The sequence below is a fragment of the Streptomyces tremellae genome, from assembly GCF_039540215.1.
GTDB classification, from domain to species: Bacteria; Actinomycetota; Actinomycetes; order Streptomycetales; family Streptomycetaceae; genus Streptomyces; species Streptomyces tremellae.
The window spans coordinates 57,672-286,241 of the sequence record NZ_BAABEP010000001.1 but is presented as its reverse complement, the minus strand read 5'-3'; the positions used below and the strand labels follow the sequence as shown (position 1 = coordinate 286,241).

At 72.5% G+C, this 228,570-nt stretch carries 199 protein-coding genes, 9 pseudogenes and 1 riboswitch (2 of these 209 running past the window's edge); of the genes and pseudogenes, 110 read left to right on the top strand and 98 right to left on the bottom strand.

Features of this window, described 5'->3' with window-relative positions; genetic code table 11:
- The 6 genes from ABEA77_RS01270 to ABEA77_RS01245 all read right to left on the bottom strand — a co-directional run.
- On the bottom strand, positions 1-1,207 hold the 5' portion of the coding sequence (locus ABEA77_RS01270) for an MFS transporter (RefSeq protein WP_345639986.1). 383 nt of this gene lie to the left of the window's left edge; the window shows 1,207 of its 1,590 coding nt (coding positions 1-1,207); the start codon lies at positions 1,205-1,207; its stop codon lies off the left edge, out of view.
- A 68-nt stretch (positions 1,208-1,275) separates the two neighbouring features.
- Positions 1,276-6,651: an SDR family NAD(P)-dependent oxidoreductase gene (locus ABEA77_RS01265; RefSeq protein WP_345639984.1), complete on the bottom strand. Its 5,376-nt coding sequence runs from the start codon at positions 6,649-6,651 to the stop codon at positions 1,276-1,278.
- A gap of 26 nt (positions 6,652-6,677) precedes the next feature.
- Positions 6,678-7,943: an acyltransferase domain-containing protein gene (locus ABEA77_RS01260; protein ID WP_345639983.1), complete on the bottom strand. Its 1,266-nt coding sequence runs from the start codon at positions 7,941-7,943 to the stop codon at positions 6,678-6,680.
- Between the two features lie 47 nt (positions 7,944-7,990).
- Positions 7,991-9,082 (bottom strand): cytochrome P450, encoded by a 1,092-nt coding sequence (locus ABEA77_RS01255; protein ID WP_345639981.1) that lies wholly within the window; start codon positions 9,080-9,082, stop codon positions 7,991-7,993.
- Positions 9,083-9,202: 120 nt separating this feature from the next.
- A complete protein-coding gene (locus tag ABEA77_RS01250) occupies positions 9,203-10,903 on the bottom strand; it encodes a thioester reductase domain-containing protein (RefSeq protein ID WP_345639979.1) in 1,701 nt (566 codons plus the stop codon).
- Positions 10,900-19,074: an amino acid adenylation domain-containing protein gene (locus tag ABEA77_RS01245; protein WP_345639978.1), complete on the bottom strand. Its 8,175-nt coding sequence runs from the start codon at positions 19,072-19,074 to the stop codon at positions 10,900-10,902. The genes ABEA77_RS01250 and ABEA77_RS01245 overlap by 4 nt, the downstream gene beginning before the upstream one ends.
- Positions 19,075-20,144: 1,070 nt before the next feature.
- On the opposite strand from ABEA77_RS01245, the pseudogene ABEA77_RS01240 reads away from it, so the two are divergent.
- The 4 genes and pseudogenes from ABEA77_RS01240 to ABEA77_RS01225 all read left to right on the top strand — a co-directional run.
- A pseudogene (locus ABEA77_RS01240) lies at positions 20,145-20,351 on the top strand (transposase); the annotation flags it as partial.
- A 72-nt stretch (positions 20,352-20,423) separates the two neighbouring features.
- Complete coding sequence (locus ABEA77_RS01235) at positions 20,424-20,732, top strand: transposase (RefSeq protein WP_345639976.1); 309 nt, start codon at positions 20,424-20,426, stop codon at positions 20,730-20,732.
- A gap of 106 nt (positions 20,733-20,838) precedes the next feature.
- Positions 20,839-21,075, top strand: a complete 237-nt coding sequence (locus tag ABEA77_RS01230) for an IS3 family transposase (protein WP_345639975.1) — start codon at positions 20,839-20,841, stop codon at positions 21,073-21,075.
- The gene (locus ABEA77_RS01225; protein WP_345639973.1) at positions 21,072-21,686 is read left to right on the top strand and encodes an IS3 family transposase; all 615 of its coding nucleotides are present in this window, start codon (positions 21,072-21,074) and stop codon (positions 21,684-21,686) included. The genes ABEA77_RS01230 and ABEA77_RS01225 overlap by 4 nt, the downstream gene beginning before the upstream one ends.
- On the opposite strand, the gene ABEA77_RS01220 is transcribed toward ABEA77_RS01225, so the two are convergent.
- Entirely contained in the window at positions 21,646-21,972 is a 327-nt protein-coding gene (locus ABEA77_RS01220) for a polymorphic toxin-type HINT domain-containing protein (protein ID WP_345639971.1), read from the bottom strand. The two genes, ABEA77_RS01225 and ABEA77_RS01220, sit on opposite strands and share 41 nt — an antisense overlap.
- 603 nt (positions 21,973-22,575) lie before the next feature.
- Between ABEA77_RS01220 and ABEA77_RS01215 the strand changes: the two are divergent.
- From ABEA77_RS01215 to ABEA77_RS01135, 17 genes and pseudogenes are all read left to right on the top strand, one after another.
- Positions 22,576-22,941: pseudogene (locus tag ABEA77_RS01215) on the top strand (transposase); the annotation flags it as partial.
- A gap of 213 nt (positions 22,942-23,154) precedes the next feature.
- The gene (locus ABEA77_RS01210; protein ID WP_345639969.1) at positions 23,155-23,934 is read left to right on the top strand and encodes a LamB/YcsF family protein; all 780 of its coding nucleotides are present in this window, start codon (positions 23,155-23,157) and stop codon (positions 23,932-23,934) included.
- Between the two features lie 8 nt (positions 23,935-23,942).
- Positions 23,943-24,662: a 5-oxoprolinase subunit B family protein gene (locus ABEA77_RS01205; RefSeq protein ID WP_345639967.1), complete on the top strand. Its 720-nt coding sequence runs from the start codon at positions 23,943-23,945 to the stop codon at positions 24,660-24,662.
- Positions 24,655-25,626: a 5-oxoprolinase subunit C family protein gene (locus tag ABEA77_RS01200; protein ID WP_345639965.1), complete on the top strand. Its 972-nt coding sequence runs from the start codon at positions 24,655-24,657 to the stop codon at positions 25,624-25,626. Before ABEA77_RS01205 ends, ABEA77_RS01200 begins: the two co-directional genes overlap by 8 nt.
- A 56-nt stretch (positions 25,627-25,682) precedes the next feature.
- Positions 25,683-26,903, top strand: coding sequence for an aminotransferase class I/II-fold pyridoxal phosphate-dependent enzyme (locus tag ABEA77_RS01195; protein WP_345639963.1), 1,221 nt, complete (start codon positions 25,683-25,685; stop codon positions 26,901-26,903).
- Between the two features lie 301 nt (positions 26,904-27,204).
- The gene (locus ABEA77_RS01190) at positions 27,205-28,530 is read left to right on the top strand and encodes an MFS transporter (protein ID WP_345639961.1); all 1,326 of its coding nucleotides are present in this window, start codon (positions 27,205-27,207) and stop codon (positions 28,528-28,530) included.
- A gap of 56 nt (positions 28,531-28,586) precedes the next feature.
- Positions 28,587-29,609, top strand: a complete 1,023-nt coding sequence (locus tag ABEA77_RS01185) for a M24 family metallopeptidase (RefSeq protein ID WP_345639959.1) — start codon at positions 28,587-28,589, stop codon at positions 29,607-29,609.
- Positions 29,610-29,690: 81 nt separating this feature from the next.
- Complete coding sequence (locus ABEA77_RS01180) at positions 29,691-30,512, top strand: aldo/keto reductase (protein WP_345639958.1); 822 nt, start codon at positions 29,691-29,693, stop codon at positions 30,510-30,512.
- A 284-nt stretch (positions 30,513-30,796) separates the two neighbouring features.
- Complete coding sequence (locus ABEA77_RS01175; RefSeq protein ID WP_345639956.1) at positions 30,797-31,828, top strand: NAD(P)-dependent oxidoreductase; 1,032 nt, start codon at positions 30,797-30,799, stop codon at positions 31,826-31,828.
- Complete coding sequence (locus tag ABEA77_RS01170; RefSeq protein ID WP_345639955.1) at positions 31,825-32,592, top strand: SDR family NAD(P)-dependent oxidoreductase; 768 nt, start codon at positions 31,825-31,827, stop codon at positions 32,590-32,592. Before ABEA77_RS01175 ends, ABEA77_RS01170 begins: the two co-directional genes overlap by 4 nt.
- A 124-nt stretch (positions 32,593-32,716) precedes the next feature.
- Positions 32,717-33,607 carry a sugar phosphate isomerase/epimerase family protein gene (locus tag ABEA77_RS01165; RefSeq protein WP_345639953.1) on the top strand — a complete coding sequence of 297 codons (891 nt, stop codon included), beginning with the start codon at positions 32,717-32,719 and terminating at the stop codon, positions 33,605-33,607.
- Between the two features lie 39 nt (positions 33,608-33,646).
- The gene (locus tag ABEA77_RS01160; RefSeq protein ID WP_345639951.1) at positions 33,647-34,435 is read left to right on the top strand and encodes an SDR family NAD(P)-dependent oxidoreductase; all 789 of its coding nucleotides are present in this window, start codon (positions 33,647-33,649) and stop codon (positions 34,433-34,435) included.
- Positions 34,432-35,202, top strand: a complete 771-nt coding sequence (locus ABEA77_RS01155; protein ID WP_345639950.1) for an SDR family NAD(P)-dependent oxidoreductase — start codon at positions 34,432-34,434, stop codon at positions 35,200-35,202. The genes ABEA77_RS01160 and ABEA77_RS01155 overlap by 4 nt, the downstream gene beginning before the upstream one ends.
- Before the next feature lie 34 nt (positions 35,203-35,236).
- Entirely contained in the window at positions 35,237-36,277 is a 1,041-nt protein-coding gene (locus ABEA77_RS01150; protein ID WP_345639948.1) for a zinc-binding dehydrogenase, read from the top strand.
- A 24-nt stretch (positions 36,278-36,301) separates the two neighbouring features.
- Positions 36,302-36,979: a 4-carboxy-4-hydroxy-2-oxoadipate aldolase/oxaloacetate decarboxylase gene (locus ABEA77_RS01145; RefSeq protein WP_345639947.1), complete on the top strand. Its 678-nt coding sequence runs from the start codon at positions 36,302-36,304 to the stop codon at positions 36,977-36,979.
- Positions 36,976-37,920 carry an NAD(P)-dependent oxidoreductase gene (locus tag ABEA77_RS01140; protein ID WP_345639945.1) on the top strand — a complete coding sequence of 315 codons (945 nt, stop codon included), beginning with the start codon at positions 36,976-36,978 and terminating at the stop codon, positions 37,918-37,920. Before ABEA77_RS01145 ends, ABEA77_RS01140 begins: the two co-directional genes overlap by 4 nt.
- Positions 37,921-38,066: 146 nt before the next feature.
- Positions 38,067-38,990, top strand: coding sequence for a LysR substrate-binding domain-containing protein (locus tag ABEA77_RS01135; protein ID WP_345639943.1), 924 nt, complete (start codon positions 38,067-38,069; stop codon positions 38,988-38,990).
- A 30-nt stretch (positions 38,991-39,020) separates the two neighbouring features.
- On the opposite strand, the gene ABEA77_RS01130 is transcribed toward ABEA77_RS01135, so the two are convergent.
- The 6 genes and pseudogenes from ABEA77_RS01130 to ABEA77_RS01105 all read right to left on the bottom strand — a co-directional run bounded on the left by ABEA77_RS01130 (position 39,021) and on the right by ABEA77_RS01105 (position 43,826).
- A complete protein-coding gene (locus ABEA77_RS01130; protein ID WP_345639942.1) occupies positions 39,021-39,281 on the bottom strand; it encodes an SDR family oxidoreductase in 261 nt (86 codons plus the stop codon).
- A 59-nt stretch (positions 39,282-39,340) separates the two neighbouring features.
- A pseudogene (locus ABEA77_RS01125) lies at positions 39,341-39,629 on the bottom strand (transposase); the annotation flags it as partial.
- Positions 39,630-40,096: 467 nt separating this feature from the next.
- Positions 40,097-41,122 carry an NAD(P)-dependent alcohol dehydrogenase gene (locus tag ABEA77_RS01120; protein ID WP_345639941.1) on the bottom strand — a complete coding sequence of 342 codons (1,026 nt, stop codon included), beginning with the start codon at positions 41,120-41,122 and terminating at the stop codon, positions 40,097-40,099.
- A 153-nt stretch (positions 41,123-41,275) separates the two neighbouring features.
- On the bottom strand, positions 41,276-41,977 hold the full coding sequence (locus tag ABEA77_RS01115; protein ID WP_345639940.1) for an iron-sulfur cluster assembly protein: 702 nt from the start codon (positions 41,975-41,977) through the stop codon (positions 41,276-41,278).
- A gap of 1 nt (position 41,978) precedes the next feature.
- Positions 41,979-42,977: an amidohydrolase family protein gene (locus ABEA77_RS01110; RefSeq protein WP_345639939.1), complete on the bottom strand. Its 999-nt coding sequence runs from the start codon at positions 42,975-42,977 to the stop codon at positions 41,979-41,981.
- 54 nt (positions 42,978-43,031) lie between these two features.
- The gene (locus ABEA77_RS01105; protein ID WP_345639937.1) at positions 43,032-43,826 is read right to left on the bottom strand and encodes an acetoin reductase; all 795 of its coding nucleotides are present in this window, start codon (positions 43,824-43,826) and stop codon (positions 43,032-43,034) included.
- 330 nt (positions 43,827-44,156) lie between these two features.
- Here ABEA77_RS01105 and ABEA77_RS01100 point away from each other — a divergent pair, with 330 nt between their 5' ends.
- Positions 44,157-45,950: a sigma-54-dependent Fis family transcriptional regulator gene (locus ABEA77_RS01100; RefSeq protein WP_345639935.1), complete on the top strand. Its 1,794-nt coding sequence runs from the start codon at positions 44,157-44,159 to the stop codon at positions 45,948-45,950.
- A gap of 35 nt (positions 45,951-45,985) precedes the next feature.
- On the opposite strand, the gene ABEA77_RS01095 is transcribed toward ABEA77_RS01100, so the two are convergent.
- From ABEA77_RS01095 to ABEA77_RS01080, 4 genes are all read right to left on the bottom strand, one after another.
- Positions 45,986-46,258, bottom strand: a complete 273-nt coding sequence (locus tag ABEA77_RS01095) for a hypothetical protein (RefSeq protein WP_345639934.1) — start codon at positions 46,256-46,258, stop codon at positions 45,986-45,988.
- 677 nt (positions 46,259-46,935) lie between these two features.
- Positions 46,936-47,079, bottom strand: a complete 144-nt coding sequence (locus ABEA77_RS01090) for a hypothetical protein (protein ID WP_345639932.1) — start codon at positions 47,077-47,079, stop codon at positions 46,936-46,938.
- A gap of 75 nt (positions 47,080-47,154) precedes the next feature.
- Positions 47,155-47,820, bottom strand: a complete 666-nt coding sequence (locus tag ABEA77_RS01085) for a hypothetical protein (protein WP_345639931.1) — start codon at positions 47,818-47,820, stop codon at positions 47,155-47,157.
- A gap of 205 nt (positions 47,821-48,025) precedes the next feature.
- Positions 48,026-49,168, bottom strand: a complete 1,143-nt coding sequence (locus ABEA77_RS01080; RefSeq protein ID WP_345639929.1) for a PrsW family intramembrane metalloprotease — start codon at positions 49,166-49,168, stop codon at positions 48,026-48,028.
- A gap of 115 nt (positions 49,169-49,283) precedes the next feature.
- Between ABEA77_RS01080 and ABEA77_RS01075 the strand changes: the two genes are divergently transcribed.
- The 3 genes from ABEA77_RS01075 (at position 49,284) to ABEA77_RS01065 (ending at position 51,079) form a co-directional block, all read left to right on the top strand.
- Positions 49,284-50,009 (top strand): MerR family transcriptional regulator, encoded by a 726-nt coding sequence (locus ABEA77_RS01075; RefSeq protein ID WP_345639927.1) that lies wholly within the window; start codon positions 49,284-49,286, stop codon positions 50,007-50,009.
- Between the two features lie 141 nt (positions 50,010-50,150).
- On the top strand, positions 50,151-50,612 hold the full coding sequence (locus tag ABEA77_RS01070) for a hypothetical protein (protein ID WP_345639925.1): 462 nt from the start codon (positions 50,151-50,153) through the stop codon (positions 50,610-50,612).
- A 275-nt stretch (positions 50,613-50,887) separates the two neighbouring features.
- Positions 50,888-51,079 (top strand): hypothetical protein, encoded by a 192-nt coding sequence (locus ABEA77_RS01065; RefSeq protein WP_345639924.1) that lies wholly within the window; start codon positions 50,888-50,890, stop codon positions 51,077-51,079.
- Between the two features lie 11 nt (positions 51,080-51,090).
- On the opposite strand, the gene ABEA77_RS01060 is transcribed toward ABEA77_RS01065, so the two are convergent.
- Positions 51,091-51,513, bottom strand: a complete 423-nt coding sequence (locus ABEA77_RS01060) for a thioredoxin family protein (protein ID WP_345639922.1) — start codon at positions 51,511-51,513, stop codon at positions 51,091-51,093.
- Between the two features lie 80 nt (positions 51,514-51,593).
- Between ABEA77_RS01060 and ABEA77_RS01055 the strand changes: the two genes are divergently transcribed.
- Positions 51,594-52,010 (top strand): DUF4395 domain-containing protein, encoded by a 417-nt coding sequence (locus ABEA77_RS01055; protein ID WP_345639920.1) that lies wholly within the window; start codon positions 51,594-51,596, stop codon positions 52,008-52,010.
- A gap of 76 nt (positions 52,011-52,086) precedes the next feature.
- Here the strand turns inward: ABEA77_RS01055 and ABEA77_RS01050 are convergent, their stop codons facing one another.
- The 4 genes from ABEA77_RS01050 to ABEA77_RS01035 form a co-directional block, all read right to left on the bottom strand.
- Positions 52,087-53,262, bottom strand: coding sequence for an epoxide hydrolase family protein (locus tag ABEA77_RS01050; protein WP_345639919.1), 1,176 nt, complete (start codon positions 53,260-53,262; stop codon positions 52,087-52,089).
- 71 nt (positions 53,263-53,333) lie between these two features.
- Entirely contained in the window at positions 53,334-54,131 is a 798-nt protein-coding gene (locus ABEA77_RS01045; protein WP_345639917.1) for an ABC transporter ATP-binding protein, read from the bottom strand.
- Positions 54,128-55,204, bottom strand: coding sequence for a FecCD family ABC transporter permease (locus tag ABEA77_RS01040; RefSeq protein WP_345639915.1), 1,077 nt, complete (start codon positions 55,202-55,204; stop codon positions 54,128-54,130). Before ABEA77_RS01040 ends, ABEA77_RS01045 begins: the two co-directional genes overlap by 4 nt.
- A gap of 19 nt (positions 55,205-55,223) precedes the next feature.
- Positions 55,224-56,225: an ABC transporter substrate-binding protein gene (locus ABEA77_RS01035; protein ID WP_345639913.1), complete on the bottom strand. Its 1,002-nt coding sequence runs from the start codon at positions 56,223-56,225 to the stop codon at positions 55,224-55,226.
- Between the two features lie 596 nt (positions 56,226-56,821).
- Here ABEA77_RS01035 and ABEA77_RS01030 point away from each other — a divergent pair.
- From ABEA77_RS01030 to ABEA77_RS01020, 3 genes are all read left to right on the top strand, one after another.
- Positions 56,822-57,001, top strand: coding sequence for a hypothetical protein (locus ABEA77_RS01030; RefSeq protein ID WP_345639911.1), 180 nt, complete (start codon positions 56,822-56,824; stop codon positions 56,999-57,001).
- Positions 57,002-57,139: 138 nt separating this feature from the next.
- Positions 57,140-57,355 carry a hypothetical protein gene (locus ABEA77_RS01025; RefSeq protein ID WP_345639909.1) on the top strand — a complete coding sequence of 72 codons (216 nt, stop codon included), beginning with the start codon at positions 57,140-57,142 and terminating at the stop codon, positions 57,353-57,355.
- Between the two features lie 27 nt (positions 57,356-57,382).
- Positions 57,383-57,703 carry a hypothetical protein gene (locus ABEA77_RS01020; RefSeq protein WP_345639907.1) on the top strand — a complete coding sequence of 107 codons (321 nt, stop codon included), beginning with the start codon at positions 57,383-57,385 and terminating at the stop codon, positions 57,701-57,703.
- A gap of 147 nt (positions 57,704-57,850) precedes the next feature.
- On the opposite strand, the gene glgX is transcribed toward ABEA77_RS01020, so the two are convergent.
- Positions 57,851-59,974, bottom strand: coding sequence for a glycogen debranching protein GlgX (gene glgX / locus ABEA77_RS01015; RefSeq protein WP_345639905.1), 2,124 nt, complete (start codon positions 59,972-59,974; stop codon positions 57,851-57,853).
- Positions 59,975-60,056: 82 nt separating this feature from the next.
- On the bottom strand, positions 60,057-60,836 hold the full coding sequence (locus ABEA77_RS01010; RefSeq protein ID WP_345639904.1) for a helix-turn-helix transcriptional regulator: 780 nt from the start codon (positions 60,834-60,836) through the stop codon (positions 60,057-60,059).
- A 250-nt stretch (positions 60,837-61,086) separates the two neighbouring features.
- Between ABEA77_RS01010 and ABEA77_RS01005 the strand changes: the two genes are divergently transcribed.
- Entirely contained in the window at positions 61,087-61,668 is a 582-nt protein-coding gene (locus ABEA77_RS01005; protein ID WP_345639903.1) for a TetR/AcrR family transcriptional regulator, read from the top strand.
- A gap of 66 nt (positions 61,669-61,734) precedes the next feature.
- Here the strand turns inward: ABEA77_RS01005 and ABEA77_RS01000 are convergent, their stop codons facing one another.
- Both ABEA77_RS01000 and ABEA77_RS00995 read right to left on the bottom strand, forming a co-directional pair.
- Positions 61,735-62,805 carry an alkene reductase gene (locus tag ABEA77_RS01000; protein WP_345639901.1) on the bottom strand — a complete coding sequence of 357 codons (1,071 nt, stop codon included), beginning with the start codon at positions 62,803-62,805 and terminating at the stop codon, positions 61,735-61,737.
- A 22-nt stretch (positions 62,806-62,827) separates the two neighbouring features.
- Positions 62,828-64,141, bottom strand: coding sequence for an MFS transporter (locus ABEA77_RS00995; protein ID WP_345639899.1), 1,314 nt, complete (start codon positions 64,139-64,141; stop codon positions 62,828-62,830).
- A gap of 501 nt (positions 64,142-64,642) precedes the next feature.
- Between ABEA77_RS00995 and ABEA77_RS00990 the strand changes: the two genes are divergently transcribed.
- The 8 genes from ABEA77_RS00990 to ABEA77_RS00955 all read left to right on the top strand — a co-directional run bounded on the left by ABEA77_RS00990 (position 64,643) and on the right by ABEA77_RS00955 (position 73,218).
- Complete coding sequence (locus ABEA77_RS00990) at positions 64,643-65,050, top strand: DUF485 domain-containing protein (protein WP_345639898.1); 408 nt, start codon at positions 64,643-64,645, stop codon at positions 65,048-65,050.
- Positions 65,047-66,627, top strand: coding sequence for a solute symporter family protein (locus tag ABEA77_RS00985; RefSeq protein WP_345639896.1), 1,581 nt, complete (start codon positions 65,047-65,049; stop codon positions 66,625-66,627). The genes ABEA77_RS00990 and ABEA77_RS00985 overlap by 4 nt, the downstream gene beginning before the upstream one ends.
- A gap of 132 nt (positions 66,628-66,759) precedes the next feature.
- Entirely contained in the window at positions 66,760-67,524 is a 765-nt protein-coding gene (locus ABEA77_RS00980) for a citryl-CoA lyase (protein ID WP_345639895.1), read from the top strand.
- Positions 67,521-69,143 carry an AMP-binding protein gene (locus tag ABEA77_RS00975; RefSeq protein ID WP_345639893.1) on the top strand — a complete coding sequence of 541 codons (1,623 nt, stop codon included), beginning with the start codon at positions 67,521-67,523 and terminating at the stop codon, positions 69,141-69,143. Before ABEA77_RS00980 ends, ABEA77_RS00975 begins: the two co-directional genes overlap by 4 nt.
- Positions 69,144-69,213: 70 nt before the next feature.
- Positions 69,214-69,987: an enoyl-CoA hydratase/isomerase family protein gene (locus tag ABEA77_RS00970; RefSeq protein ID WP_345639891.1), complete on the top strand. Its 774-nt coding sequence runs from the start codon at positions 69,214-69,216 to the stop codon at positions 69,985-69,987.
- Between the two features lie 2 nt (positions 69,988-69,989).
- The gene (locus ABEA77_RS00965; protein ID WP_345639889.1) at positions 69,990-71,639 is read left to right on the top strand and encodes a class I adenylate-forming enzyme family protein; all 1,650 of its coding nucleotides are present in this window, start codon (positions 69,990-69,992) and stop codon (positions 71,637-71,639) included.
- Between the two features lie 72 nt (positions 71,640-71,711).
- Entirely contained in the window at positions 71,712-72,530 is an 819-nt protein-coding gene (locus ABEA77_RS00960; protein WP_345639888.1) for an IclR family transcriptional regulator, read from the top strand.
- A 52-nt stretch (positions 72,531-72,582) separates the two neighbouring features.
- Complete coding sequence (locus tag ABEA77_RS00955; protein WP_345639886.1) at positions 72,583-73,218, top strand: enoyl-CoA hydratase/isomerase family protein; 636 nt, start codon at positions 72,583-72,585, stop codon at positions 73,216-73,218.
- A 122-nt stretch (positions 73,219-73,340) separates the two neighbouring features.
- Here ABEA77_RS00955 and ABEA77_RS00950 read toward each other — a convergent pair whose 3' ends face one another.
- A complete protein-coding gene (locus ABEA77_RS00950) occupies positions 73,341-74,375 on the bottom strand; it encodes a polyprenyl synthetase family protein (RefSeq protein WP_345639884.1) in 1,035 nt (344 codons plus the stop codon).
- 425 nt (positions 74,376-74,800) lie between these two features.
- Between ABEA77_RS00950 and ABEA77_RS00945 the strand changes: the two genes are divergently transcribed.
- Positions 74,801-75,118 carry a hypothetical protein gene (locus ABEA77_RS00945; protein WP_345639882.1) on the top strand — a complete coding sequence of 106 codons (318 nt, stop codon included), beginning with the start codon at positions 74,801-74,803 and terminating at the stop codon, positions 75,116-75,118.
- A 134-nt stretch (positions 75,119-75,252) separates the two neighbouring features.
- On the opposite strand, the gene ABEA77_RS00940 is transcribed toward ABEA77_RS00945, so the two are convergent.
- From ABEA77_RS00940 to ABEA77_RS00925, 4 genes are all read right to left on the bottom strand, one after another.
- Entirely contained in the window at positions 75,253-76,749 is a 1,497-nt protein-coding gene (locus tag ABEA77_RS00940) for an arabinofuranosidase catalytic domain-containing protein (RefSeq protein ID WP_345639880.1), read from the bottom strand.
- Between the two features lie 281 nt (positions 76,750-77,030).
- A complete protein-coding gene (locus ABEA77_RS00935) occupies positions 77,031-78,455 on the bottom strand; it encodes a condensation domain-containing protein (RefSeq protein WP_345639879.1) in 1,425 nt (474 codons plus the stop codon).
- A 139-nt stretch (positions 78,456-78,594) separates the two neighbouring features.
- A complete protein-coding gene (locus ABEA77_RS00930) occupies positions 78,595-79,764 on the bottom strand; it encodes a PP2C family protein-serine/threonine phosphatase (protein WP_345639877.1) in 1,170 nt (389 codons plus the stop codon).
- 89 nt (positions 79,765-79,853) lie between these two features.
- Positions 79,854-80,390, bottom strand: coding sequence for an aldo/keto reductase (locus ABEA77_RS00925; RefSeq protein ID WP_345640196.1), 537 nt, complete (start codon positions 80,388-80,390; stop codon positions 79,854-79,856).
- A gap of 44 nt (positions 80,391-80,434) precedes the next feature.
- On the opposite strand from ABEA77_RS00925, the gene ABEA77_RS00920 reads away from it, so the two are divergent.
- On the top strand, positions 80,435-81,268 hold the full coding sequence (locus ABEA77_RS00920; RefSeq protein WP_345639876.1) for a helix-turn-helix domain-containing protein: 834 nt from the start codon (positions 80,435-80,437) through the stop codon (positions 81,266-81,268).
- Between the two features lie 127 nt (positions 81,269-81,395).
- Here ABEA77_RS00920 and ABEA77_RS00915 read toward each other — a convergent pair whose 3' ends face one another.
- Complete coding sequence (locus tag ABEA77_RS00915; protein ID WP_425588175.1) at positions 81,396-82,322, bottom strand: aquaporin; 927 nt, start codon at positions 82,320-82,322, stop codon at positions 81,396-81,398.
- A 235-nt stretch (positions 82,323-82,557) separates the two neighbouring features.
- Between ABEA77_RS00915 and ABEA77_RS00910 the strand changes: the two genes are divergently transcribed.
- Positions 82,558-83,979, top strand: coding sequence for a helix-turn-helix domain-containing protein (locus ABEA77_RS00910; protein WP_345639874.1), 1,422 nt, complete (start codon positions 82,558-82,560; stop codon positions 83,977-83,979).
- Between the two features lie 198 nt (positions 83,980-84,177).
- Here the strand turns inward: ABEA77_RS00910 and ABEA77_RS00905 are convergent, their stop codons facing one another.
- Positions 84,178-84,564: a DUF1304 domain-containing protein gene (locus ABEA77_RS00905; RefSeq protein WP_345639872.1), complete on the bottom strand. Its 387-nt coding sequence runs from the start codon at positions 84,562-84,564 to the stop codon at positions 84,178-84,180.
- A gap of 540 nt (positions 84,565-85,104) precedes the next feature.
- On the opposite strand from ABEA77_RS00905, the gene pabB reads away from it, so the two are divergent.
- A complete protein-coding gene (gene pabB, locus ABEA77_RS00900; RefSeq protein ID WP_345639870.1) occupies positions 85,105-87,177 on the top strand; it encodes an aminodeoxychorismate synthase component I in 2,073 nt (690 codons plus the stop codon).
- A 63-nt stretch (positions 87,178-87,240) separates the two neighbouring features.
- Here pabB and speB read toward each other — a convergent pair whose 3' ends face one another.
- On the bottom strand, positions 87,241-88,236 hold the full coding sequence (gene speB, locus ABEA77_RS00895; protein ID WP_345639869.1) for an agmatinase: 996 nt from the start codon (positions 88,234-88,236) through the stop codon (positions 87,241-87,243).
- A gap of 658 nt (positions 88,237-88,894) precedes the next feature.
- A riboswitch (cyclic di-AMP (ydaO/yuaA leader) is annotated at positions 88,895-89,056 on the top strand.
- A gap of 2 nt (positions 89,057-89,058) precedes the next feature.
- On the opposite strand from speB, the gene ABEA77_RS00890 reads away from it, so the two are divergent.
- Entirely contained in the window at positions 89,059-89,907 is an 849-nt protein-coding gene (locus ABEA77_RS00890) for a transglycosylase SLT domain-containing protein (protein ID WP_345639867.1), read from the top strand.
- A gap of 117 nt (positions 89,908-90,024) precedes the next feature.
- On the opposite strand, the gene ABEA77_RS00885 is transcribed toward ABEA77_RS00890, so the two are convergent.
- Positions 90,025-91,779, bottom strand: a complete 1,755-nt coding sequence (locus ABEA77_RS00885) for an LCP family protein (protein ID WP_345639865.1) — start codon at positions 91,777-91,779, stop codon at positions 90,025-90,027.
- 57 nt (positions 91,780-91,836) lie between these two features.
- On the bottom strand, positions 91,837-92,130 hold the full coding sequence (gene tatA, locus ABEA77_RS00880; protein ID WP_345639864.1) for a Sec-independent protein translocase subunit TatA: 294 nt from the start codon (positions 92,128-92,130) through the stop codon (positions 91,837-91,839).
- 213 nt (positions 92,131-92,343) lie between these two features.
- Here tatA and ABEA77_RS00875 point away from each other — a divergent pair, with 213 nt between their 5' ends.
- On the top strand, positions 92,344-92,715 hold the full coding sequence (locus ABEA77_RS00875; RefSeq protein WP_345639863.1) for an ArsR/SmtB family transcription factor: 372 nt from the start codon (positions 92,344-92,346) through the stop codon (positions 92,713-92,715).
- 12 nt (positions 92,716-92,727) lie between these two features.
- The gene (gene mgtA, locus ABEA77_RS00870) at positions 92,728-95,559 is read left to right on the top strand and encodes a magnesium-translocating P-type ATPase (RefSeq protein ID WP_345639862.1); all 2,832 of its coding nucleotides are present in this window, start codon (positions 92,728-92,730) and stop codon (positions 95,557-95,559) included.
- Here the strand turns inward: mgtA and ABEA77_RS00865 are convergent.
- The 4 genes from ABEA77_RS00865 to ABEA77_RS00850 are packed head-to-tail and all read right to left on the bottom strand — an operon-like array spanning position 95,472 to position 99,325.
- Complete coding sequence (locus ABEA77_RS00865; protein ID WP_345639860.1) at positions 95,472-96,467, bottom strand: ABC transporter substrate-binding protein; 996 nt, start codon at positions 96,465-96,467, stop codon at positions 95,472-95,474. The genes mgtA and ABEA77_RS00865 overlap by 88 nt on opposite strands.
- A 5-nt stretch (positions 96,468-96,472) precedes the next feature.
- Complete coding sequence (locus ABEA77_RS00860) at positions 96,473-97,501, bottom strand: amidohydrolase family protein (protein WP_345639858.1); 1,029 nt, start codon at positions 97,499-97,501, stop codon at positions 96,473-96,475.
- A 7-nt stretch (positions 97,502-97,508) separates the two neighbouring features.
- Positions 97,509-98,210: a 4-carboxy-4-hydroxy-2-oxoadipate aldolase/oxaloacetate decarboxylase gene (locus ABEA77_RS00855; protein ID WP_345639856.1), complete on the bottom strand. Its 702-nt coding sequence runs from the start codon at positions 98,208-98,210 to the stop codon at positions 97,509-97,511.
- On the bottom strand, positions 98,207-99,325 hold the full coding sequence (locus tag ABEA77_RS00850) for a zinc-dependent alcohol dehydrogenase (protein WP_345639855.1): 1,119 nt from the start codon (positions 99,323-99,325) through the stop codon (positions 98,207-98,209). Before ABEA77_RS00850 ends, ABEA77_RS00855 begins: the two co-directional genes overlap by 4 nt.
- A gap of 143 nt (positions 99,326-99,468) precedes the next feature.
- Here ABEA77_RS00850 and ABEA77_RS00845 point away from each other — a divergent pair, with 143 nt between their 5' ends.
- Both ABEA77_RS00845 and ABEA77_RS00840 read left to right on the top strand, forming a co-directional pair.
- Positions 99,469-100,443 carry a substrate-binding domain-containing protein gene (locus ABEA77_RS00845; protein ID WP_345639853.1) on the top strand — a complete coding sequence of 325 codons (975 nt, stop codon included), beginning with the start codon at positions 99,469-99,471 and terminating at the stop codon, positions 100,441-100,443.
- On the top strand, positions 100,443-100,901 hold the full coding sequence (locus ABEA77_RS00840) for an RpiB/LacA/LacB family sugar-phosphate isomerase (RefSeq protein ID WP_345639851.1): 459 nt from the start codon (positions 100,443-100,445) through the stop codon (positions 100,899-100,901). Before ABEA77_RS00845 ends, ABEA77_RS00840 begins: the two co-directional genes overlap by 1 nt.
- Before the next feature lie 74 nt (positions 100,902-100,975).
- On the opposite strand, the gene ABEA77_RS00835 is transcribed toward ABEA77_RS00840, so the two are convergent.
- From ABEA77_RS00835 to ABEA77_RS00810, 6 genes are all read right to left on the bottom strand, one after another.
- Positions 100,976-103,738, bottom strand: a complete 2,763-nt coding sequence (locus ABEA77_RS00835; protein ID WP_345639849.1) for a SpoIIE family protein phosphatase — start codon at positions 103,736-103,738, stop codon at positions 100,976-100,978.
- A gap of 97 nt (positions 103,739-103,835) precedes the next feature.
- A complete protein-coding gene (locus tag ABEA77_RS00830; protein ID WP_345639847.1) occupies positions 103,836-104,711 on the bottom strand; it encodes an alpha/beta fold hydrolase in 876 nt (291 codons plus the stop codon).
- A 14-nt stretch (positions 104,712-104,725) separates the two neighbouring features.
- Complete coding sequence (locus ABEA77_RS00825; protein WP_345639846.1) at positions 104,726-105,598, bottom strand: 3-methyl-2-oxobutanoate hydroxymethyltransferase; 873 nt, start codon at positions 105,596-105,598, stop codon at positions 104,726-104,728.
- A 108-nt stretch (positions 105,599-105,706) separates the two neighbouring features.
- The gene (locus ABEA77_RS00820) at positions 105,707-106,231 is read right to left on the bottom strand and encodes a 3-methyl-2-oxobutanoate hydroxymethyltransferase (RefSeq protein ID WP_345639844.1); all 525 of its coding nucleotides are present in this window, start codon (positions 106,229-106,231) and stop codon (positions 105,707-105,709) included.
- Positions 106,232-106,233: 2 nt separating this feature from the next.
- Positions 106,234-107,520, bottom strand: coding sequence for an aromatic ring-hydroxylating dioxygenase subunit alpha (locus tag ABEA77_RS00815; RefSeq protein WP_345639843.1), 1,287 nt, complete (start codon positions 107,518-107,520; stop codon positions 106,234-106,236).
- Positions 107,521-107,592: 72 nt separating this feature from the next.
- A complete protein-coding gene (locus ABEA77_RS00810; RefSeq protein WP_345639841.1) occupies positions 107,593-107,907 on the bottom strand; it encodes a 2Fe-2S iron-sulfur cluster-binding protein in 315 nt (104 codons plus the stop codon).
- A 338-nt stretch (positions 107,908-108,245) separates the two neighbouring features.
- On the opposite strand from ABEA77_RS00810, the gene ABEA77_RS00805 reads away from it, so the two are divergent.
- Complete coding sequence (locus tag ABEA77_RS00805) at positions 108,246-109,361, top strand: cupin domain-containing protein (RefSeq protein WP_345639839.1); 1,116 nt, start codon at positions 108,246-108,248, stop codon at positions 109,359-109,361.
- A gap of 132 nt (positions 109,362-109,493) precedes the next feature.
- The gene (locus tag ABEA77_RS00800; protein WP_345639837.1) at positions 109,494-111,128 is read left to right on the top strand and encodes an ethanolamine ammonia-lyase reactivating factor EutA; all 1,635 of its coding nucleotides are present in this window, start codon (positions 109,494-109,496) and stop codon (positions 111,126-111,128) included.
- Between the two features lie 74 nt (positions 111,129-111,202).
- On the opposite strand, the gene ABEA77_RS00795 is transcribed toward ABEA77_RS00800, so the two are convergent.
- Positions 111,203-112,483, bottom strand: coding sequence for an NAD(P)/FAD-dependent oxidoreductase (locus ABEA77_RS00795; protein WP_345639835.1), 1,281 nt, complete (start codon positions 112,481-112,483; stop codon positions 111,203-111,205).
- A 353-nt stretch (positions 112,484-112,836) separates the two neighbouring features.
- On the opposite strand from ABEA77_RS00795, the gene ABEA77_RS00790 reads away from it, so the two are divergent.
- From ABEA77_RS00790 to ABEA77_RS00780, 3 genes are all read left to right on the top strand, one after another.
- On the top strand, positions 112,837-113,853 hold the full coding sequence (locus tag ABEA77_RS00790) for a cupin domain-containing protein (protein ID WP_345639833.1): 1,017 nt from the start codon (positions 112,837-112,839) through the stop codon (positions 113,851-113,853).
- An 85-nt stretch (positions 113,854-113,938) separates the two neighbouring features.
- Complete coding sequence (locus ABEA77_RS00785; protein ID WP_345639832.1) at positions 113,939-114,631, top strand: class I SAM-dependent methyltransferase; 693 nt, start codon at positions 113,939-113,941, stop codon at positions 114,629-114,631.
- 235 nt (positions 114,632-114,866) lie between these two features.
- Positions 114,867-116,165 (top strand): MFS transporter, encoded by a 1,299-nt coding sequence (locus tag ABEA77_RS00780; protein ID WP_345639831.1) that lies wholly within the window; start codon positions 114,867-114,869, stop codon positions 116,163-116,165.
- Positions 116,166-116,223: 58 nt separating this feature from the next.
- On the opposite strand, the gene ABEA77_RS00775 is transcribed toward ABEA77_RS00780, so the two are convergent.
- Complete coding sequence (locus ABEA77_RS00775; RefSeq protein ID WP_345639830.1) at positions 116,224-117,027, bottom strand: FadR/GntR family transcriptional regulator; 804 nt, start codon at positions 117,025-117,027, stop codon at positions 116,224-116,226.
- A 422-nt stretch (positions 117,028-117,449) separates the two neighbouring features.
- Between ABEA77_RS00775 and ABEA77_RS00770 the strand changes: the two genes are divergently transcribed.
- The 3 genes from ABEA77_RS00770 to ABEA77_RS00760 all read left to right on the top strand — a co-directional run bounded on the left by ABEA77_RS00770 (position 117,450) and on the right by ABEA77_RS00760 (position 121,768).
- Positions 117,450-118,526 carry an ABC transporter substrate-binding protein gene (locus ABEA77_RS00770; protein WP_345639829.1) on the top strand — a complete coding sequence of 359 codons (1,077 nt, stop codon included), beginning with the start codon at positions 117,450-117,452 and terminating at the stop codon, positions 118,524-118,526.
- A 283-nt stretch (positions 118,527-118,809) separates the two neighbouring features.
- Entirely contained in the window at positions 118,810-120,594 is a 1,785-nt protein-coding gene (locus tag ABEA77_RS00765; RefSeq protein ID WP_345639827.1) for an ABC transporter permease, read from the top strand.
- Positions 120,595-120,622: 28 nt separating this feature from the next.
- The gene (locus ABEA77_RS00760; RefSeq protein ID WP_345639825.1) at positions 120,623-121,768 is read left to right on the top strand and encodes an ABC transporter ATP-binding protein; all 1,146 of its coding nucleotides are present in this window, start codon (positions 120,623-120,625) and stop codon (positions 121,766-121,768) included.
- Positions 121,769-121,868: 100 nt separating this feature from the next.
- On the opposite strand, the gene ABEA77_RS00755 is transcribed toward ABEA77_RS00760, so the two are convergent.
- The 3 genes from ABEA77_RS00755 to ABEA77_RS00745 are packed head-to-tail and all read right to left on the bottom strand — an operon-like array spanning position 121,869 to position 124,652.
- Positions 121,869-122,585: a glycosyltransferase gene (locus ABEA77_RS00755; RefSeq protein WP_345639823.1), complete on the bottom strand. Its 717-nt coding sequence runs from the start codon at positions 122,583-122,585 to the stop codon at positions 121,869-121,871.
- Between the two features lie 10 nt (positions 122,586-122,595).
- Positions 122,596-123,570: a PIG-L deacetylase family protein gene (locus ABEA77_RS00750; protein WP_345639822.1), complete on the bottom strand. Its 975-nt coding sequence runs from the start codon at positions 123,568-123,570 to the stop codon at positions 122,596-122,598.
- Positions 123,567-124,652: an acyl-CoA dehydrogenase gene (locus tag ABEA77_RS00745; RefSeq protein WP_345639820.1), complete on the bottom strand. Its 1,086-nt coding sequence runs from the start codon at positions 124,650-124,652 to the stop codon at positions 123,567-123,569. Before ABEA77_RS00745 ends, ABEA77_RS00750 begins: the two co-directional genes overlap by 4 nt.
- 659 nt (positions 124,653-125,311) lie before the next feature.
- On the opposite strand from ABEA77_RS00745, the gene ABEA77_RS00740 reads away from it, so the two are divergent.
- The 8 genes from ABEA77_RS00740 (at position 125,312) to argF (ending at position 133,325) form a co-directional block, all read left to right on the top strand.
- On the top strand, positions 125,312-126,934 hold the full coding sequence (locus ABEA77_RS00740) for an APC family permease (RefSeq protein WP_345640194.1): 1,623 nt from the start codon (positions 125,312-125,314) through the stop codon (positions 126,932-126,934).
- A gap of 51 nt (positions 126,935-126,985) precedes the next feature.
- Complete coding sequence (locus tag ABEA77_RS00735; protein ID WP_345639818.1) at positions 126,986-127,381, top strand: cell division protein SepF; 396 nt, start codon at positions 126,986-126,988, stop codon at positions 127,379-127,381.
- A 116-nt stretch (positions 127,382-127,497) separates the two neighbouring features.
- On the top strand, positions 127,498-127,830 hold the full coding sequence (locus ABEA77_RS00730; protein WP_345640192.1) for a nucleotide pyrophosphohydrolase: 333 nt from the start codon (positions 127,498-127,500) through the stop codon (positions 127,828-127,830).
- Between the two features lie 314 nt (positions 127,831-128,144).
- A complete protein-coding gene (locus ABEA77_RS00725) occupies positions 128,145-128,624 on the top strand; it encodes a DUF6099 family protein (protein ID WP_345639816.1) in 480 nt (159 codons plus the stop codon).
- A 106-nt stretch (positions 128,625-128,730) separates the two neighbouring features.
- Positions 128,731-129,654 (top strand): LLM class F420-dependent oxidoreductase, encoded by a 924-nt coding sequence (locus tag ABEA77_RS00720; protein WP_345639814.1) that lies wholly within the window; start codon positions 128,731-128,733, stop codon positions 129,652-129,654.
- A 161-nt stretch (positions 129,655-129,815) separates the two neighbouring features.
- Positions 129,816-130,724, top strand: coding sequence for a homocysteine S-methyltransferase (gene mmuM, locus ABEA77_RS00715; protein ID WP_345639812.1), 909 nt, complete (start codon positions 129,816-129,818; stop codon positions 130,722-130,724).
- Positions 130,725-130,845: 121 nt separating this feature from the next.
- Positions 130,846-132,075 (top strand): arginine deiminase, encoded by a 1,230-nt coding sequence (locus tag ABEA77_RS00710; protein ID WP_345639810.1) that lies wholly within the window; start codon positions 130,846-130,848, stop codon positions 132,073-132,075.
- A gap of 245 nt (positions 132,076-132,320) precedes the next feature.
- A complete protein-coding gene (argF, locus tag ABEA77_RS00705) occupies positions 132,321-133,325 on the top strand; it encodes an ornithine carbamoyltransferase (protein WP_345639808.1) in 1,005 nt (334 codons plus the stop codon).
- A 33-nt stretch (positions 133,326-133,358) separates the two neighbouring features.
- Here argF and ABEA77_RS00700 read toward each other — a convergent pair whose 3' ends face one another.
- From ABEA77_RS00700 to ABEA77_RS00690, 3 genes are all read right to left on the bottom strand, one after another.
- Positions 133,359-133,844 (bottom strand): ATP-binding protein, encoded by a 486-nt coding sequence (locus tag ABEA77_RS00700; protein WP_345639807.1) that lies wholly within the window; start codon positions 133,842-133,844, stop codon positions 133,359-133,361.
- Between the two features lie 209 nt (positions 133,845-134,053).
- The gene (locus tag ABEA77_RS00695) at positions 134,054-134,860 is read right to left on the bottom strand and encodes a carbon-nitrogen hydrolase family protein (RefSeq protein WP_345639805.1); all 807 of its coding nucleotides are present in this window, start codon (positions 134,858-134,860) and stop codon (positions 134,054-134,056) included.
- Positions 134,861-134,996: 136 nt separating this feature from the next.
- Entirely contained in the window at positions 134,997-136,313 is a 1,317-nt protein-coding gene (locus ABEA77_RS00690) for an MFS transporter (RefSeq protein ID WP_345640190.1), read from the bottom strand.
- 243 nt (positions 136,314-136,556) lie between these two features.
- On the opposite strand from ABEA77_RS00690, the gene ABEA77_RS00685 reads away from it, so the two are divergent.
- Entirely contained in the window at positions 136,557-137,249 is a 693-nt protein-coding gene (locus tag ABEA77_RS00685; protein ID WP_345639803.1) for a DUF2848 domain-containing protein, read from the top strand.
- 140 nt (positions 137,250-137,389) lie between these two features.
- Entirely contained in the window at positions 137,390-138,100 is a 711-nt protein-coding gene (locus tag ABEA77_RS00680; protein WP_345639801.1) for a GntR family transcriptional regulator, read from the top strand.
- Here ABEA77_RS00680 and ABEA77_RS00675 read toward each other — a convergent pair.
- The 8 genes and pseudogenes from ABEA77_RS00675 to ABEA77_RS00645 all read right to left on the bottom strand — a co-directional run bounded on the left by ABEA77_RS00675 (position 138,069) and on the right by ABEA77_RS00645 (position 142,811).
- A complete protein-coding gene (locus ABEA77_RS00675) occupies positions 138,069-138,410 on the bottom strand; it encodes a cupin domain-containing protein (protein WP_345639800.1) in 342 nt (113 codons plus the stop codon). The two genes, ABEA77_RS00680 and ABEA77_RS00675, sit on opposite strands and share 32 nt — an antisense overlap.
- A 163-nt stretch (positions 138,411-138,573) precedes the next feature.
- Positions 138,574-138,768, bottom strand: a complete 195-nt coding sequence (locus ABEA77_RS00670) for a ferredoxin (RefSeq protein ID WP_345639798.1) — start codon at positions 138,766-138,768, stop codon at positions 138,574-138,576.
- Positions 138,769-138,815: 47 nt separating this feature from the next.
- Positions 138,816-140,039 carry a cytochrome P450 gene (locus tag ABEA77_RS00665; protein WP_345639796.1) on the bottom strand — a complete coding sequence of 408 codons (1,224 nt, stop codon included), beginning with the start codon at positions 140,037-140,039 and terminating at the stop codon, positions 138,816-138,818.
- 231 nt (positions 140,040-140,270) lie between these two features.
- Positions 140,271-140,927, bottom strand: coding sequence for a TetR/AcrR family transcriptional regulator (locus ABEA77_RS00660; protein ID WP_425588174.1), 657 nt, complete (start codon positions 140,925-140,927; stop codon positions 140,271-140,273).
- Between the two features lie 141 nt (positions 140,928-141,068).
- A pseudogene (locus ABEA77_RS00655) lies at positions 141,069-141,722 on the bottom strand (oxygenase MpaB family protein); the annotation flags it as partial.
- Between the two features lie 259 nt (positions 141,723-141,981).
- Positions 141,982-142,092, bottom strand: a pseudogene (locus ABEA77_RS33895) (polyprenyl synthetase family protein); the annotation flags it as partial.
- A gap of 5 nt (positions 142,093-142,097) precedes the next feature.
- Positions 142,098-142,370, bottom strand: a complete 273-nt coding sequence (locus tag ABEA77_RS33890) for a polyprenyl synthetase family protein (RefSeq protein WP_425588181.1) — start codon at positions 142,368-142,370, stop codon at positions 142,098-142,100.
- A 168-nt stretch (positions 142,371-142,538) separates the two neighbouring features.
- The gene (locus tag ABEA77_RS00645) at positions 142,539-142,811 is read right to left on the bottom strand and encodes a polyprenyl synthetase (protein ID WP_345639792.1); all 273 of its coding nucleotides are present in this window, start codon (positions 142,809-142,811) and stop codon (positions 142,539-142,541) included.
- A gap of 429 nt (positions 142,812-143,240) precedes the next feature.
- Between ABEA77_RS00645 and ABEA77_RS00640 the strand changes: the two genes are divergently transcribed.
- The 13 genes and pseudogenes from ABEA77_RS00640 (at position 143,241) to ABEA77_RS00580 (ending at position 156,178) form a co-directional block, all read left to right on the top strand.
- On the top strand, positions 143,241-144,284 hold the full coding sequence (locus tag ABEA77_RS00640; RefSeq protein ID WP_345639790.1) for an ABC transporter substrate-binding protein: 1,044 nt from the start codon (positions 143,241-143,243) through the stop codon (positions 144,282-144,284).
- 274 nt (positions 144,285-144,558) lie between these two features.
- Entirely contained in the window at positions 144,559-145,416 is an 858-nt protein-coding gene (locus ABEA77_RS00635; RefSeq protein WP_345639789.1) for an ABC transporter ATP-binding protein, read from the top strand.
- Positions 145,413-146,252, top strand: a complete 840-nt coding sequence (locus ABEA77_RS00630) for an ABC transporter permease (RefSeq protein WP_345639787.1) — start codon at positions 145,413-145,415, stop codon at positions 146,250-146,252. Before ABEA77_RS00635 ends, ABEA77_RS00630 begins: the two co-directional genes overlap by 4 nt.
- 126 nt (positions 146,253-146,378) lie before the next feature.
- A pseudogene (locus ABEA77_RS00625) lies at positions 146,379-146,867 on the top strand (NAD(P)-dependent oxidoreductase); the annotation flags it as partial.
- Positions 146,865-147,206, top strand: a complete 342-nt coding sequence (locus ABEA77_RS00620) for an NAD-binding protein (protein ID WP_345640189.1) — start codon at positions 146,865-146,867, stop codon at positions 147,204-147,206. The pseudogene ABEA77_RS00625 and the gene ABEA77_RS00620, both read left to right, overlap by 3 nt.
- A 51-nt stretch (positions 147,207-147,257) precedes the next feature.
- A complete protein-coding gene (locus ABEA77_RS00615) occupies positions 147,258-148,016 on the top strand; it encodes an SDR family NAD(P)-dependent oxidoreductase (RefSeq protein ID WP_345639786.1) in 759 nt (252 codons plus the stop codon).
- A gap of 276 nt (positions 148,017-148,292) precedes the next feature.
- Positions 148,293-150,410, top strand: coding sequence for a hydantoinase/oxoprolinase family protein (locus ABEA77_RS00610; RefSeq protein WP_345639784.1), 2,118 nt, complete (start codon positions 148,293-148,295; stop codon positions 150,408-150,410).
- Positions 150,407-152,212, top strand: coding sequence for a hydantoinase B/oxoprolinase family protein (locus ABEA77_RS00605; protein ID WP_345639782.1), 1,806 nt, complete (start codon positions 150,407-150,409; stop codon positions 152,210-152,212). Before ABEA77_RS00610 ends, ABEA77_RS00605 begins: the two co-directional genes overlap by 4 nt.
- Positions 152,213-152,359: 147 nt before the next feature.
- Positions 152,360-153,580, top strand: a complete 1,221-nt coding sequence (locus tag ABEA77_RS00600) for a cytochrome P450 (protein ID WP_345639780.1) — start codon at positions 152,360-152,362, stop codon at positions 153,578-153,580.
- 5 nt (positions 153,581-153,585) lie between these two features.
- Positions 153,586-154,278 carry a TetR family transcriptional regulator gene (locus ABEA77_RS00595; RefSeq protein WP_425588180.1) on the top strand — a complete coding sequence of 231 codons (693 nt, stop codon included), beginning with the start codon at positions 153,586-153,588 and terminating at the stop codon, positions 154,276-154,278.
- On the top strand, positions 154,275-154,475 hold the full coding sequence (locus ABEA77_RS00590) for a ferredoxin (RefSeq protein ID WP_345639778.1): 201 nt from the start codon (positions 154,275-154,277) through the stop codon (positions 154,473-154,475). The genes ABEA77_RS00595 and ABEA77_RS00590 overlap by 4 nt, the downstream gene beginning before the upstream one ends.
- 282 nt (positions 154,476-154,757) lie before the next feature.
- Complete coding sequence (locus ABEA77_RS00585) at positions 154,758-155,993, top strand: cytochrome P450 (protein WP_345639777.1); 1,236 nt, start codon at positions 154,758-154,760, stop codon at positions 155,991-155,993.
- Positions 155,945-156,178 carry a hypothetical protein gene (locus ABEA77_RS00580; protein ID WP_345640186.1) on the top strand — a complete coding sequence of 78 codons (234 nt, stop codon included), beginning with the start codon at positions 155,945-155,947 and terminating at the stop codon, positions 156,176-156,178. Before ABEA77_RS00585 ends, ABEA77_RS00580 begins: the two co-directional genes overlap by 49 nt.
- 6 nt (positions 156,179-156,184) lie before the next feature.
- On the opposite strand, the gene ABEA77_RS00575 is transcribed toward ABEA77_RS00580, so the two are convergent.
- Positions 156,185-157,195 carry an aldo/keto reductase gene (locus ABEA77_RS00575; RefSeq protein WP_345639775.1) on the bottom strand — a complete coding sequence of 337 codons (1,011 nt, stop codon included), beginning with the start codon at positions 157,193-157,195 and terminating at the stop codon, positions 156,185-156,187.
- A gap of 239 nt (positions 157,196-157,434) precedes the next feature.
- Here ABEA77_RS00575 and ABEA77_RS33885 point away from each other — a divergent pair.
- A pseudogene (locus ABEA77_RS33885) lies at positions 157,435-157,716 on the top strand (helix-turn-helix domain-containing protein); the annotation flags it as partial.
- Between the two features lie 643 nt (positions 157,717-158,359).
- Here ABEA77_RS33885 and ABEA77_RS00565 read toward each other — a convergent pair.
- From ABEA77_RS00565 to ABEA77_RS00530, 8 genes and pseudogenes are all read right to left on the bottom strand, one after another.
- Positions 158,360-158,773: an SRPBCC family protein gene (locus ABEA77_RS00565; RefSeq protein WP_345639774.1), complete on the bottom strand. Its 414-nt coding sequence runs from the start codon at positions 158,771-158,773 to the stop codon at positions 158,360-158,362.
- 266 nt (positions 158,774-159,039) lie between these two features.
- Positions 159,040-159,742 (bottom strand): annotated as a pseudogene (locus tag ABEA77_RS00560) (transposase family protein).
- Positions 159,743-159,846: 104 nt separating this feature from the next.
- Positions 159,847-161,295 carry an aldehyde dehydrogenase gene (locus ABEA77_RS00555; protein WP_345639772.1) on the bottom strand — a complete coding sequence of 483 codons (1,449 nt, stop codon included), beginning with the start codon at positions 161,293-161,295 and terminating at the stop codon, positions 159,847-159,849.
- 53 nt (positions 161,296-161,348) lie between these two features.
- Positions 161,349-162,533, bottom strand: coding sequence for an oxygenase MpaB family protein (locus ABEA77_RS00550; protein WP_345639770.1), 1,185 nt, complete (start codon positions 162,531-162,533; stop codon positions 161,349-161,351).
- A 610-nt stretch (positions 162,534-163,143) separates the two neighbouring features.
- Positions 163,144-163,821 carry a TetR/AcrR family transcriptional regulator gene (locus ABEA77_RS00545; protein ID WP_345639768.1) on the bottom strand — a complete coding sequence of 226 codons (678 nt, stop codon included), beginning with the start codon at positions 163,819-163,821 and terminating at the stop codon, positions 163,144-163,146.
- Between the two features lie 184 nt (positions 163,822-164,005).
- Positions 164,006-164,251, bottom strand: coding sequence for a transposase (locus ABEA77_RS00540; protein ID WP_345639767.1), 246 nt, complete (start codon positions 164,249-164,251; stop codon positions 164,006-164,008).
- Between the two features lie 136 nt (positions 164,252-164,387).
- Positions 164,388-164,576, bottom strand: a pseudogene (locus ABEA77_RS00535) (transposase); the annotation flags it as partial.
- A 100-nt stretch (positions 164,577-164,676) separates the two neighbouring features.
- Positions 164,677-165,630, bottom strand: a complete 954-nt coding sequence (locus ABEA77_RS00530; RefSeq protein ID WP_345639765.1) for an NADP-dependent oxidoreductase — start codon at positions 165,628-165,630, stop codon at positions 164,677-164,679.
- Here ABEA77_RS00530 and ABEA77_RS00525 point away from each other — a divergent pair.
- Positions 165,629-166,042: a TetR/AcrR family transcriptional regulator gene (locus ABEA77_RS00525; RefSeq protein ID WP_345639763.1), complete on the top strand. Its 414-nt coding sequence runs from the start codon at positions 165,629-165,631 to the stop codon at positions 166,040-166,042. The genes ABEA77_RS00530 and ABEA77_RS00525 overlap by 2 nt on opposite strands.
- Before the next feature lie 248 nt (positions 166,043-166,290).
- Here ABEA77_RS00525 and purU (ABEA77_RS00520) read toward each other — a convergent pair whose 3' ends face one another.
- The 3 genes from purU (ABEA77_RS00520) to ABEA77_RS00510 all read right to left on the bottom strand — a co-directional run bounded on the left by purU (ABEA77_RS00520) (position 166,291) and on the right by ABEA77_RS00510 (position 169,565).
- Complete coding sequence (purU, locus tag ABEA77_RS00520; protein ID WP_345639762.1) at positions 166,291-167,199, bottom strand: formyltetrahydrofolate deformylase; 909 nt, start codon at positions 167,197-167,199, stop codon at positions 166,291-166,293.
- Positions 167,196-168,068, bottom strand: a complete 873-nt coding sequence (locus ABEA77_RS00515; protein ID WP_345639760.1) for a methylenetetrahydrofolate reductase — start codon at positions 168,066-168,068, stop codon at positions 167,196-167,198. Before ABEA77_RS00515 ends, purU (ABEA77_RS00520) begins: the two co-directional genes overlap by 4 nt.
- A gap of 105 nt (positions 168,069-168,173) precedes the next feature.
- Entirely contained in the window at positions 168,174-169,565 is a 1,392-nt protein-coding gene (locus tag ABEA77_RS00510; RefSeq protein WP_345639758.1) for an aminomethyl transferase family protein, read from the bottom strand.
- Between the two features lie 526 nt (positions 169,566-170,091).
- Between ABEA77_RS00510 and ABEA77_RS00505 the strand changes: the two genes are divergently transcribed.
- The 12 genes from ABEA77_RS00505 to ABEA77_RS00450 all read left to right on the top strand — a co-directional run bounded on the left by ABEA77_RS00505 (position 170,092) and on the right by ABEA77_RS00450 (position 184,047).
- On the top strand, positions 170,092-171,372 hold the full coding sequence (locus tag ABEA77_RS00505; protein ID WP_345639757.1) for a PucR family transcriptional regulator: 1,281 nt from the start codon (positions 170,092-170,094) through the stop codon (positions 171,370-171,372).
- Positions 171,357-172,247: a methylenetetrahydrofolate reductase gene (locus ABEA77_RS00500; protein ID WP_345639755.1), complete on the top strand. Its 891-nt coding sequence runs from the start codon at positions 171,357-171,359 to the stop codon at positions 172,245-172,247. Before ABEA77_RS00505 ends, ABEA77_RS00500 begins: the two co-directional genes overlap by 16 nt.
- Positions 172,248-172,590: 343 nt before the next feature.
- The gene (locus ABEA77_RS00495; RefSeq protein ID WP_345639753.1) at positions 172,591-173,400 is read left to right on the top strand and encodes an ABC transporter ATP-binding protein; all 810 of its coding nucleotides are present in this window, start codon (positions 172,591-172,593) and stop codon (positions 173,398-173,400) included.
- 173 nt (positions 173,401-173,573) lie between these two features.
- Positions 173,574-174,749, top strand: coding sequence for a DUF3500 domain-containing protein (locus ABEA77_RS00490; RefSeq protein WP_345639752.1), 1,176 nt, complete (start codon positions 173,574-173,576; stop codon positions 174,747-174,749).
- An 87-nt stretch (positions 174,750-174,836) separates the two neighbouring features.
- Positions 174,837-175,718 (top strand): substrate-binding domain-containing protein, encoded by an 882-nt coding sequence (locus ABEA77_RS00485; protein WP_345639750.1) that lies wholly within the window; start codon positions 174,837-174,839, stop codon positions 175,716-175,718.
- A gap of 90 nt (positions 175,719-175,808) precedes the next feature.
- Entirely contained in the window at positions 175,809-176,783 is a 975-nt protein-coding gene (locus tag ABEA77_RS00480) for an ABC transporter substrate-binding protein (protein ID WP_345639748.1), read from the top strand.
- 86 nt (positions 176,784-176,869) lie between these two features.
- Complete coding sequence (locus tag ABEA77_RS00475) at positions 176,870-177,724, top strand: amidohydrolase family protein (RefSeq protein WP_345639747.1); 855 nt, start codon at positions 176,870-176,872, stop codon at positions 177,722-177,724.
- Positions 177,725-177,824: 100 nt separating this feature from the next.
- A complete protein-coding gene (locus ABEA77_RS00470; RefSeq protein WP_345639745.1) occupies positions 177,825-178,535 on the top strand; it encodes a GntR family transcriptional regulator in 711 nt (236 codons plus the stop codon).
- Positions 178,536-178,602: 67 nt separating this feature from the next.
- Complete coding sequence (locus ABEA77_RS00465; RefSeq protein ID WP_345639744.1) at positions 178,603-180,186, top strand: carboxylesterase/lipase family protein; 1,584 nt, start codon at positions 178,603-178,605, stop codon at positions 180,184-180,186.
- Positions 180,187-180,603: 417 nt separating this feature from the next.
- On the top strand, positions 180,604-181,620 hold the full coding sequence (locus tag ABEA77_RS00460) for an ABC transporter substrate-binding protein (RefSeq protein ID WP_345639742.1): 1,017 nt from the start codon (positions 180,604-180,606) through the stop codon (positions 181,618-181,620).
- A 70-nt stretch (positions 181,621-181,690) separates the two neighbouring features.
- A complete protein-coding gene (locus ABEA77_RS00455) occupies positions 181,691-182,551 on the top strand; it encodes an ABC transporter permease (RefSeq protein ID WP_345639740.1) in 861 nt (286 codons plus the stop codon).
- Positions 182,552-182,679: 128 nt separating this feature from the next.
- On the top strand, positions 182,680-184,047 hold the full coding sequence (locus ABEA77_RS00450; protein WP_345639738.1) for an MFS transporter: 1,368 nt from the start codon (positions 182,680-182,682) through the stop codon (positions 184,045-184,047).
- Positions 184,048-184,103: 56 nt separating this feature from the next.
- Here the strand turns inward: ABEA77_RS00450 and ABEA77_RS00445 are convergent, their stop codons facing one another.
- The 8 genes from ABEA77_RS00445 to folP all read right to left on the bottom strand — a co-directional run bounded on the left by ABEA77_RS00445 (position 184,104) and on the right by folP (position 193,270).
- A complete protein-coding gene (locus ABEA77_RS00445) occupies positions 184,104-185,018 on the bottom strand; it encodes a LysR family transcriptional regulator (protein ID WP_345639736.1) in 915 nt (304 codons plus the stop codon).
- A gap of 78 nt (positions 185,019-185,096) precedes the next feature.
- Positions 185,097-186,755, bottom strand: a complete 1,659-nt coding sequence (locus ABEA77_RS00440) for an MFS transporter (protein WP_345639734.1) — start codon at positions 186,753-186,755, stop codon at positions 185,097-185,099.
- 203 nt (positions 186,756-186,958) lie between these two features.
- Positions 186,959-187,990, bottom strand: coding sequence for a chorismate-binding protein (locus ABEA77_RS00435; RefSeq protein WP_345639732.1), 1,032 nt, complete (start codon positions 187,988-187,990; stop codon positions 186,959-186,961).
- 61 nt (positions 187,991-188,051) lie between these two features.
- Positions 188,052-188,921 carry a bifunctional 5,10-methylenetetrahydrofolate dehydrogenase/5,10-methenyltetrahydrofolate cyclohydrolase gene (locus ABEA77_RS00430; RefSeq protein ID WP_345639730.1) on the bottom strand — a complete coding sequence of 290 codons (870 nt, stop codon included), beginning with the start codon at positions 188,919-188,921 and terminating at the stop codon, positions 188,052-188,054.
- Between the two features lie 85 nt (positions 188,922-189,006).
- The gene (gene purU, locus ABEA77_RS00425; RefSeq protein ID WP_345639729.1) at positions 189,007-189,912 is read right to left on the bottom strand and encodes a formyltetrahydrofolate deformylase; all 906 of its coding nucleotides are present in this window, start codon (positions 189,910-189,912) and stop codon (positions 189,007-189,009) included.
- Positions 189,909-190,781 (bottom strand): methylenetetrahydrofolate reductase, encoded by an 873-nt coding sequence (locus tag ABEA77_RS00420; RefSeq protein ID WP_345640185.1) that lies wholly within the window; start codon positions 190,779-190,781, stop codon positions 189,909-189,911. Before ABEA77_RS00420 ends, purU (ABEA77_RS00425) begins: the two co-directional genes overlap by 4 nt.
- 145 nt (positions 190,782-190,926) lie before the next feature.
- Positions 190,927-192,273 carry an aminomethyl transferase family protein gene (locus ABEA77_RS00415; protein WP_345639727.1) on the bottom strand — a complete coding sequence of 449 codons (1,347 nt, stop codon included), beginning with the start codon at positions 192,271-192,273 and terminating at the stop codon, positions 190,927-190,929.
- Positions 192,274-192,454: 181 nt separating this feature from the next.
- Entirely contained in the window at positions 192,455-193,270 is an 816-nt protein-coding gene (folP, locus tag ABEA77_RS00410) for a dihydropteroate synthase (RefSeq protein WP_345640183.1), read from the bottom strand.
- A gap of 378 nt (positions 193,271-193,648) precedes the next feature.
- On the opposite strand from folP, the gene ABEA77_RS00405 reads away from it, so the two are divergent.
- Positions 193,649-194,581, top strand: a complete 933-nt coding sequence (locus ABEA77_RS00405) for a LacI family DNA-binding transcriptional regulator (protein WP_345639726.1) — start codon at positions 193,649-193,651, stop codon at positions 194,579-194,581.
- 76 nt (positions 194,582-194,657) lie between these two features.
- Here the strand turns inward: ABEA77_RS00405 and ABEA77_RS00400 are convergent, their stop codons facing one another.
- The 4 genes from ABEA77_RS00400 to ABEA77_RS00385 are packed head-to-tail and all read right to left on the bottom strand — an operon-like array spanning position 194,658 to position 198,378.
- On the bottom strand, positions 194,658-195,452 hold the full coding sequence (locus tag ABEA77_RS00400; RefSeq protein WP_345639724.1) for an HpcH/HpaI aldolase family protein: 795 nt from the start codon (positions 195,450-195,452) through the stop codon (positions 194,658-194,660).
- Positions 195,437-196,222 (bottom strand): 2-oxo-hept-4-ene-1,7-dioate hydratase, encoded by a 786-nt coding sequence (gene hpaH / locus ABEA77_RS00395; RefSeq protein ID WP_345639722.1) that lies wholly within the window; start codon positions 196,220-196,222, stop codon positions 195,437-195,439. Before hpaH ends, ABEA77_RS00400 begins: the two co-directional genes overlap by 16 nt.
- Entirely contained in the window at positions 196,223-196,957 is a 735-nt protein-coding gene (locus ABEA77_RS00390) for a GntR family transcriptional regulator (RefSeq protein ID WP_345639720.1), read from the bottom strand.
- Positions 196,954-198,378 (bottom strand): fumarylacetoacetate hydrolase family protein, encoded by a 1,425-nt coding sequence (locus tag ABEA77_RS00385; protein WP_345639718.1) that lies wholly within the window; start codon positions 198,376-198,378, stop codon positions 196,954-196,956. The genes ABEA77_RS00390 and ABEA77_RS00385 overlap by 4 nt, the downstream gene beginning before the upstream one ends.
- A gap of 29 nt (positions 198,379-198,407) precedes the next feature.
- Between ABEA77_RS00385 and ABEA77_RS00380 the strand changes: the two genes are divergently transcribed.
- Positions 198,408-199,082, top strand: coding sequence for a GntR family transcriptional regulator (locus tag ABEA77_RS00380; protein WP_345639717.1), 675 nt, complete (start codon positions 198,408-198,410; stop codon positions 199,080-199,082).
- Here the strand turns inward: ABEA77_RS00380 and ABEA77_RS00375 are convergent, their stop codons facing one another.
- Both ABEA77_RS00375 and ABEA77_RS00370 read right to left on the bottom strand, forming a co-directional pair.
- Entirely contained in the window at positions 199,083-200,399 is a 1,317-nt protein-coding gene (locus tag ABEA77_RS00375; RefSeq protein ID WP_345639715.1) for a DUF3500 domain-containing protein, read from the bottom strand. It abuts the gene before it with no gap.
- 83 nt (positions 200,400-200,482) lie between these two features.
- Positions 200,483-201,532, bottom strand: a complete 1,050-nt coding sequence (locus ABEA77_RS00370) for an amidohydrolase family protein (protein WP_345639713.1) — start codon at positions 201,530-201,532, stop codon at positions 200,483-200,485.
- Positions 201,533-201,801: 269 nt separating this feature from the next.
- Here ABEA77_RS00370 and ABEA77_RS00365 point away from each other — a divergent pair, with 269 nt between their 5' ends.
- From ABEA77_RS00365 to ABEA77_RS00340, 6 genes are all read left to right on the top strand, one after another.
- Positions 201,802-202,542, top strand: a complete 741-nt coding sequence (locus ABEA77_RS00365; RefSeq protein ID WP_345639711.1) for a dienelactone hydrolase family protein — start codon at positions 201,802-201,804, stop codon at positions 202,540-202,542.
- A gap of 75 nt (positions 202,543-202,617) precedes the next feature.
- Positions 202,618-203,898 carry an FAD-dependent monooxygenase gene (locus ABEA77_RS00360; RefSeq protein ID WP_345639710.1) on the top strand — a complete coding sequence of 427 codons (1,281 nt, stop codon included), beginning with the start codon at positions 202,618-202,620 and terminating at the stop codon, positions 203,896-203,898.
- Positions 203,899-203,964: 66 nt separating this feature from the next.
- Complete coding sequence (locus ABEA77_RS00355) at positions 203,965-204,453, top strand: DUF4440 domain-containing protein (RefSeq protein ID WP_345639709.1); 489 nt, start codon at positions 203,965-203,967, stop codon at positions 204,451-204,453.
- Positions 204,450-205,301 carry a fumarylacetoacetate hydrolase family protein gene (locus ABEA77_RS00350; RefSeq protein WP_345639707.1) on the top strand — a complete coding sequence of 284 codons (852 nt, stop codon included), beginning with the start codon at positions 204,450-204,452 and terminating at the stop codon, positions 205,299-205,301. The genes ABEA77_RS00355 and ABEA77_RS00350 overlap by 4 nt, the downstream gene beginning before the upstream one ends.
- A 3-nt stretch (positions 205,302-205,304) precedes the next feature.
- Positions 205,305-205,724, top strand: a complete 420-nt coding sequence (locus ABEA77_RS00345) for a RidA family protein (protein WP_345639706.1) — start codon at positions 205,305-205,307, stop codon at positions 205,722-205,724.
- A gap of 27 nt (positions 205,725-205,751) precedes the next feature.
- On the top strand, positions 205,752-206,936 hold the full coding sequence (locus ABEA77_RS00340) for a DUF3500 domain-containing protein (RefSeq protein ID WP_345639704.1): 1,185 nt from the start codon (positions 205,752-205,754) through the stop codon (positions 206,934-206,936).
- Positions 206,937-206,968: 32 nt separating this feature from the next.
- Here ABEA77_RS00340 and ABEA77_RS00335 read toward each other — a convergent pair whose 3' ends face one another.
- Together ABEA77_RS00335 and ABEA77_RS00330 are read right to left on the bottom strand one after the other, a co-directional pair.
- Entirely contained in the window at positions 206,969-207,883 is a 915-nt protein-coding gene (locus ABEA77_RS00335) for a LysR family transcriptional regulator (protein ID WP_345639702.1), read from the bottom strand.
- Positions 207,884-207,985: 102 nt separating this feature from the next.
- Complete coding sequence (locus ABEA77_RS00330; protein WP_345639700.1) at positions 207,986-209,320, bottom strand: aminomethyl transferase family protein; 1,335 nt, start codon at positions 209,318-209,320, stop codon at positions 207,986-207,988.
- Positions 209,321-209,426: 106 nt separating this feature from the next.
- Here ABEA77_RS00330 and ABEA77_RS00325 point away from each other — a divergent pair, with 106 nt between their 5' ends.
- Positions 209,427-209,939, top strand: coding sequence for a MarR family winged helix-turn-helix transcriptional regulator (locus ABEA77_RS00325; protein ID WP_345639698.1), 513 nt, complete (start codon positions 209,427-209,429; stop codon positions 209,937-209,939).
- Between the two features lie 86 nt (positions 209,940-210,025).
- Here ABEA77_RS00325 and ABEA77_RS00320 read toward each other — a convergent pair whose 3' ends face one another.
- Positions 210,026-211,252 (bottom strand): MBL fold metallo-hydrolase, encoded by a 1,227-nt coding sequence (locus ABEA77_RS00320; RefSeq protein WP_345639697.1) that lies wholly within the window; start codon positions 211,250-211,252, stop codon positions 210,026-210,028.
- A 434-nt stretch (positions 211,253-211,686) separates the two neighbouring features.
- Here ABEA77_RS00320 and ABEA77_RS00315 point away from each other — a divergent pair, with 434 nt between their 5' ends.
- Entirely contained in the window at positions 211,687-212,400 is a 714-nt protein-coding gene (locus tag ABEA77_RS00315) for a GntR family transcriptional regulator (RefSeq protein ID WP_345639695.1), read from the top strand.
- A 21-nt stretch (positions 212,401-212,421) separates the two neighbouring features.
- Here ABEA77_RS00315 and ABEA77_RS00310 read toward each other — a convergent pair whose 3' ends face one another.
- The 5 genes from ABEA77_RS00310 to ABEA77_RS00290 all read right to left on the bottom strand — a co-directional run bounded on the left by ABEA77_RS00310 (position 212,422) and on the right by ABEA77_RS00290 (position 218,364).
- The gene (locus ABEA77_RS00310; RefSeq protein WP_345639694.1) at positions 212,422-213,576 is read right to left on the bottom strand and encodes an ABC transporter ATP-binding protein; all 1,155 of its coding nucleotides are present in this window, start codon (positions 213,574-213,576) and stop codon (positions 212,422-212,424) included.
- Positions 213,577-213,582: 6 nt separating this feature from the next.
- The gene (locus ABEA77_RS00305; RefSeq protein ID WP_345639693.1) at positions 213,583-215,355 is read right to left on the bottom strand and encodes an ABC transporter permease; all 1,773 of its coding nucleotides are present in this window, start codon (positions 215,353-215,355) and stop codon (positions 213,583-213,585) included.
- Positions 215,356-215,439: 84 nt separating this feature from the next.
- Positions 215,440-216,525, bottom strand: a complete 1,086-nt coding sequence (locus ABEA77_RS00300; RefSeq protein WP_345639691.1) for an ABC transporter substrate-binding protein — start codon at positions 216,523-216,525, stop codon at positions 215,440-215,442.
- Positions 216,526-216,534: 9 nt separating this feature from the next.
- On the bottom strand, positions 216,535-217,416 hold the full coding sequence (locus ABEA77_RS00295; protein WP_345639690.1) for an amidohydrolase family protein: 882 nt from the start codon (positions 217,414-217,416) through the stop codon (positions 216,535-216,537).
- Between the two features lie 42 nt (positions 217,417-217,458).
- On the bottom strand, positions 217,459-218,364 hold the full coding sequence (locus ABEA77_RS00290; protein ID WP_345639688.1) for a substrate-binding domain-containing protein: 906 nt from the start codon (positions 218,362-218,364) through the stop codon (positions 217,459-217,461).
- Positions 218,365-218,779: 415 nt separating this feature from the next.
- On the opposite strand from ABEA77_RS00290, the gene ABEA77_RS00285 reads away from it, so the two are divergent.
- The 5 genes from ABEA77_RS00285 to ABEA77_RS00265 are packed head-to-tail and all read left to right on the top strand — an operon-like array spanning position 218,780 to position 223,197.
- A complete protein-coding gene (locus ABEA77_RS00285) occupies positions 218,780-219,370 on the top strand; it encodes an SRPBCC family protein (protein ID WP_345639686.1) in 591 nt (196 codons plus the stop codon).
- Positions 219,354-219,593, top strand: a complete 240-nt coding sequence (locus tag ABEA77_RS00280; protein WP_345639685.1) for a hypothetical protein — start codon at positions 219,354-219,356, stop codon at positions 219,591-219,593. Before ABEA77_RS00285 ends, ABEA77_RS00280 begins: the two co-directional genes overlap by 17 nt.
- 16 nt (positions 219,594-219,609) lie before the next feature.
- Positions 219,610-220,464: an HpcH/HpaI aldolase family protein gene (locus ABEA77_RS00275; protein ID WP_345639684.1), complete on the top strand. Its 855-nt coding sequence runs from the start codon at positions 219,610-219,612 to the stop codon at positions 220,462-220,464.
- A gap of 25 nt (positions 220,465-220,489) precedes the next feature.
- A complete protein-coding gene (locus tag ABEA77_RS00270; RefSeq protein ID WP_345639683.1) occupies positions 220,490-221,551 on the top strand; it encodes an amidohydrolase family protein in 1,062 nt (353 codons plus the stop codon).
- On the top strand, positions 221,548-223,197 hold the full coding sequence (locus ABEA77_RS00265; protein ID WP_345639682.1) for a thiamine pyrophosphate-binding protein: 1,650 nt from the start codon (positions 221,548-221,550) through the stop codon (positions 223,195-223,197). The genes ABEA77_RS00270 and ABEA77_RS00265 overlap by 4 nt, the downstream gene beginning before the upstream one ends.
- Here ABEA77_RS00265 and ABEA77_RS00260 read toward each other — a convergent pair.
- Positions 223,176-224,474, bottom strand: a complete 1,299-nt coding sequence (locus ABEA77_RS00260; protein ID WP_345639681.1) for an MFS transporter — start codon at positions 224,472-224,474, stop codon at positions 223,176-223,178. The two genes, ABEA77_RS00265 and ABEA77_RS00260, sit on opposite strands and share 22 nt — an antisense overlap.
- A complete protein-coding gene (locus ABEA77_RS00255; RefSeq protein WP_345639680.1) occupies positions 224,471-224,992 on the bottom strand; it encodes a MarR family winged helix-turn-helix transcriptional regulator in 522 nt (173 codons plus the stop codon). Before ABEA77_RS00255 ends, ABEA77_RS00260 begins: the two co-directional genes overlap by 4 nt.
- A 297-nt stretch (positions 224,993-225,289) precedes the next feature.
- On the opposite strand from ABEA77_RS00255, the gene ABEA77_RS00250 reads away from it, so the two are divergent.
- From ABEA77_RS00250 to ABEA77_RS00240, 3 genes are all read left to right on the top strand, one after another.
- Positions 225,290-226,153, top strand: coding sequence for an amidohydrolase family protein (locus ABEA77_RS00250; RefSeq protein WP_345639678.1), 864 nt, complete (start codon positions 225,290-225,292; stop codon positions 226,151-226,153).
- The gene (locus tag ABEA77_RS00245) at positions 226,146-227,042 is read left to right on the top strand and encodes a hypothetical protein (RefSeq protein ID WP_345639677.1); all 897 of its coding nucleotides are present in this window, start codon (positions 226,146-226,148) and stop codon (positions 227,040-227,042) included. Before ABEA77_RS00250 ends, ABEA77_RS00245 begins: the two co-directional genes overlap by 8 nt.
- 237 nt (positions 227,043-227,279) lie before the next feature.
- Positions 227,280-228,570 carry the 5' portion of a cation:dicarboxylate symporter family transporter gene (locus ABEA77_RS00240; RefSeq protein ID WP_345639675.1) on the top strand. Its footprint extends 17 nt past the window's final position, so the window shows 1,291 of its 1,308 coding nt (coding positions 1-1,291); its start codon is at positions 227,280-227,282; the stop codon falls past the right edge of the window.

Genomic DNA, 228,570 nt, shown 5'->3' with positions numbered 1-228,570 from the left:
CGGGGCGGACGACCCCGATGGTGACGGCGGCGCGCGGCGGGTTGAACAGACCCATCCCGATGCCGGTGACAATCATGCTGGGCAGCATCGCCGTCCAGGAGCTGTGCGGGTGCACCAGGACCATGAGGCCCATTCCGAGGGCAATGAAGGCGATGGAGAGGCCGATGAGGACACCGGGCGCCATCTTGGCCAGCAGGCCGCCGGTGACCGCCGACACGACGAAGAGCGTCATCATCATCGGCATCAGCCGCAGGCCGGTGTCCCACGGGGAGTACCCCAGGACGTTCTGCACATAGGAGAGCTGGAGGAACACGGCGGCGAGGCTCGTCGCGTTGGAGAGCAGTGTGGCCAGACAGACGCCGCTGAACGTGCCGATGCGCAGCAGCGAGAGATCGAACATGGCGCGGTCGCCGAGGTGTCTCTCGATGAGGACGAACGCGACGAGCAGGAGCACACCCACGGCGAAGCATCCGAGAATGGTCGCGCTGGTCCAGCCGGACGACTCGCCGCGCAGGAAACCGAGGACGAGCAGGGCGAGTCCGAGTCCGAAGGCGAGCATGCCGAACCAGTCGACGCGGTGTGTCGCCGGCTGCCTGGACTCGCGCAGCCACAGCATGCCGGCGGCCAGGGCGAGCAGTCCGATGGGCACGTTGACGAGGAAGATCCAGCGCCAGCTGAGAGCGTCGGTCAACAGGCCCCCGATGAGGGGGCCGAGGGCCAGCGCCAGTCCGGCGATCGCGCCGAACAGCCCGAACGCCTTGCCCCGGTCCGCGCCCCTGAACTCGTGGCCGATCAGCGCGGGACCGACAGAGAACAACAGTGCGGCACCGAGGCCCTGTGCGCCGCGCGCGATGTTGAGTGTGACCACGTCCTGGGCGAGCCCCGCGGCGAGGGAGGACAGGGTGAACACGACAAGGCCGACGAGGAAGACGCGCTTGCGGCCGAGGCGGTCGGCGAGTGATCCGCCGGTGAGCAGGAACGCGGCCAGGGCCAGGGTGTAGGAGTCGATCACCCACTGCAGCCCCGCGAAGCTGGCGCCGAGCGAGGTGCGCAGGTCCTGCAGTGCGACGTTGACCACGGTGACGTCCAGCATCAGCATGAACATCGCCACGCAGGCCAGGGCCAGAGTCCAGGGGCGGGCGCGGCCCGCCGTCTCACCGCGGGCCAGATCCGCCGGTGTCTCCTCGGCGGTCGTTTCGGCCGACATGTTGCTCTCCTCGGGGGTGGAAGGCTGTGGGGAGCCATTCTCGCTGTCTTGTACGGTGGCGCGTGAACTCATCGCGCCGTGCGCCAGGTTCGGTTGACCGGATCGAAGCGGTCGCGTACCGCGCCGGAGATGCCCGTCACCCGCAGCAGGGCACGGCCGTCAGGGCCGACGAGGGCGGACGCCTCGTCCTGTGCGGCAGGCCCGAACCAGTGGCGCAGTTGCAGGCCCTCGGGCCACTGCCGCGCCAGTTCGAGGTCGTTGGCCTGGGTGTAGAGGTCTACGGAGTCGAGGGCCACGGGGACGATCACCGGTATGTCCTCACCCGGTTGCCGGCCGTCGAGGACGCTGGTGCGCAGGAGGCAGTCGAGGGCGGTGCTGGGCAGGATGAATGCCCCGAAGGGGCCGCCGCCCTGAAGCGGCGTCGGCTGGAACCGGGCTGACCCGCCGTCTGATTCGAGGCGCGGGGAGCGTAGTGAGGTGAATACTCCGCCCAGCTCGACCGGCGTTCCGGGCAGTTCGTAGGTGTTGGGGGCTCCGGCGCTCCCCGAGCCGGGAAGGGGCGGGCACCACGGCCCGGTCGGTGGTGCGACGGCCAGGTGCACCACCATGCGCGTGTGTTCACGTTCGGGTACCGCGCCGGCCGCGGGGGTGGTGACGCGCACGCGTACCGTGTCGCCCTCCCGGGTGGCCGCCACGCTGAGCGTGCGGGGCCAGCGGGCCCGGGTGGCTCGGATGAACTGCGACAGTTTCACGTCGGTGAAGCGGACCGGGACGAGACCGGGGGCGAGTTCGGCCGCCGCCTCAGCGGCCATCTCCAGGATGAAGGTGCCGGGGACGGTGGGCCGACCGTCCACCAGATGGTCCAGGAGGTAGGGGTGGTCGTCAAGGCCCAGAGCGAACGTCCAGACGGCGGTGGTGCCTTCGCGGTGTGGCGAGCCGTGCAGGAAGGCGCGCCTGGAGCGGATCGGCACGGTGTGCCGCGGTTCAGGCGCGTGTTCGACCGCCGCACGGCAGATGTCCCGGAAGCCGGGTGCGGTGCGCTGGAGTGTCGTCCAGTCCGCCTCGCCGATCCAGGTGGTGGCGAGGCCGTGACTGCCCCGGCCACGCAGTTCGCTGCGGAAGAACGCGCGGCCCTGCTCGTCGGTCAGCTGCCCGATCTCGCCCTGCCGGGCGAGGAAGGCACCACCGGGAGTGTGGGCGGCCGCCATGCCGGATTCCACCCACAGCCCGGATACGAGAGCCGTCTCGTCCCGGCCTTCGACGGCGCGGGCCCGGGCGGACGCCAGGAGCAGGTACTCGTTGGCCGCGCCGTAGTCGGGCTCGCCGCGCAGCCCGGTGAAGGCGGAGACGGAGCTGATGTTGCACCACAGTGCGGGACGCTGCCGGGCAAGTGCGTCCCGCAGGTTCACGTAGCCGCGGACCTTCACGTCGCGCACGGCGCGGAAGTCGGCGAGTTTCTTGCGGGGGAGGCTCGCGGAGCGGGCGAGGCCCGCCCCGTGGACGACGATGTCCACCCGGCCCTCGGCGGCTGTGATCTCTTCCACGACCTTGTGCACGGCGTTCTCGTCGAGGACGTCGCACTGCCGATAGTGGACCCGTCCGGGACCGCAGGCCCGCTCCAGCCCGGCGATGGTCCGGGCGCGTTCGTGGTGTTGGACAAGACGGTCGTACCGCCTGCCGAGCTGGGCAGGGGTCTCGCCGGGGAAGCGGCTCATCAGGTCGCGCAGGGCCTGCGGGCGGGGAGCCACGTCGGTCTCGGCGTCGCGCGGGTCGGGGTCGGGCCCGGTGCCAAGCAGCCATACGGCGCGCGGGGCCCGCTCGGCGACCAGTTCGTGCACGAGATGGGCGGTCAGGCCGCGCGCTCCGCCGCTCGCCACGATGACGGGCTCGTCGGGCAGGCCGACCGGTTCCCGCTCCGAGGGTTCCTCGACGGGCACCAGTAGGTACTCGTACCGGGTGCCTCCGGTGCGGTGGGCCACGGGGATGTGGCGGCGTGCTGTCGACTCCTCGGCCAGTTCCGCGAGTCCTGTCAGGGCGTCGCCGCAGTCGGTGACCAGGGCGTAGGCGAGACACCCGGGGAGTTCCTGCGCCAGGCTGCGGACCAGCCCGCAGAACAGGCCGGCGTGCGGCGCGGGCGTCGGCTCGCGGCCGGCGTCGTGGACGAGGACGGCGTAGCTGCCGCCGGCGTCGAGCCGCCCGGCCCGGGCCTGGGCTGCGAGGAATGCCAGGTCGTGCAGGCCGAGGAGGCGGCGCGGCACCTCCTCGGGTGCTGTGGGTGCCCCGGAGACGACGACGCGGATGTCGCCGCCAACCTCCCGGCCAGTGCCCGCGAGGAGTTCAGTCAGCTCCTCGGGTTCGGTGACGCGCGTGACGGCGAACGGTAGAGCCGCGTCCCGGTCGGCGTCGTGCCGGGAGGTGCGTGGTGCCACCACGAGGGCATCGGCCGGTATGCCGGCGTCCGCAAGGGCCCCCGGGGCGTCGGTGAGTACGAGCGCGGCCGGCGGCAGCGCCGCCCGGCGGGCCCGGATCTTCTGGGCTGGCACGGGGCGCAGAACGAGGGCGTGCCGGGCGAGGTGCCCGCGCAGGTTGCTCGTCCCGGCGGGCACACTGTCCGCGGGGATCGGCGCGGCGTTCTCGCCGGACGTGGTGGCCGCGGGGTTGTCCTCCGCGGGTATCCGGGTCGCCGGATCTCCCGGGGTCACCAGCAGCGTCGGGCTGTGCCGGTCCTCCGCCGGCTGGATCGCCGTCCGGGTGCCGGCAGCGTGCAGGGCCCGCAGGACGGCGACGGCGCCCTCGGCTCCGCGGTGGTCCCGGGCGGTGCCGGGAGGGTTCCCGTCCGTGGCGGCTGTGCCCGGGGCGAGAGAGAGCTCGCCCAGGACCTCCATGTCGTGCCGACGCGCGATGCTCAGCCGCGTCACGGCGAAACCGATGGCCGCCTCGGCCGGCGTGGCGCGGCCGGGCACGGGTTCCGTGGCGGCGTTGACGCCGAGCACGAGGGCCAGGTCGAGCTCTCCGTCGCGGAGGTAGCGCAGCGCGGTGGCGAGCGCGGAGGTGGTGGAGTCCCGGCCCGCGTCGAGGGTGAGGTTCGGTCCGTGCAGGTCGAGGCGCTGCACGACGCGTGCGGCGATGATGTTGGGCATCAGGCCCGGATACACGTCCTCGTTGATGGGACGGGTTGTGGCCCGCACCTGATCGCCGAGCACCCGGGCCGGAATTCCCGCGGGTTCCGTGACCTTTTCCGTGAGTTCGTCGAGGCTGTAGCGCAGCGCGTGGGCACGCGCCGACCGGGTCGGTCCGGTGTGCCCGACGATCACCCCGGTGCGCTCGGTCAGGTCGGTGTCGTGGACCCAGTCGCCGACGAGGCGGTCGGCGCAGCGCAGCGCCATGAGCTGGCTGCGGTCCATGGCCGCGATCGCCGAGGGTGCCAGGCGTGCCTCGGCAGGCGTGGGCAGCGGGTAGTCGTCGCCGAAGGAGGCCGGCCAGTCCGGGTCCGCGCCCGCCTGCCATCGTGCCAAGCGCGCCTCGTCGGGTTCGTCCGGCAGATGGATGGCGCAGGCGACGACGACGGCAGGGTCGTCCCGGCCGGGAGCGCCGTGCGGTCCGGGCGAGAAGGACGGCTGGTCGCTGAGGAGGAGGTGGCCGTTGGTCCCGCCGAAGCCCATGGCGGACACCCCGACCGTGCGGCTGCGCCCCCGGGCCTTGGGCCAGGGCAGGTCACGCGTCGGCACACGGATGGACGCCGGGCTGTCCTCGGGCAGTGCACAAAACTGCCGCTGCGCGGGGATCACCCCGTGCCGCAGGGCGAGCAGCGCGTGAATGGCGGAGACCGCGCCCGCGGCCCATCCGCAGTGCCCCACCAGCGATTTGTTGGACGTCACGGTCCATGTCTTCCCGGCCCCTGCGCACCGGGTGAGTGCGTTCGTCTCGGTGCGGTCACCTGCCGGAGTGCCGGTGGAGTGCGCAACGATCCAGTCCACGTCCCCTGGCGCGATCCCGGCGGCGGACCAGGCCCTTTGCAGAGCCCGCACCTGGCCTGCGGGGTTGGGCGCGTAGATGGCCTTGCCGCGGCCGTCGGAAGAGCCGCCGAATCCCGTGATGTAGCCGTGGACGGTGTCCCCGTCGGCGACTGCTCGGGCGTGTGTCTTCAGCGCGAGCACCGCGGCGCTGTCGCTGAACAGCACTCCGTCCGCGTCGCGGTCGAGGGAGCGGACGCGTCCGGTGTGGGAGAGGCCGCGCAGTTTGGCGAAGAGCACCAGGTTCTGCGCGCTGAGCGCGAACGCCCCGCCGCAGAACGCGATGTCGGTCTCGCCCGCGCGCAGTGCGCGGGCCCCGAGGTCGATGGTGTACAGCGAGGAGGAGCAGGCGGTGTCGACGACGACGATCTCTGCGTCCGCGGGCAGGTCGTGGGCGGCGTCGCGAGCGATGCGGTACGGCAGGACGTCCTCGGCCGGTCGGTCGCCGAGGGGATAGTGCGCGCGGAGCGTGTCGGGGACGGTATGGCCCGTACGGGTGAGGTGGGTGCGTACGGAGGAGGTGATCAGGCTCTGCTCCAGGTGCTGGCTGCCGTCGGGGGTGAGTCCGACGGCGAACAGCTGTCGGTCGCCGGGGCGTACGGTGACGTTCTCGGTCGCGCCGAGCAGCGAGTGGCGCAGCCACACTGCCGTGTACTCCTCGCTGCCGAAAGCGCCGGAGGCGATTTCCCGGCGCAGTTTCGGATGCGGTACGAAGCCGGACATGAAGCCGGACACCCTGGAGTAGGTCTTGTCCGGTGCTGCCGGGTCGGCCGACCAGATGGCGTCCACGTCGAGCCGGCCGCCCGGCTCGGTGAAGACCGGCTCGCCCTCGGTGAGCAGGGCCCACAGTTCCTCGGGTGTGCTCGCTCCCGGCACGGCCAGACCCATGCCGACGACGGCGATCGCGTCGTCGGGCGGGCCCGCAGGGCCAGGCCCGAGGCTCGGCGCGGGGTGCGGGCTGACGACCCTGCCGTCGATCGCCGAGGCGGCGTCGCAGAGGAGGAAGCCGACGAGCTGGCCGAGGGCCTCGGCCTGCGACTCTCCCGCTCCGTCCGGCACGACGAGGGCGTTGGCGCGGAAGGGAACGCTGCGGTCCGCGGCGAGCCGGCTCAGTTCGGCGGCGGCCAGGGCCTCGATCCCGGGCCTGCACACGGTCAGGAGTACGGCACCCTGTTGCGGGGCGCTCGCGAGGAAGAGACCGTGTGCTGCCCGGGCGTCCGGTGCGTCTGCCGCATCGGTGAGCATGGTGACGAGCGCGTCCGGCCGGGTGTCGGCCCGAACGAGGGCCTCTCGCACCGCGTCCGGGCCCTGTCCGTCGCTGATCACCAGGTGCGCCCCGGTCGTTGCCAGTTGCCGGGCGATGTCGCGGCCCATTTGCCCGGCGGCACCGGTGACCAGCACGGTGCGGTGGGAGAGGTCGAGTGCGGACATACTGGCTGGACTCCCGTGCCGGCGCATCAGCGGGCGTGTGTCTGGGCGGAGACGACGAGCCCGGCGAGGTCCGCGAGAGTGGACTGGGCGACGAACCGGCCGTCCTGCGCCGATTCGCCCAGCCCGAAGTGGGCCGCCACCTTCGCCACCATTTCCGCCCGTTTCAGGGAGTCGATCCCGAGGTCCGCCTCGAGGTCCGCGTCCGCGGTGATCACCTCTACGGGGTATTCCAGCGCCGAGGCGTACAGCTCCCGCAGTTCCCGCAGCACCTCCTCCGCATCTACGAACGGGGCTGTGACCGGCGCCGCGGCCGGGGCCGTGACGGGCTGCGGCACCGGCTCGGCGGCCGCGGGCGACTCGGCGGGCGGACGCGGCGCGGAGGCCGCACCCGGCACAGTGCTGTCCGTCGTGACCGAGGGCACGGTACGCCGCACCAGCCCCGACAGACCCGCCCTGCCGCACTCAACGAACCGCTCCGCGCCGTCGGCGTGGAGGTGTCGCACCGCACCCAGGAAGTCGACCGGTGCCGTCAACTGGCGGACGAGAAGCGCCTTGAGGTCCGTGTCGTCGTGTACGTATCCGGCGGCGACGGGCGAGAACACGCGCAGCCGCAGCGGCTGCTGCCGTATCCCGGTGACGGCGGCGGCGAAGCGCTGCGCCGCCACGGCGAGCATCGGACCGTGGAAGGGGTAGGGGGCGTTGAGCGGGGTTGCCTGCACATCAAGGGCGGAGGCCACCTTCCGCACGGCGGCCAGCGCCTGGGCGGGGCCGGAAACCACCGTCTGGCGCGGGGCGTTGGTGACCGCCAGCGCCAGCGCGTGTTCGTCGACCGCGCCGACGAGGTGGGCGGTGCGGGTGGCGGCGAGCTCCAGGGCCAGCATGCCCCCGGCCGGGCAGTGTGCGGCCAGGGCCTCGGCGCGGTGGGCCGTCAGGCGGGCCCCGTCGGGTAGGTCGAAGGCCCCTGCGACGGTCAGCGCCGCGATCTCGCCCATGCTGTGCCCGACCAGGACGTCCGGTGCGCCGTGCCGCTCAGCGAGGTGGTAGCCGCCCGCCCCCGCCGCGAACACGGCCAGTTGGAGCGCGAAGGGGTCCTGGCGCACCAGCTCCGCGGCATCGGGCGCGTCGGTGCGGGTGAGCAGCGTGGTGACCCCCGGGCGGGAGAACTCGGCCGCCACCCGGTCGACGGTGTCGAGGATCTCCCTGATCCGGGGGTTGCTGGGATACTCGTCGGCGAACAAGCCCGGGGTGTATCCCCCTTGTCCCGGCAGGAGGAAGACTGAGCTGACCGGCATGGTGTGTCCTTCGTCGGAGAACGGGCTGGGATGGGAAACGCGGTCGGTCACCAGGTGACGGGAAGCGCACGCACTCCGTAGAGGACCATGTCGTGACGGAACGGCAGGTCTTCGAGGGAGCTGTCCAGGCGGAGCGTCGGCACCTTCTCGAAGAGTCCGGCGAAGACGGTACTCAGTTCGACCCTGGCCAGTGTCAGGCCGATGCACTTGTGGAAGCCGTGTCCGAAGGCGACGTGTGCCTGCGGGTCCTTGCGGTGGATGTCGAAGGTGTCGGGCTCCTCGAAGACCGTGGCGTCGCGGTTGGCCTCGTTGATCATCACGAGGAGCCCGTCGCCGGCCCTGATGCGCTGACCGGAGAGAGTGAGGTCCTCGGTCGCGGCACGCGGCAGCCCCGCGTGGTTGATGGACAGGTAGCGCAGCAGTTCCTCGATGGCCTGCGGATAGAGCGACGGGTCAGCCCTGAGGTCGGCCAGCTGCGCTGGGTGTTCGAGGAGAGTGGCCGTGCCGAGGCCGATCATCTGGGCCATGGTGTCGTAACCGGAGAGCATCAGCAGCGCGGCAAGCCCCACGAACTCGTCGTGGCTGAGCCGGTCTGCCTCCTCGTGCGCGACGAGCCGGCCGAGCATGTCGTCGGTGGGCCGCTGCTCCCGCGCCGTGACCACCTCGTCGAAGTAGGCCATGAGGTCGCGGGCGGCGTTGCCCGCCTGCTCCGGGGTGCTGCTGCGGTCGAGGATGACGTCGGTGAGCGTCACGAAGATGTGGTGGTCCTCGTACGGCACGTCCAGCAGCTCGCACATGACGGTGGCCGCCATCGGGAAGGCGAGCTCGCGCACCAGGTCGGCCGAGTTGCCGCGCGCGACCATGGCTTCGAGGAGGTCGTCGAGGATGGCCTTCATCCGGGGCCGCTTGGCCTCCATCTGCGTGATCAGGAACTCCCGCGTCACCAGGCGGCGCAGCCGGGTGTGGTCGGGCGCGTCCTGGTTGAGGAAGAAGCCCGGCGGGATCGGTGTGTCGCCCGATATGTAGGACGGATAACCGGGCGTCCTCGGGTCGGAGCTGAACCGCAGGTCCGTGAGAACGGCGCGGGCGTCCTCGTGCCGGGTCACCACCCACACGAGCTCCCCGCGAGGGGTACGCACTTGGAACACCGGTTGCTGAGCGGCTAGTTCACGATACCGCGGCGGGGGGTCGAGGGGATGTCTGCGCGCCAGCGGGAAGGCGGGTGCTGTGGTCATCGAAGTGGTCTCCACTTATTCGGACTACGGGATCTGGCGGTGTGCCGCGTCGGGCGCAGGCAGGAAGCCGGTGCTGACGAAATGGTCGAGGTAGAGGTCGAACAGCTCGCGGTCCACGGGCTTGCAGCTGATGCCGGAATCGGCCAGCGCGGAACGCAGGTGATCGGTGGCGAACACCGGCCTGCTGCCCTCGTAGCCGACCTCTTCGGCCGGCTCGTCCTTACCGAACAGCGGCAGATACACGGCGAGTTCGTTGTCCTCGCCGCGCTCCACCGCGGCAGCCAGCTCCCGGTACCAGTCGCTGTAGTCGAGCCGGCGCAGCCGGTAGCCGTAGCCGGTGATGAGCTCGAAGATGTCGGTCATGGCGGTGGAGCGGGCGCTCGGCACGTTGAAGACCGCCTGTTCGCTGCCTCCGCCCAGGGCGATGTGGGCGACCGCGGCGGCGCAGTAGTCGACGGGCACCAGGTCGAGGAAGAGGTCAAGGTCGAGGTACGCGCCGAGCTGGATGCAGCCCTTGATCAGGTGGTTGATGAAGGTGTCGGACGAACAGGCGCCGGTCGCCTGGGAGCCGGTGACGGCACCGAGGCGGTACACGTGCGCCGGCACGCCTCGTGCGCGTGCCTGGAGCATCAGGGTGTCGGCCACCCACTTGGACTGGCGGTAGCCGCCGACCACGTGTTCCGTCTCGGTCAGCGGGCCCTCCCCCCACGTCTGCTCGCCGGGATGACCGGGGTAGACACCGATGGTGGAGACGAAGTGCACGGCTTTGATCCGGGAGCGGCAGGCCAGTCGCAGCACCTCTCTGGCCCCGAACACGTTGACCGGCTTGATCTTCGGGTACGGCACGATCCAGCTGGAGATGGCGGCGTTGTGGATGATCAGCTCCACGTCGGCGGCGAGCCCGGCGTAAGCGGCCCTGGTCATCCCGAGGTAGGGGCGGCCGGTGTCGCCGGGAACGCCCGCGATGCGGTCCATGTCCCCGTCGCGCAGCAGCCCGTACTCGGCGAGATTCTGCCCCACCCGCTCGGCCGCCTGCGCGGCCCCGTCCGCGCGCACCACGACGTGCACGATCGCCGCGGACCGGTCCAGGAGCTCCCGCAGCAGGAACGCGCCGGTGTAGCCGGTGCCGCCGGTCAGCAGGACGTGGCGGTACGGGCCCCGGGTGGCGGGAAGCGCGCCCTCCTCGGGTGTGATGTCCGCAGGGAGTACGGCGTCGGCGAGCATCACCTCGGCTCCGACACCGCGCGGGTTGCCCGCGCCGGTGACAGCCGGGTCGGCCTGTGAGCTCACCATCCGGGCGAGTTGGGCGACGGTGGGGTCTTCGAACATGCGCCGCAGGTCGAGGCGGACGTCGTAGACCTCTCGTACCTGCGCGGCCATCTGCAGCACTGTCAGGGAGTCCCCGCCCAGGTCGAAGAAGTCGGTCTCCACCCCGACCTTCGCGATGCCGAGCAGATCCTGCCAGATCCGGGCGAGCTGTGTCTCCACCGCCGTACGCGGAGCCACGTAGGCGGTCTCGGGACTCTCTTCGGCGGTCAGCGGGGGCAGAGCCCCGCGGTCCACCTTGCCGTTGGGCAGCTTGGGCAGGTCGGGCAGCACCACGAAGTGGGCGGGGACCATCGCGTCGGGCAGATGGTGCCGGGCGTAGGCGCGCAGCGACGAGCGCAGCCCGGCCGCCCAGGCGGAGGTGAGAGGGTCGTTGGCCAGTTGCCGGCTGGTGCTCATACCGTGTCCTCGCGGTCGTCGTGGGTCTGGCTGTCCTGGCTGCCCGCGGGCCTGGTGAACACCGCGTCGAAGGTGTCGAGCCGCCCGGCCCGCCCCACTAGCGTCCGCACCTCAAGTCCCGCCTCGGCGGCGAGGCCGTGCAGTTCCTCGGGGTGAACGCCCGGGTCCTGGTCCAGCTCCCACAGCACCCGGTCCAGGTCCCAGGCCGTGGCCGCGCCGTCGAGTTCCGCCAGGGCCCGCACGGCCGACGAGACCTGTGTGAGGCGCCGGTTGGGGAGGCCGGTCACCTGCAGACCGTCGTCGCCGGACGCCAGCCGGGCCCGCACGGCGTCGAGGCCCCCGTCGAGTTCGTCCCACGCCAGGCACTCCCCGGGGCGCCGTCCCCCGCCCTCGTCCCCGCCAACGAAGAGGGTCACGTCGTAGCGGAATAGGGACAGTTCGTTGTCGTAGGACCCGCGCTTCAGCTCGGCACGGACCTCGATGATCCCGTCCAGGTCTTCCGCGAGCCGGTGGAAGAAGGCGGGGGACAGGCACAGCTCCCGCTCCTCCTGGAGCTGCCGTCCTATCGCGGCACGCAACTCCTCGGCGGTCTGCAGAGGCGAGGTGCGGTGCAGTTGTACGGCGGTGTGGAATTCCGGGAGCATCTCCACGGAGCGCACGTCGCCGACGAACACGGCACCGCCCGGCCGCACGGCGCGTACTGCGTCCGTGAGCACGTTCCGCAGGTAGTCGGTGCCGGGGAAGTACTGCGCCACCGAGTTGATGACGACGGTGTCGAGACTACCGGGTTCCAGCGTGGCAAGGTATTCGGGTCCGGACTGCCGCAGCCGTACGTGGCCGGGCAGCGGTCCGCCGAGGCTGGCAGCGGCGGCTGTGAGCGCCGCCGCGGACAGGTCCACTCCGTGGTAGGCGTCGACCTCGGGGGCGAGCGAACGCAGAACGAGGCCCACGCCCACACCGATGTCGGCGACGGCCCGGGGCCGCAGCGCGCGGATCCGGTCGACGGTGTGGCCAAGCCACTCGCGCATCTCGGGCAGGGGGATCGGCTCCCCGGTGTAGCTGGAGAGCCAGCCGGCGAACTCCGCACCGCCGTCGTCATCCGGCGGGGTGGTGTACGCGCTCTCCCAGACCTCTCCCCAGCGCTGGACGTGGGCGTCCTGGACCGCTGTGTCGGAGAGGGAGCCGGCGGGTGAGACGTAGGCGACCAGCTCGGTGCCGTGGTGGGTCTCGACGGCGGTGACGGCCACCGCGTCGAGCTGGGTGTGGCGGGAGAGCACACTCTCCACCTCGTCCGGTTCCACCCGGTGCCCGAGGATCTTGACCTGGCGGTCCACCCGGCCGAGGAATTCCAGGCTGCCGTCCGGGCGCCACCGGGCTCGGTCCCCGGTGCGGTAGAAGCGGCCGCTTCCGTCGGGCTCCGGCACGAACCGCTCGGCGGTCAGCTCGGGACGGCCGATGTACCCCGCCGCCACGCCGTCGCCGCCGATCCACAGCTCACCAGCGACGCCGGCCGGCAGTGGCCGGCCCCGCCCGTCGACGACGCGGACCTGCGTGTTGGCGATCGGACGGCCGATGGGGATGGTGTCGGGGTGTCCGTCGAGCGTGGCGTCCAGGGGGTGCGCCGTCGACCAGATGGTGGTCTCGGTGGGCCCGTACATGTTGAAGACACGCACCTCGGGCAGGGCGTCGAGCAGGCGCTGCGCGAGTCCCGACGGAAAGGCCTCACCGCCGACGAGGAGGGAGCGTAGCGAGCGCAGCGCGCCGAGGGCGTCGGGCTCCGCCGCGACCGCGGTGAGCAGCGACGGGGTGCCCTGGAGCAGGGTCACACCGTGCCGCTCGCACAGGTCGGACAGCGAGTGGGCGCTCTCGGCGACTTCTTCCTCGTGCGCGTCGCGGAGCCGGTCCACCCAGGTCAGGGACGTGAGTACGGCGTCAGGGGCGACGCCGAAGTCGACCAGGCAGGCCACCTCGTCCACTCCGGCGGCGGACAGTTCGCGCACCAGCCCGGCGCAGCTGTCCGGCGACCCGAACAGGCCCGATGTCTCGAAGTAGCGGTCGATCGCCATGTCGATGACGGCGTCGATCTGTTCCTCGGCACCCATCTCGGGCAGGTCCTGCCCCGTGGCGGCGAAGAGTGTGCGCCACAGTTCGGTGGAACTGCGCAGGTACGCGCGGAACGGTTCGCGGGCCTGAGCCCGTGCGTCCTCGGTGTCGTCCGACATGAAGGTGTGCACCATGACGGTGACCTGGCCCGGACCGTCGTGTCCGGCGTCCGCGCGGGCCGTCCGGTATGCGCCGATCTTCCCGGCGAGTTCCTCAGTGCTCTGACCGAACAGGTGTGTCAGCAGGTTGGCGCCTGAGGCGCCGGCCTTCTCGAACGTGGCCACGGTGCCGACCGAGGTGAGCCAGACGGGGGGCTCCTCCTGCACCGGCGCCGGGAAGATCCGCACGTCGACGCTCTGGCCGCTCCCGCCGGTGCGCCGTACGGATCCGCCGCGCCACAGCCTCCGGAATTCCTCCAGCTGCTCGGTCATGACCTCCTTGCGGTGGGGGAAGTTCTCCGGGCGCAGTACGAAGTCGTTGGAGTTCCAGCCGGCGGCGAAGGCCAGGCCGGTCCGCCCGCCGGAGAGGTTGTCGACGAGCGACCACTCCTCGGCGATGCGCACCGTGTCGTGCAGGGGAGCGACGACACTGCCGCAGCGGAGCGCGATGCGTTCGGTGGCGGTGGCGAGTGCCGCCGACATCACGGACGGGTTGGGGTAGAGGCCGCCGAAAGCGTGGAAGTGCCGTTCGGGGGTCCACACCGCCTCAAAGCCGTGCCGGTCTGCGAACCGGGCCGCGTCCAGGACTAGCTGGTAGCCGTCGCGGTTGGAGGAACCCGCGGAGGCGGCGAAGAAGAACAGGCTGAAACCGGTGGGGCGCTGCGGCTCTGCTTGGCGGCGCACCAGGTTGCCGATGACGCGTTCACCGGCCACGACCACCTTGGCCCCTCGGGCCAGCGGCCACAGGAGTTCCAAAACGGAGATGTCGAAGGACACACTGGTCACCGCGAGTACGACATCGCTGGGTCCGCAGCCGATCCGGCGGTCCATACCGGTGAAGAAGTTGACGGCGTTGCGGTGACGCAGAGCGGTTCCCTTGGGCTTGCCCGTGGAGCCCGAGGTGTAGATGACATACGCGGTGTCGTCGCCCCCGACCGGTGTGCCCGGCGGGGTGACGGGTTGTGCGGCGATCTCCTCAGAGTCCCCCGTGAGGTCGATGACCTGTGGCGCGGCGATGGAGTCAGGGGCGCCGGGACCCTTGACGAGGCAGCTGATGCCGGCGTCGGCGGCGATGTTCTCCAGTCGGCCGCGGGGGAACGACGGATCCATCGGCACGTAGGCGGCGCCGGCTTTCATGACGGCAAGGAGGGCGGCCACCAGGTCGGTTCCGCGCCGCAGGCTGACGCCCACCAGATCGCCGCGGCCGACGCCCCGGGCGCGCAGGTGGTGCGCGAGCTGATTGGCGCGGGCATCCAGGTCCCGGTAGGTGACCTGTTCGAACCGGTGGGCCACGGCCACCGCGTCAGGGCGGTCCACGACCTGCTGCTCGAACTGGGCGTGGATGGTGGCCTGCTGGTCGTAGGCGACCGTGGTCTCGTTCCACTGCTCCAGCCGGGCGTGCTCGTCCGGCCCCAGCAGATCCGCGTCGACGAGACGCCGGGCGGGCTGCTCGGCGACCGCGGCCAGGGCACGGCGGTAGTAGCCGGCGAGGTGGTCGCAGACGTCTTCCGGGAGGGCGGCCACGTCGCAGTCCAACCACAGCTGGAGGTCCCCCGCTGCTGGGTCGATCATGAAGTTGGCCGCGAGCGGGTAGTTCGTCTCCGCGATGCCCACGGTGACGGACATCGGCGTCCCCTCGCCGCGGTGGCGCCGAGCGTGGAAGTCCATGAAATTGACGTACGCGTCCAGGTGCGGGCCCCCGCCGGTGTCCTGCTCCATCTGCGCGAAGGGGTACCGGCGGTGCGGGGCCGAGGCGCGTTCGTGGTCGAAGACCCGGTGCGCGGTGCCGACGAGCGTTTCCGTGGCCAGGTCGAGCCGCAGCGGCAGCGTGTTGAGGAACACCCCGATGGTCTCGTCACCGCCAGCCTCTTCGAGGCGGGCGTTGGCCACCACGCCGGTGAGCACCTCGTCGTCGCCGCTGACCAGACGCATCACGGCCAGGTGCGCGGTCGTAAGGAGCGATTTGAGGGGCAGCCCCTCGTGGCGAGCGAGCGTCCGCAGTGCAAGGGAGGTCTCGCCGCTCACCGGCACGTCGTAGCGGCGGTGAGCGGTCGGCTCGCCGCCGGGGCGCCCGCCGCCCGCGGTGGCGCGGACAGGCAGCCGGGTGGGCGTGTCGCCGCCCAGCAGTTCGCTCCAGTAGGCGCGGGACTCCTCGTCGGCGAGTGCGGCACGTTCGGCGGCGACGAAGTCGCGATAGAGCGAGGCGACGTCCGGCAGGTCGAGAGAGGCACCGGTGAGCCGGGCGGCGTAGTGGTCGACGATCTCCTCCAGCATCCGCATGTCGCTCCACCCATCGAGGACGACGTGGTGCTCGATCACGGACAGTTCGAAGGAGTCGTCACCGCAGGGATGGGCCACGAATTTCAGTAGGGGCGCCGCCTCGACGTCGAAACGGGTGAACTTGGCACGCTCGACCCACTTGGTGAGGGCGTCGCGGCGCGCCTCCTCGCCGAGGGGGCCGAGGTCCTCGCCCTCCTCGACGGGAACGGTGACCTCGCGGTGGACGAGCTGGAGCGGCTCGGAGTAGCGGGCGAGGTCGAAGGAGCAGCGCAGGGAGGGGTGGCGGCGCGTGGTGTCGTCGATCGCGGTGCGCAGGGTGTCCAGGTCGAGCGGGCGCGTCACCCGGACGCTGGTGACCACGCGGTACACCGAGGAGTCATCGGCGTAGGCCGCGTGGTACAGCATGCCGGCCTGCATGGCACTGAGCGGATACGCGTCGTCGAGGCCGTTCGGGAGCAGCGCCCGGTCCGCTTCGGTCAACAGTCCGAAGGGCGCACCGTGCCTCTGTGGAGCCTCCACCGGGCCTATGTGACGGGCGAGTTCGCGTATCGAGGGGCCCTGGAAAAGGTCGGAGACCGTGAAGGTGTGCCCGTGCCGCTCGGTTTCGGTCCGCACCCGGATGGCGTGCATGGAGTCGCCGCCGATAGTGAAGAAGGACGCCTCGACGCTGATCTGGTCGAGTCCGAGGACCGTGCACCACGCAGTGTGCAGCAGCCGCTCCTGATCGGTGGCGGGCGCGACGAGCGCGGGTTCGGCGGGTGCCTGGAGCAGCGGGAGCGCCTTGCGGTCCAGCTTGCCGTTGGGCAGGAGCGGAAGGGCTGCCAGAGTGACGAAGTGGGCGGGTGCCATGGAGGCGGGCAGCTTCTCGTGCAGTAGGGCGAGAAGCTCCGCGTCCGCGACCTCGCCCACGGGAACCACGTGGGCCACCAGCTGTCTCTCCCCGTCAGGTCCCTGGGGCGCGGTCACCACCGCCCGCTCGATGTTCGGGTGGGTGAGAAGCACCGATTCGATCTCGCCGGGCTCGATACGGAGGCCGTGCACCTTGACCTGGTGGTCGAGACGGCCGCGGTACAGGAAAACGCCGTCCTGCCGCCGCACGGCTAGGTCGCCGGTCTTGTAGAGGGTGCCGGCCGCGAAGGGGTCGGGGACGAAGCTCGCAGCGGTGAGCTCCGGCCGGTTGAGGTACCCGGCCGCGACCTGGACGCCGCCGATGTGCAGCTCACCGGCCACACCGTCCGGGAGCGGCTGCCCTTGGCGGTCCAGAACGTACAGGCGGGTGTTTGCGACGGGACGGCCGATCGGCACGGGCCGCGACGCGTCCCCGGGGGTGCAGCGCCAGTGGGTGACATCGATGGATGCCTCGGTCGGGCCGTAGAGGTTGTACAGCTCCGGCGCGCTGTCGCGGCCGCCGTACAGTCCGAAGAAGCGCCCGACGGTCTCTGGGCGCAGCACTTCACCACTGCACATCACCTGCCGCAAGGTGGGCAGTTCACGGGCGGCGGGCTCGGAAAGGAAAAGGTCGAGCATGGACGGCACGAAGTGCACGGTGGTGACGCGGTGCCTGTCGATGGTCCGCGCCAGGGCCCGCGGGTCCCGGTGGGTGCCAGGAGCGGCCAGATGCAGTACAGCCCCGTTGAGCAGTGGCCAGAAGAACTCCCACACCGACACGTCGAAGGCGAAGGGCGTCTTCTGCAGGACACGGTCCTCCGCGGTGAGCCGGTATGCGTCCTGCATCCACAGGAGCCGGTTCACGACGCCGCGGTGGGGGACGGCGACACCTTTGGGACGGCCGGTGGAACCCGACGTGTAGATGACATAGGCGATGCTCTCGGGCCCGGACGTCTGTGGCACCGGGCTCGCCGGTGCCGCCAGGGTGGGCAGCACCGTGTCCACGGCGATGGTCTCGGCCCCGTGCGAGGCGGGCCCGGCCGCGAAAGCGGAGCGCGTCAGCACGTGCCGGGCACCGGAGTCCTCGATCTGGAAACGGAGCCGCGATGCGGGCAGTTCCGGGTCGAGGGGCAGATAGGCGGCCCCCGCCGCGAGCACGGCCAGCAGTCCGACGACCAGTTCGGGAGAACGCTCGTCGTGCACACCGACGACATCGCCGTCCACGACGCCGCGGGCCCGCAAATGCGCGGCGAGGGCGTGGGCCTGAACGACCAGCTCGCGGTAGGTCAGCGAGGTGTCCTCGGTCTCCACCGCGACGGCGTCGGGTGTCCGCCCGGCCTGCTCCTCGACGAGGCGGTGCAGCGGCTGACCCAGGTCGTAGGCCGGTGCCTGCACTCGGTCGCCGACTGCGGTTTCCTGCCGCTCCTCCGCCGTGAGGAGGGGGAGCCCGCCGACGGGGGTCTGCGGGTCCACGTCGGCGAGGGCGTCCAGGAAAGCCGTGAACCGCTCGCGGTGAGCGGCGAGGACTGCGGAGTCGTGCAGCCCGGGGCGGGGGTCGAGGGAGACCCGCACGTCCGAGCCGTCGGTGCCGCCGAAGAACTCGAAGGACAGGTCGCGCACGGGCCCGGAGGAGAGCTGGTGCACGCTCCCGGACACACCGTTGAACTCGATGTCGCCGTCGAAGGGGATGGCGTTGGCGACGATACCGGGCGCGCTCTGCACCCCCTGGGCGCGCCGCAGTTCACGGTAGAGCTCCTCGCCGCGGAATCTCTGGTGGCGCAACAGGTCGGCGACGCGCTCCGTCACGTGCCGCACGAGTTCCCGGACGGTCAGGTCGGCGGTGACCGTCAGCCGCAGCGGCAGGATGTTGGCCAGCATGCCGGGTGTGGTCAGGGCAGTGCGCGTGGTCCGGGCCCGCACCGGCATCCCCAGGGCGATGTCGGACTGCTGCGTGACCCGGAACAGGTAGGCCGCGGTGGCCGCAAGGGCCACCACCGGCCAGTGGGTGCGGTACGCGACTGCGGTCGCCCCCACCCCGTGCACGGACACCGGCGGCCGGAAGCGGGCAGCGGGACCTGCCGTTCCGGCGTGGACATCGCCGAGCGTCACCTGGTCGGGCCAGTCGGCGATGTGCTCCAGCCAGTGGGCCCGGTCGCCCTCGTGTGCGGCCGACCTCTGGTACTCGTGCTCATCGTCGAGCAGTTCGACCAGCCCGGCGGCGGTCCTCGGTCTGGCCTCCGTGCCTTGGCACAAGGCCGTGTAGAGGTGGGCCAGGCGGCGCCAATACAGCACCTGACCGTAGCCGTCGAGCACGATGTGGTGGTACCGCAGGTGGAACAGGTGGTGGTCCGGCGCGAGGCGCAGCAGAGTGTGCGTGACCAGAGGACCGGCCAGCACGTCGATGGGGGCAGCGAGATCCCTCCTCGCCCATGCTTCTGCGGCGGCGCGCGGGTCGCTCTCCCCGCTGAAGTCACGTACCCGCAGGTCCATGTGCGCGTCGGCGGCCTCCCTGAGCTCCTGCCAGGGGCGGTCGTCCGGGTCGACGACGAACCGCACCCGCAGCGCGTCGGTCTCCTCGACGGCCTGCCGGACCGCCTCGGCCAGGTTCTTCTCATCAATCTCACCGGGCAGTTCGACGTACCCACCGCAGTTGTGCAGATTCCCTCCGGAATCAAGCTGGTGCGCTATCCAGACATCATGCTGCGCCGCGGACAGGGGCAGGCGCCGGACAGGGTCAGTCACGAGAATTCTCTCCGTCTTACGTGTTCCGGAAGGTGGGTGCACCGGCGTGGCTCTGACAGAGCGCGCGGTGCGTCCGACCGCGCCACGGCATCACGCCAGGTCACGCGGAATCAGCGAACTGAACGGCAGCCGCGCCCCGCGCGTTCCTGCCGATGAAGACGTCTACTCCTGGCCCCCGTGCATACCTGATCCCCCTTTGAGCGCCTGTCGGCGAAACTGCCTGGCTACTGGCGCAAGGGGCAATGTGGCGGCCCCGACGCCCGAACCAATGCCACCGACGAAAGCCGAAGAAGTCAACGGGCGTCATCTCAAACAGGCCACAGCCCAGGACCCTAAATCTTTACGCGACACGTGCACTGAGCCGATTATTCCTTTACCAAAGGACCTGCAAAACGGCACATTCAATCCAAAAGTCTGTAACGCTTCGCATGGAACTGGGCACGCAAAGTCATCAACGGCCACCCCGAATCACCCGCCGCAGCCCCGTGCTGCTCGCTGGATTCCGGTTCCGGAAGCCTGCGGAACAGCAACACGGGCTTGGGTTCCGTCATGAGGCATCCGCCGTGGGCGGAGTCGCACCGTCGGCGTGACCATGGCCCACATGTTCACGGGTGGTCGTAGTCGTCGTGAGCCCCGGTGGCTCTCCGGCTTGTTCCGCCTTCCGGCAAGCGCCGCGGAATCGAGGGAGGGCCCCAGGGGTGCGCACGACCCCCTGCGTTCCGGTTTAGCGGTCGGCATACATGTGGGCAGCGCCAGCATTCCACCGCACCCGTCTGGCGTGCCTTCATCGCCCTTCTTGGCTCGAATCATGTACTTGATGTGATTGTCACTGATCTGATAGGACTCGATGGAGTTGGGGCTATCATGTGTGTGTTTGTGGGCAATTTGTTTATGCGCGGTGTCTGAGTTGATGGGACGGGATTGTCACGAAGTGGGGGGATGGGTCTGGTCGGCTGTGGTGGGGTCGTCTGGTCTGCCCCTGGCGAGTGCGGGCAGTCTCGCGGCTCACCCAACGCTGCCCTCACTCCTCAGACCGGGCCCTGCATGGTCAGTTGGCAGTTGTGCTGGGCATGGGGAGTGGGCGGTGGGGATGGATTGTTCCGGATGGCCTGTGGGAGATCGCGAGGCCGCTGCTGCCGCCGGCGTGGGTGCGTCCGCAGGGCGGTGGGGTCGCGAACACCGATGATGAGGCGGTTTTCGCTGCGATCATCTACGTGCTGGTCAGTGGCTGCGCCTGGCGGGCCCTGCCGCCGTGCTTCGGGGCGTCGAAGCCGACCGTGTGAGGTTCCCCCGAGATGTGGAGGGTGGTGACAGCGGGTCAGATGGGTCTCATGAGAGGAACTCTGACCATGGCTGCACCGAGGAAATATCCGCAGGAGTTGCGTGATCGCGCGGTACGGGAGTACCGCACGGCCGGTCCGAAGTCGCAGATCAAGCGGCTGGCCACCGATCTCGGGGTGCATCCCGAGGCCCTGCGCGGCTGGATCCGCCAGGCCGAGGCCGATGCCGGTGAGCGTGATGACCGGCCGACCAGTGTCGAGCGTGAGGAGCTCGCGGCCCTGCGCAAGGAGAACGACCAGCTCAAGCGGGCTAACGAGATCCTGCGGACGGCCTCCGCTCTTTTCGCCGCGCAGCTCGACCCGACCCGGCCCAGGTGAGGGCGCTCTGCACCGGGCATCCGCACCTGGATGTCGAGCCCACCCTCCGGGAACTGCACATCGCCTCCTCCACCTTCTACCGCTGGCGCCACGCGGCGAAGGAACCGTGCGAACGGCTCTGCCGGACGCCGAACTCACCGAACAGATCCGGGAGATCCACACCGAGTCCGGCGGTATCTACGGCTCGCCGCGCGTGCACGCCGCCCTCAAACGCGAGGGCCTCCACGTGGGCCGCAAACGGGTCGAGCGGTTGATGCGCGAGGCCGACCTCGCCGGGATCAGCCCGCGCCGCAGCGGCTTCACGCGCCGGGATCCGAAGGCCACTGCGGCCCGGACCTGGTGAATCGAGACTTCACCGCGCCCGCACCCAACCGCCTATGGATCACCGGCCTCACGATGATTGCCACCAGTGAGGGGCCGCTGTGGCTCTCCGCGATCCGCGATGTGTTCTCCCGGCGCGTGGCGGTCTGGGAAACCTCCGCCCGCGCAGACGCGGACCTGGTCCCGTCCTCGCTGGAATACGCGCTGGCCAGCCGGGAGGTCGAGCCCGGCCGGCTGATTCATCACGCGGACCATGGCTGTCAATACACGTCCGTGAAGCTCACAACGCGGCTGATGCGTGCTGGAGTTGAGGCTTCCACGGGGTCGGTCGGGGACTCGTACGATAACGCTCTCGCCGAGAACTTGTGGATGCTGATCAAGGCCGAATGCGTCCGCGGACGTGTCTTCGCCACGAGAGCCGAGGCGAATCTGGCGCTCTTCGAGTACATCGACGGCTTCTACAACAGCCGGCGCATCCAGAAACGGCTCGGCTACCTCAGCCCCATCGGGTTCGAGGAAAAGCGCTACGCCGACCAGGCGACGGCACGAACCAGCGAACCTGAACACCCGTCGACCCACCCTGACCAGCTAGTCAGCACCTCCCGCACACCGGGGGAACCTCAAGGAGGATGACCTTCGCCGATTTGTTCGTCGTGAGGCTGCCACCTGGCTTGAGGTCGCCGGCCGGGGTCCAGGTGTGCGTCGTGGCGTTCCAGAAGGGGTGGTTCGACGTGGTGTGCAGGGTCGCCGGGCGGCCGGAGGGCTGCTTGACGGTGACGTCCAGCAGGTCGTGGTCGTGGTTGACCCAGCGGGCCTCGACCGTGCGCGGACCTTTGTGCTTGCCCGTGTCCGGGTCGGCCGCCTCGACCTTGTCACCCGGCTTGATCTTGGAGATCGCCTTGGTCTTGCCCGCGGCCATGAGGACGGCCGTGGTGGGTGCGAAGCTGCATACCCCGGACTCGGACTCGGCCGCCCGTTGCGAGCCGTCGGCCGATCCCTCGGATGTCGTGGCCTCGGCGTCGGCGGCCGAGCCGGCGGCGCTCGAAGCGGTCGCCGTGGCCTCCGCGTCGGCCGCCTCCCCTGCGAGGCAGCGGCGGCCGTGTCGGCTGCCCCCTCCGCTGCCGCCGCGGAAGTGTCGGCGGCCCCGACCGCGAGCACTTCCGCGCCTCCCGCGGCGGCAACCTCCCCGCCGACGACCGCACCGCCGGCTTCAACGGCCCCCGCAGCGGCGCCGACCCCGAATCCGCAGAATCCTGCCGTCCCCACGACACACGCGGTCCCCACGACCACGCCGCCCGCGACTGCGCCCGCCATGACCGGGTGTTGTGTCACGTAGTGGTACGTCTTCTTGGTGGCGTGCCACGCCGACGCGCCCCAGTGCTTCACCGTGTTCCCGAGGGAACAGGACCAGTTGCAGCTGTTGTGCGTGGTGGAGCCGCCGCCCTCGCAACCCGCGTAGCCGGACGCCGTACCACCGCCGGTGGGGTTGCCTCCCTTGGGCAGGCTGCCGTCGCCGCGGGTGCGGTTACGGACGGGTGCTCCGTGGCGTGACCTGCCGGAACGGTACGGGCCGTGGCAAACCATTGACGAGCGGTTCGCCCGCTGGGAAGCGGACGGGACCTGGGCCCGGCTGCTGGAAGAAGCCCAGCGTGCCGACCAAAAGGCCAACCGCCTGCGGAGCGGCCGGGCGGGCGGCCGACCTCCCGCCTTCGACCGCGGGCTCTACAAAGCCCGCAATGTCGTCGAACGCTGCTTCGGCCGTCTCAAGCAGTCCAGGGCGATCGCCACCCGCTTCGCCAAACTCGCCGGCCGCTACCGTGCCGGAGTCCATCTGGCCGCCCTCATCCTCTGGCTCCGCGAACCCGCCCAAGACCCTTTGTCAGACAGGCCCCAGGGAGCCTTGGACGCCTGGGGAAGAGAGTCCGGCTCCGAGGGTGCTTCCATCGTGAACGCCTATGCGGCCATGCGGCTTCGTGATGTGTCCTTCTGGCCCGGCCCTGTCCGGCTTAGCGTCTGACCTCGACGCGTTCCCCGTCAGGGGTGTCGACGCGAGAGCCGGAGGCGGTCCTGCCGTTTCGCCCGGCAGGAAAGGAGCCTCACTGTGCCTGTCGTCGATCTGGTCGCCGATCTCGGCGAGAGTTTCGGGTCCTACACCATGGGCAACGATGACGAACTGCTGAAACTGCTGACTTCGGCCAACGTGGCCTGCGGATTCCATGCGGGCGACCCGCGGGTCATGGACGCGACCGTACGCGCCTGTGTGGAGCGCGGGGTGGGCGTCGGCGCGCACCCCAGCTTCCCCGACCTGGTCGGCTTCGGGCGCCGCGCGATGGACCTGACCCCCGACGAGGTGCGCACCGACGTGCTCTACCAGATCGGCGCGCTCTCCGCTTTCACCCGCGCGCACGGCACCCGTGTCGGGCACCTGGCACCGCACGGACGCCTCGGCAACCTCGTGGTCACCCGGCGGGACTACGCCGAGGCCGTCGCCGACGCGGTCGAGGCGTTCGACCCCTCGCTCGTCATCCTCATGCAGGAGGGCGAGATGGCGGCCGTGGCCCGTGAACGCGGCCTGCGCATGGCCATGGTGGGTATCGCCGACCGAGCCTACGAGGACGACGGCACCCTGGTGTCGCGCTCCGAGCCGGGAGCCGTGCTGCACGATCCTGAGGAGGTCACCCGCCGCACCGTGCGGATGGTCACCGAAGGCGTCGTCACCAGCCGCAGCGGTGCCGACATCCCGGTGCGCACCGACTGCGTGCAACTGCACGGTGACGGCCCCGCCGCGCTCGAACTCGCCGCGCGCATCCGCGACGAGCTGCGGGCCGCCGGAGTCGGCCTCGCGCCGCTCGACGAGGTACTGGGCGCGCGGGCCGCATGAGGGACACCATGCCGGCGACCACGGTCGCCATCGCGCCGTGCGGCGACGCCGCGCTGCGCGTCACGCTTGAAGGCACCGACACCGACCGGGTGTGGACGGCCGTGCACCGGCTCGCGAGATGGCTCAACCGCGGCGCGATCCACCCCTCGGTGACGGCCGTCCCCACCTACGACGCCGTGCTCGTCGAGTTCGATCCGTACCACGCGGCGGGCGAGGCGATCGCCTCGCGCATCAGGTCCTGGGACTCCGCGGACGGCGACCTGGGCGCCACCACCGGTGCCGTCCTGGACGTGCCGGTGCTGTTCGGCGGTGAGGCCGGGCCCGATCTCGACTGGGTCGCCGAGGTGGTCGGCAGGACGGCCGACGAGGTGGTCGGCCTCCTCTGCTCCGAGGAACGCCTCATCCGGTGCCTCGGCGGCCCGGCCGCGTCCGCCATGATGGACGGACCCCCCTTCGGTACGCCTGTCCCGCGGCTTGCGACTCCGCGGCTCCAGGTCCCGCCGGGCGCGGTGTCGGTGGCGGGTCTCCAGGCCGTCATCGGCCCCGTCGCCGCGCCGAGCGGCTGGCGGCAGATCGGACGTACGCCTCTCGACATCCTGCGTGCCGACCCCGACGCGGACACCGTCGTTCCGTACCGCCCCGGCGACCGGGTGCGGTTCCTGCCGATCGACGAGGTCGCCTACGCGCGCCTGCGCGGCACCCCGATGCGGTACAGGGCCGATGGCTGACCGCCCCGAACTGCGCGTCGAGTCGGCGGCGGCCTGCGTGGTCACCGACCTCGGCAGGGTCGAGGGTCCGGCGCGCGGACTCGCCGCCAACGGCGCGCTCGACCAGTTCGCGGCCCGCGCCGCGAACGCGCTGGTCGGCAACGCCCCGACGGCACCTCTCATCGAGGCCACCGGCTTCGGCCTCACGCTCCGCCCGAGCCACGATGTCCTGATGTCCGTCACCGGCGCGCCGGCCGACCCCACGGTCGACGGGTGGCCGTACCCGGCCTGGGCGCCGCTCTCGATCCGCGCGGGTGAGACGGTGCGGGTCGGCATCTCCGACGCGGGGCTGCGTGCCTACGTGGCCGTGCACGGGTCGTTCGACGTGCCCCGGCTGATGGGCAGCGTCGCACCCGACTCGATGATCGGGTTCGGCACCCACGTCGTCCCCGGGACCGTCCTGCCCCTGTTCCGCTCCCACGCGCCGCTCGTCAACAGGCTTTTCGGCGCCACCGTTTTCGACTTCGGCGTGCCGCGCGACGTCGGCCGCGTCCCCGCGGTCCTCGACGTGATCGACGGACCGGACGCCGCACTGTTCGGCCCCGGCCTCCAGCGGCTCTACGACGCGCCGTACACGGTCACGCCGCGCATCAACCATGTCGGACTGCGCGTGGCGGGGCACGTGCCCCGGCGCTTGGCCACCGGAGAGGTGCTCTCCCGCGGAGTGCCGGTCGGGGCCATCGAGGCGCCCGAGGGCGACGAACTGCTGGTGCTGATGCGCGGCCGTGGCGTGACCGCGGGCTATCCGGTGCTCGCGGTGCTCACCTCGTGCGCCCTCGACAGCGCGGCGCAGCTCAGACCGGGGCAGCCGATCCGCTTTCGAAGGACGACCGCCGCTGCGGCGACCGCGGCCTATCTGGAGCGGCGCCGGCTGGTGGACCGGATCGCGCTGCGCGCCCGCACCGCCTTCGCAGCGCTCCGCTGACCTCGCACGCCGTGTCACTTCCCGCTTCCCACACCCTCCCTGAAGGAGAAGCAGCCATGCCCCTCACCGAAGCGTCCGCTCTCGCAGAGCGGATGTCGTGGGTCAAGGAGTCGCCGAGTTCCCGGGTCGCGGACCGGGTGCGCGCCTTCCAGGCGGCGGGCCGCACGGTCCTCCCGTTGACCATCGGCGAGCCCGACTTCGACACCCCCGACCACGTGAAGGACGCGGCGATCGCCGCGATCCGCGCGGGTGAGACCAAGTACACCTCGGCGAACGGCACCCCCGCGCTGCGGCGGGCGATCGTCTCGCGACTGCTGCGCAAGACCGGGCAGTCCTACGCCGACGGCGAGATCTGCCTCGGCGGAGGTGCCAAGCAGCTCATCTTCCTGGCGTTCTTGGCCACGCTGGACGAGGGCGACGAGGTCGTCGTCCCGGCTCCTTACTGGGTCTCCTATCCGGACATGGTCGCGCTGAACGGCGGGCGGCCCGTCGTCGTCGAGGCCGGGGCCGCGGAGGGGTACAAGATCACCCCCGACCGGCTGCGCCGCGCGATCGGCCCCCGCACGAAGTGGCTCGTACTGAACTCGCCCAACAACCCCACGGGCGCGGTCTACAGCGCGGAGGAACTCGCCGCGCTGGCCGACGTCCTCCGTGCCCATCCGCACGTCTCCGTCCTCTGCGACGAGATCTACGACGAGATCAACTACGGCGCGCACGCCGTCCCCAGCATGGTGACGGTCGCCCCCGACCTGCGGGAGCAGGTCTTCCTCGTCAACGGCGTGTCCAAGGCGTACGCGATGACGGGCTGGCGGATCGGTTACGCGGCCGGCTCGGCGCGGCTGTGCTCCGCGCTCGGCACACTCCAGTCGCAGAGTTCCTCGTGCCCGTCCTCGGTGAGCCAGGCAGCGGCCGTGGCCGCGCTGGACGGCGGGCGCGACTTCATCGACCGAACCGTCGGCATCTACAGAAAGCGCCGGGACCTGTTGGTCTCCGGCCTCGCCGCGGTCGAAGGGCTGCGGCCGGCCGTCCCCGAGGGCGGCATCTACGTCTGGACGGACACCTCCGCGCTGATGGGCGCCACGACGCCCTCCGGCGCCGTGCTGGCCTCGGACACCGACCTTGCGGAACACCTCCTCGACACCTCGGGAGTCGTGGTCATCACGGGCGATTCTTACGGCTGCCCCGGGCATTTCAGGGCCAGCTTCGCCCTGTCCGAGGACGTCATACGGGAAGCCGTCGCGGGTATCGCGCATTCGATTTCGCTGCTACGCCGCTGAAAGACCGCCGTGGCCACGTCTTCGGCGGGCGGGGAGAAATTAGTTTCCGTTATGGCGGCATAGCAAGCCGAGTTGGGCATGCGCCGGGGTGTACCCGCCGGAAATGCCGAGGAAATAATGGCGAGCCACAGTTCCTGGTGCCGGTGAACCGCTCTGTAGCGGCAGACCCGCTGTGCCGCGAACACGCGGCCGGCCTCCGGGGACCTCTCGGGGAGCCACGGGCCCGACCCGTCTCGACGACCGGTCGGCCGGTGTCGCCCTTCTGGTGACGACGACGTCACCTTCGTGAAAGGTAGTGCCCGTGAACAGCAAGGTCTCCACCGCCCCGCCGCACGCGCGAACGTCCGAGCCCGCCACAAGGGCGACGAAGGTGTCCATCGCCGGCGGTCTCGTCGGCGTCTTCATCGAGCTGTACGACAACGCCGTCTACGGCTTCGTGGCCGGCACCCTCGCCGTGGTGTTCTTCCCCAGCGGTGCCCCTACCACCAGTGTCCTTCTGACCTTTGCCGCCTTCGCGATCCCGTTCTTCTTCCGGCCGGTGGGCGCAGCCGTCGCCGGGTCGTGGGGCGATCGTATGGGGCGCAAGCGCGTCCTGATGGTGCTCATCACCGTGATGGCCCTGGCGACGGGTCTCGTCGGCCTCCTCCCGAGCTACGCGACGGCGGGCGCCTGGGGGGCGGTCGGCCTGGTGCTGCTGCGCTTCGTCCAGGGTTTCGCGATGGGCGGCGAGCCGGGCAACGGCAACTCCTTCCTCGCCGAGCACGCGGGGGAGGGGCGCCGCGGGCAGGTGGTCAGCTACGCCAACGCGGCCACCTTCGTCGCGATGCTCCTCGGCACCCTGTTCGCCGCGCTCCTGACGGCCGTGCTCAGCACCTCGTCCATGGAGGCGTGGGGGTGGCGGCTCCCGTTCCTCCTCGCCCTGCCGCTCGGTGTGGTCGGCCTCGTCGTACGGCGGCTGGCCGACGAGTCGCCCGAGTTCACCGAGGCCGAGGAGGAGGGCGAGGTGACCGTCAGCCCCCTCAGGGAGGCGTTCACGTCCCCAGGGATCCTCCGAGCCATGGGGATGTGCGTCGTGCTACCGCTGCTCAACAGCTCGGGCTACTTCGTCCTTTTCATCTACATGCCGTCGTTCATGAAGGACGAGATGCACTTCTCGGCCACGGAGGGCCTGCTGGTCACGGCCGTCATGCTGGCCGTCGGGACGTTCGCGGTGCTGTACGCGGGACGGCTCTCGGACCGGTTCGGGCGCAGGAAACTGCTCAGCACCTCGGCCTTCGGCATGGTGGTCATCGGGTTCCCCTGCTACTGGCTGCTGACCCGGGGCTCCTTCACCCTGGCGGTCGTCGGCGCCGTCCTGATGTCCCTGTGCTTCGCCGGCACCAACGGCGTGATGCAGGTGACGCTCGCCGAACTGTTCCCCACCCGTGTGCGCACCGTCGCCTACGGCGTCGGCTACAACGCCGGCACCGCTCTCTTCGGCGGCGCCGCCCCGCTGCTGGTCTCCTCCCTCATCGCCGCGACCGGCAGCAGCTGGATCCCCGCGATCTACCTGGTCCTGACCTCGGCCGTCGCCGGATTCGCCGCACTGCGCATCCAGGAGACGGCCTTCTCCCCCCTCAAGCGCTGATTCCCCCCGCGGTACGGCCCCCGCCCTCCCGCACCCCCGAAAGGACGGTGGTTCCCGTGGCGAAAGCCACCACCCGCAAGGCCGGAGCCCGGCTCGACAGGCTGCGCGCCAGGCTGGACGCGGCAGGTCTCACGGCCCTGCTGCTGACTTCGCCCGGCGGCCGCGGCTACATCCTGGGAGCAGAACCAGGTTCCGCCGTCCTGCTCACCACCGAGGGCACGGTCGCGGTCACGAGCGGGCCGTACCCCGGGGAACTCGGCGCCCTGCTGCGGGCGGCCGGGGTCACCCGCGGCTCGGTGGGCACGGAGACCGGTTCGCGGGAACCGGCACTCCCACTCCCCGGGAGCCCCGGCCTGAGCCTCGTGGACGCGGGCGACCTGGTCTTCGCCGAGCTCGCGAGTCACGATCCCGCGGAACTGCGCGCGTTCGCGGCCGCGGCCGAACTCACCGCCGTCGGCTACACCGCCGTCATGGACCACCTGCACGTCGGCATGGACGTACGGGAGCTCTCCGGCAACGTCGACCGCTCGGTTCGCAGGGCCGGCGGCCTGCTCGGCTGGTACGACCCCTGCGGCGCGACCGGGGCGGCCGGCTCCGACCTGGTCACCGTGCGCGGCCACGACCCCGCCACGGCCCGGCTCACCGCCGCGGACCCGGTGCGCTACGTGCTCCACCCGCTGTGCGACGGGGCCGTCGGATATGCAGCCGCCACTGCCGTGCTCAGCAGGCCGGACGGCCCGCTGCGCACCGCGGGCGACACCTGCGCCGCCGCGACGGCCGCGCTGCTCGCGGCACTGCGCCCCGGCGATCCGCTGCGCGACGGCCTCGACGCGTTCGCGCGGGTGGCCGGCGAAGCCCCCGCCACCTGCCGGATCATGGCGATGCACGGCGGCGGGGCGTCCCTGCCGCTCGCCTGCGGGAGCGACCTGGTCGCAGAACCGGGCATGGTGCTGGGCGTCAGGACGGCGGCGCAGGTGCCGGAAGGGGGCGCCGTCGAACTAGCCGAGACCGTTGTGGTGACCGGCTCGGGCGCAAGGGCGCAGGCACGCACGCCGTTGCGACTCGTCGAACTCCACTGACCCACCGAGCCGTCGCGCCGGCACGTCCGCGCGGACGGAAACGGCCGTACCGGCCGTGCGAACCGTAGGAGGTACACGCCCATGGACGGGAACGCCACGCCCCTGCCCGAGGCAGCCGGTCCGGCGCCCACGGCCGACCTGAACGGACGTGCCATGCCGCTCGTCGGCTTCGGCACCCATCCGATGCGCGGCGACCAGGCCACCGAGGCGGTGCTCACCGCGCTCTCCGTGGGCTACCGGCTCGTCGACACCGCCACCCGGTACCGCAACGAGGCGGCCGTGGGAGCGGCACTCGCGGCCACCGAAGTGCCGAGGGCCGACGTGTTCGTCACCACCAAGATGCCGCCCGACCAGGTCGGCAGGGAGCGGCTCACGCTGGAGCGCAGCCTTGCCGCACTCGGCTGCGGGTACGTCGACCTGTGGCTGATCCACTGGCCGCCGGGGGGCTATCCGGGCGTCGCGAGCTGGCGGGAGTTCCTCCGGGCCCGTGAGGAGGGCCTGGTACGGGCCGTCGGCGTGAGCAACTACCCGGTGGAGCTGATCGACGCGCTGCACGCGGAGACCGGCGTGTACCCGGCCGTGAACCAGGTGCAGTGGGGGCCGGGCGACTACGACCCGACCTTCGCCGAGGCGATGCGGCGCCGCGGCGTGCTGCTCAGCGCGCACAGCCCGCTGCGCAGCACCGACCTCGACCATCCGGTGCTCATGGAGATCGCACGGCGGAACAAGCGCTCGGTGCGCGACGTCGTCCTTGCCTGGAACCTGCACCACCGGGTCGCGGTGACTGTGAAGTCCGCTCGCCGCGAGCGGATGGAGCAGAACCTCGCCGCGGCCGGCCTCGCGCTGACCGCGACGGACGTAGAGGCCGTGGACGGCCTGTCGGCCGCGGCGGGGGCGCGCTGACACCGGCCGTCGGCCGAACGCCGGAGCACGCAGGGGCGCAGCGGCCTTTTGTCGTGCGGCGGCCCGCGCCGTCAGGCGGCTGCGGTGTCCGCGCGAGGCTCCGTGGGGGCGGCGGCCGGGCCGGGAATTCTCCGGCGTCCTTCCATCGGAATTCCTGATGCCGTGATACGGGATTCTTCTTCGCCTTTTTGCCGTCGTCTCTCCTGTCTACGCTCGGATCGGCGTACTGATGGAAGCGCGCCCCACCCCGATCGCCGAGAAAGGCCGCCGTGGTTTATCAAGTCGTGGTCACACGAGGTTATGCCGAGCCGGACGGCAGTACCGTTTTCGGTGATATCGGGCTCTCCCGGCTGACCGAGGCGGGGCTGACGTGGCGCGTACTCCACGAGGCGACGGCGGAACTGCGGGCCGATCAACTGGCGGACGCTGACGCAGTACTGGTGCTCGGTCCCGAGCGGGTGACCGAGTCGGCGCTGCCCGCCTCGGGTCGGCTGCGGCACGTCGCACGCTTCGGCGCGGGCTTCGACGCCGTCGACACGGTGGCGTGCGCGCGGCACGGCGTGGCGGTGACCAACACCCCCGACGCGGTACGCAGACCGGTGGCCGACTCCGTGGTCGCCCTGCTGTACGCCCTCGCCTACCAGGTGGTCGTCAAGGACCGACTGGTGCGGGAGGGGCGGTGGGCCGAGCGCGGCCGCTGGCGTGGCTCCGGGCTGCTCGGCGCGACGGTGGGCATCGTCGGATTCGGCGGCATAGGGCAGGAGACCGCCCGTCGGCTGCGCGCGCAGGGGCTGCGCGTCCTGGCGTACAACAGGAGCCACCGAGGCCGGGAGGCCGCCGCCATCGGCGTCGAACTGCGGCCGCTGGAAGAGGTGATGGCACAGAGCGACTACGTGGTTGTCACCGTGGCCGCCAACCCGGACACACGACATCTCGTGGGGGAGCGTGAACTCGCCCTCATGAAGCCCACCGCCAGGCTGATCAACGTGGCGCGCGGTGTGGTCGTGGACGAGGAGGCGCTGGCCGCGCGCCTCGCGGACGGCCGGCTCGCCGGGGCGGGCCTCGACGTGTTCACCGAGGAACCGCTGCCTCCCGGGAGCCCGCTGACCCGGCTGGACAACGTCGTGCTCGCGCCGCATTCCCTGTGCTGGACGGACCAGTACACCGAGGCGGTCTCGGCGAGTGTGATGGCGTCGCTGATCGCGGTCAGCCGCGGCGAGCAGCCCCCCGAGACGGTCAACGGGCCCTTCCCCGCGGGGGCATGGCCCCGCACACCTACCGGTGGGGCCAACGAGGAGAAGAGGGACAGGACATGACGCTCGACGCCGGACACCAGGGGACGGCGGTCATCACGGGGGCGGCGTCCCGCCGTGGCATCGGCCGCGCGCTCGCCGCCCGGCTGGCCGCCGCGGGGTGGGCACTCGGCCTGCTCGACATCGACCCCGAAGTGGAGCGGGCAGCCGAGGAACTGCGCACCGAGCACGGCGTCGACGCGGTCGGGGCGGTCGCGGACATCGCGGACCCCGCCTCCGTCGACGCGGGCGTCTCCGCCTTCGAGGCCCGGCTGCCACCCGTGACCGCGTTGGTGAACAGCGCGGGTGTGAGCTCGCCCGTGCCGTTCTCCGACGTGGACCTCGCGACGTGGGAGCGTGTCATGCGGATCAACGCCACCGGTACCTTCGTGGTGTGCAAGCGCGTCGTGCCCGGCATGGCCGACCGCCGTTACGGCCGGGTGGTGAGCCTCGGCTCGACGGCGATGCAGAACGGCGGCGGCACGTACAGCAAGTCCGTCTACGCCGCCTCCAAGGGCGCGATCGAGGCGTTCAGCCGCGCGCTCGCGCTCGAGGTGGCACCCAGCGGGGTGACCGTCAACACCGTCGCCCCCGCCACCATCGACACCGACATCATGGGCGGCCGGATCACTGACGACCGCAAGCCCGCGTTCCTCTCCCAGCTCCCGGTCGGGCGACTCGGCACCACGCGCGATGTCGCTGCGCTCGTCGAGTTCCTCGTCGGCGAGGACGCCGGGTACATCACCGGCGCCACGTACAACGTCAACGGGGGGCTGCGCATTGGCTGACGGCCAGGCGCCGGTCCCGGCGCCCGCATCCGGCTCCACCGTGCACACCGAGCGGCCGTCCCTGGCCGTTCCCTCCCGCATCCCTGTGCCGTACCCACCTGAGGACTGGCCGATCGCGGCCGCCATGTTGCAGTTCCCGCCGCACGCGGCGGACGGCACCCCGGTCGGGGACCTGGAGCCCGACGAGTGGCGCCGCCTCCTCCAGCCTGTCGTCGACGAGGGTTTCACACACCTGGAGCTGTCCACGGCGTGGCTGCCGCTCGGCGACCTGGACGACCACCGGCTCAGGGCACTGTGCGACGTCCTCGACGACGCCGGGCTCGCCGTGCCCGGCGTCGGGGTCGTCCGGCGCGGCATCCTGCACCCGGAGCGCGGACCGGACAACCTCGCCTTCTCGCACCGGACGATCGACGCGGCGGCCGCCCTCGGCGCCGGCGTCGTGTGCCTTGGACTCCACGACGTCCTCTCCGCGGAGCAGCGGAGGGCGCTGTGGTTCTGGACGGTGCCGGGTGGCGACGTGCCCCCGCTCGGCGACCCCGAGGCGCGCTCGCTCGCCGTCCGCCTCTTCAGGGAACTGGGCGACCACGCGGCAGGCAACGGTGTGCAGCTCTCCTTGGAACTGTACGAGGGCACCTACCTGGGCAGCGCGGACGAGGCCGTGCGGTTCCTCGACGACGTCGGCCACGACGCGGTCGGACTCAACCCCGACCTGGGCAACCTGCTGCGCGCCCAGAGCCCCGCGGACAGCTGGGAGTACCTCGTCTCCACCACCCTGCACCGGGCCAACTACTGGCACGTCAAGAACTACGCGCGCCTGGAAGACCCGGCCACCGGCACCGTCCTCACGCACCCGACCTCCCTCGAACTGGGCGTCATCGACTACCGCGCTGCCGTCCGGTACGCGCTCTCCCGAGGATTCCGCGGCGCGTTCGTCGTCGAGCACTACGGCGGCGACGGGCTGAGCGTGGGAGCCACCAATGCGGCCTACCTCAGGCGCATCCTGCCCCGCCACTGAACCCGCACCAGCCGACCGTCCCAGAGTGGAGAACCCACCGTGGCACTGCCCCCGGCGCCCGCCGCCGACTTCCCCCGGGAGCGCACCGCCCTCGTCACGGGCGCCGCGTCGCCGCGCGGCATCGGCCGCGCCATCGCCGCACGGCTCGCCGCCGACGGCTGGTCGGTCGCCGTGCTCGACCTGGACGAGTCCGCCTGCCGGGAGGAGGCGGAGCGCCTAGCGGACGAACACGGCGTGCCCTGTGCCGGCCTGGGCGCCGACATCCGCGACCGGGACGCCGTGCATACCGCGGTGCGGCGCATCGAGGCCGAACTGCCGCAGCTCGTCGGGCTCGTCAACAACGCCGGGGTGAGCTCGCCCGTCCCGTTCCTCGACGTCTCGCCCGCCGAGTGGCAGCGGGTCGTCGACGTCAACCTGCACGGCACCTTCCACGTCACCCAGGCCGTTGCGAAAGTCATGGCACCACGTCGGCTCGGCCGCGTCGTCAGCATCTCATCCACTTCGGCGGAGCGTGGCGGGGGTGTCTACGGGCGCGCCGCGTACTCGGCGTCCAAGGCGGCGCTCCTCGGCCTCTCCCGCACCCTTGCGCGCGAACTCGGCCCGTACGGCATCACCGCCAACTCCGTGGCGCCGGGCTCCATCGACACCGACATCATGGGCGGCCGGCTGACGGACGAGCGCAAGGCGACACTCCTCGCGGACCTGCCGGTCGGCCGGATCGGCACCGTCCACGACGTGGCCGCGGTCGTCGCCTTCCTACTGAGCGAGCAGGCCGGCTACCTGACCGGGGTCACCTACGACGTCAACGGCGGCTCCCACATCGCATGACACTCCCACACACGAAGGACGACACCACCGTGGACGTTCCGTTCAGCGCCGACCTGACCGGCAGGACCGCCGTCGTCACCGGCGCGAGCACCGGCATCGGGCATGCGATAGCCGACCTCTACCTGCGCAACGGCGCCACCGTGGTGGGAATCCACCGTCGTGAGGCCACCGGGCACACCGGGCGCTACGTCCCGGTGACCGCAGACCTCGGCGACCCGGCGCAGATCCACGCAGCCGCCGCGGCGGTGCTGCGCGAGCACCGGGTCGACATCCTCGTCAACAACGCCGGCCTCAACATCCGCCACCCTGTCGAGGACTTCCCCGCGGCCGACTGGGACCGGGTGCAGCAGGTCAACACCCGGGCCGTCGTGGAGCTCACGCAATTGTTCGGGCGGCCGATGCTGGACCGCGGCAGCGGTGCGATCGTCAACCTCGCCTCCATGCTCTCCTTCACCGGCGGCTTCACGGCCTCCGCGTACGCCGCGTCCAAGGGCGCCGTCGCGCAGTTCACCAAGTCGGTGGCGAACGAGTGGGCACCCAAGGGGGTGCGCGTCAACGCCGTCGCGCCCGGGTTCATCGACACCGAGATGAACACCACCCTCATCGCCGACGAGACCCGCAACCGCCAGATCCTCGACCGCGTCCCCGCGGGCCGGTGGGGCACAGCGCAGGACATCGCGGGGGCCGCGCTGTTCCTCGTGTCCGACGCCGCCCGCTTCGTCCACGGCACCGTGCTGCCCGTCGACGGCGGCTACCTCGGGCGCTGAACGCGCCCTGCCCGGCAGAAAGGAACGTCCAGTCGTGAAAGCTGTCGTCGTCCACGGGGCGGGAGACCTGCGCGTGGACACACTGCCCGAACCGCGGGTCACACGGGACCGGGTCCTGGTCCGCGTCGTGTACGGAGGCATCTGCGGATCCGACCTGCACTACGCCGCGGACGGCCGCAACGGCCCCTACACGCTGGCCGAACCGCTGGTGCTCGGCCACGAGGTGGTCGGTGTCGTCGCCGGTGCCGGGCGCGACGTGCGGAACCCGCCGGCCATCGGCACCCGCGTCGCCCTGCACCCCGCGACGCCCTGCGCGCCTGCGGGCGCCGCCTCGCCCACCGGCCTGCACCTGCACCCCGACAGCACCTACCTCGGCAGCGCCTCCACCCGGCCACACACCCAGGGCGGCTTCGTGGAACTGATCGAGGTGTCGCCCACGCAGCTGCGCCCGCTGCCTGCCGGGCTGCCCCTGCGCAGGGCCGTGCTCGCCGAACCGCTCGGCGTGGCTCTGCACGGTGTGGCCCGCCTCGGCGAGCGGGTGCGGGGTACGAAGGTTCTGGTCAGCGGCGCGGGCCCGATCGGCGCTCTGGCGATCGCCGCGCTCCGGCACGCGGGCGCCGCCGAGATCACCGCAGTGGACCTGCGGGAGTTCCCGCTCGCCACCGCCGCTGCGGTGGGCGCGACGTCCACCTTGCGGCCGGCGGGCGGTGACACCGTCCCTGAGGCCGCGTACGACATCGCTGTGGAGGCGGCGGGCGCGGTCGCCTCGCTCGCCACCGCGCTGCGGGCGGTACGCCCCGCAGGGGCCGTGCTGCAACTCGGCATGCTGCCGCGCGAACCGGTGCCCGTCGCCATGTCGGCGGTCATCGCCAAGGAACTGGTGCTGTACGGCTCCCAGCGCCTCGACAGCGAGCTCGACGCCGCGCTCGCGGTGCTCGAAGCCGATGCCTCGCTCGACGCCGTGATCAGCCACGAGTTCGCCGTGGACGCCACCCTGGAGGCGTTCGGCGTCGCGGCGGACCCCTCCCGGTCGTCCAAGACGGTGCTGCGGCTCGGCGCCGACCCGGACGCCTGAACCACGAAGGAAGGAAGCCACATCATGATTCACGTACGCACCAAGATCGACCGCCCGCCCGCGGACGTCGTCGCCGCGCTCGGCGAGTTCTCCGCGGCCACCATCCACGAGGCGCAGGGCCGCAAGGGCGCGCTCGCGCACCGGCTCAAGCCCGTGGATCCTGCCATGTCGTTCTGCGGGCCGGCCTTCACGGCCGAGGCGCAGGCGGGCGACAACATCATGGTGCAGGTGGCCATCTCGTACGCGCGGGCCGGGGACGTCGTCATCGTCGCGGGCGGGGAGTTCGAGCAGGCAGGCTCCTTCGGCGACGTCCTCGCCACCGCCTGCAAGAGCAAGGGCTTGGCCGCTTTCGTCACCGACTCGGGCGTGCGCGACAGCGCGGACCTGCGCACCCTGGGCTTTCCCGTCTTCTCTGGCTCGGTGTGCATCGAGGGCACGGTCAAGGAGACCCTCGGCCACGTCAACACCTCGATAGCCGTGGGCGGGCAGGTCGTGCGCCCCGGGGACATCCTGCGTGGCGACGCCGACGGCATCGTCGTCGTCGACCCCTCGGAGGCCGAGGAGGTGGTCCTGGCGTGCAGGCGGCGCGAAGACCACGAGACGCTGATCAGGGAGCAGCACCGCCGGGGTGACAGGACGCTGATCGAGGTGCACGGGCTCACGGAGAAGCTGAAGGCCAAGGGTCTGGTCGTCGAGGAGTGACGACGCGCCCCGACCGCCCCGCGGTCGCCGTGGTCGGCCTCGGCCCGATGGGCGCCCCCGTCGCCCGCCACGTCGCCCGCGCGGGCTTTCCGCTCCAGGTGTGGAACAGGACCGCCGCCGCGTCCGCCCCGTTCGGGCCGCGGGCGGCAGCAGCCCCGGCGGACCTCGCCGCCCGGGTCGTGCTGTCGGCGCTGCCGGACGTCGACCAGCTCGACGAGATCGCCCCGGAATCCGTGGTGCGCCGCTGGGCCGGGCGGGGGACCACCCACCTGGCCGTGCTGAGCACCACCTCACCCGCGAAGATCACGGCGCTGGCCGACCGGCTCGGCCGCTGCGGCATCGCCGTGCTCGACGCGCCGATGAGCGGCGGCGACGCAGGCGCCCGCGCCGGCACCCTGAGCCTGATGGTGGGCGCGGCGCCCGAGGCATACACGTACGTCGAGCCGGTGCTGAGGAGCTTCGCCACCACGGTGGAGCACATGGGCCCGCCGGGCACGGGCAGCGCGGCCAAGCTGTGCAACCAGGTCGTCGTCGCCGGGACGCTGGTGGCCCTCGCCGAGGCCCTCGACCTGGGGCGCAGGGCCGGGCTCTCGGGCACGCGGCTGGTCAGGGTGCTCGCGGGCGGCCTCGCCGCGGGCGCCGTGCTCGACGCGAAGGCCGCGAAGATACTGCACCGCCAGTACGGACTCGGGGGCAGCGCGGCCAACCAGCTCAAGGACCTGCGCTACGTGACCGGGCTCGCCGACTCGCTCGGCGCGCCCCTGCCGCAGTCCCGCCGCACCCGGGAGCTCTTCGAGGAGGTGCTCCGCCGGGGCCTCGGCGACGCGGACCACTCGGCCGTCTACGAGATCGTCTCCGCGGACCGCGAGGCGGCACGGGACGCGGGGCCGTCCGCCACCCGGCCCTGCCCCGGAGCCGATGGCCCTCTCCCACCTGCGTAAAGCCTTTCCCCGGAGGACTCAAGGCGGTACGTTCACCCGCATGGCCCTCGCCGCTCGGTGCGCGCCCGCACGCTCCGTCCCTCCCGGGATGAGCGGGCCGTGCGCCCGGAGACACCGGAGCAGGACGCCACCCGAGGAGGAGCACGATGGACACCCGCAGGCTCGGCTACTTCGTCAGGGTGGTCGACATCGGCAACATCACCCGGGCCGCCGAGTCCCTGCACATCACGCAGTCCGCGCTCAGCCAGCACATCTCGGCACTGGAGAGCGACTTCAAGAGCCGACTGCTCGAACGCACGGGCCGCGGCGTGGAGGTCACGTCCTCGGGGCGCTCGCTCTACCGGTACGCGCAGGGCATCATCCGCCTCGAACAGGCCGCGCGCATCGACCTGCGGAGCGGCAGCGACACCCCCGCGGGGCTGGTGACTGTGGGGCTCGCCTCGTACAGCATGGCCACCGGCCTCGCGGTGCCGCTGCTGCGGGCGGTGCGCAGGTCGTACCCGAAGATCCAGCTCCAGCTGATCCAGAACCTCACGGTGGTGATGAGCCAGGCCGTACTGCTGGGACAGGTGGACATGGCGCTCATCTACGACCCCGGCTACGTCAAGGGCGCCTTCTTCGAACGTGTCCAGGAGGAGGAGTTCCACCTCGTCACCAGCGCGGGGGCGCCGCCGGTCGCCGCCCGCGGTGACACCGTCACACTGAAGGAGGCGAGCGCGCTCGGCTTCGTCATGCCGAGCGAACTGCACACCGTACGCCGCATCACCGACGCGGCCTTCCACACCGCGGGGCTGCACTGCTCGGTCGTCGCGGAGGTCGAGACGGACTCCGTCCTGCGGGACACCGTGGTGCACGGCCTCGGCGCAACGGTGCTTCCACTCTCCGCTGTCAGGGCCCACTTCGCACCCGACGAGGTGCGGGTCCACCGCTTCGCCGACACCCGGCTGTGCACCGCGATGTCCCTGTGCACCCCCGAGGTGCAGCCGCTGTCCCCTGCTGCCGCGCTCGTGGCGGACCTGGTACGCACACTTCTCCGCGATCCGGTGCTCCTCGGCCGACGACCGGGCTGAACGCCTTTCAGCCCGCGCGGCGTTCGAAGTTCAGCCACGGGGGACCCGGAACGTCGGGAGGATCTCGGCGTGGCCGATGTCGACCTGGCGGGGCGATCCGACGACGAAGCCGACGGCGTCCGCGGCGTCCTCGGGCTTGAGCGACTCGTAGCCGTCGGAGAAACGGTGCCGCGCCTCCACCATTCCCGGCGTCAGCAGCCGCACGAGATGCGGAACGGCCCTGAGGCCGACGGCGGTCTGTTCGTCCACGTCTGACTCGTCCGCGGTGAGGATGGTGCCGGTGCACGACATCCCGCGTCGTTCACGGGGACGCCGACCTACGCCCCGCCCACCTTCGGCGACAGCGGCCTCCGATCCAGCACGGCCTCGTGGGGCCGGCCCCAGAGCCGGCCCCAGACGCCGGCCCGTGACCAGATCAGGAAGCGGCGGTGCGCGGTGGACTCCGACATGCCGAAGCAGAGCGGGGGCCCGCCAGGCGCACCCGCTGACCAGGAGACAGATGATCGCGGCGAACACCGTCTCATCACGCGTCTCCTGCGTCCCGCCGCCCTGCGGTCGCATTTTCGAGGGCGGGATCAACGGCTCCGCGATCTCCCACAAGCCGTCCGGAACGATCCAACTCCAGGCACTTCTGCCCATGTTCAGATCGACGGGCCAGAGCCCACATAGGACACGGTCTAAAGAGCTGGGGGAGCGGCGTCGCGACGCGGACCGCGGGCCTCCTGGCCGGTGGCCGGGCGTCCTCAGCCTCACTTCTTCCGGTCCTTGCGTTGTCGTGGGCGTTCACGGCTCCCCTCGCACGCGAAAACGTCGGCGTTCCCCTGCTACCAGTCGGGTGGAAGAAATTCCAGAGGTTGACGGAAGACCCCGTTCACCGGTCGGGGTCCGCCGCCACGGTGTCCGATCCGGCCTCTGACGGGGCGGAGCCTGCCGGGGCGGCGTCGGCGAGAGCCACGCCGGCAGGTCTGCCGCACACCCCTTGGCATGTGCGCAACGCCCGTCGGCGCGAGCGGCGTGCTCCGGAAGGACGCGGAACGCCGCGGCGACGAGGACCGGGAGGTCGCCCTTCGGCTCGTTCGGGGCAGGTCACGGAGTTTCGGGGCAGGTCACGGAGTGAGGACGGCCCGGCCCCGGATCCGGCCGTTCTCCAGGTCGTCCAGGGCGTCCTGGAACCGGTCCAACGGGTACTTCGCGGTGTGCAGCCTCACCCGGCCCTGTGCGGCGAGGACCATCAGCTCGCACAGGTCGTTGTAGGAACCGACCAGGTTGCCGATGAAGTTGATCTCGGCGGAGATCACGTCGATGGTCGGGATGTCGAGGTTCTCGCCGTAGCCGACCACGTGGTAGTCGCCCGCCCGGCGCAGCATGCCGACGCCGTCCCTCGTGGAGCCGCCCTCACCGACGAAGTCGATGACCGCCTCCGCGCCCTGCCCTCCGGTCAGTTCACGCACGCGCTCGACCTGGCTCCCGTCCGCGACGACACCGCGATCGGCTCCGATGGACACGGCCAGGTCCACCGCGTCGGGATTGCGGTCGACGACGACGATCTCGGCCGCGGTAAGGGCTTTGAGCACCTGTACGCCGATGTGCCCCAGCCCGCCCGCGCCGATCACGACGCAGCGGTCGCCCGGACGCAGCCTGCGTGCCGCTTTGGCCGCCGCGTGGTACGCCGTGAGCCCCGCGTCGGCGAGGGCCGCCACGTCGGACGGTTCCAGGGAGCCGTCGATGCGCACGAGGCTGCGTGCGGAGGTCTTCAGGTACTCCGCGTAGCCGCCGGCCGTGTCGATGCCGGGAAACTGGCTGCTGTCGCAGTGCACGTCGTCACCTGCCCGGCATGCCCGGCACAGTCCGCAGGTGATCAGGGGGTGGACGATGACTTTGTCGCCTTCGGCGACGTTGGTCACGGCGCTGCCGACCGCGTGGACCCAGCCGGCGTTCTCGTGGCCGATCGTGTAGGGCAGGGCCACGCCCGACTTCCCCGCCCACTGACCCTCCAGGATGTGAAGGTCGGTGCGGCACACACCCGCCCCTCCGATCCTGACGATCACATCGTGCGGGCCGGTGACCCGGGGCACCGGAATGTCGGCCATCCTGAGGCGCTGGCCGTAGCCCACGACCTGGACTGCTTTCACGGGACCTTCTCCTTCGGTGGAACGGTGGGATGCGGGAGCCCCCGCGGACGGCCGTGGGCTCCGTCGCGCAGGCGGCAGGGCCGGGCCCGGGGGACACCGGCCGGCGCCGTCGACCCGCCCTGCGTGCGGACGACGGCCTGTGCCGGACACTCCCTAGCCGGCGGCGGACTGCGCGTACCGGGTGCGGAGCAGCCCTCGGCAGAAGTGCGCGTTTCCCTCGATCGATACCCGGGTGGAGCGGGCGAAGCGCAGCCGGAGCGGGATCTCCTCCGGCGTGTAGCGGCGTCCGTTCTCGTCCACCAGGACCGGATCCGACGGTGCCACGCCGAGCCCCAGCGCGGCCCGGCGCCGCAGCAGAGCGGTGGTGGCCGTCGAGGTGTCGGGAAGATCGCCCAGGACCAACTCCCGGAGGTCTTCGCCGGACAGGTCCGGGTTCTCGCGGAGCACGGCAGCCAGCGCACGATCCATCGCGGCGGTGTGGGCCTTGGTGCGGAAGGTCAGCCGGAGCGCTTCGAGATCCTTCTCCGCCTCGGTCCCGAACGTTCCGCGGTAGCCCGCGTCCGCGGCCAGGCCTCGATTGATCAGGTCGGAGTCGTGGTGATCGTCGAGCAGCACCACGACTTCGCGGGTCCACTCCAGCGCTGTCAGCACGTCCTTGGAGTCCGAGGCCATCAGGTACGCGAAGTTCGGCGAGCAGAACGAGGTGGGGAGCTGGAGGTGGACGGTGAGCGTTCCGTCGGGGGCCACGGTCACGGAGCGCACGAAGCCCAGATCGGTGATCGGTTCGTCCAGCTCCGGATCCAGTACGGCGTCCAGCGCCGCGCGCGCGGAGCTCTCGCGTCGGTCGACGGACATCTCAGGCCGCCGCCGGTTCCGCGACACCCAGCCCGGCCGGCACCTCGATGCCGTACATGGCGGCCGCGTTCAGCCCGAGGATCTTCTTCTTCTGCGCCAGTGTGATCGGCGGGTACTCGGTCATGTCCTCGGGAATCTGGAAGTCGACGAACCGCTCGACCAGCCAACGGGGCGTCCACAGCGCGTAGTCGCTGGAGAACTGGATGCGGTCCTCGTCCAGCCAGTACAGCAGTTCGCCGATGATCTGCGCGAAGTACCGGGGGCGGCTGTGGATGAACGGCATCGCGACCGCGAGTCCCGCGTGCACGTTGGGCTCCTGCGTGGCGATCCAGCAGAAGTCCTCGAGCCGGGGCAGTCCGCAGTGCTCGACGACGAAGTTCATCTCGGGGAACTCCGTGGCGGCCTTGTCGACATCCGCCACGTCGAACGCGTCCCGGTCGAGGGGCCGGATCGTCGGCCCCTTGTGGAGGTGGATGTTGTTGATCCCGAGTTCCTGGCACGCTTCGAGGTAGCGGTACGTCCACGGGTCGTCGAGCTTGTAGCCGCGGCTGTCGCCCTTCCACTCGGCGGTGTACAGCTTCGCGCCCTTGAGCTGGAACCGCTCGGCGTCCCGCCGCAACTGGTCGAGCCCCTTCTGCTCGTACCGGGGGTCCCAGGAGTGGTTGTACGTCAGCTTGTCCGGGTGGCGGCGGGCGAGCGCGAAGGCCTCCTCGGTCTGCCCGAAGCCGTTGCGGTAGAACGCTCCGAGCCGCGCGGGCTGGAAGATGGCGTGGTCGACGTGGCCTTCCTCGAACAGGTCCCTCATCAGACGCTCGCCGCCGTAGTAGAGGTACTCCTCGTAAGGCCACAGCTCCGACTCCGGGCTCAGATTGCGGTGGTAGTCGTAGAAGCAGTCGATGAACTGTTTTCCGTGGATGTTGAGTTGGTTTTCGGGGCGCGCGTCCCAGAGAGCGATGTGCGCGTCCACGATGAAGAAGTCCTCGCCGTCCTTGGAATACATCTCGCTCCTCAATTCGCGATGGGTGGTCGACCGAGAGAGCCTCGGCGTGCCGCGTCAGGAGAACTGGATGCCGCCGTCGATCATGACGGACTGGCCGGTCATGTAGTCCGAATCGGGCGAGGCCAGATAGGAGACGAAGGACGCGACGTCCGAGGGCTCCTCGACGCGTCCGAGGGCGATCGCCTCGGCGTGCTTCTTGATGGCCCGCCCCTTCTGCAGGCCCTCGGCCGCCGCCAGCCGCTCGTCGATCAGGTCCCACATGTCCGTGCCGACGATCCCCGGGCAGTACGCGTTGACGGTGATGCCGTGGCGTGCCCATTCCATGGCCGCGGCCTGGGTGAGACCGCGTACGCCCCACTTCGACGCCGAGTACGTGCCGAGCAGCGCGAACGGACGGTAGGCGACGATGGAGGCCGCGCCGATGATCTTTCCGCCGCGGCCCTGGGCGATCATCTGCCGTGCGGCGGCCTGGTAGGAGAGGAAGACACCTCGCAGGTTCACGGCCATGACCTGCTCGAACTCGTCGAGTTCCGTGTCCACCAGCGGCGTGACCCTGGCGATGCCGGCGTTGGCCACGTAGACGTCGACCCCGCCGAAGTGTCCCGCCACCTCCTCGACGAGCGCGTCGGTCTGCTCCTTGCTGGTCACATCGACGTTCACGGCGAGGGCACGGCGGCCCGCCTTCTCGATGCCGGCCGCCACCTCGCCCAGCTCGTCGCTCATGCCGGGAAGGTCGGCGACGGCCACGTCGAGTCCGTCCGCGGCCAGCCGCTCCGCGACGGCGCGGCCGATGCCGCGCGCGGCGCCGGTCACGATCGCGGTACGGGTGGCGTTGCCTGCGGCAGTCATGGGTGCTCCTGTGGTCGAAGGTGAGCGTCCGCGCCCCGCGGCGCTGACCTCAGCGTGAGGGAAGGAAGGGCCGCCAAGTTTTTCAATGTGGAACACTCCCGACCCGCCGCCGTAACCCCGCGGACGGCTTCGGCGGCGCCTGAGCCGTCGCACCAGGGCCGGCGCGGCCTCGCCCCCTCCCGCCGAAAGTGTCGGCAAGCCCCTTGACGGAGAAGGCGGGAATACCCACCTATGGGCGTGGTGGGTCAGCGATCGAGCCCTGTCGCGCCACGAATGGAAAGGGTGCGAGAGGGTTTGTAACATAACGGTAATACGTGCATCGGAGACGCCATGCTCAGTGACAGCGCAGCGCGGGACCGGACTATCGCGGAAGCACGCCTGCGGTTTCTCACGAACGCCGAGCCGCCTGCCACGATCGTGCCCGAAGGCATCCGGAATTCCTGGCAGCGCTCCAAGTACCTCGGGGTCGGCACGGACGAGGTGGCGGCTCCCTACCAGCCGGACTACGACCGGGAGAGCCGATTGGTCCGCGCCGCCACTCCGGTCCTGGACCGTCTGGGACAGGCGCTGACGGGATCGAACGTCTGCGTGATCGTGACGGACCGCAAGGGATGGGTACGCGGTCGCCGCGTCGGTGAGAAGCGGCTGTCGGCATACCTGGACCAGGTCCGTCTCGCGCCGGGCTTCAGCTACGCCGAACAGTTCGTCGGCACGAACGGCATCGGGGTCGCGCTGGAGGAGCGCCGCCCCAACGTGGTGCTGGGCACCGAGCACTTCAACGAACGCCTGCAGAGCGTCTCCTGCGCGGCGGCCCCGATCCGCAACCCGGTCACGGGGCGAGTCGAGGGCGTCATGAACTTGACCTGTTGGAACGGTCCCGCACGCCCCCTCATGTCGGCGCTCGTCCAGGAGGCCGCCGACGACATCGAGCGCGCTCTCTACGAGTTCAGCAGCTCGCACCAGCGAGCGCTGCTGGAAGCGTTCCAGCAGGTGACCCACTACGGCGACCGGCCGGTGCTCTGCCTCGGCCAGGACCTGGTGCTCGCGAACTCCGCGGCCGCCGCGAGGCTCACCGGCGACGACCACCGGCTGCTGCACGAGGCGGCGGCCGAGACGGGTCACGCTCCGCGCACCCGAAAACCGGTGCGGCTGGCCCGGGGGGAGACCGTGCTGATGCGGTGCCGCGTGATCGAGAGCCCGGCGGGGGCGGCCGGATATCTGCTGGAACTGGCCTTCGACGACCCTCACCGCACCCCGGGCCGCCCCGGCACCCGCTTCAGGGAAGAACCCGCCGCGTCCCGGCCGTGGCCGCTGCCCGGCCTGGCCGGGACGGATCGGGCGTGGAACGCCGCCTCACGCGCCGTGTCGCGCTGCGCCCGCGAGCGAACAGCGCTCCTCCTCCACGGCGAGAGCGGAACGGGAAAATGCGCGCTGGTTCGTGCCGCGCACGCGCTCACCGGGGCCGTCTCGGCGCCCGTCACCGTGGACGCCGCGGACTTCCGGGACGCCGGGGCAGGCCTGCCGGCCGCCCTGCGCGCGGCGGCCACCGGGCCCGGTCGCGCCGTGATCCTGCGCAACGTCGACGCCGTGGCCCCCGAGCACGAGTTCACCGTCGCCCGGGCACTGGACGCCGCCGGGGAAGCGGGCACCTGGGTCGTGGGGACGGTCCACCGCATCCAGGACGTTCCGGAGACCCTGAGGCACCGCTTCGCCGAAGCCTCGGCGGTGCCCGCCCTGCGCCACCGCCTCGCGGACCTCCCCGCCCTCGTCGACTGCCTGCTGCGACGCATCAGCCCCACCCTGGAGTGCGCGCCCGAGGTGCTCCCGCTGCTGCGCCGACACGACTGGGCCGGAAACGTCCGTCAACTGCACACCGCCCTGTCCCAGGCCGCGGCAGACCGCAAAACCCACCGGATCGAGCCCCGCGACCTGCCGCCCTCCCTGCACAGCGCGGCCAGCCGGTCGCTGAGCGCCTGGGAAGAGGCTGAGCGTGACACCCTGGTCGAGGCGCTGTTGGAGGTGGACGGCAACAAGCTGCTGGCGGCCCGGCGGCTCGGCATCTCCCGTACGACGGTGTACCGCAAGATGCGGGCCTACGGCATCACGCTCCCCCCACGCGGCTGAGGGCAGCCGCGCCGGCCGGCCCTTACGTCCGCGCGTCAGGTGACGCGGTGTGCCGCGTGCCGGCGGACGGCCCGGACGAAGGCGCCGCAGGACACCGCGGCCGCCGGCGCCAGACCCGCGAGCGGGGTCGTGCCGCCGGCGCCGGCCGCGGCGAGGACGCCGCCGCTCAGCGCCTGCGGGGCGCTGCCCGTCGAGCCGTTGCCGCCGGTGGAACCGAGCCGCAGGTGAACGTTCTGCCCGAGGGTGTGCGCGGTGGGCGAACCCGTACGTGATCCGGGCGTGAGGCCGGCACCTTCCCGACGACGCACCACGCGGAGTGCGTGGCGATCCTCGAACCCATCGCGAAGGGCCGCCGGCCCACGCCGGGAGGGTCGTTGTCGTCGAGTTCGACGCACGGTGCGGGTTCCGTCGGGGCTGTTCTGCCGCATCCGTCGGCACGCCGTGTCCTCCGGAGGCACACGGGCCCGTCGTCCTGTACCGACGACGGGCTTGTGGCGGACCGGAGCAGCTGCACGGACATGCCTCGGGGGACGGGGCACAGTCGGCGAGTGCCCGAGCGCCGATGGAGTCACCGGTCGCCCACTCCAGCTGCGTCCGACGCAGGACGGGCTGTCCCCGAAGGCGGCGGGGGACGAGCAGCACGCGGAGGCGGACGGCGCGGAGGGGCGCGGCGCCAGGGCGGTGCGGGCCCGCGCGCGTGTCCTCGGTGGCGCCGGTGCTGCCGACGGCGGACACAACACGCTGCGGGAGCGGGGCGGGCAGCGGGTTCCGCGGCGATCGCCGCGCAGGCGTCGGACACCGTGGCCCCGGGCGTGTGCTGTTCCCGTGGTCGACGCGGCACTTCCGCGACCGGGCCCCGGGCGTGTGCCCCGCGGCGGTTCCTGGAACCTCGCGGCCGGCTCCCGAGCGCGGCCCGGCTCCCGGGCGCCGCGGGGCGCCCGCGCCGCCCCGCTCGGGCTCCCCGGGTTGGGCGGGCGCGGAGGCGTCAGCCGAAGTCCGGGCCCGGTATGGCGGGGGCCGTGACGAAGCCGAGGACGAACTCGCCGACGAGATGCGGCTTTTCGAGGGGGAGGGCGTGGGTGGTGCCGGGCACGACGGCGAGTTGGCCCTGGGAAAGGGCGCGCGTCATGGCGTCGGCGTGCGCGCCCGTGCCGGGACGGTCTGCCGTGGGTCTGCGTGTGTCGGCTGTGCCGCGATCACGTCTTCAACGGCCTCCCGGGGCCGAGCCGTTGGCCGTATCCGGCAGTTCGACCGTGGTGGTGACGCGGACGAGCGAGGGGGCGGGCGGCACCGAGCCGAAGCCGAAGCGCACGGGCGGCGTCACCCGCGTCATCGGGCCGAGGCCGGTACCGTCCCAGGAGGCCGCGACCGCGGCCAGCGGCCGCAGGTCCCTGGCGCCGTACCACTCGCGGCGCCCGCCGCCCGCCGTGCCGCGCGTGCGTACCCCGTCGAGCAGGACGCGGGCCGGCAGGTCCGTCAGCGCGCTCCACGCCGGGCGGCCGGCGAGCGGCCCGGGCACGGCACGCAGGGCCAGCCCGAGCACCCCCCTGCGGCCCGCGGCGAAGCGCCAGGCGAGCGGGCCGGCGGTGACCGTCCAGCGCCGGCCGGCCGCCGTCACCGCGACCGGCACCACAAGGACGGTGTCGAAGAGGTAGGTGGCCGCGACGAAGCGGGCCGTGTCCCGGGTGGGCGCGAGGAGCAGCCGGTGGCCGTCGGGGCGCTCGACCATCACGTCGCTGAACGCGCCGAAGGGGGAGCGCGGCCAGTGCCCGAGCACGAGCCGCGTGCCCGACGCCGTGCCGGTGCCGGCGATCCACCCGTCGAAGCGCAGCCGCCCGGGGCGCGCGCCCGCGTCGGAATTCCCGCTCATGGCCTCATCCCCTGTGCCGTCAGCCGTCAGCCGTCAGCCGTCAGCCGTGTGCCGTGTGCGGCCGGCCGTTCGCCGTTCGCCTCCTGCATGCCAGCAGACCACGGCCGTGCACCGGGCGCCACGCGCCGCGGCCCTCGCGGTGTGTGCGTCCGCCGCGGTGGGCGCACACACCACGAGGGCGCGGCGCCGGGCCGTCCGCGCCCGGCTACGCGCGTCGCGCGGCGAGCGCGGCGGCCATCTCCGCTCTGGCGGCCGCGGCCTCCCGTGCCTGCTCCGCGAGCACGTCCCGGTCCTGCACGGTGTGCGCGCGTGCCGTCCCGATGCCGAGGCTGCTCACCGCCGCCTGGTAGCGGGCGGTGGCCCGGGACGCTCCGCGGCCTGCCCGGCGCCTCGCCTCCCCCCGGGCGCGGCGCCGGGAGGCGAGGTCCCCGAGCACCGGCACCTCGTCGGCCGCTATGTGCCCCGTGCGGGCGAGCGCGGGCAGCGAGGCGGCGAGCGCGCGGCCCTGGCGCCTGCGCAGCACGAGCGCGAGGACCAGCATGGTGAGGAACACGGGCACCAGGACCGCCCCGTAGATCTCGTAGATCAGAAACGGGTTGCCACCGGCCAGCGAAGCCCAGTCCCACGCACCGTGCAGGGCGGCCGCGGCGAGCGGGCCCGCGAGGGCGGTCGCAGTCCGCGCGACCCGGCCGCGGCGGGCCATGGAGGCGGCGACGGCGATCCCGGACAGGGCGACCATGAGCGGATGGAAGTACGGGATCATCACCATGCGCAGGAGGAGGGTGATGAGCAGACGCCCCACGGCGTGCGCGTCGGAGGTGCCCGCAGCGGCGAAGGCGGTGACGGCCTTGCCGAGGTAGAGGGTGTTCTCCGTGAAGGCGAACCCGGCGCCCACCAGGCCCCCGTACACGATCCCGTGCAACAGGCCGGCGATCTGCCGGCGCCGGTGCACCGAAAGCCACACCAGGAAGAGGTACTTGAAGCCCTCCTCGGTGACCGGTGTGATCACCAGCGGGCGGAACCACTTCCCGAAGTCCGTGCCCACCGCGGTGTCCGCGAGCGCCTGGAGCGCCGTCTGCGACCAGATCGCGGAGAGGGCGGCGAACGACGCACCCCACACGAACGCCGAGGCGAGCAGCCGCGGACGCGCGTGCTCCCAGCGGTCGAGCCAGAGGAACGCGCCCGCGACCGGGACGGCGAGGAGTGCCGCGAGCACGAGGCCGGCGGCCATCCCGCCGAGACCGGTCTGCGGGGCCACCCACCCCATGGACGCGAGCCACGCCGCGCACGCGAGCGGGGGCCACAGCCGCCGTGCCCGGCGCCGCTCCGGCTTGTTGGACAGGTGCATCTCGGTTCCTTCCCGGCATCTCACCGCGGTGTGCGGTCGCCGGTCAGCAGACACCGTGCCGTTGCGGCACACTCAAGTCGGGACGGGCACGGGAGACGGAGAGGCGGGCACCGGTATGGTCTTGAGCACACGGGAGGTGGCGCGGCTCGCCGGCACGACACTGCGCACCGTCCGGCACTACCACGAGATCGGGCTGCTCGACGAGCCCGAGCGGCTCCCCAACGGCTACAAGGCCTACCGCACCGAGCACCTGGTGCGGCTGCTCCAGCTCCGCCGCCTGACCGGATTGGGCCTCCCCCTGGCCAGGATCGCGGCCGTGGCGGACGACCCCGCGCGCCTCGCGGAGAGCCTCGACGCGGTGGACGGTGAACTCGCCGAGAAGATCGCCCTGTTGGTGGAGGCGCGGACGGAGATCGCCAAGCTGCGCCGGGAGCCCGTCACCACGGACCTGCCGCACGCCCTGTCGGCCGCGGCGACCGAGGCGGGCCTCTCGTCCGCGGACCGTTCGCTGTTCGCCGTCATCACCCATGTCGTCGGCGACGACACCGCACCGCACTGGCAGGCCCTCCTGCGGGACTACGAACGGGGCCCCGCCGACGACGCGTTCGACGCGCTCGCGCCCGACGCCGACGAGGAGACCCGCGCGCACGTCGCCCGCGTCATGGCCCCGGGGATACGCGCCCTGGTCGAGAGGCATCCGGCCTCCCCGCGTACGGTCGAGGACGCCGAGGCCGGCCGGCAGACGGCGACCGAAGCCGTCGTCGGCGCGATGCTCGACCTCTACAACCCCGCGCAGCTCGACGTCCTCGTCCGCGTCTGGAAGGCGGCCGACCTTCTCTGAACCGGCCGAGGACCGGATGCCCGCCGGGCGAGCGCACACCGGGCCGCACGCTTCCGGCATCCCCCGGGCGGTTGCGGGCAGACGCCTCCCAGGCGGCGGGACGCACACCGACGCGTCCCGTCAGGAACGGGGGAGGCCCCAATGCTGGAGATCAGGCCGGAGGGGTTCGCCGGACGGACCAGCCAGGTGCTGCTCGACGGCGCGCCGGTGGCGCGCTGGTCGGCCCGCGCCTGGAGGTCGGGCGGCGAGATCGAGCTGGCGGGGGAGACCCTCGTCCTGCGACCGGCCGGCTGGGGGCGGAGCTTCGAGATGCTGGCGGGGGAGCGGGTACGGGCCACTGCCAGGCGCGAGGGCGGGCACTGGCGCATCGCGGGCGAGGGAGCGGAGTACGAGCTGACCCGCCCCGCCGGCCTGCGCGGGCGCAGGCGGCTGCTGCACGGCGGGCGCAGCGTCGGCGAGTTCCGGCGCACCGGCCTCCGGGGCGGGCTGGCCGCCGACCTCTCCGACGTGCCCGCCACCCTCCAGGTCTTCACCGGCCTGGTGGTACTCGCGCTGTGGCGGCGCAGGAACGCCGCGGCGGCCGCCGCCGCGTCCGGCGGCTGACCGGCCGCCGGGGGCAGCGGAGTCAGCCGAGCGGACCGGCCGCTGGGGCTTGCCCGAGCCGGCCGGCCGCCGGGTGCAGCAGAGCTGCCTGAGTGACCGGTCCCGGGAGTGTTGTGGCTGCCCGAGTGACCGGCCCCCCGGGGTGAGTTGGGGCTGTCCGAGCGTCGCGGGCAGGACTTCGGGGCGAGGCCCGGGACCTCCGGCGCGGACGTCGGTGAGGAGGAGGCCCGCGCGGACGGCGGTGTCGAGCGCCTCGGCGAACCGGATACGCGCGGGTGCCGCCCCGCACGGGCATCGTGACCGCGGCCACCCGCGAGGCGGGCGCGGCGACCCGCTTCGGCGCCACGGCGGCCGGGGTGCCGGCCGTACCGCGCGCAAGGGGCGCGGGACACCTCGACCACTCGGCGCCGCTGCTCCGGGTGGAGCGCCTCTCAGGCCGGAAGAACGAGCTGCCGGCCGGCGAGTGAGGACCGACCCGTCACCCGGCGAGGGCCGCGACCAGATCGGCCTTGCGTACCCGGCCCGACCCCCTGCCGACCACCCGGCCCTCGGCGTCGAGGACCAGCACCGTGGGCGTCCTGAGGATGTTCAACAGCCTTACGAGGCGCATGTGTCGGCTCACATCGAGCTCCACGTGCACCACGCCGCCGTGCTCGGCCGACACCTCTTCGAGTACCCGCCTGACCGCGCGGCACGGCGCGCAGAACTCGCTGGAGAACTGGACCAGCGTGGCCCTGGATCCGAGCGGCCCGCCCAGGTCGGCCGCCACGAGCCGGCCCGCTTCGCTCGCCGGCGTACGGGCAGCCGCGCGCGCCCGCAGCCTCCCGTCGGTGCGCCGCCGTACGAGCCCGAACACCGCGGCCACAAGCAGGACCGCCACGCACACGACCAACCCAGCCACGTCCAGGGCCTCCAAGAGTTCACACGACTGCAAAACGCCTCCCGGGACCACCGGGCCGCGGGCGGGAGAGCATGGTGCCCATGCACATCGACACAAGGGGACCACGTTTCGGGGCCGCCGTCACCACGGTGGTGCTCGCAGTGGTCCTCCTCACGGGCAGCGCGGGGCTCTTGGCCTGGCAGGCGCTCTGCTTCGCCGTCGGCACCGCGCTCGGCGTCCAGAAGTCCCCCTACGGGCTCCTCTTCCGCTTCCTGATACGTCCCAGGCTCGCGCCGCCCACCGAGTTCGAGTCACCGGAGCCGCCGCGCTTCGCGCAGGGGGTGGGCCTCGTCTTCACCCTCGCAGGACTCGCGGGCTACGCTTTCGGCCAGGGCTGGCTCGCCCTGGCGGCCACGGCGTGCGCGCTCGCGGCCGCGTTTCTCAACTCGGCCTTCGGATACTGCCTCGGCTGCGAGATGTACCTCCTGTTGCGCAGGGCCACCACGCCCTCCGCCTGAGCCTCGCGCCCGACCCGGGCTCCGGGGGGCCGGCCCGGACCCCCGGAGCCGGGGCCGGCACCCCGGGCCCGGCCGGTCAGCGCTCCGCGGCCGAGCGGTAGGGGCGGAAGAACGTGCGGAGCTCCTCCGCGTACAGCTCGGGCTCCTCGTACGGCGCGAAGTGGCCCCCGCGTGCGGGCTCCGTGAGGTGCACCAGATTCGTCGTGCGCTCCAGCCAGGCGCGGGGCGGGCGGACGATGTCCCCGCGGAAGAGGGAGAATCCCGAGGGTACCTCGACCCGGCGTGCCAACTGCTCCGCCGGAATCGCGGAGTTCGCGTGGTACATGCGCATCGACGAGCCGATCGTCCCCGTGAGCCAGTACAGCATCACGTTGTCGAGGATCTCGTCCTTGGTGAAGGCGCGTTCGACGTCGCCTCCGCAGTCGCTCCACGCCCGCAGCTTCTCGACGATCCACGCCGCGAGCCCGGCAGGCGAGTCGGTGAGTCCGACGGCCGCCGTCTGCGGCTTCGTCCGGTGCACGGCACCGTAGGCGCCCTCCGCCGTACCCCAGGCGGCGACCTCGTCGAACCACGCGCGCTCCTCGGCCGTGAGATCGGCCGGTTTCCCCGTGAACACCGGCAGGCCCCCGTCCATCCGGTGCACGGCGACCACCCGGTCGGGGTGGTCGAGCGCCAGGTAGCGGCTCACGTGGCTGCCGACGTCCCCGCCCGCCGCGCCGAAGCGCGGATAGCCGAGCACCTCCATGAGTTCGGCCCACAGCCCAGCCACCGCGATCGAGTCGAGCGGCGCGCCGCCCGGCCGGTCCGAGTGGCCGAAGCCCGGCATGTCGGGCACGACCACGTCGAACGCGTCGGCCGGGTCGCCGCCGTGCGCACCCGGATCGGTCAGCAGTGGGACGACCTTCGCGTACCGCCAGAACGAGTCCGGCCAGCCGTGGCAGAGGACCAGCGGCAGCGCGGGACCCGCGGGCCGCACCGCCCTGGCGTGCACCACGTGGATGCCGAGGCCGCCGACCCGGACCCGGAAGCGCGGCAGCCGCGCGAGCGTCGCCTCCCGCGTCGGCCAGTCGTACGCGCCGGCCCAGTGGCCGACGAGTTCCCGCAGGTAGGCGACGTCGGTCCCGAGCGACCACCCCGCGTCCTCCGGCGCGTCGGGCCACCGCGTCGCGGCCAGCCGCGCGCGGAGGTCGTCCAGCGCCCCGGGAGCGGTGCGCGATGTGAAGGGCTCGGGGTGCGGCGGTGCGTCCGGCATGGGACGCATGCTACGGGGGCGTGCCCGGCCGGGCCTTGAAGGCGGTCGGCCGGGGACGGCACCGCGTCCCGTCAGCGGCCGCGCACCGGCGTGACCACCGGCCGCCCCGCGGTGTCCGGGGCGACCCGGACCCGGGCCCCGTAGACGCGGGAGACCAGCCGCTCGGTGACGACCTCGGCCGGCGGCCCCGCCGCCGCGACCCTGCCGTGGTCGAGCAGGACCAGCTGGTCCGCGTACTGGGCCGCGGCGGTCAGGTCGTGCAGGGTGGCGACCACCGTGAGCCGCTGCCCTGCGCGCAGGCCGTCGATGAGGTCGAGCACCTGCTGCTGGTGCCCCAGGTCGAGCGCGGAGGTGGGCTCGTCGAGCAGCAGCAGCCGGGGCTCCTGCGCCAGGGCGCGGCCCAGCGCTACGCGCTGCCGCTCCCCGCCGGAGAGCGCGGACAGGCGACGGGCCGCGAACGCGCCGAGGCCGAGCGCGTCCAGGGCGCGCGCCGCCGCCTCCCGGTCGCGGGCACCCGGCTGGGCGAGGTGCCCGAGGTGCGGGGTGCGGCCGAGCAGCACGTACTCCCGTACGGTCATCTCCGGCGGCAGCACCGGGGCCTGGGGCACGTACGCCACCAGCCTGGCCCGCTCCCTGCCGCGCAGGCGCCCGAGGTCGGTGCCGCCGACGCGGACGCCGCCGGTGTGCCGGGCAAGACCCGCCATGGCGCGCAGCGCGCTCGACTTGCCCGCGCCGTTGGGCCCGATCAGCGCGAGCCAGCCGCCGGGGGCGACGGCACAGGACAGCTCGCGCACCACCGGGGTACCCGCCAGCTCCACTCCGAGCCGGGACACGTCGAGCCCGGCGGGCTCCCGCACCGGTCCCGTCATGTGCGCACCGCCCGGGTGGTGCGCAGGATCAGCACGAACGCGGGCGAGCCGACGAGCGCGGTCACCACGCCGATCGGCAGTTCCGCCGGCGCCACGGCGGTGCGGGCCGCCGCGTCCGCGAGGACCAGGGACCCCGCGCCGAAGAGGAGGGAGAGGGGGAGCACGAGGCGGTACGAGGTGCCCGCGAGCCGCCGCACCGCGTGCGGGACGACGATGCCGACGAAACCGATCAGGCCGCTGACCGCCACCGCGCTCGCCGCGGCCAGCGCGCAGGCCGCCACGACGATCAGCCGGACGGCGCCGGGGCGCAGCCCGAGGGCCCGGCTCTCCTCGTCGCCCACGGACAGTACGTCGAGGTGTCGGCCGTGCAGCAGCACCACCGCGACGGCGACCGCCAGATACGGCAGGATCTGCGCGGTCTGGTGCCAGGTGGCGGCGGAGAGCGAGCCGAGCAGCCACGAGTAGACCTGCTGGATGTCCTGGCTGGAGCGCTGGAGCACGTACGTCTGGACGGCGGAGAGGAACAGCGACACGGCGAGGCCCGCGAGCAGCAGGGTGGACGTGCCGGGGCCGCCGGTCACCCCGGCCAGACAGGCGAAGGCCACGCCGGCGAGCGACCCGGCGAACGCGGCCCCGGGCACGGCGGGCGAGGCGGCACCGCCCAGCGCGACGATGGCGACCGTGGCGCCGAGCCCCGCGCCCGCCGACGAACCCAGCAGCGACGAGTCCACCAGTGGATTGCGGAACACCCCCTGGTAGCCGGCGCCCGCGAGCGAGAGAGCCCCGCCGACCAGCGCGCCGAGCACCACCCGCGGCAGCCGGATCTGGAACAGCACCCCGCGGTCCAACGCGCTCATCCCGGACGGCAGCCGGACGAACGGCAGCCGGTCGAGCAGCGCCGCGGCCGTGGCGAGCGGATTGAGGTCGGCAGCGCCCGCGGTGGCACCCACCAGCACCGCGACCGCGAGGAACGCCGCCGCGGCGCCGTACAGGCGCGCGGTGCGGGCGCGGCTACCCTCCGGTCTCCCCGCGCGCGGCCCCTGCGGGCGCGGCCTGCTCGCGCGCGGGCTCACAGCGGCTGTGCGTCCCACGTCACCGGGCGCCCGCCCGCTCCACCGCCCCGGCGATCTCAGCGACCAGCTGCGGCAGCCGTGGGCCCCAGCGGGAGGCCACGTCGTCGTCCAGGCCGAATACCCGCTTCTCCCGTACCGCGGGGATGCCCGACCAGCCGGGCCGCGCCGCGACGGTCTTCGGGCTCTGCCCGCCGTCGGACGGCCCGTTGTCGGTGAGGAAGATCAGTTGGGGGCGGGCCGAGACGATGTACTCCTGCGACAGCTGCGGGTATCCGCCGTCGGAGGCCTTGTCGGCCTTGTCGGCGATGTTCTTCAGGCCGAACAGCGAGGCCACCTGCCCCACGAAGGTCGACGAGGTCGCCGAGTAGTACGGGGCGGCACCCAGCTCCCAGTAGTAGGTGAGGCCGGTGTGGTGGGCGCCGGTGCGCTTGACCGTGGCGGCGATCGCGGACTTCATCCCGGCCACGGTGTGCGCGGCCTGCGGGCCGTGCCCGGTGGCCAGGCCGAGCTGGCCGATCTGCGCGTAGGCGTCGTCGACCGTCGCGGCGGCGGGCTCGATCAGCACCGGTACGCCCAGCTTGCGCAGCCCGCTCACCAGACCGCCCGAGTCCTGCGAGGCGACCACCAGGTCGGGCCGGTGTTTCGCGATCGCCTCGATGTTCGGGGTCAGGCCGCTGAGGCTGGTGACGGGGGCGTTCGAGGGGTGGTCGGAGTTCGCGTCGACGGCGACGACCTGTTTGCCCGCGCCCACGGCGTACAGGTCCTCGGTCGCGGTCGGCGAGAGCGAGACGATCCGTTCCGGCCTGTGGCCGAGGGTGACCCTGCCGTTCTGCGGGACCACCGTGACAGGGAAGGACGGGCCGGCCGAGGCGGCGGGGGTGGCGGACTCCGCGCCCCCGCCGGAACCTCCGGAACCGCAGCCGCCGAGCACCGCGGCGGCGAGGACGGCGGCGACCGCCGCCAGCGCGCGCGGGAGCGCCGCGCGGCGGGACGGCCGGCGCGCGGCCGTGGGGTGCGCCATGTGCGCTTCCTCCCGGTGAGGTCGGGAAGAAGCCGGTCCATCGGCATGCCGGACCCGGGCAGGCACCGGGACAGCAGGACGGACCGCCCTTCCCACGAGGGCCGATGTCGTCACGCGGCAGGAGGCGACCTGGCTTGGGCCGCTTGCTGAGGCGGCCTTCACAGTTGCGGGACAGCGCCGGACTGGCCCGCACCGCGGGCTTCACCGGCTTCGCTGCCTGACGCGCAGCCGAGAACCGGCACAGAACCGGCCACTCGGCCCCGGCACGTTAGCACGCGCCGCGCACCACCCTGCCGGGGGCTACCTGACACCCCCGGTCCCGTCGGGGCGGTACGGGGCCGCGTGCCGTCAGGGCGCGGTGGGTGTCGGGACGGAGACGTCGGCGTGGACGTGGCGTTCGGGGAGGCCCGCGCCGGGAGGGGGCGGGCGTCGTCTTGGCCGCGCTCCCGCGGGCGTGGACGTCGTGCCCCGACAGGTCGGGGTGGTCGGCTTTCGCTCCCAGGCGTGCTTCGGCCACGGCCTGCACCGTCTGGAACACGCGCCCGGTGTGGGCGCCGGGACCGTGGGCTCCGCGGCGGGCTTCTCCTGCTGCACCGGTGTCGGTGTCGGCGGTCGGCTGCTGCCCCGCCCGGATCGTCGACGAGGCGGGCCCGGCGGCCGGGACGATCGGGCCGGGTGTGTTCTTCCCGGCCGGCTTCGCACTGCGGGCCGCGCCGTGGCGCTCCCGCACCGGTGCGGTGGAGGCGGTCGCGGCGCCGGAGAGCGCCGTGCCCTGAGGGCGCGGGCCGCCGCGTCGCGGGGTGTCTCCCGGCGTGGTACGACGGAGGAGTGGGCCCGGGAGCGGGACAGGGGGGCCGTGGGCCGGGCGCAGCGAGAAGGCGACACGTCCTCCACGACCGAGAGAAGTGTTCCTCATGGCCGAGAGGCCCGGCGCGCACACCGAGGAAGAACCGCAGAGCGTACGGGGAGCGAAAGGCTCGCGCGACACGGGTTCGGACAAGCCGTCGGCGGGGCCGTCGAACCGGCCCGCCGAGAACGCGCGCGGCGACCGCGCGGACATCGACACGTCCGTCGAGCCGCAGAAGCCGTCCGACCCGGACATGCCGAACCTTCAGTCCGGAGGCGGCTGACCGCCACCACGAGAGGCAGGCGACACCATGGCTGGCGACCCGGGCGAGCACCGGGACACCAACACGCGCGGCAAGGCCGTTCCGCCCTACGAGGGCCGGCGGAAGCGGGCGGACGTCGAGGGCGCCGCGGAGCGCGGTGGGAACACACCGCGCAAGGGCGGCGCGACCGGGCCCGTCGAGGACGGCTCGATGAAGGCGTCAGAACCCCGGCGCACCCCCGGCGGGGCGACCGGCTCGCCCGCGGACGAGCAGCCCGCCCGCCGGCAGCGGAGCGGGCGCGAGCCGGATGACGAGGGCACAGGGCCTGCGCACCAGCGCGGTGTGGGCCGCGCGGAGAACAAGCCCTGACACGACGGCGGCTCTGACACGACAAAGGGGTCTGACACGACCAGGCCGCTCTGACACGCCGAGGGCGCCTTGACACCGCGCCGGCGGCGGAGCGCGGCCCGGCGCGGCGAGGGGTGTGTGTGCCGTCCGCCGCGGCCGGGGCGACTCTCAGTTCGCCGCCTGCCGTGGCCGGACCAGGACGAGCAGGCTGCGGCTCTCGGCCTTGAGGGAACCGCCCGCGGGCAGCGGCACGTCCTCGTCGGGCGCGGCCGGGGCGGCCGTGTCCACCGCGACCTGCCAGCCGGTGCCGTAGGCGGGGCCCGGCATGCGGAACTCCACCGGCTCGTGGTGGCTGTTGAGCAGCACGAGGAACGAGTCGTCCACGACACGCTCGCCCTGCGGGCCCGGCTCCGTGATGGCGTCGCCGTTGAGGAAGACGGCCAGCGCGTGGGCGTCGTCGCGCGCCCAGTCCGCCTCGCCCATCGTCTCGCCGTCGGGCCGCAGCCACACGATGTCGGGCAGGTCCCCGCCGCGCTCGCCCGGCCGGCCGGTGAAGAACCGCCTGCGCCGCAGCAGGGGATGGGCGTGGCGCAGCTCGATCAGCCGCCGGGTGAAGTCCAGCAGGCCGCGCCGCTCCGCGTCGAGCTCCCAGTCCACCCAGGCGAGTTCGCTGTCCTGGCAGTAGACGTTGTTGTTGCCGCGCTGGGTGCGGCCGAGCTCGTCACCGTGCGCGATCATCGGCACCCCCTGCGACAACAGCAGCGTGGCGAGCAGGTTGCGCTGCTGCCGTGCGCGCAGGGCGAGGATCCCGGGGTCGCCGGTGTCGCCCTCGGCGCCGCAGTTCCAGGAGCGGTTCTCGCTCTCGCCGTCCCGCCCGTCCTCACCGTTGGCCTCGTTGTGCTTCTCGTTGTACGACACCAGGTCGCGCAGGGTGAACCCGTCGTGCGCCGTGACGAAGTTGACGCTGGCGAGCGGGCGCCTGCTGTCGTGCTGGTAGAGATCGGACGAGCCGGCGAAGCGGGACGCGAGTTCCGGCATGGACGACTCGGCGCCGCGCCAGAAGTCCCTTATGGCGTCACGGTACTTGCCGTTCCACTCGGTCCACAGCGGCGGGAAGTTGCCGACCTGGTAGCCGCCGTCCCCGATGTCCCACGGCTCGGCGATCAGCTTGACCTGGCTGACCACCGGGTCCTGCTGGACCAGGTCGAAGAAGGCCGAGAGCCGGTCGACCTCGTGGAACTGCCGGGCGAGGGTGGCCGCGAGGTCGAAGCGGAAGCCGTCGACGTGCATCTCGGTGACCCAGTACCGCAGCGAGTCCATGATGAGCTGGAGGACGGCCGGGTGTTTGACGGAGAGGCTGTTGCCCGTCCCCGTCGTGTCGTAGTAGTGGGCGGCGTCCCCGTCGACCAGCCGGTAGTAGGCGCTGTTGTCGATGCCCTTGAAGGAGAGCGTCGGACCCTTCTCGTTCCCTTCCGCCGTGTGGTTGTAGACCACGTCGAGGACGACCTCGATGCCCGCCGCGTGCAGGGTCTTCACCATCGACTTGAACTCCTGTACCTGGCCGCCCGGATGGCCGCTCGCGGCATAGGCGTTGTGCGGGGCGAAGAAGCCGATCGTGTTGTAACCCCAGTAGTTGGACAGGCCCCTCTCGCGCAGCACGCCGTCCTGCGCGTACTGGTGCACGGGCATCAGCTCAAGGGCCGTCACCCCGAGGTCCGTGAGGTGCTCGACCACCGCGGGGTGCGCGATCCCCGCGTACGTGCCGCGCAGCTCCTCCGGCACGTCCGGGTGGGCCATGGTCAGACCGCGTACGTGCGCCTCGTAGATCACCGTCTCGTGGTACGGGCGGCGCGGTGGCCGGTCGTCGCCCCAGTCGAAGTACGGGTCCACGACGACGCCCGTCATGGTGTGCGCCGCGCTGTCGTCGGTGTTGGACTCCTCGGGCCGTCCGAAGCGGTAGTCGAACAGCGACTCGTCGCCGTCGACCTGGCCGTCGACGGCCTTCGCGTACGGGTCGAGCAGCAGCTTCGACGGATTGCAGCGCAGGCCGCGCTCGGGCGCGTGGGGGCCGTGCACGCGATAGCCGTAGCGCTGCCCGGGCCGCACGCCCGGCAGATAGGCGTGCCACACGAAGCGGTCCACCTCGTTGAGCCGGACGCGCTCCTGCGCGCCGCGCTCGTCGAGGAGAACGAGTTCGACCAGCTCGGCGGCCTCGGAGTAGAGCGCGAAGTTGGTGCCGGAGCCGTCATAGGTGGCTCCGAGGGGATAGGGCTGTCCCGGCCAGGTCTGCATGCCTGGAAGGTAACCGCGCAGGCCGCGTCCACTCCTGTCCGCCGTGTGCTTCCCACGACCGGCGGTGCGCGGGGCGGCCCCCTCAGGCCGGCGCGGCCAGCCGGCTGAGCCTGTCCGCGGCGGGCGTGCCCGCCTCGGCGCCGCTGAAGACCACCCGGATCCCGGGGGCGTCGGGCAGCCTGACCACCTCCTCGTTCAGCGCCATCGCCCCCACCGGCGGATGGCCGTACTCGCGCACCGAGTGCACGCAGTCGCTGACCGGGTGAGCCTCCCAGATGCGGGCGAAGCCGGCGCTGCGGGCGCGCAGTTCGCCGATCAGGGTGTCCAGCTCCGGGTCGCCGGGGTACCGGGCCGCGGCGAGCCGCAGATGGGCGGTGGGGTCGCGCGCCTGCGCCTTCCAGTCGGGAAAGAGGGCGCGCGCCGCCGCGTCGAGGAGCGTGAAGCGCGCGACGTTCGGGGGCGCGTCGCCCGCGGCCCCGGGGGCGGGAAGGCCCCACAGGGCGAAGCCGAGGGCGTTGCCGCCCAGCAGGTCGGCGCACCGCCCCAGGATGATCGCCGACTGTCCCGCGGCCCCGTCCACCAGCGCCCGCACCGCGGGCCTGACCCGCTCGGGCCCGCCGCCGCGCAGCGCCGCGCGGCCCGGCGAGGCGAGCCGCACCAGATGGGCGCGCTCGTCGGCGCCGAAGCGGAGCACCCGGGCGAGCGAGTCGAGCACGGAGTCCGACACCTGGTGGCTCTCGCCCTGTTCGAGCCGGGGGTAGTACGTGACGCTGATCCCGGCGAGCTCGGCGAGTTCCTCGCGGCGCAGGCCAGGCACCCGCCGCCGCCGGTGGAAGGCCGCCCCGGCCTCCTCGGGCGTCACGGCGGCCCTGCGGCTGCGCAGGAACGCACCGGGCCGGGCCGAGGTGCTCCGGCGCGCGGCCCGCGAGGGATGGTGGGTCGCGGCGGCGCATCTGCCCTTCCCCGGCCTCGGCCACCTGCGCGGCGACGGTGCCGGGTACGTCTGGCTCCCCGCCTCCCACGCGCCGCTGCCAAACGCCGGCTAGCGGGTGCGGGGGCCCCCGCGGGGCCCGTTCTGTCCCGATCGGTCAAGGACGAGTATTCTGGGAGCCATGGCAAGGCCGCGCAAGTTCGAGGAGGAGGCGGCCGTGGCCGCCGCCCGCACGGCGTTCCGGCGTACGGGGTACGCGGGCACGTCCCTCAGTGACCTGGTCGAGGCCACCGGCCTCGGCAAGGGCAGTCTGTACAACGCGTTCGGGGACAAGGAGGAGATCTTCGAGCGCGCCTTCGACGGCTACTGCGCCGAGGCGGACGCCGCCACGGACGAGACGTTCCGCAGGGCTGCGGGCCTCGCGGCGGCCCTCGGCTATCTGAGCCAGGTCACCGGCGACACGATCGCCGACCGCGAACACGTCGGCTGCATGATCAACAAGGCGACGGCGGAGCTCGCGGTGAGCTCCGAGGCGGTGGTCGAGCGCGCGTCGAAGACCCTCCACCACGTCGAGGACCGCCTCGCGTGCTCCCTGGCCCGGGCGCAGGAGGACGGTGAGGTCGGCGCCGACGCCGACCCCCGCGACCTCGCAAGGCTGCTCCTCGCGGTCAGCCGCGGCATCGAGGCGCTGGGCAAGGCGGGCTACTCGGCCGAGGAGCTGCGGTCGATCGAGTCGGCGGCCGCCCGCGTCCTCGGCGGGTGAGCGCCGCGGGGGCACGGGCCGGCCCGTGCCCGCCGGCGGGCACGGGGCCCGCCGGCGGGGGCGCGGTCAGACGAGGGCGGGGTAGTCGGTGTAGCCCTCGGCGCCGCCGCCGTAGAAGGTGGCCTGGTTCGCCTCGTTGAGCGTGGCGCCGCTGCGCCACCGCTCGACCAGGTCGGGGTTGGCGAGCAGCGGTCGCCCGACGGCGACCATGTCGGCCAGGCCCTCGGAGACGATCGCCTGCGCGGACTCCAGGCTGGTGACGGCGGCGAAGCCGTCGTTGGCGATGGTGACGCCGCCGAAGCGCGCGGTCAGGTCCCGGGCCAGCGCGGAGCGCGGGTCGGCGACATAGGAGAGGTAGGCGATCCCCAGCGGGGCGATCGCGTCGACGAGCGTGCCGTACGTCGCCGCCGTGGCCTGCTCGTCGTCCTCAATGACGCCCTGGATGTTGTGCGCGGGGGAGATGCGGATGCCGACCTTCTCGGGGCCGATCGCCTCCGCGGCGGCGCGCACCACCTCGATGGCGAAACGTGCCCTGTTCCCGGGAGTGCCGCCGTAGCCGTCGGCGCGCAGGTTGGAGGTGGGGCCGAGGAACTGGTGCACCAGGTAGCCGTTGGCTGCGTGCACCTCGACGCCGTCCAGGCCCGCGGCGACCGCCTGCCGGGCGGCGTGCGCGAACTCCTCGATCACAGAGGGGATTTCGGCCTCCTCCAGGGCGCGCGGCACCGGTTGGGGCTGCATGCCCTTGCGGGTGAAGATCTCACCGGGGGCGGCGACGGCGCTCGGTGCCACCAGCTCCGGCGTGGTCTTGTTGTCGGGGTGGCCGACCCGGCCCGCGTGCATGAGCTGGGCGAAGATGCGCCCGCCTCTCGCGTGCACCGCGTCGGCGACCGCGCGCCAGCCCTCCACCTGCGCGTCCGAGTGCAGCCCGGGGGTGGCGAAGTAGCCCTGGCCCGTGGCGCTCGGCTGCGTGCCCTCCGTTATCAGCAGGCCGGCCCCGGCGCGCTGGGCGTAGTACTCGGCGACGAGCGCGGTCGGGACCCCGTCGTCGTCGGAGCGGTTGCGGGTCATCGGGGCCATGGCGACGCGGTTGGCGAGGGTGAGCTTGCCGACGTTGATCGGGTCGAACAGTGTGGACACGAGTGTGCTCCTCGACTGGCTGTCACAGGGCGCGGCGCCGGGTCTCGGCCCGTGCGCCACGGTCTTCCTTGCTACTCCGGAGGGTCAACGCCCGGGCGGTGACACCCATTCCGCCTCCCGGGACCTTTCGTCCGGCCGCCGCCCCGGGCCGGGGCGTCGGTCCCGCGCCGTCACCGCGGCGGCGCCGAGCAGGGCGACGGCCGCGGCCAGGGACAGCGTCACCGTGAGCCCGGCCGAGTCGACCAGCAGGCCCCCGGCCGCTGAGCCCGCCGCGAGGCCGATCTGGATGGTCGACACGAACACCGCCTGGCCGCCCTCGGCCCCGGCCCCGGCGGTCCGCATCAGGAAGATCTGGAGGCTGATGGGGAGCGCGCCCCAGAACACCCCCCCACGCCGCGACGGCCGCGACGACCGCGGCGGGGCTGCCGGCCGCCCAGGGCAGCACGGCGACGCACGCCGCGGTCAGGGTCATGAAGACGGCCACGGCGCGCTTGGGCGCCGCGTCGAGCACCCGGGTGAAGCCGAAGTTGCCCACCAGTCCGGCCGCGCCGAACCCGAGCAGGGTGAGCGTCACCCCCGAGGAGCCGAACCCCGCGTCGTCGCGCAGGTAGGGCTCCAGATAGGTGTACGCGGCGAACTGGGCGGCGAACGTCGCCACGCACGCGATCAGCACCGTGCGCGACCTGCCGTCCCGCACGATCGCGACCAGGTCGCGCACCCGCTGCCCGGCGCCGGGAGGCAGGGAGGGCAGCAGCAGGAGCTGGGCGAGGAGGGCGAGCGCGGCGAGCGCGGCGCCGAGCGCGAACGCCGCCCGCCACCCCGCGAGGCTGCCGACCAGGGCGCCGAGCGGCAGGCTCGCCACCGTGGCGAGGGCGATGCCGCCGGTCACCGTGGCGGTGGCCCTGGTGGCGCCACGGGCGTCGACCAGGCGCGGCGCGACGCTGCTGCCGAACACCCAGAAGCCGCCGACCCCCACGCCGAGCAGCAACCGCGCTGCCAGCATCACCCCGAGCCCCGGGCTCACCGCCCCGAGCAGGTTCGACAGCCCGATCAGCGCGGCGAGCGCCACCAGGACCGTCTTCCGGTCGATCCGGCCCGCGGCCAGGGTCGCGACGGGGGCGGCCACCATGGCGGCGAGACCCGGCATCACGACCAGCAGCCCCGCGGTCCCCGAGGAGACGCGCAGTCCCGCGGAGATGTCGGAGAGCAGCCCGATCGGCAGGAACTCCGAGAGCACGAGGCTGAACGAGCAGAAGGCCACCGACACCACGGCCGCCCACGCGCGGGCCCGGGGCGGCGCGGCGGTCTCCGGGACGTCGGCGCGGGTGGCGGTCATCGCCCCGCCGGCCGCGGCAGCGGGCCGCGGGGCGCGGCGGCGGTGTGCTGCGGGCGGTCGGGCCCGGTGTGCGGTGTGCGGGCGGAGCCGGTGCCGGTGTGTTGTGCCGGGCGAGCCGTCATCGCGTCCTCCTGGTACGGGGGCGGGAAGCGTTGCACGCGGCACCGTAGCACTGTTTTTGACCGCTCGGATAAAAACGTGCCCGACCGCGCCGGGTGAGCGCGGTCGGCGTCCGGGTGTCATGAGGCCCGGCGGGGCCCGGATGTGGGGATGTGGCGGGAGTCCGGTGTCGTCCCACCTTCGAAACATGTGCCGTAAGGCTGGAATGTCTGTTTCCTTGGGTCGTCGATCCGCTCTCGCCTGGCATAACACGAACCTTCTCCCGCTCTATTGACGGCCCAAGTCGCCCGCATTACGGTCGTGAAACCGGATTGCGGGATGTCATCCCATCATCCGGAACATCCGCAGGAGCAAGGATGCTCCAGAAGGGCGGGACTTCCCATGAGCCTCGACAACGGCAGCGCCGCCGGCGCCCCGGCCGTGCCCCCGTACGACACGCCCGCGGAGCACCCGGTGCACGCGGTCTACTCCTCCGAGGACTTCCAGCGGCTCAGCCGGGAGCGCGGGCGGCTCGCCTGGTGGCTCACCGGCGTGACGCTCGCCGTCTATCTCGGCTTCTTCCTCTGGGTGGCCCTCGGCCCCGGCTCGCTCTCCGCGCCCGTCGCCGGGTTCGGGTCGAGCGGTCTGCTGGTCTACCTGCTGCTCTCCCTGGCCGCGTTCGCCCTGGTCGCCGTCTATCTGCGGGTGACCACGCGGCGCATCGTGCCGCTCCAGGGCGCCGTCGCCGCCCGCGCGGCCGAACTCCTCGGCGCCGAGGGCGCGCACCGCACGGAGGGACCTGACGCATGAACCACGGACTGACGCTCGGCGTCTTCGGGGTCCTGGTGGTGGCCATGCTGGCGATCATCATCAGGGCCGGGCGGCGCACCCGCACCGCCGGCGACTTCTGGGCCGCCGGCCGTGGCATCGGCTCCGCGCAGAACGGCCTCGCCGTCGCGGGCGACTTCATGTCGGCGGGCACCTTCCTCGGCACCGTGGGCCTGATCTTCCTCACCGGCTTCGACGGCACACTCATCCTGCTCGCCGCGCTGTTCTCGTTCCTGCCCGTGCTGTTCCTGCTCGCGGAACGGCTGCGCAACTCCGGCGCGTACACCCTCGCCGACGTGCTCTCGCTGCGCTTCCGCGGCGAGGCGGTGCGCGGCTCGGCCGCGGTGAACACGCTCGTCGTGTCGTTCTTCTACCTCTTCGCGCAACTCGTCGGTGCGGGAACCCTGTTGCAGGCACTCTCCGGGCTCTCCTTCACCACGGCCGTGCTGATCACCGGCGCCTTCATGACCGTGTACGTGACCCTCGGCGGGATGCTCGGCGCCACCTGGGTGATGATCGTCAAGGCGCTGCTGCTCGTGGTCGCGGCCCTGGTGCTGACCGGAGCCGTACTCGCCCACGCGGGCTGGGACTTCGGCGGGCTGCTGCACACCGCGGCGAGCCGCACCCCCGCGGGCGACGCCATTCGCGGCCCCGGCCTGCTGCTGCCGCACGGCCACGCGATCGACCAGACCGACATCGTCTCGTACGGTCTCGTCTACATGCTCGGCACCGCCGGGCTGCCGCACGTCCTGGTCCGCTTCTTCACCGTCCGCGACGGCCACACCGCACGCCGCTCGCTCGGCTGGGCCATCGGTGTCATGGGCGTCTTCTTCGGCCTGATCGTGGTCATCGGCTTCGGCGCCCGCGCCCTGCTCAACTCCGCGGCGGCCAAGGAGGCCTCCGCGGCCGGCGGCAACCTCGTGGCACCCATCCTGGCCCGCGAGCTCGCGGGCGGTGCCGGCAGCGCCTGGGGCGACATCAGCCTCGCGGTGATCTCAGGCGTCGCCTTCCTCACCATCCTCGCCGTGGTCTCCGGGCTGCTGCTGTCCGCTTCCGGCGCGGTCGCACACGACCTGTGGACCGGCAGCCTGCACCGCAACAGCCCCAAGGCCGCGCGGCAGGAGCCCGCCGTCGCCCGCGTCACCGCCATCGGCATGGGCGTCCTCGCCACCCTCGGCACCTGCGCCATCGGCTCGGGACGCAACATCACCTTCCTGCTGGGGCTGGCCTTCCTGGTCGCCGCGAGCGCCAACCTGCCGGTCGTGCTGCTCACCCTGTTCTGGAAGCGGTTCACCGCGCGCGGCGCCGTCTTCGGGCTGCTCGGCGGCCTGCTGGTGTCGATCGTGGTGATCGCGCTCTCGCCGACCTGGCTGCACGACAACGCGGTCATCAAGCTCGACTACCCGGCCGTCATCTCCATCCCCGCCGGCTTCCTGATCGCGTGGCTCGCCACCGTGCTCGGCAGGACCCGCCCCGACCCCGCCGCCTGGGAGTCGATGTCCGTACGCACCCAGCTCGGCGTCGCCCCGGAGCCGGCCGAGGTCCCCGCCCGCACCTGACCCGCGCCGCGCGCCCCCGGGCGCGCGCCCGCACGCACCCCGGCACCAGGACCACGCGTCCGCACGCCGCGCCGGGCCACCTCGGCCCGGCGCACCCGGCCGCCCCGCCGGCCGCGCACAGAAGGACACCGCATGCCTCAGCCCCACCAGACCATGGCGGCGGTGACGCCCGACGGCGTCACCGTCAAGGGCCTCGACCTCGTCGACGACCTCATCGGCGCCGTCCCGTTCACCGACATGGTGCACCTGGAGATCACCGGGCACCTGCCCGCGCCCGGCGCCCGTGCCGCCCTCGACGCGGTACTCGTCGCCCTCACGGAACACGGCACGACCGCCACCGCGGTGGCCGTGCGCCTCACCGACCTGGGCGCGCCCGGGGCGCTCCAGGGCGCGGTCGCCGCGGGGCTGCTGGGCGCGGGCGACCGCTTCCTCGGCGCCCTCGACGGCGCCGCACGGCTGCTCCAGGAGTGGCCCGACGACGCCGAACCCGACGCGCACGCACGCCGGCTGGCCGAGGAGGCGCGCAGCCGCAGGGACCGGCTGCCAGGACTCGGCCACCCCGTGCACACCGAAGGCGACCCGCGCACCGCCCGGCTGTTCGCCGTCGCCGACGCCGCCGGGCTCGACCCGGCGCCGCGCGAGCGGTTCCTGCTGCTCCAGCACCACGCCGAGCGGGCCGCGAACCGGACGCTGCCCGTCAACGTGGACGGCGCGTCCGCCGTCCTGCTCACCGCCGCCGGCATCCCCTGGCAGGTGTGCCGGGGCATCGCGCTGGTCGCCCGCGCCGCCGGGCTCGTCGGCCACCTCTGGGACGAACACCGGGCCCCCGCCGCGCAGGCGATGCTCGACGCCGCGGACGCCGCCGCCCCCTACCGCGCCCCGGAGGCGACCAAGTGACCACGTTCCCGCACCAGTCCGCGCCCGCCGAAGGCTCCTGGCGCGACCCCGCGGCCGAGGCCGTACCCCTGCCGGTGCTGCTGCGCGAGCGCGCCGCCGCCGCACCCGACGCGGTGTTCGTCGAGGACACCGCGGAAGGCCCCGTCACCTACGGCGGGTTCGAGGAACTCGTGCACGCCTGGCGCGGCGCGCTGCACGCCGCGGGTGTGCGGCAGGGCGACCGGGTCGTGACGATGTTCCCCACCGGGCCGGAGGCGCTCGTGGTGTGGATGGCAATCGCCAGGCTCGGTGCGGTCGAGGTGCCGCTCAACACCGCCTACCACGGCCGGGTCCTCGCGACCGTGCTCGCCGACGCCGCCCCCGCGGCCGCCGCGGTGCACCCCCGCTGGGCCGAACGCTTCGCCCCCGCGCAGGCGCCCGAGTCCCTCGCGCTGCCCGTCCTGACCGGCGCCGGCGGCCCCGGCGGCGCCCCGGGCCCGGCGGGCGCGCGGCCTGGAACCGTCCTCCCGCCCGAGCCCGAGCTGCGTGAACACACCACCGCCACCGTCGTCTACACCTCCGGCACCACGGGCCGCTCCAAGGGCGTCCTGATCCCGTGGCGCCAGCTGGAGCGCTCCGCCGTCTGGTGCATCCCCCTCGACGAGGCAGGACCGGACGACCACTGGTACGTGCCCGTCCCACTGTTCCACGTCAGCGGCAAGCTCTCCGTGTACGCGGCGGCCCTGACCGGCGCCCGCGCCGTCACCAGGGACGGCTTCAGCACCTCGCGCTTCTGGCCCGACGTGCGCGCGTACGGGTGCACGACCACCCTGCTGCCGGGCAGCGCGGCCCGCTACCTGGAGTCGGTGCCACCCGCCCCGGGCGACGCCGACAACCCGCTGCGCAACGTCTTCGTGGCGCCCTTCCCGCGCGACCGCGCGGCGTTCGCCGCCCGCTTCGGGGTACGGCTGACCACGGCCTTCAACATGACCGAGGTGAGCTGCCCCGTCGTCAGCGGCTGGCAGCTCGGCCCCGAGGGCAGCTGCGGCCGGGCGCGGCCGGGCGCGCAGATCCGCATCGTCGACGCGTACGACCGCGAGGTCCCGGACGGCGAGACCGGCGAACTCCTCGTGCGCACCGACTCCCCGTGGGAGATCACCGCCGGCTACCTCGGCCTGCCCGACGCGACCGCCGAGGCCACCCGCAACCTCTGGTTCCACACCGGCGACCGGTGCCGCCGCGACGCCCAGGGCTGGGTGTACTTCGTGGACCGCTCGGGCGACGCCATCAGGCGCCGCGGCGAGAACATCTGCTCCACCGACGTCGAGGCGGCCCTCGGCGGGCACCCCGCCGTCGCCGAGGCGGCCGTCGTCGGCGTCCCCTCCGAGTGGGGCGAGCACGACGTCAAGGCGTTCGTGGTGGCCCGCGAGGGCCGCGACCCGGACGGCGTGCCCGGCGGACTCGCCGCCGACATCGCCGACTACGCGCGCAGGGAACTCCCGCGGTTCATGGTGCCGCGGTACGTCGAGATCGTGGACGACCTGCCGCGCACCCACACCCAGCGCGTCCGCAAGGCCGAACTGCGCGCACGGACCGGGCACGACGAGCGCCCCGGCCGCTACCACGACGCCGGCCGCTGACCGCCGCGCGACCCACCCCTCACCGCACGACTGGCCGGGCGGCGCGCCCGGCCGAGCGAAAGGCCACCCGATGAGCATCACCCTCGAACGCGAAGGACAGGTCGCCGTCGTGACCATCCGCCGCCCCGAGCGACTCAACACCCTCGACATGCCCACCCTGGACGCACTGCGGGACGCCTGGATCGAGATCCGCGACGACGACGGGCTGCGCGCCGCCGTCCTCACCGGCGAGGGCGACCGCGCCTTCTGCGCGGGCGCCGACCTCAAGGACTTCCTGCCCCGCCCGCACCCGCTGCGCGACCTGTGGAACCCCGGCGTCGAACTCCGGCCCGACCGCGGTCTCGAACTGTTCAAGCCGGTCGTGGCCGCCGTCAACGGCTACTGCCTCGGCGGCGGTCTCACCCTGATGCTCTCCACCGACCTGCGGGTCGCCGCCGAGCACGCCACCTTCGCCACCCCCGAGGTCGGCCACGGCATCCTCGCGAGCTGCGGCGGCACCCAGCGCCTCGCCCAGCAGCTGCCGCGCGCCCTCGCGATGGAGATGCTGCTCACCGGCGACCGCGTCGACGCGGAGACCGCCCTGCGCTGGGGCCTCGTCAACCGCGTGGTCCCCGCGGCCGACGTGCTGCCCACCGCGCTCGAACTCGCCCAGCGCATCGCCCGCAACGCCCCGATGGCCGTCCAGGCCACCAAGGAACTCGCCCTGCGCTCCGGGGACATGGACACCGCGTCCGGGCTCCGCCTGGAGGACGCCATGGTGCGGCTGCTCCAGGACAGCGAGGACTTCGCCGAGGGCGTCAAGGCGTTCGCCGAGCGCAGGCCCGCCGAGTTCCGGGGGCGGTGACGATGCCGCACACCGCAGGTGCCGCGCCCGCGCGCGGCATCGCCGCCAGAGTGGCGCGCCCCCGGCCCGCACCGCCGCCGTCCACCCTGGCCGACCTGGTGGCCGCGCAGGCGCGCTGGCGGCCGGGGCACACCGCCCTCGTCGACGAGGCGGGCGAACACACCTACGGCGCGCTGCACCGCAGGGTGACCGAACTGGCCGAAGGGCTCCGCGCGCTCGGCGTCCTGCCGGGCGACCCGGTCGCGGTCGCCGACGACCCGTGCGCCGACATGGTCGCCCTCTACCTGGCGACCGCGCTCACGGGCGCCGTGCTCGTACCGCTCAACACCCGCCTCACCGAAGGCGAGCTCGCGGTACCGCTGGGCATGGCGCGGCCCGTGCTCGCCGCCGCCCCGGCCGACCGCGCGGCCGTCCTGTCCCGCGCCCTCGACCGCTGCGGCACCGACACCGTGCTGCTCGCGGGCGGCCCGGAGTCCTCCTGGGCCGACCGTATCGCCGCCGCCGGCGCCGACCGCGCGCCCTCCGGCACCGGCGACGCGGGAGCCGCGGGCCCCGAAAGTCCGCACCTGCTGCTGTTCACCTCGGGTACCACCGGCGCCCCCAAGGCCGCGGTGCTCTCCCAACGGCGCAGCATCGGGGACGCGTTCGGCGCCGCGTTGGCCTCCGGAGTACGGCCGGACGACCGGCTGCTCGCCTACCAGCCGCTCTACCACACCGGCGGCTGGGACTTCCTCAAGCAGTACCTGCTCGCGGGCGGCTCCGCCGTACTCATGCGGAAGTTCGATCCTGACACCGCGCTCGACCTCATCGAACGCCATCGCTGCACCTCGCTGTTCGCGGTCCCGCTGGTCCTCGCGAGGCTCCTCGGCTCGCCCCGGCTCGCCCGTACCGACCTGTCGTCGTTCCGCCGCCTCATGTACGCGAGCTACGAGCCGAGCCGGCTGATCCCCCGCGCCGTCGCCGCCTTCGAGGAGCGCGGGGCGCGCGGGGTGCGCCTCGAACACGTCTACGGGCAGACCGAGGCGGGCTCGTTCATCACCACCCTGCGCCCCGAGGACGCGCGCCCGGACAACCTGGACGCCGTGGGCACCCCCGTGCCCGGCGTGACCGTGGCCCTGCTCGACCCCGAGCAGCGGCAGGTGGCCGAAGGGGAGACCGGCGAGGTGTGCGTACGCGGCGAGACCGTCATGCTCGGCTACCTCGACAACCCCGGGGCCACCGCCGCCGCGTTCGAGGGCGGCTGGCTGCACACCGGCGACCTCGGCCGCAGGGACGCGGACGGGCAGCTCAGGATCGTCGGGCGGCTCAAGGACATGGTGCGCACCGCCGGCGAGAACGTCTTCCCGAAGGAGGTCGAGAGCGCCCTCGTCGAACACCCGGAGGTGCTGGACTGCGCGGTGTTCGGCACGCCCGACGACGAGTGGGACGAGCGGGTCGCTGCCGTGGTGGTGCGCGCACCGGGCTCCGCCCTGACGGCGGAGTCGCTCGTCACCCATCTCCGCCCGCGCCTCGCCGGGTTCAAGCTGCCCCGCACCGTGCGCTTCGTGACGGCGATCCCCAAGACGCCCGCGGGCAAGACCGACCGCAAGGCCCTGCCCGCCCTGCTGGCGGCCCCGGCCGACGCGGAGCCGGCCAGGGGGGCGACGCCGTGACCGCCCGCGCGGCCGGGGCCGCGGGAACCGCCTCGCCTATCCTCGGCTCACGGCGGCATTCGAGGAGGAAGCATGGCGGACGGGCGCGGCGACCCGCTGCTCAGCGTGGAGCGCAGCATCGCGGTACTGGACCTGTTCACGTCCAGGCGGGGCACCCTGACCCTGGCGGAGATGCAGGAGCTGCTGCCGTGGCCGCGGACCACGCTGCACCGCTACGCGCACTCGCTGCGGCAGACCGGCATGCTCTCGTACGACACCAGGAGGAGCCGCTACCGGCTCGGGCCCAAGCTGGTGCGACTCGGGGCCGTCGCGCTCAACGGGCTGCCCCTCGCGGAACTCGCGGGGCCGCTGCTGGAGCGGCTCGTCCGGGTCACGCAGGTCACGGCGCTGCTGACCATCTGGGACGGCGACGCGCCCCTGGTGGTGCGGGAGAACGACAACACCGACCAGCTGGTCTCGCTGAAGATCCGCGAGGGATCGCACCTGCCCGCGTACGACTCGGCGGCGGGGCAGGTCTTCCTCGCCTTCTCGCCGACCGCCCGCGAGCGCTTCGACAGCCAGCAGGACCCGGGCGCCGACCTGGCGGAGCGGGAACGCACCCTCGCGGCCGTACGGCGCGACGGCCTCGCCTACACCGAGGTGCTCTCCGGCCTGCGGGCCTATGCGGCACCGGTGTTCCAGGCGGGGGAGCTGGTCGGCGCGATCAGCATCCTGGGCACGGTCTCGCAGCTGCCGGAGCCCGGCCCCTCGGAACCCACCACGCGGCTGCTCGCCGTCTGCCGGCGGCTGACCGAGGCGCTCGGCGAGGAGTCCCCGGAGGAACCGGGCGCCCTGACGGGCGGCGACCTCGCGCCCGAGGCGCTGCCCCGGAGCGGCGTCGCACCGGAGTGACCAGGCGGCGGCCGGGCGGCGCCCACGCGCGTACGGAAGGAGCGACGACGCCATGACCATCGACGTCACCAGGGACGGCCCGGTCCTCACCCTCACCCTCAACCGCCCCGAACGCCTCAACGCCCTCACGGGCCCCGACTACCGCGACCTCTCGGCGGCCTGGCGTGAGGCGGGCGAGGACGACCGGGTACGGGCCGTCGTGCTGACCGGCGCGGGGGAGCGCGCCTTCTGCACCGGAGCGGACCTCAGGGACACCATCCCGCACCCGCCGCCGCTGCTCGACCTCGCCAAGCCGATGGCCGCGGTGCGGCCCGACCGCGCCCAGCCGCTGTGGAAGCCGGTGGTCGCGGCGGTGCGCGGGTACTGCCTCGGCGGGGGGCTGACCCTGATGCTCCGCACGGACCTGCGGGTCGCGGCCGAGGACGCGGTCTTCGGCCTTCCCGAGGTCGCCTGGGGCATCCCCGTCAACTGCCCGCCCGGGGAGCTGAGTTCGTCCCACCCGGCGGGCGCGCGCTGGACCCTCACGGGCGACCGCTTCGACGCCGCGGAGGCGTACGGCTACGGCCTCGTCAACCGCGTCGTACCGGCGGACCTGGTCCTCGCCACGGCGACCGCGCTGGCCCACCGGGTGGCGGAACACCCCCTGGAGGACCTGATGGCGGTCAAGTACCTGGCCCTGTCGCACTGACCGCGCGCGACGCACTGGCCGCGCCCGCGACGGCCCTCGCGCGTCACCCGCTCCCCGGCCCGGCCGCCCCGCGCCGGGGAGCGGCCGGCCCGGGTGGGCCTGCCGCGCCGGTGGGCGGGGTGTCACACCGTCCGGTGCAGGACGAAGTCCGCGATGCCCGTCATGCGGGTGACGGCGTCCGCGCGCAGACCTGCCGCCGTGAGGGCGGCCACCGCGTGTTCTGTGTGCTCGGCCGCGGCCCGCGCGGACTGCTCGCGGCCGCCCGCCTCGGCCACCAGGCGCGTCGCCTCCGGCAGGTCCTCGCGGGCCGTGCCGCCGGCCACCAGCGCCCGCAGCCGCTCGCCCGCCGGGGTGCCCGACGCCAGGGCGCACACCACCGGGTGGGACTTCTTCGCTGACAGCAGGTCGCTGCCGATGGGCTTCCCGGTCGCCCCGGGGTCGCCGAACAGCCCCAGCAGGTCGTCCGTGATCTGCCCGGCGAGCCCGAGCCGCAGGCCGAAGGCGGCGAGCGCGCGGGCGGCCCGCTCGTCCCCGCCTCCCGCAAGCGCGCCCAGTTCGCACGCCGCCGACACGAGGGCACCGGACTTCGCCTCCGCCATCGCCGTGTACTCGGCCGGGGAGACGTCGTCACGCGACTCGAAGGCGATGTCCATCGCCTCGCCCTCGGCCATCCGCGTCACCGCCTCCGCGAGCACCGCGACCGACCGCGCCGTGTGGGCCGCGGGCCGCGCGGCCAGCACCCGGAACGCCTGCGCGAGCAGGGCGTCCCCGGTCAGCATCGCGCGCGGGGCGCCGAAGACGTCCCACGCCGTGGGCCTGTGGTGGCGCAGGCGGTCGCCGTCGATGATGTCGTCGTGCAACAGCGTGGCCGCGTGCACCAGTTCGGCCGCCACGGCGGCCTCTGCCGCGTCCGCGGGGTCGCCGCCCGCCGCCTCCGCGCACGCCCGCACGAGCAGCGGCCGCAGCAGCTTGCCGCCCGGCCGGTCCGTGGGGCGGCCCTCCTCGTCCAGCCACCCGAAGTGGTAGCCGGCCGCGACCGCCGTCGCCGCGGGCAGCGCGTCGACCCAGCCTCGCAGCGCCTCCCGCACATCGGCCGCCGGGTCCGTTCGCCGCGGGGTGCCGGGCTCCTCACCGGGCGCGAGCGCGCGTATGTCCATGCCGTACCAAGCCTCCTGACCCCGGCACGGCACGCGGCGGCGCCGCGGCGGCCCCGGCAGGACCGGCCGTGTCCGGTCCGGAACCCTACCCGAGCGAGGCCCGGGGCCCCGGGCGTCCCGGCCGCCCCTCAGGACAGCCGCCCCGGAGCAGCGCTTCGGCCCGTTCCTCGCCATCCTGCCCGGCACGGTGAACGACGTCGTCGTCGACGACCCCGCCACCCTCGGCCACCTGGGTGGCGGCTGGTGGCGCACCCCGAGCGACCCGACCGGCTTCCGGCACACGGCAACGCCGAGGCGCACGGCGACCTCGGCGCCGCCCACCGCATCGGCGACCCCCCCGGGACGGTTCCGAGGCCGCCCAGGGCGCCGCGCCCGTCGTGGTGACGTACGGGCTGCCGGACGGGCGGACCGGCACGGTCCTCACCATGGAACGCACGTGGGTGCCCCGGGCGGTGCGCGGCACCGGCAGGCTCACCGAGCAGGTCCCGCCGGTGCTGCTGCCCACCGACACCGCCCGCTTCGGCGACGGCACGCCCGTCCCGTACGGCGAGGACGCCGGGGCGAGTGCCGAGGGCCTCGTCGTCCGGCGGGGCGGTACGTCCGTCACCGTCGAGTGGGGGAGAGCGCCCGCGGCCACCGTGGAGGCGACGGACGTGACCCTGCTGCGCGGGGGAGCGCGCAGGATCCACGTCCTGCGCGTCCCGCACGGCGGCACCCTCACGACGGTCGTGCGGGCGGGCTGAGCCGACGGGCCTCGACACAGGGGGCCTTCCCGGCGAAGGCGGCGCGGGGGCACGCCACGGGACGTGCCCCCGCGCGGGTGGCGCCCCGGGTGCGGCCCGGCCGGTGCGCCGGGCCGCGGGGAGGGAGCGGGGCGTCAGTGCAGGGTGAACTTCTGGGCTGCGGAGCCGTTGCAGTCCCAGATCCGCAGCCGCGTGCCGTTGGCCGTCGCGCCGTCCGGCGAGTCGAGGCAGCGGCCGGACTGCGGGTTGAGCAGCGAACCGTCGCTCTGCTGCACCCAGTTCTGGCCGCCGACGCCGTTGCAGTCCCAGAGTTCGACCTCGGTGCCGGCCGCGGTGCCGTTGCCGTCGATGTCGAGGCAGCGCCCGATGGTGCTGAGCGAGCCGTTCGCGTGGTGGGTCCAGTACTGGTCCTCGGCGTAGGACTGGCAGTCCCACAGCTGGACCGCCGCGCCGTTGACGCCGGTGTCGTCGGCGGCGACGTCCACGCACTTTCCGCCGGGCCCGGTGATCGTGGACTGCGGACCGTTGGGCACGTCGGTCTCGCCGGAGTACCCGGCCGACACGATGTTCGCCTGCACCGCGTTCTCCGCCGCGTCGGTGGGATAGCCGGAGACCATCACGCCCTCGAAGAACGTGCCCATGTTCCAGTTGCTGTTGTCGCCGCCCGTGCCCAGGATGATGCCGCCCTCCTGGTGCATGGGCCGGTAGCCGCCGCGGGTCGGCAGGGCGCCGTCCCACCACGTCGACAGGGCGCCCGACTGGGAGTTGCCGCCCTTGAGCGCGTAGGTGGTCTGGCCGTCGTTCTTCAGCACGGCGGTGACGAACGGGGTGTTGTTGCCCCTGTTCGCGGTGTTGGAGCCGTTGTCGCCCTGGAACATGCCGTTCTCCAGGTCGGCCTCCACCCAGGGCCCTGAGCCGGTGCAGGGCGCGAAGTAGCAGGTGGTCGCGATGGAGACCGCGTCCATGTGGCCGTTGCCCGTGTCGGCCGGCGTGCTCTCGGCGTTGCCGTAGTCGAAGCAGCAGGCGGAGCCCACATGGGTGCCGCTCGCCACCATGTAGGCGCCCTCAGCCTGGCCGTTGACCGCGGTGCCGGACGCCGCGCTCCTGGAGCGGTAGCCCACGCCGGGCGAGATCCAGATGCCGTACGCCTTGTGCCCGCCGACCGTCACCGCGAGTTCGGCGGCGTCCGCGCCGCGGTCGGCGCCCATGCCCGAGGTGCCGGCGGGGCCCGGCGTGAGGTCGTTGTGCCGGGGCGACTGGTCGTAGATCTTGTCGATCCGGCACTGCGTGTCGGCGCAGAAGGCGTCCTGCGCCTGGGCGTCGGCGTAGCCCCCGGCTGACAGCAGCCCGATGTCGGCGCTCGCGCCGTCCGAGGTGCGGGTGACCTGGTAGAGCGGTCCGTCGTAGGAGGCGTACAGGGCGCGCGTGGTGCTGTGCGCGGCCACGCAGGGCGTGCCCGCCGCGCCGTAGATGTCGCAGGGCAGCGAACCGGCGGCCTGCGCCGCCGGGGGCAGGGCCGTGCCGAGGCCGAGCAGCAGCCCGGCGACGGCCAGCGCCGAGAGCAGGGCGCGGCGGAGGCGGGCGGACAGGGGAGGCGCCGCGGGGCCGGCGGTGGGTCTTCTTTCGCGCATGGTGTGCTCCAGACGTGGGGTATCAGAGCTCGAACTCGACTACGCGGTGGCCGAAGCGGCCGACTCGGAAGCTACGCCCGCTGTTTGAACCCGTCAATGTTTGTTGCAAATAAGGGAGTTCGGTCTTTCGTTCTGTTGGCAAGTGTTGATTCTCTGGCGGGGTGTCGCTGCTGCCGCCCGGCGCGCCGGGGCCAGTGCGCCGGCGTGTCCCGAACGCACGGAGGCCCGCCGCCCCGAAGGGCGGCGGGCCTCCGTGCGGGTGGCGCCCGGGGCGTGCGGCGTCAGACCGAGGCGGCGACCCTCCGGTCCGCCGAGCCCGCGCGCCGGCCGGGACTCACCGCCTCCTGGAGGATCTCCCGCACGCACCGGGTGTACGACGTGAGCGCGGCGGCGGCCACCTCCGTGTCGGGGTAGCGGCCGAACAGGTACAGCCCCTCAAGGGTGCGCACCACCCACAGGCACGCCTTCCCGCTGTCGGAGAGCCGCAGCAGCGCCCGAGCGTTCCACCCCGCCCAGTCGCGCGCGCCGGGGAAGTCCCGCACGTCCATGTAGGACAGCAGCGAGAACGGGTCGGGGGAGGTCTTCTTGAAGTCGACCCCGAGCAGTTCGCAGACCCGGAAGAACGGCACCCGCGCCACCCGCCGGGCCTCGCGCGCGGAGCGCTGGGCCGTCCGTACCGCCTCGGGGAAGCCGCACCCCGGCGGCAGGTCGATCTCGACGGGGCCGCCCTCCACGTACCACCCCACCGAGGCCGACCACTCGGAGCGCGTACGGGTGTGGAACGGCATCACCGTGCGGTACGGGCCCGTGGCCCCGAGCCCGCGCACCGCAAGCGCGCTGGCCGCCAGCACGCCCGCGGGCAGCGCGCTGCTCTCCTGCTTGCACAGTTCGGCGAGGGCCTCCGTGTCGTCCGCGTCGAGCAGCCAGGCGAACACCGACTTCTGCGGCAGCAGTTCGTCGTCGCCCGTGCCGAGGGGCAGCGGGAAGCCGGGCGGGCGGCCGCCGCTGTCCTCGATGAAACGTTTCCACCTCAGGACCGCCGGGTGGTCGCGCCCCACGAGGGACGCCTGGTGCCGCTGCTCGCGGCTGTAGCCGACATGGCTGCCGGTCGCGGGCAGCGCGGGCGGACGCCCCTCGCGGGCCGCCCGGTAGAACTCCTGGATCTCGTGGACCATCCCGAACAGCGTGTACCCGTCCGTCTGCGTGTGGTCGAAGGCCAGCAGCACGGTCGCCGAGCCCGGCCGCTGCACGGTCTCCACCCCGTAGCACGGCCAGCTCAGGGTGTCGGTGGCCGCATCAAGACGGTCCGTGAGGAAGCGGCCGAGCACCTGGCTGTCCCGGAACTCCCCGAGCACCGCGCTGTCCACGCCGATCACCTCACGCGGGAGCGTGAAGCGGTGCAACTCCCCGCCCTCGCTGCGGAATCCGCTGCGCAGCGTCTCGTGTCTGCCGATCCAGCCCACCAGTGCCCGGCCGAACGCGTCGGTGTCGAGCTCGCCGTCCACCTCGAAGGCGACGCCTCCCCAGTCGGCGGTGCGCGCCCCGCGCTCCTGGAGCCGCACCGTGGTGAGGACGTGGGACTCCTGGTTGTACGACGGCGGTACGGAGTCCCGCTCCGCCCGCCGTGCCGCGGCCAGCGCGGGCGGATGGAGCGTCCACTCCCGTACCTGCCCGGGACGCACGGGGTATTGGCTGAGTTCGGTCATCTTCACACCGGGGACAACGACGCGCCGCGGGGACGGGCACTGTGCCGCGTACGGCACGAGTGTTCGGCTGGGTATCACACGAGTGTCAAGGCCCTGGTTTTCCGCCGTACGCGCCGTACGCGCCCGCGGTCCGCCGCCGTCAACCGAGGCCCGGCGGGCGCACGGACGAGGGCGCGCCCGCGTGCAGCGCGCGCCGCCCGTCGCCGGTGCGCGGCGGCCCGGCCCGCTCGATGACCAGCAGCGCGGTGTCGTCCGCCGCGCGTCCGCCGGTGTGGGCGAGGAGGTCCTGGCGCAGCCGCTGCACCAGGCTGTCGGGGCTGTCGGGCAGGAAGGCCGCCACCCGCTCGGCCAGCGGATAGAACTCCCCGGTGGGCGAGCGCGCCTCGATCACGCCGTCCGTGTAGAGCACGAGCAGGTCGCCCGGTTCGAAGGTGAACGGATCCGTGCGCGGCTCACCTCCGCGCAGCCCCGTCATCCCCAGTGGCGGCGACGGGCTGCGGGGGTGCAGCGGCTCGACCCCGCTGCCGCGCACCAGCAGCGGCGGCGGATGGCCGCAGTTGACCATCTGGGCCTGCGACCCCCGGTCGGGCAGGTCGAGGACGAGGGCGGTGATGAAGTGCTCGCCCGGGTCGTGCTCGGTGTCCGCGACCTCCTCAAGCTCGCGGCAGACGCTCTCCTCCAGGGTGGCCACCAGGTCAGGCAGCGCGGGGTGGCGGTGGGCGCCCTCGCGGAAGGAGGCGAGCACGACGGAGGCCTCGCCGATGGAGGTGAGCCCGCTGCCCCGGACGTCGCCGATGATCACCCGGGTCGAGGGGTGCGCGGCGCGCGCGGTCGCGAAGAGGTCGCCGCCGATCCTGGTCTCGTCCTCCGCGGTCAGGTACAGCCAGGCGACGCGCAGCGGGCCGATCCTGCGGGGCGGGGGCCGCAGCAGCACCCGCTGCGCCGTCTCGGCCACCGACCGCGCCTCGGTCAGCTGTCTCGCACGGCGCTCGCGCGCCAGGCTGACGAGGACCACCAGCAGGGAGAGCACGGCGAGCGCGATGATCTGCGACACGTGGTTGGCCGTGCCGAGCCCGCCGTGGAACACCGCGATGAACACCTGCGCGAGCAGCGCGAGCGCCCCCGCGAGCGCCGTCAGCCGCGCCCCCGCGAGGGCCACGGTGAGCGCGGGCGCGATCACCAGCAGCGGCCCCAGGTGTACGTCGTCCGGCGCCTGGACGTCCACCGCCGTGATCGCCGCGATCAGCGCGAACGGAACCGCGACCAGCTTGCCGCGTCCCGACGGCGGGTCCAGAAGGCGCTCCGACACACTCCTCCTGCCCATTCACCCCGTATACACCCTTTCGGTGGCCGGTGCATGTCTCCCGGACGGTCCCCGGCCGGGGAACCGTCCGGGGCTCAGCGGCGCGGCTCGATCCGCAGACCGCCCGTCATCACCTCGCGGATGTGGCCGCCCGTGAGCATGTCGTGCGGGTAGCCGAGGCCGATCGCGCTCGCCGCGTCGAGGCGGGCCAGCTGGGAGGCGGTGAGCTCGACGTCGAGCGCGCCCAGGTTGTCCGCGAGCTGCGAGGGCGTGCGCGCCCCGACGACCGGCGCGGTCACGGCCGGGTTGCGCAGGGTCCAGGCGAGCGCGACCTGGGCCGAGGAGCGGCCCAGCTCGGCGGCGACCTCCCGCACGGCGTCGGCGACCGCGAGGTTGCGCTCGGTGACGGTGCCGAGGGCGGGATTGAAACTCCTGCGGGTGCCGTCACCCGCGCCCGCCGCGGCCAGGTCGTCACGGCCGTACTTGCCCGTGAGCACCCCGCCGGCCAGCGGCGAGTACGGGACGACGCCGAGCCCCAGCTCGCGCGCCATGGGGATGAGGTCGTGCTCCCCGGCGCGCTCGACCAGGCTGTACTCGATCTCCAGGGCGACAAGCGGCGACCAGCCGCGCAGGTCGGCGAGGGTCTGCCGTTCCCACCCAGGCTGTTGCAGGGGTCATGACCACCCGCACCCCGGACGCGGATCAGGAGCTGGCCGCGTTCCTGCGGACCCGGCGCGAGCGCCTCGATCCGCGTGACTTCGCCCTGCCGCCGCGCCGTGGGGCCAGGCGGACCCCGGGGCTGCGCCGCGAGGAGGTCGCCGAGCTCGCCGGGGTCAGCGTCGACTACGTCGTACGGCTGGAACAGGCGCGCGGGCTGCGGCCCTCCGCCGACGTGGTCGAGGCGCTCGCCCGCGCGCTCCGGCTCGGCCCCGACGAGCGCGCCTGCCTCTTCGACCTGACGAGACAGCGCCGGCGCGACGCGGAAGGGCCCGCCACCACCGCGGCGCCGCAGCTGGCCCGCCTGGTCGCCGACCTGTCGCCGCTCCCGGCCATGCTCATGAACCACCGCTACGACATCCTGGCGTGGAACCCCGAGATGGCCGCCCTGCTCCTGGACTTCGGGACCCTGCCGGCCGCGCGGCGCAACGCGATGTGGCTGTGCCTTGCGCACCCGGAGACGCGCGAGCGCTATGCCGACCGCGAGCGCGTCCTGCGGGAGGGCGTCGCCCATCTGCGCTCCGCGTGGGCCGCGCACCCCGAGGACCGCGTGCCGGCCGGCCTGATCGCCGAGTGCGCCGCCCACGACGAGGAGTTCGCCCGGCTCTGGACCGAGCGCGACGTGCGGGTCAACGGCCGTGGAAGCAAGGCGGTGCGCCATCCCGACGCCGGGGCGCTCGCGGTGCACTTCGAGGTGCTCACGCCGCTCCAGGACACGGACCAGCGGCTGATGATCTGCCGCCCCGCGGACGGGGCGAGCCGCGCGGCGCTCGACGGGCTGACCGGGCGGTGACCCGCGCACGCGGCGGCCTCCCGGCAGTCCTGGGGCCCGCCGGGCAGCGGCGCCCGGTGTGAGGCCGGCCCGCAAAACGCGGACAGGCGTCGGCCGCGGCGGGCCGGCTGACCGCAGGGACGCGGCCCTACCGGGGGTCCGGGCCGTCGTCCCCGCGCGGGCCGTCCTCCGCGCGGGCGCCGCCGTCCCCGGTGTGCGCGGCGTACGGGGCTTCGGCGCCGCGGTCCACGGGGTCGCGGCCCGCGCCGGGCAGCGGCGGGTTCTCGTCCGTGACCTCCGCCGTGCCGCCCGCGGCCGGCAGGCCGTGGGTGCCCACGTGCACCAGGTAGGCGATGACGGCGCCGGCCAGGGGCGCCACCAGGAAGACCCACACCTGGCTCATGGCGTTGTTCGCCGCGAACACGGCCGGGCCGAGCGCCCGCGCGGGGTTGACGCTCGTCCCGGTCAGCGGGATGCCGATCAGGTGGATCACCAGGAGCGACGCGCCGATGGGCAGGCCGTCGAAGCCCTTGGCGCCCTTCTGGTGGGTGGTGCACAGCACCACGAAGACCAGTAGCGCGGTGAGGATCGTCTCCGCGAGGAAGGCGCCGCCCATCGTGATGTGCACCGCCGAGTCCGCGCCGTAGCCGTCGGTGCCGAAGGCGCCCCTGCCGAAGGTCTTGAAGGCCGGTACGGAGCGGGCGAGCCAGGCGAGCAGCGCGGCGCCCGCGAGGCCGCCCGCGAGCTGGGCGACCCAGTAGCAGACGCCCGTCAGGGGGCTGATCCTGCGTGCCAGCACCATGCCGAGCGTCACGGCGGGGTTGACGTGCGAGCCGGAGACCGGCCCGATCGCGTAGACGATGGCCAGCAGGACGAAGCCGAAGGCGAGGGCGATGCCGACGGTGCCCACGAAGGGCTTGGCGAAGATCGCGGTGCCGACGGCGAAGAAGACCAATGCGAGCGTCCCGAAGAACTCGGCGATCAGCGCGTGCGCGTCGAGGGGGCGCGTCGGTGTGCGGCCCGTGCCCGGCGCTGAGCTGCGCGACCCCTGCGATGTGGTGTGTGTAGTGCTCATGACATCCCCTTCGCGGGTGACGGCGAGAGCGGCGGGCGCCGCCCGCGTACACACCGGGAGCCCCCGCACTCCACCGCGTGCGCGACCTCGGCGGCCGCCTCGATCCCGTGGATCACACTCAGTCCCAGCGACCTTAACGCCGCCGCGCCGGGCTGTCGCGGCGAGCGGACCGCGGCCCGGCCGCGCCGGGCACGCACGGTGTTCCGCCGCGCGGGCCACTGGCTACCGTGTCCCCATGGCAGACGAGGGGCCGCGGGCGGCGTCCGCACGCGCCGAGGACGTGCTCGCCCTGCTGCACCTGGTCGGCGGGGCCCGCGGGGCGGGGCCCGCGCTGGAGTGGCTGGCACGGCGCACCGGCGGGACCGCCGCGGTGGTCGCGGACGACGGCTCCGTCGCCGCCTCGGCGCCCGGCCGCCCGAGCCGCGCCGCGCTGGCCGCCGTGCGCGAACTGCGCCTGCGCGGCGCGCCGTCCGGGGTGGCCGGCACCGGCAAGGGGCGCACCGCGCAGGTGGTGGCGCTCGGCCCGGGCGAGAGCCTGGTGGTCGAGGGCAGCGCGGACGACCGGCACGGGCCGCTCCTCGCCGACGCGGCCAGGGTGCTCGAAATGGCCCTGCGCTCACAGGAGTACGCCAGGGACCGGCGCCGCATGGAGGCGGCGCGCGCCCGCGGCAGGGAGGCCGTGCTCCACCTGCTGGTGGGCGGCGACGTCGCGCTCGCCCACCGCGTCTCGGGTGCGATGGGCGACCGGCTGCCCGGCCCGCTGCGCGTGTGCGTGGTCGAGGCCCCCGCCGCCGAGCGCGGCGCCGCTGCCGCCAGGCTCGAACGGGTCGCCGCGGGCGCGGCCTGGATCGTGCCGTGCCCCGTGCGCTCGCGGCACCTGATCGCGCTGGTGCCCGCCCGGATCGCGGGCTGGGAACGGGACGCGCTCGCAGAACTGCCGGAGTGCCGGATCGGGACCAGCGCGGAAGTGGCCCTGCGGGACACGGCCTTGGGCTACGAGCAGGCCTTCCACGCCCTGACCGCCGCCCGCGGCGCCCCCGGCCGCGGTGGGCGCTTCAGCAGCCACGACACCCTCGTGCCGCCGCTCGGCCCGGCCGGCGTCCGGTGGGCCGCCCGGGTGCTCGGACCCTGTCTCGCGTACACACCGGCCAGGCGCTCCGATCCCGACGCGGCGGAACTGCTGGACACACTGGCGTCCTGGCTGACCTTCGGCACTGGAGCCGACCGCCATCTGAAGATCCACCGCAACACCCTCACGGCCCGGGTGCGGCTGCTCGAACAACTCCTGGAGACAGAGCTGTTGACCGGGGTCGCCGGGCGGGCGACCGTATGGCTCGCGCTGCGGCTCCGCACCCCCGCGGCAGCGCCGGGGCCGGGGGGCGAGCCGGGGCTGTCCGCGCTGCTCGCGGCGCCCGCCGCGCAGAGCTGGGCCCACGCCCGCACCCGTCCGCTCGGCGCGTCCGGCCTCGACGCCGTACGCGCCTGGCTCCGCGCGGGCACCAGGCTCGCCGAGGCGGCAGCGGCGCTCGGCATCTCACCGCCGGGGCTGCGCAAGCGCCTCGTACGGGCGGAGGACGCCCTCGGCAGGTCGCTGCTGCACGCCCCGAGCGCCACCCACGAGCTGTGGCTCGCCTTCAGAGCACTCGGGGAGTTGTGAGAACCCGCGTCGCCTCGCCACTGTGCGGGGCGAAACCCGGGGCTGCGGTCACTGGGCGGGAAAGGCCTCGCCCCCTGGAGGGCCGCTCCTCTAGTGTCCTTCTGGCGCGGCCGGGGCGGTGCCGCGCGGGCCCGGCCGGCACGACCACGGGGGAGCCGTGGCGGCGGCCCGCACGTACGCCTCCCCGGTCGGCGCGCCTCAGGTGAGGTGCGCCACCAGGAGCGCGATCAGGGCGAGCGCCGGCGCGAGGACCTGGACCAGGGCCGCGCGGAGCTTGGTGCGGTCGCTCGACACGAGGACGAGGCCCGCGAGGACCATGCTGCCGGTGCCGGTGACCGCCAGCGTCGTGCCGACGGTCACCGTGCCCGCGAGCACCAGGACCGCGCCGACGATGGCGGCCACGGCCAGGAACAGGTTGTAGAACCCTTGATTGTAAGCGAGTTGGCGTGTCTCCTGCGCCTGCTCCGCCGAGGTGCCGAAGGTCGCGCGGGTGGCGGGGGCCGTCCAGCGGAACGACTCGAGGACGAAGATGTAGAGGTGGATCAGCCCTGCGACCATGGCCAGGACGAGCCCCGCGACCAGCATGTGTGCTCCAGTAGTCCAACTGCCCCGTGACCGGGGGCTTCCACGCCGTGCCGACGGGTGCGGCAGGCCGCCGCATCGTAACAGCGGGCGCCCCGCGCGCCCGTGCCAGGCCCGCACGGGCCCCGACCGGCCGGCGAGGACATACGGTGGTCCGTCACGGTGTGCGGTGGTGTGCGCCGTGGTGCCGGCCGGCGGGGCCGGGGTGCGAAAGGTGGAGAACATGCGCCTGTTGTCGGGATGGGTGTCCTGCGGACGCGCGCACCGCGCCGCCCGGGACCGGGCGGCCACGGGGGAGCCGGGCGGGCGGCCAGGCCGGTCCTGCGTGCGGTTCGGCGGCCGGCCGTCGGAGCGTGTGGCGCTCCGCGCGGGGGCGGAGCGCCACCGGCGCGCGGGCACCGTACGGGCGACGCGGCCGCACCGTGCCGGCGCCGCCTGCCAAGACCCCGGGCGCGGCACCGGCGGCGAGCCTCAGCGCGCCCCGTACGGGCCGGGCGCCAGGCAGACGTCGCGCGTCGGAGAGCCCTTCGCAGGGGGCCCGGCGTGAGGACCCTCCTGATCGACAACTACGACTCCTTCACGTACAACCTCTACCAACTGCTCGGCGAGGTGAACGGCAGTGCGCCGGTCGTCGTGCGCAACAGCGCCGACTGGTCCGGCCTGCGCGAGGAGGACTTCGATGCGATCGTCGTCTCGCCGGGCCCCGGCCGGCCCGAGCGCGAGCGCGACTTCGGCATCAGCGCCGACGCGATCCTCGACAGCGGACTGCCCGTGCTCGGCGTCTGCCTCGGCCACCAGGGCATCGCCCACCTCTTCGGCGGTGGCGTCGGGCTCGCCCCGCGGCCGATGCACGGCAGGATCTCCCGGGTCCACCACGAGGGCACGGGACTCTTCGCCGGCCTGCCGTCCCCCTACGAGGTGGTGCGCTACCACTCCCTCGCCGTCACCGCCCTCCCGGCCGGCCTGGAGCGGACCGCGTGGACCGAGGACGGCGTCGTCATGGGGCTGCGCCACCGGACCAGGCCGATCTGGGGAGTGCAGTTCCACCCCGAGTCCATCGGCAGCGAGTACGGCCGCGAACTCCTCGCGAACTTCCGCGACCTGGCGCTCGCGCGGACCGCCGCGCGGCGGCGCCCCCGCTACCGCGTGCACGTGCGCACGGTGCCCCACGAGCCGGACACCGAGACCGCGTACCGCGCGCTGTTCCACGGCCGAGACCACGGCTTCTGGCTGGACAGCGGCACCGTCGTCGAGGGCCTTTCCCGGTTCTCCTTCCTCGGCGACGGCAGCGGCCCGCTCGCCGAGTACCTCACCTACCGCGTCGCCGACCGCGCCGTGACCGTGCGCTCGGGCGGCACGGAGGAGACCGTCGGACGGCCCTTCTTCGACTACCTGGAGGAGCGGCTCGCCGAGCGCGCCGTCCCCACTCCTGAGGGACTGCCGTTCGACTTCAACCTGGGCTACGTCGGCTACCTCGGCTACGAACTCAAGGCCGAGACCGGCGGTGCCGAGGTCCACAAGGCCGAGGCCCCCGACGCCGCCCTCCTCTTCGCCGACCGCATGCTCGCCGTCGACCACGCCGAAGGCGTGAGCCACCTGCTGGCGCTCTCCCTCGGCGACGACACCACCGGCGCCACCGCCTGGCTCGACGCGACCGCGGCACGCCTGCGGACCCTGCCGCCGCCGGCACACGGCCGGGAGCCGGCCCCCTTCGAAGGCGTCGGCATGACCGGGCCGGCCGCCGCGGGCACCGTGCGCCCGCGCCACGGCGAACGCGCCTACCTCGGCCGGATCGCCGAGTGCCTCGAACAGATCCGCCAGGGCGAGACGTACGAGGTGTGCCTGACCAACACGGTCACCCTGCGCGCCGCCGTCGACCCGCTGCGGACCTACGGGCGGCTGCGCCGCATCAGCCCCGTGCCGTACGGCGCGCTGCTGGACTTCCCCGGCGTCGCCGTGCTCTGCGCGTCGCCCGAGCGCTTCCTCACCGTGGGGACCGACCGGGTCGCCGAGTCACGGCCCGTCAAGGGGACCCGGCCGCGCGGCGCGACCCCGGCCGAGGACGAGGCGCTGCGCGGGGACCTCGCGGGCCGGGAGAAGGACCGCGCGGAGAACCTGATGATCGTCGACCTGATCCGCAACGACCTCAACGTCGTCTGCGAGATCGGCTCCGTCCACGTGCCCACGCTCTTCGACGTCGAGACCTACGCCCCGGTCCACCAGCTCGTCTCCACCGTCCGCGGCACGCTCCGCGCCGGGGAGAGCGCGGTCTCCTGCGTCCGTGCGGCCTTCCCCGGCGGCTCGATGACCGGCGCGCCCAAGCTGCGGACCATGGAGATCATCGACCGGCTCGAAGAGGGCCCGCGGGGCGTCTACTCCGGGTCGCTCGGCTGGTTCTCCCTCAGCGGCGCGGCCGACCTCAACATCGTCATCAGGACCCTCGTCGCCGCCGGCGACCGGGTCTCCTTCGGCGTGGGCGGCGCGATCGTCGCCCTGTCCGACCCGGCGGAGGAGTTCGAGGAGACCGTCGTGAAGTCCCGCGCCATGGTCACCGCCGTGCTCGACACCGCGGCACCGCCCGTGGACGGCGAACCGCCGGCCTCTCGCGGAGAGTGACACGGGTGGGGCGCGGTGGGGCAGGCCGGGCGCGGCTCCCGCAGGGCGGCGCCCGGCCCGGCCTCAGGAGGCCGCCGCCCCCGCGCGGCGCAGGGCGAGCAAACTCACCATGTCGTAGGCGACGTGCGAGGCCGCGACCGAGGTGATGTCGGCGTGGTCGTAGGCGGGCGCCACCTCCACCACGTCCGCGCCGACGATCCGGGTACCGGCCAGACCGCGCAGGATTTCGAGCAGTTCGCGTGAGGTGAGGCCGCCCGCCTCCGGGGTGCCGGTGCCGGGGGCGTGCGCCGGGTCGAGGACGTCGATGTCGACGGAGACGTACAGCGGGCGGTCGCCGATCCGCTCCCGCACCGCGGCCACCGTCTCGTCCACACCGCGCCGCATCACGTCGGCGGCGGTCACGATGCCGAAGCCGAGCCGCCTGTCGTCGGCGAGGTCCGCCTTGCCGTACAGCGGGCCGCGAGTGCCGATGTGGCTGAGCGCCTCGGTGTCGAGCAGCCCCTCCTCAACTGCCCGGCGGAACGGTGTGCCGTGGGTGTACGGCTCCCCGAAGTACGTGTCCCAGGTGTCCAGATGGGCGTCGAAGTGCAGCAGGGCCACCGGCCCGTGCACCCGGGCCGCGGCCCGCAGCAGCGGCAGCGAGAGGGTGTGGTCGCCGCCGACCGTCACCACCGACGCGCCGCCCGCGGCGAGTTGGCCGACGCGCTCCTCCACGGTGGCCACCGCCTGCCCGATGTCGTACGGGTTCACGGCGATGTCGCCCGCGTCCGCGACCTGCACGGCGGCGAACGGGGACACGTCGAGCCCCGGGTGGTAGGGGCGCAGCAGCCGGCTGGCCTCGCGCACCGCGGCGGGCGCGAACCGCGCGCCGGGCCGGTAGGACACACCGCTGTCGAAGGGGATGCCGACCACGGCGACTTGGGCGGTGCCGACGTCTTCGAGGCGGGGCAGCCGCGCGAAGGTGGCGATACCCGCGTAGCGGGGCACCACCGAGCTGTCGACGGGTCCCACAGGTCCTGCGGGCGCGCCGGCCGGCGGCTGCTGCTCGTTCGATGTCACGGGACGGGTTCCTCCATGTGGATAAGGAATGAGCGGTGCGGCGCGGGCGCGCCCGGTGGGGGAGCCCGCACGGCACCAGCAGCTTACGCCGCGGTCGCCTTTTGATTGCGCGTCAGAATGGGAAAGGGAATTGCTTTCCCGTTGGCGGGGCCTTGCGTGCGACTCTCCTGGGGAATCGATCCGGGTTCCGCTTGGTGTTCTCAGGCGATCTTCCAGGGGTCCTCGCGGTATGTCGTGGCGCCGCCGTGCGCGAGGACGGATTTCTGATCGCGTGTCATTGGCCGAGAGGTGGGCCGCAAGGAGGGCAGGCCGTGGATCCACGGCGCCGTTATGGGCGTTTTGGTGCCGTTCATACCTAATCCCACTTCTGGGCATTTGAGGTAAGTTATTGCTCTCTGGCGGGTGTTGTCGGGGGTCGTTGCGCCTCTGTTCGGTGATATGCGTCACCAGAAGGGGTGTAGGGGCCTGTTGGGGCGGTGCCTCATTTCGCGCGAGTCCAGGGCGCGTTGGGGCTTCCGGCGGCCGGGGGAAGATCGGGTATTCCCTCGCTGAGGGCGTTTAAAGCATCGCTGCATGAATTCAGAACTTGTTTCGCTGCGAGGTCTTCGCTTACGTTCTCGTCATTCCGGACAGACCGCCGAATCCTGCCGCTGCCCGGATACCTCAACCACTGAACTCATCCATACGGCAGGAGCGGGGGACCCAGGTAAGTCGCCGTGCCGCGCATGCGGACCGGCTCGGGGTGAAGCCGCAGCCATGCGGCCGGGCATCTCCAGCCCGAACCCGACAGCTCACCTCGCAGGCGACGGAGAGGAATTCAGCATGCCCAAAAAGGCCAACCACCGCCGTCCCCTGTCCCGATCGCTGACCCGCGGCCTCATGGCCGCAGGTGTGGGCGGCGCGGTGATCGCCGTACCCCTGCTGACCGCCGCAGCGGCCAACGCCGCGCCGGCTCCGCAGTCCGTGGCCCACGAAGCCGCGGTCCACCAGGCCGCCAAGGCCCCCGTGCGGGCCCACGCGGCCGCACACACCGCCGCGGGCTCCGTGTACACCGTGGTGCCCGGGGACTCGCTCTCGAAGATCGCCTTCGACCACTCGCTGTCCGGCGGCTGGCACAAGCTGTACCAGGACAACCGGGAGGCGGTCGGCGGCAACCCGTCGCTGATCCACCCCGGCCTCAAGCTGTCCCTCGGGCACAGGGCCGCCGCCTCAGCCGCCCACACCACGGGCGCCGCCCACACCACGGGTGAGCGCGCCGGGCACACCGAGCACACCGAGCGCAAGACCGTCATCAAGACGGAGAACACCGCGGACACCGCCCCGGTGAAGAAGGCCGCGGCCCCGGTGTACGCCGACAACCTGGACGGCTGGATACGCCAGTCGCTGGCCATCATGGCCCAGCACGGCATCCCCGGCAGCTACGACGGCATCTACCGCAACATCATGCGCGAGTCGTCCGGCAACCCGACGGCGATCAACAACTGGGACTCCAACGCGGCCCAGGGCACCCCGTCCAAGGGCCTGCTCCAGGTGATCGACCCCACGTTCCAGACCTACCATGTCGCGGGCACCTCGATGGACCCGTACGACCCGGTGGCGAACATCACCGCCGCGTGCAACTACGCGGCTGCGACGTACGGCTCGATCGACAACGTCAACGGCCCGTACTGACGGACACACCGCCCGCTCGGGTCCGCCGGAACACACCGGCGGTCCGGGCGGGCGGCACGCGGAGGCCCGCCGGAACACACCGGCGGGCCTCCGTACGTCCTCCGCGTGTCGTCCGTGTCAGGGAGCGGAGTCCTTTTTGTTGGGGGATGCCGCATATGCCTGAGCGGGTGTCATCGGTACGCCGTTGATCTCGACCGTCTTGTACTGGCTCACCTCGGCGCACGCCTTCGAGTCGTCCGCGGTGTCCGCGTGGGCGCCCGAGACGGCCTCGTGCGCGTCCCCCGAGCCGCCGCCGCTGCCCGAGGAGCCGCCGGGGTAGGCGGATCCCGAGGGCCAGTCCGAGCCGATGGTGAGCACGAGGCCCGCGGTGTCCGAGGACGTGACCTGGGAGGACGGCAGGCCGAGCGCGGCTGCGGCCGTCTGTGCCGCCGCCTTTTGCCCCGGGCCGTAGGCGAGCGTGGTGCGCGCCACCGCGCTGCCCGCGTTGCCCGACGCCTCGACGGTGAAGCCCTTGCCGGTGAGGGCCGAGGCGACCGTGCCGGCCCGCCCGGTGATGCCGGTGCCGTTCTCCACGGACAGCGAGACATCCGAGGGCGCCACCGAGGCCTGGGGCTTCGCCGTCTTGGACGCCGACGCCGTCGGCTGCCCGCCCGCCGCCGTCTTCTTGCCGTCGGACGCGGTCAGCGACTTGTCGTCGGCGATCGCCGAGAACAGTGCGGTCGCGCCGGGCGCCGGGATCACCCGGTTCGCGTCGGTCGGGGACTGCCCGGTCTGCATGGTGGTGAAGGTGATCCGCTTCGCCGGGACCTTGTTGAGGTCGTCGGCGAGGCCGATCAGCTTGCTGATGCTGCCGAGGCCGGTGTCCACCGTCATCGCCTTGGTGGCGCTGTCGGCCAGCGCGTAGACCTTGGGCGGGTCGGAGAGGGTGCCCGCGCTCTTGAACTTGCGGATCATCGCGCTGAGGAAGATGTGCTGCGCGTACGTGCGCCCCAGGTCGCTGCCGTCGCCCAGGCCGTGCCGGGTGCGGACGAACTCCAGCGCCGCGTCGCCCTTGAGGGTGTGCGTCCCCTTCGCGAGCTTGAGGTGCGAGTACGTGTCGTAGACGTTGTCACTGACACACACCGACACACCGCCCACCGCGTCGGACATCTTCACCACACCGGAGAAGTCGAGCATCACGAAGTGGTCGATGGGGATGCCGGTGAGCTGGTGCACCGTGGAGACCTGGCAGGCCGGGCCGTACTGGAGCGCGCTGTTGATCTGGCCCTGGTAGCCGCCGGTCGAGGGACCCCCGTCACTGCCCTTGCAGGCGGGGATCTGCGTCTCGGTGTCGCGCGGGATGCTCATCACGGTCGCGTTGGACCGGTCCGCGGAGATGTGCACCACCATCTCGACGTCCGCGTTGTGCCCCGCGGCCGAGGTGCTCGACCCGCAGCCGCCGCCGAGCTTGCAGTCGCTCGCCGAGTTCCGGCCGTCCGAGCCGATCGCCAAAATGTTGATCGGGGTCCTGCCGAAGGAGTCCGCCTTCTCCTTGGACCCGCCGTCGATGGCGATGCTGCGGATGTTGCCGCTGAGGTGCTCGTAGAGCCAGGCGCCGCCGCCCGCGACGATCAGGATGAGCGCGGACACCACCGTCAGCAGCGTCCGGACGATCCGTTTGCGCCGCGGCAGCGGCTTGGCGCGGCGCCGCCTGCTGCCCCGGTCCTTGGCGCGGGCCGCCCTGCGTGCCGCCGCCCGTCCGCCGCCGAGCGGCGGCTCACCGGGGTCCGTCCCGCGGCCTGGGCCGTCGTGGGACGTGCGCTGGCGCGGCGGCCCCGAGGGGCGGTGGCGGGTCGCCTGCCGGGCGCGTTCGCCCGCCCTCGGGTCCGTCATCTGCGAACTCCCTGTGCGTCAGTGGTCGGTGTGCGTGCTGACGGCCGGCACGGCGGCTCAGTGGGCCGTGGCGGTGCCCCGCCCGGCCGCCTCGGACGCCGGTGCGTCCTCCTTGCGCGCGGTGGACACGACGGCGCCCGAGGGCGCCGCCGCGGTCGCGTCCGGGGCCGGCGCGGCGTCCTTGCCGCCCGTCTCGTCCAGCGTCTTCATGGCCCTGACCTCGCTCTTGAAGATGCGCAGCGACTTGCCGAGGCCGCGCGCCGCGTCCGGGAGCTTCTTCGAGCCGAACAGCAGGGCCACCACGAGTACGACCACGAGTACGTGCCAGGGCTCAAGACCGTTTCTGAGCATGCGACGCCACCTCCGGGTACGACGGGGACCGGCGGCGGACGCCACCGGTGCCCCAAGGTTGCCACATTACGCAACCGAGCAAGTGAGCGGCCCGGCGCGGTTCCGGTCGGGCCCCGGCCGATCCTCCCACTCGCGTAGGCTGACGGACCGGCCAGGCCGGCGACGCGCCCGGCTGCCGCCCCCACCCTGGCACGTCAATCTGTGGAGGTTCACGTGACACGGTCGCCCGCGAGACCGGCCGACCCCGAGGACGACGCGCTGCAGGACGCGGCAGCCACCTTCGGCCTGCTGTCGTCACCGGTCCGGCTGCACATCGTCTGGATACTCGCCCAGGGCGAGAGCGACGTCACCGGCCTCGCCGAGCGGGTCGGCGGCTCGCTGCCCGCCGTCAGCCAGCACCTCGCCAAGCTGAAGCTCGCCGGCCTCGTCCACGCGCGCCGCGAGGGGCGCCGCCAGGTCTACTTCGTCGACGATCCCGCCCTCGTGACCGTCGTCCGGCTGGCGCTCGGCAGGCCGGGCGAGGCCGCGGACGCCCCGGGCTGCCTCCCCGCCGCGGTGTCGGGCCCGCGCGGCCCGGTCGCCTGACCCGCCCGCGCCATGCGCACAAGCGAGCCGCCGTCCACCGGCGCCGCACCCGCCGCGTGCCCGCGCCCCGGCAGGCGGGAAGGGGACGCGGCCACCACCCTCGCAGTCCTGCGCCGCCTCGGCACCGGGCCGCGCGGCCTCACCGAGGCCGAAGCGGAGGAGCGCCTCGTACGGCACGGCGAGAACACCCTGCCCACCGCGCGCACCGCACCCCTGCTGCGCCGCTTCCTCGGCGGAGTGCGCGACCCCTTCACCGGTGTCCTGCTCTGCCTCGCAGCGGTCTCCGCGGCCGTCACGTCCTGGGGCACGGCCTGCGTCCTGACCGTGCTCGTCGCCGTCAGCTGCGCGCTGCGCGCCCGCGCGGGCCGGCAGGCCGACCGCTCGGCAGCCGCCCTGCACGGCGCGCTGCCCTCCACGGCGACCGTGCGGCGCCGCACGGGACCCTCGTACACCGAGACGCGCGAGCGCGAGGTGCCCGCCTGCGACCTGGTGCCCGGGGACATCGTCAGGCTCGCCCCCGGCGACCTGGTCCCCGCCGACGTGCGGCTGCTGCGGGCCACCGGTCTGAGCGTGCACCAGGCCGCGCTCACCGGGGAATCCGTGCCGGTCGCCAAGTACCCGGTGGAGGACCCCGGCGGCCCTGGAGGACCTGGGCGGCGCGCCCCCGCGGCCGCGGACACCTTCGAGGCACCACACCTGTGCTTCCAGGGCAGCAGCGTCGCAGCGGGCAGTGCGACCGCCGTCGTCACCGCCACAGGACCCGGCACCCGGTTCGCCGCCGCGCACGGCACCGACCACGAGCACGGGCGGCGCCCTGGCGGTGTGGAACGGCCCTTCGACCGGTCCGTCAAGGGCGTCGTGTGGCTGCTGGTGCGGCTGATGGCGCTCACCCCACCGCTCGTCCTGACGGCGGGCGCGCTCCTGCACCGCAGCAGCCCCGAGTCGCCCGCGTTCGCGGTCGCCGTGGCGGTCGGCCTCACCCCCGAGATGCTGCCCGTCGTCGTCAACACCGTGCTGGCGCGCGGCGCCGGGCGCCTCGCCGACCGCTACGGCGTCATCGTGAAGCGGCTGCCCGCGCTGCACGACCTGGGTGCGGTCGAGGTGCTGTGCACCGACAAGACCGGCACCCTCACCCAGGACCTGCCGGCGCTCGACCGGACCCTCGCGCCGGACGGCGGCCCCTGCCCCGACGCGCTCGCCTGGGCCGCCGTCAACAGCCTGGTCACCCTCCAGCTCGCCGAGGTGCCGCAGCCCGACCCGCTCGACGAGGCGGTCCTCGCCGCGGCGCCGCCCGGCGCGGCCGAGCGGTACGAAGGCGTCGCCGCGCTCCCCCTCGACCCGGTGCGCCGCCGCTCCGCCGCGCTGGTGCGCGACGGCCGCGGCTACACCCTCGCCGTGAAGGGCGCCCCCGAGGACGTGCTCGACCGCTGCGCCGGGCTGCGTACGCCGGACGGGACGGCCGCGCTCGACCCGGCGGCCCGCGCCCGGCTCGACCGCCTCGTCGCGGACGCCGCGGACGAGGGGCTCAGGGTGCTCGCCGTCGCGGTCGGCGACCGGCCGTCGCGGCCCCGCCCGCTCACCGCGGCCGCCGAGAGCGGCCTCACCCTCGTCGGGTTCGTTGCGCTGCGCGACGCCCTCGCGCCGACCGCGGCCGACGCGCTCGCCTCCCTCGCCCGGCGCGGCGTCTCCTTCGCGGTGCTCACCGGAGACCACCCGGGCACCGCCGCCCGCGCCTGCCGCGACCTCGGCCTCACCGTCGCCCCCGAGGCCGTCGTCACCGGCGACACCGTCGACGCGCTCGACGACACGCGGCTCGCCGCGCTCGCTGCCCGCACCACCGTCTTCGCCCGCTGCACCCCCGAGCACAAGGCCCGGGTCGTACGGGCGCTGCGCGCGGCCGGGCGCACCACCGGCTACCTCGGCGACGGCGTCAACGATCTGCCCGCGCTGCGCGCCGCCGACCTCGGCATCTGCACGAAGGACGCGGCGCAGGTGGCGCGCGAGGCGGCCGGCGTGGTCCTCGCGACCAAGGACCTCACCGCGCTCTCCCACGCCGTCGCGTACGGGCGCCGCGCGAGCGCCAACATCGTCACCTACCTGCGCATCACCCTGTCGTCGAACGTAGGCAACGTGATCGCGATGCTCGGCGCCGGCCTGCTGATGCCGTTCCTGCCGATGCTGCCCGCGCAGGTACTGCTCCAGAACCTCTGCTTCGACGCGGCGCAGCTGACCCTGGCGCTCGACCGGCCGCCCGCCTCGGCCGCCGACCGGCCCGCCACCCTGCGCCCCGCGGGGCTGCTGCGCACCGTCGCCGGGTACGGGGTCGTCAACGCCGCCGCAGACCTCGCCACCTTCGGCGTGATCGCGCTCACCGCGCGCGGGGGCGCGCGCGGCGGGGGCGAAGCCGCCTTCCACGCGGGCTGGTTCACCGAGAACCTGCTGACCCAGGCGCTCGTGATGCTGCTGCTGCGGCCGCGCGGCGGCGGCACGCCCGCGCCGGTCAGGGCGGCGGCGGCCTTCCTCGCCGCGGTCGGCGTCGCGCTGCCGCTGCTGCCCGCGGGCGCCTCCTTCGGTATGGCCCCGCCGCCGCTGCCGTACTACCCGCTGCTCGCGGCCCTCCTCGCGCTGTGCGGCGCGGCGCTCGCGGGCGCGCGGGCGCGCGGCTCCGGCCACGCGGCCGGCGCGCGCGGGGGGGCAGGACGCGCGGAAGGCGCCGCCCCCGGGTCCTTCGGACCGGGGGACGGCGCCCGCGCGCGTCAGATGACCGCGGACTCAAGCGCCTCGGGGGCGAACAGCTCCTCCGGCGTGCGCAGCCGGTCGGAGAGCCCCTGCTCGTGGTGGTAGCGCAGGAACGCGGAGAGCGTCCTGTGGTTGTCCGCCCCGAGCCCGTACGACCAGAAGTCGCTCCCCAGCAGGGCGCGGGCCTCTTCGAGCTGCGGCGTGAGCCACGGCAGCGTGAAGCGCAGCGCCGACGTGTCGTACATGCTCTCGTAGGCGATCCGCTTGGCTTCGAGCGCCGCCTTGTACAGCGACTGCGCGACCCACGGGTGGCGCTCGTAGACGTCCCTGCGCACCACCAGCACGTGCATGATCGGGAAGATCCCGGTGTCCGCGTAGTACGCCTTCTCCGCGCCGATCACGTCGGGGAAGATCCGCTTGACCCGCGGGTCGCCCTGCGCGAAGGGGGACGGGACGCGCGGGGTGACCAGCGCGTCGATCTCGCCCTCCGCCAGCATCGAGGAGAGCGTGCGGCCGGCGGGGATCGGGCTGATCCTCACCGAGTCGCCCAGGTCGACCCTGGCCTTCTCGATCCGGCCGGGGGTCTCCTGGCCGCCGGTGCGGTGCTCGTACGCGTCGTACGGGACGCCGTGCCGGTCGCCGACGACGCCGCGCATCCACACGCACGCCGTGAGCTGGAACTCGGGCGTGCCGACGACCTTGCCGCGCAGGTCCTCCGGCGACTCGACGCCCGCGTCGGCGTTCGCGTACCAGGAGCTGTGCCGGAACATCCGCGAGGTGTACACCGGCAGTGCCACGAACGGCGGGGGATCCTGCCGCAGCGACACCACATAGGAGGAGAGGGAGAGCTCGGCCACCTCGAACTCCCGGTGGCGCATCATCCGGAAGAAGGTCTCCTCGACCGGGAGGCGCAGGTACGTCAGGTCGATGCCGTCCGGCCTTACGGTCTCCTCCCACAGGGCACGGGTGCGGTCGTAGTCGCCGCAGGCCATGGTGAGCGCGAGTCGGGGCATGCGTGCTACCTGCCTTCCGCCGTGAGCTTCGCGTCGAGCCTCGGGTAGACCCGCCGGGCGTTGCCCTCGTAGACCTGCTGGAGCTGCTGCTGCGAGAGCCCCGCGCCGTCCACGTACTGCTTGGTGTCGTCCCAGGCCACGCCGGTGTCCGGGTCGACACCGCGCACGGCGCCCAGCATCTCGGACGCGAACAGGACGTTGCCGGTGGGGACGACCTTCGTCAGCAGGTCGACCCCGGGCTGGTGGTACACGCAGGTGTCGAAGAAGACGTTGTCCGTCAGCCGCACGGTCGGGTCGGGCAGCCCCATCCGCATCGCGAGGCCCCGGTAGCGGCCCCAGTGGTAGGGCACGGCGCCGCCGCCGTGCGGGAGCACGAACCGCAGGCCGGGGAAGCGGTCGAACAACGCGCCGCCGTCCTGCGCGAGTTGCATGAACACCGAGGTGTCGGCGTTGAGGTAGTGCGCGCCGAGGGTGTGGAACGCCGGGTTGCAGGACGTCGACACGTGCACCATCGCCGGCACGTCGAGTTCGGCGAGCACCTCGTACAGCGGGAACCAGTACGGGTCGGTCAGCGGCGGCGACGTCCAGTGGCCGCCCGAGGGGTCCGGGTTCAGGTTAGCACCGACGAACCCCAACTGCTCAACACAGCGCCGCAGTTCGGCGATGACGTCGTCCAGTGGACTGTTCGCGGTCTGCGGCAGCTGGCACACCGCGGCGAAGTACTCGGGAAAGAGCGAGGCGGCCCGGTGCACCAGGTCGTTGCCGGCCTCGGCCCAGGCGGACGCCGTCGCCCGGTCGGTGACGTGGTGCTCCATGCCTGAGGCCTTCGGCGAGAACACCATCAGGTCGCCGCCGCGCTCGCGCAGGACCTTCAGCTGGTGGTTCTCCACCGACTCGCGGACCGCGTCGTCGCTGATCGGCGCGAGCCGCGGCACCGGCAGCGCCGGATCCGCGAGCCGCGCCAACTGGGCGTCCCTGAAGGCCTGGAGCTGCGGGGGAGCGGTGGTGTAGTGGCCGTGGATGTCGATGATCACCGCGGCCTCACTCCCCGGCCGCGGGAGCGGTGTAGTCCGTGTACGTGAGGCCCTTCGCGGCCAGGCGCTCGCGCATGGTGTTGACGTCGAGGCCGAGTTCGCCGTTCGCGTACCGGTCGCGGGAGCGCGCCTCCTTGTCCTCCCGCGCCCGGGAGGCCGCGGCCACGTCGGCGGCGGTCAGCCGCGGCACCACCACGACGCCGTCGTCGTCCGCGACGATCACGTCGCCCGGGTGGATGATCTGGCCCGCGCAGGCCACCGGCACCCCGACGTCGCCCAGGGTCTCCTTGACCGTGCCGAACGCGCAGACGTGGCGGGACCACACGGGGAAGCCCATCGCGGTCAGCTCTGCGATGTCCCGGCAGCCCGCGTCGATGACGAGGCCGCGCACCCCGTGCGCCGCCACGGAGGTGGCGAGCAGCTCGCCGAAGTACCCCGCGTCGGAGGGGGAGGTGGGCGAGACCACCAGGATGTCGCCCGGCCTGCACTGCTCGACGGCGACGTGCAGCATCCAGTTGTCCGCGGGCGGCACGCTGACCGTCACCGCGGACCCCGCGATGTGCGCTCCCGGGTAGATGGGCCGCAGGGCGGAGGAGAGCAGGCCCGTGCGGCCCTGCGCCTCGTGGACGGTGGCCACGCCGAAGCGGGCGAGTGCCTCGACGGCGTCCTTGTCCGCGCGCGGTGTGTTCCGTATGACGGTGCCGCTCATGCCGCCTCCGCCCAGGGGAGCAGGGAGACGTGCACGGCGTCCTCGCCGCTCTCGCCGCCGACCGTGCGGATGGCCCGGTCGGTCTCGCTGAGCGGGAAGGTGTGCGTCGCCAGCTTCTCCAGCGGGAAGCGGCCCGACGCCAGCTGTTCGAGGGCGAGTTCGCAGGCACGGAAGCTGTGGCCGCGCGCGCTTTTCATCGCGATGGACTTCTCCGTGAGCTTCTTCAGCGGGAAGTCGGGGAAGGCGGCCACCTCGCCCTGGACCACCATGGTGCCCTCGCGGCGCTTGAGCGCGTCGATGCCGAGCAGCACGGGCGCTGTGCCCGCGCCCGCGGTGCAGTCGAGGACGACGTCCACGCCGCGCCCGCCGGTCAGCTCCATGACCCGGGCGAGCGGGTCCTCCTCGCGCACGTCGATGACGGCGTCCGCGCCCAGCTCCTTGGCCATCGCGAGGCGCGCCGCGTCCTTCGTGGTGCCCGTCATGATGATCAGCGAGGCGCCGGCCTGCTTGCAGGCGACGACCTGGGAGAGGCCCTGCTGCCCGGGGCCCTGGATCAGCACGGTGTTGGCGTAGCCGACCCCCGCGGTCACCAGCGCCCACTCGATGCCGTTGGACAGCGGCGTGACGAGTCCGGCCAGTTCGGCCGAGACGCCGTCCGGCACGCGGTGCGTCACCGAGTTCCACGGGAGGTAGAGGTACTGCGAGAAGCCGCCCCACAGGTGGTACGGGTTGTTCGCGGAGGTGTACCCGTAGCGGCGCGCGTCGGGGTTGGTGCGCCAGTCGGTGGCCTCGCAGTGGCGGTACTCGCCCGCGTGGCACCAGTCGCAGCGCATACAGCCCACGTAGTGCTCGACGAAGATGCGGTCGCCCTCGCGCAGGCCCTTGCGCTCGGTGAACTCGCGGCCGGCTTTGGCGATCACACCGACGTTCTCGTGCCCCATGATCACCGGGTCGGCGAACGGCGGCTTCCCGTACATCTTGACGTCCGTGCCGCAGATGCCGGCGACCTCGACCTTCAGGAGGGCGCCGTCGGCCGGGATGTCCGGCATCGCGAACTCCCGGAGCTCGGTCGTGCCCGGCCCCGTCCTGACCGCCGCCAACACCTGCTCTGCCATGACTTCTCCTCACCCGTGGGGAACGTTCTCCGGGCTTTCCCGCGATGGTTTGCGTGCGGGACGATACTCTATGGCCTGATGGACTGACCATGCTACCTTTCGGCAGTCGATAGGTCCGTGCGCGACAGAATCGAGCAGCAGACATGGCAGACACGGCCGGCACCGCCGACGACCGCCGTATTCTCACGGTGACCCGCACCCAGGGGGACAACGAGGCGCTCAAGACGGGGGAGGTGAAGCCGCAGGGCTGGTCCTTCGCCTTCGAGGAGGTCCCCGTCCTGGTGCACGCCTTCCGCCGGATGGTGCGCGGCCTGGAATTCGACGTCAGCGAGATGGCCCTCACCACCTACCTGGTCGCCAAGGAGCACGGCGCCCGCTTCACCGCGGTCCCCGCCTTCCTCGTGCGGGGCTTCCACCACGGCGCCATCCACTACAACCCCGCGCGCCGGCCCTCGATCAGGAGCCCCAAGGACCTGGAGGGGCACAAGGTCGGCGTCAGCCGCGGCTACACCGTCACCACCGGGGTGTGGGCGCGCGCCGTCCTCCAGGAGGAGTACGGCGTCGACCTGTCGACGATCACCTGGGTGCTCTCCGGTGACGAGCACGTCGCCTCCTACGAACCGCCGTCCAACGTCGAGAGCATGCCCGAGGGCGCCACCCTGGAACAGCTCCTCGCCGACGGGGAGCTCGCCGCCTGCATCGGCGCGGGCGCCGACGTGCCCGGCGCCGCCCCGCTCATCCCGGACGCCGAGGAGGCCGGCTTCGCCGCACTCCAGACCCGTGGCTTCTACCCGATCAACCACCTGGTGGTGGTCAAGGACGAACTCCTGCGGGAGCGCCCGGAACTGGGCGCCGAGGTCTTCGACGCGTTCGCCCGCGCCAAGCGCCTCTACGTCGACCGGCTGCGCGCCGGGGCCATCGAGAACCCCACCGCCACCGACCGGATGTACGCGCGCGTCCTGGAGACCACGGGCGAGGACCCCCTCCCGTACGGCATCGCCCCCAACAGGGCCGTGCTGGAGACGCTGATGCGGCACGCGGTCGACCAGCGCATCCTGCGCAGGCCCGCCGCCCTCGAAGACGTCTTCGCCAAGACCACCCTGGACGTGACCGGCTGATGCGCGTCGCCCTCACCGCCGACCACAACGGTGCCGCCCTGCGCGCCCGCCTCGCGGCGCGGCTCGCCGCCGGCGGGTACGAGGTCGACGACCGCGGCGGCGCACCGGACGGCGACACCGTCGTCGACTACCCCGCGCTCTGCGCCGACGTCTGCGCCGAGGTGGTCGCGGGCCGTGCCGAGCGCGGCATCGTCCTCGGCGGCAGCGGCCTCGGGGAGACCATCGCCTGCAACAAGGTCCGCGGCATCAGGGCCGGCCTCTGCCACGACCTGTGGAGCGCCGGGATCTCGCGCGGCAACAACGACGCCAACGTCCTCGTCCTCGCCGCGAAGACGCTGCCGCCCGAGGCCGCGGAGGAGATCGCGGCCACCTGGCTCGCCACCCCCTTCAAGGGGGGCGTCCACGCCCGCAGGGTCGCCCAGATCGAGGCCCTGGAGCGCGGCGGCCCCCTGCCCTGACCCCGGGCAGGACCCCATGAACCCCCGGGCGGGCCCGGCGGCCCGCCCGGGACCCCGGTGCTTGGCGGCCGCGCTCACGCCGGGTGCGCCGCCGAGCCCTCCGGCAGGCCGCGCGGGCCCGCGTACCCCGTGGGCAGCTGCTGCTCGGCCCAGGTGATCTTGCCGGTCGAGGTGTAGCGGGTGCCCCAGCGCTCCGCGAACTGCGCCACCAGGAACAGGCCGCGGCCCCCCTCGTCGGTGGCCGCCGCCTGCCCCAGGTGCGGGGCGGTGCTGCTGCCGTCGGAGACCTCGCTGATCAGCTGCCGGTCGAGCAGCAGCCGCACCCCGATGGGACCTGTGGCGTACCGGATCGCGTTGGTCACCAGCTCGCTCAGGATGAGCTCGGTGACGAACGCCGTCTCCCCGAGGCCCCACTCCGCGAGCTTCGCCGACACCGCGGTGCGCACGTCCGCCACCGCCGCCGGGTCGTTCGGCACCTCCCAGCGCGCCACCCGCTCCGGCGGCAGCACCCGGGTGCGCGCCACCAGCAGCGCCGTGTCGTCCGCGCTGCGCCCCGGCGTCACGAGCGTGTCGAGCACCGCGGCGCACACCTCCTCGGGGCAGCCCCGCGCCCCGGCCAGCACGGCCGCGAGGCCGGCGAGGCCCTCGTCGATGTCCCGCCCGCGCTCCTCCACCAGGCCGTCCGTGTACAGCACCAGCTCGCTGCCCTCGGGGACCACCACCTCCGCCGTCTCGAACGGCAGCCCGCCCACGCCGAGCGGCGGCCCCGCGGGCAGGTCGAGGAAGCGCACCCGGCCCTCCGGCGTCACCAGCGCGGGCGGCAGGTGCCCGGCCCGCGCCATGGTGCAGCGCCGGTCGACCGGGTCGTAGACCGCGTACAGGCAGGTCGCCCCCACGATCCCCTGGTCGGACTCGGCGGAGCCGTCCTCCTTGCCGATGCGGTCGGCCAGCTCGTCCATGCGCGCGAGCAGCTCGTCGGGCGGCAGGTCGAGCGCGGAGAACACGTGCACCGCCGTGCGCAGCCGCCCCATCGTCACCGCGGCCTGCACGCCGTGCCCGACCACGTCGCCCACCACGAGCGCCACCCGCGCGCCCGGCAGCGGGATGACGTCGAACCAGTCGCCGCCCACACTCTTCTGCGCCGGCAGGTAGCGGTACGCCACGTCCAGCGCGTTCTGCTCGGGCAGCCCGCTCGGCAGCAGGCTGCGCTGGAGGGTCACCGCCATGCCGTGCTCACGGGTGAAGCGGCGGGCGTTGTCGATGGAGACCGCGGCCCGCGCGGCCAGCTCCTCCGCGAGCGCCAGGTCGTCGTCCTCGAACGTCCCCGAGCGCTCGGAGAGCCAGAAGTTCACCACGCCGAGCACCGTGTCCCGCGCGATCAGCGGCACCGAGAGCAGCGAGGTGATGCCGTACGCCACCACCTCGCGCGCACGCTCCGGGTACTGCCGGTGCCACGCCTGTGCGCCGCGCAGGTCGCGCTCCAGCACGGAGTGCCCGCTCAGCAGCCCCCGCACCTGCGGGGACGTCTCCGTGAGCCACAGCCGCTCGCCCGGCCTGAAGAGGGGATGGTCCTCAAGCACCCCGGCGCACGCGGCGCGCCGGAAGGAGCGTACGGCGGCGCCGCTGGGCTCGTCGCCCGCGAGCACCTGCTCCACCAGGTCGACCGTGACGAAGTCCGCGAACTGCGGCACGGCCACGTCGGCCAGCTCCTCCGCGGTGCGCGTCACGTCCAGCGTGGTGCCGACGCCGAGCCCCGCCCGGTAGAGCAGTTCGAGGCGGCTGCTCGCCGCCTCCGCGCGGCCCGAGAGCGCCTTGAGCTCCGTGGAGTCGCGCAGCGTCGTGACGCTGCCTGGCGGCCCGCCGTCCGTGCCGGTGCGCCGCTGGTTGACGGCGAGCACCCGGCCGCCCACCAGGTGCACCTCGTCCGTGGCGGTGCGGTTCGACGTCAGCAGGTCCGCCACGGGCGCGGGCAGCCCCAGCTCGCGCACCGGGCGCCCGCGCGCGTCCTCGGGCAGGTCGAGCAGCCGGTGCGCCTCGTCGTTGGCGAGCAGCAGCGCGCCGTCGCCGTCCACGATGAGCACGCCCTCGCGGGCCGCGTGCAGGACGGCGTCGTGGTGCTCGTACATCCGGGTGATCTCGGCAGGGCCGAGGCCGTGGGTGTGGCGCAGCAGCCGCCTGCTGATCAGCCCGGCACCCCCGGTGATCACGGCGACCGCGGAGGCCGCGCCGCCGAGCAGCACCGGCATCTGGCGGCTCACCGCGCCGCTCACGCTGCTCGTGCGCACCCCGGCGCCGACCGCGCCGACCACTCGGCCTTCGTCGTCGCGCACCGGGACGAAGGCCCGGTACTGCGGGCTGACCGCGCCGACCGCCTTGCTCTGCACGGTGTGACCGGCGAGCAGCGGAGCCATGTCCTCGTTGGTGTGCCGGCCGATCAGGTCGGGGATGGCCGCGGTCAGCCGCACGCCCGTGCGGTCCACCACCGTCACGAAGTCCACGTCCGCGCTGTCCGCGGCGGCGCGGGAGCGCGGCTGGAGCACCTCGGAGGCGCCGGGCGACGTGATGGCGCGCGCCACGCCGGGCGCGCTCGCGAAGCCCTCGGCCACCGCCAGCGTCCGGTGCGAGGCGTCCTGGGAGCTCTCGTGCTGCACGGTGAGCACGAGCAGCACGCCCGCGCCGACCGCGATCAGCAGCACCACGACGACCTGGAGCAGGAACATCTGGCCCACGACCGAGCGCGGGCTCAGCAGCGACCAGGCACTGGCCCGGCCGCGCCGCCGCTCGCGGGCGGCGGCCCGGCCCGGCCGGGGAGAACCCTGATGCCGATGTCGTGCCATATGCCATTTTTACCCGTACGTGACGGGGTTGCCGAGCGGCGTGCGCCGACCGGTGCCGGGATCGCCGAGGGGGAGCGGTCCCGGCCGGCCCGCGCGGTCAGGCGCCGGACAGGAAGCGTGCGATGCGCGCGGGCGCGTTCTCCTCGGTCTGCTCCGCCACCGGCACGTCCCAGTACTCGTTGTGCGGCAGGCACTCCTGGAGGTAGCGGGCGGCCGAGGGGGCGTGCGAGGTGTCCTGCCCGGGGACGATCAGCGCGGGCACGTCGAGCGTCAGCAGGTCCTCGGGCTCGGCCCCCGGCACGGTGTCCCGGTCGAAGAGGTGGCGCACGAGCCCCGTCACCGTCGTCGCGTACCGCTCGGGCGGGAGGGCCGCGTACCGCCCGGCGAACTCCTCGTCGGCGCGCAGCACCGAGACCCAGGGCCCCACCCGCGGGTCTGCGGTGAAGCCGGCCGTGGTCGAGCGTGCCAGCTCCACGACGGCCTTCAGCCCCTCCGACTGCGCGAAGGAGAGGTGTTCGAGGAAGCGCGCGTGCTGCTTCATCCGGTACTTCACGCCGCCGGCCGGTGAGTACAGCACCATGCTCAGCACCCGCTCCGGGTGCGCGACGCCGAACGCCGCCACCGTGGAGCACCCCACGCAGCCGCCCATCAGGTGGGCGCGCTCGATGCCGAGGTGGTCGAGCAGGCCCGCGCCCTGCGCCACGTAGTGCGCCCAGGAGATCCGCTCCACCCGCCCGCCCGACTGCCCCGACTCGCGGCGGTCGAAGGTCACGCAGGTGTACGAGCGGGAGAGGTGGTCGAGCAGGTTCAGCCGCTTGTAGACGCCGACCGTGCGCCAGCTCTCCAGCGTCGAGTCGAAGCCGCCGGGCGAGAACATCAGCAGCGCGGGGCCGCTGCCGGCCACCCGGTAGCGGGTGCGCAGTCCGCCGATCTCCGCCGTGCCCGTCCTGTCCTGCGTCTCGGTGGTAGCCATGGGCCCTTTTCCCCTCAGTTCTCGGCGGTCTCGGCGTTCGCGGCGGTGGTCGCGCTGTCAGCGGGAGGCACCGGGATGCCGCCCGCGACCTGCCGGGCCGCCCGTACGTCCGCCGCGTAGGCGCTGATCGCGTCGAGCGTGATCCGCGCGACGTTCGCGTACGTGTCCGGCGGGTCGTCCACGGCGGAGGCCGCGTACCCGATGGCCGCGTGCGCCATCCGCATCCGGCCGTCGAGCCAGGGTCCGCCGCCGAAGCCGCCGACCACCGGCACGGAGACGGCCTGCGCGACCGCGGCGCCCACCACGGGGCCCGAGTTGGTGAAGTTGAGCAGTACGGCCCCCGCCTCTTCGAGGCGCTTGGCCTCCGCGACCATGGCGTCCTTCATCTCCACCGGCACCGCGTCGGCCGCCGAGGGGATCGCCTTGTACTCGACGCCGTAGCGCAGCGCGGTCTGCGGGGTGATGCCGAACTGGGCGAAGACCGGGATGCCGGCGCGGGTGATCTCGGTGACCGCCTCGGGGAAGTCGGACGCCGCGTCGACCTTCACCATGTCGACCCCCGCCTCCTTCACGAAGCGGATCGCGGCGCTCACCGCGCTCGCCGTCCCCTCCTGGAGCGGGCCGAACGGGAAGTCCACGCTGACCAGCGCGCGGCTCACGCCCCTGCGCACGGCCTGCGCGACGGTCACCATCTGGTCCATGGTGATCTCGAAGGGGTTGGCCTGCCCCCACAGGTTGACGCCGACGGTGTCGCCCACCGACACGATCTCCACGCCCGCCCGGTCCACGAGCCGGGCGATCTGGTAGTCCCAGGCGACGACGCCGACGATCTTGCGGCCCTCGTCCTTCATGTGCTGGAGCGTGCCTGTCGTGACCTTCTCGGCCATGGGCCCTGCCGCCTTTCCTTCGTCTCCACGGCCGGACGCCCGGCCCATGACCCGCGCGAGGGGCCGGCCGGGTCTCTCCCACCCCGTACGGCCGGCCCCTCGCGGCGCTCACACCCGCAGGGCGGTGAGCAGTTCGAACACGTCGCTCTCGTCGGCCGACGGGAGCAGCACCCGGGCGTACGGGCGCAGCGCGGCGACGGCGTCCTGCGCCTCGTAGTCGATGCCGAGCACGAGGCCCGCCGTCGTGATCCCGCGCTCGCGGCAGATCCGCCCGATCGCCTCCGCGTACTGTCTGCCGGTGTCCTCGGTGGCCAGCACGACCACCACGTCGGTTCCGGTGAGCACCTGGGCGAGCGGCGCGGGCACGCCGTCGAGCCGGCGCAGCAGCGGGTCGAGGGGGTCGCCGCCCTCGCAGGCGTAGAAGCGCGCGTGCGCCCACTGCCGCCCCGCGACGTGCCGGGCGACCGCGACCGCCCGCTCGTCGAGGGCGATGACGCGCGCCGCGCGCGCGGGCACGATCGGCCGGTCGATGCGGAAGCGCGACTCGTAGGCGGAAGTGGCCCGTGCGCACTCGCTGAGGGCCGGCACCTGGGGCGGTGCGGGGGCCCGGTCGAGCTCGGTTGTCCGCGCCATGGTCACACCGTGGTCTGGCGCACGCCGGGCTGGACCGTGACGGCGTCCCTGCAGGCGTCGAGGAAGGACTCGGCCTGGGGCAGGACGATCGCCGCCGAGCGGACCTTGTGGTGCTCGGGGTCCACCCCGGGAGGCGTCACGCCCTCGTCGCGCAGCGCGAGCGCCGCCTTCCGCAGCTTCTGGCGCGCCTTGATGATGCCGCTGTCTGCGGGCACGAGGCGCTCCTTGGTGCGGTCGACGATCGGTCCCATGGACTCCTGGAGCGACGCGTCCTGCATGGCGATGCCCTCGACGCCCGAGTAGGTCTCGCCGCGCTTCTGCGCCTCGCGGTCGATGAGGTAGTCGTTGTCCATGTTGGCGGCGGGGCGGTAGGTGCCGGGGATGTTCTTGCTGTGCACCCCGTAGCCGTCCTTCATGTGCTGCCGCTCGGCCTCGGTCAGCGCGCGGACCGGGTGGTAGTCGAAGGAGTACGCCCAGCAGTTCTCGTCGTCGATCGGTATCCAGAAGTGGCCGTGCACCGGGTGGTCGCCGCGGGGCGGCACCATCGTGAAGCAGGGCATCACCCAGGGGGTGATCCGCCAGTAGTACTGGCCGTCCTCGGCGTTGCGCCGCGCGCCCACGAACAGCCCGCCCTCGGTGTCGGCGACCTCGAAGAACGGCTTGGTGTCGTTGGCGTTGTAGTCGTTGCCCTTGGAGCCCTTGAACAGCGGGTCGGTCTTGAGGCCGCCCGAGTGCAGGAACGTCACGTGGCTGGAGTCGATGCCGCCCTCGAACGCCTGCAGCCAGTTGCACTGCTGCCAGCGCTTGGACGTGTAGTTCTGCTCCTCCGGGACATGCACGAACTCGAACTCGGGCAGCGGCGGCGTCTTGGCCGGGTCGCCCATGTACGTCCACAGCACGTCGCCGATCTTGACCAGCGGGTACGAGGTGAGCTTGACGTTCTCGCAGAAGCTGCTGTTGTCCGCCTCCGAGGGGACCTCGATGCACTGCCCGGTGACGTCGTACTTCCAGCCGTGGTACGGGCAGCGGAGGCCCGAGCCCTCGTTGCGGCCGAACCACAGCGAGGCGCCGCGGTGGGCGCAGAACTCGTCCATGAGGCCGTAGCGGCCCTCGCTGTCACGGAAGGCGACCATGCGCTCGGACAGGAGCTTCACGCGCACCGGGGGACAGTCGTCCTCCGGCAGTTCCTCGGCGAGCATCGCCGGAAGCCAGTACTGCCGGAACATCTCGCCCATGGGCGTCCCAGGACCGGTCTGCGTGAGCAGCTCGTTGATGTCTTTTCTAAGCACGGCCGTTTCCCTTTCACGTGATGGCCCGCCAGCGGGGTGGCGGCAACCCTGCGTTGACGCGCGGCGCAGCGGTCAGGGCTGCTCCGGGGGGATCTCGACGGTCAGTCCGTCGAGTTCCTCCGTGACACGGATCTGGCAGGACAGGCGGCTCGTCTCGCGCCGGTCGGCCACCGCCATGTCGAGCAGGTCCTCCTCCATGTCGCCCGGCTGCCCCACCAGAGGGGCGAAGTCCTGGCCCACGTAGACATGGCAGGTGGCACAGGAGCAGTTGCCGCCGCACTCCGCGACGATCCCGGGGACTCCGTTCTTGACCGCCGCGGCCATGACGGATTCACCGACCGTGGCATCGACCGTGTAGGCGCGGCCTGAGCTGTCGGTATAGGTCACTTTGGACAAGATCCCTCGTGTCCTCTCACTCGGACGTCCCCGAGGTGCCGGGACGCACGGCCTCTGTCGTACGGGGCCGTTGGTATGTCCATTAGACCAGAACGCCCGTCGGCGGCACAAGCGCTTGTCGCGGGCTGTGCGACGGCCCCGCCGGGCGGACATCGACGCCGTTGACACGCCGAAAACCCTGGCCTTAGGGTCCTACCAATGCGCCGCCATGGCACTCCCCTCCGAGTAAAAGGTCGGGAAGATGCGAAGGAGAGGTCCGGACGAGACCGTCCCGCGGCGCGCCGGCCCCTCGTCGCGGGGACCGGGTACGACGACAGGGAGGGCCCCGTATGGCCAAGGACGCGATCGTCAACGACAGCCTGGCGGCGAAGTTCGCCACCGAGAAGGACTCCCCCTACACCCGCTGGGTCGCGGACGAGGGCCTCGACATCATCGCCGCGCACTACGTGCCGGACCTGCGCACCGTGGAGCTCAAACCGTGGGAGCGCCGCGGCGGCCGGGGCGTGTTCATCAACCACGAGGCGACCCGCACGTCCAACGACTGCTACGTCTGCGAGATCCCCGCGGGCGGCAAGCTCGCCCCGCAGCGCCAGCTGTTCGAGGAGATGATCCTCGTCCTGGACGGCAACGGCTCCACCAAGGTGTGGAACGACAAGGGCGCGGAGGTCACCTTCGAGTGGGGGCCCGGGGCGCTGTTCGCGATCCCGCTCAACGCCCACCACCAGCACTTCAACGGCTCGGGAAGCAAGGCGGCCCGGTTCGTCTCGTCGACGAACATGCCGCCCATCATCAACCTCTACGACGACGTCGACTTCGTCTTCGGCACCGAGAAGGACTTCCCGAACCGCTTCGACGGCGAGCCCGACTACTTCGCGCCCAAGGGCGAGCAGAAGGGCCTCCTCCTCGACACCAACTTCGTCGCGGACGCGGTCAACCTGCCGCTGATCGAGGCCAAGGAGCGCGGCGCAGGCGGCGGCCACATCCGCTTCAACATGGCGCGCGGCTCGATGAACAGCCACATCTCGCAGTTCCCCGTGGGCACGTACAAGAAGGGCCACCGGCACGGGCCCGGCGCCCACGTGATCATCCTCTCCGGCACCGGCTACAGCCTGATGTGGCCCGAGGGCGAGGAGCCCCGCCGCTACGAGTGGGGCCCCGGCAGCCTGATCGTGCCGCCCAACATGTGGTTCCACCAGCACTTCAACACCGGCGAGGAGCCCGGCCGCTACCTCGCCTTCAAGCACGAGGTCGTGTCCGTGCGCAACGCGCAGGGCGTGCCGAAGGCGTGGATCAGCATGCGCATCGGCGGCGACCAGATCGACTACGCGGACGAGTCGCCCCTGGTGCGCGACATGTTCCGCGAGGAGCTGGCGAAGGTCGGCCTGAAGCCGCAGATGGACGAGGTCTACGAGGCCGAGATCCCCAACCTGCCGCCCAAGCCGTAGCTCCCGGAGTTCCCCGGCCCGCGCGGCGCCCGCGCCGGGAGGGCCGCAGGACACCCCCGCCATCCCCGGTCCCGACCCCGTGCGGCCCGCCCGAGCATCCGGCGGGCCGCACGGCACAGGAGGAGCACCCCCGTGCAGCACGACGAGCACCCCGGCCACCCGCACGGCGGCCACGCGCACCACAGCCACTCCCACGGGCACGACGCCGGCGCGGGGGACGAGCGGACCGTGTACTCCGCCGCCTGGGCCCCCGACGACGACCACGTCCACGACGACGAGCCGCTCGGCGCCCTAGAGGACAACCCCATCTGGCAGCAGGACAACGTCACCCTGCACAGCGTCGGCATGGACATCGGCTCGTCCGGCACCCAGGTGGTCTTCTCCGAACTGCGGCTGCGCCGCATCAGCGAGGACCTCACCAGCCGCTACATCGTGGTGCGCCGCGCCACCACCTACCGCTCGCCGGTCGAGCTGACGCCGTACGCGAGCGCCGAGCACATCGACGCGGAGGCGCTCGGCTCGATCATCGACCGCGCCTACAACGCCGCCCGCGTTCACCCGGACCGGGTCGACACCGGCGTCGTCATCCTCACCGGCGAGGCCCTGCGCCGGCAGAACGCCGAGGCCATCGCCGGCGTGCTCGCCGAGCGCGGCGGCGAACTCGTCACCGCGACCGCGGGCCACCACATGGAGGCCATGCTCGCCGCGTACGGCTCCGGCGCCGCGCAGACCTCGTACGACAAGGGCCTGCGCCTCCTCAACGTCGACATCGGCGGCGGCACCACCAAGCTCGCCCTCGTCGAGGGCGGCCGGGTGCTGCGCACCGCCGCCGTCCACATCGGCGGGCGGCTCCAGGTCACCGACGAGGGGGCCCGCATCGTCCGGCTCGACCCCGCGGGCCGCGCCCACGCGGCGCGCGCCGGCTTCCGCTGGGAGCTCGGCGACACCGCCACCCCGGAGGAGTCCGCCAAGGTCGCGGAGACCATGGCGGACACCCTGATCACCGCACTGACCGCGGACCCGCTCCCGGACGACGTGGCGGCCCTCTTCCTCACCGAGCCGCTCGGGCCGCTCGGCCGCGTCGACGGCGTGATGGTCTCCGGCGGCGTCGCCGAGTACGTCTACGAGCGCGAGGAGCGCCGCTTCGGCGACCTCGGCATGCCGCTCGGCCACGCCCTTCGCCGCCGCCTCGACACCGGGGCGCTGCCCTACCCGCTGCTGCCCGCGGGGGAGTGCATCAGGGCGACCGCGCTCGGCGCGAGCGAGTACAGCGTGCAGCTCAGCGGCAACACCGGCTTCATCACGGCCCCGGACACACTGCTGCCCCGCCGCAATCTCCAGGTCGTCAAGCCCGTCTACACGTTGGGGGAGAGCGTCGACGCGGCCGAGATCGCGGACGCGGTCCGCCGCCACCTCGTCGCGCTGGACGTGGCGCCCGAGGCGGATGTCGCGCTCGCCATGGGCTGGCAGGGCCTGCCGAGCTACGAGCGCGTCGCCGCGCTCGCCCGGGGCGTCCGCGACGGGCTCGCGGAGCGCACCGCCCTGGGGCGCCCGGTCTACGTGATGCTCGACGGCGACGTCGCCATGACACTCGGCCGGCTGCTGCGGGACGAACTCGGCGTGTCCGGCGACATCCTGGTGATCGACGGGGTGAGCCTGCGCGACTTCGACTACATCGACATCGGGCGCCGGCGCTTCCCCTCCAACACGGTCCCCGTGACCATCAAGTCCCTGATCTTCAGCGAGGATCCGCGCGCGGCGGCATGACCCGCGCGCGGGCACACGGGAAGGGGGCCGGCCGCCTCGGCGGTTGGCCCCCTTCCCGTGCGGCGCCCGCCGTGTCACGCGGCGGGCGCCGCGCTCGCCACCTCGGTGATCAGGGACTTCAGCGGCGCGTCGGCGTCCGCTGCCGCCTCGGCCGGGATCGTCGCGCCCTGGGTGAGCGCCTTGCGCACCGCCATGTAGTCGGCAGGGCGGTTCACCGCGTCCACCGCGATCAGCCGGCCCTCGCGGTAGTACAGGACCGAGAAGTGCTCGTCGTCCACCGTGCCGCGCACCACGGACGCGTCGTGTCCGGTGGACAGGCCGGCGATCTGGAGCCGCAGGTCGCCCTGGTAGGACCAGAACCACGGCACCGCCTTCGCCGGGGCCGGGCGCCCCAGCAGGGTGGCGGCCGCGGTCTGCGCCTGGGCCACCGCGTTCTGCACGGACTCGATCCGCAGGCGGCCCTCGCCGGTCAGCGGGTGCGGCTGGACCGTGCAGTCGCCGGCCGCCACCACCGCGGGGTCGCTGGTGCGGGCAGCCGCGTCGACCACGACGCCGCCGTCGCAGACCAGGCCGAGCTGCTCGGCCAGCTCGGTGCGCGGGACCGCGCCGATGCCCACGAGCACCAGGTCGGCGGGGAGGACCGTGCCGTCGGCGAGCACCACACCGGCGGCCCTGCGCCCCGAGGCGTCCGCCTCGATCGCCGTCACGCCGGTCGAGAGCAGCACCTCGACGCCCCTGCGGCGGTGCGCCCGCGCGTAGAAGTCGGAGACCACCGGCGCCACGGCGCGGCCCAGCAGCCGGTCCGCCGCCTCCACCACGGTCACGGGGAGCCCCGCGGCGCGCGCCACGGAGGCAGCCTCAAGCCCGATGAAGCCGCCGCCGACCACCACCACGCGGGCGGCGGACGCCAGTTGGCCGCGCAAGCCCGCCGCGTCGGCGTGGTCGCGCAGATAGCACACCCCGTCGAGCCCCGCGCCCGGCACGGGCAGCCTGCGCGGCCCCGCGCCGGTGGTCAGCGCCAGCCGGTCGTAGGGGAGCTCGCGGCCGGACGCGGTGGTGGCGAGGCCGGGCCGCAGCGCGGTGATCCGCTCGCCGCAGACCAGGTCGATGCCGTTCTCCGGGTAGAAGGAGGGGGCCCGGAAGGCCAGCGACTCCAGCTCGGCCGTGCCGGCCAGGAACTCCTTGGACAGCGGGGGCCGCTGGTAGGGCGCGTGGGGCTCCTCGCCGACGAGGGTGATCGCTCCGGCGTCCCCCAGCTGCCGCAGTGAGACAGCCAGTTGCAGCCCCGCCTGGCTGGCGCCGACGATCAGCGTGCCGCCGCTCGTCGTGCGGCCGTCGCCGTCCTTGCGTGGCATCGGAAACCCCTCTCAGTCGGTGCTCGATGCTCTTAATGTAATACCATTGAACCATCGCAGGGAAGGAGGTCGGTGTCGTACCTGTGAGTACGGGGTTACGTCCCCGAATCGTTGACTCGCTCTCCGGCCCGTTGATATAAAGGTTAGGCCAATGAAGTCAGGCTGAATGCCCGAATCAATCCCGGCCGAGCCAGCGGTCTCCGGCCAGACGGACTTCCAACTCCCCAGCAGTGCCCGGTCGATGTGGGCTGCGCGTACAAGTCCGTCCCTCCCCGGCAGGTGCCGGGGACAAGACCGCCGCACGGACCGGTGGACGCCGGTGCGCCCCGGTCCGACATCACGAGGAGAAGTGTATGAGCGACAAGAAGGGGCGGGTCTTCCTCCGGGGGATCACGTCGGAGACCTACGGCCTCAAGGAGTTCCGCCGCAGCCAGCTGGACGCCCCGCGTGTTCGCGACGACTCGATCGTCGTCGACGACGCGAAGGTCGCGCACTCCGGTGACTCGGAGAAGTCCCGCACCTGGTGGCGGATCGGCCCCGGCGACGACCCGTTCCTCACCCAGAGCCTCCAGGTCCACTTCGTGGAGCTGCCCCCGCAGTCCTCGAACCACGGCCACGGCCACCAGAACGAGGCCGCCTTCTACATCCTGGAGGGCGCGGGCTACGAGATCCACGACGACCAGCGCTACGACTGGGAGAAGGACGACCTCGTCATCGTCCACACGGACTCGGTGCACCGGCACTTCAACCCGTACGACGAGACGGCGAAGTGCATCATCTTCAAGGCCAAGTCGCTCTGGATGTACCTCGGTCTGATCCAGCAGGGCCGCAGCGGCCCGATCGACAACCCCGACAAGTTCGGGGAGCGCGTCGACTGGTCGCAGCTGTGGACGCCGAACGTCGAGAAGATGCGCAAGGTCGTCAAGTCGGCCGACACCCCCTGGGAGTCCACGCCGCTCGGCAAGGTCCGCGTCATGTCGCAGCCCGGCGACGACGTGCGCACCTTCAGTGTGGACTCGTACGTCCTGGAGATCCCCGGTGGCAGCCGCTCCGGCAAGCGCTGGACGATGGCCGACGAGGTCCTCTACGTGCGCGAGGGCTCCGGCTACAGCCTCCACTGGGAGGTCGAGGCCGAGATCGCGGAGAAGTACTACGCCCGCATCGCCAACGAGCCGACCCGGCACGACTTCAAGGCCGGCGACACGGTCTACGTGCCGCACAACACGGTCGCGCAGCACTTCGCCGCCGACGGGACGCCGGTGAAGCTGATCTCCGCGCAGAACCGCCAGTTCAAGCAGCTCGGCTACCAGAACACCGTGTTCCTGGAGAACGCCCCGGAGTACGACGGCCCGGAAGGCGCCCGTTCCTGACCCGAGCACCGGTCCGCCCGACCTCATCCGTAGCCCGGATGGCGCGGGGCCCCGGCGCCCCGCGCAGAGCCGACGAGGAGACGAGATGGCACAACAGGGGCCCACTGCGGCCCAGGTCTGGTCGGACCCGGCCTTCGCCACGGCGTGGCTGGGCGGCGACCCGGACGGAGCGCGGGACCTGCTGGCCCTGCCCCGGACGATCGCCGCGCAGCTGGTCGCCGAGGAGAAGCCGGAACCCGAGCTGGTCGTGGACATCGCGAGCGGTGCGGGGAAGTTCCTCTCCGTCCTGCTCACGGCCTTCCCGAAGGCCAGGGGCGTCTGGACGGACGTCTCGGAGACCATGCTGGGGCAGGCGCGCGAGGACCTCGCGGACTTCGGCGACCGGGTCACCTTCCAGGTCGGCGACATGCAGGCCCTGCGGGCCGCGGGACTCCCCGAGGGGGTGGACGTCGTGCTCAGCTCACGCGCCAGCCACCACCTCGACCGGGCCCAGCTGCACGCCTTCTACCAGGAGGCCGCGGGGCTGCTCGCCCCGGACGGCTGGCTCGTCAACCTGGACCACATCGGCCCCGAGGACGTCTGGGACCGCCGCTACCGGTCGGTGCGCAAGAAGCACTGGGCGCCGCGCAAGCCCGCGCCCAAGCACCACCACAACTATCCGCTGACCAGTGTGGAGGACCACCTCGACGGGTACCGCGCCGCGGGCCTGACCGAAGTGGACGTCGCCTGGAAGGCGTTCTACACCTGCCTGTTCGCGGGCCGCCGCCCGCAGGGCTGAGCTCCACCGGGCCCGGCGTCGCGCAACCGAGCGCTGCGCGACGCGCGGGCCGCACCGCCCGGCCGCCGCCCGCGCCACGAACTCCTCCGGCCGCCGCGGCACACCGCACACCGAGCAAGCACACCACACACCACACGAGCACACCGCAGCGCACCACCGCGCACCCTCCGAGCACGCGAGCCCGGTACCGCAGGGCCGCGTGCTCACTCGTACGTACATGCAAGGACGCAAGCACGTGACACCCGAGACAGAACTGAGGGCCGACTCCCCACCCCGCCGCACGACCGCCCTGCGCGGCCGTCACCTCCAAAGATGGCTCCACGTCAGCCTGCCCCTGCTGATCGCCTTCTCGGTGGCCCAGCTGAGCAAGTCCTCCATCGGCGTCATCGTCACCGACCACGCCTTCAGCCACCAGTTCGGCCTGGACAAGCACCCGGGCTCCGTGGGCTGGCTGACCAGCCTCTTCCTCTACGCCTACGGCATCGCGCTGTTCGGCTGGGGATTCGTACTCAAGCGGCTCGGCCCGCGGAAGTCGATGCTCATCGGCACCGCGATCTGGGTGCTCGCCCTGGCGCTCCCGCCGTTCGTCAACACCCTGGGCGAGCTCTACGGGACGCGCATCCTGCTCGCCATCGGCGAGGCGTGCTTCTATCCGGTCGCGCACACGCTGACCGCGCGGTGGTTCCCGATGCAGGAGCGGGCGCGGGCCAACGCGTCGTGGCTCTCCGGCATCTTCGTGGGCTCCGCGATAGGCAGCTCGCTGACCACCGTCATGATCAGCGGCACCGGCTGGCGCTTCACCTTTCTCACCCAGGCCGTCGTCGCCGCGGTGTTCGCCTTCCTGATCGTGCTCGTCCTCCTCCAGGACCGCCCCGAGGACGCGGGCAGCGTCAGCGAGGAGGAGGTCAAGCACATCGAGGCGGACCGGTTCGAGAACACGACCACGGTGCCGAAGCTCGGCCCCGAGTCGCCGTTCCGCAACTACCGCTACTGGCTGACCATGCTGATGTACGTGGGGACCAACGCGCCCTTCTACGGGCTGGTCACCTGGGTGCCGCTCTACCTCCAGCAGGCCCGGCACGTGACGCTCGGCAACATCGGCATCGTCCTGACCGTCGCCAACGTGCTGTCCATCGTGGTGATGGTGCTGGTGGGCCGGGCCTCCGACCGCAAGGTCAAACGCGCCGGCTGGGCCGCCTGGGGCTTCGCCGTGGAAGGCATCGGCATCGCGGGCACCGCGCTGTTCAGCAACGCGGGCCTCGACAGCTTCTTCATCTTCCTCGGCCTCGCGGGCAACGCGTGGTGCGTGGTGACCAACTGGACGCTGCTGCACAGCCTGATGCCGACCCGGCAGACGGAGTACTCGAGCAGTCTGTTCTCCTCGCTCACCAACCTGGTCGGCGCGGTACTGCCCGCCCTGATGGGCACCCTGCTGACCGCCACCGGTTCGTACACGGCCGGCTTCGGAGTGCTGTTCCTGTCCGTGCTGATCTCTTTCGGCTGCTGCATGGTCCTGCGACCGCAGGGCTACTGAGGCACCACCGGGCGCGGAGCGGGGCCGCGGGGCCGGAACGTCCGGCCCCGCGGCTCCGTCACGCGTTCCGCGCGGGTACCTCGTCGAGCTGGGCGGGGATCTCGTCGAGGCAGAGGCGGTCCGCGGTGCGCGACAGGTGCTCGCGCATGATGCGCTCGCCGGTCGCCACGTCGCCCGTCCTCACGGCCTCGACGATGGCGCGGTGCTCGTCGAGACCGCGGCGGCCCATCTCGGGCGCCGTGCTCTTGGCTTTGGCGAGCGACATCAGCAGCGGGCCGTGGAAGGACTGGATCAGCATCTCGAACGCGGTGTTGTGCGTCGCCGCCGCCAGCCGGGTGTGGAACTCGGCCGACAGGGAGACGTGGTACCCGCCGCTGTCCAGGGCCTGCTCCTGCCGGTCGCAGATGGCGCTCAGCTCGGCGATGTCCTCCTCGTCCACGCTCTCGCACAGCAGCGGGATGATGCCGACCTCCAGCACCATGCGGACCGCGGTGACCTCGGTCGCCGTGACCGACGAGAGGGTCAGCAGGTCGACGATGCTCGCGCCCACCCGGTCGCTGGTCGGCTTGGTGACGAAGGCGCCGCCATGGGCCCCCACCCTGATCTCCACCAGGCCGCTGGCCTCCAGCACGCGCAGGGCCTCCCGCACGGTCACCCGGCTCACTCCGAAGCGCTCGCACATCTCGCGCTCTGGGGGCAGCCGGTCGCCGGAGCTGAGCTTGCCCTCATGGATGAGGGTCCGCACCTGGTCCACGATCAACGCGGAGATGCGGCGGTCGTTCACGGGGGTGAGCAGCCCGGCCTGGCGGCCGTCGTCCTTGGCACTCGCTCGGCGCGCCGGCATGGAGAGTCCTTTCGTCATGTATTGACCGTCCTAGTCTACCGGATTAGGGTATGACCAATGGGCCCTGTGTCCCGGGCCGCTCACCGTAACTCCTGAAGCGGTTTCGGTCGCCGTTCCGGTCGCGTTTTCCGGTCGCTCCCGCCGGTTGCCCGCGCCGGTCCCTTGCTCCAGTGTCCCACGGCTCAACTCCCGCGCGGCGCCTGCCCGCTGAAGTGAACGTTCCGGGTGTGGCAGCCCTTCTCGCGGCGGTACGGACACGGTTGCGCATCTCGCAAGAAAACCCCGCACGACTATTGCAATGGTCATACCCTCAGCCCAGAATGGCATTTGTTTTTCGGCGAGGCCCCACGAAAGACACCCACCGGTCGGGTTCCACGGGGCCCTCGACTGGAGGTGGCGGAATGCGCGGACGCATCGCACCGCACGCACCGCGAGCCGTGATGAGAACACTCCGTTCCCCTCTGCGGACATCGGGCGCCCTGCTCATCGCGGGCGCGCTGACCGCCTGCGGGGGAGGCGCCGGCGGCGGCGCCATCACGAAGGTCGCCCCCGCACAACAGCCTGACCAGCTCCTCGCCCAGGCGAAGAAGGAAGGCGAGCTGCTCTGGTACACGACGTTCGCGGACGACGACGTCGACGACATGATCACCGCCTTCCAGAAGACCTACCCCGGTGTGAAGGTCGAGGCGCTGCGCCTCAGCGCCGACAAGCTGCCCTCCCGCCTCGTCACCGAGCAGCGCGGCGGCAAGTTCAACGCGGACGTCATCTCCGCCGACTCCGAGCCCGTGTACCAGCTCATCAAGGTCGGCACGCTCGCGCCCTACCGGGTGCCGGAGATCCCGCCGCTGCCCAAGCAACTGCAGAACCTCCCCGACGGCTACCGTAACGTCGTCTACATCAACACCAGCGCCATCGCCTACAACCCGCAGGCGGTCAAGTCCCAGCACCTGCCCGTCCCCACCGAGCTTGAGGACCTCACCAAGCCCGCCTGGAAGGGCAAGTTCTCCATCGACCCCAAGGCCATCAACTGGTACGAGGGCCTCATCTCCGCGTACGGCCACGACAAGGCGCTCGACCTCGTCAAGCGGCTCGGGGACAACCAGCCCCGTCTCGTGGAGAGCCACACCCAGTCGATCACCGAGGTCCAGGGCGGCGAGCCCGCGGCGGTCGCCAACGCCTACGGCTACAAGGCAGCCGCCCTCCAGAAGAAGACCCCGACCCGGCTGGCCTTCTCCAACCCCGACCCGCTGCCCTCGGCCGCCGTCCTCGAAGAACTGGCGAAGAAGGCGCCGCACCCGGCCGCCGCCAAGCTGTTCATCGACTGGATCATGTCGAAGGAGGGCCAGAAGCAGGTCGTCTCGATCACCAACCACGTATCGCTGAGCGACCTCGAACACGACGACCCCGCCGTGTGGAACGAGAAGAAGTGGAAGCCGGCCTGGTCCACACCGGTGATCGAGCCCGACAAGTACGACATCCTGCTCCAGGAGTACGAGAAGGCCCTGCACGCCATCTGACCCCGCAGGCCCACCGCACGACCCGCCGCCGTACCCGGCGGCCTCCCGGACCACCGCCCACCAGGCGGCACGTCCCGCACCACCGCGACCCCGAGCCCGCTCCCCACCGGGCGGTCCGGGGCCTCCCGTACACCCTTTTACCGGTTCCCACTGCCCCCGCCCTTCCCCGCTTTTCTTCTCCTTGCTCCCGTGGCACGACCGCAACCGTCTGCCCCGACCCTCAACCCGGCGTGACCCCACCACTCCCGGGCCTCGCCCTTCCGACTCCGAGGACGGCCAAGCAATGAGCCTCATCGACCGGTCGCGCCCCGCGCCACCTCCGACCCGCGACACGCCACAGCCCGCGGGCCGCGGCACGTCCCGAATCCTGGCGTGGTTCCGCAACCCGCGGAACATCCTGCTCGCCGTCGTCGCCCTCGTCGTCGCCTACCTGGCCGTCGTCCCCGCGGGCACGATGGTGATCGCCAGCCTCCAGGGCTCCTTCCTCTCGGCCGACAAGGTCACCTGGACGCTGCGCCACTACAGCGAGACCCTCGGCACCTCCGACTTCTGGGCGCTGGTGGGCAACTCCTTCGCCTACGCGGCCGCCACCGCCGTCGTCTGCACGGTCATCGGCTTCGGCCTCGCCTACCTGGTGTCCCGCACCAACACGCCGGCCAAGTTCTTCGCCCAGATCGCCGCCCTGGTGCCGCTGATCATCCCGGGCATCCTCAACACCGTCGCCTGGGCCCTGCTGTTCGCGCCGCACACCGGCGCGCTCAACGTGCTCCTGCGCGACCTGCACCTGCCGGCCTTCAACATCTACTCGCTCGCCGGCATGGTCCTCGTGCAGTCCATGCACGTCGCCCCGGTCGCCTTCCTGATGGGCACCGCCGCCTTCGGCAACATGGACTCCTCGCTCGAAGAGGCCGCCCTGAGCTCCGGCGCGCCGCCGTGGCGGGTCTTCCGCACCATCACGGCCCGGCTGATCAGGCCCGCCGTGATGTCCGCGGTGCTGCTGATGTTCGTCCAGACCATCTCCACCTTCGAGGTGCCGCAGCTCATCGGTGTCCCCGGGCACAAGTTCGTCTTCGTCAGCCGCATCTACAACGCGCTCCAGCAGTTCCCCACCGACTACGGCACGGTCGGCGTCATCGGCATCTTCATCCTCGCCGTCGCCAGCGTCGGCCTGTACTTCTCCCGCAAGCTCGGCGGCTCGGGCGCCGAGGCGCAGACCATCACGGGCAAGGGCTTCAGGCCCACCTCCATCGACCTCGGCAAGTGGAAGTGGCTCGGCCTCGCCGCGTTCGTGGTGTTCTTCGTCGTCGCCGTCGCGCTGCCGCTGCTGATGCTCGTGTGGTCGTCGCTGCTGCCCGGCTACGAACCCCCGTCGATCGCCGCCCTGCACCGGCTCACCCTGTCCAACTACAGCGCGGTCCTGCACACCCCCGCGCTCACCAAGTCCGTCACCAACAGCCTGATCACGGCGGTGCTCGCGGGCGCCATCGTCACCGTGCTCAGCTCCCTCGTCGCCTACATCACCGTGAAGACCAAGGCGCGTGGCCGCGGCATCCTCGACGGCCTCGCGACCGTGCCCATCGCCGTGCCCAGCGTCGTGATGGGCGTCGGCATCCTGTACTGGTACCTGACGGCGCCCCTGCCGTTCCACCTGTACGGCACCCTCGCCATCCTCGTCATCGCGTTCGTCACCATCGGCCTGCCCTACGGCATGCGCTACATCGTGCCGGGCATCGCCCAGATCAAGGACGAACTGGAGGAGGCCGCCGCGGTCAGCGGCGCGTCCTGGCTGAGGACCTTCCGCCGCATCTACGTACCGCTGCTCGCGCCCTCGCTGCTGGCCGCGTTCCTCTACACCGTCATCGTCGCGTTCCGGGAGATCTCCGCGGCCATCTTCCTGTACACGGAGAACACCCAGGTGGTGTCGGTGACCATCTACACCGAGTGGGCGAACGGCAGTTACCCGATCGTGGCCGCGCTCGGCGTCTTCATCGTCGTCTTCCTGGCCGTCATCGTCGGCCTCGTCAGCCTGGTCACCCGGAAGACCGGGCTGAACCGGAACCGCCACTGAGCGCTCGAAGGGCTCGAAGGAGAGTCTCGTGATCGAAATACGCGGACTGATCAAGCGTTTCGACGGCAAAGCCGTCACCCGCAACGCCGTCGACGGCATCGACCTCACGGTGCCCGAGGGAGAACTCGTCACCCTGCTCGGCCCCAGCGGCTGCGGCAAGACCACCACCCTGCGCCTCATCGCCGGGCTCGAACGGCCCGACGCGGGCGAGATCCGCATCGGCGGCAAGGCCGTCTACTCGTCCGACGACAACGTGTACGTGAGCGTGCACCAGCGCCCCATCGGCGTGGTGTTCCAGTCGTACGCGGTGTGGCCGCACATGACGGCCGTGCAGAACGTGATGTTCCCGCTGCGCTCGGGCCAGAAGAAGCTGCCCGTGCCCGAGGCGCGCCGCAAGGCGATGGAGGCGCTCGACCTGGTCGGCCTCGCCGACCTCGCCGACCGCCCGGCGCCCGCGCTCTCCGGCGGTCAGCAGCAGCGCATCTCCCTGGCCCGCGCCCTGACCCGCGAGCCGGAGGTGCTGCTCCTCGACGAGCCGCTCTCCAACCTCGACAAGGGCCTGCGCGACCGGGTCCGTGACGAGATCCGCGCGGTGCAGCAACGCCTCGGCATCACCACGGTGTTCGTCACCCACGACCAGGACGAGGCGCTCGCCGTCTCCGACGAGGTCATCCTGATGGAGTTCGGCAGGATCGTGGAGCGGGGCCCCGCCCAGCAGATCTACGCCCGCCCGCGCAGCGAGTTCACCGCGCGCTTCATGGGCATCTCCAACAGCATCCCGGGCACCGTCACCGCCTGCGACGACGACCTGGTCGACATCACCCTGCCGCACGGCTCGCTGCGCTGCGTCGCGGCAGGCGACCTGGAAGAGGGCAGCCAGGTCAACGTCTTCATCCGGCCGGAGAGCCTGTCGCTGTCCCGCAAGGACGCGACGGGCAAGGGCTGGAAGGGCACCGTGGAGTTCAGCATCTACCACGGCGACTGCTGGGACTACCACGTGCGGGTCGGCGACACCCTGCTGCGCTCGCGCATCTACAAGGAGAAGGTCGGACTCTCCCACGGCGACCCGGTGTTCGTCTCACCCGACGAGGAGACCGCCATCGCCATCCCGGCGGACGCGGCGCCCGGCGGGGCGGACGCGGCCCCGCTCGCCGGCACCGCCACGGCGGGCTGAGCCGGGCCCGCGAGGACCCCCGTGTGTCCGTGCCGCCGGTCGGGGCGGCACGGACACACGGGCACAGACGCCACTCCGCGCGCCGCCCGCGCCGGTCCGTTCACATGCCGCCGAGCGCGCCGAGGAACGAGCCGAAGCCGTGCGGGGCGCGGGAGTCGCCGCGCCCCGAGGTCAGCACCGGACAGCCGTCCGTGCGCAGGACGCGGCGGCCCGCCCGGTCGAGGGCCGCGACCAGCGCGCGGTCCTCGCTGTGCGCGAGCGGCGGGAAGCCGCCCGCCGCCGTGTAGGCCCCGGCCGCCACACCGAGGTTGGCGCCGTGCACGTGGGGATGGCGCCAGGTCCCGCGGCCCGGCGGCCGCTGCGCGAAATAGTGCGCGTCGTGGCGCGCCGCCGTCGCCGCGCTGAGCGGCGGATGCGGCGCGAGCCGCACGGTGCCCACCACGCACTCCCAGCCCTGGCCCGCGTGGCGCAGCTGGTGCGCGAGCCAGCGCGGCGGTACCACCGTGTCCGCGTCCGTGGTCGCGAGCCACAGCCCTTCGCCGTACGCGGCGAGCCGGCGCAGCGCGGCCCGCGCGCCGCTCGCCCGCGCCCTGCCGACATTGCGGAACGACTCCCGTACGACGAGCGCGCCCGCGTCCTGCGCGACCGCCGCCGTACCGTCCGTGCAGGCGTCGGCGACCACCACGACGAGCACCGGCACGGCCGCGGCCTCCGGATGACGGGCCGCGGCGCGCAGCGAGTGCAGCGTCGCGGGCAGCGAGGCGCCCTCCTGGTGCGCGGGCACGATCACCGCGACGGCCGCGGGCGGCACGCTCACAGGACCGCCCTCATCGGAAGACCACCTCGAAGCCCCGCAGGTGGTGGGCGAGGTCGGCGGGCGGCAGGATCGCCGTGTCCGGATCGCCGTCCGCTGCCGGCTCGGTCTGGCTGCTGAAGCGCCGTACGGCACGCCGCTTGGCTGCCGCGCTGTCGTCGTCGAGCGGCAGCCGCGCCGCGCTGCCCCACGGCACCCGCGGGTCGCCGGGGAACGACCAGTGCCACAGCCACAGCGGATAGCACCACACCGGGACCCTGGCCTCCGTGCACGCCGCGAACGCCGCGCGGCCCGCCGCCTCGTGGTCGCCGTGCAGGTCACCGGTCCACGGCGCCACGCACAGCCGGGCGCCGGTCTCCTGCAGCAGCCGCGCCACGGCCTCCCGCACCCGGTCCTCGTAGTGGTCGACGGCCGTGTCCGGCACGGCGAGCCGCGCGGGCCCGAGCCCCTGGTGACCGAGCTCGCCGAGCGCTGCCGCCAGCTCCGTCCTGCGCAGCTCGGCCGAACGGCGGTCACCCGGCCGGCGGCCGTCCGGACGGCGTACGGCAGGGCGCGCGGGCCGCGGCCCGGACCGCTCCCCGTCGCTCACCGACAGCAGGCGCACGGGCGTCCCCGCCGCGGCGAGTGCCGCCATCGTGCCGCCGAAGCCGAGCACCGCGTCGTCGGGGTGTGCCGCCACCACGAGCACGGGCCCCGGCGGAACCAGGGCCTCCGGCAGAGCGCCCAGGCCGTCCCAGGCCGCCCACCGGGACTCCGGCGTGCCCCCGGCGTCGGCGTCGTACGCCGCCGCCCTGCGGCACGCGGTGCCCTCGGCGCCCGCCGCCACGGCCGCGGTCTCGCGCAGCCCGGCGTCCGCGGGGCCGCCCCGTACCCGGCCGGCCGCCGTGGCGCGTACGGTCGCGCCCACCCCGCCGGGGGGCGCCGCGGGCGGGGGTGCTGCTCCCGCGCCCGCCGTGCCGGTCGTCGTGTGCTCTGGCGCGTCGGTCATCGCACGTCCTCTCCGCCGTCGTTGCCGTTGTCGTCGCGGGCGCAGAACAGCCGTCCCAGCTCGGCCAGCCCGCGTTCCACCGGGTGCAGGCGCATCAGCACCGAGAGGTCGGCCGCGGCCCGCGCGTGCCGCGCGTCGTGGCACAGCGGCGTGCCGCCCGCGCCCCGCCCCACGTGGGCGAGCACCTCCGCGCAGACCAACTCGGCGAGCGCCTGCACGCGAAGGCCCCGGATCCGGGCCGCGCCCCGCGCGTCCAGCGGGTCCGCGTCGATGTCGCGCGCCGCGCGTTCGAGCACCGTGACGGCCGAGGACAGCAGTGTGTCGACGGCGCCGAGGTGCGCGGCGCCGAACGCGTCCTGGGTACGCCTGCGGGCCGACGCGTACAGCGTCTCCGCCACCGCGCGGGCCCCGCCGAGCAGGCACGCGGCCACCCCGGCCGCCGCGTGCTCGGACCCCGGGCGGTCCGTGTACGCGCCCACTCCGCCGACCGGCACCCCCTCTGCCGCGGTGAACGCCACGTCGCAGGCGTCGCTGCCCGCCATCCCCACCGCGCGCCTGCTCCCCGCCACGGGCCGCACCCCGGACTGGGCCAGGCGGACCGCGAACAGCCGCCTGCCGTCCACCGCGTCCGCCGAGACCAGCGCGTGCGTGCAGCAGTGCGCGCCCGCGCAGTACGGCCGCACGCCGTCGAGGAGCCACCGGCCGTCGAGGCACCGCGCCCCGGGCGCGGGGGCAGGCGGGCGCGCCGCCCACACGGCCCACCGCTCTCCGGGGCCGACCGGCGCGCCCGCCACCTCGTCGAGGATGGCCACCGCGTCGAGGTGGCCCTCGGCGAGCCGGGCCAGGGACAGGTCCGCGCGCCCCAGCTCGTACAGGGCGCGCAGCCGCGCGGCGGTGCGGCGCGGCCTGCGCAGCGGCACCTCGGCGAGCGGCGGTCCGGCGCCGCCCGCGGGGTCGCCCGCGCAGGTCAGCGCCGCGAAGCGGGCGGCCACCGCGCGCCGGGCGGCGGCCGGGTCCTGGACGTCGCCGGTGTCGTCGGCACCCGTCTCCGGGCGCGCGGGATACGTCGCGTCGGCGGTCACCGTGGCCTCCTGGGGTGTGGGGAAATCCTCGGGTGCGGCGAAGGGGAGCTGTGGTCGGGGAAGGGGAGCTGCGGTCGGTGGAGGTGCTCGGAACGTCTCACGGTCCGCGTGCCCCCACCACCGGACCCGGCGCGGCGCCCGGCCACGGGAGCCGCCCGGCGTGCGGACGGCCGGGAAGTGGGGTAGGACGCCTCCTCGCGACACCTGCGGAGCCCCGGAGCCACCGGAGGCCCCGGAGGCCCGGTTCCCGGGTGGTGGCGCGGGCGCGTCCCCTGCCCGGCAGGTGCGGAACCCGGAGGGCCTCCGAAGGCCGAACGGCGGGCTCGGGGCCTGCGGCAGGAGCACGGGTACGGCCACGCGCCCGAAGCTGCCGCACGGAGCGCGCGGGCCCGCGGGCCGGGGCACGCGTCGACCGTGCCAGGCTGGGCAGGCTCTCGCCCCGGGCCAGGTCCCGCAGGGCCGGTCGCGTAGCATCCACGCGGTCGTCACCCCGGCAGCGACACCGTCCGCGAACGACCCATCCGTACACAACTGCCCCGACGAACCGAACCGTTGACGACCCGCCACCGACCATCCGTCCGCAGCCCGCACGCCGCCCACCCGGCGCGGCCCGGCGCGGACCACCGCACGAGGGGACCCGGCCCGTGCCGCCGAAGCCACTGTCACCACCGCCGCCCGCGGCACCGGGCCTGCCGGCCGAACTGTCGCAGGAGCACCGCCTCAAGCGCGATCTCGGCTTCTGGGGCCTGACCGCGATCGGCTTCTCCAACATCATCGGCTCCGGCTGGCTGTTCGCGGCGATGTTCGCCGCGCAGACCGCGGGCCCCGCGGCCCTGCTGTCCTGGATCGCTGCCGGCGCGCTGTGCGCGCTCGTCGCGCTGGTGATGGTCGAGCTCGGCGCGACCCGCCCCGAGGGCGGCGGCACCGTGCGCTGGCCGCTCTACGCCGGCGGACGGCTCGTCGGCACCATGGTCGGCTGGTCGGTGCTGCTCTCGGTGGGCGGCACCGCGGCCGAGATCAGCGCGATCATGCAGTACGCGGCCCACTACGTCCCCGGCGTCTACCGCGGCTCCTCGCTGACCTGGCCCGGACTCGCGCTCGCCTGCGGCCTGAGCGTGCTGTTGACCGCCCTGAACTGGTTCGCGGTACGGCTGTTCGCCCGGCTCAACAACCTCGTCTCGCTGCTGAAGGTACTCATCCCGCTGATCACCGTGGTCGCACTGTTCGCGTCGGGCACCCACGCGGGGCGCCTCGCCGGCGGCACGCACGGCGGCTTCGCGCCCTACGGGTACGCGGCCTGCCTGACCGCGCTCGCGGGCGGCGGCATCGTCTACTCCGTCAACGGCTTCCAGGCCCCGCTCGACTTCTCGGGCGAGGCGCGCAGGCCGCGCCGTACCGTACCGGCCGCCGTGCTCACCGGAATCGGCCTCGCCGTCGTCGTGTACCTGCTGCTCCAGCTGGCCTTCCTGGTCACCGTGCCCGACTCGACGCTCGCGCACGGCTGGCAGGGCGTCAGTTTCGACTCGCCCTTCGGGCAGCTCGCGCTGCTCCTCAACCTCCAGTGGCTGGCCACACTGCTGTACGCGGACGCGGTCATCTCGCCCGGCGGCTCCGCCTACGTCGGGGTCGCCATCGACGCCCGGCACACCTACGCCCTCGCCAAGAACGGCCTGCTGCCGCGGTTCTTCCTGCACATCGATCCGCGCTCCGGCACCGCCCGCCGCGCCCTCGTGCTGAACCTCGCGGTGATCGTGGTCTTCCTGCTGCCGTTCGGCGGCTGGCAGAGCATCGTCAGCGTGATGGGCGACATGTACCTGTTGATCTACGCGGCCTCGGCGGTCGCCGTCGCCTCGTTCCGCGCGCACGACAGGGAGCGCGGCGCGGGGCGCAGGGACGGGCAGCTTCCGGGGATGCGGTGGATCGCGCCCCTCAGCTTCGCGGTCGCGGGGGAGTTCGTGTACTGGTCGGGCTGGCACAGCCTGCGGCTCGCGCTGCCGCTCGTCCTGATCGGCCTGCCGGTCTTCCTGCTGCTGCGGCGCCCGCCGGACGGGCCACCGCGCAGTGCCGAACTGCGCCGGGGTGTCTGGCTTGTCTGCTACCTGGCCGCCCTGACCCTGCTGTCCTGGCTCGGCTCCTTCGGGGGCTCTGGACGGCTGCCCGCCCCGTACGACTCGGTGACCGTCGCGCTGGTCGCCCTCGCCGTCTTCGGCTGGGCCGTCAGGTCGGGCGCCGCGCATCTGCGTACGGCGCCACCCCGTGTCGCTGATGGGCTGAACGGGTGAGCCGGGGGAGGATGGCCCGATGCAGAATCAGCACAGGGGAGGGGTGGCGCGGTGAACAGGTACGACGAGTACGACGTCACCGACGAGCAGTGGGAGGGCCTGGCCCAGGTCGTGCCGCTGCGCAACCGCGACATGTGGCCCTCCCGGGTCGACCACCGCACCGTCCCGCAGGACACGGCGGAGGAGCACCGCCGCTTCGTGGTGCTGCGGGTGCAGGTCTTCGGGGACGCGCGTGAAGTCGCGGAGCACCTGCTCGCGCAGATCCCGGTCCTGCTCGACCTGACGGCCGCCGACACGGACGTGGCCAAGCGCATCCTCGACTTCAGCAGCGGTGTGGTGTTCGGCCTCGGCTGCGGGATGCACCGGGTCGACAGGAACGTCTTCCTGCTCGCACCGGCGGGCACCGAGGTCGAGGGCGCGCCCGAGGCGGCGGTGCCGGGCACATGAGCGGGAGACGGGACACCCGCAACGCCCAGGACGCGGGGGGCGGGGAGGACGGTGAGGGCCCCGTGCCGGGCGGCGGCCCGGTGCCGGGGCCGCAGGCCGCGGGGCCGGTGCCCGGCGTGCCGGAGCTGCGGCGCAGGCTGGCGGCGTTCGCCGCGGCGCGCGGCTGGGAGCCGTACCACACGCCGAAGAACCTGGCGGCGGCGCTGAGCGTCGAGGCGTCCGAACTGCTGGAGATCTTCCAGTGGCTCACGCCCGAGCAGTCCGCCGGGGTCATGGCCGACCAGGAGGCCGCCTTCCGCGTCGAGGACGAGGTCGCGGACGTGCTCTCGTACCTCCTCCAGTTCTGCGAGGTGCTGGACATCGACCCGCTGACCGCGCTCGCCGCGAAGATCGAGCGGAACGAGACGCGGTTCCCGCCGGCGGCCGGCCCGGCCGCTCCGGCGCGCTGAGCCGCGCGGGCGGCGCGGGTCCGGGCTCTCGTGAGCCCGGGGCCCGCGGGCTCGGCGGTTACCCGGGCTCGGCGAGTACCCAGCTCGGAGGGCATCCCGGAACGTCATCCTCCTGAGCGCTGGTCACTCTCCGGGGTGAGGGAGTTGTCCCCATCCGGTGTGATCTCCCCCTTCGCCCCGGCCGGTTGTCCACAGAGGTCGGCACCCCCCTGGCTCCGGGCGCCATGTTCCCTCACTCTGGGTGATGCGGACGTGGCGGGCGGTCACCCGCCGCGCGGGACGCGCACGGCGCGCAGGACGAGGGGGACGTGCACATGGACGCGGTACGCATCGCGGAGGCGGGCAGGGAAGCGCTGGCGGCCTGCCGCACCACGGCCGACGTGGTGGCTGAGGCATGGCAGGAACAGGCGCTCGCGCGGGCGCTCGGCGACCTGCTCGCCGGGCGGTACACGGGAGAGGCCAGGACGGCGGCGGGCGAGCTCGCCGACGCGGGGGAGCGGGGCAGGGGGCCCGCCGAGCACCCCGCGCTGCGGGCCGCGGGCGGGCTCAGGGCTGCGGCGCTCACCGGCCCGGCGGACGCGCAGGCCGCGCTGGCAGCCTTGGGCGCGCTCCTCGAAGAGGCCGGCGCGGCGCTCGTCGTGGTCGCCACGGCCGCGGACGACGCGTGCGTCTACTGGCAGTGCATGGAGGCGATCGACGCCGCGGCGGAGTCGGGCGACCGGGTGGCCGCGCTCCTGCGGCTGCCGGGGATCCGGGGGCGTGGAGGGCCCGGACCACCGGGCGGCGGCTCCTGACCCCCCGCGGGGCGGACCGCCGCGGCGGGCGTCCGGTGCCGTGCCGGCGGACAGCGGCGTGCGGTGCGGGCGGCCGGGCCGCGGGCGCGAGGTGCAGGATGGGGGTATGGATCTTCGCATCTTCACCGAGCCCCAGCAGGGCGCGACGTACGACACCATCCTCCGCATCGCCAAGGCCACCGAGGACCTGGGTTTCGACGCCTTCTTCCGGTCGGACCACTACCTGCACATGGGCGGTGTGGACGGCCTGCCGGGGCCCACGGACGCCTGGATCACCCTGGCGGGCCTCGCCCGCGAGACCCGGCGGATCCGCCTCGGCACGCTGGTGACGGCCGCGACGTTCCGGCTGCCCGGCGTCCTCGCCATCCAGGTCGCCCAGGTCGACCAGATGTCCGGCGGCCGGGTCGAGTTCGGCCTCGGCGCCGGCTGGTTCGCCGAGGAGCACGCCGCGTACGGAATCCCGTTCCCCGACGACAAGTTCAGCAGGCTGGAGGAGCAGCTCGCCGTGGTCACCGGGCTGTGGGCGACCGAGGCCGGCCGGAAGTTCTCCTACGACGGTGCGCACTACCGGCTGACCGACTCGCCCGCGCTCCCCAAGCCCGCCCAGGCGAAGCCGCCGGTCATCGTCGGCGGCAAGGGGCCGAAGCGCACCCCGCGGCTCGCCGCGCGGTACGCGGACGAGTTCAACCTGCCCTTCGGCTCGGTCGAGGAGACCGAGGCGCAGTTCGGCCGGGTGCGCGCGGCGGTCGAGGAGGCCGGGCGCCCCGCCTCCGACCTGGTGTACTCCAGCGCGCTGCCGATCTGCGTGGGCCGCGACGACGCGGAGGTGGCGCGCCGGGCAGCCGTGCTCGGCCGCGACGTGGACGAGCTCAAGGAGAACGGCCTCGCGGGTTCGCCCGCCGAGGTCGTCGACAAGATCGGCAGGTACGCGGCGGTCGGCTCGACCCGCTTCTACCTCCAGACGATGGACATGGCCGACCTGGACCACCTGGAGCTGGTCGCGTCCCAGGTCGCGCCGCAGCTCGGCTGAGGCTTTTCGTTCGGCTCCGGGCGGATCGGGGAGCGGGGGCCGGTGCCCGGGGCGCCCCGGCCGGAGGCTGGGGGAGGTGCCGGGGCACGCGAGCCCGGCACGATCCGGACGAAGGGCCCCAGGGAGGGGCCGCCCGCCGCGGCCCGAAGGAGGTGACCGCCGTGCGGCCCGTCAGACCGCTCGCCGAGGCCCTCGCCGAGGGCCCCGTCGTACTGGACGGCGGCCTGTCCAACCAACTCGCCGACCAGGGCGCGGACCTGTCGGGCGAGCTGTGGTCGGCCCGGCTGCTCGCCGACGCGCCGCAGCAGGTCGCGGCCGCCCACGCCGCTTATGTGCGGGCGGGCGCGCGGGTGCTGATCACGGCGAGCTACCAGGCCACGTTCGAGGGGTTCGCGCGGCGCGGGGCCTCGCGCGCCGAGGCCGCGGCGCTGTTCACCCGCAGCGTGGAGCTGGCGCGGGCCGCGGGCGAGGACACCGAGGAGGAGGTGTGGGTGGCCGCGTCCGCGGGGCCCTACGGGGCGATGCTCGCGGACGGCAGCGAGTACCGCGGGCGGTACGGGCTCACGGTGCGCGAGCTGACCCGGTTCCACCGGCCGAGGATCGAGGCGCTCGCCGCCGCGGCGCCCGACGTCCTCGCGCTGGAGACCGTGCCCGACACCGACGAGGCAGAGGCGCTGCTCGCCGCGGCGCGCGGCACCGGGGTTCCGGTGTGGCTCTCCTACACGGTCGCGGGCGGCCGTACGCGCGCGGGGCAGCCGCTCGCGGACGCGTTCGCCCTGGCGGCCGGGGACGGCCAGGTGATCGCGGTCGGCGTGAACTGCTGCACGCCACAGGACGCGGAGGCGGCCGTGCCGCTCGCTGCGGCCACGGGCAAGCCGGTCGTCGTCTACCCCAACAGCGGGGAGAGCTGGGACGCCGGGGCGGAGGACTACCGCGGCCCTGCGGCGTTCGATCCGTCGCGGGCCGCTGCGTGGCGGGACGCGGGGGCCCGGCTGGCCGGGGGGTGCTGCCGGGTCGGGCCCCGCGCGATCGCCGCGCTCTCCGCCGCGCTGCACGGCGGCGGAGGGTGACCGGGGCGCGGCAGGGCACGGGAGGGCGCCGGCCCCGGTACGGCCCGGCGCGTCGGACGGTGCGGGAGGCCGCGGTGAGGTCCGAGGGGTGAAGGGCGGGCGGCGCGGTCAGGATGGAGGCATGACCTTCCATGTCGACTCGGAGACCGGGCGGCTGCGCCGCGTGATCCTGCACCGCCCCGGCCTCGAACTCAAGCGGCTCACCCCGCAGAACGCGGACGGGCTCCTCTTCGACGACGTGCTGTGGGTGCGGCGCGCCCAGGAGGAGCACGACGGGTTCGCCGCGGTGCTGCGGGAGCGGGGCGTCGAGGTGCATCTCTTCGGCGACCTGCTGCGGGGGGCGCTCGAGGTCCCGGCGGCGAGGGAGCTGGTCCTCGACCGCGTCTTCGACGAGAAGGAGTACGGCCCGCTCGCCACGGACCACCTCAGGGCCGCCTTCGACGAACTGCCCGCGGCCGGCCTCGCCGAGGCGCTCGTCGGCGGCGTCACCAAGCGGGAGTACCTGGCCGGCCACGCGGAGCCCACGTCGGTGCGCTTCCACGTCATGGAGCAGGACGACTTCCTCCTCGACCCGCTGCCCAACCACCTGTTCACCCGGGACACCTCGGCCTGGGTGTACGACGGAGTCTCGGTCAACGCGATGAGCCGCCCCGCGCGGCAGCGCGAGTCCGTGCACTTCGAGGCGATCTACCGGCACCATCCCCTCTTCACCGGGGACGGGGCAGGCCCCTTCCACCACTGGGCGCAGGGCCAGGGCCACCCCTGCACGATCGAGGGCGGCGACGTGCTGGTGCTCGGCCGGGGAGCCGTGCTGATCGGGATGAGCGAGCGCACCACGCCGCAGGCCGTGGAGATGCTGGCGCGCGGCTTGTTCGCCGCGGGTTCCGCCACCACGATCGTCGCGCTCGACCTGCCGAAGCGCCGGGCGTTCATGCACCTCGACACGGTGATGACGATGGTCGACCACGACACGTTCACCCAGTACGAGGGCCTCGGGATGCTGCGTTCGTACACCATCGAGCCGGGCGTCGGGGACAACGAGCTGAAGGTCACCGACCATCCGCCGGAGCACATGCACCGGGCGATCGCCGCCGCGCTCGGCCTGGACCGGGTGCGGGTCCTCACGCCCACCCAGGACGTGCACTCGGCGGCGCGCGAGCAGTGGGACGACGGGTGCAACGTGCTGGCGGTCGAGCCGGGCGTCGTGGTCGCGTACGAGCGGAACTCCACCACCAACAGCCACCTGCGCAGGCAGGGCTTCGAGGTGATCGAGATCCGCGGCAGCGAGCTGGGGCGCGGCAGGGGCGGGCCGCGCTGCATGAGCTGCCCGGTGGAACGGGACGGCGTCTGAGCGCGCGGGCCGCCGCGGGCGCCGGAAGCGCCGCGGGCAGCGAAGACGCCGCGCGGGAGGCGGCCGGGAGGCTGTCCGCCTCCAGTCTGTATAGCCATGCGGTATAGCGTATATAGTTACGGAGTCCGTTGTCCTTCCACCCGCCGGGCGGCGGTTCCCGACCGCCGGACCGCACCGCAGGACCGTCCCATGCCGACCATGTACCCGGCCACGCGGCCGCAGTCGACCCCTCAGGAGCAGCACCCATGGCGATACACCTTCCCGGCCGCCACTTCCTCAAGGAGCTCGACTTCACGCCGGAGGAGTTCCGCGGCCTGATCGACCTCGCCGCCGAACTCAAGGCCGCCAAGAAGGCGGGCACCGAGGTGCAGCGGCTGCGCGGCAGGAACGTCGCGCTCATCTTCGAGAAGGCGTCCACGCGGACCCGCTGCGCCTTCGAGGTGGCCGCCGCGGACCAGGGCGCCGCCACCACCTACATCGACCCGGCGGGCTCGCACATCGGCAAGAAGGAGTCGGCGAAGGACACGGCCCGGGTCCTCGGCCGGATGTTCGACGGCATCCAGTACCGGGGCGACGCCCAGGACACCGTCGAGGAACTGGCCGCCCACGCGGGCGTGCCCGTCTTCAACGGCCTCACCGACGACTGGCACCCCACCCAGATGCTCGCCGACGCGCTCACGATGACCGAGCACTGCGAGCGGCCCCTGAGCGAAACGAGCTTCGCCTACCTCGGCGACGCACGGTTCAACATGGGCAACTCCTACCTGGTCACGGCGGCGCTGCTCGGCATGGACGTGCGGATCGTCGCGCCGCGCGCGTTCTGGCCTGCCGACGAGGTGCTCGCCGCCGCCCGCAAGACCGCCGAGACGACCGGTGCCCGGCTGCACCTGACCGAGGACATCGCCGAGGGCGTCGCGGGCGTCGACTTCGTCGTCACCGACGTGTGGGTGTCGATGGGCGAGCCCAAGGAGGTCTGGGACGTGCGCATCGCCGCCCTGGCCCCGTACACGGTGACGATGGACGTGCTGCGCGCCACCGGCAACCCGGACGTGAAGTTCCTGCACTGCCTGCCCGCCTTCCACGACCTGGGCACCGAGGTCGGGCGGGAGATCCACGAGCGCTACGGCCTGCGCGAGCTGGAGGTGACGGACGAGGTCTTCGAGTCCCCGCACTCGGTCGTCTTCGACGAGGCGGAGAACCGCCTGCACACCATCAAGGCCGTCCTCGTCGCCACGCTCGGCGACGCGTAGCGCCCCCGCGCCGCGGGCGCGGCGGCCCCACGGTCACACCTGCGGCCGCCGCGTCCCCTGGCGCGGCACGAGCGGAGCGGTGCCGGCGCGCCCCGGCGGGCACGGCTCGGGCAGCGTGAACCACACGGCCTTGCCGTCGTCGGTCCGCCGGTGGCCGCACTCCTCGCTGAGGGTGCGGATCAGCAGCAGCCCCCTGCCGTCCTCCTGCCACGGGTCGGGCATGGCCGCGGGGCCCGGCGCGTCGAGCGCACCCGGCGGCCGGGGGTCGGCGTCGTGCACCTCGACCCGGCAGCAGCCGGACGGGAGCAGCGTCACTACCAGCCGTATCGGCTCGTCGCCCCGCGTGTGCTCGACGGCGTTCGCCACCAGCTCCGCCGTCAGCAGCTCGGCGGTTTCCGCCTCCGCGCCCCGTTCGAGACTCGCCAGCGCGGCCCGCACCAGGGCACGCGCCATCGGCACGGCGGCCGCCGTGTGCGGGAGCGCGATGTGCCACGGGGAGAGGCGGGGACTGTCGGGCAAGGGAGCGTTCCGTATTCGAGGACGGTGTGCGAGCGGGTCCGGCCTTCCCGGAGAGTAGGGGCGTGGTCGAGCAGGCGACAAGCCGTCCGTCGTGGGACGTGTGCCACAACTCGGACAGTACTTCCCGCACCACACCCCGCCACCACCGGGGGCTCCCGGGCCTCGCGCACCGCCGGCCCGCCAGGACCGGTGAACGCGGTGCCGCCCGCCTACAGCGGCAGCCTCCGGTTGGCGAGCACCGGGATCGACGCGCGGACCCGGTCCGCCTCCGCCGGGTCGACGTCGAAGGTCCGCACGTCGGGGTCGCCGCCGAGGCGGGCCCGTACGGAGCCGTCAGGGGCGACGAGGAGACTGCGTCCGACACCGTTCGGCGCGGCGGTCGGCTCCTCGGGGTCGGCGCCGGGGGCGGGGAGCGCCTGGTCGACCGCGGCCAGCCAGACCGTCGCGTCCAGTGCCCTGGCCCGTACCAGCAGCTCCCACTGCTCCGCCTTGCCGGGGCCGGCGCCCCAGGAGGCCGGCAGCAGCGAGAGCACGGCGCCGGCGTCCGCGTGGGCCCGGAACAGCTCGGGGAACCGCACGTCGTAGCAGGTGGCGAGGCCGACCCGGACGCCCGCGACGTCCACGGTCACCAACCGGCCGCCGGGCGCGACCGTGTCGGACTCCCGGTAGCCGAACGCGTCGTAGAGATGGATCTTGTCGTAGCTGTCGCCGTCCCCGCCGCCGGGCGCGGCGACCAGCAGGGTGTTCGCCACCCGGCCGTCCGCGGCGGGTGTGAACATGCCCGCCACCACCGTCACCCCGGTCTCCGCCGCGACCGCGCGCAGCCCGCCCGCCCAGGGGCCGGTGAGCGGCTGCGCGACCGGTCCGAGCGGCACCCCGAAGCGCGCCATCGCCGCCTCGGGGAGCACCGCGAGCGCCGCGCCGTCCTCCGCCGCGCGCCGCACCGCGGCGACCGCCGCCTCCAGGTTGTCCTCGGGGTCGGGCCCCGACCGCAGCTGGCACAGGCTGATCCGCATCCGTCCACTCCTCGTCGTTCGCCGTTGTCGCCGTCGTACGGTCTCGTCGGCCGTCAGCCGCCGTCGTACGGTCCTGTCCGCCGTACGGTCCTGCCCGCCGTTCCGTCGTCTTGTCGTTTTGTCGTCAGCGTCAGCGTCAGCGGCCCCGGCCGGGGCCGCTGGCCGCCTGGGGCACCCCGCCGCCGGGGGCGGGAGCCCCGGGCGCCGGCGCGGGCCGCACGCCGTCGCGGCCGAGCAGCACCCCGGTGACGGTCACCACCGCGGTCACCGCCACGTACCCCGCGAGGGGCAGCCAGCTGCCCGACGAGCCGAGCAGCGCGGTGAACACCAGCGGCGCCACCGCGCCGCCGATCACCCCGGCCAGCGTGTACGCGAGGGACGAGCCGGTGTAGCGCAGGCGCTCGCTGAACTGCTCGGCCACGAACGCCGCCTGCGGCCCGTACAGCAGCGAGTGCACCACGAGCCCGAGCACCACCCCGACGACCAGCAGCCCCCAGGAGCCGGTGTCGGCCATCGGGAAGAACACGAACGGCCACACGCCCGCGGCCACCGCCCCCGCCAGATACATCCGCCGCCTGTTCCACCGGTCGGACAGCGCCCCGGCCAGCGGGATCAGCACCAGCTGCAGCGCCGAGCCGATCAGCACCGCCGTGAGCGCCTTGCCGCGCGCCATGCCGAGCCGGTCCGTCGCGTACGTCAGCACGAACACCGTGAACAGCGCGTACAGCACATCGGGCGCGACCCGGCCGAGCACCGCGGCCACCAGGCCGCGCCGCTCGGTGCGCAGCACCTCCCGGATCGGGGCCTCCGGGCGTTCGCCGCTCTCCGCGAGGCGCTGGAACACCGGTGTCTCCTCAAGCCTGCTGCGGATCCACAGGCCGAACAGGACGAGTACCGACGACAGCAGGAAGGCGACCCGCCAGCCCCAGGTCAGGAACTGGTGGTCGGTGAGCAGCGCCCCCAGCGCCGCCAGCGCGCCGTTGGCCATCAGATTGCCCGCAGGCGGCCCGATCTGCGCGGCCGAGGCCCAGAACCCGCGGTGCTCCTCGTCCGCGTGCTCGCTGGTCAGGAGCACCGCGCCGCCCCACTCGCCGCCGACGCCGACACCCTGCGCGAACCGCAGCAGCACCAGCAGCACGGGCGCCGCCGGGCCGATCGCGGCCTGCGTGGGCAGGCAGCCGATCAGCACGGTCGCCGCGCCGATCAGCGTCAGCGTCCACACGAGCACCTTCTTGCGGCCCACCACGTCCCCGAGCCGCCCGAAGACGAAACCGCCGAGCGGACGCGAGACATAGCCGACGGCGTACGTCGAGAACGCGAGGAGCGTGGACGTCAGCGGGTCCGAGGAGGGGAAGAACAGCTTGCCGAAGACCAGCGCGGACGCGGCCGAGTAGACGGCGAAGTCGTACCACTCGAGCGAGGTGCCCGTGAGGCCCGCCACGAAGGCCCGCAGCCTGACCCCCTGCCCGCTGCCGCCGCCCTCGCGCGACGGCCGCTCGCTCACGTCCTCCACGGGTGATCACCTCCATGCCGGCACCGGTCTCCACCGGATTGTGCCGTGTCCCGAGCTCGTCCATGGTCCTGTTCCACGGCGGTAATACTTGCTGTATACAGGAGGCATGCGCAACCCCCGCCACCCGGCCGGTCCACGAGGACCGGTGCGGGGCGGCCGATCCCGCAAGGAGACACGAGACAGGTGAACCCGCTCACGTTCGAACTCCCCGACGGCTCACGGCGCACGGTCGAGGTGCGCAGGCTCCTCAACGCCGGATATGCCGGCCGCGCCCAGGACCAGGTCGCGGCGCATGTCGAGGAGCTCGCCGCGCTCGGCGTGCCCGCCCCCGCCGAGGTCCCCGCGCTCTACCCGGTCGCGGGTTACCTCGCCCAGCAGACCGGCGCGGTCCCCGCCCAGCACGCCCGCACCTCGGGCGAGGCCGAGTGGGCGCTCGTCGTGGACGCCGATGGCGAGCTGCTGCTGACCGCCGCCTGCGACCACACCGACCGCGCCCTGGAGGCCCACGGCGTCGCCTGGAGCAAGAACGCGGCCCCCGACGTGCTCGCCCGCCGCGCCTGGCGGCTCGCCGACGTCGCCGACCGCCTCGACTCCCTGACCCTGCGCGCCTGGGTCACCCCCGAGGGCGGCGGCGCCGAGCAACTCGTCCAGGACGGCACCGCCGCCGAACTGCTCCCGCCCGCCCACTGGGTGGACGTGCTGCGCGGCCGGGGCGAACTCGAACCCGGCACCGTGCTGCTCTCCGGCACGATCCCCATGCGCCCCGGCGTGGACCAGTTCGCGGGCCGCTGGCGCGTCGAGCTCGGCGACCCCGCGACCGGCGACACCTGCGCGCTGGCGTACGACGTGGCGCGGCTCTCCGAGCCCATCGGCTGACGGGGAAGGGGGTGGCGGGGCCCCGCCCGTGCGCGGGTGGCCGGCGCCGCGGCCCGCGCACGACCGGTGGATACGATGAGGCGCACAGCGCGCCACACCGCGCACAACGGCGCACAACGGCGCACAGGGAGGCGGGACCGGTGACCGTGCCAGGCACCTCGGGCCGCGAGAAGGCGTACGCCTACCTCAGGGACACGGTGATCGCCGACCCGGCGATGCTGGGGCGGTTCGTGAACGAGCAGGCGGTCGCCGACAGCATCGGCGTGTCGAGGACCCCGATCAGGGAGGCGCTGCTGCTGCTGGCAGCCGAGGACCTGGTCCGCCTCATCCCCAAGAAGGGCGCGTACGTGGCCCCGCTGTCCGGCCAGGAGGTCACCGAACTGATGGACCTGCGCGCCGTGCTGGAGTCGCACGCGGCGCGCGTGGTCCTGGCCCAGGGCAGGGCGCCGGTCGCCGAGATGCGGCGGCTCGCCGACGAGCAGGCCCAGGTCAGCGGCCCCGGCCAGGCCGGGGACTTCATCGGGTGGGACCACCACTTCCACATGGCCCTGGTCCGCACGGCGGGCAACACCATGCTGACGAGGACGTACGAGGGGCTGCGCGCGCGCCAGGTGCGCTGCGGCATCAGCGCGGTCTTCCGCTCGGCCGGGCGGCAGGAGTCCGTGCTGCGCGAACACCGCGCGATCGCCGACGCGTTGGAGGGCGGGGACGCGGACGCCGCGGCCTGCGCCATCCGGGCCCACCTCGACGCCACCCGGGCGGCGCTGCTCGCGGGCCCCTCGGGCCCGGCCGCGGCACCCGGGCCCGAGTACCCCGGCCTCAGCGGGCCGGGTGGCGGATCTCCAGCATGACGCAGCCCGTCGCGGTGCGGTACGGGCCGTGCGGCATGCCGGGCGGCCGGGACGCGAAGTGGCCCGCGCCGAAGGTCCTTCCGAGTGTCAGGTCCTCCAACTCCCCCTCCAGCAGGTAGACCTCCTCGACGTACGCGTGCCGGATGACACCGGCCGCGCTCGTGTCGAGGCCCGGCGCCCAGCGGGCGAGCCGGGTCAGCTCCGCCTCCGACTCGCCGCGGGCCAGGACCCGTTCGGTGACGCCGGGGGAGCCCTCCGCCGGGGTCCACTCCTGCGTGGAGGTGTCGAAGAACTCGTGTTCCGACTTCATGCGCGGGCCGCTCCTCGATGCGTCGTCGTGCGGCGGGGTGTCGTGCGGTGTCCCGCCGCGGGCGGCGCTTCGCGGCGCGGCGTGTTCCGCGCCCACTCTGCCAGGGCGTCCCGCCCGGTGCCCGGCCGCCCCCGTGCACGGCGGCGGCCCGGCACCTGCGGTGTCACTCCGCCAGGCGGATGGCGAGCGCCGGGCAGACCGTCGCGGCCTGCCGGACGTCCTCCTCGGCCCCGGCCGGAGGCTCCTCCACGAGGAGCACGGCGATGCCGTCCTCCTCCCGCTGGTCGAAGGCGTCGGGCGCGGCGAGCACGCACTGGCCGGACGCGACGCACCTGTCCTGGTCGAGGTCGATCCTCATGGGCGTTCCTTCGGTGTGCTGGTGGGGTCGGGGGGAGGGAGCGCGGGTCACCAGGTGACGGGCAGCTCGTAGACGCCGTAGACCGAACCGTCGTGCTTGAACGGGATGTCGCCGAGGTCCGCCGCCAGGCGCAGCGTGGGCACCCTGCGGTAGAGCGTCGAGTAGACGACCTGCAGCTCCATCCGGGCCAGCGGCTGGCCGAGGCACTGGTGCACCCCGAAGCCGAACGCCACGTGGTGGCGGGCGTCCCTGCCGAGGTCGAGCCGGTCGGGGTCGGGGAAGGCCTCGGGGTCGCGGTTGCCGATGTCGTTGGCGAGGATCAGTCCCTCGCCCGCGCGGACCGTGCGGCCCGCCACCTCGATGTCCTCCGTCGCGACGCGCCGCCGCCCGGTGTGGGTGATATGCAGGTAGCGCAGCAGCTCCTCGACCGCCCTCGCCACGTCCTTCGGGTCGTCGGCGGCGCGCAACGCGTCGAGCTGGTCGGGGTGTTCGAGCAGCGCGAGGGTGCCGAGCGCGATCATGTTCGCGGTCGTCTCGTGCCCGGCGATCAGCAGCAGCACGCCCATCCTGGCCGCTTCTGCGCGCTCCAGCTCCCCGCCGCGCACCCGCTCGGCCAGCCCGGAGAGCAGGTCCTCCCGAGGGTGCGCGAGCTTCTGCCCCACGAGGTCGTCCAGGTAGGCGGTGAGCCGGCCGAGAGCGGCGGTGCGCTCCTCGACCGAGGTGGTGCGGTTGATGATCGTCTTGCTGTTGTCCTGGAAGAAGTCGTGGTCCGCGTAGGGCACGCCGAGCAGTTCGCAGATGACCAGGGAGGGCACCGGCAGGGCGAACGCCTGGACCAGGTCGACCGGCCGGGGGCCTGCGAGCAGTTCGTCGATGAGGCCGTCCACGATCTCCTGTACGCGGGGCCGCAGCGCCTCCACCCGTTTGATGGCGAACGGCGCGGTGACCATCCGCCGCAGCCGGGCGTGTTCGGGATCGTCCATCAGGATGAAGCCGATGCTGTTGCCCGTGACGGGCGCCTGGGCCGGGTAGCCGGGGCGGGTGATGTCGGCGCTCACCCGGGGATCGGCGAGCAGGGCGCGCTGTTCCGCGTACCGCGTCACCAGCCAGGGGGTGCTGCCGTCCCAGAGCCTGACCCGGGTGAGCGGGGACTCCTGCTGCTGTTCCCGCAGCGGGGGAGGGGGGTCGAAGGGGCAGCCCGCCGCGCGGGCCATGGGGTACTCGGGTATCTCGGTCCGCTCCTGCTCGACCGGGTGCGATGTGGGGGGCATGGCGTCCTTTCCGCGGTGGATGGGGGAGCCCCGCCGCCCCGGTCTGCGCGGGGCGGCGGTCGGAAGGGGGCCGTCCGGGGCGGCCCGTACACGGGCAGGTCCACCGCGGCGGGCCGCGGGCAGTCCTCGCCCCCCGGCGCGGGGGCGTCCGGCCGGCACGGTGGCGGCACCGGGACGGACGTGTGGACACCGGGCGCGGAGCACGTCTGCCCGCGCGGCCCGCGCCGCGCGTCAGCCGTCCGTGGTGACCGGTGCGAGCCAGAGGCCGGTGAGCGCGTCGATGAGTCCGGTGGCGTACGCGTGCCAGCTCGTCCGCGCCGTGTGGGCGCCCTCGGCCAGGGCGCGTTCGCGCTCTGCGAGCATGTGGACCATGAGGTTGCGCGCCATGTCCGCGCGCTCCAGCCGTACCGGCAGGGGGAGTTCGGGCAGGCAGCGGTTGAGTCCTTCGAGGGTCCGCCGGATCGTGGGGCCGAAGGTCTCGTCGACCATCAGCTCCCGCAGCACGGGGTCCGTCATCAGCTGCGCGCCGAAACGCGCGTACCAGGTGGGGCTGCCCAGCTCGGCCAGGTGCTGGGTGCCGGGGCGTACGAGGACGGCCACCCAGTCCCGTACGGAAGCGGAGTCGCCCGTGCGCTCCAGCATCTCCTCGCGCAGGGCCTCGATGCGCTCCGCGTGTCTGCGGACGATCGCCCGCAGCAGGTCGGTCTTGGTGCCGAAGTGGTAGCCCACGGCCGCGTTGTTGCCCTGCCCCGCGGCTTCGCTGATCTGCCGGTTGGACACGGCGAACACGCCGTGCTCGGCGAACAGCCGCTCGGCGACGGCGAGCAGCACCTCGCCGGTGCCCGCGGCCCGCTCGGACCTGGCCGTCCTGCCTGCCACCCTCACCACCCCGCCCGTGGGGAGCCCGTGGCCGGCGTGCCGTGCTCGTCCCCGCGCATCCCGCTCTCCCCTCGTCCCGGCTTCCGCGATCAGTGAACGCGTGGCGCCCCGACAAGTCAAGCGGGTGACTTAAAACGATCGGCGGCCCGGCGCCGGCGCGCCGTCCACGCTCATGTGCGCGCCGAGGCGGTGCAGGGCGTCCAGGACCTGGACGGAGAACATCATTGGACCGCCGATCACGTCCTCCTGGCGGATCGGTGTACCGAGGGCCGCCACCTCCCAGCGCCCTTCCCGGGCCAGGTGGTGCCGGATCGAGGTGTGCAGCAGCCGCACCTTCTGGGCAGCCGGGGCGAACCTGCTGCCCGCCTCGGACGCGCCGGGCTGCATCAGACGGACGGTGACCGGCCCGTCTCCGCCGTGCGTTTGGACGGGTACCACAGGGAGTGCGTCGCGGACAGCGGCTTGGCGACATGCGGCACGACGTAGCAGGCCGGCATGGCGGCGAACGAGAGCGCGGTGGAGATGTGCACGTTGTTGTGGATGAAGAGCAGCCGGGCCTTCTCCATCCCGTCCCGGTCCACCCACGCGGGAGGGCTGCTCGTCGTGTGCAGGTACTCCCGGGCCACCTCGGGCAGCCCCTCAGGCAACGCGCCGCCGCCGGCGGTGGTGACGTAGCGCATCAGTGTGTTGCACTGCCCCACCTCGCCCCACCTCGCCCCGCTCGAAGAGGGTCGCCACCGTGGCGTCGGCCAGCTCGTCGCCGACGGTACGCAGGGTGTTGAGGAACTCGTCTGTGTACGTCATGGACGGCTCCTTCGGCAGGGGTACGGCGCGGAACAGGCCAGTCCTCACGCGTGGTGGCGGCGCTCGCCAGATGTGTCAGCGCCAGCTGGGCAGTGCGAGGGAGCCCGGCGCTCCGCGGCGCGCCGGTCGCGGCCGGGACCCGCTCGGTGATCATGCCCTCGACATGGTCGCGCGCCCCGGTGCGCTCCACCACCGCGCGCACCCGCTCCACGCGGGCGGCGGTCAGGCCGCCGCGTCCGAGCAGGGAGCCCAGCTCGCGCCGCTCGGCCGGAGTGGCGCCTTCATGGGCGAGCGCGAAGAGTGCCGTGGGCCGGTCGCCCGAGATGTCGTCGGTGTCGTCCTTGCCGGTGGTGGAGGGCTCGCCGAACAGGCCGATCAGGCCGTCCCGCAGCTGGAACGCCTCGCCGAGGGGGCAGGCCGTACTCGCTGAACACCCCCGGCCGGCAGCGCGAGCGACCTGGCACGGGAGACCGGCCGCGGGCCGTCGGCGAGGGCGTCGCGCAGCGCGGCGTGCGCCGTCGGCAGCCCGTGCCGCAGGCCGCTCTCGTCGATGACGTCGTCGTGCACCACGGCGGCCGCGTGCACCAGCTTCATGCATGCCGCGGCGCGTACCATCGCGTCGCTGTCCGGCTGTCCCGCCGCCCCCAGTAGCAGAAGGCGGACCGCAGCCGCTTCCCGTACCCGGTGGCCGCCCTCAGCACCCCGCGGAGCGGGGCCAGGCTCTTGTTCACCGCGACCAGCGCGTCGGTCTCCGCTCCGACGAACCGCGCCAACTCCCGGTCGACCCGCGCCCGCAGCGCAGTCTGCTCCGGCAGCTCAGGCACCGGCGCCCTCCGCGTCGCCGCGGGAACGCGCGTGGCGCGCCAGCACCTCCAGATGCGCTTCGCCGCCCACCCCCAGCCGGTCCAGGGGCAGCCGGCCCCGCGCCCTGAGATCCTGCCGCCCCTGGGCCGCGAGGTCTCCCGCGTCGGAGCGCCCCAGCAGGCCCCCGGCCGTCCGCAACGCCGCACCGCAGGTACTCAGTGCCAGATCGGCCACCCCGGCCGCAAGCAGCCCGACATCCTCGCTCCGCAGACCCTCCCGTGGCATCCGCGCCCTCCCCCTGCTCCACCCCGCGTCCAGGCCGCGAGGCCCCGGAAGGGCAGCATGCCCACCGGGGGGCCACACCACGGCCGTGTCACCCCGACGAGCGGCGAGATGTCCACGCGTACGGGGAGCGGCTCCGCCCGCGCACGACGCGTGCACGACTCTTGACGCCTGTGACGCACCGATGGTCGAATCAAATCAAGGGTTAGTTGGTAAGGCCATCGGAGCGCTCCACCCCGTACCACCTCGGAGAACGCCGGCCGAGACGTTGTGTTTCTCGGCGCCGTTCACGCAGTCGCCGCCGGCTGTGTCCGCCATCCATCGAGAACGGGACACCCGATGCGAGATCAGACGTGTGCACGTGCCCGCAAGGGCCCACAGCAGGGCGGTGGCCCACCGCGCCTCCGCCACCCAGGCCGGCACCGGTTGCGAGTGTCGCTCGCGGCCCTCCTCGTCGCGGTCCTCGCCACCGCCTGCGCGAACCTGTCGAACGCCGCCGTCCACACCGCACCTGACGGAACGAAGGAAGTCACCATCGGCAAGGCCGTGGACACCATCGGCTTCACCACCGTGGACGTCGCCCAGGCCAAGGGCTATTTCGCGAAGGAGGGCGTCACCGCCAGACAGGAGCTGCTCGGCGGCAGCAGTACCGCCTTCGCCGCGCTCCAGAGCGGCAGCGTCCAGTTCGTCACGGCGTCGTCCACCGCGCTGCTCAGCGCCAAGACCAAACGCGTGCCCCTCCAGGCCGTCGCCTCGCTCGACTACGGCGTCTCCCTCCAGCTCGCCGCGTCCAAGAAGTGGATCGCCGCGCACCATCTCTCCCCGCAGCAGCCGCTCACCACGGTGATGCGCGGCCTGACCGGGGCCACCCTGGGTGTCGTGTCCACCACGGACCTCACCTACTACCACTACCTGATGAAGCAGGCGGGGGTGGACCAGGACCAGTTCAAGACCATCATGATCAAGACCCAGTCCGCCGCGCTCGCCGCGGTGCAGCACGGACAGGTCGACGCCATCCTCCTCTCGCCGCCCAACAGTTACTTCGCGCAGGCGCAGAACCAGGCGCAGATCGTCGCGACCCTGCACTCGGTGCCCGCGCTGCGCAGCATGACCTACGACGTCCTCGTGGTCTCCTCCCGCTTCGCCAAGGCCCACCCCGACGTCGTCGAGGCGGTCGCCACCGGCCTGGCCAGAGCCGACAACACCATGGCGAAGGACCCGCGCTCCGTGCTCGACGTGGAGCGCGAGCACTATCCGAAGATGAGCGACGACGTGCTGCTCCAGAGCCTGGAGTACGTCACCTTCGCCCCCGACGGGAAGATGACCGCCGCCGGGTGGCAGGGGGTGCGCGAGGAGGCCGAGGGCAGCGACGTACCGAACACGTCGAGCGTCAACCTCAAGGAGAACCAGGGCACCTGGACCAACGACTACATCGTGACCAGCAGACTGCGCCCGGCTGCCGCGCCCGCCGGCTGACCCGCCCGGCCGGCCCGACCGGTTCGGCCGCCTCGCCCGCGGCCCAGCCGCCCGACCCGGCCGGCCCTCGCCCGCCGGCCCCGCCGCGCGCCGCCCGGCCCGAACTCCCCGGCGCGCCCTCCCGTACCCCTCCCCGCACACCGAACGCCACGCTCCCGGGCCGCGCCCGGCACCGGCTCCCCACGGCCCCCGCGAGCCGCCGGCCCCCGCGAGCCGCCGGCCCCCGCCGGCGCCCGCCCAACCGGCTTGCCGCCAACGCGAACAGGTGATCAGCATGCAGAGCCACCACGAAGGGCCCGGACCCGAGGGCTCCGCCACGACGGTGAAGGACCCCGCCCCCGTGGACCACGCCGTCCGCTTCGACAAGGTCTCCCTGATGTTCCGCAGCCGCCGCAACTCCACCCCGGTGGAGGCGCTGCACGAGGTGACGTTCGACGTGCGCGAGCGCGAGTTCTGCGCCATCGTCGGGCCCAGCGGATGCGGCAAGAGCACCCTGCTCAACCTGGTCGCAGGGCTCACCCCGGCGACGGGCGGACAGGTCACGGTGCACGGCAGGCCCGTCACGGGGCTCGTCCCCGACATCGGCTACGTGACCCAGGACTCCAACCTGCTGCCCTGGCTCACCGTGGACGAGAACATCCGGCTGCCCCTCCAGATCCGCAGGACGCCGGCCGAGGAGCAGGACAGGCTCGTCGACCAGTGGATCACACTCGTCGGGCTCGACCAGTTCCGCACCAGCTACCCCCACCAGCTCTCCGGCGGCATGCAGAAGCGCTGCTCCATCGCCCGCACCCTGGTGTACGACCCGCCGATCCTGCTGATGGACGAGCCCTTCGGCGCACTCGACGCCATGACGAAGGCCGTCATGCAGGGCACACTCCTCGACATCTGGGACCAGCACCAGAAGACGGTGCTGTTCGTGACCCACGACCTCTCCGAGGCCCTCACCCTGGCCGACCGGGTGATCGTCATGAGCCGGCGCCCCGGCCGGGTGAAGGCCGCGGAGCCCGTCGGGATCCCGCGCCCGAGAGACGCCTTCCACATCTCGGAACTGCGCGAGTTCGCCGAACAGCACCGTGTCCTGTGGGACATGTTCGCCGCCGAGATCTCGATGGGAGGACTGTCGAAGTGAACGCTCAAGCAGGCCTCACCCCCGCAGAGGACACCGCGGCCGTCCCCGTGCCCGACGCCGCGGCGGCCGGCCGCCCAGGACCCGCCTGGGGCACCTGGGCCCTGCGCGTACTCGTCTTCCTCGTGGTGCTCGCGCTGTGGCAGCTGGCCGACGACCGGCTCGTCCCCGACTACCTCATCAGCAGCCCCACCCATGTCGCCAAGACGCTCTGGGAATACGCCACCGGCGTCCAGCCCGGCCTGTGGACCGACATCCGCGTCACCGCGGAGGAACTCGTCCTCGGCTACGCCGTGGGCGTCGTCGGAGGGCTCGTGGTCGGGCTCGTCCTCGGCTACTGGCGCCTGGGCGCCGCCGTGCTGAGCCCGCTGATCGCGGCCGTCAACGGCATCCCGAAGATCGCACTCGCCCCGCTCTTCCTCATCTGGTTCGGCATCGGTGTGCAGTCGAAGATCGCCATCGCCGCCATGACCGTGTTCTTCGTGATGTTCTACAACACCTACATGGGTGTGCTGACCATGCCCGACAACCTGGTCAACGTGCTGCGGGTGATGGGCGCGCGCCGCACCACGATCATCCGCCGGGTCACACTGCCGCAGATCAGCGTCCCGGTGCTCTCCGGCATGAAGTCCTCGGTGTCCTTCGCCATGATCGGTGTGATCGTCGGCGAGTTCATCGCCTCGCAGGACGGCGTCGGCTACCTCATCAACACCGCCACGCAGAACTTCGACTCCGCGACGGTGTTCGCCGGGATCGTCGTCCTGATGCTCATGATCGCGATCGGCATGCTGCTGGTGGGCCTGCTCGAACAGTGGGCCCTGCGCTGGCAGCGCGACTGACCGCCCCCGAAGACCGGACGGCGAGGACCGCGCCGCCCCCGCGCCGCGCCACCGCGCGCACCCCCGGGACCCGCCGCCGCGGTCGCACCCCGCGGGTCCCGTTCCGCACGAACTGAGGAGAGAGCCGGCATGGCCACAGGACAGACGACGGTAGGAGTGCTGGGAGCGGGCCGGATGGGCATGCCCATCATCGGCCACCTGGTACGTCACGGCTTCACCGTGCTCGTGCACGACGTGGACGCGGGCAAGGAGCCCGCGGTCGGCGAGCGCGGGGCCCGCTTCACCGGCTCCCCTGCGGACATCGCGGCGGAGTGCGACACAGTACTGGTCTGCGTCGGCTACGAGGAACAGCTCAGGGAGCTCATGCTCGGCGCCGGCGGCATCCTCGGCACCCTCCGCGAGGGCGCCGTGGTGGCCGTCCTCAGCACCGTGTCGCCCGAGGTCATGAGCGGCCTCGCCGAAGCCGCCCAGAAGCACGGCGTGCACGTCGTGGACGCGCCGGTGTGCCGCGGCTCGTGGGCCGCGGACGCCGGAGAACTGCTCTCCCTGCTCGGCGGCACCGAGGAGGCCGCCGCGAAGTTCACCGAGGTCGCCCGCGCCTACTCCTCCGACATCGTCAGGATCGGCGACATCGGCGCGGGACAGGTCGCCAAGGCCGTCAACAACCTCATCCTCTGGGCCTGCCTCGTCGCCGACCACGAGGGCCTCGCCCTCGCCCACCGGCACGGCGTCGACATCGAGTCGCTGCGCGAGGCGCTCAAGATGTCGAGCGCCGCCAACCACGCCCTGGACAACTGGAACAACCAGACGATGGCCTGGGCCGAGGACGACATGAAGATCGTCTCCGAGATGGCGGCGGCCAAGGGCATCGGCCTGCCCCAGGCCGCCGTCAACCGCGAGGTCTGCCGGGTCCTCAAGCCGCGCCGCTACGACCTCGACCGGTACGGCGCGTGACGCCCCGGAACCCGGCAGGCAGCACACACCACCACGGAGGAGAGAACTGACATGACGTCCCCACTCGAAGGCAGGCGCGCCGTGGTCACCGGCGCCGGCCGCAACGTCGGGGAGGCGGTCGCCGAGCGCTTCGCCCGCGAGGGCGCCCGCGTCGCCGTCGTCGACATCGACCCGCAGGCCGCGGCGCGCGTCGCCAAGGCGCTCAACGAGGCACACCCCGGCAGCGCGGTGCCGGTCACCGCCGACGTCTCCTCGGCGGACGACGTCAGCAGGCTCGTCGAGACGGCCTGGGCGCAGCTCGGACACGTCGACACCCTGGTCAACTGCGTCGCCATCACCGACCGCCCCGCCACCGTCCTCGACCTCGCCGACGACGTGTGGCGCAAGGTGCTCGACGTGACCCTCACGTCCGCGTTCCTGACCACGAAGTACCTCGCCAAGAAGATGGTGGCCGAGGGGCAGGGCGGTGTGGTCCTGCACATCGGCTCCACCTCCGGGCAGTTCGCGCGCAAGAACGCCCTCGCCTACCCCACGGCGAAGGCCGCCCTGTACGCGCTCGTCCGCTCCCTCGCCGTCCAACTCGGCCCGCACGGCATCCGGGTGAACACCGTCAGCCCCAACAAGGTGGGCTCGCCCGTCGGCACCGACGCCGAACCGGAGAACCGCGAGCGCCGCAACCTCGTCGGCCGCGCGTGCACCCCCGAGGACATCGCCGGCGCCGTCGCGTTCATGGCAGGCGCCGAGGCCGGCTTCATCACCGGCACGGACCTCCTGGTGGACGGCGGCGCGCTGATCTCGACCGGCGACTGAACCTCCCTCCGGGGCCGCGCGTCAGCGGCCCCGGAACCCCGCCGCCAGTGACGGACGTCGCCGCGCCGGGCCCGCGCACCCCGGCACGTCCCCCGCCGGCGCGCCGGCGGGGCCCGCGCCCCGGCGCTCCCCCGCCCGCGCCGTGCGCGGTATCCGCGCACCACGGGCGCGCCCCGCCGGAGCCGCCCCGCACACCGCCGGGGCCACCGGCCCCGCCCCACCCCACCGCGACACGCACCGTGTGTCCCGACCTCCCGAGAAAGCAGGTCCGCGGCCATGCCAGAGCGCCCCCCGACCTACCGCGTGGCGACCGACACCGGCGGCACGTTCACGGACTTCGTCGTCTTCGACGAGTCCGCCGGCGCCTACCGCATCATGAAGGTCCCCTCCAGCCCCCACCAGCCCGACCAGGCGCTCCTCGCGGGGCTCGCCACCCTGGAGGAGCAGGGCGTGCCGCCGGACGCCATATCCGTCTTCACCCACGGCACCACCGTCGGCACCAACGCCCTGCTGGAGGAGCGCGGCGCCCGCGTCGGGCTCGCCGTCACCCGCGGATTCCGCGGCGTCTACGAGGCGATGGAGCAGTCCCGCCCCTTCGGGCCGTCCGTCTTCGACCTCGGCTACACCAAGCCCGCACTGCTCGCCGCGGAGAGCGACACGGTCGAGATCCCCGAGCGGCTCGGCGCGGACGGCGCCGTCCGGGAGCCGATCTCCGAGGAGGCCGTCGCCGAGGCGGTGCGCCGCTTCCGGGAGAGCGGTGTCGAGTCGGTCGCGGTCAGCCTGCTTTTCTCCTTCATGAACGACGAGCACGAGGAGCGGCTCGCGCAGGCCCTGCGCGCCGCCGACCCCGGGCTCTGGGTGACCACGTCGAGCGAACTGCTGCCGCAGATGCGGGAGTACGTACGGCTCAGCACCACCGTGATCAACGCGTACGTCTCCCCGGTGGTGGGACGCTACGTCGGCCGGCTCTCCGCCGCGCTCGAACAGCTCGGCGTCGCGCCGGGCCGCAGGTTCACCATGCAGAGCAACGGCGGCTCCGTGCCCTTCGACCGGACGCCGGACCGGGGCGTCGCGACCATCCTGTCGGGGCCCGCCGGCGGGGTCACCGCCTCCGTGGCGATCGGCCGCGCCGTGGGCATCGACGACCTCATCACCTTCGACATGGGCGGCACCAGCTGCGACGTCGCGCTCATCCAGGGTGGCGAGCCGACGGTCTCCGACCAGAACACACTGGAGGGCCGGCACATCGCCGTGCCGATGCTGGACATCAACACCGTCAGCGCGGGCGGCGGCACGGTGGCCGTCGTCGACCGGCACGGCTCGCTGCACGTCGGCCCGCGCAGCGCGGGTGCCGTGCCGGGCCCCGCCGCGTACGGCAAGGGCGGGCGCACCGCGACCGTCACCGACGCCAACGTGGTGCTCGGCTACCTCAACCCGGTGTCGCTCCTCGACGGCGGCCTCGCCGTCGACGCGGCCGCCGCCGAGCGCGTCGTCGCCGAGGTGGCGGGCCCCCTCGGCGTCGACACCGTACGCGCGGCGGACGGCATCGTGCGGATCGTCAACGTCAAGATGGGCCAGGCGATCCGCTCCATCTCCACCGAACGCGGGTTCGACCTGCGGGACTTCACCCTCGTCGCGTTCGGCGGCGCGGGACCCCTGCACGCCAGCCAGATCGCCCTCGACCTCGGCATCCCCCGGGTCCTCGTACCACCGTCGCCCGGCGCGACCTCGGCGCTCGGCCTGCTGATGTCGGACGTCAAGCACGACCTGGTGCGCAGCAGGCTCACCGACATCGGGGAACTGCGCGTCGAGGACGCCAACGAACTCTTCGAGCAGATGGCGCGCACCGCCGCGAAACAGCTCTCGCAGGAGGGCTTCCCCAAGGACGCCACGGCCTTCCGCTACTTCCTCGACATGCGCTACAGCGGCCAGGGTTACGAGAACCCGGTGCCCGTCGCCTCGGTGCCGCTGACCCCGGACGACCTCGCACGCTACCGGCGCGACTTCGACGCCATCCACGAGCAGTGCCACGGCCACGCCGCCCCCGACCAGTCGGTGGAGGTCGTCAACTACCGGGTCCAGGCCATCGGCCTCGTACCGCCCGTGTCGCTGCCCACCCTCCCGGCGGCCGAGGGGCCCGTCTCCGCCGCCGTCGTCGGCACGCGGCCCGCGTACTTCCCCGACTCGGCGGGCAGCGACACCGGGGCGTACGCGGACACCCCGGTCTACGCCAGGGCCAGGCTCGGCGCGGGCCACCGCATCACCGGCCCCGCGGTCGTCGAGCAGTACGACTCCACCGTCGTCGTCTTCCCCGAGCAGCAGGCCGAGGCCGACGGCCACGGCAACCTCCTGATCACCCGGGTCCGGCCGGCAGCAGAAAGGTCAAGCAGGTGAGCGAAGAGACCGCGGCACGCCCCACCGCCACCACGGACGAAGGACCGGGACGGACGGCTTTCGGCCCTGCCGACGCCATCACTGTCGAAGTGATCCGGCAGAGCCTCATCGGAGTGGTTCAGGAGATGCAGAACTCCCTCTTCTGCACCGGCTATTCCACCATCATCCGCGAGTCGAAGGACGCCAGCTGCGCCATCGCCGACCTGGCGGGCCGGGTCGTCGCGCAGTACACGGTGCTCCCGCTGCACCTCGGCGCGTTCCCCGAGACCATCGAGAACATCCTGCGCGCCTACCCGGTCGAGGAGATGCGCGACGGCGACGCCTTCCTCGTCAACCACCCCTACTACGGCGGCAGTCCGCACGCCACCGACATGGCGGTCGTGGCGCCGGTCGTGGTGGACGGCGAGGTCTTCGGCTTCAGCGGCAGCATCGCCCACAAGTCCGACATCGGCGGGCTGGTGCCCGGCACCAACTCCAGCCAGGCCAGGGAGATCTACCACGAGGGCCTGATGGTGCCGCCGGTGCGCTACCACCGCGGCTTCGCCCCCTCGCCCGAGGTGGAGACCCTGCTGAGGGCCAACAGCCGCACCCCGCACCTCGTCCTCGGTGACCTGCGCGGACAGGTCGGGGCGACCCACCTCGCGGCCGACCGGGTGCGCGCGCTGTGCGCCAAGTACGGCAAGGACACCCTGCACACCGCCTCAGGACGGCTGCTCGACCTCACCGAGCAGCGGATCAGGGCGGCCGTGGCGGAGTGGCCGGACGGCCGCTACACCGGCACCCGGCTCCTGCACTCCGAGGGCATGGCCGACGGCCGGCCGGTGGCGATCCGGGTCGCCGTCACCATCGGGGGCGACCGCGTCGCCTTCGACTTCACCGGCTCCGACGACCAGATGACCGGTCCCTACAACATCCGCCCGCCGCTGGTGCGCGCGGTGTGCTCGTACGCCCTCAAGTGCCTCGTCGACCCCGAGATGCCCTCCAACTCGGGCTTCTTCCAGGCCATCACGGCGTCGTTCCGGCCCGGTTCGCTCCTCGACCCGCTGCCGCCCGCGCCGGTCAACACGTACATGCCGGTCGCGGTGGCGACGGCGGAGGCCCTCTTCGACGCCTTCGGCAAGGCGCTGACGGCCGGCCGGATCGCGGAGAGCAGCAGCGGCACCAACGGCACCTTCTCCTACCGGCTCCCCGGCGCCTCCTCCCCGAAGGTGCAGTACGAGCTGCCGGCGGGCGCCATGGGCGCGCGCTGGAACAAGGACGGCGTGTCCGCGTCCAAGGTGCACGTCGCCAACGGCAGCCTGACCCCCATCGAGGTGTTGGAGACGGAGTTCCCGGTACGCGTCGAGCGCTTCGAACTCGTCACCGACTCCGGCGGCCCAGGGCGCCACCGCGGGGGCCTCGGTTACCTGCGCGAGTACCGGGTCCTCGCGCCCGCCCGCTTCACCACCCGCAACGGCCGGGAACTCACCCCGCCCGCGGGCAAGGACGGCGGGCTGCCCGGCCGGCCCTCCGTCCTCACCGTCAACCCCGGCACCGACCGCGAGGCCGCCATCACCGTCGAGAGCGGCAGCGTGACCCTCGCGCCCGGAGACGTCGTACGCGTCTGTCAGGCGGGCGGCGGCGGATACGGCGACCCCCGCACCCGCCCGGTGGAACAGGTGGTCGCCGACGTCCGCGAGGGCTACGTGTCGCCCGAATCCGCCCGCACCCACTACGGCGTGGCGCTCGTACGCACCTCAGCGGACACCTGGGAGGCCGACCCCCGGCAGACCGCCCGCCTGCGCGCCCCCGCGGCCGACTGACCGGGGCTCCGTTCCGCCGCCCTGTCCCGGCCCGGCCCGCTGCCACCGGCGGACGACGTTCCGCGACAATAAGTCATTCGATTGACTTAATCCAGCCCGGGTGTTCCACTGGGAGCCGCTTCACCCAGGGCCGACAAGGAGACACCCGTGACCGAGGTAAGCGCCGCGGAGCCGCTTCCCTACCCGGTGAAAGCTCCCTCCGCTCTCCGGCCGGCACCTCAGCGGGAGGGACTGCGGGAGAAGTGTCCGGTGGCGCGGGTGGCGCTGCCCAGCGGCGACGAGGCCGCACTTCTGAGCCGGTACGAGGGCGTGCGCACCGCGTTGTCGGACCCGTGCTTCAGCCGTGAAGGACTGATGCGGCCGGACGCCGCGCTAGCGGCGGCCGGGAACTCCGGGGGCGTCTTCGACAGTCCGATGGGCCGCACGGTGAACGCGCTTGGGCACGACCGGTGGCGGCGCACGGTCGGCAGATGGTTCACCGCCAAGCGGATGGCCGCCCTGCGCCCGGACATGGAAGCCATGTGTGACAAGCTCGTCGACGGACTGCTCGAACAGGGCTGCCCCGCGGATCTGGTGGCAGGGCTGGCCTTCCCGCTGCCCGTCTTCGTCATCTGCCGCATGCTGGGGGTGCCGGAGGGTGACCGGGACAGGTTCAAGAACTGGTCCGACATCTTCCTCGACACCGCCCGGTTCACCCGTGAGGAGACGCAGGCGGCTCACGCGGAGTTCGCCGCCTATATGTCCGGCCTCATCGAGGGCAAGCGCGCTCGGCCAGGGGACGATCTGCTCAGCCTGTTGTTGGCCGGGGCGGGCGGTACGGGCGAACCGATGGCCGAGGACGTCCTGGCCGCCACCGGGCAGGCACTGTTCCTGGCCGGGCACGAGACGACCGCAGGCTTCATCTCCCTCATGGTGGCGCGTCTCCTGTCCGACCGCCGGCGTTGGGAGAGGCTGCTTCGCGACCCTTCCCTGACACGCCTGGCAGTGGAGGAGAGTCTCCGATGTGACCCAAGCGGCAGCAACTTCGGCATGCTCCGTCACACGCACGAGGACGTGGAACTCCCCGGCGGTCTGGTGCGGGCGGGGACCACGGTCGTGTGCGGCATGGCGGCGGCCGACCGGGACGAGCGCGCCTGGGAGGACGCGGACAAGATGGACCTGGGGCGGACTCCGAACCCACACCTGGCCTTCGGTGCCGGGGCCCACTCGTGCCTCGGGCGGCCACTGGCCCGTACCGGGATGGAGGCGGCGCTCAGCGTCCTGCTGCGGCGCCTGCCCACCCTCGACCTCGCGGTGGGCGCCGATCAACTCCGCTCTCACGAGGGGCTTCTCACTGCTCCTCTGCGTGAGCTGCCGGTGGTTTGGTGACCACCGTGAACACGCCTCGCACCCGCCGTACCACAAACACCCGCCAGGCGATCATGGCCGCGGCGGAAAGGCTCATCGCCGAACACGGTCCGGCCGCCGTCTCCAACAGGCAGATCGCAGAAGCCGCTGGGCAACGGAACGTCACGGCCGTCAGCTACCACTTCGGTGACCGGATCACACTGATCGGTGCGATCATGGCTCGCCACGGTGAACAGGTCGACCGAATCCGGCAGTTGTACGTGTCGCAAGTCGAGGGAAGCGACCCGATCAGGGGCTGGGTCGGCTGTCTGGTCCGCCCTGTCACAGACCATCTGGCCGGCCTGGGCGCACCATCCTGGAACGCCCGCTTTTCGGTCCAGGTGATGACCGACCCCCTGATGCGCAACCTCGTCATGGAGGATGTGCGTTCCCGCCCCCACCTCTGGCACATTCTCGATGCTCTCGGCAGCTGCCTCACCCACCTGCCGGCCCCCGTCCGCGCGGCGCGCGGTGACATGGCACGGCACTTGATCACTCACACCTGTGCGGAACGTGAACGCGCCCTGGCGGAGGGGGCCGCCCCCCTGCACCGTACGTGGGAAGACACAGCCGACATGCTCGTCGACGCGCTCGTCGGCCTCCTCACCGCAGAGGTCACCCTGCACCGAACCACACCTGACCGTCGATCCGCACCGACAAGGGAGGAACCGCGCGTATGAAAATCGTCGTTGACGAGGAGAAGTGCTGCGGCGCCGGACAGTGCGTGCTGATCGCACCCGACGTGTTCGATCAGCGCGACGAGGACGGCATCGTCGTTCTGCTGGACGCCGAGCCGCCGGAAGACCAGCACCCGGCCGTCAAGGAGTCGGCGGGGGTATGTCCTGCCGCCGCCATTCACCTCGGTGAGGACGTGTGAATCTCCCCGACGGCCGGCCCGACCGCCGAGGGAGAGCTGCGCCGCGCGCACCGCGGTACAGGTGTCACGGTCCAGGACGGCTGGTCCGGTTGTCTCCCTGACCGACCGGATCACGCCCGCGCAGGCCCGACTGCCGAGCCGGGAGCGCGCTGCGCGGCTTACCCCCACCGGTACGACAGCCGGCATCGACCCTCGTGGCCCGTCAGCGTCGGCCTGACGCGCAACACCCCACCGCGGTCCGGACTCGTGCCGGGCACCGTATCCAACCGCCGAAGGACGAACATGACCACGACGCCCAGGACCAGCCCCTTGACCACCGACATCCCTGAGTTCCCCCACCCCCGTTCCTCCGCCTGTCCCTTCGGCGTCTCGGCGGAAATGCGCGCCCTCAGGGACCGTGGACCTGTCAGCAGGGTGAAGTCCTGGGGGGAGAGCACCCCGTGGGTGGTGACCCGACACGCCGAGCAGAAGGCCCTGCTCGGCGATCCCCGCCTCAGTGCCGATTTCGCCCAGCCCGGGTTCCCCAGCCCCGTCGCCCCGCAGAGCGTCGGAGACCACAAGACGGACATGAGCTTCGTGGGGATGGACGACCCCGAACACGCCCGTCTACGGCGCATGGTCAGCGGAGTGTTCACCATGAAGCGCATCGAGGCGATGCGGCCGCTCGTCCAGAGGATCACCGACGACTTCATCGATACCATGCTCGCGGGCCCCAAACCGGCTGACCTCGTGCAGTCCTTCGCCCTGCCCATCCCTTCCCTGGTCATCTCCGAGCTCTTGGGCGTCCCTTATGAGGACCACGAATTCTTTCAGACGAACAGCAAGACCATCGTCTCCTCCCACGCCACGGCCGCAGCCCGGCACGCTGCGCACACCCATCTCGCCGAGTACCTTGACGACCTGGTCGAGCGCAAGAGCAGCGAACCCGGCGAGGATCTGCTCTCCCAACTCGCCGGCCGCGTCGAGGATGGAGAACTGACCCGCGGCCAAGCCGCGACCATGGGGGTACTCCTGCTGCTCGGTGGCCACGAGACCACTGCCAACATGATCACTCTGGGCACACTTCTGCTGCTGGAGCACCCCGATCAGCTCGCCACCATCCGCGACACGGACAACCCCAGGGTGATCGCCAATGCGGTGGAGGAGCTGCTTCGCTACCTCTCCATCGTTCACCTGGGCCGACGCCGTACGGCCCTGGAGGACATCGAGGTAGCAGGCCAGACCATCAAAGCCGGCGACGGTGTCATCCTCCTGAGTGAACTCGCCAACCGGGACCCTGACGTCTTCATCGAGCCCGACACCCTGGACATCACCCGCGACGCCCGTTCCCACCTGGCATTCGGCGCTGGCACCCACCACTGTGTCGGCCAACCCCTGGCCCGAATGGAACTCCAGGTCATCTATCCCACGCTCTTCCGCCGCATCCCCACGCTGCGCACGGCGGTCGACGTCGCGGAGGTGCCTTTCAAATACGACGCCGTCATCTACGGAGTACACGAACTACCCGTTACCTGGTAAGAACGGTCACCTTTCGCCAGGCGACAGCTACACCGAGCGATTTACAGTCCCTCTACCGGTGGGTGGTGGAGCGAAGTTTCGCCTGGCTGCTCGGCTTCCGACGGCTGCGAGTCCGCCGGGAACGCCGGGCCGACCACAGGGCTGTGAAGGCCGGGGCCGAGGGCTCGTGGAAGGCCCGGCGGTAGCCCGCACTACCGGGAGCCCGCCACAGGGCGCGACTTGTAGAAGGACTCCTCCAGGTAGGCGGCCTCGTGCGGCTGGTAGGGCTCCTCCAGGTAGGCGGCTTCGTCCTCGTCGAGTTCGACGTCCACCGCGGCGACCGCGTCGGCCAACTGGGCCGGCTTGGTGACCCCGACGATGGGCGAGGTCACCGCCGGGTTGCGCATGACCCAGGCCAGGGCGACCTGGGCCGGGGACAGACCGCGCTTGCCCGCGATCTCGTGAACGCGCTCAGCCACTGCCTGGTCCTCGTCGCGGTAGAGGATCCTGCCGCTCTCGTCGGTCTCGGCGCGCGCCGTGGCGGTGTCCCGGACCCGCGTCAGCCTGCCCCGCGCCAGCGGGCTCCACGGGATCACGCCGATGCCCTGGTCGGCGCAGAGCGGGATCATCTCCCGCTCTGCTTCTCGGTGGATGAGGTTGTAGTGGTCCTGCATCGACACGAACCGGGTCCAGCCGTTCAGGTCAGCCAGATACAGGGCCTTGGCGAACTGCCAGGCGTACATGGAAGAGGCTCCGATGTAACGGACCTTCCCGGACTTGACCGCGTCGTGCAGCGCCTCAAGGGTTTCCTCGATCGGGGTGTCGTAGTCCCAGCGGTGGATCTGGTACAGGTCGATGTAGTCGGTCCCCAGTCGCTTCAGGGAGGCGTCGAGCTCGGCGAAGATCGCCTTGCGGGACAGCCCGGCGCCGTTCGGGCCGGGGCGCATCCGCATCCAGACCTTGGTGGAGAGAACGACCTCCTCGCGCCGGGCGAAGTCCTTGACCGCCTGGCCGACGATCTCCTCGCTGCTTCCGGCGCTGTACCCATTGGCCGTGTCGAGGAAGTTGACGCCGCATTCGAGGGCCTGCTTGATGATGTCCCGGCTGGCGTCCGCGCCCAGCGACCAGGGCTCGCCTCCCCGGTCCGGCTCGCCGAAGCTCATGCAGCCGAGGGTGAGGGCGGAGACTTCCAGTCCGGTCGTTCCGAGCTTGATGTATCGCATGCCGCCGAACCTTAGGAGCTGGAGTGCGCTCCAATGCAAACACTTCTCGGTCCGGAGTTCGGAGGCGTGGGGCATGCGCGCTCTGTCAGTTCCCGGCCGAGCGCGTGGGGCACTACTCAGCCGTCCCGACAGCAAGCCGCCCTCGCGGGTCCGTCGCCACGACCGATCATCACTCGGTCACGAAGAGGTTCCGCTGGTCCGGGCGGGCGGCACCGCGGCGCTCGCGACGGCGGCCCTGCCCGCGGCGTCTCTCAGCCTTCCCGGCGCCGCTGCCGAGGCTGAGCGGGAAGCCCTTCGCCCAGTTGGAGGCGGAGCCGACCAGGGGGCCGGCCGTGCACGGCCGGGAGACCAACGCCGGCCCCTGAGCCGCGAAGACGGTGACCGGCCGGCGTTTCCACCTGAATCTGCACGGTTCAGGTCGTGCGGAAGCCGCTGGTGCGCAATGGCTGGTCCTGCCAGGTCCCGGCCCGGCGCGCGATGGAGCGGGACGACGACGCTGTGGCCTGGTGGGCCCAGGAGGTACCCCAGTGCTGGCTCACCGTCCCAGAGAAGTCCCAGAGGCGCCGCCCCACCCCTCCCTGACCCCCTGAGTGGCAGGTCAGACAGGGTGCGGCGGCATCCTCGCATCAGATGTCGCGGAAGAGACCAGCCAGCGCAGTGTCCTGCTCCGATGAATGATGACGGTCGCTGACCTGCGAGAACGGCCTTCCGGTTCCTTCACGTCCACGCGAGTTGATGAGGCTGTGCGTTTTGGAGAGGTCCCCGGGGCTCCCGCTGCTGACGAGCGGCTTTCGGATCTCCAAGGCAGTACGGGGTCGTCGAACGCTCCGTAGAGGTCCTGACAATGGCGTTGGACGTGACGGTGGGTGACGACGCAGGTCGCGAGGCCGAGGAGGGCGTCGTGGACGTCGTCGCGTCGTTCCCGGCGGGCGCGTAGGCGCCGGAAGCCGCCTGCTGAGATCGGACAGCCGGTCAGGAGCCAGTGACGGGTCACGCCGTGGCGCGGGCTCAGGTGTGGCCCGGCACTGGCCCGGACGGGTTGATGCAGTGACCGATCCGCCGCGCAGTCCTCAACCGTGGAGCCCTACGCCTCGCGGTCCGCGATGGCGCAAAGTGTGCGGGACGCCATCAGGGGCGCCCTGCACGGAATGCGGCACGGGGTATTCAGCCCTCCAGTGCCTTCTTGACGTTCTCCAGGTACTGGCCGTGTACGTCATTGACAGGAGAATGGATGGTCATCACGCGCGTGAATTCCGTCCCTCCGTCGCTTTCATCGAAGGTGTACACGATCTGGCAGTACTCTCCCGGCCCCCGGAGATTGGGGCACACGATCACCCACCGTGCACCGGGGACTGCTTCAGTGACCGTCCATTCCACCCGGTAGGGCTCCTTCCCGTGGGCGGAGATCATTTCCGTCCAGCTGACACCCTGGCCGGCGGGCTGCCCGGTGCCGTCCCCGCCAACCTCGACTGTCACAGGGTGCGTCCCCACCCAGTTGTCGGGCTTGGTCACGAACTCGTACGCCGCCTGGGGCGAGCAGGTGAGGTGGATGCTGTTGTACGCCGTAGTGGATCGCATGAGGGCTCCTTCTTCTCGGGTGGTACGGCCGATGACCAGGCAAGGCCCTTCGGCTGTGCGATGGATGGTGCTTTGGCTTTGAAGTGTCTCGGTCTGCTCTCGGCATGGGCTGTTCCACAGCCGCGACCAAGTGCCTGGCGCCGGCAGAGGGGGGCAAGCGGGAACCCGTTCCCGCACGTGCTGTGGCGGGAGGCCGTTGATGCGCCAAAGCGTGTTGCAGAAGGCCGTGTCCGGGCAGGGTAGGGCAGGTTTCAGGGCGTGCCTGGTCATGCGGCGAGGTGGGGCATGCGGGCGACGGCCTGAACCGCGTGGTGGAGGCCGTCGCCGCGTTGGCGGCAGTCACGGAGGATCTTGTAGTGCCTCATACGGGCGAAGGCGTGCTCGACCCGGGCGCGCACCCGACGGTGTTCTGTGTTGTCCTCCTCCTCGCCCGGCAGCAGGGGCCGACCCGGGTGGCTGCGGTGCGGGACCACCAGGCCGGTGTTGATGTAGGCGCCGTCGGCCGGCACGGTCACGCCCCCACAGTGCCGGGCCGGAGCCTCGCCATGCCTTCGCGTCCGCGGTGTTGCCCGGCACGGGCCAGGCCTCCGCGACCACCAGTTTCGTGTCAGCGTCGATGATGACCTGCACGTTCGCTGAGAAACGATCGTTGCGCGAGGACGCTTTGACCGCGCGGACGCGGACCGGGATCAGGGTGCCGCCCACGATCCACAGCCGCTCGACGGCGTCGGTGGGGCGGGTGGCCGGCACGATCGCGAGCAGCGGCCGCAGCCGTTGGATCACCCGGCGGACCGTCGCCGGCGAGACCCCGAACAGCGGCGCGAGCTGCCGCATCGTGAGGTTCGTGCGGTAGTAGACGGCCACCAGTAGTACCCGGTTCGCCAGCGGCAGGCACCGCGGCCGACCGCCGCCAGGACCGTTCCCGCCCCGTCCCCGCACGACCTTCAGCGGCCGCCCGGACTGCCGCATCCGCAGCCTTGTGAACGTCTCCACCCACAACGGTTCAGCCCTCGACACCCCACGCCTACACGGAAAATGCCCGCTGGCCGAGGTGCGGTCGGCTGAGTCTTCGGTCAGCGTGGAGCGGGCCACGGCTGGAAGATCGACTTCAGCTGGAAGAACGCCGACAGTCCTTCGGGGCCCAGCTCGCGGCCGAGTCCGCTGGCCTTGTAGCCGCCGAACGGCGAGGCGATGTCGATGCTGTAGCCGTTGATGCCCACTGAACCTGTCTGGATCCGGCGGGCCAACGAGTTGGCGCGTTCGATGTCGGCGGACCACACCGAACCTGCCAGACCGTACTCGGAGTCGTTCGCCAGGGCGACGGCTTCGTCGTCGTCCTGGTAGGGGATGACCGCGAGGACGGGACCAAAGATCTCTTCCTGCGCGATGGGCATGCTGTTGTGTACGTCGCCGAAGACGGTCGGCTCCACGAACCAGCCCCGGTCCAGGTGGGCGGGACGGCCGCCGCCGGCGATCACACGGGCACCCGACGCGCGGCCCGAGGCGATGTGGCCCTCGATGCTCTCGCGCTGGCGGGCTGTCACCACGGGCCCGATCCGGGTGGCCGGGTCAAGCGGGTCGCCCACCGGCAGGGACGTCGCCATCGAGGTGAGCGCGTCCAGGACCTCTCCGTAGCGGTGTGCGGGGGCGAGGATGCGCGTGGAGGCGTAGCAGGTCTGCCCGTTGTTGGGCAGTGACACCGCGGCCAGTCCGGCCGCCGTGGTGGGCAGGTCCGCGTCGTCCAGGATGATGGCGGCGGACTTGCCGCCCAGCTCCAGGGTGACGGGCTTCAGCAGGCGTCCGCAGGTCTCGCCGATGCTGCGCCCGACAGGGGTGGAACCGGTGAATGCGATCTTGTTGACGTCCGGGTGTGCGACCAGCGCCCGTGAGGCTGCCACATTGCCGGGGACGATGTTGAGTACGCCCGGCGGCAGGCCGGCTTCCTGCGCGACCGCAGCCAGTTCGTTGGCGTCGAGGGCGGTTTCCAGCGCGGGCTTGAGGACGACGGTGCAGCCTGCGGCCAGTGCAGGAGCGATCTTCATCATGGCCAGCATCAGCGGGTAGTTCCACGGAACGATGGCACCGACCACGCCCAGCGCCTCACGGCGCACCTTTGTCACCTCCCTGGCAAGCGCGGGGCGGTCTTCCTCAAGTTCGAGTTGACGCAGGAGACCTGCGTAGTAGGACAGTGTGTCGGCTGGCACGCGCACGTTCGCGTGGACCGACAGACTGATCGGCATGCCGTTCTCGCTGGAGACCAGCGAAGCGATCACGTCGACATGGGAGACGAGGGCGGCGGCGAAGCGATCGAGGATGTCGGCGCGTTCAGTTGGCGTAATGCGGGACCAGCTGTCGAATCCGCGGCGCGCGGCAGATACGGCCGCGTCGACGTCTTCCGGCCCAGCTATCGGGGTCTGGCCGATCGGTTCTTCTGTTGCGGCCCCGATAACGGTGTTCACGTCGGAGGAGAGGGGCGTCACCCACTCCCCGCCGATGAAGAGCTTGGTGTGTATGTACTTCACGAGTTCTCCTGCGGCATGTGCGGCTCTCGGGGGACGAGATCCCGCAGAGAGTCTCACTTGGCGGCTTCTGCGTGGCTCTGGTACTCAGTGCGCCCGGGCAGGCTGTCCACGAGAGCGCGATATTGCTCGATGTTCACCGCCCGCTCCTGCGCCGCGGCCTCTGGGATGGTGGTCTGATAGCGCCTGACCTGGGCATTGCCGGCCGCGATGACCGGCAGCAGCGGCGTGGCGGTGGAGGCCGGGATGCCGAGGGCGTCAGCCCGGGCGTCCCCGTGGTAGAGCCGAGCCAGCGCGTTCAGGAGCTCCCGGGCCCCCTCCTTGGTCAGGACGGCGTTGGGCTGGCTGGACAGGACATCCGTAGTGGAGTCGAACAGGGCATTCACCAGTACACGCGCGTTGTCGTCAGGAGGCGTGATGGTGGAGTCGAGCAGTTCCAGCAGGCCGGAGGCGGCAGCGTGGTCGCCGATGTCGAGGAAGAAGCTCTCGTTCAGGCCCAGCAGATGGGCGATGTACCACCAGTGCTGGTAGAGACCCTGCTGTTCGTCCTCGTTGGTCACGATGCCCGCGCGCGCCAGGAAGGCGAAGGGCACGACCGTGAAGTCGAGCCACGTTCGAGCGATGTCGACCTGATTGATCGGAACGCCCCATTGCTGCGTGTCCCAGCCATGCTTGAGGGCAGAGGAGCGGATTCGGGCATGCAGCAGCCTGACCTGTGCGGTCTGTACGTACCCCGGGCCCCCGCGCAAGAGCCCCCCGGGCAGAACGACGCTTGCCTTCCACACGCTGGTCTCAGCCAGTCGGCGGGGTGCCATCAGGTCGAGCTTTCCGGTCTGGACCAAGAGCTTGGCGATGCTGGGTGAGCTGTAGGTGTGAGCCAGTGAGCCACCGGAGAACGCCAAGGCATTCCAGCGCGGAGGCACCAGCAGGGATGTCTCGTCACCCGCGGCCAGCGACTCCTGGCTGATCCAGTCGGGGACAGTCTCGAGCTGGCGCAGGAGGGCTTCAATGGCGGGCGGTGGATTGTCCAGACTGTCCAGACCGTCGTTCAGGCCACGACTGAGGGTGCGGCGGGCCTCCTTCCCGAGAGCATCAATCTCCACGATCACCGCATCGGCCAACGGATCGCCCACCATGAGCATCCGGGCCATGTGGTCAGCTTTTTCACCGTGCTTATCCTGCGCCGCCTCGAGATTCACCAACCTCGCGGGGAACTGCAGGGGGTCCTGTGCCGTGGTCATGTTCGTCCCGTTCCGAAATGTCTATGGGCTTCAGCGGCTGTAGCGCCGCCCGGCGGGAGCAGCGACCGAGTGCACTGGTCAGCCGTCCGGTCAAGGAGGTGCCCTTGAGTGAGGTTACGCCCGACCGGAGTACATTGACAACATGCGTTGTCTTTTCTTTCTGGGGTGGGTGTTCCGTTCCTCAGGTGCGCGCCTGGGGAGTCGATCCGGGTGGCCGTCTACGACAGACCGCAGAGCAAGGGGGTGGCTTTCGGCTCGTCCTCAGCCGCACCGGCACGGGACAGGGGGCTGACTGCGCAGCGACGCGCGCCTGAGCGCGGCACTCCTGCCCAGGGCGCAGTGGTGGGCGAAGAGGAGACACTGGCGCTGAATTTTTGATACATCGGCCAGCCGCTCAGCGCAGCTTCCCGCTTGTAGCTCACCCCTCCGTGACCCACCGACGGGATGACCGCGGTGGCCCGAGTGCGTCGCGTGATGCGCGCGGCCGGGGCGAGAGTCGTCCTCGGCTACGGCCTTGCCCGCTTGGACCGACTGGTGGCGGGACCCGCTGCCGTTGCCTCACCCCGGCCGCGAACCTGACCCCGGAGCGGAGCTCGGTGAGTGACGGTGATCAGTCCAAAGGCTCCTTGGGGACGCGCTCCGCACGGGAGGTCACATCCTGCACGGCACGGAAAACGCCGAGCATGTGCCTGACTATGCGCTCCTTCGGCACGCGCAGCTGCCCATCGAGCCACCGCATGATGAGTTCGGCCTGGGAACCTGCCAGGGCGTAGGCGTTCAGGGTGAGATCCGCGGCGTCCCCCTTCTCCTCGTCGGAGTCAGCGGCCAGCAGATCGGTGAACAACGCGACGGCACGGGGATGTCCGGGCTTCCGGTGATGCCCCAGGGGGAAGGCGATCCCCGCTTCGACGAACTGGATTCGGCCGCGTCGAGGATCTTCGCTGAAGTAGTCCAGATACGCGCGGATCATAGGCTTGACCGGGTCGGCCCGAGCGGCGTTCGCCCGGTGGCGGGCTTCGCCCATGCGCGCGAAGCCCGCTGTCGAGACCTGGTCCACAACGGCTTCGAGAAGGCTCTCCCTGCTGTCGAAACTCTCATAGAAGTACCGCTCAGTGAGCCCGGCCCGCCGGCACACGCTCCGTACCCCTAGTTCCGCGGCGCCCAGTGTGCCCAGGATTTCGAAGCCCGCATCGAGCAACTGGGCACGACGCCGATCGCGGCGCTGGTCGGCGGTCAGGCCCTTCCACGTCTTGGCGGGTGCGCCTGCGGGGTCGGTGGCTTCGGTCATGCCATCCAGTTTGTCACCTCGCCAACCCATGCCCCTCTCCGCTGCACGCAAGCTCGGCGGTGGCGTCACTCGCACGAAAACCTCCTGCGACCGACTATTGACATCAATCGTTGTCAGGTCTCTTATGAGGGTGAAGCCGGAACTCAGGGTCAGACGGCGGCGGAGGAGTGTCTCGATGACGGAGTCACAGCGCGTGCGCAGTCGGCAGCCTGGGGCGAGGCTTGCGGCGGGGGCGTCCCCGCGTGCCCCGGATCGGTGGGCCCGCGTCCAGGAGTGGCAGAAGCTGGGTCACGTCATGCCGGTTGCCGCCGGTGAGCGTGACGGCGAGCGGGGTCCCGTGACGGTCGACGATCATATGGTGTTTCGAGTCGGAGCGGGCCGATCGACGGGCGAGGGGCCGACGTGATCCCCCCTTTGAGTGCCCGGGCATGCGAGCCGTCCACGGCGCAGTCGTCCAGTTCCAAGAGGTCGTTGCGGCGCAACTCGCTGAGCAGGGCGGCGTGCGGGCGAGGCCATGCACCGGCCTCGGTCCAGGCCCGCGGCCGACGCCAGGTCGTCATCCCGGAGCAGCCCACCGTCTCCGCGGGAACATCGCGCCAGGCGACACCGGTCCGCGGCGCGTACAGGATGCCGGCGAGTGCGGCCCGGTCCGCAACACGCAACCGTCCGGGGGAGCGGTGGCGCCGCTCGGGAGCGGCCGGCAGCAGCGGAGCAACCCGCTCCCACCGGTCGTCAGGAACACGATCAGCGCGCACCCCGGACACACTGCCCGACCGAGATCGACGAGCACAACGCCCATGTCGTCCGAGATCTTTGCCAGCGGGGTTCAGGGAGGTTGGTCACGCCTGACCATCGTCAGAGGCCAGGCGTGAGTGTCGTGAGATCGATGACGGTCTTCCCTCGGCGGGGGCCTGTCCCCGCCGCCGCGTGTGCGTCGGCCGCCTGGCCGGCGGGGAAGACCGCCTGGACCGGTACGTGGAACAGTCCCTTCTCGGCGAGATCTGCGGCGACGGCGAGTCCGTGCCGTCCGTCGGGCTGGCCGCCGAACTGGCCGAGGGAGAGGCGCACCTCACGGCTGGGGCCGGTGAAATCCGCCAGGGTGACGACCGACTGAGGTCCGTTGGTGAGACTGATGAGTTCATCGAGCGAGCCGGCTCCGGCCACGTCGAGCGCGCGGTCCACGCGTGGGATGCCCAGCGCGCGAACCCGCTGGGACAGGCCAGGCCCGTAGGACAGGGGGGTCGCGCCGAGGCCGGCGAGGAAGTCTTCGCTGCCGGGGCGGCCGGTTCCGACGACACGGGCTCCGCGGGCCACGGCCAGTTGCAGGGCAATGCTCCCGACACCACCCGTCGCGCCGTCGATCAGCAATACCGTGTCCGTCTCCTCACGCACCCCGAGCAGGTCCAGAGCACGGGTTGCCGTTTCCACGCTCGTCCCGGCGGCACCTGCCTCCTCCCAGGACAAAGCGGCCGGCTTCACCGCCCAGAACGCCAGGACGGCGAACTGCGCGCTCGCCCCGCCCAGTCGGACGACATCGACGGCGCCGAACACTTCGTCCCCGATGGCAAAGCCTTCGACGCCTTCGCCGACCTCGTCGATCACGCCGGCCGCGTCCACGCCGGGGATGTGGGGCAGAGCAAGGCTGTCGCGTGAGGGTGACTCACCGGCCCGCAGTGCGAGGTCGACCGGCGACACCGCGCTGGTGCGGACCGCGATACGCACCTCGTCCGGGCCTGCGTGCGGCTCGGGCGCAGAGCGAACACAGAGTACGTCGGGGGAACCGAAACGGTCGAATTGTACTGCTTGCATGGTCACCTCTCCGGCCCGGCATCTCTGGGCGCTGCCTTACGGTAAACATGGATGTGGAGCAGGCGTTCCGTATCAGGTTGAAGTGAGAACCGCGGAGATCGAAGTGACTCGGAAACCACGCACGGACGCGGAGCTCAACCGTCGCCGTATCATCGCCGTCGCCCGCGCCGCCTTCGCCGACGAAGGGCTCGACCTGCCGCTGCGGGAGATCGCTCGCCGTGCCGGTCTGGGCATTGCCACGGTCCATCGGCACTTTCCGGCACGCGCCGACCTCGTTGCGGCGGCGCTCGCTGAGCTTGTCGCGGAATGCCGTGGGGACATGCGGCATCTCTGGGCGAGCCCGATCCCTGGCGCGCCCTCAGCGGCGCCATACGTAGCTTCGCAGAGCACCGGTTGCAGGACCGCGGGCTGAACGAGGCCCTGTTTGGTTCTCACCCGGCGGCGGCAGTCTTCGCTGTCGACCGCCGTGAACAGGCACGCGCAATGGAACAGCTCGTAGACCGCCGTTCGCGGCGGCCCCGGCCACCCGCCCGGCGACCCGCTCGCGGACCCGCCGTGCGATGTCCTCGCCGTTGATGAGCAGTGTCATGGTGGCGTACCGCTTTCTTCCGGTGTGACGGGGGCGGTGCCTGGGGGGACGGCGCCTCGGCTGAAGGCGCCTCAGCTGAAGACGATGGTGTGGTTGCCGTTGCGGATGACGCGGTCCTCGGCGTGCCAGAGGACCGCGCGGGAGAGGACGGCCCGTTCCACGTCGGCGCCGCGGCGCGCGAGGTCGGCGGTGGTGTCGGCGTGGGTGACGCGGACGACGTCCTGCTCGATGATCGGGCCCTCGTCGAGGTCGGCGGTGACGTAGTGGGCGGTGGCGCCGACGAGTTTGACGCCGCGCTCCTTGGCCTTGGCGTACGGGCCGGCGCCGATGAAGGCGGGGAGGAAGGAGTGGTGGATGTTGATGATGGGCACTCCGACCTCGTCGATGAAGTCGGAGCTCAGGATCTGCATGTAGCGGGCGAGGACAATGAAGTCGACATTGCCCTTGAGTAGGCGCAGGTGCTCGGTCTCGGCGGCCGACTTGTCGGGTCCCGCCGAGGGGACGTGGAAGAAGGGGATGCCGAACGAGCGCACCTGCTCGGCGGCGTCGGGGTGGTTCGACACCACCATGGGGATGTCGACCGGGAGTTGTCCTTGACGGTGCCGCCAGAGCAGGTCGAGCAGGCAGTGGTCGGACTTGGAGACGAAGACGGCGGCACGTCGACGCGCCGACAGGTCCCGCAGCCGGTAGGCGAGTCCGTACGTCCTGGCCAGCTCGTCCAGGGAGGCGCGGACCGCGGGCAGGACGGCCACCAGGTCCTCCATGCCGAAGACCGCACGCTGGAAGAACGTCCCGTGACGCGGGCTGTCCGCGTACTGGTCGAGCGACACGATGTTGGCGCCGTGCCGGCTCAGGGCGGTCGTCACCGCGGCGACGATGCCCGTGGCGTCGGTGCCCTGGACGACGAGCGAAGCCTGCGGGAGCGGCGCCGCCGCCCCGGCGGCCCGCCGAGGCGCGGGCCTCGTCCGTGTCGTGGTCATGCGAGGGACTCCTTCCTGAAGGCCGCGACCCACCGGGACGTGGCCCCGAGCCCGCCGAAGGTGTAGAAGTGGATCTTGACTTCGCCGTGCAGTTCCGGTTGGTAGCCGTCGGCGAGGGCGCGGAGGAAGCGGTCGGGGCCCGCCGTGCCCATGAGGTTGGTGAGGGAGAGGCCGTACTTCTTGGCGATGGAGGTGCTGGTGCCGACGCCGAAGCGGGCGGCATACGACATCAGCCGCCGCACGCCGGCCGGTCCCGGCACCCCCACGCGGACGGGCAGCGTGATGCCGCGCCCGCGCACCTCCGCGATCCAGGTCAGGACCGCGTGCGCGTCGAACCCGAACTGGGTGATGACGTCGCCGTCGAGACCGCGTGCGGCCAGGGCCCTGTCCTTGTCGCGGAGCGCCGACCACAGCACCGGCCCGGGAATGGCCGGGTGCCCCTCGGGATAGCCGCTGACACCGGCGCGGCGCACACCGTACCGTTCGAGCAGTCCGCTGCCGATCAGGGAGAGAGCGTCCGGGTAGGGACCCCGAGGACTGGCGGGGTCGCCGCCGACCACGAACACGTCGTCGCACGCGCCGTCGGCCCGCAGCGCCGCGAGGAACTCCTCGAACTCGCGCCGCGATCCGAGCCGCCGGGCCGAGATGTGCGGCACGGGCACGAACCCGAGGCTCCGCGCGGTGCGGGCGGCGGCGAGCCGTACGGCGGGCGTCTCGGTGCCCAGGAAGGTGACGTTGACGCGGGTCCCCGGCGGGATCGTCGCGGCGGACTCCTCCAGTGCCCGGATGTCCTTGCCGGTCATCTCCAGTGAGAAGTCGTCGAGCAGCGGCGCGTTCACCGCCGCGGGCGTGGGGCTGCCGAAAGTCATGCTGCTCCTTGTGACGGGGGGGCGTCCGGGAGCCGGGCCGGGACGCGAGGCGGGGAGGCGAACGCGTCCCGGTCCGCTGGACCTCGGCCGGCGCACGGCGAGGGGTCAGACCTGGGAGGCGGTGCGGTACTTCGTCCGCGCGAACCGGGCGAGCGGCGCGGACTCCACCGTCGCGCGGATCTCGAACTGCTCGTGCGGCTCGACGGACGGCTTCGCCGAGACCGGGTTCTCGCCCCACACCACCCGCACCTCCGTACCCGGGCGTGCCACCGCCTCGTCCACGACCGCGAGCGAGACGACGGCCTGGTCCCGCACGACATAGCCGCAGTCCATGGAGATGCCGACCTGCCGGCCGCCAGCCAGCACGGTGTCCATCTGGAACTGGCCGTAGCGCGCCTTGGGGATGCTGAAGTACTTGAACGTCGGCCCCGGCGTCCACAGCGAGGAGAACACCCGGGCGATGTCGTCGGGGTTCCACACGAGAGTCACCTTGTGCCGGTGCGGCTGCTCGGCGCGGGCGCGCAGCGCGTCGCGGCCCACGAAGTCGTGGTCGAACTTGACGAGCCGGCCGTAGCCCAGGTCGTAGGGCGTGACGTAGTAGTCGGAGACGTCCCGCGTGTTCATGCTGCCGCCGAGCGAGCCCGCGCTGCCGGCCGGCAGCCAGGCACGGTATGCCGCGAGGTCGTCGCCGTAGATCGCCGGCATCGGGCCGGGAATCCAGCCGGACTCCAGGTTGGCCGTGGAGTACGCCACGGAGCCGACCTGCATGAGGCCGAACTCCTCGCCCGCGCGCCGAATGGTCTCGTAGACCTCGGCGCCCTCCTCCCACGGGCCGAACAGCTCGAACCCGACCTGGCCCGCCATGCCGTGCCGCAGCGCGCGCACCCGGCGGCCCGCGATCGACAGGGTGGTCATGCCGAAGAACTTCACGTCGGGCACCGGGGCGCCGGTCAGCTTCTCGACCAGCGGGCCCGCCGAGGGGCCCTGGATCTCGTACCGGTAGAGCCTGGGCGGCCGGCCGCCGCGCTCGACCGACTGCGGGTCGCGCTCGACGGTGACGTCCCAGTCGCCGGTCTGCGCGTGGTATTCGACCCAGTCGAGCGCGGTGCGCCGCCCGACGAGGTCGACGGAGGTGTCGTCGAGGCCGAACAGCACCGCGTCGCCGATGTAGTGGCCCTGCTCGTTCACGGTGACGAACTGCTTGGCCTTGTCCTTGCCGAAGCCGGCGAAGCTGTTCACACCGAGGCGTTCGAGGAGCCGCACGGTGTCGGGACCCTGCACGAACAGGTCGACCATGTGGTGCGACTGGTCGAGGAGAGCGCACGAGGTGTGCCAGGCGAGCGCCTCGTCACGCCAGTTGGTGAATTCGCCGGGAACGAAGCCGAAGCCGTGCGAGAACGCCCGCCGGGGCTGGTCGCGCATGAGGTCGACGGGGTTCCCGACGCGGTCGACCGCGGCCTGGAGGCTCTCGGGTGTCTTCTTTTCCACTGCTGCCACGTTGTCCACGGTGGGCCTTTCAGCCGAGGGGGTGGGGGCCGGGGTCGGCCGGGCCCCGCCCGGGGGAACAACCGCGCCGGGCGGGCCGTGACCACGCTCGCAGAGGCGGTGGGCTGGCCGCATGGTCCCGGGGACCAAAACGGTGTGTGCCGTTGTTGTGGCGGAACACAGGCGGGTGCGTGGCCCGAGTCGCCCCGCCGGGCTCCGGGCCGCTGTCCTCTGCCTCGCGACCGGGCGGCGTGTTAACGTCCCGAAAGAGCGTGCTCCGCGTCGCGGGCCGGGCTGGTACGCGGCCCCGTCGCGCGGGACGACTCGCGCGGGCAGGGCTGCGCGGCCGCCGTGCGACGGCGCGCTCGGTGAGCCAGTCCATCCACGCCGTCGAGGCTGAGGTGAGGTTCCTGCATCGGTTCGACGTGTCGCGTGCCCCCGTGCCGGGCAGCGGACCACTGCTTCCCGGCCGGTTCGCGGAAATCGGCGCCGGGACGCGTGCTGTCCCGCGCGTGCCGGGGCGGGAGTACCGGTCCTGATGGTCGCGGCACACGAGGACTTCACCGACCTCCGCCAGGTCATGGCCCTGTGCGGGGAGCTCTCCAGCCTGGCGACGACCGACTGCGACCTGGAGCGCGTCGTGTCCGTGGTCGCCGAACGCGCCGGGGTCTGGGCCGGGGTGGTCGACGAGACTTTGGCGGTCCTCGCCGAGTGCGCGACCGCACCCGGGGCCGGCGCGCGGCTGGAGAAGGTGCTGGAAAGCGACCCGGAGGCCGTGGCGCAGCTGGTCGCCGCCGCGGCCCGGATGCGCAGGGCCCTGTCGCTGCCCGCGGCCGGGGCGTCGGCGGTCTCGGTCGTGGTGGCGCCGGTGCTCGTCGGCGACGACTCGGTCGCCTATCTCGTCACCGCGGGGCACGATGCCGACGAGACCGGCGAGGACGCCCGGATCATGGTCACGGAGCACGCGGCCATGGTGTGCGCGGTGATCCTCGGCCGGCGCCGGGTCGTCGCTGTCGCGGCGGGGCGCGCAAGGCGGGAGCTCTTCGACGGACTGGTGCTCGTCGGCGACCGCGCCGAAGGGGACACGGAGGCGTGGGCGCGGCACCTCGGCATCGATCCCGAGCAGCGCCACCGCGTCCTCGTGGTGGCGCTCGACGCGGCCGCGGGTCCTCCCGCGCCCGCGGCGTGCGACGCCGTCGAGCACATGATCGCCTCCCGCGCTCCCGCCGCGGCCGTCGTCAACCGCGGTACGGAGGTGGTCGCGCTCGTGCCCGGCGAGGACGACGGCGAACTCGCCCGACAGCTCACCGCACTGGCCCGGATGTGCCACGACGTCGTGGCGGGGCGCTTCCCCGGCGTCCGGGTGATCGCCGGTCTCGGAGATCCGCACACCGGCGCGGCCCGTATCAGCACGGCGTACGGCGAGGCACGCCGCGCCATCGACGTGGGCCGTCTGATGCCGGGGCTTCCCGACGTGGTCGTCTTCGCCGAGCTCGGTGTGCACCGCCTGCTCGCCCAGGTCCATGACCCGGGGGAACTCGGCGGTTTCGCACGGGACGTCCTGGGGGAGCTGATCGACCACGACCGGGCGAACGGCACCGACTACTGCGCCACGCTGACCGCGTACTTCCGGCAGAACGGCAGTCCGCGACGGGCCGCCGCCCTGCTGCACACGCATCCGAACACGGTGGCCTATCGCATCCACAGAGCCGAGAAGATCGCTCGTCTCGACCTCGGCTCCTACGCCGACCGGCTGGCGGCACAGGTGGCACTGGAGATCGTCAACGGACTGGGAGGCAACGCGTGCGCGAGGTCCTGAACTCCGGGGGCGCGCCCGTCCTCGGCGCCTATGTGGTGCCCGAGGCGGGGGACAGGGACGCCGCCGCGGGCGCGGCCGGCGCGGTGCGCGCGGCCGGTGCCGACTTCATCGTGACCGCGACGTCGGGGCCCGAGCGGTCCCGGTACACCAGCACCAACCAGTCCATCGACCTCGCGGCGGCCTGCCTGCGCAAGGCGGCGGTGCCCGCCCTCGCGACCGTGACCACGTGGAGCAGGACCGTCATGGCCCTCCAGGCGCATCTGCTCGGCGGGCACGCCTGCGGCATCACCCGGCTGGTGTGCGGCAGCGGCGCCCCGCCGCCCAGCGGGGACCGCGCACGTGCGGACGGCCGGTGGACGGTCGACGCCGTCGGGCTGATCGAACTGCTCCGCGGGCTGAACGAGGGGCGTGACAGGTACGGGCTGCGCCTCGACGCGGCCACCCGCTTCGACATCGGGGTGCGGATCAGGGCGGTGCCCCGCCTCTCCGCCGCGGACCGCACACGAATCCGTACCAAGATCGACGCGGGCGCCCACTTCGTTGTCACGAGCCCCGTCTACACGCAGCAGGCCCTCGAACCACTGCTCGACGTGGTGGACGGGGCCGTGCCGGTGCTCGCCACCGTGCACCCCCTGCGCTCCGCCGCCGAGGCGGAGTCCCTCCGGCGCGAGCTGCCCGAGGGATGCCTGCCGGGCGGACTCGTCGAGCGGCTCGCCCGCGCGGGTGGCAAGGCGGCGCTGGAGGCGGAGTACCTCGCGGTGGAGGCCGCGGCCCGGTGCGCGGACTCGACCCAGGGCGTCATCCTCTCCCGCGCCGACAGGCCGGAACTCGTCGCACGGGTCCGTGCCGCGCTGCCGCGCCGGGTCGTCGGCTGAGGCGGTACACGGCTGTGGGCGCTGCCGCTCCCCGCTGGTCACCCTTTCCTTGGATTGTTTGACGATTCAGATCCGCCCTGTCGGGGCGACGGCCCAGTTACCCGCACTTATATGGGAGCAGGCTCTTGCTGCCCCCTTCCTGCGGTGATACGTTCGGCTTACATTGTTGGACAATGCTTGATCGTGTGTAAGGCATATCCGTCCTCGGTCCCCGGAGCTCCCGGTCCGGCCCGCGGTGTGCCCACGGCTTTCAGGCCGAGCCGCTCGCGAGGCGGCGACCGTGGTCCGGCAACCCGACGGGCGCCCCCGCGCCCGGCCTCCACAGATCGGTCGAGGAGACGCGATGTCGATCGTGCAGGAACCCGCCGACGCGTCCGAGGACGCGCTCCGGTTCGAGAACGTCACGCTGGAGTTCTTCGGCAGTCACCGGCCGGCGATCCAGGACGTCTCTTTCGCCGTGCCGCGCGGCAAGTTCGTCGCCGTCATCGGACCGAGCGGATGCGGCAAGAGCACCCTGCTCAACCTGGCCACCGGCCTCCTACAGCCCACCAGGGGTGAGGTCCACTTCAACGGGCAGCGCATCACGGGGGTCAACTCCGAGGCGGCGTACGTCACTCAGGCCGCCCACCTGCTGCCGTGGCTCAGCGTCAGGGCGAACATCGGACTCGCCCTCAAATTCCGCGACGTGCCCAAGGACGAGCGCGCCGACCGTATCGCCCACTGGGTGCGGGTGGTCGGGCTCACCGGATTCGAGGACCACTACCCGCGGGAACTCTCTGGCGGCATGCAGAAGAGGTGCGCCATCGCCCGCGCCCTCATCTACGATCCCTCCATCGTCCTCATGGACGAGCCGTTCGGCCCGCTCGACGCGATCACCAGGCTCAAGCTCCAGCAGGACCTGCTCAACCTCTGGGAGGGGCAGCGCGGCACCCTCGTCTTCGTCACGCACGATCTGACCGAGGCGATCTCCCTGGCCGACGAGGTCGTGGTGATGTCCAAGGGCCCCGGCACCGTGCGCACCGTGCTCCCCATCCCCATCGAACGGCCCCGCGACGTGGTCTCGCTCGTCGACCGCCCGGACTTCTCCGAGCTGTACCGCGAGCTGTGGGACCTCTTCAAGACCGAACTGGAGACGGCCGGAGAGGCCGCCTAGCCCATGCATCCGGTGGCGCTCCGGCCCGCGGCCCCGCCGTGGCGTCGCGCCGCACGGCCGGCGCGACGGCCCGTCTCAGCTCGGGGCACCGAGAGCGGAGCCGCCAGTGCCGCACGGGGCCCACGACAGCACGACAGAAGCACCGGCCGGTGCCGCGCTGGAAGGAGAAATACGTGACCGGACTGCGAAACCGGGGTGCGGCGCCGACACGCCGCCCCACGGTGTGGACACCCGAACTGGTCGAGAAGATCGAATGGCGCAGGCGCGCCGCGCACGAGCCCTTCCGCGGTGTGGTGGGCGCGGAGGGGCTCCGCGAAGGCCTCTTCCCCCTGCGGACCACGGGCGCCGACGTACGGGACGTCACCAGGGCCGGGGAGCGGTACCTGGCGGCCCTGACGCCCGCCGAACTCGCCGCGGGGCGCTTCCCCATGGACCACGAGTCGTGGCGCCACTGGGCCAACGGCGCGCGGTACTTCCTGCGCCACGGCCTCTGCCTCGAAGACCTCGACACCGCCCGGCGCGAACTCGCGCTCCACATCGTGCGCAGGAGCCTCAGCGACTACGGCTTCCGCCTCGTCCTCGATCTGATGCACCTGAACCTCACCGTCGGGGAGCTGCGCGGCGAGGAGGACCTGCTCAACGAGTGGCTCTACTGGTTCAGTGTCTACGGCGCACCCGAGCGGGGAGAGCCGTGGGGCTGGCAGCTCGACGGGCACCACGTCAATGTCAACTGCGCCTTCGTGGGCGGCCAGATGGTCCTCACACCGACGTTCCTCGGAGCCGAGCCCGTGACGGCGGAAGGCGGCAAGTACGCCGGCACCACCGTCTTCCGGCGGGAGGAGTCGCTCGGCCAGGAGCTGTTCGCCGGCCTCACCGACCGGCAGCTGGCCGCGGCCACCCTGGCGGACACACTTCCCGACGACCTCTTCGCTGGCGCCTTCCGCGACAACTTCGAACTGCGCTACGAGGGCCTCCGCTTCGACGAACTCGGCCTCGGGCAGCGGGACGTGGCACGAGAGCTCCTCGGCCTCTACGTGGACCGCGCCCAGCAGCAGCACGCGAGGCTGCGCGCCGAGGAGGTACGCGCACACGAGTCGGAGACGTACCTGTCCTGGGCCGGCGACCCGGCGCCCGGCGGAGTCTTCTACTACCGCATCCACAGTCCCGTCGTGCTCGTCGAGTTCGAGCACCAGGCGGGCGTCATGTTCGACAACGACGCCCCGAGCCGACGCCACATCCACACCGTCGTCCGCACTCCCAACGGCAACGACTACGGCGCCGACCTGCTGAGGCAGCACCACGAGCGCCACCACAGAAAGGACCGCACCGCGGCGGCGCGGAGCGTGTGACGACCCGGCGGCGTGCCCCGCGCACCCGCCGCCCGCAGCAGGGACACACCGCTGCCCGAGGGGAGCGGAAGAGGAAGGAAACAGCAGATGAAGGCAGTTCTTGGCAGGGACGACCTGGCGGAGGCGGCGGCAGCGGGCGCGAAGGCGGCCGGCACCCCGTTCGAACGGGTCGATGTGAAGCCCGTCCACAAGGCGTCCAAGGGTTTCGTCAACGACTCGGCCGTCGACGTGTCCGAGATCGCGATCGTGACACTGCTCCAGGCGGTCGCCTTCGGCAAGCCCGTCGTCCTGCTCCCGGTCACCGCGCTGGGGCGCTTCCAGCACCAGACGCTGGTCACCCGCAAAGACCTGCCAGTCACGGCCGTCGAGGGCAGGACGGTCGGCGTACGGTCGTGGAGCCAGACCACCTGCGTGTGGGTCCGCGGCTTTCTCACCGAGCAGTACGGCGTCGATCTGCGCGAGGTCGACTGGATCGCCTACGAGGACGGGCACATCAGGGAGTACACCGACCCGTCCTGGGTCAGGCGCGCCCCCGCGGGCGCGAAGCTCCCGCAGGACTTCCTCGACGGCCGGGTGGACTTCGGGATCATGGGCAACGACCTGCCCAAGGGCGACGACACTATCCATCCCGTCATCGAGAACGCGCACGACGTCGCCACGGAGTGGTCGGCCCGCAAGGGCTTCGTGCCGGTCAACCACGTGATCGCGGTGAGTGAGGCGGCGGCGCGGGAGCACGCGGGCGCCGTCTGCGCCATGTACGACGCGATGGCCACGGTGGCGGAGACCGGGGGCGGGAAGGGGCCCGTGCCCCTCAACCCGGTCGGCTTCGACGCCCTGCGCGGCCCCCTGACGCAGGCATCGGCCTTCGCGGCCGAGCAGGGCGTACTGCCCGCTCCCGTCGACTACGACGACCTGGTGGCGCGGTCGTGCGACGCCCTCGGTGTGCCGCCCTCCCGGCTCGGCGGCTGACGCGCACACAAACCGGCGCCCGCCACCCGGAGCCCGCCACCCGGGCCCCGCACCGGACTCGCGCAGTATCGGACAGAACGGAAGGCAAGGATGTCCACGCTCTCGGTCGCCCTCGGCGACTACCCCCACGTCAAGGCGCTGCTCTCGGGCGACGTGCCCGTCAAGGGCTACACGGTCGAGCCCGTCGAGGTGAAGCCGATCATCGGCGCGTACCGCAGGATGATCCGCGACCTGGAGTTCGACGTCTGCGAACTCGCGCCCGTCTCCTACACCATGGCCGTCCAGGCCGGCGTGCCGCTGACCGCTGTCCCGGTCTACCTGAACAGGAAGTTCCACCACGCGGACGTCCAGTGCGGCGCGGCGTCCGGCATCAGCGCCCCCAAGGACCTCGAAGGACGCAGGATCGGCGTGCGCGCCTACTCGGTGAGCACCGGCGTGTGGGTGAGGGGGCTGCTGCGCGAGGAGTACGGCGTCGCGCTGGACAAGATGACCTGGGTCGTCGACGACGAGGACCACGTCGAGGGCCGGGTGCCCGCCAACGTCGAACACATCACGGACGGCCGCTCCCTCGGTGCCCTGCTCGCTTCGGGCGACCTGGACGCGGCACTGACGGGCAACGCGGGCACGGGACGGGCCGGTTCGCCTCGGGCCGGATGGACGGCCGCCGCCACCGACCAGGAGGCGCAGGGAGCGGGCCCCTACCCCCTCTTCGAGCACCCCGACGTGATCGCGCGGGACTCGTACCTGCGCACTGGCGTCTACCCGCTGCACTCGGTGATCGCGATCCGCTCCGAATTGGTGGAGCGCGACCCGGACCTGCCGACCGCGCTGTACGCGGCATTCGCCGAGAGCAAGCGCAGGCAGGTCGCGAGCGACCCGGGGTGGAGCGCGCTGCCCCGGCTCGGCAAGCAGGCGCGGCTGGTCGGCGGCGACCCCATCCCCTATGGTGTCGCGGCCAACGAGCCGAGCGCACAGGCCGCGCTGCGCCTCGCACGCGACCAGGGCCTGCTCGACGCGGACCAGCCCGGCCGCCTCTACGCCGAGGGGGACTACCCGGACGCGTGAGCGCCGGGCGACACGTCGTCAGCAGCATCGCGGTGTCCCAGAACCCCGGCACCGCGGGAACACAGCGAAGAGGGACCAAGAGGCACATGGACATCATCGACACCCACTGCCACATCATCTCGGGGGACGAGCGGACGTATCCGAGGGCGCCCCTCGGCGGCAAGCAGTCTGCGTGGGCCGCCTCGCGGCCGGTCGACGCGGAGGGGCTCGTCGCGCGCATGGACGAGGCCGGCATCTCCCGGGCCGTGCTCGTGCAGGCGACGACCGCGTACGGGTACGACAACTCGTACATCCTCGACAGCTGCCGCAAGTGGCCCGACCGCTTCGTGGCCGTGGGGACCTTCGACCCGCTCGGCGCGGACGCGCCCGACCGGCTCGCCGAGGCGACGGGTGCGGGCGGCCTCGCCGGCGTACGGCTGTTCACGACCGGCAGCACCGTTCCCACCCAGGGGGAGTGGTTCGCCGCACCGGAGACGTACCCCTTCTGGACGCGCGCGGGAGAGCTCGGCACCACCGTCTGTCTCCAGATGCGGCTCGGCCCCGCCACCGCGCAACTGCGGTCGGTGCTCGAACGCTTCCCCTCGGTGCGGGTACTCCTCGACCACTCGGGCTACCCGGACATCGCCGCCTCGCCCGCGGCGGCGGGCCGCGAGGTCGCGGCGCTCGCCGAGCACCCGGGGCTGCACCTCAAGATCACGCACAGGAACCTGGAGCGCCTGCGGGACGTGGGGGACGAGGCGCACGCGTATCTGGGGCCCGTCGTCGAGGCGTTTGGCGGCGAGCGGATCGCCTGGGGATCGAACTGCCCCGCGGCGGAGCAGCCGCTCACCGAACTCGTCGCGCTGGGGCGCGGTGTCCTCGGCACCCTGCCGCAGGACGTGCGGGCGGAGATCTTTGCGGGCACGGCCCGCCGACTCTACGGTGTGCTCGACAAGGCGTGACACGCCGTCGCCCCCAGTCCCCGTGATGGGGCCCGCCCGTCCGCGGGACGGGCGGGCCGTGGGACGGAGTGCCGCCGTCACGACGACAGGGACGGAACAGGTGGACGAGAACGACGGCCGCGACGACGCGACACGGAACTCCGCGACACGGGGGAGCCAGGCCTACGACGCGCTGCGTTCACTCCTGCTCTCCGGCGGCTTCGAGCCGAACACACGGCTGACCGAGGCGGGGCTGACCGAGAAGCTCAACGTCTCGCGCGGCACGATCCGCTCGATCCTCGCGCGGCTCGTCCAGGAGGGCTACGTCACGAGTGAGGTCAACCGCGGTGTGCGGACACGCTCGTTCACCGTCGAGGAGGCCGCCGACATCCTGGAGGCGCGGGAGGTGCTGGAGGCCGCGCTCGCGGGCAAGGCCGCCGAGCGGGCCACGAAAGAGGAGCTCGACGGCCTGCGGGCGGTACTCGAAGGGATGCGCGAAGCGCAGCACGCGAGTGACCAGGCCCGGTACTCGCGCGGCAACAGGGCCTTTCACCAGCTGCTGAAGGAGGCGTCCCACCAGCGCACGCTGGCGCGCGCCTACGACTCGCTGCTGTATCCCCTGGTGATGCGGCAGTACCGAGACCTCTCCGCACGCCACCCGCGCCAGGGCTCCCTGGAGGAGCACGAGGCCATTCTCGCCACCGTCGTCACCCGCAATCCGGAGGCGGCGAGCGCGGCGATGCGCTACCACGTCGCGTCGGCGCGGCGCGCGCTGCTGCTGACGTACGCCGGCGAAGGGCCGGGCGTGCGGGACGGGAGCAGCGCCGCCTGAGGTGCCACGGGCCGGTCCCGCGCGCGGACGAGGAGCACACGACCCGGCCGTGGAAAGGACAGCGCTCATGCGAAAGCCCGTACGGACCGAGGCGGGCCCGGTCCAGGGCATACCGGGCCGGGACCGCTCGGTCACCGTCTTCAGAGGAATCCCTTACGCGGCTCCTCCGGTGGGAGAACTGCGATGGCGCCCGCCCGAGCCGCCCGTGCCCTGGCGCGGTGTCCGCCTCGCGGACTCCTTCGGACCGCTCTGCCCGCAGCCGGGCCCGGACGGCGCGCCGGCGGGCGGGCGGCCCCCGATGAGCGAGGACTGCCTGCACCTGAACGTGTGGTCCCCCGTGTCCGGTACGGCGCGGCTGCCGGTGCTCGTCTGGATTCACGGCGGTGGCTTCCGCACCGGCACGGGCGCCGACCCGCGTACCGACGGGGAGAACCTGGCACGCAAGGGCATTGTGGTGGTGACGTTCGACCACCGGCTCGGCGCGCTCGGCTTCCTCGCCACCCCCGGGCTCAGCGCCGAGTCGGACCACGGCGCCTCGGGCAACTACGGGCTGCTCGACTGTGTGGCGGTGCTGCGATGGGTGCGCGACAACATCGCGGGTTTCGGCGGTGATCCGGCGCGGGTCACGGTCGCGGGCCAGTCGGCGGGCGCCGGTGCGGTGAACTTCCTGGCGATGTCTCCCCTGGCGAGCGGGCTGTTCCACCGGGCCGTCGCCCAGAGCCACGCCCGCTGCCCCGGCGACCCCGAGCTGCGCTACCTGTCGACCTCGTACCGGACGGCCCGCGACGCCGAGCGGGCGGGGGACCGGGTCGCGGGGGCGCTCGGCGCCCGCTCGCCGCGGGAGCTGCGGGCGCTGCCCTGGCAGTCGCTGCTCGCGGTGGGCGACCTGGTCGACGACACCGTCGAGACGGGCAGCGACGCCCGGCCTCCGCTGTTCAGACCGGTCGTCGACGGATGGGCACTGCCCGAGGGGTACGCGCGGACGTACGACACCGGCGGCCAGAACGACGTCGCCTACCTGGCCGGCGGCAATCTGGACGAGAGCGGCGCGGTGCCCGAGGCGTCCTTCGCGGCCCTCAGGGCGGCGGGCGGTGCTGTGCGGAGGCCGGGAGCGCCGCCGGTCCACGTGACCCTCGCGGACCACGTCGCGGCGGCCCGGCGGAAGTACGGCGCCATGGCAGAGGAGTTCCTCGCGCTGTACCCCGCGGCCACGGACGACGAGGCGGCACGCGCCGCGAACAGGGCGGTGCGCGACAACGCCCGCGTGTCGACCCACCTGTGGGCGAGCCAGTGGCTGGCCCATGGGAGCGGCCCCGTCCACACGTACTTCTGGACACACCGCTCACCCGCGGAGTCCCCGCCCCGGGCCGGCCACGGCTCGGAGATCGACTACGTCTTCGGAAACCTCGATCCCGCACGGGCCGCCTGGACGGCGGAGGACCACGACATCGCCCACATCATGTCCTCGTACTGGGTGAACTTCGCGCGCACGGGCGACCCCAACGGCCCCAAACTGCCACGCTGGCCCGCCTACGACCCGACGGCCGCGGCGGTCATGGAGGTGGGCCACGGCTTCGGCGGGGCGCCGGTGGCGGAACCCGCTGCCCTGGACTTCTGGGAACGCTTCTTCGCGAGCCGGCAACCCTGGTGAGAATCAGGCAGATTGTTACACGATCCCTGAGCGGCTGAGAGAGGCCTCGGAACGCTGTACGGGGTATGTCTGCACAGAGCCTTGCGGGTTGCCGAGGCGCGAGTTAGCGTGATGGACACATTGTTCTACAAGAACGTGGCCCGGCGCGAGGCAGGGCCGATACCTCGCGGCCCGCGATCGCCGGTGGCGCACGGCTCAGGACGGTGGCGTGGCCGTGCCGCGCGGACCGGGACAACCGGTCGCACCGCGTGGGAAGCCCCGGACCCGCACCACACCGAGGGTCCGTCCGCGCCCACCGCGGTCCCGGTACTTCCCAGGAGACGACGCCGGTACCTCTCAGGAGACGACGATCGAGGGAACACAGCACGTTCCCCAGCCGCAATCGACCGAGATAACGAGGCAGAGATGAAACCTCGCGTGCGAGGAAGGCGGGCGGGGGCGCTCGCCGTCGGCCTGGCCCTCTGTGCGGTGACATTGACGGCGTGCGGCGACGGCCAGGACAGCGCCGACGGACTCACCAAGGTCACCGTGGGCCTGGGCAACAACATCTTCGACCTACCGCTCAGGGTCGCCGAGCAGAAAGGCTTCTTCCGGCGCGAGGGCCTCGACGTCACCTTCGTCTCGCTCACCGCGTCGACGGTCAATGAGGCACTTCAGTCGGGGTCGGTCGATTTCCTCAACGACAGCCCCAACAGCTTCTACCAGGCCGTCGACGAGGGTATCGAGCAGGTGTCCGTGGCCGTCGACGGCACCGGCTCACCCCTCGGGCTCGTCGTCAGCAAGGCATTCGCCCACGCGCACGGCCTCACCGCCGACACCCCGCCCGCCACGGTGGCCAAGGAGCTGACCGGCTCGACCGCGGGTGTCAGCTCCCCCAACACCAAGGGGCAGGCCGACATCTTCTTGCGCTCGTACGGCGTCGACCCCGCCAGGATCAAGTACGTCACACTGCCGAGCCCGGCGGCCGACAACGCCTCACTGAAAAGCCATCAGATCGACTGGTTCGTCACCTCCGAGCCCACGCCGCTCCAGGTCCAGGACTCAGGCGACGGCGTCGTGGTGGTCGGCCCCGAGAAGGTGCCCGCCTGGTCCAACGCGGCCTCGGGCTACGGCCAGCTCGTGGTGACGACGAAGCAGTACGCCGCGTCGCACAAGGCCGTGACCAGGAAGCTGGTGAAGGCCACCGACGAGGCGTCCCGCTACACGCACCTCCACGTGCACGACGACGACGTGCTGGACGTCGCGGCACAGGCGCTGCACGGCGTGCCGAGGCCCGTGCTCGCGCGGAGTGTGGCGCTGGTCGACTGGCCGCTGAGCGCCCGGATGAGCACGGCGGGCTTCAACACCTCGCTGCACTTCATCCGACAGGAGAGCGCCGCGACCGCGCATCTGGGGATCGGCGAGGACAACTGGACCAATACGTACGTGCCGTGAGCCGCACGGTCCGGCGAGCCAGCCCAACCGCCCGGAGCCGCACGCCCCGGACAGACGAAGGGACGACAGGGTGCTGACAGCGACGAGCAGTGTGGTTGGCAAAGGGGACACCCCTCCGGCCGTCGCGCGGAAGAAGAAGGCGGGGAACCTGCGTGAGAGCGCCCTCGTCGTGGGACTGAGGACCGGTGTGATCGTCCTCGTCCTCGTCCTCTGGCAGGTCATGAGCGGCCCGGTCCTGCCGGAGTACGCGGTCAGCAAGCCGACGTCGGTCGCCGTGGCGGTGTGGGACCTGCTGACGTCGTCGGCGGGCTGGACGAACATCGAGACGACGGCGGTCGAGGTGGCCGCCGGATTCGTCATCGGTGTGGCGATCGGCAGTGTGATGGGGGTGCTCCTCGGCACCTTCAAGCTGGCCGGACGGGTTCTCGAACCGCTCGCCGCCGCCTTCAACGGCATCCCCAAGATCGCGATCGCGCCCCTCTTCGTGCTCTTCTTCGGGCTCGGCGAGTACTCGAAGATCGCGATCGCCGTCACGGGCGTGGCCTTCATCATGTTCTACAACCTCTACCTGGGGCTGCGGCTCGTGGACCGCGAACTCAACGAGATCATCCGCGTGATGGGCGGGCGCGGCAGGCACGTGCTCACGTACGTCACGATCCCCACCCTGGCGCCTCCGTTCTTCGCGGGGCTCAAGGCCGGCGGCCCGCTCGCCATCCTGGGGGTCATCGGCGGCGAGTTCATCGCCTCCTTCAACGGTCTCGGGCACCTGCTGTTCACGGATGCCATGGCACTCGACTCCGCCGGTGTGTTCGCCGGACTCATCGTCCTGGTGGCGATGTCACTGATCCTCAACAGCCTTTTGACGCAGCTGGACAACTACGTCCTCAAGCGACTCGGGCTCGGCAAACGGGCGGGCCAGGCGCAGGTGTAGCGCGCCGCGAGCCGCCCGGCCCGGCCGGCGAATGTCCACGACAACTTTGTGAGGTGCATCATCGTGCTCGACTCGGAGATGGCGCAGTGGGCCGGGGCGGTCGGCCCCGGCCGTCAGGGGAGCCCGTCGTGACGGCCGTGGAACAGGCGCCGGCGGCGCTGCGGCGCACGCGGCGCGCCGTGTTCGGGGCGTCCTTCGGCTTCTTCGTCGACATGTTCGACGTGTATCTGCCGACGGTGGCCCTCGTGCCCGCGATGAACTACTTCACCCCCGACAGCATGCCGGAGGGCCCCCGGGCGATCCTCTCCGCGCTCATCTTCGTCGCGACCCTGCTCGGCCGCCCAGTGGGGTCGGTCGTCTTCGGCTGGTTCGCCGACCGGATCGGCCGCCGCCGCGTCACCCTCTTCTCCGTCACCGGCTGCGCGGTGTGCACGGCCCTCATCGCCGTACTGCCCGGATACGCCACGCTCGGCATCACCAGCACGGTCCTCCTGCTCGTGCTGCGGCTCGTCGACGGCGTCTTCATGGGCGGCGAGTACACCGGGGCGACCCCGCTCGCCATGGAGGCCTCGCCGCAGGGCAAACGCGGCTGGTACGGCGGCATGGTCGGCGCGGGCTCGGCGTTCGCGAACTGCGCGATCGCCGGAGTGACCCTCGTGGTCCTGCAGTTCGCGCACGAGGGCGGCCCCGGCTCGGCCTACTCGACCTGGGGCTGGCGCATCCCGTTCGCCGTCGGGGCCGTGTTCTGCGTGGTGTTCCTCGTGTACTACGCGCGTTCCGTGGAGGAGTCCGAGACCTGGCGCTCCGCACCCAAGGCGAAGAACCCCTTGCGCGAGATCGTGCTGGGCCGCTCGCGCCGCGACTTCGCCCAGGTCTTCGTCCTGATGACCGGCGTGTGGTTCGCCTCGGCGATCGCGTCGGGCCTCCTGCCGAGCGCCCTGCACAAGGAGGGCCACATCAGCTCGACGGAGGTGACGGGTGCCCTGGTCATCGCCCAGGGCGTGCACGCCCTCTTCTTCCCCTTCATGGGACTGCTGAGCGAGCGCATCGGGCGGCGCACATTCATCGCGTGGAACGGCGTCGGTGTGGGCGTCCTGTGCGCCGGCGCGTTCGCGGCGCTCGCGCTCGGCAGATGGAACGGCTTCGGCGCCATCCTGCTGATCTCGTTCGTGGTGCGGGCCGCCGGAGGCAGTGTGTTCTCCGTCATGCCGTCCTACCTGTGCGAGCGGTTCCCGCCCGCCACGCGCGGCAGCGGCTTCGGCCTCGGCTACAGCACGCCCCTGTTGATCACGTCGTTCTACGCCTACTACCAGGACTGGCTCGGGCACCTCATCTCCGAGGACTACACATCGGTGGTGCTTCTCGTCCTCGGCGGCGCGCTGATCTCCTGCGGTGCGCTGATCGGCCCCGAGACCCGCCACATCGACCTCGCGAGCGACGGCACCGCGGACGAGCCGGCGGGCGCGCTCGACGGCGTACCGGCGTCCCGGGCGTAGCCCCGGTCGCCGGGGCCGGGCGGCGGGGCCGTACGCCCGGCGCCCACGGCGCTCCGCTAGACGTCGGCGCCGGGGAGCGCTGGATTCTCCCTGAACCACGCCGTGAGAAAGTCGAGGAACACACTGACCTTGCGGGGGACGGCGGCACCGGGGCCGTAGACCGCGTAGAGCGGGCACTCGGGCGTGCCGGCCTCGGTGAGCAGAGGGAGGAGGCTGCCAGAGAGCACCTCCTCCCCTGCCGTCCGCAGGGGGAGCAGCGCGATGCCGCGGCCCTGCACCGCCGCCTCCCTCAGCGCCCGATAGGAGTTGGAGCAGTAGACGGCGCCGCGCACCTTGTGCTGCGGGCAGCCGGGCTCGCGGCCGAGGCGCCAGACCGGCTCGTCGCTGTGGACCAGGCAGTCGTGCCCCGCGAGGTCGTCGGGGCGTATCGGTGCCCCACGCAGCCCGAGGTAGCCCGCGGAGGCGCAGAGGACGGAGGGCAGTGCAGTGATCTTCCGCAACCGGACGCTGGAGTCCCGGAGTTCGCGTGTGTGCAGGGCGACGTCGTAGCCGCTGTCGAGGAAGCCGTACGTGCGGCCCGACGCCTCCCCGAGGTCGAACCGCACCTGGATCCTCGGGTGCCGGGTCGCGAAGGCGGCCATCGCCTCCCCGAGGCCGAGGTCGCAGGCCCACTGCGGCGCGACGACGCTCAGCGCCCCCTCGGCCCGGTCATGGAGCTCGGAGATCCCCGCCTCCTCTGCGGCGATCTCGCCCAGGACGCGGGCCGCGAACTCGGCGTAGCGCGCCCCCGGTTCGGTGAGGCTGACCGAGCGGGCCGTCCGGTTGAGCAGTGTGACGCCCAGCTGCCGCTCCAACTCGGCGACATGCCTCGACACGAGGGAGCTGGAGAAGTTGAGCTCTCTGGCGGCCCCGCTGAAACTGCCGGTCCTCGCGACCGTCGCGAAGCTGTGCATCAGGGACAGGCGGTCCATGGCCCTCCTCCCCCGCGTACGCGGTGCGACACCTCTCCGGCCCGGAGCGCCGCCCCGGCGGCATTCTACTAGAACGATCTACATCGATCCAGGCTGGTCCGGGGCGCTCCGGACCGGTCCGGTGCGCGAAACGGCAGCACCGCCGGCCGCCGCCGCGGGCTCGGGCTTTTCCTGCGGAGCGCGGCCGCGCAGCCCGATCGTGAGGAGTGCCACCGCCGCGGCCACGAGCAGACCGACGCCGCTCACCAGGGCGCAGACATGCAGCGCGTCCGTGAAGCCCGCGCCGTACGCGGTGACGGCGCGCCCGGTCGCCGCCGCGGTGTCCAGCCTCAGGAAGGCCCCGGCCTGGATGCCGATGCGCGACACGACGCCGCCCACCCGGCCCTGGTCCGCGGGGCTCAGGCCGGAGGCGGCGAGGTGTCCGGGAAGCGCGGCGACGGTGCGGTCGGTGAGGACGGCCCCGAAGACGGCGGGGCCGAGCGCGCTGCCGATCTGGCGCAGGGCGCTGTTGGCCGCTCCCGCCGTGCCGGCGATGGGGCGGGGGACGCTGTTCATCGCGATGGTGGTGACCGGCGCGAGGGCCAGCGCGATCCCGACGCCCAGGACGGCGATCACCAGCGCGGCCGTGCCGGTTCCCGTCGAGGCGTGGAAGAAGCACACGCACAGCGCCCCGGCGCCGCCGACGACGAGTCCTGCGAAGAGGAGGAAGCCGGGTCCTGTGCGGTTGATCAGCCGTCCGACCAGCGGGGCGAGCGCCACGGTGACGCCGTTGAGCGCGAGCAGCCGGACGCCGATGTCGAGTGTCGAGGCACGGTGGACGAGCCCGAAGTACTCGCTCAGCGCGAAGACCAGGCCGACTTGGGCGAACAGTGTGACGGCCATGACGAACGCCGCCCCTGAGAAGGCCCGCGAACGGAAGAGGCCCATGTCCAGCATGGGGAACGGGGAGCGCAGCTCCACCGCGACGAAGGCCGCGAAGGCGGCAGCGGACACGAGCAGGGAGACGACCGCCTGGGCGGAGGCCCAGCCGGTGCTGCCGCCCTCGATCACACCGTAGACCGCCGCGGTGATCGCGACGGCGGCGAGTATCTGGCCCGGCACGTCCAGGTGGGGCTCGCGCGACGAGCGTGACTCCTCGATGAGGAGTCCACCCGCCACCGCGGCGATGACGCCGATGACGAGCGAGGGCAGGAAGATCCAGCGCCAGCTCAGGTGCTCGACGACCACACCGTTGATGATCGGGCCGAGCGCGAGCCCGAGCCCCAGCGAGGCGGTCCACAGTGTGATCGCGCGGGCGCGACTGCGGTGGTCGGGGCAGACATGGCTGATCAGCGCCAGCGTCGAGGGGAGCAGCGCGGCGGCCCCGATGCCGGTCAGCGCCTGGCCCACGCAGACGAGGACGACGCCTGGCGCGGTCAGGCACACCAGGCAGCCGACGCAGAAGAGGACGAGGCCCGCGAGGCAGACCTTCTTGCGCCCGCGCAGCTCGCCGAGCACGCCGAAGGTGAGCAGGAGGGCCGCGGTCGGCAGGATGAAGGCGTCGGTGACCCACTGGAGTTCCGCCGTGGAAGCGTCGAGTGCCTGCTGGATGACGGGCAGGGCAACCGCCACACCGACGACCGGCAGATAGGCGGCGAAGACCCCCGTACAGGCGAGCAGGATCGTGATCCTGGTCTGCCGGGCCGTGCCGGCTGACAGGGGAGGGGGCATCGAAGCGGACGGGGCGATGGCCGACATGGCACCTCGAAACATGGTCGCGGGGTTGTGGCGTGCGGGGTGGGGGAGGGGCGGCCGGCCGCTGCGGCGGGTGCGGACTGACTGCTGGGCCGGGGGCTGCGGGGACCATACAACGGGGCCGCCGCCGCGAGAGGGCCTCGCGAACGCAACCTAAGGTGAACCGAATCGGGGGTTCCGCGCCGAGCGGGTTGCAGGCCGCCGGCTCAGTGTGCGGCGGCTGGGCCGTTGGAGGCGATGCCCACGAGCCGCGCCGCCTTGAGCTCCGTCTCCTCCCACTCGCGCTCCGGGTCCGAGCCCCAGGTGATCCCCGCACCGGTGCCGAAGTTGAGTGTCCCCACAGCGCGGTCGATCCAGAACGTGCGGATGCCGACCGCGATCTCGGCGCGCATGCGATCGGCGTCGATCCAGCCTATGCCGCCGCAGTAGGGGCCGCGGGGCACGGTCTCCAGTGCGCGGATGATGCCGAGGGCGCTCTCCTTGGGCGCTCCTGTCACCGATCCCGGCGGGAAGGCCGCCGCCAGCAGCTCGGCCCAGCCGCTGCGCGGACCGAGGACGCCGCGGACGCTCGACACCAGGTGGACGAGCCCGGGGTACCGCTCGACGGCGCACAGCGCGGGGACGCTCACACTGCCCGTCGCACAGACGCGGCCGAGGTCGTTGCGTACCAGGTCCACGATCATGACGTTCTCGGCGCGGTCCTTCTCCAGGAGGTCGGCCTCGGTGCGGCCGGTGCCCTTGATGGGGCCCGAGTGGATCACCCGGCCGTCGCGGCGCAGGAACAGCTCGGGAGAGGCCGAGACCACCTCGACGCCGTGTTCCGGCAGCCTGACCAGCGCGGCGTACGGCGCCGGGTGGCGGGCCGGGAGGCGGTGGGCCAGGGCCTCGGCGTCCGCTTCAGGCGGCAGGGGCGCGGACAGCACACGGCAGAGATTGGCCTGGTAGACCTCGCCCGCCGCGATGTGTTCGCGGATGCGGCGCACACCCGCCGTGTAGGCGGAGCGGTCCAGCGAACTCGTCCACTGCGCCTGCCCAGGGCCCCGCCAGGCCGCGCCGTCCACCGCGCGCCGGGAGAGGGCACGGACGTCGCGGAAGCGCGCGCAGGTGAAGTGCCCCTCGAAATCGGCCACGACGGCCCAGAAGCCTTCGGAGTCGAGGGCCTCCGGGTCGTCGGTGACGTCGAGGAGGCCGTAGGCCGCGCGGTCGCGGAAGACAGCCAGCGGAGGAACGTGCTTCATGTCCTGCCCTTTTCGAGACCCGGGAGAGTGGCCGCGCGGGCACACGGCCCCGCCGCTGCGGTCACGCGGGCACGGCCGCGCGCTCCGCTTCCCACTCCGCGGCTTCGAGCGTATTGGCGAGGAGCATGGCGATGGTCATCGGCCCCACACCGCCGGGCACGGGGGTGATACGGCCCGCGACGCCTTCGAGTTCGGCCGCGCGTACGTCTCCTGCCAGGCCCTGCGGGGTGCGGTGGATGCCGACGTCGACGACGGTGGCACCTGGCGTGATGTGCTCGCGTCCGACGAGGCCGCGGACGCCGGTGGCGACCACCACGATGTCGGCGGGGCGGGTGGCCGCGGCCAGGTCGGCGGTGTACTCGTGGGCGACCGTCACGGTCGCGCCGCGCCGCAGCAGGAGCTGCGCCAGGGGGCGGCCGACGAGTTCGCCCCATCCCACGACGGTGACGCGGGCGCCCTTGAGCCCGACGCCCTCGGCGTCGAGGAGTTCGATGATGCCGCTCGGCGTGCAGGGGCGCAGCACCCGTTCGCCGCGGGCCAGCAGGCCCGCGCTGCCCGTGGTCAGCCCGTCGACGTCCTTGGCCACGGGAATGCGGTCGATCAGCGCGGGGGCGTCGAGGTGTGCAGGCAGGGGGAGTTGGATGAGGATGCCGTGGACCTCCGGGTCGGCGGCGAAGCGGTCGACGACCGCGGCAACGTCCTCCTGGGCCGCATGGCCGGGCAGGTGGCGGTGGACGTCGCGCATTCCGGCCTCGCGGACCGCACGGCGCTTCGCCCCCACATAGACGGCGCTGGCCGGGTCGTCACCCACCAGGACGGTGGCAAGACCCGGGGTCCGGCAGCGGCCTCCTGCCGTCAGCTCCGCGACCCGCTCGGCGACCCGGGTGCGTACGCTGCGGGCTGTCTCCCAGCCCTTGATGATGTGTGTCATGGCGGCAACCGCTTTCTCTCGGTGGGCCGTACCGTCCGCCGTGCCCCCTGCCCCTGCGGGTGGCCTCGGCGCACGGCAGGGCCGTTCAGGCGAAGACGATGGTGTGGTTGCCGTCGCGGATCACCCGGTCCTCGGCGTGCCAGAGCACCGCGCGGGAGAGCACGGCCCGTTCCACGTCGGCGCCGCGGCGCGCGAGGTCGGCGGTGGTGTCGGCGTGGGTGACGCGGACGACGTCCTGCTCGATGATCGGGCCCTCGTCGAGGTCCTCGGTCACGTAGTGGGCGGTGGCGCCCACCAGCTTCACCCCGCGCTCCTTGGCCTTGGCGTACGGGCCCGCGCCGATGAAGGCGGGGAGGAAGGAGTGGTGGATGTTGACGATCGGCACGCCGGCCTGCTCGATGAAGCCGGGCGAGAGGATCTGCATGTAGCGGGCGAGGACCACGAAGTCGACGTTGTCCTTGAGCAGGCGGAGGTGCTCGGCCTCGGCCGCGGACTTGTCCGTCCCTGCCGAGGGCACGTGGAAGAACGGGATGCCGAAGTTGCGCACCTCCTCGGCCACGTCCGGGTGGTTGGAGATCACCATCGGTATGCTGACGGGGAGTTGGCCCTGCCGGTGCCGCCAGAGCAGGTCGAGCAGGCAGTGGTCGGACCTGGAGGCGAAGACCGCCATCCGCTTCGGGACCGACAGGTCGCGCAGCGTGCAGGTGAGGCCGTACTTCGCGGCCGGCTCGTCGAGGTCGGCCCGGAGTTCGGGCAGGCGCGCCTGGAGGCCGTCCAGGGAGAAGACGGTGCGCTGGAAGAAGGAGCCGCCCTGCGGATTGTCCGAGTACTGGTCGAGAGCGACGATGTTGGCGCCGTGCCGGGCGAGCACCGAGGCGACGCCCGCGACGACGCCTGTGGTGTCGTCGCCCTGCACGATCAGCGAAGCCTGGTGGTCCGTCCCCCTGCCCTTGCCCGCGGTGCGGGCCGGTGCGGCCTGAGTGGCTGTCATACGTGGGCTTCCTTCTTGAACTCGGTGATCCATTCGGAGGTGGCCCGCAGGCCGCCGAAGGTGTAGAAGTGCACTTTCACGTCGCCGTGCAGCTCGGGTGCGTAACGGTCGGCGAGGGCGCGGAGGAAGCGGTCGGGGCCCGCCGTGCCCATGAGGTTGGTGAGGGAGAGGCCGTACTTCTTGGCGATGGAGGTGCTGGTGCCGACGCCGAAGCGGGCGGCATACGACATCAGCCGCCGCACGCCCGCAGGGCCCGGGACCCCGATGCGCACGGGCAGGGCGATGCCCTCGTCGCGCACCCTCTCGATCCAGGCGAGCACAGGGCCGACGTCGAAGCCGAACTGGGTGATGACGCTGCCGCCGAGCCCGTGCGCCGCGAGGGCGGCGGCCTTGTCCCGCAGTGCGGCCCACAGCACGTCCTCCGGGATGGCCGGATGGCCCTCGGGGTAGCCGGTGATGCCGACGTGCCGGACGCCGTACTCGCCCAGCAGCCCGGACTCGATCAGGGAGAGGGAGTCGGCATAGGGCCCTTCGGGACGGGCCGGATCGCCGCCGATCGCGAAGACGTCGGTGCCGGTGGCGTCGGCGCGCAGCCCCGCGAGGAACTCCTCGAACGCGGGGCGTGAACCGAGGCGCCTTGCGGAGATGTGCGGCACGGGGCGGAATCCGAGACGCTGCACAGCGCGGGCCGCTGCCAGCCTCATCGTCAGGTCCTCGTTCCCGAGGAAGGTGACGTTGACCCGGGTGCCCGCGGGGATGAAGGGGGCGGCCTCTTCCAGCTTGGGCACGTCTTTGCCGGTCATTTCCAGGGAGGAGTCGTCGAGCAGCGAGGTGCCGGCTGTGAGGGAGGACGCGTCGGGGTGGTTCATCATGCTCCTTGGGTGCGGCGGCACCGCGTCCCGGCGGCCGGCCGCCGGGACGTCCCCTTCGGGAGCGGCGCGGGGCGGCTCGGCCGGGTGGGGCGGGCGGCCACCGGTCGGCAGGCTGAGGCCCGGTGCGGGGTGCCGTACGGGATCAGGCGTCGCGGCGGTACTCGGTCCGCGCGTGTCGGTCGAACGGGCTCGGCTGGACGGTGGCGCGGATACGGGGGAGCCCGAGGTCCGCGTCGGGCGCGGTCCCGGGGCCCGGGTGCTCGCCCCACACCACCGCCACCTCGGTGCCGGGCCGTGCGTGGGAGGGGGCGACCAGGGTCTGGGCCAGGACGGTGCCGACCGGGTCGATGGTCGCCGCCTGCATGGTGACGCCGACAAGGCCCGTGGACGACTCCACCCGGTGGCGGGCGTAGCTGAGGTGGAAGCCCGGGTCCTCGCCGCCGCCGATCACCCGGCGGACGTCGTCGGGGTCGAGGACGAGCGTCACCTTCTTGCGCAGGCCCGGGTCTTCCTTGGCCTTGAGCAGGGCGTCCCTGCCGTGGAAGTCGTGGCCGAAGTGGATCATCTTGCCGTAGCCCAGCTCGAACGGGGAGACGTAGTAGTCCTCGATGTCCTCGGAGAAGAAGCTGCCGTTGAGCGGGCGCTTGCCCTCGATGCCGAAGAGGGGGAGCCACGCGCGGTACTCCGCGAGCCCGGGGTCGGAGTAGATGCCGGGCACGGGCGACGGGACCCAGCCGCTCTCCACGCTCGGGGTGGCGTAGGCGAGCGCGCCGACCTGGACGAGCCCGAGCGGTGCGCCCGCCGCCAGGAACGCCTCGTGCACGGCGGCCGCGTGCTCCCACGGGCCGATGAACTCGTAGCCTGCCTGCCCCGCCATGCCGTGGCGCAGCGCCTTGAAGGCGCGCCCTTCGAGTGTGACCGGTGTGGAGTGGAAGAACTTCGTCTCCGGGATGGCGCTGCCGAAGACCTTCCCGATGAGTTCCAGGGCCCCCGGCCCCTGGATCTGGTAGCGGAACAGCTTCGGGTCGCCGCCGCCGGGGCGGAAGGCGGAGGACGGGTCGGTGAAGAAGGAGACGTCGTAGCCCCCCTTCTCCGCGTGGTACTGCACCCAGTGCTGGGCGGCGGGGATGCCGCTGAGCAGGTAGGCGTTCTCACCCTCGCGGGACAGGATGCCGTCGGTGACGATGTGGCCCTGCCGGGTGACCGGCACGTACTGCTTGGCCTGTCCGACGGCGAACCTCTCGAAGTTGTTGGCGCCGTACTCCGCCAGGACACGGGTGGCGTCGGGGCCCTCGATCCACAGGTCGAACATGTGGTGGGACAGGTCGAGCAGGGCCACGCCCTCGTGCCACGCGCGCTGTTCCACGCGCCAGCCCGCGAACTCACGGTCCACCACCTCGGGCGTCCACGGCTCGGCGCCCGGCTGCCAGAGCAGTCCGACGGGCGATCCGGCCTTGTCGATGCCGTCCTGGAGGCTGGGAGTCGTCATGCGGGGTCCTTCTTTCGGAGAGGGGAACAGGGCCGGACAGCGCGCGCGATCCGGCGTCGGGGACTGACCGCTGCGCGGGGCAGGGGCGGCGTACATGGATACTTAATCGATCTAGTTATGTCGGTCGGAGCGCGGACTCTGAGCACGGGTCCCGAGCGAGGGTGCGGCTGACCGGCGGGCGTCAGGCGGGGGTGGGCGCGCGGCCGCCCGCTGCCCAGGCCGCCGCCATGCACACGGCGTGCAGGCCGGCGCGCACGTCGTGGACGCGTACGCAGGCGGCACCCGCGGCGGCGGCCAGCGCGGACACGGCCGCCGTCGCGGCGTCGCGCTCGTCGGGCGGGGGCGCGGGGGTGCCGCCCCGTTCGAGGGCCGCGCCGATGAACCGCTTGCGCGACGCCCCGACGAGCACGGGGAAGCCGGCCTCGCGCAGGGCGTGCAGCCCCGCGAGGAGCCGCCAGTCGTGGCCCGCGCGCTTGGCGAAGCCGAGGCCGGGGTCGAGGATGACGCGCTCGGGGGCGACGCCGGCCTCGACCAGCCCGGTGACCCGGTCGAGCAGTTCCGCGGTGACCTCGGACACGACGTCGCCGTAGGCGGCGCGCTCGTCCATCTCGCGGCTCGGGGCCCTCCAGTGCGCGGCCACATAGGGAACCCCTGCCGCGGCCACGGTGGCGGCCATGGCGGGGTCGGCAAGGCCGCCGCTGACGTCGTTGACCAGGCAGGCGCCCTCCTCCACCGCGACGCGCGCGATCTCTGCGTGCATGGTGTCCACGCTGACCGGCACCCCCGCCCTGGCGAGCTGCCGGATCACCGGGGCCACCCGCACCCGCTCCTCGTGCAGCGGGACGGGCAGGGCGCCCGGGCGGGTGGACTCGCCGCCCACGTCGATCAGGTCGGCGCCGCTCTCGGCCATCCGCAGCCCGTGTGCCACCGCCCGGCGCGTCCCCATGTGGAGGCCGCCGTCGGAGAATGAGTCGGGTGTGACGTTGAGTATGCCCATCACCAGGCATCTGCCGTGCCGGGGGAGCGGAAGGCCTTCGGGGAGCTGGGTCGGGTGCCCGGCGGCCAGGTGGCGCAGTGTGTCGATCATGGAGGAACCTCCTCCGCGCCCGGGCCGAGGGCCCGCGCGCTGGAAAGCTAAATCGATATGCCAGTCAGGTTACAAGCAACAGGTAAATCGTTCTAGTGGCATGGCTCGCTTTTTTCGCGCACGGCGCGCGGGACACGGCCGCGGGCCACCGGGGCGGGCGCCACCGCGCACTTCCGCGCGGCGGCACGGCCCGCGGCGCCCGTGGCGGGCCCGCTGACCGGTCCCTAGAATGACCGGGCGCCGACCCGCCGGAGGGCCCGGCGCGTGAACGGCGGCGGAGCAGGGGTGATGGGCGGTTCCCGGAGAGTCACGCTGAACGACGTGGCGGCGGCGAGCGGGGTGTCCCGCGCCACCGTCAGCTTCGTACTGAACGACGACCCTCACCAGACCATCTCGGCCGCGACCCGCGACCGGGTCAAGCAGGCCGCGAAGAAGCTGGGCTACGTGCCGCACGGCGTGGCCCGTGCGCTGCGGGAGGGCACGTCCCGCGTCGTCGTCCTCAACATCGAGGCGGGGTTCGAAGGGCACTACGCGCGCAGCTACATCGAGGGTCTCGACGCCGAACTCGCCGCCCACGAGTACGTCCTGCTCGTCCGGCACGGACACCACACCCCGCGGGCCACGCAGCAGGTGCTCGACGTGATCGCGCCCCGCGCCGTCATCCGCTTCGGCGAGACATACCTCACCGGCCGCGAACTCGACGACGTCGGCGGCGGATGGCGCGACGGGCTGGCCGCGCACTCGGCGCTCCAGCTGCGCCACCTCGTGGAGCACGGCCACATCGGGATCGCCGTGGCGCTGCCCGAAGCGGAGCCGCCGCTCGCGGCGACCCGCCTGAAGTTCACCGCCCAGGCCGCGCGCGGCCTGGGGCTGCGGCCGCCCGGCTCCTTCGTGGTGCCGCCCGAGCGCACCGCCTGCGCCCGCGCGCTCCAGACGTATCTCGTGGGCGCGCCCGAGGTGACCGCGATCGCGGGCTTCAACGACGACGTCGCGCTGCGCGTGCTGACGGCGCTGCGCGACCTCGACCGCCGCGTGCCCGAGGACATGGCCGTCATCGGCTTCGACGACAACGGCTACGGCGCGTACACGACCCCCCCGCTGACCACGGTCAAGGTCGATGCCGAGGCCCACGGAAGGCTCAGCGCGCGCCTCGCACTCGGCCTCGACACCGGCGGTCTGCGGCCCCCGCCCGCGCGGGTCGTCGTCCGCGGGTCCGTCTGACCTGACCGGTCCGAGCGGAGTGGCACTCCCGGTGGGGCCGGACCGGGAGCGCCACGGACGGTGGGGGGCCGCGTTCTCAGCGGGCGCGGAGCGCGGAGCCGCCGCCGAACCGCGCCGCGAACGACTCGGAGGCCCGGGCGAGCACCGTGACGTCGGCGCCGACCAGCACGAACGACGCACCCGCCGCCGCATAGGCGTCGGCGTAGGCCGGGTCGAACGCGTTGACTCCTGCCGGTGTGCCGGCGGCCCTGATGTCGGCGAGCGCGCCGCGCACCGCCGCCTCCACATCGGGATGGGTCTGCTGTCCGAGCAGGCCCATCGAGGCCGCCAGGTCCGAAGGGCCGACGAAGACGCCGTCCACCCCGTCCACCGCCGCGATCCCGGAGGCGTTCGCCACCGCCTCCGCGGTCTCGACCTGTACGAGGACCGAGACGTACGAGGACGCCTCGGCCAGGTAGTCCCCGACACGGTTCCAACGGGCCGACCGGGAAAGGGCCGACCCCACACCGCGGCGGCCGCGCGGCGGGTAGTGGGCGGCGGCCACCACCTCCCGTGCCTGCTCTGCCGACGAGACCATCGGCACCAGGATCGTGCGCGCGCCCAGGTCGAGCACCTGCTTGATGACGACGGGGTCGTCGCTGGGGACCCGTACCACCGCGTCGACCGGATACGCCGCGACTGCCTGCAACTGGCCGAGCACGGACGCGAGTCCGTTCGGGGCGTGCTCCATGTCGACGAGCAGCCAGTCGACGCCGCCGCCCGCGCAGATCTCCGCGACCAGCGGGCTGCCGCTGCACACCCACATCCCGGCGAGCGGCCGGTCGGCCGAGGCCAGGCTGTCGCGCAGCGTCGAAGTCACCGGAACCGGCATGTGATCGTCCCCATCTGTCCGTAGTCGCAGAGCACGACGTCGTCGCGCGACACCCACATCGGCCGGGTGAAGGAGCCGGCGAGCACGAGCTCCCCCGCTTCGAGCTTTTCACTGTGCCGGTGGAGCTTGTTGGCGAGCCAGGCGACACCGGACGCCGGGTGGTTGAGCACAGCGGCCGCGACCCCGCTCTCCTCGATGGTCTCGTTGCGGTACAGCAGCGCGGAGACCCAGCGGAGGTCCACGGCGTCGGGCCGCGCCGGATTGCCGCCGAGCACGATCCCGCCGTACGCGGCGTTGTCGGCGATGGTGTCGACGATCGTGCGACCCTCCAGCTCGATGTGGGAGTCGAGGATCTCCAGGGCAGGCACCACGTAGCGGGTGGCGCCGAGCACGTCGAAGAGGGTGCAGTGCGGCCCATCCAGCGGCTTGTCGAGCAGGAAGGCCAGTTCGACCTCGATGCGCACGTTGGAGAAGTCGTCGAAGGGGACGATCGCGCCGTTCTGCCACACCGTGTCGTCGAGGATGACGCCGTAGTCGGGCTCCGAGATACCGGTGGCCGATTGCATGGCCTTCGACGTCAGCCCGATCTTGTGGCCCACGAGGTGCCGCCCCGCCGCCGACTGCCGTCTGCGCCAGGCGCTCTGGATGGCATAGGAGTCCTCGACCGTGGCCTCGGGGTGGCGGGCGGTGATCCGGGGGACCACCGTGCGCTCCCTGCGGGCCTCGGACAGCTCGGCGGCCAGTCCTTCGATGGTCTCGTGCGGCAGCATTCACGCTCCTTCGGGGAAAGACGCGGGGAAAGATTCGGGGACGGGTCCGGGGCGGGTCTCGGGCAGGGAGAGGGCACAGGCGCTCGCCCGCGGGTGCCGCACCGCGAGGTCCGCGGTGAGGGAACCCTCGCGGTGTCGGCGCGCCGTGCGCTCGACCTCGTCGGCGGGCGCCCCGTCGGCGATGAGGTCGATCAGCGCCTCGTGTTCGCGCACGGCGGTCGCCGCGCGGCCCGGCGCGATGTCGAACAGCGCCCCGTGCAGATGCCCCAGCCTGACCCACTCGGTACGGATGATGTCGAGCAGCCGGGGGTTGGGGCACCGGGCGTACAGGGTGCGGTGCAGCTCCTGGTTGACCTCGCGGAAGACCCGCGGGTCGAGGTCGGGGAGCCCGCGGCGCACGACGTCGTTGAGCTCCCGCGCGCGGGCGATGTCGGCGGGGGCGAGGAACGGCCCCGAAAGGGCCGTCGCCGCCCCTTCGAGCACGCTGATCGCCTGCATGGCGAAGCGGTACTGGGCGCCGTCGACCGCGGCCACCCTGGCCCCGACGTTGCGCTCGAAGGTCACGAGGCCCTCGGCGGTGAGCGCGCGCACGGCCTCGCGCACCGGCACGACACTCATGCCGAGTTCGGTCGCGAGGGCGCTGAGCACCAGGCGGTAGCCGGGTCCGTAGACCCCGGCGGCGATGCGCTCCCGGATCCACCGGTGGGCCCTCTGGGACTTGCTCTCGCCGCTCACCGCAGGGCCCGCCACTCGGTATAACGGGCGCGCCAGGCCGCGTTCATCGGGAACAGCCCGTCCACGGGGTGTCCCGCCTTCACCTGCTCGGCGATCCACGCGTCCTCGTCCTCCTGGGCGAGTGCCGCGTCCGCGACCTCCTCGGCCAGCGCGGGCGGAATCACCACGACGCCGTCCGCGTCGGCCACGATCACGTCGCCCGGCAGGACCGTGGCGCCGCCGCAGGCGACGGCCAGGTCGTGGTCCCATGGCACGTGCCTGCGGCCCAGCACGGCGGGATGCCGGCCCGCGCCGAAGACGGGGATACCGACGGCGGCGACCGCTTCGGCGTCGCGCACCGCGCCGTCGGTCACGATGCCGGCTGCCCCGCGCACGTGCGCCCTGAGGGCCAGGACGTCCCCCAGCGTCGCGGCTCCCTGCTCGCCGCGCGCCTCGATCACCAGCACCTCGCCGGGCGCGACCGCGTCGAACGCCCGCTTCTGGGCGTTGTATCCGCCGCCGTGCGAGGCGAACAGGTCCTCGCGGTTGGGCAGGAATCTGAGGGTCCGTGCGCTTCCCACGATCCTGGCGCCCGGCGCCAGCGGGCGCGGCCCGTCGATCGACACGTTGTCGAGGCCCCGCTTGCGCAGCTGTGCGGAGAGCCCCGCCACCGGGGTGCGGGCGAGCTTGGCGCGCAGCTGTGGCGTGAGGGCGGCGTCCCGGGCCGCTGGGGCGGGCAGCGCGCCGAGGCCGGGGTCGAAGGGCACGAGCCCGGGGACCACAGTGGTGCGCAGCCGCCCCGAGGTGGGTGCCCCTGGGGCGTCCGGGGCGTCCACCTCCACCTCCACCACGTCCCCGGGGGCCAGCACGCGCACGCCCGCGGGCGTGCCGGTGAGAATGACGTCCCCCGGTTCGAGCGTCAGGTGCTGGGAGAGGTCGGCCACGATCTGTTCCAGAGGGAAGAGCAGACCCGCGGTGGTGTCCTCCTGGGCGGGCTCCCCGTTGACCCAGGTGCGGACGCGCAGGCCCGCGGGGTCGACCGCCACCGCGTCGAACGACCCGGGGCCGAGCGGTGTGAACCCGTCGCGGCCCCCGGCACGGAGGTCGGAGCCGCGGTCCTGGGCCCGCAGCTCGGCGATGCCGAGGTCGTTGGCCGCGGTCACCCGGTCCACGCACGCCCACGCCTCGGCGCGGCCCACGTGCCGCGCCGTCGTTCCCATGACGAGCGCGATCTCGCCCCCGCAGGTCAAACCCGCGGTGCTCACCGGGAGTTCGACCTCGCCGCCGGATGCGGCAAGGGAGCTTGCGGGCTTGAGGAGGTATTCGGGGAACGCGGGCCGTACACCGGCCTCGTCGGCCCGGGACGCGAAGCCGGTGCGGACCGCGACGATCTTCCCGGGACGGCGTGGTGCGGGGGTCCCGGTCCTGCCGGGTTCGGTCACTGTGTGCTCCCTTCAGTAGAATTCGTCCCATGCAGAGCAAAGCCGAGCGGTCCTTCCGTATCCTCAAGGAGCGGATCATGGACGGCACGTACGGGCCCGGCCATCGCTTGGTCATCGACCAGCTCGTGCGGGAGTACGGCATCAGTTCTGTGCCGTGGCGCGAGTCCCTGCGCCGGCTCGAAGCCGAGGGCTGGGTAGAGATCGTCCCGAACGTCGGGGCGCTGGTGCGCACCTTCGACACCGACGCCTGGCAGCAGGGCCTGAGCCTCCTCGCCAGGATCGGCGGCTACGCGACCGCGCTGTCCGCGCCGCGGCTGACCGAGGGCGACCTGGAGCGGGCGCACGGGCTCAACCGGCAGATGGGGGAGGCACTCGGCGCCTTCGACCCGGCGCGCTTCGGCCGCCTCAACCGCGAGTTCCACGAGCTGCTCGCCTCGCGGGCCGGGGACGAACGCCTCGTCACGATGGTGCACAACGAATGGGCGCGTCTTGAGGTGATCCGCAAGTCCGCCTTCTGGTACGCGCCGGGCCGGGCCGAGGCCGCCCTGGCGGAGCACGACGAGATCCTGGCGCTCATCGAGTCCGCGGCCGAGCCCGACGCCATCGAGACGGCGGCCAGGCAGCACGAGCTGCGGACCGTCGAGGCGGTGACGCGGTACGAGGCGGAGCTTCCGCGCGACCCGAACGGGACCGGCCATCGCTGATCACTCCCCGCCTCCGCGCAGGCGGTCGACCAGCACACGGCCGTAGTCGTTGCCGTTCGGGTGGCGCAGTGTGGTGTGCACGTGGAAGCGCGCGGGCAGGCGGTTGCCCAGCCACACACCGGCATGGTGGTCGAGCTCGGTGAGGATCACCGGGCTGTGCACCCGCAGGTAGAACGGCTGGGAGCCGTCGGTGGCGCCGTACCAGGCGAACCACGTCTCGTCCAGGTGGGCGTCGTGGAGGGCGAGCGTCGCCGCGCGCTGGTCCTCCTTGAGCAGCAGCAGGCAGTCCTCGACCAGCGCGCGCAGCAGTGTGCGCTGTTGCGGCGCGAGGCCGCCGCACCGTATCCCCTCGTACGGGACGACCCGGTTGTCCCGGAAGGCGCCGGCGACGTGGCGCTCGTCGGCCGGATGCAGCCGGCCCTCCGGCATCGCGGGGTCGAGGACCGACGTGTAGACGACCGCGCTCGCCCGCTGCTGAGCGGTGAGCGAGCCGGCGAGCCGGAGCGCGGCCTCCTCGCGGGCCGCGAACAGCGGCGGGCGCTCCTCGGTGAGGGCGGGCTCGGCCCCGAGGAAGACCGGCGCGATGACGTGCCGGCCGCCCGCGGAGACGAAGTTGACGGCCACATGGTGCCCGAACAGCTGCCAGCCCCAGGGCGCGAGCGGGTGGGGGCTGCCGAACAGGGAGAACCAGTAGCTGCGTTCGTTCATCACCTTCGGTAGGCCGACCAGTTCGCCCAGCACCCCGTTGAGCTCCATCGCGCCGGTGACCCGTTCGTAGCCCTCGGGGCTGAGCGAGGCGCGCACGACGTCGAGGACGGCCCGGACCTTCTCGGGCGCCAGGTCCTCCAGGCGCAGCCCGACCCGGTGGACGACGAACTCCGGGTTGCTCCATGCCCGCCACTCGCGGGCCGTGACGGAGTGGCCGACCGACTTCCGCTCCTCGCGGGACAGCGCGGCGAGCATCCGTTCAGCCGCCGACTGCGGCGCGTGGTCCAGGACCGGGTGCTCGGGCAGCTCGTAGAGCCCCGCGCGCACCGCCCCGTCGGTGGTGAGGCCCTTGAACGGCTCGTCGTACAGGGTGCGCCAGAACGCCAGGAGGTCGCGCAGGAACGGCGCCTCATAGCGGGCCCGGGTGAACTCCTCGTAGTCCAGGCCCCGGACGTCGGCGAGCCTGGGGTCGTCGAGGTCGAGGAGATAACGGGTGTAATCGTCGCCGGGCAGCTCGACAGCCTGCTCCCGCGCGGCGACGCGGGCGGTCGAGAAGAACCCGTCGATGTCCTGGTCGGGCTGTCCGCTCCGGTGGTCCTGCCGGCTCACGGGGCCTCCTCCTCTTCCTCGGACGGGGATACGCACATGGATAAGGCGCGGGTCGGACTCCTCCGACGCGGCGGCGGCGCGGGTCAGACCGGCAGCCTGAAGAGGCGCTTGGCATTGCCGGACAGCACCATCTCGCGCTCCTCGTCGGCGAGTTCCACGGTGTTCTGGAGGAAGTCGACGCCCTGGCTCATCCAGCCGTAGAAGACGGGGAACGAGGAGCCGAACATGTAGTGGTCGGAGCCGTTGACCTTGAGCGCGCACTCGACCTGGTCCTTGCCCCAGGAGTGCGGGTGGGTGAGGTCGAAGAAGATGTTGTTCTCCAGGTAGCTCTGGATCTTCTCCCCGCCGGTCGGGTCGAGGCGCGTGATGGCCTCCTTCTTGTTCGACTTGTGCGGGGTCAGCAGAGCCGTGTTGGCGAACCAGTTGCCGCCGAGCATGGTGTGGACGAAGCGCAGCCCCGGCATGCGGTCGAACATCCCGCTGAACAGCTCGCGGCCCACCGCGGTGCCCTGGTCCACGATGCGGCCGTACTCGCGCCGCAGGTTGGTGTAGTCGACGACGGAGCGCCACTCCACGGGCAGGGGCGTGTGGTGGACGACGACCGGGATGTCGAGCTTCTCGATGACCTTCAGGTACGGCTCGAAGACCGGGTCGTCCAGGTAGATCTGCCCGTAGTGGCAGGCGAGCTGCACGCCGACGACGCCGAGCTCCTTGACGCACCGCTCCAGCTCGTAGATGTTCTCCTTGCCGCCCCACGGCGGGACGCAGGCGGTGGCGAACAGGCGGTCGTCCGAGCGCTTCACGATCTCGTGCGCGTTGTCGTTGACCTCGCGGCAGGTCTCCAGGGGCAGCCACTCCTGCCACACGGGGACCCGCATGATCCCGTAGTCGACGCCCGCCTCGTCCATCGCGGCGAGCTTGGCCGCCGCACTGTAGTCGCCGTCGACGTAGTTGAGGTTCTGGAAGCCGGCCGGCTTCTCCAGGATCAGCTGCTTGCGGCCGTCGTCGAGCTCGGCGACCCGGGCGATCTCGCCGAAGCCGCGCGGGGCGCTGTCCAGGAAGCCGTTGAGGGTCTTCGGGTTCGAGAACAGGTCCTCGGGGAGGTGGTGGATGTTGATGTCTACGACCGTCATAGGGGCGTCCCTCTCGTCGTGCGCCGGGGTGCGCGGCTCTTGAATCCGACACGCGGCCGTCGGGCCGGACGGTGGCGTGGGAAGCTGCTCGCGGAACAGATCGTGTACGAAATGTGATAGGCACGCTAGCCCCGGCGGGCCACTATCGCAAGCGACATCGCAATTGAAATCGTACATGATCTCGTTTACGGTCGGTGTGTGCCGCGGCGCGACGGGACGCATCTCCTGCCTCCCGAGCGCGCCGCCTGCGGGAAGGGGGACGTGTGCGGATGAGTGGTGTGACCTCCTACGAGGTCGAGTACCGGCACGGGGCGACCCGGATGGTCGGCCAGATGTGCGTGCCGGACGCCCCCCGCGGGGACACGGCCGTTCTGCTGCTGCCCGACGCCTACGGCGTCACCGGTCACGCGATCGGTCTCGGTCGGCGCCTGGCGGAGCATGGCCGCCCGGTCCTCGTCGCCGACCTGTGGGGCGAGCGCCGTCTGCCCTCGGGCCAGGCCGAGTTCGGCCCGCTGATCGGCGCCATGGCGGCCGACCGGGGCCGCTGGCTCGGCCGGGTGGCCGCCGCGCACGCCGCGCTCCTGGCCGGGCCCGGGCTCGGGGCGGCCCGCGTGGTGGCGCTCGGCTACTGCTTCGGCGGCTCGTCCGCGCTGGAACACGCCCGTACGGGCGCCGAGTTGGCCGGTGTGATCAGCGTCCACGGCGGCCTTGACATCCTCGGGTCCGACTGGTCGGCCGCGCGCCCCACCTCCGTGCTCGTCTGCTCGGGCGCCGACGACCCTATGGCCACGCCCGGGATGCGCGCGGACCTCACCTCGGCGATGGACACGGCGGGCGTCGACTGGCAGACACACCTCTACAGCGGCACCGTGCATGCCTTCACCAGCCCCATGGCGAAGTCCTCCCCGGCCCCGGACACCGTCTCCTACCACGCGCGGAGCACCGGCAGGGCCTGGACAGCCACCCTCGACTTCCTCCGAGAGACCGACGGCGCGAAGCCGACCACCTGAGTACCCGGCCACCGCGTCTGGCCCCCGGTGCGAACGCCGGCGGCGCGGCCGCACACCGACCCGAGGATCATCCCCATGACCGACACGTCCCTCGACATCGCGATCATCGGCGCGGGCCCGGCGGGCCTGGCCGCCGCGCTCCGCCTGCACCAGCGGGGCTTCAGGCCCCGGATCTACGAGACCGTCCCCGAACTCAGGCCGCTCGGCGTGGGCATCGACGTCAAGGTCTACGGCACCAGGGAACTCGAAGAGCTGGGACTGCTCGACGCCTTCCGCGAGATATCCGTCGACGCCAAGGACTCGATCTTCTACAACAAGTACGGGCAGGAGATCTACGCCGAGCTCTGCGGTGTGCACATGGGCTACCTCCACGAGCAGCGCTTCGTGCACCGCGGCCGCCTCCAGATGCTCCTCTACCGCACCGTGCTCGACCGGCTCGGTGAGGACGCGGTCAGGCTCGGCGTGCGCTGTACCGGATACACCAACCACGACGACCGGGTCACGCTCGACCTCGTGGACCAGGAGGGGAACACCTCCCGGGTGAGCGCGGGCCTGGCCGTCGCGGCAGACGGCATCAACTCCGCCATCCGCAGGCAGATGCACCCGGACGCCTCCGAGCCCGTCTACTCCGGCATCACGATGTGGCGCGGCACGACCCTCATGGAGCCCTTCGGCAGCGGCGGCACCATCCTGCACATCGGCGCGCCGCAGAGCTCCAGCATGATTGTCTACCCGATCGCCGACGACTACGAGGGCACCGGCAAGACACTGGTCAACTGGGTCGTCGAGGCCACGCGCGAGGAGTCGGTCGAGGACTGGAACCAGCGCGGCGGCGTCGACGAGATCCTGCCCTACTACGACCGGTGCGACATCGTGCACCTCGACGTGCAGGAGATGATGCGCAACGCGCGCGAGGTCTACCTGTTCCCGCTCATCCGCCACGACCCGCTGGACACGTGGACCGACGGCCGGATGGTGCTGATCGGCGACGCCGCGCACGCGATGTACCCGCGCGGCGGCAACGGCGCCTGCCAGGCCATCGTCGACGGCGGCGCCCTCGCCGAGAAGCTGGCCACCGTCGGGGACGTACCCGCGGCCCTGAAGGCCTTCGAGGACCAGCGCCTCGAAGCGGTGAACGGGATCGTGCTGGCCCACCGCGGCGAGGGGTACGAGGTGATCCGCCGCATGGTCGAGGACCGCACGGGCGGCGAGCGGTTCACCGACATCGAGGAGGTGCTCCCGCTGGCCGAGGCCGACGCCATCTTCAGCAAGTACCACGCCCTCGTCGGCCAGCCGAGGCCCGGCCACGAGGCCGGTGACACGACCGGGTTCCGCACCGAGCACGCCGACCGCTGACGCCGCGGTGGCGGCCCGGCCCCCGGGCCGCCACCGCGCCCGGCCCCGACCGTACGAAGGACTGACATGAGCACCCACCCTTGCGACCCCGTCGTGTACGCGGGCGACGAGACCCGCGCGCAGATCCTCGCGGCGGAGGAGCGCAGGCGCGCCGCCCTCCTCGCCACCGACCTGGACGCCCTCGACGACCTGTACGACGAGACCCTCGTCCACACCCACGCCCCGGGACTGACTCACGACAAGGCGCAGCTGCTCGAACACGTGGCGACCCGGCAGGCGTATCTGGGCATCACGCGCGGACCCCTGACCATCCGGCTGATCGGCGACGCGGCGATCGTGACCGGGCGCATCACCAACCGGCTCGACAGCCCGGACGGCACGGAGCGGATCGTCCAGGGACAGGCCATCCAGGTGCTGCGCCGCTGCGAGGACGGCGCCTGGCGCTTCGTCAGCTTCCAGATGACCCCCGACGGCAAGCACGTCTGGCCCGCCACGGAGGCGGAGCGCGCGGGCCTCGCGGACACGGCGACCGAGCAGAAGGGCCGGCCCGCATGAAACTCGCGCGCTTCCACCTCGAAGGCGGCCCCGTACGGCTCGGCCGCGTCGACGGCGACCAGGTCGTCGACATCTCCGACGCGGCCGGCACCACCTCGCTGCGGGCGCTCCTTCCCGACCTCGCCGCGCGCGCGGAGCACATCGCCCAGGCGCGCGGCCGGACGCACCAGCTGGCGGACGTCGTCCTCGACGCCCCCGTCGACGATCCCCAGAAGTACCTGGGCATCGGGATGAACTACCGGGAGCACGCGGAGGAGGCGCGCCAGGCGGGCATCCCCGTCCCGGCCCACCAGTTGTGGTTCAACAAGCAGGTCTCCTGCATCGCAGGGCCGCACGCCGACATCGTGAAGCCGGACCTCTCGGACCAGCTCGACTACGAGATCGAGCTCGGCGTCGTGATCGGCCGCCGCTGCAAGCACGTGACGGCGCGGGACGCGCGGTCGGTGATCGCGGGCTACCTCGTCGCCAACGACGTGTCGGTCCGCGACTGGCTGCAGAAGCGCTCTCCCACCTTCACCCTCGGTAAGTCCTTCGACACCCACGGCCCCCTCGGCCCCTGGCTCACCACGGACGACGAGATCGCCGACCCGCTCGCGCTGCGGATGACGCTGACCGTGAACGGCGAGGTGCGCCAGGACTGGCCGACGAGCGACATGATCCACGACATCTACGAGCAGATCGCCTACCTGTCCCAGGTCTTCACCCTCATGCCGGGGGACGTTCTCGCCACGGGAACGCCGTCCGGCATCGGCGCCCCGACCGGGAACTTCCTGCGCGTCGGCGATGTGGTGCGCGCCGAGATCCAGGGCCTCGGGGCCCTGGAGAACCGCGTCGTCGCGGAAGGCTGAGCGATGAGCGAGCGGGTCAGTGTGGAACTGCCGGGCTTCGCGCACGCGAACCCGGTCCCGGTGGCCGCGAGGATCGGCCCCTTCGTGGCATCCGGCGCCCTCACGGGCCGCGACCCGGCGAGCGGCGCCATGCCGCCGGGACTCGACGAGCAGTGCGCCAACGTCTTCGCCCATGTGCGCGCGCTGATGCGGGCCGTGGGCGGCAGCGCCGACGACATCCTGAAGCTCACCTTCCATCTCGCGGAGCCGGGGGACCGCGAGGCACTCAACCGGGAGTGGCTCGCCATGTTCCCCGACCCCGCGCGCAGGCCCGCACGGCAGGCCGTCGCCGCGCGCCTCGACGGCGCCGCTCGGGTCCACTGCGACCTGCTCGCCGTGCTCCCCGCGACCGTTGTGCGCCAGCCGCCCGAACCGACCGCCTGACCCGGCCGCCTGAGGCGGAGGAGGAACATGCCGAACCCCACCCCCATGAGCTACGAGGCGCCGCGCGCCATCAAGCGGATGCTGTTCTCCGCGTGGGCCCTGCTGGACTCGCTCCCCCCGGAGCTCAGGGACCGCATGCACATCCCCGACATGGCCGACCCGCGCCGTGCGGACTGGGACTTCATCCCCAAGCCCGACCGCACGGGCGTGCCCCTCGGCAGCCTCGAAGGCCACCAGCGGACCCTGGCCCACACCCTGCTGAAGTCCGGTCTCAGCATGCGGGGCTACAGCCAGGCGCTCGCCGTCATGGCCTCCGAGAACATCCTGCGCGAACTGGACGTGATCGAGCGTGGGTTCGGCGTCTTCGCCGGTGAGTTCCGCAACCCGGACGCCTACTGGTTCACGATCTTCGGCCGGCCGGGCTTCGAGGACACCTGGGGCTGGCGCGTCATCGGCCACCACTTCTCGCTCAACGCCACCGTCGTCGCCCAGCGGTATCTCACCGTCACCCCGCTGGCCATGGGCGCCATGCCCCTGCCTGCGGGCGTCCTCGACCCGCTGGGCGAGCACGGGCGCATGGCGTTCGACGTGCTGCGCTCCCTGCCGCCCGATCTGCGCGAGCGCGCGGTCGTCCACGACGTGGCACCGGCCGACTTCGTGACCCGCCAGGTGCCCAGGGTCGGCGCGGAGGAGTGGCCCGACCCGGTCGACCTGGGCATCGTGGGCTACACCACCACCGACGACGACCGCCGCAGGCTGCGCTTCACCAAGGAGGCGCCGTCGGGCGTCTGCGGCGCGGACCTCGGCGGCGCGGAACTCGCCGCTGTGCGCGACCTGTTGATGCGGTACGTCGACACGGGCCCCGAGGAGATCACCGCGCGCTACCGCGAAGAGGTGTTCCGCGAGGACCCCGCCGCCCTGCACTTCGCGTGGGCGGGCGGCACCGAGCCCGACACGGCGCACTACTACCGCATCTCGACGTCCGGCCTGCTGGTCGAGGCGGACAACGCGGTGGCGGCCGGGCAGCACAAGCACACCGTGTGGCGCGATCTGGCCAACGACCTCGGCCACGATCTCCTGCTCGACCACTACGCCCGCCACGGGCACCACGGCGACCATCTCAGCCGCAGGCTGGTCTCCAACCGGCCGGACGCCGCCAGCCCCCTGCGGACGGGCGCCTGGTACCCGCCGCAGGTGTACACCAGGGACTGACCCGCGGGAAGTGCGCCCGGCGCCCCGGGACGTCAGCCGGACCCGGCCGGCCGAAGCCCCCGCGGTGCCGAGTCCTTGAACCACCGGCTCACGAAGTCCAGCAGGGCGCGCACCCGCCCCGGGGTCGCCACCCCCGCGGCGTGCACCGCGTGCAGTGACCGCTGCCGTCCCTGGAAGAGGACCTCCAGCTCTCCCGCCTCGACCGCCGTGTGCGCCGAACGCAGGGGCAGGAGTGCGACCCCCCTGCCCCTGACCGCGGCCTTCTGGAGCGCGAGATAGGAGTTCGTCCCGAACGCGCTGCGGCCGATCCTGTGCGCCTGCTGCCCGTCCGGCGTCTCCAGCCACCAGCAGAGCTCCTGGTCGTGCGTGAGGCAGTCGTGGCCCGCCAGCTCGTGCACCGTGCCGGGGCGCCCGTGCTCGCGCAGATAGCCGGGGGAGGCGCACAGGACGAACGGCAGGTCGGCGATGCGGCGCAGGCGGACGTGCGCGTCGCGCAGCGGACGGGTGTGGAAGGAGACGTCGAAGCCGTCGTCGAGGAACGCGTAGGCCCGGTCCTGGACGCCGCCGAGGGAGAGGCGTACCTCGACCTCGGGATGCAGCACGGAGAAGTCGGCGATCGCGTCCCCCAGGTCGAGGCTGCCGAGCCACTTCGGGCAGACGATCGAGAGGGTCCCGGAGAGGCCGGCGTCGGCCTCCGTGAGGCTCCGCTCCTCCCGTTCGATCTCGTCCAGGACGCGCCGTGCGAAGGCGGTGTAGCGCGCCCCGTGCTCCGTGAGGCTCACCGAACGCGCGGTCCTGTTGACGAGCCGCACACCGAGGTGCCTCTCCAGGCCGGCCACGTGCCGCGAGACCGACGAGGGGGAGGCGCGCACCCACTCGGCCGCGCCGGCGTAGCTTCCGGTGTCCGCCACGGCGACGAGGCTCCGCATGGCCAGGAGTCTGTCCATCGTCGCGCGCCTCCAGCCACCGCCGTGCTCCTTCGCACGTCCATGCTGGCGGTTGCCACTAGATCGTGCAAGTACCCGTGCGTCTCCGCGGGGCCCGCGGGCTCAGTCCTTCCGGTAGCCCGCCCGCGCGAACTCGTTGTAGGGGCAGGGCTGCACGGTCGCCCGGATGCGGGGGAAGCCCAGGTCGGCGTCGGGTGCGACGCCGCCGCCCGGGTGGTCGCCCCAGACCACCGTCACCCGGGTGCCCGGGGCGGCCTTGTCCGGGGCGACGAGCGCCAGGCTGAGCAGGGTGCCGTAGGGGTCGCTGAACGCGGTGTACTCGGTCTTGCCCACCAGCGCGCCGTCGGCCTCGACCCGCTGCTTCGCCAGGGTGTTGACGATGCCGTGGCCGGTCCCGAGGGCCGCGGCCACGTCGTCGGCGTCCATGACGAGGGTGACCTTGCGGCGCCGCTCGGCGTCCCGCAGGGCGCGCAGCGCGTCGCGGCCGAGGAAGTCGTGGCGGAAGGAGACGGACCTGCCGTAGCCGAGTTCGTAGGGCGTCACGCAGTAGTCGGCGATGTCGGGGGAGTGGAAGCTGCCGTTGAGGGGCTGCATCCCGTCCGGTGTGTGCAGCGGGAGCCAGGACCTGTACGCCCTCTGGTCTGGCGTGTCGTCGTAGATCGCCGGAACGGGCGCGGGCACCCAGCCGCCCTCGGCCTGGGCCGTCGGGTAGGCGAGCGAGCCGACGCGCTCGAGCCCGAACTGCTCGCCTGCCTTCATGAGGGCCTCCTTGACCGGGGCGTGGTCGGCGTGGTCGCCGATGAATTCGTAGCCCGGCTGGCCCGCCATGCCGTGGCGGAGCGCGCGGAAGTGCTTTCCCGCGAGGGTGACGTGCGAGGCGTGGAAGAACCTGGTCCCGGGCAGCGGGCCGCCGAAGGCCGCCTCGATCAGCTGCTGCGCGTGCGGCCCCTGGATCTGGTACCGGAAGAACGGGGGGATGTGGCCGGGGTCCCGTGAGCAGTCGGGGTCGCTCGCGAGGTCGACGTCGTAGCCGCGCTGCCGTGCGTGGTAGGTGATCCAGTTCTGCACGGTCGGGCGGCCGGTGACGACGTAGTCCTGCTCGCCCCGGCGCAGCAGGATGGCGTCGCCGACGAGGAAGCCGTTCTCGTTCACCACGACGAGCTGCTTCGCCTGGTCGACCGCGAACTTCTCGTAGTCGTTGGCGCTCAGTTCGCTGAGCATGCGGGTCGCGTCGGGCCCGGTGATGAAGGTGTCCCACATGTGGTACGAGAGGTCCATGAGTGCGACGCCGTGCTGCCAGGCGGCCTGCTCCGTGCGCCAGCCCGCGTACTCAGGCTCCACCACGGGCGGGGTCCACGGCTGCGGTGTGTCCGTCCAGCGCAGTCCCACCGCGGAGCCCGCTCGGTCGATGCCGTCCTGGAGGCTTGGTGCTGCCATCGTGTTCTCTCCGTTCTCCGGGCTCCGCGCAGGGCGGGCCGCCAGTTGACAGTTGTATGGCAACATAGAAGATGGCTGATAACAAGACTGCGAGAAGGAGGCATCCATGAGCGATCCTGCGACGTCCTGGGACGGCGCGTTGACCCATGTGCTGTGGTCCGCGCAGAACGCCGTGCACCGGCGGGTGCAGGAGGCACTCGAAGGACTCGGCGTCACGGCGACCCAACTCGGCCTCGCCGTGCACCTCGACGAGCTGGGCCCGCTGTCGGCGGCGGACCTCTCCCGGGGCTTCCACATCGCGCCGCAGAGTGTCGGCACCGCACTCGGCCACCTGGAGAGGCTCGGCTGGGCGGGTCGGCGCCCGCACCCCGTGCACGGCCGCGTCGTGCTGTACGCACTCACCGACACCGGTCGCGCGGGTGTGGCGCACGGCCGGGAGGCGATGGCGGAGGCCAACGAGGCGGTCACGGCCGGGCTCTCGGCCGCCGAGGTCGCCCGCCTGACCGAACTGCTCCGCCGGGTCACGGAGGGAATCGACGGACCCGTCGCCGGGGTACAGCCGAGCCGGCCCCTGCGCGGACAGGGACGGGAGCACACGCCGCGCATGGGCAGCGCCTGATCCGGTCGCCGGCCCGGTGCCCCCGGGCGGGCGCGCCGCCGGTCCGTGCCGGGGAGCGGGCGCGGGCGGGGGCCCGTGTGGGCCCGCTACGCGGTGACGGGGACGCGGAGCAGGTCGGTGCCCGCGATCATCCGGCCGCCGTAGTGCGCCGTGCGCGCACTGTCCCGGAGCAGCCGCTTCCAGGCGGCGTCCGACACGGCGTCCCGCTGTCCCGGACTGAGGTGGGTGGTGGCCAGGGCGCCGACGCCGGCGCTCGCCGCGATGGCGCCGAGTTCCGCCACATCGGTGTGGACGGCCTTGATGTGCTTCAGCAGGTCCTCGGGCAGGCCGAGCCCGGGCAGGGCGGCGGGGTAGAACGTTTCGTGGACGAGGAGGCCCGCGCCCTTGGCCAGGGCAACGACGTTGGGGGTCGGTCCCGTGTCGCCCGAGAAGACGACGCTGCCGTGGTCCGTGTCGAAGCGGTAGGCGTAGGCGGGGTAGACGGCGCCGTGCGGGACGAGGACGGCCGTCACTCTGAGCGTGTCGTCCTCCATGACGGTGAACGGTTTCATCGCGGGCGCGGTGCGGGTGGCGGAGGCGCCGGTGGCGCGGGGCGGCAGGACGTCGTGGGCGTCGAGCAGGCCGGCCGGGTCGACCCCGGACTTCTCCGCCATGAAGAAGGTCGGGGACGCGGCGTAGGCCTGCGAAGCGAGCCGTGTCATCCCGACGGTCCCCGGCAGGCGCCCCGGGGCGTCGGTGACCGTGGACTCGACACCGGCGGGGCCGGGCCCGTAGACGGGAATCGCCCGGTGGAAGCCCTGTGAGCCGGGGATGCCCGCCGACAGCAGAGGGAACGAGAAGTAGTCGACGACGTGGTCCGAGTGGAGGTGGGTGAGGAAGATGCCCGCGAGAGACGGCATCGACAGGCCGGCCCGCAGGTACTGGCTGACCGCTCCCCGGCCGCAGTCGACGACATAGGTCTTTCCGTCCACGACGAGGGCCGACGAGATGCCGTACCGCTCGGCCAGCGGCGCCGGGCCGCCGTTGGTCCCCAGCAGGACGACGGACAGCCCGGCGGCGGTGGAGGCCGGTGTCGAAGCGGCGGCGGCCCGGGGGTGCGCGCTGTCCGACGGTCGCGTGCCGTTGGAGCACCCGCCGAGCAGCGGCACGGACGTCAGGGCCGCGGAGCCCGCGATGGCGTGGAGCACGCCCCTGCGGGAAGGCGCGGGCGCGTCGGGGTGCGCACTGCCCCGGGCGCCAGGACTCCTGGACGCTGCCTTGCCCGGTGTGTCGTCCTGTGTGTCGTCCGCCGGTTCGTACTCGTCTTCACACATGGCTCTGACCGGCCCTTTCACGGCTCGTGGCGGTAAGCGCGGCGGGTCGTCGGGCCGTCCCTGGCCCCCTGTGCGCCCACCGCAGGACGTCATGGTTGTGGAGCGGGACGGTGTTGTCCACGGACAGGACGGCCGCGAGCGGTCCCGGTCGGCAACCATTGGTTTCCTCCCGTGCCGGGGCGGTCCTGGTGGGCCGTCCGGCTGTGAAGTGTGCAACAACACCGGGTGCTTTCCGTGGGTGCGTGGGGGACGGGCAAGCCGCACATGCCGATACGATGGGGCACCCGTCACGGAAGGGCTCCTGCGATGCGGAAAAGTTGTCGTACAATACGGGGGAGGAGCGCCGGGGTCGGCACTCCGCAGCACGACGAAATCGGTGGTGTCGGCCTCGCCGCGCGCCTGCTGGTGTCCTCACCACGCTGGAGGGCTGCATCATGACGCTGGCCACGGGCACGGGCCCCGCGGGCGGTACCGACGCCAACGCCAACCGGACCGTACAGGCGTACAACGAACTGCGCGCGCTGCTCCTTTCCGGGCACTACGAACCGGACTCGCGCCTCACCGAGTCCGAGCTGACCGCACGGCTCGGCGTCTCGCGCGGGACGGTGCGCTCGGTGCTCGCGCGCCTCGCCCAGGAGGGCTACGTCACCGCGGAGGCGCACCGCAGCGCGCGCACCCGGTCGTTCTCCGTCGACGAGGCGCTGGAGATCCTGGAGACCCGTGAGGTGCTGGAGGCGGCCCTCGCGGCGAGCGCCGCGCGGCGCGCCACGGAGGACGACCTCGCGGCGATGACCGCGACCTGCGAGCGCATGTGGGAGTGCCAGGTCCCCGGCGGGCGCGACGAGTACTGGAAGCTCAACCGCCGCTTCCACGGGCAGATCCGCGCCGCGGCGCGGCACGCCACCCTCTCCCGGTTCGTCGACAGCCTGCTCCACCCGCTGGTCATGCAGCAGTACCGCGACGCGGACCGCTCGCACCCCAGGACCGACTCCGTGCGGGAGCACGAGGCGGTGCTCGCCACGATCGCCACCGGCAACCCGGAGGCCGCCGCCGCGGCGATGCGCCACCACCTGTCCGCCGCCCGGCGGGCGCTGCAGCTGCAGCTCGCCGAGCCGGGCGGCGACCCCGGGCGCCCGTCGGGACGTTGACAGCCGTGGTCCTGGCTGCGGTCAGGACCACAGGGCGATCGTCCGCGCCGGGTCCAGGGCCACGGTCACCTCGTCGCCGGGGCGGGCCGTGAGATGGGCGTCGGCGTGCGCCCGCAGCTCCGTGCCGTCCAACGAGACCACCACCTCCTGCCGGTCCCCGAGGTACTCGCTCGACGCGATGCGCGCGGCGAAGCGGTTCGTCCCCCGCGCCTCTGCCGTGCCCGCGGTGACACGGATGTTCTCCGGCCTGACGCACACCGACAGTTGGCCGCCGGCCCGGGGGGCCGCGGCGGGGACGGTGAAGCGCTCACACCGCACGGCCCCCAGGGCGGTCTTCGCGACGACCGCGCGGTCGGCGGAACCCACCGCGCCCTCCGCCACCCCGGGCACGAGGTTGGCGCTCCCGACGAAGTCGGCGACGAAGCGCGAGGCCGGCGAGTCGTAGATCTCGTCGGGGGATCCGATCTGCTCGATCCTGCCCTGGTTCATGACCACGATGGTGTCCGACATGGCGAGCGCCTCGCCCTGGTCGTGTGTCACATAGATCGTCGTGACCCCGAACTTCTGCTGGAAGGAGCGGAGTTCGGTGCGCAGCTGGGAACGCAGCTTGGCGTCCAGGTTGGACAGGGGCTCGTCGAGCAGCAGGACCTCGGGCTCGCACAGCAGGGCCCTCGCCAGTGCGAGGCGCTGCTGCTGGCCGCCGCTGAGCTGGACCGCCCACCGGTCGGCGTACTCCGAAAGACCCACCTGTTCCAGCATCGCGAGGACGCGCCGCCGGGTCTCCGCACGCGGATAGGTGGTCCTGCCGTGGCGCAGCGGGAACGCGGCGTTCTCGAACACCTTCATGTGCGGCCAGATGCCGTAGGACTGCGGCACCATCGCGATGGGCCTGGCCTCCGGGGGCACGTCGCGGCGGGCGGCGGCCGAGAAGACCGGCCGGCCGCTCATCGAGATCTCCCCGCGGTCCGCCGTCTCCAGCCCGGCGAGGCAGCGCAGCGTGGTCGTCTTGCCGCACCCGCTCGGCCCGAGCAGGGTGAAGAAGTGGCCCCGCGGCACGGCGAAGCCGACGTCCTCGATACCGCGACCCGGCCCGCCGGTGCGCTGGGCCGTGTACCGCTTCTCCAGGCCGGAGATTTCGACGGAGCAGTCGGAAGAGGGCGAGTTGTGCACGGTCACGACACCTCACACGTGTTGTTGGAAGCCGCGGCGGTTGACCCACCAGACGGAGACGGAGGAGACAGCGAGCAGCAGGACGGCGAGGGCGCTCGCCTCGGGATAGTCCGCGCTCTCCCCGATCATGTCCCACAGCAGGACGACGACGGTGCGGTTGTCCGAGCTCGACAGCAGGAGCGCGATGGGGAGTTCGCCCAGCGCGTTGGCGAACACCCACAGCCAGGTCCGTGACACGGCGGGCGCGACGAGGGGCAGGACCACCCTGCGTATCACCGTCGTGCCGGACGCCCCCAGGGCGCGGCCCACCTCTTCGAGCCCGGGGTCGAGCTGGAGCAGGGCCGTCTGGACCATGCGCGAACCGCGCGGAATGTAGCGGGTCGTCAGCGCGATGACGATGATCCAGACGGTCCCGTACACGGGAATGGGCAGGAAGAGGTAGAGGAAGAGCACCGCCATGCCGAGCACGACGCTCGGGATGGCGAAGACCAGGAAGGACAGGTCGAAGAGCGCCGCGCCGGCACGGCCGCCCCGGGTCGACGCCAGGGCGAGCCAGGAGCCGAAGGCTGCGGTCAGGGTCGCGGTCAGCAGGCTGATGACCAGGGTGTTGACGACCGCGCGGCTCAGGCTCGGATCGGTGAAGATCGAGGCGTAGTTCGCGAGGGTCAGCCCGTGCAGGCCGTCAAGGCTGATCGGCCGCAGAAAAGGCGCCAGGCTCGTCCAGACCAGTGTGAGGATGGGTATGACGATCGCGACGAGCACGTACAGCGCCACGACGGCGGCCGCGGGGGCGCGCCACCGCCCGAGCCTGGTGGGCGTCACCCGGTAGCCCTTCCCCGACACCACGCGGAAGCGGTGTGCCTCGCGCGTCTGGCGCCGGTACGCGGCGATCATCACGAGGGACAGCAGGACCAGCAGGACGCCGTACGCGCTGGCTTGGCCGTAGTCGGGCAGGCCCGAGGGGGGTTGGAGCGCGGCCTGGACGTAACTGCTGAAGACATAGATCTGGTTCGGGGTCCCGAGCATGGCCGGGATCGCGAACTCCTCGAGTCCCACCACCACCAGCAGCATGGCGGCGGCGGAGATCGCCGGCAGGGTGAGCGGCAGTACCACCTTGCGCGTCCGGGTCAGCCAGCATGCGCCCGAGGTGGCCGCGGCCTCCTCGAACTCCAGATTCAGCCGGGCGAACGCCGGCGCGATCATGATGTACATTCCTGGGACGCCGAAGATCCCGGCCACCAGGATCATGCCGGGCAGCGAGTAGATGTCGACCGTGTACCCGAGGGTCCGCTTCACCGCGATGGCCAGGGGCCCGTTGGCGGGATTGGCCGCCAGGACCCAGGCCACGGCCATCACGGTGGCGGGCACGGCCATGGGCGCCAGTGTGCTCGGTGCGAGGATGCGGCGCCCCGGGATGTCGGTCCTCTCGAAGAGGTAGGCGAGCGCGACGCTGACGACTGAGGCCAGCAGCACGGTGCCGGCCACGAACACCAGCGAGTTGAGCGCGATGGGGGGCAGGCGCTCGGACGTGAAGATCCGTGTGAAGTCGGCGAGCGAGAAGCCCTTCACCTGGAAGGGGAGCTTGAACTGGCTGTCCTTGAGGCTGCCGTAGATTAGCATCGCCAGGGGGAAGAGCACGGAGAGGGCGAGGACGGCGCCGATGGCGGCGTTGACGCCAGCCAGGACGCGATCACGGCGTTTGGGGCGCGCGTCGGGGGCGCCGGGCTCCGCGGGGCCGCGGCGCTCGGAGCGCACACCTGCGGAGGGCTTGGTGCCAGACTGCATCGTCGAAGTCTCCAAGGGTGGGCGGCGGGGGTCTCTGCCTGCGGCGACCGCACGCGGCGGGCCGCGGCCCGCCGGTGGCGGCCGTCAGCCAACGTCGGTGCCCAAGGCGTCTTCGACCTTGGGGAAGAAGGCGGAGAACCGCTCGTACTGCTTGACGTCGGTTTCGCTGTACCACCGCACTCCGGCCTTGCAGAGGGCGCCGATGACCCGGTTGGTGTCGGCCTGCGAGCAGTCGGTGTCGGTGGGTATGACCGAGTTGTAGGTGCCTACCAGGGCTGCCTGGCCCGCCTTGGAGGCCAGGAACGCGGTGAGGAGGCGCCCGGCAGCAGGATGGGGCGAGCCCTTGGGTACGAAGAGGTACGACTTGTTGGCGTTGGTGGGGCCGACCGGGGCGACCGCGATCGGCGCGCCCTTGTCCTGGTCCTGCAGCACGAGGTTGATCAGGTCGGTGCCCACCGGCGTCTGGGCGGAGACGATGTTGGTGTGCGCCTGCGTGGTGTTGTCGGTGTAGTGGGGCTTGAGAGCGGCGAGCCGGGAGGCGTAGGAGAGGCCGGGGCCGGTGCCGAGCGAGGAGTCCTGGGCCCATACGGTCATGAAGGAGCCGCGTGACTCGACGGTGAGCCTGCCGCCCTTCCACCGGGGGGCGAGCAGGTCCTGCCAGTTGGTGGGCACGTCGGCCTTGGGTACGGCGTCGGTGTTGTAGGCCCAGACCTTCGGCACGGCCCAGACGTAGACGAAGTCGTGGGCGAAGACCTGGCCCGAGGGCACACCGTACTCGGACCAGTCCACCTTCGACGCCATGTCGAGCGACGGCAGGACGGTGAGCCCGCCGGAGTTGGAGACGTCGAAGCTCACGCGGTCGGCCGCCTGCTCGACGTTGAGCTGGGTCACGAGGTCGGGCGCCTTCTTGTTGGTGTACTTGACCTTGATGCCCGGGTACTTCTTCTGGAAGGCCTGGATGGCCGGCCGCATCTGGGACTCGGGTTTCGGTGCGAACCAGATGACCTCGCCCTCGGCCTTCGCCTCCTGGTACAGGGTGCCGAGGTCCTTGGCCTTCGGGGCCGGGGGAGGGCCGCCGCCGCATGCGGAGGCGAGCACGGCGGCGGCCGTACCGAGGGCGGTGAGGGCGGCGCGGCGTCGGCGCCGGACGGGACGGCGGGCTCGGTTCACGGTCACTGCCTAGCGCCCGGCGGCGGGGGCGGTGTTGGCGGCGAGCCCGTACAGCCGCGCGGCGGTGCCGCCGGCGATCATCGCTAGCTCGGCGTCGTCGAGCGCCGGCAGCTGCCCGGTGACAAGGGCCGCGAGCTCCGCCAGTGTCCCCGCGGAGGCGGGGAAGTTCGAACCCCACATCACATGGTCCGCGCCGAACTTCCCGATCAGCGCCCGTACCAGCGGCGCGGCGGAGCCGGCCTCGCGCTGGGCGCGCAGGACGGCGGGCGGTGTGAGCTTGACGAAGACGCGGCCCGTCTCGTGGAGCGGGGTGGCCGCCGGGTCCTCGGGGTAAAGCGGTACGCCCTCGTCGAGGTCGGGCCGTCCCGCGTGGTCGAGGACCACGGTCAGCCCGGAGTATTTCCGGAGGAGTTCCGCCAGCATGGGAGCGTGCCGCGCGTGCATCTGGATGCACACCGGCGCTCCGCGGTCGGAGAGGAACTGCCATACTGGCGCCATGCGTTCGTCGTCGAGCCCGCGGCCGGGCGTCGGCACCGCGGTCGTCCCGTCCGCGGCGCGGATGCGCACCCCGGTGAAGCCCCGTTCGTCGATCCAGTGGCGAAGGTCGTCGACCGCGGTGGGGGAGAGGAAGTCGACCGAGCAGACGCCGCTGACGCGATCGGCGTGCAGGGCGAGCTGGTCGGCCAGGTAGCTGTTGTCGAAGCCGTAGACCGTGGACGCCTGCACCACGACGAGGCGTTCGACGTTAGCCGCTTCCGCCTGGCGCAGCAGTTGGCCGATGTCGGCGGGCCGCTCCTGCGACCAGGTGGAGCGGTGGCCGCCGAGCGGAGCGGTGGGATAGGCGTCGGTGTCGGGCGAGATGATGTGCGTGTGCGTGTCGACGTGGAGCATGGGCACCTCCATACGGGTGGGCTGCGGGACGGACGGCGGTGGTCAGGCTCGCTCGCCGAGGTGCCGTACGGCGTCGTGCAGGAGTTCGTCCACGGTCACTGGCTTCCGGATGACGTTCTGCTGCAAGGCGTAGTCGATCGCGGTCTGCAGACCGGCGGTCAACTCGTCGCCCACACCGGACCGCAGGGCGCGCACACGCGGCCCCGGCGCGGCGTCGGCCGCCTTGCGCTCCTCGATCCCGGCGCCGAAGGCCCGGTAGAGCTCCCGGACCACCTCGGGCTCCGACTCCAGCAGGTCCCGGCGCACGGTGAGCATGTGGTTGATCGGTACCGTGCCGTGCCGGGCGCCCCATGACTCCTCTGCCTCACGCCAGTTCGGAATGATCGGTACGAGCGGGCCCTGCGCCCCGTCCAGGGCGGGCGGCCCAAGCACGGCGGCCACGGCGTCGCCCCGCTCCAGCACGTCGAGGACCTTCCCGGGCACGCGCTCCACATTGGGCGGCTCGACATAGCTCGCGACGTGCGGTTCCTCGGTGGTCACCCAGGTGATGTCCTTGGCGTCCACACCGAACTCCTCGTGCAGGATGCCGCGCACCCAGAGCCCGGTCGTCTGGCTGTAGGCGCGGACGGCGACCCGCCCGCCCGCCAGGTCGGTGGGGCGGATCTCGGCCGATCCGGGCCAGCGGGTGAGGGAGTGGTGGTGGAAGTCGCCGCTCAGTACGAGGGGGAGCAGGACGATCGGTACACCGGCCTCATGGGCCTGGAGGAAGGTCGCGATCGCCATCTCGCTCACGTCGTACCGCAGTTCGCGCACCATCGGAGCGAACGCCTGGTAGATCGGGTCGACGGCCGCGAGCTCGACACGGCGCCTGCCGACGCTGAAGCCCGGCTCGGCGGCGAACGCCGTGTGCGGGTAGGACTTCACCGCGACGGACAGGGTGCTGGACATGGGGGAACTCCTCTGTTGCGTCCCGAACGGGGGAGTGGACGGGTGCCGGGTACTGGAGGTGCGACTCGACCGGCAGTGAGTTGATGTGAAGTGTCTGACAGTTTCGGTCACCGTACGCCGAAGATTCGACCTCATCAAGACTTCTGGTCGCAGATCGTCAAACAATCGAGGCAATGGAGGTGGCGATTGCGGTCGCCCGGCGGGACTGTCGGTCGCCGACGTGCCCGTCGGATCTCCCCGCCTCGCTCTACGCGCTAATTGTTGTACATGATGCATCGTGATGCCCAGGGTTTGGAACCGTCTCGCTCTCAATAAGTGCAGAGTGCTTGCCCATGTCTGCATCGCGCTGTTAGCTTGACGACGAAAGTTGTACAACAATCCAGCCGCCTGTGAGGCTTCACCGAGGGACGCAGCTGTGATCAAGATCGACGAAGAGATCGCCGTACCCGCACCACCGGCGAAGGTCTGGGGTGTCATCTCCGACCCGTCGGAAGTGGTGTCGTGCATCAACGGTGCCCAGCTCGGCGCGTCACACGAAGACGGCTCGTTCGACGGCACACTGCCCGTGAAGTTCGGCGCGGTGCGCGTGCGGTTCGGCGCCCGGGTGTCGCTGGACTTGGACGAGGCCGAACGGGAGGGCCGGCTCTCCGCGCGCGGGAGAGACGGACAGGGCGCGACCCGCTTCAACGCCCACGCGACCTTCGAGGTCGCGGAGGACGGGCCGGGCGGCACTCGCGTTCGGGTGTCGGGCGAGATCAACCTTGCGGGCCGGCTCGCGTCGGTGATCGAGGCGGGCGCCGGAGCCGTGGTCAAGCGGATGACCAAGGAGTTCACGGACGAACTCGTCCGCAAGTGCACCGGGGAGCCGGCCGCCGCGGTGCCGGCGGCCGCGCGGCCGTCCCCCGCGGAAGACTGGCAGCGGCCCGCCGGAGGACGCCTGCGGGCGTGGCTCCGGCGGATCTTCCGCAGGCGGCGGAGCGGAGACGCGGGTGCCGGGACCGAGTAGCGGGCGGGCCCCGTGCCCGGTGCAGGCGGTGCTCGGCGCGCTCATGCTGCCCGACCCGGTCACCGCGTTCGAGTACGCGACGGGCGACCACGTCCGCCTGATCCTCGACACCGGTCGGCACGTCCCGTGCACACCGGCACACTGCGCGGACGGCACGGCACCCACCGGCGGCACACGCCGCTGGGCACAGATACGGGCCTGGTGGCAGGCCCTCCACACGTGACAGAGCGGAGCGCTCGGTGGCAAGACTGAACAGCATCATCCACGCGCTGGAGTCGGGGCAGCACGCCTTCGCGGCGTTCGCCGCGCCCGACCCGGCCACGGCACTCGACTTCGCGACGAGCGACTACGACGGCCTGGTGTTCGAGGCCGAGCACAAGCCGTGGGACGCCACGACTCTGCGGGACAGCCTGCAGTACCTGCTCGACCGGCGGCGGATCTTTGAGGCCGGCACGCTCGCCCCCTCGCCCACCCCCCTCGTCCGCGTCCCCGTCAACGGCGCCGAGCAGGGCCAGTGGCACGCGAAGCAGGCCCTGGACCTCGGCGCGTACGGCATCGTGTGGCCGCACATCAGCCGGGTCGAGGAGGCGCGCAACGCCGTGGCGGCGTGCCGCTATCCGCGGCTGCCGGGCACGGACCGGTACGAGCCCGCGGGCGTACGTGGCGACGCGCCGACCGCGGCGGCACGCTACTGGGGCGTCCGGAACCAGGAGTACTACGCCAGGGCCGACGTGTGGCCGCTCGCTCCCGACGGCGAGATCCTGGTCGTGATCCAGATCGAGGACCAGCTCGGTATCGAGAACCTGCCGGCCATGCTGGACGAGGTGCCGGGCATCGGCCTCGTACTCATCGGCGAGGGCGACCTCAGCCAGGAGCTCGGTGTGCCGAGGCAGTTGGAACACCCGGCGATGGTCGTCGCCAGGCGGAGGATCGTGGAGATCTGCCACGCGCACGGTGTCGTGGTCGGTCATCCGCACGTCACGGCGGGCAACGTCCAGCAAGTGCTCGACGAGGGCTACCGCTTCCTCATGTCGGCGCCGGTGCGCACCTGGCCCGGCCTCGAAGCGGGCCGCAGGCTCACCGGCCGCTCCTGAACCCGGAAACAGTGGAGGAATCTTCATGATCATCGACTGCCACGGCCACTTCACGACCGCGCCCCCGGCGCTGGGCAAGTGGCGGGAGAGGCAGATCCGCGCGTTCGAGGAGTCAGGAACCCGCCTGTCGCCCGGCGAACTCAGCATCACCGACGAGGAGATCCGCACCGCCATCGAGAACGGTCAGCTGAAGCTCCAGACCGAGCGCGGTACCGACCTCACCGTCTTCTCCCCGGGTGCGGGCAAGATGGCCCACCACTATGGCGACGAACACACCAGCCTTGACTGGTCCCGGGTCAGCAATGACCTGATCGCCCGGGTGTGCCGCCTCTTCCCCGACCGGTTCGCCGGGGTGTGCCAGTTGCCGCAGTCCCCGGGGGACGCGCTCGCCGCCTCCGTACGCAACTCGGTGGCGGAACTGGAGCGCTGCGTCGAGGAGTTGGGCTTCGTCGGCTGCCTGCTCAACCCGGACCCGTCGGACGGCTACTACCAGGGCCCGCCGCTCACCGACCGCGTCTACTACCCGCTGTACGAGAAGATGGTGGAGCTCGACGTCCCCGCGATGGTGCACGTCGCGATGTCGCGCAACCCGGCGCTCCAGGGCACCTGCGCGCACTATCTGGCGGGCGACACCGCGGCGTTCATGCAGCTGTGCATGTCGGACCTGTTCAAGGACTTCCCCACACTGCGGCTCGTCCTGCCGCACGGCGGCGGCGCCGTCCCCTACCACTGGGGCCGCTACCGGGGGGTGATGCAGGACCAGGGTCGGCCGCCGCTGGAAGAGTCGATCCTGCCTCACGTCTACTTTGACACCTGCGTGTACCACAGGCGGGGCATGGAGCTGCTGCTCGACGTCATCCCCGCACAGAACGTGCTGTTCGCCTCGGAGATGATCGGAGCCGTCCGCAGTGTGGACCCGGAGACCGGACGGCGGTTCGACGACACCAAGTACACCCTCGACTCCATCACCACCCTGAGCGAGGCGGACCGGCAGGCCGTCTACGGCGGCAACGCGCTGCGGGTGTTCCCGCGCCTGGAGCACCGCGTCGGGTCCACCCACGAGCACCACACGGAGGCCGCACAGTGAAGGTCTACGAAGCACTCGCGTCAGCGTTCGCCGCCGAGGGCACCACGGACGTGTTCGGCATGATGGGCGACGCCAACATGCACTGGATGAACGCGCTCGCGGGGCACGGCACACGGCTGTACGAGGTCCGCCACGAGGGGGCGGGGCTGAGCATGGCGCACGGGTTCGCCCGCGCCTCGGGCCGGCCGGGTGTCGTCACGACCACCAGCGGCCCCGGGACCGCTCAGCTGGCCACCTCGATGATCGTGGCGAGCCGCGCGCGCACCCCGCTGGTCGCCTTCTGCGGCGAGACGGCGCTGGGCGACGAGAGCGCCGTGCAGTACCTCGACCAGCGTAGGTTCGCCGCCGCGATCGAGTGCGACTTCCTCCAGGTGGCCAAGGCCGACTCGGCCCAGGAAGTGGTGCAGCGCGCTTTCTACACGGCCCGCACCGAGTCACGCCCCGTGATGGTCAGTGCCCCGATCGACGTCCAACTCCAGGATTTCGAGGACGACATGCCCTATGTGCCGTCCACCGACCTGCTGACGGCCCCGCGGCTGCTGCCGCACCCCGCAGCCGTCGAGCAGGCCCGCGACATCGTCGCGTCGAGCAAGCGCGTGGTGATCATCGCGGGGCGCGGTGCGCGCGGGGCGGAGGCGGACGAGCAGATCCTCGCGCTTCAGCGGCGTACCGGCGCCATGCTCGCCACCACCTTGCAGGCGAAGAACTGGCTGTGCGACCGGAGCGCCTACCACGTCGGCATCGCGGGCCTGTTCGGCAGCAAGCTCGCGATGGAGCTGCTCCAGGAGGCCGACTGCGTGGTGGCGGTGGGAGCGAGCCTCAACCACTACACCATCGAGAGCGGCTACCTCTTCCCCGAGGCGAAGTACGTACAGATCGACACCGCGCCCCACGTGGTCATGGGCAATGGCCGGGTGGCCGACTGCTACGTCAGGGCCGACGCCACCACCGGACTCACCGCCCTGACCGAGGCACTTGAGGCGCGCGGTGTGGCGATCGAGGGCTTCCACACCGCCGAGGTGCACCGCCGTCTCACCGCACCGCTGATCGATCCGGCCGAGTACCGCAGCGAGCCCGGACTGCTCGACCCGCGCGAGGCGATCGCGGTGATCGACGACGAACTCCCGGGCGACATCGGGCTGGTGCTCGGCAGCGGTCACCAGACGGACTTCGGCACGATGCTCTTCCAGCGCTCGCGCGAGGTCACCTCCAACTACGGCATGTTCGGGGCCATCGGGCAGGCCCCGCTGCTGACCATCGGCACTGTCGTCGCGGGCGGGAAACCGGCCTTCGTGGTCGAGGGCGACGCCAGCTTCCTGATGCACCTGTCCGAGTTCGAGACGGCCTGCCGCTACGAACTCCCGTTGCTGGTCGTCGTCATGAACGACGAGGGCCTCGGCGCGGAGTTCCACAAGGCCCAGGCGAAGGGCCTGGACCCGCAGCTCGCGGTGATCCCGACACCGGAACTCGGCACGGTGGCACGCGCGCTCGGCGGCGGCGGCGCCACGGTCCGTACGACTGCCGAGCTGCGGGCCGCGCTCGCCGAGTACGTACGGGCTCCGCGGCCCACCGTGATCGACGTGCGGATCACCCGCGAGGTCCTCAGCGTGCCGTACCGACGCATTCAGTACGGCGAGGACGTGTGAGGAGACGTGGCGGCCCCCGGTGACGGGGGCGCGGCGCGGTCGACCCTGCGCAGCGCGGGGAGCGCCAGCACACCGAGCAGCAGGCAGGGCACGCCGCCCACGACCAGTGACCACCTGCTGCCGAACTCCTGCGCCACCCAGCCGACCAGCGGGCCCCCGATGACGGTGCTGCCGCCCCAGGCCATCGACCACAGGGCCATCACCCGGCCCCGCATCGACGGCAGCGAGGCGAGCTGCATCGCCGTCTTGGACAGGGAGTTGAAGGCGATCGTGCCCAGGCCGACGAACGGGAGCACGACGAGCTCCCACGCCAGCGTGGGCGCGAGCGCCGCGGCCAGGATGGCGAGGCCCCAGCCGATGCCGGCGACGGCGAGGGCGCCCGCCCCGCGGGTCGTGCGGCTGCCCGCGATGTACAGCCCGCCGCCGACGGCCCCCACGGCCATCAGCGAGGCCATGGCGCCGTAGGTCCCCGGGCCGCCGTGCAGGGCACGCTGCGCCACGAGGGGCAGGGTGACGGGGAACTCGTAGGCGAGCATCCCCGTCACCGTCAGCATCACCAGCGGCAGCAGCAGGGCGGGGGTGCGCCCTACGTAGCGCAAGCCTTCGCGCACCTGCCCCTTGCGGCGCGGCGGCCGGTCCGCCGGGTACATCTCGCAGTCCCGCATCAGCACGAGCGAGAGGAGGACGGCGCCGAAGGACGCGGCGTTGAGCGCGAAGCACGCGGTGAGCCCCACGGCGGCGACCAGCGCGCCGCCCACGGCGGAGCCGAGGACGCGCGCCATGTTCACCGAGACGGAGTTCAGTGTGACCGCGTTGGCCATCCGCTCGCGGGGGACGAGCTCGGGGATCAGGCTCTGCCGTGCCGGGTTGTCGAAGACGGTCAGGATGCCGAGGGCCAGGGAGAGCACGACCACCAGCGGGATGCTGACCGCGTCGAGCGCGGTGAGCACCGCGAACAGCAGCCCGACGGCCGCCGAGGACGCCTGGGTCACGTACAGCAGGCGGCGCTTGTCGTAGCGGTCGGCCGCCAGCCCGCCGAAGGGGCCGAGCAGCAGGAAGGGCAGGTAGCGGGCGCCCGTGACGATGCCGAGGTCGGCGCCGCTGCCACTGAGCCTGAGCACCAGCAGGGCGAGCGCGAGCGTCTGCATCCAGGTGCCGACCACGGAGACCGAGTAGCCCCAGAAGTAGAGCCGGTAGTTGCGCACCGAGAGCGAGGAGAAGGACTGGCGGACGCCCGGGAGGCCAGGGGCGCGCCGCGGGGCAGGCGGAGCCGTCACGATGCCCCGCCCGCGGGCGGGGCAGGGGCACGGGCGTCCTCGTGCCCGGCTCTCGCGGCCGCGGTCGCGGCCGGTGGGGGGTCCGCGCCCGGTTCGAAGGCGGCGAGCCGCTCCATGAGCGCGCCCGCGGCGAGCAGTGTCCGCTGCTCCTCCTCGCTGAGCAGGGCCTGGACGGCGCGCCCCAGCCAGGTGTCGCGCTCGCGCAGCACGTCCGACACCACCGTGCGGCCCCGCTCGGTGGCGCACACCGACACCCGCCGCGCGTCGGCCGGATCCCTTCTCCTGACGATGTACGCCGCGTCCTCCAGTTCGCGCAGGGCTGCTGCGACGTTCGAACTGGTCATCTGCAGGTCCCGGGCGAGCCGCCGGGGCCCCGGCGGCTCCGCGCAGCGCACCGTCGCGGCCAGGACCTGCGAGGCCGTCCTCGATACGCCGTACACCGGGCGCGCCTCGCGGCGCAGCCGCCGCTGCAGGAGCTTGATCCCGGCGCGGAACTCGCTCACCTCGGAGTCGTCCATGATGACTATGTTACATAGCTATTCGGCATAGTGGCAGAGCGCGTACCGGCGTGCGACGGGCCCGGTGTGCGGGTGGATTGCTCGACTGTCCGCGAGGCCGTCCGACGGCCCCGCGCGGCAAAGACGGAGTACATGCCGTTATATACAGGTGCAAAGTCTGGCTGCCCGGAGTGTTCGTCGCCGTTATCTCTGATGAAATTGTTGACAATCAGATCAACGTTCGTTTGAGTCTGATGCGGCGGGTCGGAGGGGACGTTCCGGTCCTGCCGCCCATCCCGCTCGACCTTTGGAGGTCAGATGGAGATCGTGGACACGCACACCCACGTCATCTCTCCGGATACCGCGCGCTACCCCGTCGCTCCTGTCGGGGGCAAGCAGTCCGGCTGGTCGCAGGACCACCCCGTGGACATCGGTGGCCTGGTCAGAGCGCTCGACGAGGCGTCCGTCGCCAAGGCGGTGGTCGTCCAGGCCTCCACCGTCTACGGGCACGACAACCGCTATGTGGTCGAGGCCGTGCGCGCGCATCCGGACCGGTTCGTCGGCGTCTACTCCATCGACGCGCTCGCCGACGACGCCGTGTCGAGGATCGAGCACTGGCAGGGCCAGGGGCTCGTGGGATTCCGCCTTTTCACCACCGGGACCACGATGCCGGGTCAGTCCGACTGGCTCGGCCACGAGCGCTCGCTGCCCGCCTGGGCGTACGCGGAGGAGCACGGTATCCCGGTGTGCCTGCAGATGACGATCCAGGGGCTGCCCGCGCTGCGGGGGATCCTCGACCGCTTCCCGCGGGTCCGTGTGCTGCTCGACCACTGCGCGCGGCCGGACCTGTCCGACGGCAGGCCCTACGAGGCCTCCAAGGACCTCTTCGAGCTGGCCGCCTACCCCGGCGCACACCTCAAGCTCACTCACAGGGCCCTGGCCGCCGCCGCGCAGGGGAAGTCCACGCAGGCTGACTTCCTCGCCGACCTCGTCGCGGCGTACGGCGCCGACCGCATCGCCTGGGGGTCCAACTTCCCGGCCGCGGAAGGTAGTCCGCGCAGCATCCTGGCCGAGGCGCGGAACGCGGTCTCCAGCCTTCCGCAGGCCGACCAGGAGATGGTCTTCGGCGGTACGGCGCGCCGTTTCTACCCCGCACTGACAGCGGGAGCCCCCGGTGCCTGAGCCCACTGTGCTGCGCACGGTCCTCGCCGACTACCCGCACACCGCGGCGCTCAAGAGCAGCGAGATCGCCGACGACCGGATACGGCTCGACTTCACCTCCGTGTCGCCCATCCACCGCGCCTTCGCGCCGATGGTGCGCGACGAGGCGTACGACGTGAGCGAACTGGCCGTCGTCACGGCCCTCCAGGCCGTGGCCTACCACCGGCCCGTGGTGCTGCTGCCCGCCGTGGTGGCCTCGCGCTTCCAGCGGGGGTGCCTCATCGCCCACGCCTCCCGCCCCGTCACCGGGCCCGAGCTGTCCGGCAGGCGGGTGGGGGTGCGCTCCTACACCCAGACGACGGGCATGTGGGTCCGCGCCCACCTCGCCGAGGACTTCGGCGTCGCGACCCCCGACGTGCACTGGGTCACGCATCAGGAGGCGCACGTCGCGCAATACACGGACCCGGACTTCGTGGAGCGCGGCGCCGACGGCGCCGACCTCCCCGGGATGCTGCGCGAAGGCCTGGTCGACGCCGCCATCCTCGGCAACGACCTCCCCTCGGGCGACGAGTTCGTCCGGGTGTGGCCCGACGCCGCCGAGCGCGACCGGCAGTGGGGACGCGAGCACGGCTTCATGCCGGTCAACCACATGGTGGTGGCGGGGGAGTCGGCGGCCGAGCGCGACCCGTCGGCGATCCGCGCGGCCTACGCGCTGTTGCGCCGCGCCGACGCCGCGGTCGAGCGCCCGGGCGACGCGCCGTCGCCGACCCGCTTCGGCTTCGAAGCCCTGCGCGCCCCGCTGGAGTACATGGTCGACACCTGCCTCGCGCAGGGACTGCTGCCCCGCCGGCTCGACGTCGACGAGGTGTTCGCCCCGGCGAGGAAGATCCTGGGCGAAGACGCAGAGTGAAGTACCGCGTCCGGCCGGGACCGTGTCCCCGGCCGGACGCCGACGGCCGTGCCGGCGGACCCGGCACACCACCCGCGCGCCGGACCTGGCACACGCCCCGTGCCGGCGGGCCCGAAACACGACGCGTACCGGCGGACCCGGCACACCACCCTGCCGACGGGCCTCGGGACGATCCGTGTTGCCGGACGACAACACCACCCGTGCCACCGGACCTTCAACGGAGAAACCGGAACGACGATGACCCAAACCGCCCTTGCGGGCAGTCCAGCGGCGCCCTCGAAGCCCCGTAAACCCTTCTACCGCGACCTCGCTTTCCAGGTGCTCGTCGGGGTCGCGCTCGGCGTACTCGTCGGCTACCTCGCCCCCTCGGTGGGACACCACCTCCAGTTCCTCGGCGACATCTTCATCCACCTCGTCCAGATGGTGGTCGCGCTGATCATCTTCTGCAGTGTCACCCACGGCATCGCGAGCGTGCGCGACCTCGGCAAGGTCGGCCGCATCGCCGTGCGGGCCCTGGTGTACTTCGAGGTGATCACCACCTTCGCCCTCGTCATCGGGCTCGTGGTGGTGAACGTGCTGCGGCCCGGCGAGGGACTGCACATCGACCCCGCCTCCCTGCACGGGGGCGGCTCGACCACGGCGCCGGCGAAGTCGGAGGGCTTCGACGACTTCCTCGTGGGACTCGTGCCGACCTCTGCCGTGGACGCGTTCTCCAAGGGTGACATCCTCCAAGTGCTCGTCTTCTCCGTGCTGTTCGCCTGCGGACTCGCCTCACTCGGCGAGCGGGCCAAGCCGGTGCTCGACATGGTCGGGACCGTGCAGAAGACACTCTTCTGGATCATCGGCAAGGTGATGCGGATCGCGCCGATGGCCGCGTTCGGCTCCATCGCCTTCACCGTGTCCAAGTACGGCCTGGGCACCCTGACCTCGCTGGGCAAGCTGATCGGTGTGTTCTACCTGATCGTCGTGTTGTTCTTCGTGCTGGTGCTGTGGCCGGTCTCCCGCTATGCGGGCGTGAACCTGCTCAAACTGCTGCGGTACTTCCGCGCCGAACTCGTCCTCGTCCTGGGCACGAGCTCGTCCGAGAGCGTGTTCCCCCAGCTCACCTCCAAGCTGCAGCGGCTCGGCGTGGACGAACCCGTGGTGGGACTCGTCCTGCCCACCGCCTACAGCTTCAACCACGACGGCACGTGCCTGTACTTCGCCTCCGTCAGTGTGTTCCTCGCCCAGGCGACCGGTGCGGACCTCGGCTGGCAGGCGCAGATCGGCCTGCTCCTCGTCCTGCTGCTGACCTCCAAGGGCGGCGCGGGCGTGTCGGGTTCCGCGATCGCCGTCCTGGCGCTGACGCTCAGCGCCACCCACCAGATCCCCGTCAGCAGTGTCGCCCTGGTGCTCGGCATCCACAGCATCCTGTCGGCCGCGTTCGTCTTCACCAACATCGCGGGGAACTGCGTCGCCACCCTGGTGGTCGGGAAGTGGGAGAACGCCGTCGACCGGGTGCGGCTGCACAGGGAGCTCGACACCGGCT

Bases quoted from the DNA above. Each gene is read 5' to 3' on its own strand.
- ABEA77_RS01265 (WP_345639984.1), bottom strand. From the start codon at position 6,651: ATGTCCGCACTCGACCTCTCCCACCGCACCGTGCTGGTCACCGGTGCC.
- ABEA77_RS01260 (WP_345639983.1), bottom strand. From the start codon at position 7,943: ATGCCGGTCAGCTCAGTCTTCCTCCTGCCGGGACAAGGGGGATACACC.
- ABEA77_RS01250 (WP_345639979.1), bottom strand. From the start codon at position 10,903: ATGAGCACCAGCCGGCAACTGGCCAACGACCCTCTCACCTCCGCCTGG.
- ABEA77_RS01235 (WP_345639976.1), top strand. From the start codon at position 20,424: ATGGCTGCACCGAGGAAATATCCGCAGGAGTTGCGTGATCGCGCGGTA.
- ABEA77_RS01220 (WP_345639971.1), bottom strand. From the start codon at position 21,972: ATGGCCGCGGGCAAGACCAAGGCGATCTCCAAGATCAAGCCGGGTGAC.
- ABEA77_RS01205 (WP_345639967.1), top strand. From the start codon at position 23,943: ATGCCGGCGACCACGGTCGCCATCGCGCCGTGCGGCGACGCCGCGCTG.
- ABEA77_RS01200 (WP_345639965.1), top strand. From the start codon at position 24,655: ATGGCTGACCGCCCCGAACTGCGCGTCGAGTCGGCGGCGGCCTGCGTG.
- ABEA77_RS01195 (WP_345639963.1), top strand. From the start codon at position 25,683: ATGCCCCTCACCGAAGCGTCCGCTCTCGCAGAGCGGATGTCGTGGGTC.
- ABEA77_RS01180 (WP_345639958.1), top strand. From the start codon at position 29,691: ATGGACGGGAACGCCACGCCCCTGCCCGAGGCAGCCGGTCCGGCGCCC.
- ABEA77_RS01170 (WP_345639955.1), top strand. From the start codon at position 31,825: ATGACGCTCGACGCCGGACACCAGGGGACGGCGGTCATCACGGGGGCG.
- ABEA77_RS01165 (WP_345639953.1), top strand. From the start codon at position 32,717: ATGTTGCAGTTCCCGCCGCACGCGGCGGACGGCACCCCGGTCGGGGAC.
- ABEA77_RS01155 (WP_345639950.1), top strand. From the start codon at position 34,432: ATGACACTCCCACACACGAAGGACGACACCACCGTGGACGTTCCGTTC.
- ABEA77_RS01145 (WP_345639947.1), top strand. From the start codon at position 36,302: ATGATTCACGTACGCACCAAGATCGACCGCCCGCCCGCGGACGTCGTC.
- ABEA77_RS01135 (WP_345639943.1), top strand. From the start codon at position 38,067: ATGGACACCCGCAGGCTCGGCTACTTCGTCAGGGTGGTCGACATCGGC.
- ABEA77_RS01130 (WP_345639942.1), bottom strand. From the start codon at position 39,281: ATGTCGTGCACCGGCACCATCCTCACCGCGGACGAGTCAGACGTGGAC.
- ABEA77_RS01115 (WP_345639940.1), bottom strand. From the start codon at position 41,977: ATGTCCGTCGACCGACGCGAGAGCTCCGCGCGCGCGGCGCTGGACGCC.
- ABEA77_RS01110 (WP_345639939.1), bottom strand. From the start codon at position 42,977: ATGTATTCCAAGGACGGCGAGGACTTCTTCATCGTGGACGCGCACATC.
- ABEA77_RS01105 (WP_345639937.1), bottom strand. From the start codon at position 43,826: ATGACTGCCGCAGGCAACGCCACCCGTACCGCGATCGTGACCGGCGCC.
- ABEA77_RS01100 (WP_345639935.1), top strand. From the start codon at position 44,157: ATGCTCAGTGACAGCGCAGCGCGGGACCGGACTATCGCGGAAGCACGC.
- ABEA77_RS01090 (WP_345639932.1), bottom strand. From the start codon at position 47,079: ATGACGCGCGCCCTTTCCCAGGGCCAACTCGCCGTCGTGCCCGGCACC.
- ABEA77_RS01085 (WP_345639931.1), bottom strand. From the start codon at position 47,820: ATGAGCGGGAATTCCGACGCGGGCGCGCGCCCCGGGCGGCTGCGCTTC.
- ABEA77_RS01080 (WP_345639929.1), bottom strand. From the start codon at position 49,168: ATGCACCTGTCCAACAAGCCGGAGCGGCGCCGGGCACGGCGGCTGTGG.
- ABEA77_RS01075 (WP_345639927.1), top strand. From the start codon at position 49,284: ATGGTCTTGAGCACACGGGAGGTGGCGCGGCTCGCCGGCACGACACTG.
- ABEA77_RS01070 (WP_345639925.1), top strand. From the start codon at position 50,151: ATGCTGGAGATCAGGCCGGAGGGGTTCGCCGGACGGACCAGCCAGGTG.
- ABEA77_RS01055 (WP_345639920.1), top strand. From the start codon at position 51,594: ATGCACATCGACACAAGGGGACCACGTTTCGGGGCCGCCGTCACCACG.
- ABEA77_RS01050 (WP_345639919.1), bottom strand. From the start codon at position 53,262: ATGCCGGACGCACCGCCGCACCCCGAGCCCTTCACATCGCGCACCGCT.
- ABEA77_RS01045 (WP_345639917.1), bottom strand. From the start codon at position 54,131: ATGACGGGACCGGTGCGGGAGCCCGCCGGGCTCGACGTGTCCCGGCTC.
- ABEA77_RS01035 (WP_345639913.1), bottom strand. From the start codon at position 56,225: ATGGCGCACCCCACGGCCGCGCGCCGGCCGTCCCGCCGCGCGGCGCTC.
- ABEA77_RS01025 (WP_345639909.1), top strand. From the start codon at position 57,140: ATGGCCGAGAGGCCCGGCGCGCACACCGAGGAAGAACCGCAGAGCGTA.
- ABEA77_RS01020 (WP_345639907.1), top strand. From the start codon at position 57,383: ATGGCTGGCGACCCGGGCGAGCACCGGGACACCAACACGCGCGGCAAG.
- glgX (WP_345639905.1), bottom strand. From the start codon at position 59,974: ATGCAGACCTGGCCGGGACAGCCCTATCCCCTCGGAGCCACCTATGAC.
- ABEA77_RS01005 (WP_345639903.1), top strand. From the start codon at position 61,087: ATGGCAAGGCCGCGCAAGTTCGAGGAGGAGGCGGCCGTGGCCGCCGCC.
- ABEA77_RS00995 (WP_345639899.1), bottom strand. From the start codon at position 64,141: ATGACCGCCACCCGCGCCGACGTCCCGGAGACCGCCGCGCCGCCCCGG.
- ABEA77_RS00990 (WP_345639898.1), top strand. From the start codon at position 64,643: ATGAGCCTCGACAACGGCAGCGCCGCCGGCGCCCCGGCCGTGCCCCCG.
- ABEA77_RS00985 (WP_345639896.1), top strand. From the start codon at position 65,047: ATGAACCACGGACTGACGCTCGGCGTCTTCGGGGTCCTGGTGGTGGCC.
- ABEA77_RS00980 (WP_345639895.1), top strand. From the start codon at position 66,760: ATGCCTCAGCCCCACCAGACCATGGCGGCGGTGACGCCCGACGGCGTC.
- ABEA77_RS00970 (WP_345639891.1), top strand. From the start codon at position 69,214: ATGAGCATCACCCTCGAACGCGAAGGACAGGTCGCCGTCGTGACCATC.
- ABEA77_RS00965 (WP_345639889.1), top strand. From the start codon at position 69,990: ATGCCGCACACCGCAGGTGCCGCGCCCGCGCGCGGCATCGCCGCCAGA.
- ABEA77_RS00960 (WP_345639888.1), top strand. From the start codon at position 71,712: ATGGCGGACGGGCGCGGCGACCCGCTGCTCAGCGTGGAGCGCAGCATC.
- ABEA77_RS00955 (WP_345639886.1), top strand. From the start codon at position 72,583: ATGACCATCGACGTCACCAGGGACGGCCCGGTCCTCACCCTCACCCTC.
- ABEA77_RS00950 (WP_345639884.1), bottom strand. From the start codon at position 74,375: ATGGACATACGCGCGCTCGCGCCCGGTGAGGAGCCCGGCACCCCGCGG.
- ABEA77_RS00945 (WP_345639882.1), top strand. From the start codon at position 74,801: ATGGAACGCACGTGGGTGCCCCGGGCGGTGCGCGGCACCGGCAGGCTC.
- ABEA77_RS00940 (WP_345639880.1), bottom strand. From the start codon at position 76,749: ATGCGCGAAAGAAGACCCACCGCCGGCCCCGCGGCGCCTCCCCTGTCC.
- ABEA77_RS00935 (WP_345639879.1), bottom strand. From the start codon at position 78,455: ATGACCGAACTCAGCCAATACCCCGTGCGTCCCGGGCAGGTACGGGAG.
- ABEA77_RS00920 (WP_345639876.1), top strand. From the start codon at position 80,435: ATGACCACCCGCACCCCGGACGCGGATCAGGAGCTGGCCGCGTTCCTG.
- ABEA77_RS00915 (WP_425588175.1), bottom strand. From the start codon at position 82,322: ATGAGCACTACACACACCACATCGCAGGGGTCGCGCAGCTCAGCGCCG.
- ABEA77_RS00910 (WP_345639874.1), top strand. From the start codon at position 82,558: ATGGCAGACGAGGGGCCGCGGGCGGCGTCCGCACGCGCCGAGGACGTG.
- ABEA77_RS00905 (WP_345639872.1), bottom strand. From the start codon at position 84,564: ATGCTGGTCGCGGGGCTCGTCCTGGCCATGGTCGCAGGGCTGATCCAC.
- ABEA77_RS00890 (WP_345639867.1), top strand. From the start codon at position 89,059: ATGCCCAAAAAGGCCAACCACCGCCGTCCCCTGTCCCGATCGCTGACC.
- ABEA77_RS00885 (WP_345639865.1), bottom strand. From the start codon at position 91,779: ATGACGGACCCGAGGGCGGGCGAACGCGCCCGGCAGGCGACCCGCCAC.
- tatA (WP_345639864.1), bottom strand. From the start codon at position 92,130: ATGCTCAGAAACGGTCTTGAGCCCTGGCACGTACTCGTGGTCGTACTC.
- mgtA (WP_345639862.1), top strand. From the start codon at position 92,728: ATGCGCACAAGCGAGCCGCCGTCCACCGGCGCCGCACCCGCCGCGTGC.
- ABEA77_RS00865 (WP_345639860.1), bottom strand. From the start codon at position 96,467: ATGCCCCGACTCGCGCTCACCATGGCCTGCGGCGACTACGACCGCACC.
- ABEA77_RS00855 (WP_345639856.1), bottom strand. From the start codon at position 98,210: ATGAGCGGCACCGTCATACGGAACACACCGCGCGCGGACAAGGACGCC.
- ABEA77_RS00850 (WP_345639855.1), bottom strand. From the start codon at position 99,325: ATGGCAGAGCAGGTGTTGGCGGCGGTCAGGACGGGGCCGGGCACGACC.
- ABEA77_RS00845 (WP_345639853.1), top strand. From the start codon at position 99,469: ATGGCAGACACGGCCGGCACCGCCGACGACCGCCGTATTCTCACGGTG.
- ABEA77_RS00840 (WP_345639851.1), top strand. From the start codon at position 100,443: ATGCGCGTCGCCCTCACCGCCGACCACAACGGTGCCGCCCTGCGCGCC.
- ABEA77_RS00835 (WP_345639849.1), bottom strand. From the start codon at position 103,738: ATGGCACGACATCGGCATCAGGGTTCTCCCCGGCCGGGCCGGGCCGCC.
- ABEA77_RS00830 (WP_345639847.1), bottom strand. From the start codon at position 104,711: ATGGCTACCACCGAGACGCAGGACAGGACGGGCACGGCGGAGATCGGC.
- ABEA77_RS00825 (WP_345639846.1), bottom strand. From the start codon at position 105,598: ATGGCCGAGAAGGTCACGACAGGCACGCTCCAGCACATGAAGGACGAG.
- ABEA77_RS00820 (WP_345639844.1), bottom strand. From the start codon at position 106,231: ATGGCGCGGACAACCGAGCTCGACCGGGCCCCCGCACCGCCCCAGGTG.
- ABEA77_RS00805 (WP_345639839.1), top strand. From the start codon at position 108,246: ATGGCCAAGGACGCGATCGTCAACGACAGCCTGGCGGCGAAGTTCGCC.
- ABEA77_RS00795 (WP_345639835.1), bottom strand. From the start codon at position 112,483: ATGCCACGCAAGGACGGCGACGGCCGCACGACGAGCGGCGGCACGCTG.
- ABEA77_RS00790 (WP_345639833.1), top strand. From the start codon at position 112,837: ATGAGCGACAAGAAGGGGCGGGTCTTCCTCCGGGGGATCACGTCGGAG.
- ABEA77_RS00785 (WP_345639832.1), top strand. From the start codon at position 113,939: ATGGCACAACAGGGGCCCACTGCGGCCCAGGTCTGGTCGGACCCGGCC.
- ABEA77_RS00775 (WP_345639830.1), bottom strand. From the start codon at position 117,027: ATGACGAAAGGACTCTCCATGCCGGCGCGCCGAGCGAGTGCCAAGGAC.
- ABEA77_RS00770 (WP_345639829.1), top strand. From the start codon at position 117,450: ATGAGAACACTCCGTTCCCCTCTGCGGACATCGGGCGCCCTGCTCATC.
- ABEA77_RS00765 (WP_345639827.1), top strand. From the start codon at position 118,810: ATGAGCCTCATCGACCGGTCGCGCCCCGCGCCACCTCCGACCCGCGAC.
- ABEA77_RS00750 (WP_345639822.1), bottom strand. From the start codon at position 123,570: ATGACCGACGCGCCAGAGCACACGACGACCGGCACGGCGGGCGCGGGA.
- ABEA77_RS00725 (WP_345639816.1), top strand. From the start codon at position 128,145: ATGGACGCGGTACGCATCGCGGAGGCGGGCAGGGAAGCGCTGGCGGCC.
- ABEA77_RS00720 (WP_345639814.1), top strand. From the start codon at position 128,731: ATGGATCTTCGCATCTTCACCGAGCCCCAGCAGGGCGCGACGTACGAC.
- ABEA77_RS00710 (WP_345639810.1), top strand. From the start codon at position 130,846: ATGACCTTCCATGTCGACTCGGAGACCGGGCGGCTGCGCCGCGTGATC.
- argF (WP_345639808.1), top strand. From the start codon at position 132,321: ATGGCGATACACCTTCCCGGCCGCCACTTCCTCAAGGAGCTCGACTTC.
- ABEA77_RS00695 (WP_345639805.1), bottom strand. From the start codon at position 134,860: ATGCGGATCAGCCTGTGCCAGCTGCGGTCGGGGCCCGACCCCGAGGAC.
- ABEA77_RS00675 (WP_345639800.1), bottom strand. From the start codon at position 138,410: ATGAAGTCGGAACACGAGTTCTTCGACACCTCCACGCAGGAGTGGACC.
- ABEA77_RS00670 (WP_345639798.1), bottom strand. From the start codon at position 138,768: ATGAGGATCGACCTCGACCAGGACAGGTGCGTCGCGTCCGGCCAGTGC.
- ABEA77_RS00665 (WP_345639796.1), bottom strand. From the start codon at position 140,039: ATGCCCCCCACATCGCACCCGGTCGAGCAGGAGCGGACCGAGATACCC.
- ABEA77_RS00645 (WP_345639792.1), bottom strand. From the start codon at position 142,811: ATGCCACGGGAGGGTCTGCGGAGCGAGGATGTCGGGCTGCTTGCGGCC.
- ABEA77_RS00635 (WP_345639789.1), top strand. From the start codon at position 144,559: ATGCAGAGCCACCACGAAGGGCCCGGACCCGAGGGCTCCGCCACGACG.
- ABEA77_RS00615 (WP_345639786.1), top strand. From the start codon at position 147,258: ATGACGTCCCCACTCGAAGGCAGGCGCGCCGTGGTCACCGGCGCCGGC.
- ABEA77_RS00610 (WP_345639784.1), top strand. From the start codon at position 148,293: ATGCCAGAGCGCCCCCCGACCTACCGCGTGGCGACCGACACCGGCGGC.
- ABEA77_RS00590 (WP_345639778.1), top strand. From the start codon at position 154,275: ATGAAAATCGTCGTTGACGAGGAGAAGTGCTGCGGCGCCGGACAGTGC.
- ABEA77_RS00585 (WP_345639777.1), top strand. From the start codon at position 154,758: ATGACCACGACGCCCAGGACCAGCCCCTTGACCACCGACATCCCTGAG.
- ABEA77_RS00575 (WP_345639775.1), bottom strand. From the start codon at position 157,195: ATGCGATACATCAAGCTCGGAACGACCGGACTGGAAGTCTCCGCCCTC.
- ABEA77_RS00565 (WP_345639774.1), bottom strand. From the start codon at position 158,773: ATGCGATCCACTACGGCGTACAACAGCATCCACCTCACCTGCTCGCCC.
- ABEA77_RS00550 (WP_345639770.1), bottom strand. From the start codon at position 162,533: ATGACCACGGCACAGGACCCCCTGCAGTTCCCCGCGAGGTTGGTGAAT.
- ABEA77_RS00545 (WP_345639768.1), bottom strand. From the start codon at position 163,821: ATGACCGAAGCCACCGACCCCGCAGGCGCACCCGCCAAGACGTGGAAG.
- ABEA77_RS00540 (WP_345639767.1), bottom strand. From the start codon at position 164,251: ATGCCCGGGCACTCAAAGGGGGGATCACGTCGGCCCCTCGCCCGTCGA.
- ABEA77_RS00525 (WP_345639763.1), top strand. From the start codon at position 165,629: ATGGTCACCTCTCCGGCCCGGCATCTCTGGGCGCTGCCTTACGGTAAA.
- ABEA77_RS00530 (WP_345639765.1), bottom strand. From the start codon at position 165,630: ATGCAAGCAGTACAATTCGACCGTTTCGGTTCCCCCGACGTACTCTGT.
- purU (WP_345639762.1), bottom strand. From the start codon at position 167,199: ATGACCACGACACGGACGAGGCCCGCGCCTCGGCGGGCCGCCGGGGCG.
- ABEA77_RS00515 (WP_345639760.1), bottom strand. From the start codon at position 168,068: ATGACTTTCGGCAGCCCCACGCCCGCGGCGGTGAACGCGCCGCTGCTC.
- ABEA77_RS00505 (WP_345639757.1), top strand. From the start codon at position 170,092: ATGGTCGCGGCACACGAGGACTTCACCGACCTCCGCCAGGTCATGGCC.
- ABEA77_RS00495 (WP_345639753.1), top strand. From the start codon at position 172,591: ATGTCGATCGTGCAGGAACCCGCCGACGCGTCCGAGGACGCGCTCCGG.
- ABEA77_RS00485 (WP_345639750.1), top strand. From the start codon at position 174,837: ATGAAGGCAGTTCTTGGCAGGGACGACCTGGCGGAGGCGGCGGCAGCG.
- ABEA77_RS00480 (WP_345639748.1), top strand. From the start codon at position 175,809: ATGTCCACGCTCTCGGTCGCCCTCGGCGACTACCCCCACGTCAAGGCG.
- ABEA77_RS00475 (WP_345639747.1), top strand. From the start codon at position 176,870: ATGGACATCATCGACACCCACTGCCACATCATCTCGGGGGACGAGCGG.
- ABEA77_RS00465 (WP_345639744.1), top strand. From the start codon at position 178,603: ATGCGAAAGCCCGTACGGACCGAGGCGGGCCCGGTCCAGGGCATACCG.
- ABEA77_RS00445 (WP_345639736.1), bottom strand. From the start codon at position 185,018: ATGGACCGCCTGTCCCTGATGCACAGCTTCGCGACGGTCGCGAGGACC.
- ABEA77_RS00440 (WP_345639734.1), bottom strand. From the start codon at position 186,755: ATGTCGGCCATCGCCCCGTCCGCTTCGATGCCCCCTCCCCTGTCAGCC.
- ABEA77_RS00435 (WP_345639732.1), bottom strand. From the start codon at position 187,990: ATGAAGCACGTTCCTCCGCTGGCTGTCTTCCGCGACCGCGCGGCCTAC.
- ABEA77_RS00430 (WP_345639730.1), bottom strand. From the start codon at position 188,921: ATGACACACATCATCAAGGGCTGGGAGACAGCCCGCAGCGTACGCACC.
- purU (WP_345639729.1), bottom strand. From the start codon at position 189,912: ATGACAGCCACTCAGGCCGCACCGGCCCGCACCGCGGGCAAGGGCAGG.
- ABEA77_RS00420 (WP_345640185.1), bottom strand. From the start codon at position 190,781: ATGAACCACCCCGACGCGTCCTCCCTCACAGCCGGCACCTCGCTGCTC.
- ABEA77_RS00415 (WP_345639727.1), bottom strand. From the start codon at position 192,273: ATGACGACTCCCAGCCTCCAGGACGGCATCGACAAGGCCGGATCGCCC.
- folP (WP_345640183.1), bottom strand. From the start codon at position 193,270: ATGGGCATACTCAACGTCACACCCGACTCATTCTCCGACGGCGGCCTC.
- ABEA77_RS00405 (WP_345639726.1), top strand. From the start codon at position 193,649: ATGGGCGGTTCCCGGAGAGTCACGCTGAACGACGTGGCGGCGGCGAGC.
- ABEA77_RS00400 (WP_345639724.1), bottom strand. From the start codon at position 195,452: ATGCCGGTTCCGGTGACTTCGACGCTGCGCGACAGCCTGGCCTCGGCC.
- hpaH (WP_345639722.1), bottom strand. From the start codon at position 196,222: ATGCTGCCGCACGAGACCATCGAAGGACTGGCCGCCGAGCTGTCCGAG.
- ABEA77_RS00380 (WP_345639717.1), top strand. From the start codon at position 198,408: ATGCAGAGCAAAGCCGAGCGGTCCTTCCGTATCCTCAAGGAGCGGATC.
- ABEA77_RS00370 (WP_345639713.1), bottom strand. From the start codon at position 201,532: ATGACGGTCGTAGACATCAACATCCACCACCTCCCCGAGGACCTGTTC.
- ABEA77_RS00365 (WP_345639711.1), top strand. From the start codon at position 201,802: ATGAGTGGTGTGACCTCCTACGAGGTCGAGTACCGGCACGGGGCGACC.
- ABEA77_RS00360 (WP_345639710.1), top strand. From the start codon at position 202,618: ATGACCGACACGTCCCTCGACATCGCGATCATCGGCGCGGGCCCGGCG.
- ABEA77_RS00355 (WP_345639709.1), top strand. From the start codon at position 203,965: ATGAGCACCCACCCTTGCGACCCCGTCGTGTACGCGGGCGACGAGACC.
- ABEA77_RS00350 (WP_345639707.1), top strand. From the start codon at position 204,450: ATGAAACTCGCGCGCTTCCACCTCGAAGGCGGCCCCGTACGGCTCGGC.
- ABEA77_RS00345 (WP_345639706.1), top strand. From the start codon at position 205,305: ATGAGCGAGCGGGTCAGTGTGGAACTGCCGGGCTTCGCGCACGCGAAC.
- ABEA77_RS00340 (WP_345639704.1), top strand. From the start codon at position 205,752: ATGCCGAACCCCACCCCCATGAGCTACGAGGCGCCGCGCGCCATCAAG.
- ABEA77_RS00335 (WP_345639702.1), bottom strand. From the start codon at position 207,883: ATGGACAGACTCCTGGCCATGCGGAGCCTCGTCGCCGTGGCGGACACC.
- ABEA77_RS00330 (WP_345639700.1), bottom strand. From the start codon at position 209,320: ATGGCAGCACCAAGCCTCCAGGACGGCATCGACCGAGCGGGCTCCGCG.
- ABEA77_RS00325 (WP_345639698.1), top strand. From the start codon at position 209,427: ATGAGCGATCCTGCGACGTCCTGGGACGGCGCGTTGACCCATGTGCTG.
- ABEA77_RS00320 (WP_345639697.1), bottom strand. From the start codon at position 211,252: ATGTGTGAAGACGAGTACGAACCGGCGGACGACACACAGGACGACACA.
- ABEA77_RS00315 (WP_345639695.1), top strand. From the start codon at position 211,687: ATGACGCTGGCCACGGGCACGGGCCCCGCGGGCGGTACCGACGCCAAC.
- ABEA77_RS00305 (WP_345639693.1), bottom strand. From the start codon at position 215,355: ATGCAGTCTGGCACCAAGCCCTCCGCAGGTGTGCGCTCCGAGCGCCGC.
- ABEA77_RS00295 (WP_345639690.1), bottom strand. From the start codon at position 217,416: ATGCTCCACGTCGACACGCACACGCACATCATCTCGCCCGACACCGAC.
- ABEA77_RS00290 (WP_345639688.1), bottom strand. From the start codon at position 218,364: ATGTCCAGCACCCTGTCCGTCGCGGTGAAGTCCTACCCGCACACGGCG.
- ABEA77_RS00270 (WP_345639683.1), top strand. From the start codon at position 220,490: ATGATCATCGACTGCCACGGCCACTTCACGACCGCGCCCCCGGCGCTG.
- ABEA77_RS00255 (WP_345639680.1), bottom strand. From the start codon at position 224,992: ATGGACGACTCCGAGGTGAGCGAGTTCCGCGCCGGGATCAAGCTCCTG.
- ABEA77_RS00250 (WP_345639678.1), top strand. From the start codon at position 225,290: ATGGAGATCGTGGACACGCACACCCACGTCATCTCTCCGGATACCGCG.